The sequence below is a fragment of the Streptomyces sp. RG80 genome, from assembly GCF_040446465.1.
In the GTDB taxonomy this organism is placed as follows: Bacteria; Actinomycetota; Actinomycetes; order Streptomycetales; family Streptomycetaceae; genus Streptomyces.
Genome location: NZ_JBEAAJ010000006.1, coordinates 339132 through 569817, shown reverse-complemented (window position 1 = coordinate 569817; position 230686 = coordinate 339132). Strand labels below are relative to the sequence as shown.

The 230686-nt window shown below is 70.6% G+C and carries 196 protein-coding genes and 4 pseudogenes (2 of these 200 only partly in view); 99 read left to right on the top strand and 101 right to left on the bottom strand.

Features of this window, described 5'->3' with window-relative positions:
* Positions 1-451, bottom strand: partial view of an SDR family oxidoreductase gene (locus ABKA17_RS23330; protein ID WP_353694123.1) — the 5' portion only. It extends 305 nt beyond the left edge of the window; the window shows 451 of its 756 coding nt (coding positions 1-451); its start codon is at positions 449-451; the stop codon falls past the left edge of the window.
* Between the two features lie 378 nt (positions 452-829).
* Between ABKA17_RS23330 and ABKA17_RS23325 the strand changes: the two are divergent.
* Positions 830-1683, top strand: a pseudogene (locus tag ABKA17_RS23325) (pectate lyase).
* 12 nt (positions 1684-1695) lie between these two features.
* Positions 1696-2508: a GH12 family glycosyl hydrolase domain-containing protein gene (locus ABKA17_RS23320; protein WP_353694122.1), complete on the top strand. Its 813-nt coding sequence runs from the start codon at positions 1696-1698 to the stop codon at positions 2506-2508.
* A gap of 180 nt (positions 2509-2688) precedes the next feature.
* Here the strand turns inward: ABKA17_RS23320 and ABKA17_RS23315 are convergent, their stop codons facing one another.
* Positions 2689-3219 carry a hypothetical protein gene (locus tag ABKA17_RS23315; RefSeq protein ID WP_353694121.1) on the bottom strand — a complete coding sequence of 177 codons (531 nt, stop codon included), beginning with the start codon at positions 3217-3219 and terminating at the stop codon, positions 2689-2691.
* Positions 3220-3274: 55 nt separating this feature from the next.
* Here ABKA17_RS23315 and ABKA17_RS23310 point away from each other — a divergent pair, with 55 nt between their 5' ends.
* A complete protein-coding gene (locus ABKA17_RS23310) occupies positions 3275-3649 on the top strand; it encodes an SH3 domain-containing protein (RefSeq protein ID WP_353694120.1) in 375 nt (124 codons plus the stop codon).
* Between the two features lie 34 nt (positions 3650-3683).
* Here the strand turns inward: ABKA17_RS23310 and ABKA17_RS23305 are convergent, their stop codons facing one another.
* The 10 genes from ABKA17_RS23305 to ABKA17_RS23260 all read right to left on the bottom strand — a co-directional run bounded on the left by ABKA17_RS23305 (position 3684) and on the right by ABKA17_RS23260 (position 30389).
* Complete coding sequence (locus ABKA17_RS23305) at positions 3684-4124, bottom strand: hypothetical protein (RefSeq protein ID WP_353694119.1); 441 nt, start codon at positions 4122-4124, stop codon at positions 3684-3686.
* A gap of 368 nt (positions 4125-4492) precedes the next feature.
* Positions 4493-6190 (bottom strand): carboxylesterase/lipase family protein, encoded by a 1698-nt coding sequence (locus tag ABKA17_RS23300; protein ID WP_353694118.1) that lies wholly within the window; start codon positions 6188-6190, stop codon positions 4493-4495.
* Positions 6191-6285: 95 nt separating this feature from the next.
* Positions 6286-8964 (bottom strand): non-ribosomal peptide synthetase, encoded by a 2679-nt coding sequence (locus tag ABKA17_RS23295; RefSeq protein WP_353694117.1) that lies wholly within the window; start codon positions 8962-8964, stop codon positions 6286-6288.
* A 61-nt stretch (positions 8965-9025) separates the two neighbouring features.
* A complete protein-coding gene (locus ABKA17_RS23290; RefSeq protein WP_353694116.1) occupies positions 9026-9850 on the bottom strand; it encodes an SDR family oxidoreductase in 825 nt (274 codons plus the stop codon).
* Between the two features lie 51 nt (positions 9851-9901).
* Positions 9902-10642: a thioesterase II family protein gene (locus tag ABKA17_RS23285; RefSeq protein WP_353694115.1), complete on the bottom strand. Its 741-nt coding sequence runs from the start codon at positions 10640-10642 to the stop codon at positions 9902-9904.
* 59 nt (positions 10643-10701) lie between these two features.
* A complete protein-coding gene (locus tag ABKA17_RS23280) occupies positions 10702-10914 on the bottom strand; it encodes an MbtH family protein (RefSeq protein ID WP_353694114.1) in 213 nt (70 codons plus the stop codon).
* Between the two features lie 44 nt (positions 10915-10958).
* Positions 10959-14948 (bottom strand): non-ribosomal peptide synthetase, encoded by a 3990-nt coding sequence (locus ABKA17_RS23275; RefSeq protein WP_353694113.1) that lies wholly within the window; start codon positions 14946-14948, stop codon positions 10959-10961.
* A gap of 61 nt (positions 14949-15009) precedes the next feature.
* Positions 15010-21390, bottom strand: coding sequence for a non-ribosomal peptide synthetase (locus tag ABKA17_RS23270; protein WP_353694112.1), 6381 nt, complete (start codon positions 21388-21390; stop codon positions 15010-15012).
* 6 nt (positions 21391-21396) lie between these two features.
* Positions 21397-29094, bottom strand: a complete 7698-nt coding sequence (locus ABKA17_RS23265) for a non-ribosomal peptide synthetase (RefSeq protein ID WP_353694111.1) — start codon at positions 29092-29094, stop codon at positions 21397-21399.
* A complete protein-coding gene (locus ABKA17_RS23260; RefSeq protein WP_353694110.1) occupies positions 29091-30389 on the bottom strand; it encodes a cysteate synthase in 1299 nt (432 codons plus the stop codon). The genes ABKA17_RS23265 and ABKA17_RS23260 overlap by 4 nt, the downstream gene beginning before the upstream one ends.
* A 263-nt stretch (positions 30390-30652) precedes the next feature.
* Here ABKA17_RS23260 and ABKA17_RS23255 point away from each other — a divergent pair, with 263 nt between their 5' ends.
* The gene (locus ABKA17_RS23255) at positions 30653-31792 is read left to right on the top strand and encodes a thiamine pyrophosphate-dependent enzyme (protein ID WP_502994346.1); all 1140 of its coding nucleotides are present in this window, start codon (positions 30653-30655) and stop codon (positions 31790-31792) included.
* A gap of 1 nt (position 31793) precedes the next feature.
* Entirely contained in the window at positions 31794-33833 is a 2040-nt protein-coding gene (locus ABKA17_RS47970; RefSeq protein ID WP_502994345.1) for a 2-oxo acid dehydrogenase subunit E2, read from the top strand.
* A 22-nt stretch (positions 33834-33855) separates the two neighbouring features.
* On the opposite strand, the gene ABKA17_RS23240 is transcribed toward ABKA17_RS47970, so the two are convergent.
* Complete coding sequence (locus ABKA17_RS23240; protein WP_353694108.1) at positions 33856-34296, bottom strand: VOC family protein; 441 nt, start codon at positions 34294-34296, stop codon at positions 33856-33858.
* A gap of 253 nt (positions 34297-34549) precedes the next feature.
* Between ABKA17_RS23240 and ABKA17_RS23235 the strand changes: the two genes are divergently transcribed.
* Entirely contained in the window at positions 34550-35341 is a 792-nt protein-coding gene (locus ABKA17_RS23235) for a class I SAM-dependent methyltransferase (protein ID WP_353694107.1), read from the top strand.
* Between the two features lie 49 nt (positions 35342-35390).
* Here the strand turns inward: ABKA17_RS23235 and ABKA17_RS23230 are convergent, their stop codons facing one another.
* The 6 genes and pseudogenes from ABKA17_RS23230 to ABKA17_RS23205 all read right to left on the bottom strand — a co-directional run.
* The gene (locus tag ABKA17_RS23230) at positions 35391-36731 is read right to left on the bottom strand and encodes a ferredoxin reductase family protein (RefSeq protein ID WP_502994344.1); all 1341 of its coding nucleotides are present in this window, start codon (positions 36729-36731) and stop codon (positions 35391-35393) included.
* A gap of 268 nt (positions 36732-36999) precedes the next feature.
* Entirely contained in the window at positions 37000-37851 is an 852-nt protein-coding gene (locus ABKA17_RS23225) for a class I SAM-dependent methyltransferase (RefSeq protein ID WP_353694105.1), read from the bottom strand.
* A gap of 108 nt (positions 37852-37959) precedes the next feature.
* A complete protein-coding gene (locus ABKA17_RS23220; RefSeq protein ID WP_353694104.1) occupies positions 37960-38694 on the bottom strand; it encodes a M15 family metallopeptidase in 735 nt (244 codons plus the stop codon).
* Positions 38695-38768: 74 nt separating this feature from the next.
* A complete protein-coding gene (locus ABKA17_RS23215; protein ID WP_353694103.1) occupies positions 38769-39134 on the bottom strand; it encodes a hypothetical protein in 366 nt (121 codons plus the stop codon).
* Positions 39112-41307, bottom strand: coding sequence for a glycoside hydrolase domain-containing protein (locus ABKA17_RS23210; protein ID WP_353694102.1), 2196 nt, complete (start codon positions 41305-41307; stop codon positions 39112-39114). The genes ABKA17_RS23215 and ABKA17_RS23210 overlap by 23 nt, the downstream gene beginning before the upstream one ends.
* Before the next feature lie 380 nt (positions 41308-41687).
* Positions 41688-41821 (bottom strand): annotated as a pseudogene (locus ABKA17_RS23205) (helix-turn-helix domain-containing protein); the annotation flags it as partial.
* A gap of 161 nt (positions 41822-41982) precedes the next feature.
* Here ABKA17_RS23205 and ABKA17_RS23200 point away from each other — a divergent pair.
* Together ABKA17_RS23200 and ABKA17_RS23195 are read left to right on the top strand one after the other, a co-directional pair.
* On the top strand, positions 41983-42450 hold the full coding sequence (locus ABKA17_RS23200) for a winged helix DNA-binding protein (protein ID WP_353694101.1): 468 nt from the start codon (positions 41983-41985) through the stop codon (positions 42448-42450).
* Positions 42451-42781: 331 nt separating this feature from the next.
* Positions 42782-44002 (top strand): metallophosphoesterase, encoded by a 1221-nt coding sequence (locus tag ABKA17_RS23195; protein ID WP_353694100.1) that lies wholly within the window; start codon positions 42782-42784, stop codon positions 44000-44002.
* Between the two features lie 81 nt (positions 44003-44083).
* Here the strand turns inward: ABKA17_RS23195 and ABKA17_RS23190 are convergent, their stop codons facing one another.
* Both ABKA17_RS23190 and ABKA17_RS23185 read right to left on the bottom strand, forming a co-directional pair.
* Entirely contained in the window at positions 44084-45151 is a 1068-nt protein-coding gene (locus tag ABKA17_RS23190; RefSeq protein WP_353694099.1) for an LLM class flavin-dependent oxidoreductase, read from the bottom strand.
* 254 nt (positions 45152-45405) lie between these two features.
* On the bottom strand, positions 45406-45669 hold the full coding sequence (locus ABKA17_RS23185; protein ID WP_353694098.1) for a hypothetical protein: 264 nt from the start codon (positions 45667-45669) through the stop codon (positions 45406-45408).
* 80 nt (positions 45670-45749) lie between these two features.
* Here ABKA17_RS23185 and ABKA17_RS23180 point away from each other — a divergent pair, with 80 nt between their 5' ends.
* The gene (locus ABKA17_RS23180; RefSeq protein ID WP_353694097.1) at positions 45750-46205 is read left to right on the top strand and encodes a hypothetical protein; all 456 of its coding nucleotides are present in this window, start codon (positions 45750-45752) and stop codon (positions 46203-46205) included.
* 83 nt (positions 46206-46288) lie between these two features.
* Here the strand turns inward: ABKA17_RS23180 and ABKA17_RS23175 are convergent, their stop codons facing one another.
* Positions 46289-47011, bottom strand: coding sequence for a FadR/GntR family transcriptional regulator (locus ABKA17_RS23175; protein ID WP_353694096.1), 723 nt, complete (start codon positions 47009-47011; stop codon positions 46289-46291).
* 404 nt (positions 47012-47415) lie between these two features.
* On the opposite strand from ABKA17_RS23175, the gene ABKA17_RS23170 reads away from it, so the two are divergent.
* On the top strand, positions 47416-49647 hold the full coding sequence (locus tag ABKA17_RS23170; RefSeq protein ID WP_353694095.1) for an alpha-L-fucosidase: 2232 nt from the start codon (positions 47416-47418) through the stop codon (positions 49645-49647).
* 119 nt (positions 49648-49766) lie between these two features.
* On the opposite strand, the pseudogene ABKA17_RS23165 reads toward ABKA17_RS23170, so the two are convergent.
* Positions 49767-50177, bottom strand: a pseudogene (locus tag ABKA17_RS23165) (helix-turn-helix transcriptional regulator); the annotation flags it as partial.
* Positions 50178-50252: 75 nt separating this feature from the next.
* A complete protein-coding gene (locus ABKA17_RS23160; RefSeq protein ID WP_353694094.1) occupies positions 50253-50696 on the bottom strand; it encodes a MarR family winged helix-turn-helix transcriptional regulator in 444 nt (147 codons plus the stop codon).
* A gap of 129 nt (positions 50697-50825) precedes the next feature.
* On the opposite strand from ABKA17_RS23160, the gene ABKA17_RS23155 reads away from it, so the two are divergent.
* Together ABKA17_RS23155 and ABKA17_RS23150 are read left to right on the top strand one after the other, a co-directional pair.
* Positions 50826-51749 (top strand): quinone oxidoreductase family protein, encoded by a 924-nt coding sequence (locus ABKA17_RS23155; protein WP_353694093.1) that lies wholly within the window; start codon positions 50826-50828, stop codon positions 51747-51749.
* 324 nt (positions 51750-52073) lie between these two features.
* A complete protein-coding gene (locus ABKA17_RS23150; protein ID WP_353694092.1) occupies positions 52074-53735 on the top strand; it encodes a DUF8823 domain-containing protein in 1662 nt (553 codons plus the stop codon).
* 253 nt (positions 53736-53988) lie between these two features.
* Here ABKA17_RS23150 and ABKA17_RS23145 read toward each other — a convergent pair whose 3' ends face one another.
* The 3 genes from ABKA17_RS23145 to ABKA17_RS23135 form a co-directional block, all read right to left on the bottom strand.
* On the bottom strand, positions 53989-55005 hold the full coding sequence (locus ABKA17_RS23145) for a DNA-directed RNA polymerase subunit alpha (RefSeq protein ID WP_353694091.1): 1017 nt from the start codon (positions 55003-55005) through the stop codon (positions 53989-53991).
* Between the two features lie 335 nt (positions 55006-55340).
* Positions 55341-56321, bottom strand: coding sequence for an RNA polymerase subunit sigma-70 (locus ABKA17_RS23140; RefSeq protein ID WP_353694090.1), 981 nt, complete (start codon positions 56319-56321; stop codon positions 55341-55343).
* 134 nt (positions 56322-56455) lie between these two features.
* Positions 56456-57310 (bottom strand): alpha/beta hydrolase, encoded by an 855-nt coding sequence (locus ABKA17_RS23135; protein ID WP_353694089.1) that lies wholly within the window; start codon positions 57308-57310, stop codon positions 56456-56458.
* 304 nt (positions 57311-57614) lie between these two features.
* Here ABKA17_RS23135 and ABKA17_RS23130 point away from each other — a divergent pair, with 304 nt between their 5' ends.
* The 3 genes from ABKA17_RS23130 (at position 57615) to ABKA17_RS23120 (ending at position 60757) form a co-directional block, all read left to right on the top strand.
* Complete coding sequence (locus ABKA17_RS23130) at positions 57615-59678, top strand: sensor histidine kinase (protein ID WP_353694088.1); 2064 nt, start codon at positions 57615-57617, stop codon at positions 59676-59678.
* A gap of 183 nt (positions 59679-59861) precedes the next feature.
* Positions 59862-60284: a hypothetical protein gene (locus tag ABKA17_RS23125; protein ID WP_353694087.1), complete on the top strand. Its 423-nt coding sequence runs from the start codon at positions 59862-59864 to the stop codon at positions 60282-60284.
* A gap of 125 nt (positions 60285-60409) precedes the next feature.
* Positions 60410-60757: a hypothetical protein gene (locus ABKA17_RS23120; RefSeq protein WP_353694086.1), complete on the top strand. Its 348-nt coding sequence runs from the start codon at positions 60410-60412 to the stop codon at positions 60755-60757.
* Between the two features lie 31 nt (positions 60758-60788).
* On the opposite strand, the gene ABKA17_RS23115 is transcribed toward ABKA17_RS23120, so the two are convergent.
* The 3 genes from ABKA17_RS23115 to ABKA17_RS23105 all read right to left on the bottom strand — a co-directional run bounded on the left by ABKA17_RS23115 (position 60789) and on the right by ABKA17_RS23105 (position 64316).
* On the bottom strand, positions 60789-62189 hold the full coding sequence (locus ABKA17_RS23115) for a hypothetical protein (RefSeq protein WP_502994355.1): 1401 nt from the start codon (positions 62187-62189) through the stop codon (positions 60789-60791).
* A gap of 245 nt (positions 62190-62434) precedes the next feature.
* Entirely contained in the window at positions 62435-63742 is a 1308-nt protein-coding gene (locus tag ABKA17_RS23110) for a phytase (RefSeq protein ID WP_502994340.1), read from the bottom strand.
* A 106-nt stretch (positions 63743-63848) separates the two neighbouring features.
* The gene (locus tag ABKA17_RS23105; protein WP_353694085.1) at positions 63849-64316 is read right to left on the bottom strand and encodes a hypothetical protein; all 468 of its coding nucleotides are present in this window, start codon (positions 64314-64316) and stop codon (positions 63849-63851) included.
* A gap of 144 nt (positions 64317-64460) precedes the next feature.
* On the opposite strand from ABKA17_RS23105, the gene ABKA17_RS23100 reads away from it, so the two are divergent.
* Entirely contained in the window at positions 64461-65630 is a 1170-nt protein-coding gene (locus ABKA17_RS23100) for a serine hydrolase domain-containing protein (RefSeq protein ID WP_353694084.1), read from the top strand.
* On the opposite strand, the gene ABKA17_RS23095 is transcribed toward ABKA17_RS23100, so the two are convergent.
* Positions 65611-66033, bottom strand: a complete 423-nt coding sequence (locus ABKA17_RS23095; RefSeq protein ID WP_353694083.1) for an OsmC family protein — start codon at positions 66031-66033, stop codon at positions 65611-65613. The genes ABKA17_RS23100 and ABKA17_RS23095 overlap by 20 nt on opposite strands.
* Before the next feature lie 138 nt (positions 66034-66171).
* On the opposite strand from ABKA17_RS23095, the gene ABKA17_RS23090 reads away from it, so the two are divergent.
* The 3 genes from ABKA17_RS23090 (at position 66172) to ABKA17_RS23080 (ending at position 68893) form a co-directional block, all read left to right on the top strand.
* Positions 66172-66561, top strand: coding sequence for a PadR family transcriptional regulator (locus ABKA17_RS23090; protein WP_353694082.1), 390 nt, complete (start codon positions 66172-66174; stop codon positions 66559-66561).
* A complete protein-coding gene (locus ABKA17_RS23085; RefSeq protein ID WP_353694081.1) occupies positions 66558-67937 on the top strand; it encodes a permease prefix domain 1-containing protein in 1380 nt (459 codons plus the stop codon). The genes ABKA17_RS23090 and ABKA17_RS23085 overlap by 4 nt, the downstream gene beginning before the upstream one ends.
* 290 nt (positions 67938-68227) lie before the next feature.
* Positions 68228-68893, top strand: coding sequence for a hypothetical protein (locus tag ABKA17_RS23080; protein ID WP_353694080.1), 666 nt, complete (start codon positions 68228-68230; stop codon positions 68891-68893).
* An 85-nt stretch (positions 68894-68978) separates the two neighbouring features.
* On the opposite strand, the gene ABKA17_RS23075 is transcribed toward ABKA17_RS23080, so the two are convergent.
* Together ABKA17_RS23075 and ABKA17_RS23070 are read right to left on the bottom strand one after the other, a co-directional pair.
* On the bottom strand, positions 68979-69293 hold the full coding sequence (locus ABKA17_RS23075) for a DUF4253 domain-containing protein (protein WP_353694079.1): 315 nt from the start codon (positions 69291-69293) through the stop codon (positions 68979-68981).
* A 14-nt stretch (positions 69294-69307) separates the two neighbouring features.
* Positions 69308-69646, bottom strand: coding sequence for a DUF3224 domain-containing protein (locus ABKA17_RS23070; protein ID WP_353694233.1), 339 nt, complete (start codon positions 69644-69646; stop codon positions 69308-69310).
* Between the two features lie 90 nt (positions 69647-69736).
* On the opposite strand from ABKA17_RS23070, the gene ABKA17_RS23065 reads away from it, so the two are divergent.
* The 5 genes from ABKA17_RS23065 to ABKA17_RS23045 all read left to right on the top strand — a co-directional run bounded on the left by ABKA17_RS23065 (position 69737) and on the right by ABKA17_RS23045 (position 76590).
* Positions 69737-70726: a phosphotransferase family protein gene (locus tag ABKA17_RS23065; protein WP_353694078.1), complete on the top strand. Its 990-nt coding sequence runs from the start codon at positions 69737-69739 to the stop codon at positions 70724-70726.
* A gap of 225 nt (positions 70727-70951) precedes the next feature.
* Entirely contained in the window at positions 70952-73204 is a 2253-nt protein-coding gene (locus ABKA17_RS23060; RefSeq protein WP_353694077.1) for an MMPL family transporter, read from the top strand.
* A 7-nt stretch (positions 73205-73211) separates the two neighbouring features.
* On the top strand, positions 73212-74444 hold the full coding sequence (locus ABKA17_RS23055) for a sensor histidine kinase (protein ID WP_353694076.1): 1233 nt from the start codon (positions 73212-73214) through the stop codon (positions 74442-74444).
* Positions 74441-75133, top strand: coding sequence for a response regulator transcription factor (locus tag ABKA17_RS23050; RefSeq protein ID WP_353694075.1), 693 nt, complete (start codon positions 74441-74443; stop codon positions 75131-75133). Before ABKA17_RS23055 ends, ABKA17_RS23050 begins: the two co-directional genes overlap by 4 nt.
* Before the next feature lie 257 nt (positions 75134-75390).
* Entirely contained in the window at positions 75391-76590 is a 1200-nt protein-coding gene (locus tag ABKA17_RS23045; protein WP_353694074.1) for an ATP-binding protein, read from the top strand.
* Positions 76591-76692: 102 nt separating this feature from the next.
* Here ABKA17_RS23045 and ABKA17_RS23040 read toward each other — a convergent pair whose 3' ends face one another.
* Together ABKA17_RS23040 and ABKA17_RS23035 are read right to left on the bottom strand one after the other, a co-directional pair.
* A complete protein-coding gene (locus ABKA17_RS23040; RefSeq protein WP_353694073.1) occupies positions 76693-77190 on the bottom strand; it encodes a transmembrane transport protein in 498 nt (165 codons plus the stop codon).
* The gene (locus ABKA17_RS23035; protein ID WP_353694072.1) at positions 77187-77732 is read right to left on the bottom strand and encodes an RNA polymerase sigma factor; all 546 of its coding nucleotides are present in this window, start codon (positions 77730-77732) and stop codon (positions 77187-77189) included. The genes ABKA17_RS23040 and ABKA17_RS23035 overlap by 4 nt, the downstream gene beginning before the upstream one ends.
* Positions 77733-77959: 227 nt before the next feature.
* On the opposite strand from ABKA17_RS23035, the gene ABKA17_RS23030 reads away from it, so the two are divergent.
* Entirely contained in the window at positions 77960-78940 is a 981-nt protein-coding gene (locus ABKA17_RS23030) for a hypothetical protein (protein WP_353694071.1), read from the top strand.
* 62 nt (positions 78941-79002) lie between these two features.
* On the opposite strand, the gene ABKA17_RS23025 is transcribed toward ABKA17_RS23030, so the two are convergent.
* Positions 79003-79863, bottom strand: a complete 861-nt coding sequence (locus tag ABKA17_RS23025) for an SCO4651 family lipoprotein (protein ID WP_353694070.1) — start codon at positions 79861-79863, stop codon at positions 79003-79005.
* A 475-nt stretch (positions 79864-80338) separates the two neighbouring features.
* Between ABKA17_RS23025 and ABKA17_RS23020 the strand changes: the two genes are divergently transcribed.
* Positions 80339-81550 carry a Cmx/CmrA family chloramphenicol efflux MFS transporter gene (locus tag ABKA17_RS23020; RefSeq protein WP_353694069.1) on the top strand — a complete coding sequence of 404 codons (1212 nt, stop codon included), beginning with the start codon at positions 80339-80341 and terminating at the stop codon, positions 81548-81550.
* A 59-nt stretch (positions 81551-81609) separates the two neighbouring features.
* On the opposite strand, the gene ABKA17_RS23015 is transcribed toward ABKA17_RS23020, so the two are convergent.
* The 4 genes from ABKA17_RS23015 to ABKA17_RS23000 form a co-directional block, all read right to left on the bottom strand.
* A complete protein-coding gene (locus ABKA17_RS23015) occupies positions 81610-82650 on the bottom strand; it encodes a hypothetical protein (protein ID WP_353694068.1) in 1041 nt (346 codons plus the stop codon).
* Between the two features lie 40 nt (positions 82651-82690).
* Complete coding sequence (locus ABKA17_RS23010) at positions 82691-84262, bottom strand: alpha/beta hydrolase (RefSeq protein ID WP_353694067.1); 1572 nt, start codon at positions 84260-84262, stop codon at positions 82691-82693.
* Positions 84259-85482, bottom strand: a complete 1224-nt coding sequence (locus ABKA17_RS23005) for a serine hydrolase domain-containing protein (RefSeq protein WP_353694066.1) — start codon at positions 85480-85482, stop codon at positions 84259-84261. Before ABKA17_RS23005 ends, ABKA17_RS23010 begins: the two co-directional genes overlap by 4 nt.
* Positions 85483-85796: 314 nt before the next feature.
* Positions 85797-86879 (bottom strand): LacI family DNA-binding transcriptional regulator, encoded by a 1083-nt coding sequence (locus ABKA17_RS23000; protein ID WP_353694065.1) that lies wholly within the window; start codon positions 86877-86879, stop codon positions 85797-85799.
* A 231-nt stretch (positions 86880-87110) separates the two neighbouring features.
* Between ABKA17_RS23000 and ABKA17_RS22995 the strand changes: the two genes are divergently transcribed.
* From ABKA17_RS22995 to ABKA17_RS22970, 6 genes are all read left to right on the top strand, one after another.
* Positions 87111-88037, top strand: a complete 927-nt coding sequence (locus tag ABKA17_RS22995) for a carbohydrate ABC transporter permease (RefSeq protein ID WP_353694064.1) — start codon at positions 87111-87113, stop codon at positions 88035-88037.
* Positions 88038-88041: 4 nt separating this feature from the next.
* On the top strand, positions 88042-88965 hold the full coding sequence (locus tag ABKA17_RS22990) for a carbohydrate ABC transporter permease (RefSeq protein WP_353694063.1): 924 nt from the start codon (positions 88042-88044) through the stop codon (positions 88963-88965).
* A 92-nt stretch (positions 88966-89057) separates the two neighbouring features.
* Positions 89058-90398, top strand: coding sequence for an ABC transporter substrate-binding protein (locus tag ABKA17_RS22985; RefSeq protein WP_353694062.1), 1341 nt, complete (start codon positions 89058-89060; stop codon positions 90396-90398).
* Between the two features lie 81 nt (positions 90399-90479).
* Positions 90480-92519, top strand: a complete 2040-nt coding sequence (locus ABKA17_RS22980; RefSeq protein ID WP_353694061.1) for a beta-galactosidase — start codon at positions 90480-90482, stop codon at positions 92517-92519.
* A gap of 119 nt (positions 92520-92638) precedes the next feature.
* Complete coding sequence (locus ABKA17_RS22975; protein ID WP_353694060.1) at positions 92639-94678, top strand: glycoside hydrolase; 2040 nt, start codon at positions 92639-92641, stop codon at positions 94676-94678.
* A 123-nt stretch (positions 94679-94801) separates the two neighbouring features.
* The gene (locus ABKA17_RS22970; RefSeq protein ID WP_353694059.1) at positions 94802-95482 is read left to right on the top strand and encodes a class I SAM-dependent methyltransferase; all 681 of its coding nucleotides are present in this window, start codon (positions 94802-94804) and stop codon (positions 95480-95482) included.
* Positions 95483-95498: 16 nt separating this feature from the next.
* Here ABKA17_RS22970 and ABKA17_RS22965 read toward each other — a convergent pair whose 3' ends face one another.
* Positions 95499-95864: a hypothetical protein gene (locus ABKA17_RS22965; RefSeq protein ID WP_353694058.1), complete on the bottom strand. Its 366-nt coding sequence runs from the start codon at positions 95862-95864 to the stop codon at positions 95499-95501.
* Positions 95865-96398: 534 nt separating this feature from the next.
* Here ABKA17_RS22965 and ABKA17_RS22960 point away from each other — a divergent pair.
* Positions 96399-97076, top strand: a complete 678-nt coding sequence (locus ABKA17_RS22960; protein ID WP_353694057.1) for a DUF4232 domain-containing protein — start codon at positions 96399-96401, stop codon at positions 97074-97076.
* Positions 97077-97091: 15 nt separating this feature from the next.
* On the opposite strand, the gene ABKA17_RS22955 is transcribed toward ABKA17_RS22960, so the two are convergent.
* The gene (locus ABKA17_RS22955) at positions 97092-98804 is read right to left on the bottom strand and encodes a serine/threonine-protein kinase (RefSeq protein WP_353694056.1); all 1713 of its coding nucleotides are present in this window, start codon (positions 98802-98804) and stop codon (positions 97092-97094) included.
* Positions 98805-98929: 125 nt separating this feature from the next.
* Here ABKA17_RS22955 and ABKA17_RS22950 point away from each other — a divergent pair, with 125 nt between their 5' ends.
* Positions 98930-99565, top strand: coding sequence for a hypothetical protein (locus tag ABKA17_RS22950; RefSeq protein WP_353694055.1), 636 nt, complete (start codon positions 98930-98932; stop codon positions 99563-99565).
* Between the two features lie 18 nt (positions 99566-99583).
* On the opposite strand, the gene ABKA17_RS22945 is transcribed toward ABKA17_RS22950, so the two are convergent.
* Positions 99584-100120 carry a DUF4240 domain-containing protein gene (locus ABKA17_RS22945; protein WP_353694054.1) on the bottom strand — a complete coding sequence of 179 codons (537 nt, stop codon included), beginning with the start codon at positions 100118-100120 and terminating at the stop codon, positions 99584-99586.
* A 62-nt stretch (positions 100121-100182) separates the two neighbouring features.
* Positions 100183-100875: a TetR/AcrR family transcriptional regulator gene (locus ABKA17_RS22940; RefSeq protein ID WP_353694053.1), complete on the bottom strand. Its 693-nt coding sequence runs from the start codon at positions 100873-100875 to the stop codon at positions 100183-100185.
* A 53-nt stretch (positions 100876-100928) separates the two neighbouring features.
* Here ABKA17_RS22940 and ABKA17_RS22935 point away from each other — a divergent pair, with 53 nt between their 5' ends.
* Positions 100929-102047: an FAD-dependent oxidoreductase gene (locus ABKA17_RS22935; protein WP_353694052.1), complete on the top strand. Its 1119-nt coding sequence runs from the start codon at positions 100929-100931 to the stop codon at positions 102045-102047.
* A 36-nt stretch (positions 102048-102083) separates the two neighbouring features.
* Here ABKA17_RS22935 and rox read toward each other — a convergent pair whose 3' ends face one another.
* Positions 102084-103508, bottom strand: coding sequence for a rifampin monooxygenase (gene rox / locus ABKA17_RS22930; RefSeq protein WP_353694051.1), 1425 nt, complete (start codon positions 103506-103508; stop codon positions 102084-102086).
* A gap of 232 nt (positions 103509-103740) precedes the next feature.
* Complete coding sequence (locus ABKA17_RS22925) at positions 103741-104934, bottom strand: PP2C family protein-serine/threonine phosphatase (RefSeq protein WP_502994354.1); 1194 nt, start codon at positions 104932-104934, stop codon at positions 103741-103743.
* Between the two features lie 304 nt (positions 104935-105238).
* Between ABKA17_RS22925 and ABKA17_RS22920 the strand changes: the two genes are divergently transcribed.
* From ABKA17_RS22920 to ABKA17_RS22910, 3 genes are all read left to right on the top strand, one after another.
* On the top strand, positions 105239-106126 hold the full coding sequence (locus ABKA17_RS22920) for an NAD-dependent protein deacetylase (RefSeq protein WP_353694049.1): 888 nt from the start codon (positions 105239-105241) through the stop codon (positions 106124-106126).
* Between the two features lie 122 nt (positions 106127-106248).
* Positions 106249-106821 (top strand): PadR family transcriptional regulator, encoded by a 573-nt coding sequence (locus ABKA17_RS22915; RefSeq protein ID WP_353694048.1) that lies wholly within the window; start codon positions 106249-106251, stop codon positions 106819-106821.
* Between the two features lie 97 nt (positions 106822-106918).
* Positions 106919-108643, top strand: coding sequence for an acyl-CoA dehydrogenase family protein (locus ABKA17_RS22910; RefSeq protein WP_353694047.1), 1725 nt, complete (start codon positions 106919-106921; stop codon positions 108641-108643).
* Positions 108644-108697: 54 nt separating this feature from the next.
* Here the strand turns inward: ABKA17_RS22910 and eno are convergent, their stop codons facing one another.
* Complete coding sequence (gene eno / locus ABKA17_RS22905) at positions 108698-110005, bottom strand: phosphopyruvate hydratase (RefSeq protein WP_353694046.1); 1308 nt, start codon at positions 110003-110005, stop codon at positions 108698-108700.
* Positions 110006-110181: 176 nt separating this feature from the next.
* Between eno and ABKA17_RS22900 the strand changes: the two genes are divergently transcribed.
* The 3 genes and pseudogenes from ABKA17_RS22900 to ABKA17_RS22890 all read left to right on the top strand — a co-directional run bounded on the left by ABKA17_RS22900 (position 110182) and on the right by ABKA17_RS22890 (position 112519).
* On the top strand, positions 110182-110604 hold the full coding sequence (locus ABKA17_RS22900) for a MarR family winged helix-turn-helix transcriptional regulator (RefSeq protein ID WP_353694045.1): 423 nt from the start codon (positions 110182-110184) through the stop codon (positions 110602-110604).
* Between the two features lie 188 nt (positions 110605-110792).
* Positions 110793-111719 carry a DUF1353 domain-containing protein gene (locus ABKA17_RS22895; RefSeq protein ID WP_353694044.1) on the top strand — a complete coding sequence of 309 codons (927 nt, stop codon included), beginning with the start codon at positions 110793-110795 and terminating at the stop codon, positions 111717-111719.
* Positions 111720-111855: 136 nt separating this feature from the next.
* Positions 111856-112519 (top strand): annotated as a pseudogene (locus tag ABKA17_RS22890) (lysophospholipid acyltransferase family protein).
* 41 nt (positions 112520-112560) lie between these two features.
* On the opposite strand, the gene ABKA17_RS47965 reads toward ABKA17_RS22890, so the two are convergent.
* A complete protein-coding gene (locus tag ABKA17_RS47965) occupies positions 112561-114054 on the bottom strand; it encodes a C40 family peptidase (protein WP_502994336.1) in 1494 nt (497 codons plus the stop codon).
* Positions 114055-114351: 297 nt separating this feature from the next.
* On the opposite strand from ABKA17_RS47965, the gene gdhA reads away from it, so the two are divergent.
* Positions 114352-115716 carry an NADP-specific glutamate dehydrogenase gene (gdhA, locus tag ABKA17_RS22875; RefSeq protein WP_353694041.1) on the top strand — a complete coding sequence of 455 codons (1365 nt, stop codon included), beginning with the start codon at positions 114352-114354 and terminating at the stop codon, positions 115714-115716.
* A gap of 176 nt (positions 115717-115892) precedes the next feature.
* On the opposite strand, the gene ABKA17_RS22870 is transcribed toward gdhA, so the two are convergent.
* Positions 115893-116987, bottom strand: a complete 1095-nt coding sequence (locus ABKA17_RS22870; protein WP_353694040.1) for an ArsR/SmtB family transcription factor — start codon at positions 116985-116987, stop codon at positions 115893-115895.
* A gap of 19 nt (positions 116988-117006) precedes the next feature.
* Positions 117007-118584 (bottom strand): AbgT family transporter, encoded by a 1578-nt coding sequence (locus ABKA17_RS22865; RefSeq protein WP_353694039.1) that lies wholly within the window; start codon positions 118582-118584, stop codon positions 117007-117009.
* A gap of 221 nt (positions 118585-118805) precedes the next feature.
* On the opposite strand from ABKA17_RS22865, the gene ABKA17_RS22860 reads away from it, so the two are divergent.
* The 3 genes from ABKA17_RS22860 (at position 118806) to ABKA17_RS22850 (ending at position 122029) form a co-directional block, all read left to right on the top strand.
* Complete coding sequence (locus tag ABKA17_RS22860; protein WP_353694038.1) at positions 118806-120722, top strand: CocE/NonD family hydrolase; 1917 nt, start codon at positions 118806-118808, stop codon at positions 120720-120722.
* 180 nt (positions 120723-120902) lie between these two features.
* Positions 120903-121274, top strand: coding sequence for a ferrous iron transport protein A (locus ABKA17_RS22855; RefSeq protein WP_353694037.1), 372 nt, complete (start codon positions 120903-120905; stop codon positions 121272-121274).
* Positions 121275-121306: 32 nt separating this feature from the next.
* On the top strand, positions 121307-122029 hold the full coding sequence (locus tag ABKA17_RS22850; RefSeq protein ID WP_353694036.1) for a hypothetical protein: 723 nt from the start codon (positions 121307-121309) through the stop codon (positions 122027-122029).
* 12 nt (positions 122030-122041) lie between these two features.
* On the opposite strand, the gene ABKA17_RS22845 is transcribed toward ABKA17_RS22850, so the two are convergent.
* A complete protein-coding gene (locus tag ABKA17_RS22845; protein WP_353694035.1) occupies positions 122042-122437 on the bottom strand; it encodes a DUF3662 domain-containing protein in 396 nt (131 codons plus the stop codon).
* A gap of 210 nt (positions 122438-122647) precedes the next feature.
* Here ABKA17_RS22845 and ABKA17_RS22840 point away from each other — a divergent pair, with 210 nt between their 5' ends.
* Positions 122648-123064, top strand: a complete 417-nt coding sequence (locus tag ABKA17_RS22840) for a hypothetical protein (protein ID WP_353694034.1) — start codon at positions 122648-122650, stop codon at positions 123062-123064.
* 2 nt (positions 123065-123066) lie between these two features.
* On the opposite strand, the gene ABKA17_RS22835 is transcribed toward ABKA17_RS22840, so the two are convergent.
* Both ABKA17_RS22835 and ABKA17_RS22830 read right to left on the bottom strand, forming a co-directional pair.
* Positions 123067-123411 (bottom strand): hypothetical protein, encoded by a 345-nt coding sequence (locus tag ABKA17_RS22835; RefSeq protein ID WP_353694033.1) that lies wholly within the window; start codon positions 123409-123411, stop codon positions 123067-123069.
* A gap of 62 nt (positions 123412-123473) precedes the next feature.
* Entirely contained in the window at positions 123474-124229 is a 756-nt protein-coding gene (locus tag ABKA17_RS22830) for a nuclear transport factor 2 family protein (protein ID WP_353694032.1), read from the bottom strand.
* Between the two features lie 127 nt (positions 124230-124356).
* Here ABKA17_RS22830 and ABKA17_RS22825 point away from each other — a divergent pair, with 127 nt between their 5' ends.
* The 6 genes from ABKA17_RS22825 (at position 124357) to ABKA17_RS22800 (ending at position 129976) form a co-directional block, all read left to right on the top strand.
* Positions 124357-125238 (top strand): AraC family transcriptional regulator, encoded by an 882-nt coding sequence (locus tag ABKA17_RS22825; protein WP_353694031.1) that lies wholly within the window; start codon positions 124357-124359, stop codon positions 125236-125238.
* Between the two features lie 317 nt (positions 125239-125555).
* Positions 125556-126254, top strand: coding sequence for an NPCBM/NEW2 domain-containing protein (locus ABKA17_RS22820; RefSeq protein WP_353694030.1), 699 nt, complete (start codon positions 125556-125558; stop codon positions 126252-126254).
* Positions 126255-126278: 24 nt separating this feature from the next.
* Positions 126279-127970 carry a 5'-methylthioadenosine/S-adenosylhomocysteine nucleosidase family protein gene (locus ABKA17_RS22815; RefSeq protein WP_353694029.1) on the top strand — a complete coding sequence of 564 codons (1692 nt, stop codon included), beginning with the start codon at positions 126279-126281 and terminating at the stop codon, positions 127968-127970.
* 140 nt (positions 127971-128110) lie between these two features.
* Complete coding sequence (locus ABKA17_RS22810) at positions 128111-128923, top strand: SAM-dependent methyltransferase (RefSeq protein WP_353694028.1); 813 nt, start codon at positions 128111-128113, stop codon at positions 128921-128923.
* Positions 128924-128959: 36 nt separating this feature from the next.
* A complete protein-coding gene (locus ABKA17_RS22805) occupies positions 128960-129244 on the top strand; it encodes a hypothetical protein (RefSeq protein ID WP_353694027.1) in 285 nt (94 codons plus the stop codon).
* 84 nt (positions 129245-129328) lie between these two features.
* Positions 129329-129976 (top strand): HAD family hydrolase, encoded by a 648-nt coding sequence (locus tag ABKA17_RS22800; protein WP_353694026.1) that lies wholly within the window; start codon positions 129329-129331, stop codon positions 129974-129976.
* Positions 129977-130049: 73 nt separating this feature from the next.
* On the opposite strand, the gene ABKA17_RS22795 is transcribed toward ABKA17_RS22800, so the two are convergent.
* A complete protein-coding gene (locus ABKA17_RS22795; protein WP_353694025.1) occupies positions 130050-130517 on the bottom strand; it encodes a winged helix-turn-helix transcriptional regulator in 468 nt (155 codons plus the stop codon).
* Positions 130518-130610: 93 nt separating this feature from the next.
* Between ABKA17_RS22795 and ABKA17_RS22790 the strand changes: the two genes are divergently transcribed.
* The gene (locus ABKA17_RS22790) at positions 130611-131111 is read left to right on the top strand and encodes a PaaI family thioesterase (RefSeq protein WP_353694024.1); all 501 of its coding nucleotides are present in this window, start codon (positions 130611-130613) and stop codon (positions 131109-131111) included.
* Between the two features lie 79 nt (positions 131112-131190).
* On the top strand, positions 131191-132345 hold the full coding sequence (locus tag ABKA17_RS22785) for an FUSC family protein (RefSeq protein ID WP_502994334.1): 1155 nt from the start codon (positions 131191-131193) through the stop codon (positions 132343-132345).
* Between the two features lie 166 nt (positions 132346-132511).
* Here ABKA17_RS22785 and ABKA17_RS22780 read toward each other — a convergent pair whose 3' ends face one another.
* The 5 genes from ABKA17_RS22780 to ABKA17_RS22760 all read right to left on the bottom strand — a co-directional run bounded on the left by ABKA17_RS22780 (position 132512) and on the right by ABKA17_RS22760 (position 137044).
* Positions 132512-133378 carry an oxygenase MpaB family protein gene (locus ABKA17_RS22780; RefSeq protein WP_353694022.1) on the bottom strand — a complete coding sequence of 289 codons (867 nt, stop codon included), beginning with the start codon at positions 133376-133378 and terminating at the stop codon, positions 132512-132514.
* Complete coding sequence (locus ABKA17_RS22775; protein ID WP_353694021.1) at positions 133372-133848, bottom strand: MSMEG_6728 family protein; 477 nt, start codon at positions 133846-133848, stop codon at positions 133372-133374. The genes ABKA17_RS22780 and ABKA17_RS22775 overlap by 7 nt, the downstream gene beginning before the upstream one ends.
* A gap of 3 nt (positions 133849-133851) precedes the next feature.
* Positions 133852-134733: an SDR family oxidoreductase gene (locus tag ABKA17_RS22770; protein ID WP_353694020.1), complete on the bottom strand. Its 882-nt coding sequence runs from the start codon at positions 134731-134733 to the stop codon at positions 133852-133854.
* A 177-nt stretch (positions 134734-134910) separates the two neighbouring features.
* Positions 134911-136530, bottom strand: coding sequence for a phytoene desaturase family protein (locus ABKA17_RS22765; RefSeq protein ID WP_353694019.1), 1620 nt, complete (start codon positions 136528-136530; stop codon positions 134911-134913).
* Complete coding sequence (locus ABKA17_RS22760; RefSeq protein WP_353694018.1) at positions 136523-137044, bottom strand: SRPBCC family protein; 522 nt, start codon at positions 137042-137044, stop codon at positions 136523-136525. The genes ABKA17_RS22765 and ABKA17_RS22760 overlap by 8 nt, the downstream gene beginning before the upstream one ends.
* 361 nt (positions 137045-137405) lie before the next feature.
* Between ABKA17_RS22760 and ABKA17_RS22755 the strand changes: the two genes are divergently transcribed.
* The 5 genes from ABKA17_RS22755 to ABKA17_RS22735 all read left to right on the top strand — a co-directional run bounded on the left by ABKA17_RS22755 (position 137406) and on the right by ABKA17_RS22735 (position 141526).
* Positions 137406-137780: a hypothetical protein gene (locus ABKA17_RS22755; RefSeq protein ID WP_353694017.1), complete on the top strand. Its 375-nt coding sequence runs from the start codon at positions 137406-137408 to the stop codon at positions 137778-137780.
* 210 nt (positions 137781-137990) lie between these two features.
* Positions 137991-138395 carry an ArsR/SmtB family transcription factor gene (locus ABKA17_RS22750; RefSeq protein WP_353694016.1) on the top strand — a complete coding sequence of 135 codons (405 nt, stop codon included), beginning with the start codon at positions 137991-137993 and terminating at the stop codon, positions 138393-138395.
* A 45-nt stretch (positions 138396-138440) separates the two neighbouring features.
* The gene (locus tag ABKA17_RS22745; RefSeq protein ID WP_353694015.1) at positions 138441-139397 is read left to right on the top strand and encodes a GlxA family transcriptional regulator; all 957 of its coding nucleotides are present in this window, start codon (positions 138441-138443) and stop codon (positions 139395-139397) included.
* A gap of 151 nt (positions 139398-139548) precedes the next feature.
* On the top strand, positions 139549-140547 hold the full coding sequence (gene gap, locus ABKA17_RS22740; protein WP_353694014.1) for a type I glyceraldehyde-3-phosphate dehydrogenase: 999 nt from the start codon (positions 139549-139551) through the stop codon (positions 140545-140547).
* Between the two features lie 187 nt (positions 140548-140734).
* Complete coding sequence (locus tag ABKA17_RS22735; protein ID WP_353694013.1) at positions 140735-141526, top strand: TSUP family transporter; 792 nt, start codon at positions 140735-140737, stop codon at positions 141524-141526.
* Between the two features lie 55 nt (positions 141527-141581).
* On the opposite strand, the gene ABKA17_RS22730 is transcribed toward ABKA17_RS22735, so the two are convergent.
* Positions 141582-142469 carry an SDR family NAD(P)-dependent oxidoreductase gene (locus ABKA17_RS22730; RefSeq protein ID WP_353694012.1) on the bottom strand — a complete coding sequence of 296 codons (888 nt, stop codon included), beginning with the start codon at positions 142467-142469 and terminating at the stop codon, positions 141582-141584.
* Between the two features lie 72 nt (positions 142470-142541).
* Here ABKA17_RS22730 and ABKA17_RS22725 point away from each other — a divergent pair, with 72 nt between their 5' ends.
* Together ABKA17_RS22725 and ABKA17_RS22720 are read left to right on the top strand one after the other, a co-directional pair.
* Positions 142542-143477 (top strand): LysR family transcriptional regulator, encoded by a 936-nt coding sequence (locus tag ABKA17_RS22725; protein ID WP_353694011.1) that lies wholly within the window; start codon positions 142542-142544, stop codon positions 143475-143477.
* A 152-nt stretch (positions 143478-143629) separates the two neighbouring features.
* On the top strand, positions 143630-144130 hold the full coding sequence (locus ABKA17_RS22720; protein WP_353694010.1) for a peptidylprolyl isomerase: 501 nt from the start codon (positions 143630-143632) through the stop codon (positions 144128-144130).
* A gap of 84 nt (positions 144131-144214) precedes the next feature.
* Here the strand turns inward: ABKA17_RS22720 and ABKA17_RS22715 are convergent, their stop codons facing one another.
* Positions 144215-145468, bottom strand: coding sequence for a GNAT family N-acetyltransferase (locus ABKA17_RS22715; protein WP_353694009.1), 1254 nt, complete (start codon positions 145466-145468; stop codon positions 144215-144217).
* A 296-nt stretch (positions 145469-145764) separates the two neighbouring features.
* Here ABKA17_RS22715 and ABKA17_RS22710 point away from each other — a divergent pair, with 296 nt between their 5' ends.
* Both ABKA17_RS22710 and ABKA17_RS22705 read left to right on the top strand, forming a co-directional pair.
* Complete coding sequence (locus ABKA17_RS22710; protein ID WP_353694008.1) at positions 145765-146940, top strand: 4-hydroxybenzoate 3-monooxygenase; 1176 nt, start codon at positions 145765-145767, stop codon at positions 146938-146940.
* Positions 146941-147000: 60 nt separating this feature from the next.
* The gene (locus ABKA17_RS22705) at positions 147001-148638 is read left to right on the top strand and encodes a methyltransferase (protein ID WP_353694007.1); all 1638 of its coding nucleotides are present in this window, start codon (positions 147001-147003) and stop codon (positions 148636-148638) included.
* A gap of 40 nt (positions 148639-148678) precedes the next feature.
* Here the strand turns inward: ABKA17_RS22705 and ABKA17_RS22700 are convergent, their stop codons facing one another.
* The 6 genes from ABKA17_RS22700 to ABKA17_RS22675 form a co-directional block, all read right to left on the bottom strand.
* The gene (locus ABKA17_RS22700) at positions 148679-150139 is read right to left on the bottom strand and encodes a M14 family zinc carboxypeptidase (protein WP_353694006.1); all 1461 of its coding nucleotides are present in this window, start codon (positions 150137-150139) and stop codon (positions 148679-148681) included.
* The gene (locus ABKA17_RS22695) at positions 150139-150468 is read right to left on the bottom strand and encodes a hypothetical protein (protein ID WP_353694005.1); all 330 of its coding nucleotides are present in this window, start codon (positions 150466-150468) and stop codon (positions 150139-150141) included. Before ABKA17_RS22695 ends, ABKA17_RS22700 begins: the two co-directional genes overlap by 1 nt.
* Positions 150469-150755: 287 nt before the next feature.
* The gene (locus tag ABKA17_RS22690) at positions 150756-151148 is read right to left on the bottom strand and encodes a VOC family protein (protein WP_353694004.1); all 393 of its coding nucleotides are present in this window, start codon (positions 151146-151148) and stop codon (positions 150756-150758) included.
* A 269-nt stretch (positions 151149-151417) separates the two neighbouring features.
* Positions 151418-151606, bottom strand: coding sequence for a peptidoglycan-binding domain-containing protein (locus tag ABKA17_RS22685; protein WP_353694003.1), 189 nt, complete (start codon positions 151604-151606; stop codon positions 151418-151420).
* Positions 151607-152507: 901 nt separating this feature from the next.
* On the bottom strand, positions 152508-153161 hold the full coding sequence (locus ABKA17_RS22680; protein WP_353694002.1) for a TOPRIM nucleotidyl transferase/hydrolase domain-containing protein: 654 nt from the start codon (positions 153159-153161) through the stop codon (positions 152508-152510).
* Positions 153162-153245: 84 nt separating this feature from the next.
* Positions 153246-154031: an AraC family transcriptional regulator gene (locus ABKA17_RS22675; protein ID WP_353694001.1), complete on the bottom strand. Its 786-nt coding sequence runs from the start codon at positions 154029-154031 to the stop codon at positions 153246-153248.
* 70 nt (positions 154032-154101) lie between these two features.
* Between ABKA17_RS22675 and ABKA17_RS22670 the strand changes: the two genes are divergently transcribed.
* Positions 154102-154920 (top strand): phytanoyl-CoA dioxygenase family protein, encoded by an 819-nt coding sequence (locus ABKA17_RS22670; protein WP_353694000.1) that lies wholly within the window; start codon positions 154102-154104, stop codon positions 154918-154920.
* Positions 154917-155228: a hypothetical protein gene (locus ABKA17_RS22665; protein ID WP_353693999.1), complete on the top strand. Its 312-nt coding sequence runs from the start codon at positions 154917-154919 to the stop codon at positions 155226-155228. The genes ABKA17_RS22670 and ABKA17_RS22665 overlap by 4 nt, the downstream gene beginning before the upstream one ends.
* 97 nt (positions 155229-155325) lie before the next feature.
* Here ABKA17_RS22665 and ABKA17_RS22660 read toward each other — a convergent pair whose 3' ends face one another.
* The 4 genes from ABKA17_RS22660 to ABKA17_RS22645 form a co-directional block, all read right to left on the bottom strand.
* Positions 155326-155568 carry a hypothetical protein gene (locus ABKA17_RS22660; protein WP_353693998.1) on the bottom strand — a complete coding sequence of 81 codons (243 nt, stop codon included), beginning with the start codon at positions 155566-155568 and terminating at the stop codon, positions 155326-155328.
* Positions 155569-155943: 375 nt separating this feature from the next.
* Entirely contained in the window at positions 155944-157191 is a 1248-nt protein-coding gene (locus ABKA17_RS22655) for a serine hydrolase domain-containing protein (RefSeq protein ID WP_353693997.1), read from the bottom strand.
* 45 nt (positions 157192-157236) lie between these two features.
* A complete protein-coding gene (locus ABKA17_RS22650; RefSeq protein ID WP_353693996.1) occupies positions 157237-157647 on the bottom strand; it encodes a hypothetical protein in 411 nt (136 codons plus the stop codon).
* A 29-nt stretch (positions 157648-157676) separates the two neighbouring features.
* Positions 157677-158075, bottom strand: a complete 399-nt coding sequence (locus ABKA17_RS22645; RefSeq protein WP_353693995.1) for an SH3 domain-containing protein — start codon at positions 158073-158075, stop codon at positions 157677-157679.
* Positions 158076-158309: 234 nt separating this feature from the next.
* Between ABKA17_RS22645 and ABKA17_RS22640 the strand changes: the two genes are divergently transcribed.
* The 3 genes from ABKA17_RS22640 (at position 158310) to ABKA17_RS22630 (ending at position 160728) form a co-directional block, all read left to right on the top strand.
* Complete coding sequence (locus ABKA17_RS22640) at positions 158310-159293, top strand: ArsR/SmtB family transcription factor (protein ID WP_353693994.1); 984 nt, start codon at positions 158310-158312, stop codon at positions 159291-159293.
* Between the two features lie 134 nt (positions 159294-159427).
* Positions 159428-159583 (top strand): hypothetical protein, encoded by a 156-nt coding sequence (locus tag ABKA17_RS22635; RefSeq protein ID WP_353693993.1) that lies wholly within the window; start codon positions 159428-159430, stop codon positions 159581-159583.
* Positions 159580-160728 carry a hypothetical protein gene (locus ABKA17_RS22630; protein ID WP_353693992.1) on the top strand — a complete coding sequence of 383 codons (1149 nt, stop codon included), beginning with the start codon at positions 159580-159582 and terminating at the stop codon, positions 160726-160728. The genes ABKA17_RS22635 and ABKA17_RS22630 overlap by 4 nt, the downstream gene beginning before the upstream one ends.
* 27 nt (positions 160729-160755) lie before the next feature.
* Here ABKA17_RS22630 and ABKA17_RS22625 read toward each other — a convergent pair whose 3' ends face one another.
* The 3 genes from ABKA17_RS22625 to ABKA17_RS22615 all read right to left on the bottom strand — a co-directional run bounded on the left by ABKA17_RS22625 (position 160756) and on the right by ABKA17_RS22615 (position 166642).
* Positions 160756-162303 (bottom strand): serine/threonine-protein kinase, encoded by a 1548-nt coding sequence (locus ABKA17_RS22625; protein ID WP_353693991.1) that lies wholly within the window; start codon positions 162301-162303, stop codon positions 160756-160758.
* Positions 162300-163094, bottom strand: a complete 795-nt coding sequence (locus ABKA17_RS22620; RefSeq protein WP_353693990.1) for a serine/threonine protein kinase — start codon at positions 163092-163094, stop codon at positions 162300-162302. Before ABKA17_RS22620 ends, ABKA17_RS22625 begins: the two co-directional genes overlap by 4 nt.
* A gap of 191 nt (positions 163095-163285) precedes the next feature.
* Positions 163286-166642, bottom strand: coding sequence for a S8 family peptidase (locus ABKA17_RS22615; RefSeq protein ID WP_353693989.1), 3357 nt, complete (start codon positions 166640-166642; stop codon positions 163286-163288).
* Positions 166643-166885: 243 nt separating this feature from the next.
* On the opposite strand from ABKA17_RS22615, the gene ABKA17_RS22610 reads away from it, so the two are divergent.
* The 4 genes from ABKA17_RS22610 to ABKA17_RS22595 all read left to right on the top strand — a co-directional run bounded on the left by ABKA17_RS22610 (position 166886) and on the right by ABKA17_RS22595 (position 171832).
* Positions 166886-167509 (top strand): LuxR C-terminal-related transcriptional regulator, encoded by a 624-nt coding sequence (locus ABKA17_RS22610; protein WP_353693988.1) that lies wholly within the window; start codon positions 166886-166888, stop codon positions 167507-167509.
* A 158-nt stretch (positions 167510-167667) separates the two neighbouring features.
* Positions 167668-169491 carry a S8 family serine peptidase gene (locus tag ABKA17_RS22605; RefSeq protein ID WP_353693987.1) on the top strand — a complete coding sequence of 608 codons (1824 nt, stop codon included), beginning with the start codon at positions 167668-167670 and terminating at the stop codon, positions 169489-169491.
* Positions 169492-169520: 29 nt separating this feature from the next.
* Positions 169521-170597, top strand: a complete 1077-nt coding sequence (locus ABKA17_RS22600) for a ComEC/Rec2 family competence protein (protein ID WP_353693986.1) — start codon at positions 169521-169523, stop codon at positions 170595-170597.
* Positions 170594-171832 (top strand): patatin-like phospholipase family protein, encoded by a 1239-nt coding sequence (locus ABKA17_RS22595; RefSeq protein WP_353693985.1) that lies wholly within the window; start codon positions 170594-170596, stop codon positions 171830-171832. Before ABKA17_RS22600 ends, ABKA17_RS22595 begins: the two co-directional genes overlap by 4 nt.
* A gap of 31 nt (positions 171833-171863) precedes the next feature.
* Here the strand turns inward: ABKA17_RS22595 and ABKA17_RS22590 are convergent, their stop codons facing one another.
* On the bottom strand, positions 171864-172745 hold the full coding sequence (locus ABKA17_RS22590; RefSeq protein ID WP_353693984.1) for a LysR family transcriptional regulator: 882 nt from the start codon (positions 172743-172745) through the stop codon (positions 171864-171866).
* A 110-nt stretch (positions 172746-172855) separates the two neighbouring features.
* Here ABKA17_RS22590 and ABKA17_RS22585 point away from each other — a divergent pair, with 110 nt between their 5' ends.
* Entirely contained in the window at positions 172856-173839 is a 984-nt protein-coding gene (locus ABKA17_RS22585; protein ID WP_353693983.1) for an FAD-dependent oxidoreductase, read from the top strand.
* A 92-nt stretch (positions 173840-173931) separates the two neighbouring features.
* Positions 173932-175131 carry a serine hydrolase domain-containing protein gene (locus tag ABKA17_RS22580; protein ID WP_353693982.1) on the top strand — a complete coding sequence of 400 codons (1200 nt, stop codon included), beginning with the start codon at positions 173932-173934 and terminating at the stop codon, positions 175129-175131.
* Between the two features lie 58 nt (positions 175132-175189).
* Here the strand turns inward: ABKA17_RS22580 and ABKA17_RS22575 are convergent, their stop codons facing one another.
* From ABKA17_RS22575 to ABKA17_RS22540, 8 genes are read right to left on the bottom strand one after another with little or no spacing between them, the layout of a single operon-like run.
* A complete protein-coding gene (locus ABKA17_RS22575) occupies positions 175190-175690 on the bottom strand; it encodes a hypothetical protein (RefSeq protein WP_353693981.1) in 501 nt (166 codons plus the stop codon).
* A 52-nt stretch (positions 175691-175742) separates the two neighbouring features.
* Positions 175743-176177: a VOC family protein gene (locus tag ABKA17_RS22570; protein ID WP_353693980.1), complete on the bottom strand. Its 435-nt coding sequence runs from the start codon at positions 176175-176177 to the stop codon at positions 175743-175745.
* 19 nt (positions 176178-176196) lie between these two features.
* Complete coding sequence (locus ABKA17_RS22565) at positions 176197-178275, bottom strand: glycoside hydrolase family 31 protein (RefSeq protein ID WP_353693979.1); 2079 nt, start codon at positions 178273-178275, stop codon at positions 176197-176199.
* A 5-nt stretch (positions 178276-178280) separates the two neighbouring features.
* The gene (locus tag ABKA17_RS22560) at positions 178281-179108 is read right to left on the bottom strand and encodes a carbohydrate ABC transporter permease (protein WP_353693978.1); all 828 of its coding nucleotides are present in this window, start codon (positions 179106-179108) and stop codon (positions 178281-178283) included.
* The gene (locus ABKA17_RS22555) at positions 179105-180028 is read right to left on the bottom strand and encodes a carbohydrate ABC transporter permease (RefSeq protein WP_353693977.1); all 924 of its coding nucleotides are present in this window, start codon (positions 180026-180028) and stop codon (positions 179105-179107) included. Before ABKA17_RS22555 ends, ABKA17_RS22560 begins: the two co-directional genes overlap by 4 nt.
* Complete coding sequence (locus ABKA17_RS22550; RefSeq protein WP_353693976.1) at positions 180025-181269, bottom strand: ABC transporter substrate-binding protein; 1245 nt, start codon at positions 181267-181269, stop codon at positions 180025-180027. The genes ABKA17_RS22555 and ABKA17_RS22550 overlap by 4 nt, the downstream gene beginning before the upstream one ends.
* 46 nt (positions 181270-181315) lie before the next feature.
* Positions 181316-182251 (bottom strand): LacI family DNA-binding transcriptional regulator, encoded by a 936-nt coding sequence (locus ABKA17_RS22545; protein ID WP_353693975.1) that lies wholly within the window; start codon positions 182249-182251, stop codon positions 181316-181318.
* A gap of 2 nt (positions 182252-182253) precedes the next feature.
* A complete protein-coding gene (locus tag ABKA17_RS22540) occupies positions 182254-184725 on the bottom strand; it encodes an ATP-binding SpoIIE family protein phosphatase (RefSeq protein ID WP_353693974.1) in 2472 nt (823 codons plus the stop codon).
* A 253-nt stretch (positions 184726-184978) separates the two neighbouring features.
* Here ABKA17_RS22540 and ABKA17_RS22535 point away from each other — a divergent pair, with 253 nt between their 5' ends.
* Positions 184979-185290 carry a hypothetical protein gene (locus tag ABKA17_RS22535; protein ID WP_353693973.1) on the top strand — a complete coding sequence of 104 codons (312 nt, stop codon included), beginning with the start codon at positions 184979-184981 and terminating at the stop codon, positions 185288-185290.
* Positions 185291-185294: 4 nt separating this feature from the next.
* Here ABKA17_RS22535 and ABKA17_RS22530 read toward each other — a convergent pair whose 3' ends face one another.
* A complete protein-coding gene (locus ABKA17_RS22530; RefSeq protein ID WP_353693972.1) occupies positions 185295-186200 on the bottom strand; it encodes a LysR family transcriptional regulator in 906 nt (301 codons plus the stop codon).
* Positions 186201-186296: 96 nt separating this feature from the next.
* Here ABKA17_RS22530 and ABKA17_RS22525 point away from each other — a divergent pair, with 96 nt between their 5' ends.
* The 4 genes from ABKA17_RS22525 to abc-f all read left to right on the top strand — a co-directional run bounded on the left by ABKA17_RS22525 (position 186297) and on the right by abc-f (position 190538).
* Positions 186297-187151: an alpha/beta fold hydrolase gene (locus tag ABKA17_RS22525; protein ID WP_353693971.1), complete on the top strand. Its 855-nt coding sequence runs from the start codon at positions 186297-186299 to the stop codon at positions 187149-187151.
* A complete protein-coding gene (locus tag ABKA17_RS22520) occupies positions 187148-187960 on the top strand; it encodes an LLM class flavin-dependent oxidoreductase (RefSeq protein ID WP_353693970.1) in 813 nt (270 codons plus the stop codon). The genes ABKA17_RS22525 and ABKA17_RS22520 overlap by 4 nt, the downstream gene beginning before the upstream one ends.
* A 13-nt stretch (positions 187961-187973) precedes the next feature.
* Positions 187974-188744 carry a class I SAM-dependent methyltransferase gene (locus ABKA17_RS22515; protein ID WP_353693969.1) on the top strand — a complete coding sequence of 257 codons (771 nt, stop codon included), beginning with the start codon at positions 187974-187976 and terminating at the stop codon, positions 188742-188744.
* A gap of 147 nt (positions 188745-188891) precedes the next feature.
* Positions 188892-190538: a ribosomal protection-like ABC-F family protein gene (gene abc-f, locus ABKA17_RS22510; protein WP_353693968.1), complete on the top strand. Its 1647-nt coding sequence runs from the start codon at positions 188892-188894 to the stop codon at positions 190536-190538.
* Between the two features lie 8 nt (positions 190539-190546).
* On the opposite strand, the gene ABKA17_RS22505 is transcribed toward abc-f, so the two are convergent.
* Complete coding sequence (locus ABKA17_RS22505) at positions 190547-191134, bottom strand: SMI1/KNR4 family protein (RefSeq protein WP_353693967.1); 588 nt, start codon at positions 191132-191134, stop codon at positions 190547-190549.
* 221 nt (positions 191135-191355) lie between these two features.
* Between ABKA17_RS22505 and ABKA17_RS22500 the strand changes: the two genes are divergently transcribed.
* Positions 191356-192870, top strand: coding sequence for an FG-GAP repeat protein (locus ABKA17_RS22500; RefSeq protein ID WP_353693966.1), 1515 nt, complete (start codon positions 191356-191358; stop codon positions 192868-192870).
* A gap of 94 nt (positions 192871-192964) precedes the next feature.
* Here the strand turns inward: ABKA17_RS22500 and ABKA17_RS22495 are convergent, their stop codons facing one another.
* Positions 192965-193873: an NAD(P)-dependent oxidoreductase gene (locus tag ABKA17_RS22495; protein WP_353693965.1), complete on the bottom strand. Its 909-nt coding sequence runs from the start codon at positions 193871-193873 to the stop codon at positions 192965-192967.
* An 83-nt stretch (positions 193874-193956) separates the two neighbouring features.
* Between ABKA17_RS22495 and ABKA17_RS22490 the strand changes: the two genes are divergently transcribed.
* Complete coding sequence (locus ABKA17_RS22490; protein WP_353693964.1) at positions 193957-194328, top strand: winged helix-turn-helix transcriptional regulator; 372 nt, start codon at positions 193957-193959, stop codon at positions 194326-194328.
* An 18-nt stretch (positions 194329-194346) separates the two neighbouring features.
* Here ABKA17_RS22490 and ABKA17_RS22485 read toward each other — a convergent pair whose 3' ends face one another.
* Positions 194347-194916, bottom strand: a complete 570-nt coding sequence (locus ABKA17_RS22485) for a TetR/AcrR family transcriptional regulator (RefSeq protein ID WP_353693963.1) — start codon at positions 194914-194916, stop codon at positions 194347-194349.
* A gap of 214 nt (positions 194917-195130) precedes the next feature.
* On the opposite strand from ABKA17_RS22485, the gene ABKA17_RS22480 reads away from it, so the two are divergent.
* Genes ABKA17_RS22480 through ABKA17_RS22470 form a run of 3 tightly spaced genes read left to right on the top strand, consistent with a single transcriptional unit; the run spans position 195131 to position 196823 of the window.
* The gene (locus ABKA17_RS22480; RefSeq protein ID WP_353693962.1) at positions 195131-195814 is read left to right on the top strand and encodes a nucleotidyltransferase family protein; all 684 of its coding nucleotides are present in this window, start codon (positions 195131-195133) and stop codon (positions 195812-195814) included.
* Positions 195811-196086 carry a BON domain-containing protein gene (locus ABKA17_RS22475; RefSeq protein WP_353693961.1) on the top strand — a complete coding sequence of 92 codons (276 nt, stop codon included), beginning with the start codon at positions 195811-195813 and terminating at the stop codon, positions 196084-196086. The genes ABKA17_RS22480 and ABKA17_RS22475 overlap by 4 nt, the downstream gene beginning before the upstream one ends.
* Complete coding sequence (locus ABKA17_RS22470; protein ID WP_353693960.1) at positions 196083-196823, top strand: metallophosphoesterase family protein; 741 nt, start codon at positions 196083-196085, stop codon at positions 196821-196823. Before ABKA17_RS22475 ends, ABKA17_RS22470 begins: the two co-directional genes overlap by 4 nt.
* 45 nt (positions 196824-196868) lie before the next feature.
* Here ABKA17_RS22470 and ABKA17_RS22465 read toward each other — a convergent pair whose 3' ends face one another.
* From ABKA17_RS22465 to ABKA17_RS22450, 4 genes are all read right to left on the bottom strand, one after another.
* Complete coding sequence (locus ABKA17_RS22465) at positions 196869-198509, bottom strand: HAMP domain-containing sensor histidine kinase (RefSeq protein WP_353693959.1); 1641 nt, start codon at positions 198507-198509, stop codon at positions 196869-196871.
* Positions 198506-199252, bottom strand: coding sequence for a response regulator transcription factor (locus ABKA17_RS22460; protein ID WP_502994353.1), 747 nt, complete (start codon positions 199250-199252; stop codon positions 198506-198508). Before ABKA17_RS22460 ends, ABKA17_RS22465 begins: the two co-directional genes overlap by 4 nt.
* 10 nt (positions 199253-199262) lie before the next feature.
* Positions 199263-200846 carry a streptophobe family protein gene (locus ABKA17_RS22455; protein WP_353693958.1) on the bottom strand — a complete coding sequence of 528 codons (1584 nt, stop codon included), beginning with the start codon at positions 200844-200846 and terminating at the stop codon, positions 199263-199265.
* Between the two features lie 289 nt (positions 200847-201135).
* Complete coding sequence (locus tag ABKA17_RS22450; RefSeq protein ID WP_353693957.1) at positions 201136-202392, bottom strand: MFS transporter; 1257 nt, start codon at positions 202390-202392, stop codon at positions 201136-201138.
* 189 nt (positions 202393-202581) lie between these two features.
* Between ABKA17_RS22450 and ABKA17_RS22445 the strand changes: the two genes are divergently transcribed.
* Positions 202582-203490 (top strand): helix-turn-helix transcriptional regulator, encoded by a 909-nt coding sequence (locus tag ABKA17_RS22445; RefSeq protein WP_353693956.1) that lies wholly within the window; start codon positions 202582-202584, stop codon positions 203488-203490.
* Between the two features lie 47 nt (positions 203491-203537).
* On the opposite strand, the gene ABKA17_RS22440 is transcribed toward ABKA17_RS22445, so the two are convergent.
* Positions 203538-203957, bottom strand: a complete 420-nt coding sequence (locus ABKA17_RS22440; RefSeq protein ID WP_353693955.1) for a MarR family winged helix-turn-helix transcriptional regulator — start codon at positions 203955-203957, stop codon at positions 203538-203540.
* Between the two features lie 252 nt (positions 203958-204209).
* Between ABKA17_RS22440 and ABKA17_RS22435 the strand changes: the two genes are divergently transcribed.
* From ABKA17_RS22435 to ABKA17_RS22405, 7 genes are all read left to right on the top strand, one after another.
* On the top strand, positions 204210-205361 hold the full coding sequence (locus ABKA17_RS22435; protein WP_353693954.1) for an AI-2E family transporter: 1152 nt from the start codon (positions 204210-204212) through the stop codon (positions 205359-205361).
* 162 nt (positions 205362-205523) lie between these two features.
* Positions 205524-207752: an MMPL family transporter gene (locus ABKA17_RS22430; protein WP_353693953.1), complete on the top strand. Its 2229-nt coding sequence runs from the start codon at positions 205524-205526 to the stop codon at positions 207750-207752.
* A gap of 137 nt (positions 207753-207889) precedes the next feature.
* A complete protein-coding gene (locus tag ABKA17_RS22425) occupies positions 207890-209173 on the top strand; it encodes a sensor histidine kinase (protein WP_353693952.1) in 1284 nt (427 codons plus the stop codon).
* Entirely contained in the window at positions 209170-209829 is a 660-nt protein-coding gene (locus ABKA17_RS22420) for a response regulator (RefSeq protein ID WP_353693951.1), read from the top strand. Before ABKA17_RS22425 ends, ABKA17_RS22420 begins: the two co-directional genes overlap by 4 nt.
* A gap of 79 nt (positions 209830-209908) precedes the next feature.
* Complete coding sequence (locus ABKA17_RS22415; protein ID WP_353693950.1) at positions 209909-210835, top strand: SGNH/GDSL hydrolase family protein; 927 nt, start codon at positions 209909-209911, stop codon at positions 210833-210835.
* 33 nt (positions 210836-210868) lie between these two features.
* The gene (locus ABKA17_RS22410) at positions 210869-211555 is read left to right on the top strand and encodes a LuxR C-terminal-related transcriptional regulator (protein WP_353693949.1); all 687 of its coding nucleotides are present in this window, start codon (positions 210869-210871) and stop codon (positions 211553-211555) included.
* Positions 211556-211565: 10 nt separating this feature from the next.
* The gene (locus ABKA17_RS22405) at positions 211566-212318 is read left to right on the top strand and encodes a response regulator transcription factor (RefSeq protein WP_353693948.1); all 753 of its coding nucleotides are present in this window, start codon (positions 211566-211568) and stop codon (positions 212316-212318) included.
* A gap of 55 nt (positions 212319-212373) precedes the next feature.
* Here ABKA17_RS22405 and ABKA17_RS22400 read toward each other — a convergent pair whose 3' ends face one another.
* Entirely contained in the window at positions 212374-212604 is a 231-nt protein-coding gene (locus tag ABKA17_RS22400; RefSeq protein WP_353693947.1) for a hypothetical protein, read from the bottom strand.
* A 264-nt stretch (positions 212605-212868) separates the two neighbouring features.
* Here ABKA17_RS22400 and ABKA17_RS22395 point away from each other — a divergent pair, with 264 nt between their 5' ends.
* On the top strand, positions 212869-213243 hold the full coding sequence (locus tag ABKA17_RS22395; RefSeq protein WP_353693946.1) for a VOC family protein: 375 nt from the start codon (positions 212869-212871) through the stop codon (positions 213241-213243).
* A 63-nt stretch (positions 213244-213306) separates the two neighbouring features.
* Here ABKA17_RS22395 and lexA read toward each other — a convergent pair whose 3' ends face one another.
* Positions 213307-213978: a transcriptional repressor LexA gene (lexA, locus tag ABKA17_RS22390; protein ID WP_353693945.1), complete on the bottom strand. Its 672-nt coding sequence runs from the start codon at positions 213976-213978 to the stop codon at positions 213307-213309.
* Positions 213979-214108: 130 nt separating this feature from the next.
* Entirely contained in the window at positions 214109-214570 is a 462-nt protein-coding gene (locus ABKA17_RS22385; protein WP_353693944.1) for a hypothetical protein, read from the bottom strand.
* 111 nt (positions 214571-214681) lie between these two features.
* Here ABKA17_RS22385 and ligA point away from each other — a divergent pair, with 111 nt between their 5' ends.
* Entirely contained in the window at positions 214682-216793 is a 2112-nt protein-coding gene (ligA, locus tag ABKA17_RS22380; RefSeq protein WP_353693943.1) for an NAD-dependent DNA ligase LigA, read from the top strand.
* A 532-nt stretch (positions 216794-217325) separates the two neighbouring features.
* Here ligA and ABKA17_RS22375 read toward each other — a convergent pair.
* Positions 217326-218402 (bottom strand): hypothetical protein, encoded by a 1077-nt coding sequence (locus ABKA17_RS22375; RefSeq protein WP_353693942.1) that lies wholly within the window; start codon positions 218400-218402, stop codon positions 217326-217328.
* A gap of 337 nt (positions 218403-218739) precedes the next feature.
* On the opposite strand from ABKA17_RS22375, the gene ABKA17_RS22370 reads away from it, so the two are divergent.
* On the top strand, positions 218740-220407 hold the full coding sequence (locus ABKA17_RS22370; RefSeq protein WP_353693941.1) for a purine-cytosine permease family protein: 1668 nt from the start codon (positions 218740-218742) through the stop codon (positions 220405-220407).
* A 531-nt stretch (positions 220408-220938) separates the two neighbouring features.
* Here the strand turns inward: ABKA17_RS22370 and ABKA17_RS22365 are convergent.
* Positions 220939-221682, bottom strand: coding sequence for a GAF and ANTAR domain-containing protein (locus ABKA17_RS22365; protein WP_353693940.1), 744 nt, complete (start codon positions 221680-221682; stop codon positions 220939-220941).
* A 381-nt stretch (positions 221683-222063) separates the two neighbouring features.
* On the opposite strand from ABKA17_RS22365, the gene ABKA17_RS22360 reads away from it, so the two are divergent.
* The gene (locus ABKA17_RS22360; RefSeq protein WP_353693939.1) at positions 222064-223302 is read left to right on the top strand and encodes an acyltransferase family protein; all 1239 of its coding nucleotides are present in this window, start codon (positions 222064-222066) and stop codon (positions 223300-223302) included.
* Here the strand turns inward: ABKA17_RS22360 and ABKA17_RS22355 are convergent.
* From ABKA17_RS22355 to ABKA17_RS22345, 3 genes are all read right to left on the bottom strand, one after another.
* Positions 223271-224356: a GNAT family N-acetyltransferase gene (locus ABKA17_RS22355; protein WP_353693938.1), complete on the bottom strand. Its 1086-nt coding sequence runs from the start codon at positions 224354-224356 to the stop codon at positions 223271-223273. The two genes, ABKA17_RS22360 and ABKA17_RS22355, sit on opposite strands and share 32 nt — an antisense overlap.
* Before the next feature lie 177 nt (positions 224357-224533).
* A complete protein-coding gene (locus ABKA17_RS22350) occupies positions 224534-224689 on the bottom strand; it encodes a hypothetical protein (RefSeq protein WP_353693937.1) in 156 nt (51 codons plus the stop codon).
* Between the two features lie 80 nt (positions 224690-224769).
* The gene (locus tag ABKA17_RS22345) at positions 224770-225717 is read right to left on the bottom strand and encodes an AraC family transcriptional regulator (protein WP_353693936.1); all 948 of its coding nucleotides are present in this window, start codon (positions 225715-225717) and stop codon (positions 224770-224772) included.
* Positions 225718-225845: 128 nt separating this feature from the next.
* On the opposite strand from ABKA17_RS22345, the gene ABKA17_RS22340 reads away from it, so the two are divergent.
* Positions 225846-226625, top strand: a complete 780-nt coding sequence (locus ABKA17_RS22340; protein WP_353693935.1) for an MBL fold metallo-hydrolase — start codon at positions 225846-225848, stop codon at positions 226623-226625.
* A 191-nt stretch (positions 226626-226816) separates the two neighbouring features.
* Complete coding sequence (locus ABKA17_RS22335) at positions 226817-228661, top strand: SpoIIE family protein phosphatase (protein ID WP_353693934.1); 1845 nt, start codon at positions 226817-226819, stop codon at positions 228659-228661.
* 34 nt (positions 228662-228695) lie between these two features.
* Here the strand turns inward: ABKA17_RS22335 and denD are convergent, their stop codons facing one another.
* Positions 228696-229727: a D-erythronate dehydrogenase gene (gene denD, locus ABKA17_RS22330; RefSeq protein ID WP_353693933.1), complete on the bottom strand. Its 1032-nt coding sequence runs from the start codon at positions 229725-229727 to the stop codon at positions 228696-228698.
* A 211-nt stretch (positions 229728-229938) separates the two neighbouring features.
* Here denD and ABKA17_RS22325 point away from each other — a divergent pair, with 211 nt between their 5' ends.
* Positions 229939-230686: the 5' portion of a serine hydrolase domain-containing protein gene (locus tag ABKA17_RS22325; protein ID WP_353693932.1), read on the top strand. Its footprint extends 452 nt past the window's final position; only the first 748 of its 1200 coding nucleotides appear in the window; it begins with the start codon at positions 229939-229941; its stop codon lies beyond the right edge, outside the window.

Here is a 230686-nt window from a genome sequence, read left to right as displayed (position 1 = left end):
CGTAGGCGTTGGAGTGTCCGTAGCCGCCGTGCGCGCTGTTGGACGCGTTGAGGATGACCGAGGACGGGTTGGCCAGGACGGGCACCAGGGCCTGGGTGAGAAAGAAGACGCTCTTGACGTTGATGTCGAAGAGCCGGTCGAAACTGTCCTCCGTGTGGTCCTCGAACGGCCGCCAGTCCGAGACTCCGGCGTTCAGGAACGCCACGTCCAGCTCTCCGAAGTGCTCACGCACCTGCTTGGCGAGGCCGCGTTGCGCGTCGAGGTCGCGTGCATCGGCCTGCACGACCGGCACCTTGTCCCCGAGGATCTCCCGCGCCCTGTCGATGCTGGCCGGGGTGACGCCCGTGACCAGCACCTCGGCCCCCTCCGCGACAAAACGCCGCGCGGTCTCCAGACCGATCCCACTCGTGCCGCCGGTGATGAGGGCGCGCTTGCCCGCAAGACGATTCATGTTCATTGTTCCTTGCCGAGTCGTAAGGTAAGTCGATGGACTCACCATTGGAAGGTAGCCCCTTCGCCGCACCCATGGCAAGTTGACCCACTTACCATCCACGCAGTCCCATAGACCCCTCGCGGACGACCCGCGCGTCCTGTCCCTGCTCAATCACGCGGGGCTCACCGTCCCCGCGGACGTCGGCGTCGGCATCGGCTGTCACCCGCACAACTTCACGCCGGAGGAACACTCCGAGAAATGCCACGACACTCCCCTGGAGTGCGTCGCCGACTCGGAGGCGGGCCGGTGGGGTCTGCTCGGGCTGGGCTGCGTACCCGCGGGCTCCTCACCGGAGTCACAGCCGCACCGGGCTCGTCCGGAGGCGGTGACGGCGGGATGATCCGGATCCGTTCGCTCCGCGGCACGGGGATCGCCCTGGCCGCCGCCGTACTGAGCACCACGGCCCTGACGGCGGGCGCTTCGGCGACGACTGCCACGACCGGGACCGGGACCGCGGCCTCGACCTCAACCGCATCCGGGTCCGCGCAGACTCGCCCGGTCGCCGTCTGGCCCACCGCCAAGCGCACCGAGAAGGTCACGAGGACCAAGCCGGTCAGCGGCAACCAGAACTTCGACTTCACCCGCTTCGTCGGCTCCGGCGCCCTCGGCGGTGGCGGACAGGGCGAGGGTCAGGACCCGATCCTGGAGCTGGCCGACGGCGCCACGGTCTCCAACGTGATCATCGGGGCCCCGGCCGCCGACGGCATCCACTGCCGGGGCACGTGCACGCTCAAGAACGTGTGGTGGGAGGACGTCGGCGAGGACGCGGCCACCTTCAAGGGCACCCGCGGCAGCCAGACGATGACGATCGACGGGGCGGCGCCCGCAAGGCCGCGGACAAGGTGTTCCAGCACAACGGTCCCGGCACGTTCGTCATCCGCAACTTCGAGGTGTCCGGCTTCGGCAAGCTCTACCGCTCCTGCGGGGTCTGCAAGACGCAGTACCAGCGCCACGTCGTGGTCGACAACATCACCGTGACGGCGCCCGGCCTCGATGTCGTCGGCATCAACGCCACGCCGTACGGGGACACCGCACGGCTGTCACGGATCACCGTCGTCGGCGACTCCGCCCGCAAGATCGTGATCTGTCAGAAGTTCCGCGGCACGACCTCCGGCGAGCCGACGAAGACCGGATCGGGACCGGACGGCAGGAACTGCATCTACCGGTCCACCGACGTCACCTACAGGTAGGGAACCGCCACCATGAACCATCGCCGGAACCTTCTGGCAGCCGCTCTCCTGGCGGCACCCCTGCTGCTCGTCTCCCAGACCGCGACGGCCGCCCCCGCCCTCGCCGCGGACAGTTGCACGGCGTTCAACACCGTCAGCATTCCGCCGTACTACCTCAACAACAACGTCTGGGGCGCCAAGAACGCCTCCGGTAAGCAGTGCACCTGGCTCAACTCGTACCGCAACGGCAAGGCCAACTGGGAGACGTCCTTCGACTGGACGGGCGACAAGACCAGTGTGAAGGCCTACGGGAGCGTCGTGCTGGGCTGGCACTGGGGCTGGATGGAGAAGAACACCAAGCTGCCCATCCGTATGAACAGCGGGCGCAAGGTGAACAGTTCCTGGACCTTCAACATCACCCAGAACACTCCCACGGAGATGAACGTCGCCTACGACGTGTGGTTTCACCAGAAGTCCAACCCGGACTGGCAGGACCAGCCGCACGACGAAATGATGGTCTGGCTCAACCGCCAGAACGGCGCAGGTCCCCTGGGCACCAAGCGCGAGACGGTCAACTCCGCCGGTTCCACCTGGGACCTCTACGTCGGAAAGATCGTCAACAAGGACAGCAGCGGCAAGGTCACCAGCAGCTGGAACGTCTACTCGTTCGTCCGCACCGCCAACACCAACAGCGCCACGACCGACCTGACGGGCCTGGCCAACACCCTGGTGCAGAAACGGCTGTTGGCGAACACCTCGTACCTGACCAGCGTCGAAGCCGGCACCGAGGTCTTCACCAGCAGGGGCAAGCTGAGCACCAGCTCGTACTCGGTGAGCGTGAGCTAGCCCCTCGTCATCGAATCACGGCCGCCGACACGGCCCACAGATGGCCGCCAGCCTCCTCAAGGAGGCGGGCGGCCTTTCTGGCCCTCGACGTCGACCTCTCGTCCCCCCGTTACATTCTTCGTGGCTCCGCGACGGAACCTTCTACGAACCGCAGCCCGTTCGGGATGTCGCTCCCCAGACCTAGACCATGGTCAGGAGGTGATCCGTCGGTTCATAGTCGATCTTCCAGTCGGCATAGATCCCGCAGAACCCATCCTTGATGCACCGCAGGCCCACGGTCACCCAGCGGACGGATCCGTGGGTGCCGAGCGAGAACGCGACCGCGGCCTCGAACTCCTCGCTCCCGCAAGGGCAGCCGGCCGCACCGGGCTCGTCGTCCTCCCAGAACTCCTCGTTCCAGTACTCCTCGCTGTCTGCGATGAACGCACGGCTGTCGCAGCCCGAACACTCTCGTTCCGCGCCGGAGCCGTTGACCAGCACGAAGAACACACGACCGCCGCACCCCTCGCAGACGGAAGGAGCGATCTTCACCGGGCGGTCGTCGACTGCCTCCCGCAGGAACACCCCGAGCTCCGCGGGGACCCCCTCGCCAACCTGATCATCAGCATGCACGGACACATCGTTCCAGACGCCCCAAACCCACACCCGACCAGCTTGACCAAAGACATAGAGGCCCCCCGCGACCCTGACAACTGTCAGGGACCGCGCCATCCCCGGGCTCCCTACAGTTCTGAGCGTCAGTCACACCGTTCAGGGGGAACTCGCCATGACCGCTCGCATCTTCGCCAGGGCCGCACTCGTCGGCGCCGGGGCGCTCGCCCTGCTCGGCCCGCTCACCGTAGGGACCGCCGTCGCGTCCTCCGCCGGCGAGCAGGGCACCGCCCGCGTCATGGCCGCGCCGTACGCGGTCGTACCGTACGAGACCGTCAACATCCGCTCCGGACCGTCCCGGGCGTTCCCCACGGTCGGTTCCGTGGCTGCGGGCGAGGTGCGCGGCGCGTACTGCTGGGAGTTCGGCGAGACGGTCAACGACTACGGTTTCAGCAACAACGTCTGGGTCAAGCTCGCCGAGGGCTACGTCAGCGCCGTGTACCTCAAGGGCAACGAGTACGGCGACCTGCCTGCCTCGGCGAGTTGCTGACCCACCTCACAACGGGGCCTGACCGGGGCCCCGTTCAGTACCTCTGCGCCTTGGCGATCTTCGCGGTCAGGTGAGGCTCGGGAGGGTTGCGGCTGATGGCGAGGGGCTGGGCCCGCTCCCCCGGCTTGAGACTTGGAGCTCCGACGATACGGGTCTCGACCACCTTGCCGTCCGCGTCGCTGAAGTCGACCTGTACCGCGTACGAGGCGGTGGCGTCGGTTCGGTTGATGATGTTGACGACGAGTGCGCGGACGCCGTTGGTCTGCGACAGGGGTTTGCCGGTCAACGAGACGTCGTCCATGGCATTGCCCCGCCCGTCCGCCTTGCTCAGCTGCTTCTCGAATTCCTGGCGGGTGCGTTCCGTCTCGGCGGAGACGGAAGCCTCGAACTCGGAGGCTCGAGCCGAGGCGGAGGATGCGGCGGCAGAGGCTGATGCCCGGCGTTCCGCCTTCATCGACTCCGCAGCGGAAGCCATGGCAGAAGGCACCTCTCCGGAGAAGCTCTCGGTCACCGGCGGCGTCGGGCGAGGGCTGGGGGTGGCGGAGCTGTCACTGCCACTGTCGGTACTGCAGCCCGCCACGGCCGCCGCGGCGACGACGACACAGACCGCCAGTGCGGCCGGTCCGCGCCGGGGCACGCGGGGCCTGATGCGAGGGCTGCCTGATCTCATCGGTCGTTCTCCTTCTCCCAGGTGTGCCGGGCTTCAACAGCTGTGGGCTGCGCTGCCCGCTCGGGCACGACTTGAAGTCATGGTCCGCCCCAGGCTCAGATCCGGCCATCGCAGGCGGGCCGACTGGGCGAGACGGGGAGGAGGAAGGGGAGTGTCCTGGACCCCGACCAAGGTCAGTCGCGGTTCTCCCAGTACAGCCTCTCGTTCCTGTCCGGATCGGAGACGATGCGGCATCTGGCGTCGAGCCACATCGTGGCGCGGTCGGTGAGGGTGTAGGCGGGCCATCTCGGCACGCCCGCCGCCGTGGGGCGGCCCGTGTGGGCGAAGCCCGCCCACAGTTCGCTCATGTGCCGTGCGGTCGCCAGCCGTTCCGGAGACTGATCCTTGTTGAGGATGTAGTCGGGGTTCTTGTCGGTGTTGGCGAACTTGAGGTTGATGTCCGACGCATGCGGTGAGCCGATGGGGAAATCGGTGCCGGGCACCAGGGTCGGGCTCGGGTAGGCGAGCTGGTACATGAACACCGGCGCGGAGTGCTGCGCCCGTTTGGCCTCCGCGATCTTGATCGCGTCGCGCCAGATGGGTGAGGTGGTGATCGCGAAGTAGAGCTGTGCCGGCGTCGCACCCGGCCGCGTCGACCGGAAGGTCCGGATGATCCGGTCGAGCTCGGTGCCCTGATACGTGCTGCTCAGCCTGGAGCGCAGTCCGGCCTCGTCGATGCTGAAGATGTCGGGCGGCCCGAAAAGGCTGAAGAACACCGTCTCGTCGCGGCAGGTACCGCACATCAGCGGCTTGTCGGCCGAGAACGGCGCCGCGCCGTCGGCGAAGGGGTGCCGCGGGATGACGGTGCCGTCGACGAACGCGCCGAAGCCGGGGAGCGGGCCGGGGTCGCCCCACGGCGGGGCGCCGTTCGCGGCTTCGGACTGCTGGATCTCCAACAGCCTCGCGGCCGGAATGTCATGGAGACGGGGAATGTCGGTCGTGGTCAGTCCCAGCAGCTCCAGAGTGCGTCTGGCCCGGGCGGTGGCGCCGTCGCGGGTGGGGAAGCGCAGGGGCGCGGCGCTTTCGATCGAGGCCTTGTGGAACAACCTCGCGGCGGCCGGCATGGTGTGGACGGCCGCGGTCTTGGCGCCGCCGCCGCTCTCGCCCCACACCATGATGCTGTCGGGGTCGCCGCCGAAGTTCTCGATGTTCTCCCTGGTCCAGCGCAGCGCGGCGAGAATGTCCAGCATCCCCTGGTTGGCGGCGTAGTCACGGCCGGCGAGATCGCCCTGGAACAGGTAGCCCAACAGGCCCAGCCGGTGGTTGGACTCGACCACCACCACGTCATAGAGCTGCGCCATGTGGGTGCCGTCCTGCCCGGTGGCGGAGCCGGAGCCGATCATGTAGCCGCCGCCGTGGTTGTAGAACATCACCGGCCGGCGCCGGCCGTCGGCGGCGGGGGTCCAGATGTTGAGGTAGAGGCAGTCCTCGGACGGAGCCGGCATCCGGCCGTTGCCGCCCGGCCCCATCTCGCCGCCCGCCACCTGGAACGCCGGGTTGGGGAAGCTGACCGTGTCGCGTACGCCGGACCACCGCGCGGGCGGCTTCGGGGCCCTGAACCGGAGTTCGCCGAGCGGCGGAGTGGCGTACGGCACGCCGAGAAACTTGGCGATGCCCTCCTCGCGCTTCCCGCGCACCCGGCCGTAACGGGTCGCCGCCACGACCGTGCTCCCCGCGGGCCGCGCATGCGCCGGTGCGGACATGCCCATCGCGGCAACGACGGACAGCGAACCGCCGATCACGGCTCTACGGTTCATCGCCTTGCGGGTGATCGTCTCCGGGAGGTACGGCCGGCCGGTCTCGGTGGGTAACGTTTCCCATTTCTCTGCCATGAACACGGGAAGATAGCGGAGAAGCCACGGAAGAGGTACGTGTGAGGAGAGGTGAGAATGAGTCAAGTTCGTTATGGGATACGGCAGTTCTATCCCTAGTCCCTGAGGTTCGCCGCCGTCCCTCGTACGGTCGGGTGTCGGTAGAGCTCACGGAGCCGTAGGGACGGCAGGCCGCGGGCTCGCAGAGCGGCGCCGATGCGGACGGCGGCCAGGGAGTTGCCGCCGAGCTCGAAGAAGTCGTCGTCCGGGCCGACGGGCATGCCGAGCACGTCGCTCCAGATCTCCGTCAGGCTTGCGACGAGGTCGTCGTCGGTGACGGCTGCCGGGGCCGTGTCCCGACCCGATGGGCGTAGGACGGCGGGAGCAGGGAGCTTCGCCGTGTCGAGTTTGCCGTTGGCCGTGAGTGGAAGGGCGTCCAACGCGGTGACGGTGGCGGGAAGCATGTACTCGGGCAGGATGCAGGCGGCTCGCTCACGGACGCGGGCGGGGTCTCCCCCGGGCGACAGGGTGACGTAGGCGTCGATCCTGGTCGTGGCGGCGTCTGCCAGGTCGTCGCGGTGTACCAGGACGGCCGCGGAGCGCACATCGGGGTTCTCCAGCAGGACGGAGCGGATCTCGTCGAGCTCGATCCGGAAGCCGCGGATCTTCACCTGGCTGTCGATCCGGCCGAGGTGCTCGAGCCGCCCGTCAGGACGCAGGCGTCCGAGATCGCCGCTGCGGTACATCGTGCCGCCGGTGAACGGGTCCGGCACGAACCGCTGACGGGTCAGCTCCTCCTGTCCCAGGTAGCCGACCGCCACACCGGCTCCGCCGACGCATATCTCGCCCGCCGCTCCCGGCGGCAGCAGCCGCCCGTCCGCGCCTACGACGTACAGGTGCCAGCCGGGCAGGGCGCGCCCGACGGAGCGGGTGCCGGCGAGCGCCAGTTTCCGGGTGAGGGTCTGCTCGGTGACATGGACGGTGGTTTCCGTGATGCCGAACATGTTCACGACCCGGCAGGAGCGTTCGGGGTGCCGGTCGAACCAGGGCAGCAGCATCCGCGGGTCCAGCGGCTCCCCGCCGAAGACGACGAGCCGGACGGACACGTCGGTGTGCTCGACGTCCAGGAGCTGGGCGAAGGCCGACGGGGTCTGGCTGAGCACGGTGACCTTCTCGGCGACGAGCAGGTCCCGGAAGTGATCCGGTTCGCGCGAGACGAAGTACGGCACCACGACCAGCCGCCCACCGGTCAGCAGACAGCCCCAGATCTCCCACACCGAGAAGTCGAAGGCGCTGGAGTGGAACCAGGTCCACACGTCCGCCTCCCCGAGCCCGTACTCGTCGCGGGTTGCGTCGATCAGGGCGACAACGTTGCGGTGGGGGACGACGACGCCCTTGGGTCGGCCGGTGGAACCTGAGGTGTAGATGACGTAGGCGGCGTCATCGGGCGAGGGAGACGGAGCGCTCGCGTCTCCCTCGGGCGTCGGCCACCCGCCTCGCGATGGCTCCAGTAGTTCATCCGGGCTCATGCGCACGCCGTTCGCCACCGCCGGGAACTCCGGGAGCCGGGTGACCACCACACCCAGATCCGCGTCCCGTGCCGTGTGGGCCAGTCGCTCCGCCGGATAGGCGGGATCGACGGGCACGTAGGTCGCGCCGGCCTTCAGCACGGCGAGCAGGGTGACGACGAGTTCGGCGGAGCGCTCCAGGCACACGCCCACCCGGTCGCCGGCCCGTACTCCGCGAGCTTTCAGACCGTGGGCCGACCGGGCGGCCCGCTCGTCGAGTTCGCGGTACGTCAGGGTCGTGTCGCCATCGGTCACGGCGACGTGGTCCGGGGTCGCCGCAACGATCCGGGCGAGCGCCTCGGGCACGCTCGCCGGCCGGGTGGCGAGGGAACGGAGCGGGCGGCCCAGCGCCGCCGTGCGGGCGCGCTCCGCCTCGTCGAGGAGTTCGACGTCGTCCGGTGGGGTCTGCGGTCGGTTCAGGACCTGCTGGTGTACGTGGACGAGGTGCCGTACGAACTGGGCCGCGATCTCCGCGGAGAAGTGACTGCTCAAGTGGTCGCACCGCAGCCGTGGACCGGTCGAGTCGCGCAGGACGGAGACGGTGAGGGGGAACGGGGGCGCCAGGCAGGGCACGTACTCGATCTCGCCCTCGCCGTCACCTGCCTCGCGGTCCGGGCAGTCGATGTCGGTCGCGTCGTCGAAGAGCAGACCCGCGAGCGCGGGGCCCGTCGTGGAGGAGGGCTTCGACTCGTCGAGCGTGGCGGCCGGTTCGACTGTGAAGCGGCCGTGGTCGGTGCCGATGACCGGCGGGGTGTCGGGGTCGTAGCGGCGCAGGGTGATGGCGAGTGCCGTGAGCCAGCTCGTCTCGTCGCCCGCGTGGTCCAGGGCGACGAGACGAGGGGTGCTCGGGCCGTCAACGCCGAGTCCCCAGGCGGGAGCAGGCGCGGCAGGGAACACTTCAGGAGCCGGCCGGGTGTCGTCGGGTGTCACGGACTCCCCTGCTGCCAGCCGGGCCAGGGCCGTACGGTCCCAGCGTCCGCGCGGGGCGACGACGATCAGGTCGGACAGGCCGTCGGCGTAGCGCAGGAGCACGCTGCGAGGATTGCGGCTCGGACGGGCGAGTTCGGTGCCGCGTCGGCGCTCGGCCAGTGGGTCAGTCGCCGGGATCGGGAGTTCCTCGATCCACAGCCCCGGTCGGTGGGCGGGCTCCTGGGAGTGGTCCCAGCGGACGCGCAGTGCGTGGCAGTGGGGCGCGAGGTGGAGGGGATCGAACTGCGGCGCGGGCACGGACCGTACTCCTTGTCGTCGTTGCTCTTCTTGTGGTTCTCGCGGACCGGGAAAAGGCGGCTCAGCGGATGCTGAATCCGCCGTCGACGGTCAGGACGGATCCCGTGATCTGCCGGGATTCGTCCGAGGCCAGGAAGACGATCGCGGCGGCGACGTCCTCGGGTTCGATCAGCGCGTTCATGGGCTGCGCCTCGACGAAGGTCCTCTCGTGCTCGTGGACGGGCACGTCCAGGGCCCTGGCGATCTCGGCGAGCATCCGGCCCTCGGCCCACGCGTCGTCGCGCACGGACCCGGGGCAGACGGCGTTCACGCGCACCTTCGTCGGCGCGAAGTCGAGCGCGGCGGCCTTCGTGAGACCGACGACGGCGTGCTTGGCCGCGACGTAGCCGGCGAAATGCCGGTAGCCGACGAGCCCGGCGGTGGAGGCGACGTTGACGATGCTTCCGGCGCGCCGGGCGCTCATCGCCCCGCCGACCGCGCGGATCAGCCGCCAGGCTCCGGAGAGGTCCACATCGATCATCAGGGACCACTCGTCCTCTTCGATCTCGTGCACCGGTTTCCCCGAGGGCGCGGCGATGCCCGCGTTGTTGACGGCGACGTCGATCCGACCGAACCGTTCCTCGGCGCGGGTCACCGCCTCCCGTATGCCACGGGTGTCGCGGATGTCGGCCACCTCGGTGAGGACGGCCGCGCCGGCTTCCCGGCACAGCGCGGCGGTGTGCTCCAACTGCCCTTCGGTACCCAGCGGGTAGGGCACACCGGGCAGGTCGGCGCAGATGTCCAGCAGGGTGAGGTCGGCACCCTCTGCCGCACAGGCGACCGCGGCTGCTCGGCCGAGTCCGCGCGCGGCGCCGGTGATGAGGACCGACTTGCCGTGCAGACGCATGAGGTGCTCCCTGGAAGTCGTAACGGGGTCATGGGTCGAGAATGGGGACGGTCAGAGCACCTTCGAGACGATCACGCCGACCAGGGCGGGTGCCGACTCGGTCAGATACATGTGGCCGCCGGGGACCTCGACGTGGTCGAAGTCGCGGCCGGACGCCTTGTTCCAGGACGCGGCGGAGTCGTGGTCGACCAGTGCGTCGTCCTCACCCCGGATCACGGTGAGGGGCGCGTCCAGGGGCAGAAGGGTGCTCGGTACGTAGCTCTCATGCATCTCGACGTCGGCGCGCAGGGTGGGCAGGAGCATCTCGCGCATCTCCGGGTCGTCGAGCGCGGGATGGCTGTAGCCCGCGAACTCCCTGACCCGGGTCAGGAATTCGTCGTCGGACAAGCCGGTGGCCCGCTGTTCACGGCCCTCGCCCGGGTGGGGCGCCCCGCTCACGAACAGGTGGACGAGTTCGATGCCGGGCTCGACGACCAGACGGTGTGCCAGTTCGTAGGCCAGCACGGCACCGAGACTGTGCCCGAAAAGGGCCACCCTGTGCTCGCCGTCGCCGAGCCGTTCGCATAGCTGAGGCAGGAGGCCGTCGACGGCCTCGTGTACGTCCCGGTAGGGCTCCTCGTCGATCAGCCTTTCCCGGCCGGGCAGTTGGAGCGGCACGATCTCCAACGCGTCTCCTGCCAGGGCGGCTGTCAGGGCGGTCCAGGGGCGGTAGAACGAGGCGCCCGCTCCGGCGTACGGAAGGCACACCAGCTTGATCGGGCCGGCCGGGTCGGTCAGGTCGTCGGTGGGCATGACTGCCGGTTTCTCCTTGCGAGGGGGGTTGGTCGTTCGGGCGTGGCCGGGGCCGGTGGCTACTCGCCCATCGCCTTGATCAGGCTCTTGGGACGCATGTCGGTCCAGTGCTCGCCGACGTAGTCCAGGCACGACCGGCGGCTCGCGCGGCCGTGGACGACGGTCCAGCCGGCCGGAGTCTCGGCGAAGGCGGGCCACAGGGAGTGCTGGCCCTCCTCGTTCACCAGGACCAGGTGCTCGATGCTGTCGTCGTCGAAGGGGTTGGTGGTCATGGCCGTTCCTCCTGTGGTGAGTGGTCGCGTACGGCGGGTTCGGTCTACTTGCGCAGTCGGCTGTCCAGCACCGGGCCGATGCGCGCCAGTGCCGTGGGCCGGGTCATCTCTCCGTGAGTGCAGGGGACTTCGTGGTTCTCGACGCGGCCTTCGACGTACGGCTGCCAGGAGCGGTACCGGTCCGCGACCGCGTCCGGATCCTTGGCGGCGGTGAAGAGCAACAGATCCCCGCGGTACGGCTCAGGGGTGAACTCGCCCAGCAGGCGCCGGTTGTTCGCTGTCACCTCTACCAAGGCCGCCAGTTCGGCGTCGTCGAGGCTGCCGGGCATATCGGATACGCGACGGACCAGTTCGGCGAAGCGGCTCTCGGTCAGCGGCTGGGTCTCGTCCTCGGGGACCTGGCGGCCGAGGATGGTGAGGAGGTTGCGCAGCAGGGCCGGGCGGTCGGACTGGGCGGGGCCCTGCCGGATCCAGGCGCCGGGGAAGGAGTCGAGCAGTGCGAGCAGCGCTACCTGCTCTCCGGCCGCTTGGAGGGCGACCGCGACGTCGTACGCGACCAGGCCACCCATGGAGTAGCCGAGCAGGTGGTACGGCCCGCGTGGCTGTGTCTGGCGGATGACGGCGAGGTGCCCGGCGACCGCGTCGGCCAGGCTGTCGGGCAGGGGCTGATCCGGGAGCAGACCGCTGGACTGGAGGCCGTACAGCGGGCGGCCGGGGTGGATGTAGCGGGCCAGCCCGGCGAAGCCCCAGGACAGGCCGGAGGCCGGGGGCAGGCAGAACAGGGGTTCGCGGTCACCGCGGGTGCGCAGCGGGAGCAGCGGTCCCATAGGGGCCGTGCCCGACGCGGCGGGCTGGTGCCGGTCGGGTGTTCCGGGTCGGCCTGCTTCGGTCAGGCGTCGGGCCAGTGCTGCCACGGTGGGTGAGTCGAAGAGGGCGCGCAGCGGCAGCTCCACGCCGAGTTCGGCACTGATGCGCGAGGTCAGGCGGGGGGCCAGCAGGGAGTGGCCGCCGAGGTCGAGGAAGCCGTCGTGGACGCCGACCCGGTCCGGGGCGAGGCCGAGGACCTCGGCGAAGATTCCGCGCAAGGTCTCCTCCCGCTCGGTCCGCGGGGCCGCTTTTGCGGCGGACGGCGCGTCGGGGGCGGGCAGCGCCTTGCGGTCCAGCTTGCCGCTGGCGGTGTGCGGGAGTGCATCGAGCGGGACGAACGCCGAGGGGATCATGTGGGCGGGGAGGGTGTGGGCGAGGTGGTCGCGGAGGTCGTCGGCAGCCACGGCCTCCGGGGATACGACGTACGCGACGAGTTGCTTCTCACCGCGCTGGTCCTCCCTCACCGTGGCGGCCGCCTCGGCCACGGCCGGATGCGTGGCGACGGCGGCTTCGACCTCACCCAACTCGATCCGGAAGCCACGGAGTTTGACCTGGTGGTCGGCCCGGCCCAGGAAGCGCAGTTGGCCGTCGGAGCCACGCACCGCCAGGTCTCCCGTGCGGTACATGCGCTCCCCCGGTCCGCCGAACGGGTCGGCGACGAATCGCTCGGCCGTCAGACCCGGCCTGCCGAGGTAGCCGCGGGCAGGTCCACCACCGGCCACGTACACCTCGCCGACGGCCCCGTCGGGCACGGGGTGCAGCGCGGGGTCCAGGAGGTGGACGACGTTGCGGGCGAGGGCACGGCCGATGGGTGGGGCGGCCTTGTCGTCCGGGTCGGCGCCGGACTGCCAGGCGGTGGCATAGATGGTCGCCTCGGTGGGCCCGTAGAAGTTGACGAGCCGCGCTCCGGGGAAGGCGGTCTCGAGGCCGGCCCGGAGCTGTTCGGGGATGGGTTCGCCGCCGAGGGCCACGGTGTGCGGTGCGACGGGCGGTCGTTCGGCGAGCACGCTGGCCATGACCGTGGGTACGCCGCTGATCAGGCCGGCGTCCCGGGGGGTGCCGTCGGTGAGCGCGAGGAGGTTCTCGACGATCTCGATACGGCCGCCGCACAGCAGGGGCGAGAAGATCTCGAACACCGACACGTCGAAGTTGAGCGAGGTCGAGAACAGCACCTTGGCCAGTCGCTCGGGACCGAACTCGGTGTGCGTCCACTCGACGAACTCGACGGCGTTGCGGTGCGTTGCCAGCACACCCTTGGGACGGCCGGTGGAGCCGGAGGTGTAGGTGATGTAGGCGAGGTTGTCCGGCGTCAAGTCGCCTGGTGCGAGGCGACTCTGATGCTCAGTCACCTGAATGCCCGGATCGAGCAGCGGTGTGCCGTCCGGCAACGCCCCTGCCGTCTCCTCGGTGGCGAGGACGACGACGGGGCGGGCGTCGTCGACGATGTACGCCAGGCGCTCGGCCGGATACGCGGGGTCGAGCGGCAGGTAGGCGGCGCCGGACTTCAGCACCGCGAGGACGGCGACGACCAGGTCCGCGGTACGGGGCAGGGCGATACCCACGACTCGTTCGGGGCCTGCCCCGACGGCGGTGAGGCGGGCGGCCAACTGCTCGGCCCGGACGTCGAGTTCGCCGTACGACAGACGGGCGCCTTGCTCCAGTACGGCGTCGGTGTCCGGGGTTGCCGCGACCTGGGCCGACCAGAGTTCGGTGAGGGTGCGGGCGGCCGGTGGCGTGAGTCGGGGCGGCTGGGGCAGTTCCTGTGGCGCCAGGAGTCCCAGGCGGCCCTGTGGGAGTTCGGGGTCGACCGCCATCGCCTCGAGGATGCGCACCAGGCAGGCGAGTGTGGCGTCGGCCCAGTCGGCGTCGAACAGTCCTGGGTGGTAGGCCAGCCGGAAGCGGGGCCGGGGGCCGGGGAGGGCCACGAGCGTGACCGGGTAGTGGGTGGCGTCGCGGCCGCCTGAGCCGATCAGGCGGAGCCCGCCGTTGCCGCCACCGTCGCCGTCGCGCTTGGCGCCGTCTGAGTCGCTGTGCCGCCCGTCGCCGGTCGCCTCCGGATCCACCGGATAGTTCTCGAAGACGACGAGGCTGTCGAAGAGCTCCGGGATGCCCACGGCTCGCTGGATGTCGGCCAGGCCGAGATGGTGGTGGTCGAGGAGACGGACGTAACCGTCCTGGACCTCGCGGAGCAGGGCGCCGAGGCTCTCCTCGGGGCGTAGCCGGACCCGCGTCGGGATGGTGTTGATGAACAGGCCGACCATCGACTCGACACCGGGGAGTTCGGGCGGGCGACCCGAGACGGTGGCGCCGAAGACGACGTCGTCACGGCCGGTCAGTCGGCCGAGCAGGATCGCCCAGGCGCTCTGCACCAGTGTGTTGGCGGTCACCCCGAGGCTCCGGGCGCATGCCGTGAGCGCGGCTCCGAGCTCCGTCGACAGCTCGGTCCGGGCCTGCGCCGGCTCAGCGGCCCCGGGCGAGGTGGCCGGCGCGAGTCGGGTCGGTTCCGTCACACCGGCCAGCGCGTCCCGCCAGGCGGCCTCTGCGGCCCCGCGCTGTCTGCGGCCCAGCCACTCCAGGAAGGTGCGGTACGGCGGGACGGGCGCGAGCGCGGTCGGGTCCGCGTCGGCGGCGTACAGGGCGAGCAGTTCCCGTAGGAGCACGGAGACCGACCAGCCGTCGAGCAGGATGTGGTGGTGGGTGACGAGCAGCCGGTGACGGTGCTCGGCGGTGCGGACCAGGGTGCAGCGCAGGAGCGGAGGAGTGGCCGGATCGAACCCCCGGGCCCGGTCCTCGTCGAGCAGTGCCGTCCACGCCTTCTCGAAGTCGGCGTCTCGCTCGCTGAGGTCGGCGTCCCGCCCGCCGAAGTCGGCGGTCCGTGCGCTGAGGTCGGCCTCCGCCCATGGCAGCGTGGCCCGCCGCGGGATGACCTGCACCGGCTGGCCGCCGCGGCGCCGCCGGAAGGCCGCCCGCAGGTTCGGGTGGCGGTCCAGGAGTGCCTGAGCGGCCGCGCGCAGGCGGTCGGCGTCGACCGGACCTTCGAGTTCGAAGACCAGCTGTACGACGTAGACGTCGGGGCCATGCCGTTCGTGCTCGTACAGAGCGTGGAAGAGCAGGCCCTCCTGGAGCGGGGTAAGGGGGAGGACGTCGACGGGCCCGGTCTGCGTCATGTGTCGTCTCGTCTCGCTGTGTGCTGGTCGGCTGGGGCGCTGGGGCTTGTCGGGGGCCAGGTCAGTCGAGGCCTGCGGACAGCTCGTCGAGTTCGTCCCGGGACAGGCCTGCCACGGACATGCCGGCGCCGCCCGCGGCCCGGGAGACGAGTGCGGTGAGCGCGGTGCGCCAGGACTCGGCCAGCGTCCGCACCTCCGGCTCGCTCAGCAGGCCTTCGGGCCAAGCCCAGTCGGCCACCAGTTGGGGTCCGGCGGCAGAGTCGTGGACGACCGCGTTGATGTCGATCGTGTGGGCGGCGGCGAGGCCGGGGTCGCAGCCGGTGCCGAGTGCCGACGACTCGGGGGCGAAGGCCCATGGCTCAGTGACGTCGCTACCGGGAGCACTGAACCGGCCGAGGTAGTTGAAGCCGACAGCCGGCGTGGGCGCCTTGGCCAACTCGGCCGCCGTGTCGGGATTGAGGTGGCGCAGGAGGCCGTACCCCGCGCCGTGGTCAGGCAGTTCGCGCAGCCGATCCCGGACCCGGGTGGCGGCGAGGTCGGCAGCGGGTCCGGCGGCCAGGGCGTCACTCACGTCCACGCCCTCCAGGTCCAGGTGGACCGGGTAGAGCGAGGTGAACCAGCCGACTGTCCGCGACAGTTCGAGCCCGGGCTCCAGTTCCTCCCGGCCGTGTCCCTCGACGTCCAGCACGACGTGCGGGCTGCCCTGGTGATCGGCCAAGGCCAGCGCGAGGCCGGTGAGCAGGACCTCCTGGACGCCGGCCTCGAGGGTGGCCGGGACGCTGGTGAGCAGCGGTCCCGTGGTCTCGGGCGGCAGGGTGATCCGTAGCGAGTGCGTGGTGGCCGCGGTGTCGCGGTCGGGGTCGAGCGGGCGCCGGCCCAGTGGGGCGCGCGGGGCGTCGGCGACACGGCGCCACAGCTCGGCCTCGGCGACCCGCGAAGGCGTGCCCGCCTGCCGGCCCAGCGCCTGCGACCAGCGCCGGAACGACGTGGTGACGGCGGGCAGTCGGGGGGTGCCTTCGGCGACAGCCTCCCAGGCGGCTTTCAGGTCGGGTACGAGAATGCGCCAGGACACACCGTCCACGGCGAGGTGGTGGACGGCCAACAGCAGCCGCCCGGGCAGGTCGTACCCGGCGTCGAACCACACGGCCCGGACCATCGCCCCGGCCGCCGGATCGAGCAGTGCCACGACCCGGTCGAACTCCTCGGCGACGCAGGCGTCGAGTTCGCCAGAACCGGACATGCCGGAGACGTCTCGACGGTCGAGCAGGTCCGCGGCGTTGACGTCCCCGACCGGGGCGACATCCAGTTCCGGAGTCGGGGTGAGCCGGGAACGCAGCATGTCGTGGTGGTCGAGCACCGCCTGCAACGCCTGGGTCAGCCGCGGCAGAACGGCACCCGCCGGGACCGTCAGCAGGACGGATTGACTGAACCGGCCGATCGGGCCGCCGCGTGCGAGCAGCCACCGCATGATGGGGGTCAGCGGGACCGAGCCCACCGCGTCGACGTCATGGGCCTCGGCCCCGCCGCCCGCGTCCGCCCCGTCACCGGCGTCGCCGTGAGAGCTGCCGAGCGGTCCACGAGCCACCGCCGCCAGCTCCTTCACCGTCTGGTGCTTGAAGACATCGCGGGCGCTGATCACGACTCCGGCCTCGACGGCCCGGCTCACGAGCCGGATCGAGGTGATGCTGTCGCCGCCGAGGGCGAAGAAGTCCTCGTCGAGGGGGACTTCGGGCAGCTTGAGCAGCTCGCGGAAGAGACCGGCGAGGACACGCTCGGCCGGTGTCGCCGGCTCCTGTCCACCGTCGCCGGCTGCGGGCTCGGGCGCTGGCGCGGACACGGGAGTGGACACAGGCGTGGGGGTGGACACGGGCGTGGGCAGCGCTTTGCGGTCGGGCTGTTCGTCGGGCCTCGGCGCCGCTGCTTCGAGTTGCCGCTGTTCCTCCTCCCCCGGGAGGTCGACGTCCTCGATGCGCAGGTCGGGGTCGGTGGCGACGGTGGCCAGGAAGCGGACGAGCCTCCGGGTGAGCCGCTGGACCGTGCCCGGATCGAACAGGTCGGTGCTGTACTCGGCGATGGCGTCGATGCCTGCCGGAGTGCCGTCGCCGTGGCGGCGCTCGTTCAGGTAGAGGCAGAGGTCGAAGCGGGCCGCGCCGGTCTGGACGTGCTCGCGCTCCACTTCCAGGCCGGGCAGGTTCAGGGCGGCGTCCGCGGAGTGGGCGGTGAAGGCCAGCATGACCTGGAACAGCGGGTGGCGGGCGAGGGTGCGCCGCGGGCTGAGGGCGTCCACGAGGAGGTCGAACGGCACGTCCTGGTGGGCGTAGGCGGCGAGGTCGAAGTCCCGGACCCGGACCAGGAGTTCACGGAAGGTGGGGTTGCCCGAGGTGTCGGTGCGCAGTGTGAGGCTGTTGACGAAGAAGCCGACCAGGTCGTCCAACCTGGCGTCGGCGCGTCCGGCGACCGGCGTGCCCATGGTGATGTCGGTCCCCGAACCGAGCCTGGTCAGTGTCGCGGCGAGCCCGGCCTGGAGCACCATGAACAGGGTGACCCGGGAGGCGGACGCGAGGTCGGCGAGTGCGGCGTGCAACTCCGAGTCGACCGTGAGTTGCACGCGGTCGCCGCGTCCGGTGGGCTCGGCCGGCCTGGGGCGGTCGACCGGGAGCGGCAGCTCCTCCGGAGCGCCCGCCAAGGCCTCTTGCCAGAACGCCGTCTGGCGTTCCCGCAGGCTCTGCGTCTTACCTGCCGCCCCGTCGAGCAGTTCGCGCTGCCAGTGGGCGAAGTCGGCGTACTGGACGGGCAGTGGCTCCCACTGCGGGGCACATCCAGTGGTCCGGGCCGTGTACGCAGTCTCCAGGTCGCGCATCAGCGGTGCCATCGACCAGCCGTCGACGGCTATGTGGTGGGCGAGCAACAGCAGGACGTGCGTGTCGTCGTCGAGCGCGAAGAGTGTGGCGCGCAGCGGTGTTTCGGCGGACAGGTCGAAGCGGTGCCCCGCGGCTGCGGTGAGCCGCGCGGGGAGTTCCGCCTCCGTCGCCTCTACGACGGTCAGGGCCGCGTGTCCCGCCTCCGGGTCCAGGATCCGCTGGTAGGGGATGCCCTGGAAGTCGGGGTGGAGGGTGCGCAGCGGTTCGTGGCGCGTCACTACGTCGGCGATCGCCGCCTCCAGCGCCGTCACGTCCACCGGGCCGGTCAGACGCAGAGCCCAGGGAACGGTGTAGGTGTTACTGCCGTCGAGGCGGCCCAGGAACCACAGCCGCTGCTGGGCGTACGACAGCGGGACGGGAGCGTGTCCGCGTTCCGCCACCGTGAGTTCCGGGAGCCGGGGGGCTCCCGCGCCTTCGCCGATGCGCGCGGCCAGCGCGGCGGGGGTCGGCGCTTCGAACACCGCGCGCACTGGCGGTGCGCTGCCCAGCGCACTCCTGACGCGGTCGGTGAGCCGCACGGCGAGCAGGGAGTCGCCGCCGAGGTCGAAGAAACCGTCGTCCGCGCCGACCTGGTGCCCATCCAGGCCGAGGACGTCGGCGAAGAGCCCGCACAGGATCTCCTCCTGCGCGGTGCGCGGGGCACGTCCTTCGCCGTTCGCGGAGGGCGCGGGCAGGCCGGCACGATCCAGCTTGCCGTTGCCCGTCAGGGGCAGCCGGTCCAGGACGACCACGGCGGAGGGGACCATGTGGTCGGGCAGTGTCCGCCCGGCGTGGCGGCGCAGCGCGTCCGCGTCGAGGGATCGTCCGACGGCGTAACCGACCAGCCGCCCGTCCCGGACGAGGACGACCGCCTGCGTCACGTCGGGGTGGCCGGCCAACACCGCCTCCACCTCGCCGAGTTCGACACGGAAGCCACGGATCTTGACCTGGTCGTCCGCCCGGCCCAGGTACTCCAGCTCGCCGTCGGCCGACCACCGCGCCAAGTCACCTGTGCGGTACATGCGTTCACCTGAACCGGCGGCGAACGGGTCGGCGACGAAACGTCCGGCGGTCAGTCCCGGCCGCCCCAGGTACCCGCGGGCCAGGCCCGCTCCCGCCACGTACAACTCGCCCGTCACGCCCGGCGGCACCGGGCGCAGGCCCGCGTCCAGGACGTATGTGCGCAAGTCGGGGATGGCGTGACCGATGCCGCCGGCCTGCGGCCGATCGTGTACCGCGCCTTCGGTCAGCGGCAGGCCCGTGACATGGACCGTCGTCTCGGTGATGCCGTACATGTTGACCAGTACGGGCGCGTCCTGCGGGTGGCGGGTGTACCACTCGGCGACCTGTGCGAAGTCGAGCGCCTCACCGCCGAAGACCACGTACCGCAGGGCCAGTTCGCGGCCGATGTCCGGCAGTGCGGCGTCGGCCCGCAGGAGTTCACCGAAGGCCGAGGGGGTCTGGTTCAGCACGCTGACGCGCTCGCGCGCCAACAGCTGCAGGAATTCCTCCGGTTCACGGCTCACCGTGTACGGGACGACGACTAGCGAGCCACCGTGCAGCAGCGCGCCCCACAGTTCCCACACCGAGAAGTCGAACGCGTAGGAGTGGAACAGCGTCCATACGTCGTCCGGGCCGAAGTCGAACCAGTGCCGGGTGGCCGAGAAGAGCCGGACGACATTGCGGTGCGGGACCGCCACGCCCTTCGGCCGTCCGGTGGAGCCCGAGGTGTAGATCACGTAGGCGATGTGGTCGCCGGTCAGAAATGGTGCCTCGGGTGCCGTGCCGGGATACGCCGACGATTCCTCCGGCGTGACCACGGGCACCTCGCACTCAGGCAGGCCGGGCGCCAAGTCCTGTGTGGTGACCAGCAACACCGGATCCGCGTCGGCGAGCATGAAGGCCAGCCGCTCCGCCGGATACTCGGGGTCCATCGGCACATACGCGGCGCCGGTCTTCAGGACCGCCAGCACGGCCACCACCAGCTCCGGCGAGCGCGGCAGCGCGAGGGCGACCAGCCGCTCCGGGCCCGCACCGCGTGCCGCCACCAGGTGGGCGAGGCGGTTGGCCCGTGTGTCGAGTTCGGCGTAGGTGAGGCGGGTGCCCTCGTGCACCACCGCCGTGGCGTCGGGGGTGCGGGCCGCTTGGTCCGCGAACAGCTCGGGCAGGGTGGCCAAAGGCGGTACGGCACCGCCCGGAAGCCCCTGCCGCTCCCCCACCAGCCCTTCCCGCTCCCCCGGCAACAGGATCTCGACCTCGCGCAGGCGCCGCGCCGGGTCCGCCACGAGGGCTTCCATGACGGCGGCGAACCGGTCCAGGAGCTGCCGGGCGCCGGTCTCGTCGTACAGGTCGGGTCGGTAGGACAGGCGCAGGGCGAGGCGGTGGCCGGGCAGGACCGCGAGGGTGAGGGGGTAGTGGGTGGCGTCGCGGCCGGTGAGCTGGGTGACCCTGTACGCCTCCGGGCCGCCCCCTGCGGTCGGATGGTTCTCGAAGGCCAGCAGGGTGTCGAAGAGTTCACCACCGCTGCCGGCGGCACGCTTGATGTCGGCGAGTCCCAGGTACTGGTGGGTCAGCAGGCTCGCCTGCCGCTGGTGGAGCGCGGTGAGCAGGTCGGCGACGGTGTCGTCCTCGTCCCAATGGACGCGGGTGGGCACGGTGTTGATGCAGAAGCCGACCAGGGAGGCGGCATTGGGCAGTTCGGGCGGGCGTACGGTCACGGTCTGGCCGAAGACGATGTCGGTGCGGCCGGTCAGGCGGCCCAGCAGCATGCCCCAGGTGCCCTGGACGAGCGTGTTGAGGGTGATCCCGAGGGACCGGGCGGTGGCCTCGGCGGCACTGGAGAGGCGCTCGGGGAGTTCGACGACCAGTTCGTGGGGCACGAGGGTGCCGGTCCGGCCGGGGGCGAGCACGGTGGGGTCGCCCGTCCCCGCGAGGGCGTCGCGCCAGGCGGTCTCCGCGGCGCTTCGGTCCTGCCGTTCCAGCCAGGCGAGGTAGTCGCGGTGGGCGGGCACCGGCGGCAGTGCGGTGGGCGGCCGGCCCGTGTACAGGGCGGTGAACTCGCCTGCCAGCAGCTGCTTCGACCAGCCGTCCAGCAGGATGTGGTGGTTGGTGACGAGCAGCCGGTAGTCGTCCTGGTCCCACCTGACCAGCAGATAGCGCAGCAGCGGCGGCTTGGCGAGGTCGAAGCGGCGGGCGCGCTCCTCGTCCAGCAGCCGCTGCCATTCCCGGTCGCGCTCGTCCTCGCCGAGGCCGGACACGTCGGCTTCCGCCCAGGGCAGTTCGACGGCTGTGGGCACGATCTGCAGGGGACGTCCGGCATCCCGTCGGCGGAAGCAGGCACGCAGGGTGGGGTGCCGGTCGAGCAGCGCCTGTCCGGCGGCGCGTACCGCGGTGGGGTCGACGGGGCCCGCTAGTTCCAGGATCTGCTGGGTGGCGTAGAGGTCGGGGGCCTGCTCGTCGTCGTACAGGGCGTGGAAGAGCAGGCCTTCCTGCAACGGCGACAGAGGCAGGATGTCGGCGATTCCTGAACCGGACCGTGTCACCGTGGGTTACCTCCACTCATTGCCGAACTCGGCTTCGAGTTCGTCGATCTCTGCTTGGGACAGGGACACCAGGGGCAGGTCGGACGGGGTGTGCCCGCCCGCCGCGCCGTTGCCGCCCTGGGCCTGCGCCGCCAGTGCCGCGAACCAGCCGTCCGCGAGGACGTTCACGTCGTCCTCGGACCAGATGCCGGGGGCCCAGGACCAGGTGGTGTCGAGCCGGCCGTCGTCGGTGGTCACAGCGGTGATCTCCAGACCGTGGGCCACGGGCATGGCGGGATCGTGCACGGCGCCCAGGTTGCGCAGTGCCTCCGGCGCGGGCGACCAGGCGCCGTTCGCCGAAGGGGCGGCCCGTCCCAGGTAGTTGAAACCGACCTCCGGCACCGGAAGCTCCGCGAGGACGGGCCCGGTCTCCGGGGCGAGATGACGCAGTAGCCCGTGTCCGATGCCGCGGTCCGGGGCGGACCGCAGCTGTTCCTTGACCGTCTTGAGGACCTGCGCCGGGTCCTCGGGGTCGATTCCGGACAGGTCGAGCCGCGCCGGTACGACACTCGTGAACCAGCCGACGGTACGGGACAGGTCGATGCCGTCGGCGATCTCCTCGCGACCGTGCCGCTCGATGTCCAGCACCAGGGTCGCGTGCCGCCGCCACCGAGTGAAGGCTGCCGCCAGTGCGGCGATCAGGACGTCCTCGGGACCGGCGTGGAATGCCGTCGGCACGGTGGTGAGCAGGTCGGCGGTGACCTCGGCGGGCAGGACCCGGGTGAGATGACGCATCGAGCCGATGACGTCCTGCCGGGAATCGGGCAGTCGGGCGCCGAGGAGGGGGCCGGGGTGGCCCAACACGGCGCGCCACACGTCCAGTTCGGCCTGTCGTGCCGCCGTCCGGGCCTCCCGCTCCAGCAGCCGGGCCCAGTTCCGGAAGGAGGTGCCGCGCTCGGGCAGCTTCTCCCCGCGCCAGGCCGCCGCCAGATCGGAGCACAGGATGCGCCATGACACGCCGTCCACCGCCAGGTGATGGACAGTCAGCAGCAGCCGCCCAAAACGGCCGGAGTCGGCATCGCACCACACCGCGCGCACCAACTCACCCTTCTCCGGGTCGAGTTGCGAGGCCGAACGGTTGAGCACCTCCGCGAAGTCCACGGGCCCGGTGATGCGCTCCAGCACCGCGGCCGCGTCGACCGATCCGGGAGGGGTGATCTGTGCCGTCCGTCCGTCGGGCGCCAGGCGCAGCCGTAGCACGTCGTGGTGGTCCAGTACGGCCTGCAGCGCCGCTGTCAGCCGCTCCTCGTCCGCGTCAGCGGGGACGAGGAGCAGGACGGACTGGCTGAACGCCGCGATCGGACCGCCGCGTTCGAGCAGCCGGTGCATGGCCGGGGTGAGTGGCAGTGTGCCGGTCGGCGCGTCCGGTTCCTGAGCGGGGCCGGTGGCCGGCCGAGCCGTCGCCGTGGCGGCGAGAGCGGCGACCGTACGTTGCTCGAACACGTCCCGCGGGGTCAGCCGCAGGCCCTCGGCGATCGCGCGGCTGACGAGATGGATGGAGGTGATGCTGTCGCCGCCCAGGTCGAAAATGCCGTCGTCGACGCCGATGCCGGCGCCGGGGATCCCGAGGACCTCGGCGAAGAGGTCGGTGAGTGCCCGCTCCTGAGCGGTGCGCGGAGCCCGCCCCGTCGTCTCGCCGGAGGCGGCCGGTGCGGGCAGGGCAGCCCGGTCCAGCTTGCCGTTGGGTGTCATCGGCAGCGCGTCGAGCACGACCAGCGCCTCGGGGACCATGTGAGCGGGCAGCTTCCGGGCGGCGTGCGCGAGGAGGGCGGGGCAGTCGGCCTCGGCGACCGGGACGACGTAGCCGACCAGGCGCCGTACGCCCGTCCGGTCCTCGCGCACCACCACAGCGGCCTGGACGACGGCGGGATGGGAGGTGAGGGCGCCCTCGACCTCGCCGGGCTCGATCCGCAGGCCGCGGATCTTGAGCTGGCCGTCGGCCCGCCCGCGCAGCTCCAGCGTGCCGTCGGCCCGCCACACGGCCAGGTCACCGGTCCGGTACATGCGCCCGCCGGACGGGTCGAAGGGGTCGGCGACGAACCGCTCGGCGGTCAGGACCGGCCGTCTCCAGTAGCCACGCGCCACATGGTCGCCCGCGAAGTACAGCTCCCCCTCGACCCCGACCGGTACGGGGTTGAGGCGGCTGTCGAGCACGTAGGCCTTGGTGTTCCACATGGGGCGGCCGACGGGCACCGGTCCGGTCGGCAGGTCGTCGCCGGGTTCGATGCGGTGGTCGGTGCAGCCGACGGTGAGCTCGGTCGGGCCGTAGTGGTTGATCAGGCGTACGTCGGGGTGGTCATGGCGCCAGTCGCGCAGTGCCTCGCCGACCAGGGCCTCGCCGCCGAGCATGAACTCCTCGGCCGGCGACAGGTCGTGCGGCAGGGCGGGCAGCAGGGGGAGGTGGCTGGGCGTCGCCTTGAGGAAGGTGTAACCGCCGCTCACCGGCGCCGCGCCGGCGTCGTGGAAACCGGCGATGTGTACCCGGCCGCCGGCGGCGAGGGCCCCGTGCAGGGTGGTCACGGTGGCGTCGAAGGACATCGTGGCGTGCAGCAGCGAGGTGCCGCGCAGGCTGGGGTAGGCCTCGACGCAACGGGCCACGTAGGTGGTCAGGTTGCGGTGCTCGACGACGACACCCTTGGGGCGGCCGGTGGTACCCGAGGTGTAGATCAGGTAGGCGGGATCGGCGGGCCGGGCCTGGACAAGGGGCCTGTCCGGGTCGTCGGGGACCGCGTCCGGATCCACGACGGGACAGTCGGTGTCCGTCTCGACGTCGAGCCGGTCCCTGGCGATCAGGCACACGGGCTCCGCGTCGGCGAGCAGATAAGCGGTGCGCTCGGCCGGATGCTCCGGGTCCAGCGGCAGATACGCGGCGCCCGCCTTGAGAACGGCGAGCACGGCGACGGCGAGGTCCGCCGAACGGGGCAGCGAGAACGCGACGATCCGCCCCGGTCCGGCACCGTGCGCGGCGAGAACGCGCGCCAACCGATTTGCCCGGGCATCGAGTTGACGGTACGTCAGGGCACCCGCTGAATCCGCGACCGCGACCGCGTCGGGTGCCTCGGCGGCACGCGCCTCGAAGAGCCGGGGAAAAGTGGTGTCCGGCACCTCACGCGCCGTGTCGTTGAACTCGACCAGCAGGCGGTGGCGTTCGGCGTCGGTGAGGAGATCCAGGGCGCCGAGGGCTCGGTCGGGGTCCCGGACGGCGGCCCGCAGCAGGCGTTCCAATCGGGCGGCGAGTTCCTCGGCGGTGCTGCGGTCGAAGAGGTCGGCGCTGTACTGGAGTATGCCTTCGATGCCCTCCGGGGAGCCGTCGGCACTGAGACGCTCGCCCAGGTTGAAGGTCAGGTCGATCTTGGTGGCTCCGGTCTCCACGGGCAGCACATCGGCGTGCGTTCCAGGGAGGTCGAGGCGGGGCCCGGCAGTGGGGCGGAAGGCGAGCATCACCTGGAAGAGGGGGTGCCGGGCGAGTGAGCGGGGCGGGTTGAGGGCCTCCACCAGGTGCTCGAACGGCAACTCCTGGTGGGCGTAGGCCGCCAGATCCGTCTCCCGCACCCGGCGGAGCAGTTCCCGCAGGCTCGGGTCGCCCGAGGTGTCGGTGCGCAGGACGAGGGTGTTGACGAAGCAGCCGACCACATCGTCCAGCACTTCGTCGGCGCGGCCGGCGACCGGCGTGCCGAGCGGGATGTCGGTGCCCGCCCCCAGCCGGGAGAGCAGGGCGGCGAGTCCCGCCTGCACGACCATGAACACCGTCGTACCGGTCTCGGCGGCCAGCGCGCGCAACCGCCGGTGCAGGTCCGCGTCCAGCCGGACGGGGATGTCGCCACCCTGATGAGTGGCGCGCGCGGGACGCGGACGGTCGGCGGGAAGGGGGAGTTCGTCGGGAAGCCCGGCGAGCGCCTCACGCCAGTAGTCGAGTTGCCTGTCCCGATCCCCGTCCTCGCCGAGCACCTCGTGCTGCCAGACGCAGTAGTCGCCGTACTGGACGGGAAGCGGCACCCAGCCCGGTTCTCTGTCCGTCAGCCGGGCGCGATAGGCGACCGACAGGTCACGCAGAAGGGGGTCCATGGACCAGCCGTCGCCGGCGATGTGGTGCACAAGCAGGAGCAGTACGTGGTCCTCGGGGCCCAGCACGAGCAGGTGCGCCCGGAACGGGGCCTCCTCCTCGATCCGGAACCCTTGACTCGCCAACTGGCCCAGCTGATACGGCAGTTCCGCCTCTGTCATGTCGTCGACGACATGCACATCCGGCGGGAAGGGATTCAGCAGCCGCTGGATCGGCAGCCCGTCGGCGTCCGGGTAGACGGTGCGCAGGATCTCGTGCCGGGCGACCATGTCCGCGAGCGCCGCGCTCAGGGCGTCCCGGTCGAGGCGAGCGCCGGTGAGCCGTACGGCCAGGGGGATGTTGTAGGCCGCGCCAGGCCCCTCCAGACGGTGCAGGAACCACAGCCGTCGCTGGGCGGACGACAGTGGCGCCGGGCCAGGACGCTTGCGGGGAGTCGGCCGCGAGGCGGGCCGTGCGGCGGTGTCGGCCTCGGTCAGCAGCCGGGCGAGTCCGCTCGGCGTGGGCGACTGGAAGACATCGCGCAGGGCCAGTTCGACGCCGAGGGTGGTGCGGATGCGGCCGAGCAGACGCAGGGCGAGCAGGGAGTGACCGCCGAGCGTGAAGAAGTTGTCGCGGGAGCCGACACCAGGCAGCCCGAGCACATCGGCGAAGAGGGCGCACAGGGCCTGTTCGTGCGGGGTGCGTGGGGCGGCGTAGCCCTGCGGGGCGGCAGCGGCCGCCGGGGCGGGCAGCGCGGCCCGGTCCAGTTTGCCGTTGGGGGTCAGTGGCAGCCGGTCGAGGACCACCACGACCGCGGGGACCATGAAGTCGGGCAGCAGGGCGGCGAGATGGTCGCGCAGGGCGTCCGGGGCGGCGGTGGTGCCCTCCGTGCCCTCTGCACCCTCGGCGCACACCGCATACGCGACCAGCCGTCGATCGCCGTCCCGGTCCTCCCGTACGACGGCCACCGCCTGGGTGACCTCCGGGTGGGCGGCGAGAGCCGTTTCGATCTCGCCGGGCTCGATGCGGAAGCCCCGGAGTTTGATCTGGCCGTCGGAGCGGCCGTGGAACTCCAGCTCGCCGTCGGCCGTCACACGCGCCCGGTCGCCGGTGCGGTACATGCGGGCGCCGGGCGGGCCGTACGGGTCGGCCACGAAGCGTTCGGCCGTCGCGCCCGGGCGGCCGAGGTAGCCGCGGGCCACGCCGAGGCCGGCGAGGTACAACTCCCCCACCGTGCCCGGCGGGAGGGGGTGCAGAGCCGAGTCGAGGACGTACGCCCGCATGCCGTCCAGTGGGCGGCCAATCGGGAGCGGGTCGGGCACCGGCGCGTCCGAGGTGCAGGGGCGGCGCGTGGCGAAGGTGGTGGTCTCGGTCGGGCCGTAGCCGTCGGTCACCGTCAACTCCGGGCAGGCTGCCAGAACCCGGCGCACGGCGTCGGCGGGGACGGCCTCACCACCGGTCCACACCTGACGCAGCCCTGCGAAACAGCCGGGGTCGTCGTCGGCGGCGAGGCGGAACAGTCCGGCGGTCAGCCACAGGGCCGTCAGTTCGTGGCGCTTGGTCAGGCGGGCGACGGCGGCGGCATCCACGTCCTCGTCGGGCCCGGCGATCACCGCGGTGCCGCCGTTGAGCAGCGGCACCCACATCTCGTACGTGGAGGCGTCGAAAGCGGTCGGCGAGTGCACCAGCACGCGCGCGTGCGCGCCGTCCCCGAAGGCAGAGTCGGCGGCCAGAGCGGTGACGTCGTGATGGGTGACGGCGACGCCCTTGGGAACGCCGCTGGAGCCGGAGGTGTAGCTGACGTAGGCGAGTTGGGCCGGGTGCAGCGGCACGGCGGGATCCGTGTCCGGCTCGACGGCGAGCGTCGGGGCGTCGGCACTGACGACCGTGATCCCGTCGTACGACTCGACTGGCGCTGTGTCGGTGAGCAGGACCTCGGCGCCGGTTTCGGCGAGGATCCGCCGCGTGCGGGCGCCTGGGGCGCGCGGGTCGAGGCCGACGTAGGCGGCGCCGGTCTTGAGGATGGCCAGCAGCGCGACGAGGAGGCCGTCGGAACGGCCCATCAGGACCGCGACGCGGTCCTCCGGCAGAACGCCGAGGTCGATCAGCCGGTGTGCGAGCTGGTTGGCGTAGGCGTTCAACTGCCGATAGGTCAGGGCGCGTTCGCCATGGACGGTCGCGGTGGCGTCGGGGGTGGCCGCCAACTGGGCCGCAAACACCTCGGGTACGGTCGCCGCTCCCCCTGGCGCGGTGGCGCCGGCGAGCCGCGCCTCGCCCCGCTCGTCGGGCGCTGTCACCTCGGTCCGCGCGACCGGGGTGCCCGCGATGACCGCCGCGGCGAACCGCTCCACGAACCGGGCGAAACGCCGCTGGTGGGCCGTGAGTTCGGCTTCCGTGAAGTGGTCGGGACCGGCGTCCAGGTCGACGCGGATGCCGTGGCCGTCCGCCCGGTCGTAGATGTTGAAGGCGAGGTCTTCGACGGGTCCGGTGGACAGGTTGTGGCGTGTGGTCGGATGCCCGGCGAACCGCAGTTCCGGCCCGAACGCCATGATGTTGACGACGGGCCCGAAGAAGCGCCGCCCGCCCTGGGGCCAGTCCAGTTCCCGGCGCAGGTCCTCGCCCCGGTAGCGCTGGTGTGCCAGCAGGTTCCGGGTGGCGGAGGCGGCCTGGTGTACGAGGTCGTGGGCGGCGGTGTCGGGACGTACGGACAGTCGCAGCGGAAGCACGTTGGACGCCATGCCCGGTGTGGCGAGTTCGCTCGCGCTCTCGCGGGCGGTGACCGCCAGGCCCAGGACGATGTCGCGGGTTCCGGTGAGGCGGTGCAGGTAGGCGGCGGTCGCCGCGAGCAGGACGCGCGACCAGCGGGTGCCGGTCCGAGAGGCGGCCTCGTGCACCAAGTCCCCAGCGTTGGGCGGAAGGTGGCCGATGCGCCGGAGGAAGTGGCCGGCTACGTGCGGTGGACGGGCTGACAGGCTCACCGGCTCGGGCCGGTCGGCGAGCGCGGTCGTCCAGAACTTGCGGTCCGACGCGTGTCGTTCACCGGCGCGGTAGGCCTCGTCGGCCTCTACCAGCGGAGCCAGTGGAGCCGGCGGCGGGATGTGGGGCGTGCCAGCGACGAGGGCGGTGTAGGCGTCGGCGACCCGGCTCGCGATGAGGGAGCAGCTGTAACCGTCGACGGCGATGTGATGGTAGGCCTGGTACCAGATCCAGTGGTCGTCCGCGAGCTTCAGCAGCGCGTACCGGAAGAGCGGGGAGCGCTCCAGGTCGAACGGGGTCGCGAAGTCGGCGGCCATCCAGGCCTCGGCGGCCGACAAAGGCTCGGGTTCGCCTGTGAGGTCGACGACGTGCAGGTCCCAGGCGCAGTCGGCGTCGACGACCTGGCGGACGGTGTCCTCATCGGCCGTGAACCGGACTCGCAGAGTGTCGGTGGCCGCCACCACCTGCTCGACGGCTTTACGGAACCGGACGGGATCGACAGGGCCGCGGATCTCGGTGTACTCGCCCACGTTGTAGGCGGGCCCGGCGGGGTCCAGCCGCTGTCCGAACCACATCGAGCGCTGGGCGGCGGACACGTCCAGGACGGGTGGGACGGTTGAAGGGTCCAGGCGAGGGGCGCTGGTCATCGGGCGGCCTCCGTGGCGGTCGCGAGGCCGGTGGACTGCCGGGCCACGAGGTCCGCGACGGCCCGCGGGCCGTCCTCGATGCCGGGCCAGGGCACACGCAGCCAGGGCTCGGCAGGGATGAGCGCCAGGTCGTGGCCCTGGCGGGCCCGACCACCGCCGGTGATGTTGAGCAGGACGAGTTCGTCGCGGCCGACCTGGCCGGACCGTGCCGCCTCGGCCAGGGCGGCCAGGGCCACTCCGGCGCCCGGTTCGATGTCGATGCCCTCGACCTCCTCGAAGAGGGCCATGGCATCGAGGGCCGCGACGTTGTCGGTGCGCAGGACATCGCCGCGGCTCTCGATGAGCACGTCCCGCACGCCACCGCGGACGGTGAACGGTGGGCGCCTGTTGGTCAGTTCGCGGGCCAGCGGCTCGTGCTCGCGGTCGGCGGGCGCGGCTGCGGCGCCTCGCCAGGCTTCGTACAGCGGCGCGAAGGGTGCGTTCTGGCAGATCAGCAGGCGGGGCAGCGGCTCGCCATCGGCATGCAGTCGCCGTGCCGCCTCATGGGCGCCGATGGCTCCGGTGCCGCTGCCGACGGCCTGCACATAGGTGTCCGGAAGTCGTCCGAGGGCGTCGGCGGCGGCCAGCATCACGGTGCCCAGGCCGTCCCGGCGGCCGACGTTGCGCGAGCCTCCCTCGGCGTGATGGCCGGGCAGGGCGGCGAGGAGGTCCGCGCAGGCGATGGCGTCGCTGTAGGTGGCGGTGCCTTCGAGGACGACGATCCGGACGCAGGGGTCGAGCGGGCCCGGGAAGCGCATCCGTTCCAGGGCCGGGGCAGGCACCACGAGGAGGCAGGGCACCTGGTGTCGGGTGGCGGCCCAGGCGAAGGCTGCCGCGGTGTTGCCCGCCGAGGGGATGACGAGCACGGGCGGCTCGGCGGGCATCCGGCCGAGCACCGTATAGGCCTCAAGGTCCTTGAACGTGCAGGTCGGCAGATACGCCTCACGTTCCGGCCAGTATCCGTTGAAGGCCATCCACAGCCGGTTCAGGCCGAGGCGGCGGCCGAGCCGTTCAGCGGGCCGGACCACCGGGCCCGGGACGTCGGGGAAGGTGCGCGCCACCGGCAACAGCGGGGCGTATCGGAACAGGCCGGTGCCTGGGCCGACGACGGTTCCGGTTCTGTCGTATTCGGTACGCAGGAATGCCGGTTCGTGCCGACGGGGGCAGTCGAGGAGGAGGCCGTCGTCCTCGTATCGGGTCCCGCACGAGGAACAGAAAACGGCGTAATGACGTGTTCCCGGCCGTACTCCGGACATCTTCGCTTGCCTTCCGCAGTGCCGCGTATCGCTGATCAATTGGAACCGGGCCTTCGAGACGAGCGGGCGACATGCGAATTACGGCTTGCTGACGTGCAGTTGACACATAGGAAGCGCTTGCCTCGATCACTCCACGATCCGAGGTCCATCCTGCGGACTATTCAGTTCCGCTTCACTCTCCCTTTTCCGTTCGGCAGCTCCGAAATCGCTCGTCATGGAGATCATCCGAGGTGCACAAGCCATGCCGAAAATGCGGAGGAAAGATGGAGAACAATCCGATGCATACGCCGGTGAAGAGTTGGGTAGACCCTTCCCCCTGGCTCCCCTCTCAAGTTCCGGTTTCTTTTCTCTCAACAAATGGCAATGCATGGGAATTTGACAGCACCCAGGGGTCTCGGAAGCGCGTCTACCCTGAGCCGTCGCCCGAGTCGCTGCTGACGGCGTACCGGAAGATGGTTCTCGGGCGCCGCTTCGACGAGCAGGCGACGTCACTCGCCCGGCAGGGCCGGCTCGCGGTCCACCCGTCCAGCCTCGGCCAGGAGGCCTGCCAGGTGGGCGCGGCACTGGCACTGCGCGCCACGGACTGGCTGTTCCCCACTTACCGGGACTGTGTCGCACTGGTCAGCCGCGGGATCGACCCCGTCGAGGCTCTGACGCTCCTGCGCGGCGACGCCCACTGCGGCTACGACCCGGTACGGCACCGCACGGCGCCGCAGTGCACCCCGCTGGCCACGCACGCCGCGCACGCCACGGGGCTGGCCCACGGCGAGCGGCTCAAGGGCACGGACACCGTCGCCCTCGCGCTGGTCGGGGACGGCGCCACCAGCGAGGGCGACTTCCACGAAGCCCTGAATCTGGCGGGCGTGTTGAAGGCTCCGGTCGTCTTCCTGGTGCAGAACAACGGGTACGCCATTTCCGTCCCGCTGTCCGAGCAGTGCGCCGCACCGAGCCTGGCGTACAAGGGAGTCGGCTACGGCGTCCGCGCGGAGCAGGTGGACGGCAACGATGCTGCGGCCGTACTCGCCGTGCTGAGCACGGCCGTCGAGGACGCCAGGGCGGGCGGTGGGCCATGGCTCGTCGAGGCGCACACCTACCGCATGGGTCCACACACCAGCGCCGACGACCCCTCCCGGTACCGCACGTCCGCGGAGGCCGACCACTGGCGCCGGCACGACCCGATAGACCGCCTGGAGTCGGCACTGCGCGCACGCGGTCTGCTCACCGACGCGGACACGAAGACCGCCGCGGCCGACGCCGAGGAATACGCCGCCGATATCCGCGAACGGCTGGCCACGGACCCGGAGTTGGCACCCCACGCCCTCTGCGACCACGTCTTCGCCGCACCTCCCCCGCACCTCGCCGACCAAGGCACCCTCCTCCGGGCCGAGTTGGAGGCTTGCTGACATGACCACCGGCACCATGGGAATGGCCCAGGCACTCAACACCGCCCTGCGGGACGCACTGGGCGCGGACGAGCGCGTCGTCGTCCTCGGCGAGGACGTGGGGCGCCTCGGCGGCGTGTTCCGGGTCACCGACGGACTGCGCGACGCCTTCGGCGACCGGCGCTGCTTCGACACCCCCGTCAGCGAGGCCGGCATCGCGGGCCTCGCCATCGGCATGGCCATGTCCGGCTGGCGGCCGGTGGTGGAGATGCAGTTCGACGCGTTCGCCTACCCGGCGTTCGAGCAGATCGCCTCCCACATGGCCAAGATGCGCAACCGCACCCGGGGCGCCCTGACACTCCCCCTCGTCGTGCGGATCCCCTACGGCGGCGGCATCGGCGGCGTGGAACACCACAGCGACTCCAGCGAGGCGTACTACACGCACACGGCCGGACTGAAGGTCGTGACACCGGCAACGGCCGCGGACGCCTACTCCCTGCTGCGCGAGGCGATCGACGACCCGGACCCGGTGATCTTCCTGGAACCGAAGCGCCGCTACTGGAGCAAGGAACCTCTCGAACTCCCCACCCGGGCCGAGCCGTTCGGCACCGCGGCCGTGCGACGCGCCGGAAGCGACGCCACACTCGTCACCTACGGACCGTCGGTCGACGTGGCCCTGGAAGCGGCTCACCTCGCCGGCACGGAAGGCCTGGACATCGAGGTACTGGACCTCCGTACGCTCGTCCCCCTCGACGACCGTGCGCTCACCGCGTCCGTGCGGCGGACCGGGCGGTGCCTGGTGGTGCACGAGGCCCAGGGCTTCGCCGGGGTCGGCGCCGAGATCGCGGCCCGGGTCCAGGAGCACTGCTTCGACGCGCTGCGGGCGCCGGTCCTTCGGGTCACCGGGCTCGACATCCCCTATCCTCCACCGTTGCTGGAGAGCGCCCATCTGCCTAGCGTGCGGCGGGTGTTGGACGGCTTGCACCGTCTGTTCCCCGAGTCCCCTCGCCGGGTTCAGAGCACCCCCGCCGCCGCGGACATCGCCGCAACAGGCCGTACGTTCCTCCTTCCCGACCTAGGTGAAGGCCTGACCGAGGCCGAGGTGCTGGAGTGGAAGGTCGCCGTGGGTGACCCCGTCGAGCACGATCAGGTCGTCGCGGAGGTCGAGACGGCCAAGTCCGTCGTGACACTGCCGAGTCCGTACGCCGGTACCGTGACCGCCCTGCACTGCCGGGCCGGTGAGGCCGTCGAGGTGGGGGCGCCACTGCTCACCGTGGCGGAGGAGGACACCGCATCCGGGGCCGTCCTCACCGGCTACGGCACCTCGAACCGCCGCGTAGCTCAGCCGTCGCCGCGCCCGACGAACAAGCCCGCGACGGCTGATACCGCGCAGAAGCAGGACGCCACGACCGGTTCCCTGAGCTCCGCCACCCGGACCCCGCTCGGCGCCGCGGCGGAGAAATTCGTCCGCGGGCACCGTGACACGCCCGCCGTGACCATCTGGGCCGACACCGAGGCCGACAGACTGCTCACCGCCCGAGACACCCTCAAAACGGGCCTGATGCCGCTGCTCGCCCGGGCCTGTCTGGACGCGCTCGCCGCGTTCCCGGAACTCAACTCCCGTATCGACGCCGACCGTCAGGAGCTCGTCCGGCTGCCGCAGGTGCATCTCGGCTTCGCCGCGCAGACCGACCACGGCCTCGTCGTCCCCGTCGTCCGGAACGCCGCCGACCTCTGCCTCGACGACCTCTCCACCGAACTACGGCGACTCACCGGCCTCGCCCGCTGCGGGACACTCCCCTCCGAGAACCTCACGGGCGGCACCTTCACCCTCAACAACTACGGTGGCTTCCAGGTCGACGGCGCCACGCCGATCCTCAACCACCCCCAGGCGGCGATGATCGGGGTGGGCCGCATCACCGACCGCCCCTGGGTACGGGACGGCCGCGTCGAGGTCCGCAAGGTCGTCACCGTGTCCCTGACCTTCGACCACCGCGCGTGCGACGGCGGCACCGCGGCCGGCTTCCTTCGGCATGTGATCGACGCCTTCAACGCGGCCTAGGGACTCGGCGATCGCTTCCTTCTCAGTGCAGTTGCTCGGCCAGTCCGACGATGATTCCTTCCGGGCCGCGGACGTAGCAGAGCAGATAGCTGTCCTCGAACCGGGCGATCTCCCCGAGGAGTTCGGCGCCGTGAGGGCGCAGGCGGGCCACGGTGCCCTCGATGTCGTCGACGGCGAACATGACGCGGTGCGTGCCCACAATGTTGTGCGGGCGGTCGCGCGGCCCGGCGCTGATCGGAGCAGGGCTGCGGTACTTCGCCAGCTCGAGCCGACTGTGTCCGTCCGGGGTCCGGACCATCGCGATGTCGCAGTGGACGCCGTCGAGTCCGGTGCACTGGTCGGCGAAGGTGCCCTCGACCTCCGCCCTGCCCTCCAGCTCCATACCGAGTTCCACGAAGAACGCGATGGCGGCGTCCATGTCCTCGACGACGATGCCGACGTTGTCCATCCGCTGAATCGCCATGGTGGCTTCTCCTTCTTCCTCGTCCGGCTCTTCCTCGTCCGGCTCCTTCTCGTGCGGCCGGTGGTGGCCGCTGATGTCCCTGGGACGGAGCCGACGGCACGTTCTCGACATCCGCAGACCGCCCGAGGGGCCGTGTTGTGGACACCTCGATGCCCCTTAATTTCATTGAGCCCGCGCCCTGCAATCGTGTTGGCTGGCGGCACCGGAATGTCAGTACCACAGGTGTCCGCTTGGCTGTAGCAGGGAGTTGAAGGTGCAGGACCGTGTTGACGACCCCGCTGCCCACAATCGGGCAGCCTGGGACAGGTATGTCCAAGAGGGCATCGAGTGGTCGAGGCCGGTGAGTACGGAGGATGTCGAGCGTGCCCGCATGGGTGACTGGTCGATCGTTCTCATCGGGCGTGAGCCGGTCGACCGCTCCTGGCTGCCGACGGATCTGACCGGCAAGGACGTGTTGTGTCTGGCCTCCGGCGGTGGCCAGCAGGGGCCGATTCTCGCCGCCGCGGGGGCGCGGGTCACCGTGTTCGACAACTCTCCCGCCCAGCTCGGCCAGGACCGGATGGTGGCGGCGCGCGACGGACTCGAGCTGCGCACCGTCCTGGGCGACATGCGCGACCTCAGCGCCTTCGAAGACGCGACATTCGACGTCGTGTTCCATCCGGTCTCGAACCTGTTCGTACCGGAGGTGGCACCGGTGTGGCGTGAGTGCTTCCGCGTGCTGCGACCGGGAGGAACTCTGCTCGCGGGCTTCCTCAACCCTGATGGGTACTTGTTCGACCACGAGGCGCTCGACGAGCGCGGCGAGCTGATCGTCGTGCACAAGCTGCCCTACAGCGATGTCACGCAGTACTCCGCCGAGGAACGCGCCGCGAAGTTCGGCGCGGGTGCCGCTCTTGAGTACAGCCACACCCTCACCGACCAGATCGGCGGGCAGCTCGCCGCGGGGTTCGTCCTCACCGGCTTCACGGAGGCGCCGCACCAATCCAACGCCTCCGCCCCATACATGTCGCACTACTTTGCGACGCTGGCGGTCAAACCGGGCTGACCCACGTCGGCACGTCGGCCCCTGCTCCCTGCTCCCTGCTCCCTGCTGTTCAGGCCAAGCCGAACCTCTCGGCGTGAACCTGTCGCGCGGGGACGCGCAGTTCTCGCAGACCGGCCAGTACGGCCGTCGTCATGGCCGGCGGTCCGCACACGTAGACGTCGCGGGTGGTGATGTCGGGGACCAGTTGGTGCAGGTTGCTGGGGCCGAACGGCGGGACTCCGCCCTCGCTGGTCCGACCGGTGAGCAGGTGGAGACGTCCGCCCCGCAGGGCCAGCAGGCGGCGCACCTCGTGCAGCAGTACGGCGTCGGCCTCACTGCGCACCCGGTACAGCACGACGACGTCACCGCTCGCCTGCTCCTCGAGCATGGCCCGTACGGGCGTGATCCCCACGCCGCCGGCGATCAGCAGGGCTCCGGGCCGGGTCCGGTGCAGGGAGGTGAACGCGCCGTAGGGTCCCTCGACGAAGGCACGACTGCCGACGGGGAGGTCGCGCAGGCCGGCGCTGGCGCTGCCCACGGCCTTCGCGGTGAGGCGCAGGCCGCGCCCGTCGGGTGCCGCCGACAACGAGAAAGGGTTGGCGTGCCACCAGTGGTTGTGGCCGGGGAACCGCCAGATACAGAACTGACCGGCCCGGGCCGGGAGTTTGTCGAGGTGTCGGCCGGTGACGTACACGGAGACCACGTCGTGCGACTCCGGCACCACGGCCGTCACGCTGAAGCGGTGGTAGGCGTTGCGCCACAGCGGCATGACCAGGCGCCCGGTCAGCAGCGCGCCGAAGGCGAACAGCCACAGGATCCACCAGTAGGCCGTGGCGAATGCGGAGGACCTGAACGTCGTCGTCTCCTGCAACTGGTGCACGAACGCCAGGCCCAGAGCCACGTAGAGCAGCACGTGCAGACCGTGCCAGACCTCGTACCGAAGCCGCCTGCGCACAAACCGGGTGGAGACCGCGCCGATCACGACGATGACGGCCGCGGCCCACATGCCCAGCAGGGAGGCCGGCACTCCGCTCAGCGCAACGAACGTCTTGACCATGGAGGTGTCGTCGAGTGTCGCGTAGCCGAGGATGACGAGCGTCGCGTGCGTCAGGACAGTCCACAACAGGGTGAAGCCGACCCAGCGATGCCACACCGTGAGCCGGTCCATCCCCAGGCGGCGGTCCAGCCAGGGCAGCCGGGCCACCAGCAGCAGTTGCAGCAGCATCAGCAGGGCCGCGTGCAGTCCGAAGAACTTGGCGACCGTGAGCACCTCGTTCTTGCCCGACCCCGCGCTGACGAACAGCGTCTCGACGATCACCACATTGACGACGACGAATGACCACATCGCCCAGCGCGCCGCGTCCACCGGAAGCACGGTGCCTGTCCGCACCGTACGACTCTCCGCCACCATGGTTGCCCCTCACTCCCCCGGGGTCGCCGTACACCTGCGACCCGTGTGCACAAATCCCATGAAGACCGAGGAATTTGGCTGGATACGCACCTCGATCGCGTAAGAATACGGCCGGTGGACCGGTTCCGTTCATGCCGGAACCTTCCAATCTGACCGTCAATCGTCCCATTCGACGGTCGGTCCCCTCCCGCCACTTCACAGCCACAGCGACCGAGGCGAAGAGTTTCGGGTGACGGGATCGGCCGCTCCGGGCGGACCGGGAGGCGTGCTACGGGCGGACCGCCGAGATCAGTCCGCCGGGCCCCTCCTCGCGCTGCGGCGGGGCGCTGATCGGGCGGCCGTAGGCGGCAGCGCGCTCGCGCAAGGTGTGGCTGTCGGCCTGCCAGCCGTGCTCCGCCAGCCAGCTCACCGGGTCGTCGGGCATCTCCGAGATCCACATGGCCGCCGCCGATCCCGGTACGGCGTCCGCGCCGAAGCGCTCGATCACACCGCGCGAGCCCAACGTCAGCCCCATCCGGCTGCCTGGCGCCGACTGCGCGCTGATCCGGGCCAGCAGCAGCTCCACTGCGTCCTCGGGCAGATAGATCAGCAGTCCTTCGGCGATCCACGCGGTCGGCACGGTCGGGTCGTGCCCCGCGGCAGCCAGCGCGGCCGGCCAGTCCTCACGCAGATCCACCGCTACGGTGATCCGCTCGCAGCGTGCGACGGCGCGCTCCTGGCGCAGCACCGAAGCCTTGAAGTCCAGTGGCGCGGCGGTGTCGACCTCGAACAGCCGAGTACCCTCGGGCCAGTCCATCCGGAAGGCTCGACTGTCCATACCTGCCCCGAGCAGCACGACCTGCCGGACCCCGGACTCGGACGCCTCCTGCAACAGGTCGTCGAGGAACTTCGTCCTGATGACGATGGAGAACGACACGGCCATCCGGCGACGTCGCGCGGCCTCGTCATCGGGCAGCGGCGCCGAGGAGGGCCACAGGCCACCGGCGGCGGCGAAGGCCTGAGCCAGCGGGTCTCGAAACAGCGCGTTCTCCCACTGGCTCTCCAGCGCCCGCACCCTGGCCACACCCACCGCCGTGGCCCACACTCCCGACGGCCGCACCCGCTCCTGCTCATCAGTCACGGCGCCAGCCTAGATGACATGAAACCAGCCCCCCGAGCCCGCGGGAGCTGAGTCCGGGACGTGCTTCCGCAGGTGATCCGCGTGCGGAAGCCCATCCGGTGACAGGTGTCAGGTCTGTGCGCGCTTCAGTTTCTCCGCTGCCGCCGAGCGCTTTTTGTCCCGGGGGTCGCGGATGACGCCGGCGCCCGCTCCCGGAGTGGCGTTCCAGGCGCGGAGCTTCTTGACCAGGGCGTGAAGTCGCGGATCGTCGGGGGCGGTGGCGATCTGGAAGTGGGACTCGTCCGGCACGGAGAAGTCTCCGCCCCAGCGGACCACTCCGTCGCACTCGGCGAGGATGTCGCGCACGACGGCCAACTGGTAGGGCAGGAAGCCCCCTTTGACGCCGCGCGGGTACGAGCCGGGGCGGATGTCGACCGCGGTGCCCGAAGCGTGGTTCTGCTCGTAGTCGCCGTGCTTGATGCTGCCCGGCGGGCGAAAGCCGACGACGTCGCCAGGCCGCAGCGTGTCGATCTCGTAGTGGAAGCGGCGGATCACGTGCACGAGGACGGTCTCGGCGTCTCCGATGGCCACGTCCACGCCGAAGCCGGTGCCCGCCACCGGCCGGGTCCACACCGAACCGCCCTTGTTCGCGGCGGTGTTGACGAGCCAGCCGTTGGGTGATCTGGTGCCCGGCTGCACCTTGGCCGCGGCCGCCTCGACCTTGGCCATGTGGGACCTGCTCGGCGAGGTCGGGTTGTCGACGGCCGGTGCCGCCACCGCGGGCGGCGCGAGCGTCGCACCGACGCCGACAGCGAGCGCTGCACCGGCCGCGGACCGCAGAAAGACACGACGTGTTGTCGTCATGGAGGGAACCCGTTTCGTGGGAGAGGGATCGCAGGAGGTGGGCCAGGACAGAATGCGGACCGGAACGTCGGTCCTCACAGGGTGGCCAGCCCGTAGACGATGGTGGGCAGGATCACGAGCGCCGTGCTCATGAGCCAGTAGCGCTTCAGACCGGCGCCCCAGGTCCTGCGCACGATGAGGTTGGCGGGGACCCACAGCGCCGTGAACACGCCCAGCAGTACCGCCAGCACGACGAGCCAGGGCAGAACACCGTCGTTGTCGGTCGGGTCACGGCTCACCAGCCCGAGTCCCGCCAAGGGGTGGACGAGGACGAACCGGACGGTGAGCCCGAACGGGACGGTGCCGAGGCAGCCCAGCAGCAGGTTGACGGCGACACACGCCGCCCACCCCCGCCGAGGCGAGTCGAGGGCTTCGACGTCACTGACCGCGCTGCGGCGCATAGTACTTCTCCAGGGTCCGGTACAGGCCGATCAGACTCTGGCCGTACGCCTGAGCCGCGTCGCCGGTGCCGTTGTAGCGGGCCAGGAGAGCCTGGGTCTCCGTCTCGCTGATGTCGGTCGTGGGACGGGCATCGCCCAGTTGGTAGGCGTTGTAGAGGGTGAGGTAGGCCGCGGTGGTGATGTTGTAGACCGGGTCGTCGTGCAGCTTCTGCCAGACCGAGTGCAGGTCGGCCTGCGGGTCGAGCGGCGTGCCGTTGATGATGCCCTGCTGTATGCAGTAGTTGCGGGTGTCGATGGCCACCCATCCGTAGATCTGGCCGAGCCCCGTGGTGCAGTCGTCCTTGGCGCCGGCTTCCACGGCCGCGTCCGCCGCCAGGTCGAGTGCGTTGTACTTGCGGATCTCCCACAGCACCGGTGCCTGGATGAGCGCCTTGCGCAGGCCCAGGGTGCGGGCCAGTGCGGTGAAGAGCCAGTCGGCTTGGACCACCACGTCGAAGGCCTCGGTGGTGGTGTTGGCGAACTCGGTGGCCTCGTCGTCGTCGAAGATGCTGGAACCACCGCTCTCCGGGACGCCGATGCTCGTCAGATACTCCTGGACGTCCGCGAGCATCGCGTCCCGCTGGTCCATGTCGAAGGCGACGTCGGGATGGTCGACCGCGGTGCCCGGGTCCTTGGCGGACTGCCCCGTGTCGCGGCCGGAGGCGATGTCGTTGTCCAACTCCAGCCACTCGTCGCCGAGTCCCACGGTCGTGGTGGCTATCTGGTCGAAGGCCCAGTTCTCGGGCATCGGATAACCCAGGTTGCCGGAGAAACCGGTGGACATGTCCGAGACGAAGCTCGTGCCCGCATACCCCGCGGCACTCACCCGGGAACATATGTTGCGCGGCCCGTACACACCCACCGTGTAGTTGGAGGTCTCGGTGATCGTGTCGTGGACGCCCTGGAAGTGCGGCAGGATGTTGTCGGTGACCTCGTAGTCCAGCGCGTCGTAGTCCACCGCGAAGTAGATCCGGGTGCCGTCCTTGAAGCCGTGGTACCGGGCCCACTCGATCGCCGAGAGTGCGTCGTATTTCCCCTGGTTGTAGGTGAAGTAGCTCGCCTGGCCGCCGTAGGTCTGGTAGATCGGGAAGACCCGGATCCCCGCGCCCATGACGATGTCCAGTTCGCCCGGCTGGATCATCTTGTTCAGGTCGGTGTTCGCCACGTTGCACAGATACCGCCCGACCGTGTCGTAGCCGAGCGACTTCAGGCCGGCGGCCATGTTCGCGGTGATGCTCGTGACGCAGTCCAGCGCGGTGCCCTGGCGGGTGGGATCGCCGGTGGAGACCAGCAGCGAGGCCCAGGTCTGGAAGTCGCCCGCGCCGGTGACCGGGAGTTTCACGAAGTCCTGGAAGGCACGCACGGCCGAGGCGAGCGAGTTGTCGTAGGTCGTGGTGAAGGAGACCCCGGAACGCTGGTTGAAGACCATCGCTGCGGAGAACAACTGCACCCACGTGCCGGTCGATCCCACCGACAGTGTGTTGGCCTTGATACCGGCCTGGGTGCCGGGCCCGAAGACACCGTTGGCCACGTCGTCCGACATCCCGATGGTGTACTGGATGGCGAACATCAGAGCCTTCTGCACGTCCCTGGAGAAGAACCCGTCGCAGGGAATGACGAAGAAGTTGGCCCGGCCGATGTACCGGGAGTTCATCCACTGCTGGATCGAGCGGACAGTGTCGCTGCCCCCGCTGATCGTGACGTACGCGTCCATGTTCAGCAGCGCCTTGAACAGCTTGGGCACCATGGCGTCGCCCGGATACACGCTGTCGACACCCGCGTTCGCCTTCAACTGCTCCACTGCTGCGGCGACGCGGTCGCTGTAGACGCCGTCGATGCCGCCGCCGTCGTAGCCCTTGCAGTACAGGCCGGACTGGATGATGCGCACCACGTTCGCCGAGGGTGCGGTGGCCGCGTCGATCGAGGGCCAGCGGGAGGTGAGGGTGGAGAGAGTGGTGGTGCCGAAGTTGTCCGACAGAGTCGTGATGCCCAACTCGTACTGAAGACAACGGGTCAGCGCGTACATCGTGGGCCAGCCTGTCAGCCCGTTCTCCTCGACCTGCGGAATTCCGGTGACGCCCTCGTAGGTTTCGTTGATGAACTTCTGCGCCGCCAGCACCATTTCGTCCGCCATGGACCGAATCCCTCCCTGGGGTTATGGAGTTGTGAGGACGTGCCTCGCCGCGCGACCAAGCACCGGGTACGCCCATGAAATGAGGCATGCAGCCCGCCGGTGCGAGCGCATGCCTCGTATTGATGTGCCTGGTGGGGCTTGGGTGCGCCCTGAAACTACCAGCGGAATACGGCTGCTTTGCGTCATCCCCGAGCAAAAAGAACGTCAGCTCGGGCAATGGCGCCTGGCTCAACCAAAGGGTGTCCCGTCAGTGATCCCCACGTTGGTGTGGACACAATCGGCCCGCCGTGCGAGCTCCTCCCCTATCCGACCAGGCGACGTTGCGCAGTCGGGCGATGCCGAGCCTGGCATGGTGGACGCCGTCGGCCTTTGAGGCGGCAGTCGATGAGCCGGCAGACCGCCGATTCCGAGACACCCAACACAGCAGCTCGAGCTGTCGCATCGTCAAGTTCGTGCGCCAGTACCCAACGACCAGCAGAATCCGGTCCTCCACCGACAGGCTCCACGGCCGGCCGAGATGTCGCCAGGGGCCGCAGGCAGACTCTCCTCGTTCCCGAGCCGACAGCCAACCGGGAGATCACTCGCTTGCCCTCAACCGCACTTGAGGTCCTACGTTCTTCGCATGACCTGCACAGTGTGCGGGCTCCACACTGAAGTGCCTGGAGGGGATATTCCATGACGACCCAGCAACTCTCCGACGCCGAACTCGCCCGCCAGCCCGCCGCGTACTGGACCGGCGTCGCCTACGAGGCGCTCATCGCGTACATCCGCGCCCGGCAGGCCGAAAAGGGCTTCACCCAGCCCCAGTTCTGGCTGCTGCGCAACCTGTCGAAGAACGACATCTCGCCCGACGGAGAGGGGATGACCCTGCCCGAGCTGCGCCAGGCCATGACCTCCTACATCCGCCCCGAGGACGATCTGGCGGCGGAGGCCGAAGTGCTCCTGGAGCGCGGCTGGCTGACCCGGGACGCCGAGAACCGGCTGTGGCTCACCGCAGAGGGAGAACGGGCCCGCGTCGACATGGCCAGTATCGCGCCCGCGATCGGAGCCGTCCTCCACGAGGGCATCGACGACGCGGACTACGTCACCACGGTGAAGGTGCTCCAGCGGCTGATCCGCAACGCGGGCGGGACGGCCGTCTGACTGGCCGCGAGCCCGGGGCAAAGCGCCCCGGGGGTGACCACACCTCAAACATGTCCTGGAGCCGAATCTCAAACATGTCCTGGGGCCGAATGCGCCAACCGATCTCTGCGGGACAGCCCTTCGGCGGGCGGGCAGCGAGGATCGAACGTAGCCGTGTGCCGCTGAACGAACCTGCCAGCCGCAGGGACGATCCGCGGGCTGTGCAGGCACCGCTCGTGTGAGGACCGGCCGTCTTGCCCCCCGCTCGACCTCTGTGTTCGACCGGTCGCGGGCAGCCCGAGGGCGACCGGATACAGTGCGCGAGACGGCAGCCTGGTCAGAGAGGGCAAGCGTGACCGACACCAGCGACACCCGACCCGCCGACAGCGAAGCGCGAGCTCCGCGGCAGAGCCGACTGCTCCGCCTGATGCGCTACCTCCCCCTGATCGCGCCCGTACTGCTGTGGACCGTGCCCTGCGGGGTGCTGCTGTACGCCGGCCAGCAGTGGCCGCTGCCCGTCACGCTCTTCGGCACCGCCCTGTTCGTCCTCGGCCTCGTCGGTATGCCGATCGCGATGATGCGCGGCCACGGCCGGCGTCAGCAGGACCGGGCGGCGATCGTCGGTGACACCTTGCTGGGCACGAGCTGGGTTCTGTTCACCTGGTCCGTTCTGCTCGGCGTCTTCCTGCGGCTCGCCCTGACCGTGGCCGGCGTCGGCGACAGTCAGGACCGGGCCCGCATCGTCACGTGGGCCGTCCTCGGCGTGACCGCCGTACTGCTCGCCTGGGGCTCCGTCGAGGCCCGCCGCGTGCCGCGCGTACGCAGACTCGACGTGCAACTCCCGCGGCTGGGCGCCGGGTTGGACGGCGTCCGCGTAGCCCTCATCACCGACACCCACTACGGCCCGCTCGATCGCGCCCGCTGGTCGGCACGCGTGTGCGAGACGGTGAACACCCTCGAAGCCGACCTGGTCTGCCACACCGGCGACATCGCCGACGGCACAGCCGAACGCCGCCGCGCCCAGGCGGCCCCCCTCGGAACCGTGCGGGCCACCCACGCCCGTGTGTACGTCACCGGCAACCACGAGTACTACAGCGAGGCCCAGGGCTGGGTCGACCTGATGAACGAGCTGGGCTGGGAGCCGCTGCGCAACCGCCACCTGCTGCTCGAACGCGGAGGCGACACCCTCGTGGTCGCCGGTGTGGACGACGTCACCGCCGAGTCCTCCGGACTGGCAGGTCACCGTGCCCACCTCGCCGGAGCCCTGAACGGCGCCGACCCGGACCTACCCGTCCTGCTCCTGGCACACCAGCCCAAGTTCATCGACCGGGCAGTGGCCGCCGGCATCGACCTCCAACTGTCCGGCCACACCCACGGCGGCCAGATCTGGCCCTTCCACCACCTCGTACGCCTCGACCAGCCCGCCCTCGCCGGCCTCACCCACCACGGCCCCCGCACCCTCCTCTACACCAGCCGCGGCACCGGCTTCTGGGGCCCGCCGTTCCGCGTCTTCGCGCCCAGCGAGATCACCCTGCTCGTGCTCCGCTCCCCGCACCGGCCCACCTCGGCGTAGCGATCGACGGGCCGACACATCCACTCCACTCGGAGCACTCCACGAGCCACGCTTCCAACGTTTGCGCTCAACGCTCGTCGCTTAGGTGAGAAGCTCAACAAGTTGGGCCATCTCGCTGGGCGGGTCGATCACCGGTTGGATGAGGAGTTCGTCGACGCCTGCCTGTTCCAGAGCGGCGATACGGGTACGGAGGTCGTCGCGGGTACCGACGAGGGCCACGCTGTTCATCAGCGAGGGCAGGACCAGGTCCCGGTCCTGGGCTGCGATGCGTCCGAGGTAGTTGGGGTAGAGCTTGGTGTACCGGTCCGGCGCGGTGGCGGTGGTGCCCCGCCGGTCGAGGAGTTTTCGCACCGCCTCGCGTTCGTCGGGACCGAGTTGCCCGACGAAGGCGGGGGTATCGGCGGCGAAGTCCAGCATCGACAGGACGAGATGACCTGTGGCGTCCCGGGCCGCGTCGCTGCCAGGGTCCTCGTCGCCGCGCAGCAGGTGGAGCGCGGTGACCACGTAGGAGTTCACGGACGAGTCCGCCGGGGAGTTGGAGTCGTGGACCGTGCCGTCGGCGGCTCGACGGCGGGCGTTGTGCAGCGCCTGCCAGGCGGTGGGGTCGAGCAGGCCGAAGGAGATGAGGCCGGTGCCGCGGCGACCGGCGACGGCGGCGGCCTTCGGTCCGTGCAGCGCGGCCACGACGAACTCGATCGGATCGGCAGTGTTCACGTGCGCCCCGGCGTGCAGGAACCGGACGTCGCGGACCCGGTCACCTTCGCGGTACTCGGTCGAGCGCCCGGCACACAGATCCTGCAGCGCCGCGGTGAAGCCCTCCAGCGCGGCCGCGGTGGCGGGTGGCATGCCGAGTGTGCGCCGGGCGGTGTTGCCGGTGCCGACCCCGCAGATGATCCGGCCCGGTGCCAGGGCGTTGAGACTGGCGAACCCGCTCGCCGCGGCCGGGGCCGAGCGCAACGCCGGTGAGGTCACGCCGATCCCGAGCTTGATGCGCCGGGTGGCCTTCGCGCACAGCGCCAAGGCGACGAAGGGGTCACCGTGGACCATCGGGGTGTCGTTGACCCAGAAGCTGCGCAATCCCAACTCCTCGGCCTGCACGGCGAGATCCTCCACACCGGGCTGCGCGGCGACGACGACACCTGCAAGCATCAAACCTCCACAGTACGAGGATTCGGATCAAGCTTCCTCATGCTGCCAGGTGCCGGGTCTGAAACCCACGGCCGTGACGCGGTCTACGGAACCACCAGGACGGCTTGAGCCGGCGGCCCCATACCTGGAGCGCCCCCTGGCCCACGACCCACAACAGACCACGTTCGGAGGGGACGCCGCAGACCCTTGCACGAGCGGGAATGCGCCTCTCCAGGCAGCCCTTCCCGACGGTACGACCCTCAGTCGGCCACGGCTCACCACCGGGCGCGCAGCACGCCGTCGCTGTCGGGCAGGACCGCGTGGAGCAGCGGGTGGCGATCGTCGAGGTTCACGGGCAGGGCGCGGGCCGCCCTCGCGCCCGCCACCAGCGCGGCGAGCTCCCGGTACTCGGTGTCGTCGACGAGCGCGTGACTGATCGTCCCGTCCTGTGCCTCCCAGACGAACTCCACGGATCCCTCCTCGGGCAGCGCGGCCAGGACCGCGTCGACATCGACGTCGAGGTCGGGCCAGACGGTCACCAGGGCACGTGGGGTGAGAGCGGCGCGGACCGCGTTGAGGTTCTCGCCAGTGACGCGGTGCCAGCTACGAGCAGTCCATCGTGGCCCCGTTGCTCGACCTCCTGACCGATGCCCACACGCTCACCGGCGACCCGGTCTTCCACGACGCCATCGCCGAACGACTGCCCTGGCTGCTGGCGTTCGGCGGCCCTCAGCCCCACGCCCGGCTGCACGGAATCGCCATCCGGCACTGGGACGGCTTCTGGTTCGGCGCCAACCGACTGTGGGGCGATGTCTTCCCCCACTACTGGAGCACCCTGACCGCCGTGACCCTGCTACGGCTGCCGACCACGCTGCGCACGGACCAGACCGACCGGCTCGCCGAGGCCATCCTGCGCGCCAACATGGCGAACTACTCCGAAGACGGCTCCGCCACCTGCGCCTTCGTCATGCCCTCGACCGTCGACGGCAGGCCCGCCCACACCGCCGACCCACTCGCCAACGACCAGGACTGGCACCTGCTCCTGTGGCTGCGGGCACGACAGCAGGGCCACTGACCCTGCGGGCCGATCGTTGTGACGGGCGGTGCCATGGCCACCCTTCAGCCCAGCTCCCGCTCCCACCCCCGTGCCGGTGCCGCTTACGTGCCCCCACGTTCCGTCGGCGTGGGAGCCTCGGTGGCACGCAGGTGTTCGCGCAGCCACTGTTCGGTGTTGCTGACGTGCAGCAGGGCCGCGGCCTGACTGAGGGCGGCGTCGCGGGTGGACAGGGCCGTGAAGATCGCCTCGTGTTCGGCGAGGGTGCGGCCCGAGGCCTGGGTGTCGACCAGGCCTCGCCAGATGCGGGCTCGCAGGGTACGGCCGGAGATGCCTTCCAGAAGTGTCAGCAGGGACTCGTTGCCGGTGGCGGCGACGACCGCGCGGTGGAAGGCGGCATCGTGGACGTTCAGCCGCTCGACATCCTCGCGGGCCTCCCGCATGGCGTCCAAGTGGCTCTTCACTTCGGCCAGTTGATCGTCGGTGATGCGCGTCGCGGCCAGGGCCGTGGCGACCGGTTCAAGGAGCCGTCGTACCTCCATCAGGTCCCGCAGGGCCCCCGAGTCGCCCTGGAGGAGTTCCACCGCGCCACCCAGCCCCTCCAGCAGGAGGCTCGGCTGGAGGCTGGTGACATACGTGCCGTCGCCCCTCCGGACCTCCAGGACCCGGGCGACGGCCAGCGCCTTGACCGCCTCGCGCGCCAGATTGCGGGACAGGCCCAGCTGGGCCGCCAGGTCGGGCTCGGGGGGCAGCTTGGAACCCGGGGGCAGCGCGCCGGTGCGGATCAGCTCACGGATCTGTTCGATGGCCTTGTCCGTCAGGGACACCGGGAACTCCTTCCGCCGCCGTTCCCGGTCGGCACGTCCGGCCTGATGAGCCCTCGGCCACGTAGGTCGCGATGATACTGGGGCGCCCGAGAAGGGACGCGATCGCCGCGGCAGGCAGGGTGGCGCCGTGCGGACAAATTGCCTGAGCAGTCCCCCGGCAGCCACGATCCATCCCGTCAATCTAGCGACCGGCCACCTTGACCTGCAATGAGCCAGGGCAAATACATGTGATGTCTGATTGCTGAAATCAGGACCATCGTCCTCAAAGTGACTCCACTTGTCGACCAATCTCAACTATTCATCCCTGCACATCTGTTGACACGGATGGGACTCAGGGACGACCTTCATCCGTAACATCCGCTGCCCAGGTTCCCCTGTCCCCCCTCTGCATCAGGGATGCCCTCATGTCGAGTTCGCTCAGCAGACGTCAGTTCGTCGCCGGCGCCACGGCCGTCGTGGCGGCCGCCGTCGCCACCGACGCGTTCACCGCGGGCCGTGCCCACGCGGCCCCAGCCACCTACACACCCACGTGGGATTCCGTGAACCAACACCCCGCCGCTCCCGAGTGGTTCCGGGACGCCAAGTTCGGGATCTACTTCCACTGGGGCGTCTTCAGCGTCCCCGCGAACGACAGCGAGTGGTACCCGCGCAACATGTACGCCCCCGGCAGCAACGCGAACAAACACCACATCGCCACCTACGGCGACCCGTCGGTGTGGCCGTTCCACAACTTCATCGACGGCGCCGACGATCTCGCCGGAAACCACGTGGAGTTCGCGCCGAAGCTCAAGTCGTCGGGCGGCGCCTTCGACCCCGAGGAGTGGGCGCAGCTCTTCGTCGATGCCGGCGCGAGGTTCGCCGGTCCGGTCGCCGAGCACCACGACGGCTACTCGATGTGGGACAGCCAGGTCAGCGAATGGAACTCGGTCGACAAGGGCCCCGGCCTGAACCTGCTGAAGCTCTTCACCGACGCCATCCGCGCGAAGGATCTCAAGCTGCTGGTGGCGATGCACCACGCGTACAACTACACCGGCTACTACGAGTACGCGCCCGCGCAGTCGGACGAAAGTCTCAAGAAGCTGTACGGGCAGCTGAGTTCGGCGGCCGAGAACCAGCTCTGGTACGACAAGCTCAAGGAGGTCATCGACCGGGCCAGGCCCGACATCCTGTGGCAGGACTGGCGGTTGGACCACGTCGACGAGACCCAGCGCCTCAACTTCCTCGCGTACTACTACAACCAGGCCAACGCATGGGGCAAGGAAGTCGTCGCCACGTACAAGGACGGCCTCGACAGTCACGGCGTGGTCTTCGACTACGAGCGCGGCGGACCGGCCGACCTCACCAACCCGTACTGGCTGACCGACGACAGCATCTCCAGCTCCAGCTGGTGCTACACGCAGGGCATCGGCTACTACTCGACGCAGCAGATGCTGCACGCCCTGATCGACCGGGTCAGCAAGAACGGCAACATGCTGCTCAACATCGCGCCCATGGCCGACGGCACCATCCCCCAGGGCCAGCGGGACATCCTGCTCGCCATCGGCGACTACCTGAAACGGCACGGGGAGTCGATCTACGACACCCGGGCCTGGACGGCGTACGGCGAGGGACCCACGAAAATGGGCGGCGGATCCTTCACCCGGCCGACGGCCGGCACCGCGCAGGACATCCGCTTCACCCGGAGCAAGGCGAACAAGGTCCTGTACGCCACGGTCCTCGGCTGGCCCGGCAGCTCGCTGACGATCAAGACCCTCAACTCCACCCGGATCGACGTCTCTTCGCTGAAGTCGGTGAAGCTGCTCGGCTCCGGCGCGGACTCCTACATCAAGCTGGCGACCCCGACTCAGGACGCCAACGGCCTGACGATCACCCTGCCGTCGTCGGCGCCCTTCACCTCCGACGCCTACGTCCTGAAGCTCTGCTTCAAGGGCGAGATCCCCAGCCTGCGCCCGCTGGCCGGGGCCGTGGCCTTCAAGGACGTCGGCTACTCCGGCACCGGCACCGTCCTCGAAGTCGGCGAGTACACCGCGGACGAACTGACCCTGGCCGGCCTCACCCCGCGCACCCTCTCCTCCCTGCGCCTCGCTCCCGGTCACCAGGTCATCGGCTACTCCGGCGACGACTTCACCGGCACCGCGTGGACCTTCGCCTCCGACAACGCGGATCTGAGGACCACCGGCAACAACGACAGGGTGACGTCCCTGAAGGTGCAGTTCGATCCGTCGACGTACTTCAAGGTCGTCAACGTCACCGACGGTCTGGCCCTGGACAGCGGCGGCGACGTCGCCTCCGGCTCCAACCTCAAGCAGTGGACCTGGGACGGCAGCAGCAACCTCCAGTGGCAGGCGGTCGACGTCGGCAACGGCTACTACAAGCTGGTCAACCGCACCAACGGCATGGTCGCCGACGGTTGGGGCGCCACGACCGACGGCTCGGCCGCCCGCCAGGCCGCCTGGAACGGCGGCACCAACCAGCAGTGGCTGATCACCCACCGCGGCGACGGCCGCTACTCCATCGCCAACCGCACCTCAGGACTCGTCCTGGACGGCGGCGGCAACGTCTCCTCCGGCTCCGTCACCAAGCAGTGGACGTACGGCAGCAGCACCAACCTGCTGTGGACGTTCACCGCCCTGTAGCCGACCCGCCCGCCCCTGACGGCCTCTGCCACGGCCACGGGGGCGGGCCCCCGCGCTCAGGCCGACTCCGCAGATGGGCGCGCTACTCCATCACCGTGCGAGGGAGAGCACGCTGAGACTCATCCGGCCCGCCACTGCGTGGGTTTCGGGCTGCGGTGGTCGCTCGGGCGGGTGCCGCGCAGCCGTTTGAACGCCACGCTCAGCGCGAAGGCGTTGGCGTAGCCCACCTTCCGTGCAATCGTGCCCACCGTGTCGTCGGTCTCCCGCAGGAGGTCCGCGGCCAAGGCGATACGCCAGTCCGCGAGGTAGGCCATCGGTGGTTCGCCGACCAGCGCCGTGAACCGCCGGGCGAGCGCTGCCCGCGACACCCCCACCTCGGCCGCCAGGCCCGCCACCGTCCAAGGGTGGGCTGGCGTGGCGTGCAGCAACCGCAGCGCGGCACCCACGACCGGGTCGTCCAGTGCGCGGCACCAGGCCGGGGCATCGGCGTCCGGGTTGTCGAACCACCCGCGCAACGCGGAGACGAGCATCTGCACGAGGTCGCCGAACTGATGAGGCAGTTCCTCAGCCGGGTGCACCCCTAGACGTAGACGCGCAGGGCTGCACTACGCCTCGAACACCCGGGTCAGCAGCTCCATCAGCTGCCGCCCCTCCGCCTCGCTGAGCGGCGCCAGCAACTCGGCGTTGGCCCGCTGCGCCAGTTCCGCGCACCGCTCCAGGGTCTCCACGCCCGCCGGCGTCACCGTCACCGCGTTCTTGCGGCGGTCCCGGGGATCGGCCGCGCGCACGGCCAGCCCGGCGGCTTCCAGGTGGTTGACCAGGAGGACCACGTCCTTCGCGTCGAAGCCCAGTTGGCGCACCAGATCCGCCTGGGCGAGCGGGCCGTTCTCACACACTGCCGCGAGCACGGCGTGGTGGGTCAGCTTCAGCCCTTCCACTGCGATCGCCTGGGCGACCAGGCTCCGGCCACGCGCCGCCACCCGCCCGACGAGCCAGCTCGGCAGGGACTGGATGTGCGCCAGAGCGCGCGGGTGTTCGGTGCGGGTCATGGACGCAGGCTATCCCAAAGTCATTGGACTTCCCAATGATTCCAGCCTACGGTGACAATCCATTGGGGATCCCAACAGTTCCGTGGGTCACCCCACGCTTTCGCGTCCGTTTCACACCCGGAGGTGCCCATGCGCCGTGTCCGCTACCAGGCCAGCGGCGGCCCCGAGGTTCTCTTCACCGAGGAGGTCCCCGTTCCAGAACCCGGCCCCGGTGAGCTGCTCGTACGCACCGAGGCGATCGGGGTCACGCTGCCGGCCGTACGCAAGGTGCGGGAGGGCACCGAACCAGTCCCGCTCGGTGGTGAGGTGGCAGGTACCGTCGTCGCCGTCGGCGAAGGCGCCACCGGCTTCGCCACGGGAGACCGCGTCACCGGCCTCTGCTTCGCCCACGCCTACGCCGAACTGGCCCTCGTCCACCAGTCGATGGCCTCGCCCGTCCCCGACCGGGCGACCGCCGTGGACGCCGTGGCCCTCGTCCGCAGCGGCCTCGTGGCACGCGGCGCCTACGAGGCCGGCCGGCCCCGCCCCGGCGACACCGTTCTGGTGACCGCGGCGGCCAGTACGGTCGGCACCCTCGCCCTGCAGTACGCCAAGGCAGGCGGCGCCTCCCGCGTGGTCGCGGCTGTCAGCAGCGCCGACAAGGAGGAGTTCGTTCGCGGCCTGGGCGCCGACGAGGTCGTTCTGTACGAGGACGAGTCCTGGGGCGATCCGGTCGACGTCGTCCTGGACGGGGTCGGCGGCGAACTCCTCAGCCCCGCGGTGCGCGCCCTGGCCCCCGGCGGCCGTCTGGTCGCCTTCAGTTCGGGCGGCGGCACCATCGACGCGTACGAGCTCCTCGTCCGGAGCGCCTCGGTCACCGGCTTCCAGATGGCGGCCATCGCCCGGAACAAGCCCGAGCTGTACGCGCGCTGGCTCGACGAGCTGTGGGAACTCCACCGCGACCGCACGCTACGCCCCCACGTGTTCGCCGAAATCCCACTCGCCGAAGCCGCACGCGCCCACGAGATCATCGAGTCCCGCCGCAACCTCGGCAAGGTGGTCCTGGTCCCCTGAGAAGCCATCCGCCGCTCGATCACGGGGCTCGCCTGGCCGAACAAGATTCCAGATCGACGCTGCGGATATCATCCGTGCCTCGGCCGGATTGCCGGTTCCCGGATGGTCTCCTCGCCGACGGCTCGGCCGAACGGCTGATGTCTGCCAGAGGGGCGACGGCGAAGATTCAAACGACGGCCGGCACCACCGGCGCGGTGCTCTCCGCACGACATCCGCGCTGCCGCTCCCCGCCGATACAGGACACGCCTCCATCTCCCCCTGGCCCCGCCCCCTCCCGTCCGCGTGTCGCCGTCGAGTTGATCATCGCCGAACGGAGCCACCCCCATGACAGCCGCTGTCGACACGATCGCCGACGCCGAGCAGGGTGCTTCTACGGCGCGGCCGGGAAACCGTCGGCGGCTCACCGGCCTTCTGAGCCGCCATCGCGTGCCCCTGCTCGCCACGGTCACGATGCTCCCGCTGTATCTCGTATGGGCCTTCTTCCGCGCCAACGGCGGCGGCGACCTCGCGGCCCAGGACACCTGGGCGCGCTTCGCCGCCGAGCACGGCGACTCGGCGTACGGACTGTTCTGGTTCGGCGGACTGCACACCGCGAACTACAGTCTGCTCTCGCCGTATCTGATGGGCTTCTTCGGTGTGCGGACGATCGCCGTGGCCTCCGGGCTGGCCGCCGGCTGGCTGGCCGCCGCGCTGTTCGTGCGGTCCGGGATACGACGTCCCCTGGCACCGGCGCTGATGGCCGCGTTCGGGCTGTGGGTCGATGTCGCGGCGGGCCGGGTGACGTTCGCGCTGGGCGTCGCGTTCGCGCTTGCGGCGTGTGTGCTGCTGGTGGGCGAACGGCGGCTGGCGCCGGCTGCCGGATACGCGATGCTGGCGACCATGAGCAGCCCGGTGGCCGGCCTGTTCCTGCTCGTCGCGGGTGCGGCCTACGGCCTGGTCCGCGACGGGTGGCGGGCCGCTGTGCTCACGGTTCCACCGTTCATCGTCGTCGGGGCGACTGCCTTGCTGTTCCCTTTCGACGGCGAGCAGCCGATGTCGGCGGGGCGGATCTGGCTGCCCACGGTGCTGGGTGTCGCGGTGGCGGTATGCGCCCCGCGCGGCTGGCGGGTCGTACGGCTCGGCGGAGCCGTGTACGCGGCGGGCGTCGTCCTCACCTATCTCACCCCCTCCCCCATCGGCTCGAACGTCGAGCGGCTGGCGCTGCTGTTCGCTCCCGCCGTACTACTGGCCGGCCTGCTCAACCTGGAACGACCGGCCCGGTACCGGCGCGGCGGCCTCGCCCTGGCGCTGGTCGGGTCCCTGGTCTGGCTCGGATCGGGCACGCCCACGTCCTTCCTCACGGGCTCGGACACGGTCCCGGCATGGGCCGCCGACGCCCACGGGCTCGTCCGCGAGCTCGATCGGCTCGACGCCAACCGCACACGCGTCGAGGTCGTCCCGGCCGACGACCACCGCGAGGCCGCCCTGCTCTCCTCCCACGTCAACCTGGCCCGCGGCTGGAACACCCAGCTGGACATGGACCGCGGCCGGCTCTTCTACGACGGCACCCTCTCCGCGACGACCTACCGGGCCTGGCTGAACCGCTGGGCCGTCGGCTATGTCGCGGTCTCCGACGCCGAGCCCGACCAGTACGGCGCGGCGGAGGCACACCTGGTGCGCGGAGAGCCGGCCTGGCTGGAGCCGGTGTGGAGCGATGCGCACTGGCGGCTGTACCGGGTACGGAACGCGGTGCCGCTCGTGACCGCGCCCGGGGAGGTCGTCAGCGCGTCGGACGCGTACCTCGTCGTCCACATACCCAGGCCCGGTTCGGTGACCATACGGATCGCGTACTCACCCTGGCTGCACACCGACAACGGTGGCTGCCTGCGCCGCCAGGGCGAGTTCACCCGCCTCACGGTCGACGAGCCGGGCTTCTATCAGCTCTCCTCCGAATACGAAGCCACGTACGCCCTCGCGACACCGCCCTCACAAAGACCTCAGTGCTGACGGCTCCCGGTACGAAGGCGCCTCTTCGTTCAGCGCCTTCCTCGCCTGTCCCCCCAGTCGGCACGTCGATGTGGGAAGGGGCGTCCCGGTGAACGCCGTCGACCGAGCCCCGGCGGGGGCTCGGTCGACGAGGGCGAACGGTTCGCCGGGGCGGCGGTGGATGCCGACTGTGTGAACGCCTGTCACGCACCAGGACGAAAAGCCCTGCGCACCCTCGACAGGCCGCGCACTTCCCCGCGACTCAGCGCGGCACTCAGTACTGCTCGGTCTCCACGAAACCCGCGTCCCCATTGTCATCCGCACCGAAGGCGGCGGCGGTGGGGTCGAATCCGGGCGGGCTGTCCTTCAGGGCCAGGCCCAGGCCGGCCAGCTTCGCCTTGACCTCGTCGATGGACTTCGCGCCGAAGTTGCGGATGTCGAGCAGGTCCGCCTCGGAGCGGGCCAGCAGCTCGCCCACGGAGTGGACGCCCTCACGCTTGAGGCAGTTGTACGACCGAACGGTGAGCTCCAGCTCCTCGATCGGCAGCGCCATGTCGGCGGCGAGGGCGGCGTCCGTCGGGGACGGGCCCATGTCGATGCCCTCGGCGTCGATGTTGAGCTCGCGAGCCAGACCGAACAGCTCGACCAGGGTCTTACCGGCCGACGCCATGGCGTCACGCGGACGCATGGCCTGCTTGGTCTCGACATCGACGATCAGCTTGTCGAAGTCGGTGCGCTGCTCGACACGAGTCGCCTCGACCTTGTACGTGACCTTCAGAACCGGCGAGTAGATCGAGTCGACCGGGATACGACCGATCTCCTGGCCCACCTGCTTGTTCTGCACGGCGGAGACGTAACCGCGACCGCGCTCGACGGTCAGCTCCATCTCCAGCTTGCCCTTGCCGTTGAGCGTGGCGAGGACCAGGTCGGGGTTGTGCACCTCGACACCGGCCGGAGGCGCGATATCGGCGGCGGTGACCAGACCCGGACCCTGCTTGCGCAGGTACATCACGACCGGCTCGTCGTGCTCCGAGGAGACGACCAGCTGCTTGATGTTGAGGATCAGGTCGGTGACGTCCTCCTTGACGCCCGGCACGGTGGTGAACTCGTGCAGGACACCGTCGACACGGATGCTGGTGACAGCAGCGCCGGGGATCGACGACAGGAGGGTACGGCGCAGGGAGTTGCCGAGGGTGTAGCCGAAGCCCGGCTCCAGCGGCTCGATCACGAACCGGGAGCGGAACTCGTCGACGACCTCTTCGGTCAGTGACGGACGCTGAGCAATGAGCACGAGGTATAGCCTCCAGTATTCGACGCCCGCTAGATGACGCCGTGGACCCATGAAGACTACGGGCGATACAGCCAACAACGAAGCCGAACCACCCCACGAAGAGCTCACGTCGCTGACGCCTGCGGCCTGAAAGCATACGCAGGAACGCCCCGCTCGACCCCACCGGCCACCACGTGGCCTGCGCTCGCGCCGGGCATCCGACGGGGCGAACACCCTCTACCAGTGCCGCCGAAAGGTCGGCGACCAGCACGCCGTTGCCCAAAAAGAGCTTCTTGAACCGCGTGATCGGGCAGCACTGAGAGCCACGTGAGTGCGGTCACACACGCCCTTGCCTCCTACTCGGTGCTGTCCGCCGGCAGGCGTTCCGGCAGGCCGAGCCGTGGGAAGCGGTCGTCGTGGAACGTGGTGATCTCGCTGATCGCCCCGTTGGTGACACGCAGGACGTCGATCGTCAGCGGCAGGTATACGCCTTCCTGCTCGTGCCAGAGGTAGAAGGCGACAGCGGGCTGCCGGTTCACGTAAGTCGGGACCGCGCGCAGGCCCTTCATGTCCTGGAAGCCGCTCTCGACCCAGTCCTTCACCACCGCCTCGCGGCCGACGTAGAGGCCCGGCGTAGGCGGCATCGAGCAGCGGACGTCGTCCCGCAGCAGTGCGGCGAGGCTGTCGACGTCCGTGGCAACGCTGGCGTCGGTGTAGCGGCGCACCAGTTCGCGCGTCGCGGTGTCCTGGTCACCGCCGGTCCAGTCCTGTCGCTCGGCGGGCAGCCACTCCCGCATTCCGGCGCGGGCCCGCTGCAGCGCGCTGTTCACGGAGTTGACGGAGTCCCCGAGGAGTTCCGCGACGTCCTTCGCCGGCCAGCCGACCACGTCCCGCAGGATCAGCACGGCCCGCGGGCGCGGCGCGAGATGCTGAACCGCGACCAGGTACGCGAGCTCGATCGTCTCCCGCGCGACGGCAACCGTCTCCGGCTCGTCCGCGCCAGTCGCGGGCAGCTCGTCGAGCAGCCGGTCCGGGTAGGGCTGCAGCCACAGCACCTCGCCGCCGGACGCGGGCTCCGGGCGGCATTTGGCGAGCAGGTCCAGGCAGGCGTTGGTGGCGATCCGGTACAGCCAGGCCCGGAACGTCGACCGCCCCTCGAACGTCTCCCGGCGTCGCCAGGCCCGCAGGAACGTCTCCTGCACCGTGTCCTCGGCATCCTCGAACGACCCCAGCATCCGGTAGCAGTGCACGTGCAGCTCCCGCCGGTGCCGCTCCACCAGCCGTGAGAACGCCGGCTCGTCAACCTCGCCCAGCCCACTCTCACCCGGACCGCTCACGCCCGTTTCCTCCAACCGCGTGTCCGCACCCATCGCGCCATCCCTCCGCCACGTCGTGTCCCCTCGTATGTGTGACGGCTGCGGACACAAAAACTCATCACCGAGGCCGAAGTCGTCGCGCCTCGGCGCACCGGTCAGTGCGGGCGATCGTCCGAACGCCACAGCCAGCGCAGGGCATCGGGAAGCAGGACCCCGCCGTGGTTGGGGCTGTGGCCGCCGTCGCCCAGGACGAGGCGGAAGTCGTAGCCGGCTTCCGCGAGCGCGGCCGCGACGCGCAGGTTGTCGGCGAGCCAGTTCGCCTCGGGTTCGTTCCAGCGCAGGTCACGATGGCCCGCTTGCATGAAGACACGCAGCGGCTTGCGAGGGACGCGGGGGATGAGTTCCGGGTATGGGTTGCCGCCTGGCATCTGCGTGAAGCTGGACAAGTACCCGATCACCCTGCGGAATCTGTCCGGGCGCAGCCACGCCGCGGTGAAGGCGCAGTTCCCGCCGCTGCTGCCACCGCAGATACCCCACCGATCGGGGTCCTCGGCGATCGAGTAGCGCTTCGTGACCTCCGGGATGATCTCTGTCAGGAGAAAACTGACGTACCGATCGTCATAGGCGTCGTACTCGGTGTTGCGGTTCTTGGGATCCTCGGCGTCCGGGAAGACACCCGAGTCGACGAACACGCCGATGGTGACCGGGATGTCACCGCGGTGGACGAGATTGTCCAGAACGATCCCGCCGCGGACCTCCCCTTCAGGGTCCAGGTACCACCATCCGTCCTGGAACACCATCAGCGACGCCAGCTCCGAGGGGTCGTACCGCGCGGGCACATGGACCCAGAACTTCCTTGACGTTCCCGGGTAGATCGCGCTGTCGATCCAGTCGAACTCGATCGTCTCGCCGACGGGTACGCCGGGCTGCACGGCGGAGTCGGGGCCATGGGCGTAGCGCACGTCTGTCTGGTGAACCGGAAGCGGCTGGTAGGGCACCTCGATCGTCACGCGGGCCAACCTAGGAGAGATCAAGAAGGGTCTCAACGGGGTTTGGGCGTACCGGCCGGCGTCCCGCGTGCCGCTGCTACCTGCCTGCCATCGCTTGAAAGCTCAACTGTGCACCACTTCGGTGAAATCCGGGTCAGAAGCGTAAGCAGAATGCTAGACATCGGACCGATCCGTTCAGATCAACTCACCGTGACCGTCTCGTTGAGGAGAGTGTCGAACACGAGGCGGGACCGAGCCCGATAGGACGACCGTGTCGCACACCCCCACCCCCGCGGGCCGAAGATTACGAGCCCGCAACCTGCGTGTGGCCCAAAAGCTCCAGGCCATCCTGCTGATCCCGGTGATCGTCGCCCTCGTCCTCGGCGGCGTACGCGTGAAACGTTCCGTCGACACCTGGCAGACCGCCGAGGACGCGGTCCGCGTGGCGGAGCTGGTCCAGGCGGCGAACAAGTACGCCAGCGACGCCATCAACGAACGCGACGTCTCCGTCATCCCGTTGGTGAAGGGCGACCGCGACTCCGACACGATCGCCAGAGCCCGGCAGATCACCGACGAGGACGCGAAGAAGTTCGACGAGGCGGTCGCCCGCATGCCGAAGACCGCCAGTCTCGAACGCCGGGTCGGCCTTGTCCGCACGGGCGAGAAGCAGCTCGCCGCGGTGCGTGCCAACGCCTTCACCGCCAAGATGACCGGCGTACAGACCGAGGAGAGCTACCACGCCGTCCAGCACCCGTTGATGGAGATCTCCAACGAGCTGGGCTTCGGCATCATCAGTCAGGCGACCTTCGGCCGCACCCTCTACGCCGCCTCCCTGACCCAGGCCGCCGAGTCCCTGATCCGCGCCATCGGCACCCATCTCCTGGTCGAGGACCGAAGCAAGCTCGCCAAGGGCGAACTCCAGACCCAGCTCGCCTCGTTCAGCTCCTACGTCTACCTCGAGCAGATCGCGCTCCAGGAGTTCGCCGGCTTCGCGGGCACCGCCGACGTGGCCCGGCTGCGCAAGGCGCTGACCGACGCGGAGAAGAAGGGCCGGCAGAAACTCGCCGAGGCCCGGACGCGGGCCGAAGCCGCCGGGCAGGACTTCGTCGCCCCACCGAGCCTGGACAAGATGACCAGTGCCATCGCCTCCGGTGCGACAGCTGCGCAGTTGGCCGAGCAGGGCATCACGCCCGAGACCTTCTTCGCCGCCTCGACCCTCAGCTTCGACGCCTATCGCAGTATCGAGGTGTATTTCGCCGACACCGCGCTGGCCGAGGCCCACGACATAGCCGACGAGGCCCGCACCGACGCCATCGTCAACGCCACGCTCGTACTCGCCGCCATCCTCGTCGCCTTCCTCCTCGCGAACTGGGTCGCCCGCACCATGAGCACCAGCATGCGGCAGCTCAGCGCCTCCGCCCACGCGATCGCCGGGGAGCGGCTGCCAGCCCGGCTGACCCAGCTCACCCGCGCCATCCCCGGCCGGGTCGACTCCGACGTGGAACCCATCCCGATCACCAGCACGGACGAGATCGGCGAGGTCGCCCGCGCCTTCGACCACGTCCACCGCGAGGCCGTCCGCCTCGCCGCCGAACAGGCCCTGCTGCGCGCCAACATCAACACGATCCTCGGCAACCTGGCCCGCCGCAGCCAGTCCCTGATCGAGCGTCAGCTCGCCATGATCTCCGAACTGGAGGGCAGGGAGGCCGACCCCGACCAGCTCGAGAACCTCTTCCAGCTCGACCACCTCGCCACCCGGGTACGCCGCAACGGTGAGAACCTCCTGGTCCTCAGCGGCGAGGCCCCCGCCCAGCAATGGGACCAGCCGCTGCCCCTGGTCGACGTCATCCGCGCGGCGATCTCGGAAGTGGAGCAGTACGAGCGCATCCAGCTCTCCGTCGTCCCGGAAGCCCAGATCGACGGGCGCGCCGTCAACGACCTGGTCCATCTGCTCGCCGAACTCCTGGAGAACGCCGCCGCCTTCTCCTCCCCTCATGTCCCGGTCCTGGTCACCGCCGCACGGCTGCCCGACGGCCGCATCATGCTCGAGATCTACGACCAGGGCATAGGTCTGCCCCACGAAGAGCTCGCGGAGATCAACCGCATCCTCGCCGACCCGCCTACCGTGGACGCCTCGATCTCCCAGCGCATGGGCCTGTTCGTGGTCGGCCGACTGGCGGACCGGCACAGCATCCGTGTCCAGTTGCGCCCCTCGAACGACGAACAGGGGACGACAGCACTGGTGATGCTGCCCCAAACGATCACCCATCGACCGACGACCGAGGAACCCGACTCCGACACCATGGCCCTGGTCGCCTTCGTGGACAGTCGCTTCACGGAGGAAACAGCACAAAACACCGACGAGACCTGGAACGAAAACCCGTCCTGACCCCCGGGGTTCGACCACCGTCATGAACGGCTCCGTGTCCTCGACCGTGGCAGCCCTCCCGGTCCCTGACATCTGTCAGGGACCGTCGAGGTCGGCGGTCTCCTAAGTTGCTGTCGCAACGACCGGTCTCCGCTCCTCCGCACACCCTTCGCTCGCCCCCCACACACAGGAGCAACCGAACTCATGCGTCCCCAGCGATCCCTGCTCGGTGCGGTCGCCACCATGACCCTGGTGTCGGCCTCCGTGTTCGTCTCCGGGTCGGCCCAGGCGGCGACCTCCGCCACGTCCGCCGTCGCCCCGACGATCTCACCGGCCGCCTCCTCGCAACTCGTGCCCAACGGCGAGCACATCAGCTGCGACACGGGCAACTTCTGCGCCGGCGTCTGGGACCCCACGGTCAACCAGTGGCGGGTCTTCTTCCTGTACGACTGCCACCTCTACCACCTGTCGAACTGGCAGGGCACCGGCGAGGTCGTGAACAGCCAGACCGGCAACGCCCAGGCGACGACCCACGGCCAGAACGGCGCGTTGATCCAGACCTATCCGGTCAGCGCGGACGCACCCGACGTGAACTGGGACCCGGTCTGGTCGATCCGCAATTGCTGACCGGGAAGACAGCGACTCCCCCGGCAGATGATGACGGGGAATCACCAATACACAAGGAGGTACTTGCCATTCTCGGGAAATTGGTGAGGCTCGCGGTTTCGGCCGTCGCGGTAGCGGGGTCACTCGTGGCCCTCACCACCGCGCCCGCGTCCGCGGCTTCAAACGCCACCTATTACGGGTGCCCATACGGAGCCGTGTGCATCTACAACAACGCCGACCCGAACTCGGGTATCCAGAGCGGCGGTGTCTACTGGGCCTATGGTGCACATAACCTCAGCAATCAGTTCGGCGACCATTACGTGGTGAACAACCAGTACGGTGGCGCCTGGGTGGAGCTCTGCACCGGTTACAACGGCACTGGCAGAGGCGAGTCGATCATCTTCGGTGCGCCGTATGGGAACGTGGAAAATCTGAGCCCTATCAATTCCATCTTTTTGGGCACCGGCAACAACTACCCCTGCACCCCACCGTGATCCGCTCCACCCATCCGGCGGCCGCCGGCATCTAAGAGGCGATTCCCACACCGTCGATCCGGCTCCAGTGTTTCTCCTGTCGGGCTGTCATGGCCGGCCATGACAGCCCCGCCGGCCGGGGCTGGACACGGGAGGCATACGGCTGAGGGTGGAAGTCGGCGTCGTAGAAGCATCCCGTGCCGTAGATGTGGTCGTACGCGGCGCACGAGGATGCGACGGACTGCGGGGTGGGCCTCTTTCCGGTGCGTACCCAGGCGGTCAGCGCGGCAATGGAGTTGGCGTACTCGGCGTCGCTCAGCTCGCTGTGCTCGTGCTCTGTGGTGAAGGTCTGCACGAGGTTCCTCTCCCGGTGGGCGCCTTCGAGACTCGCCCGGTACGCGGACTCGTGCTCGACGAAGGCGGTCGGGTCGTCGATGGCGTGCAGAGTGAGTACGGGGATCGAGACCCGGCCGGTCAGGTCGCTGTCGTAGGACAGGTCCCGTCGGGCCGAGGGGTCGGCGGAGAAGCGTTCGACACCGTCGTTCAATGCCTTGTCGTCGTGCGAGCCGGAATACCGCACCCCTTCGTTGGTGAAGGGATTTCGGTCGCCGAGCCGGTTGTGCACGATGTCGCGGAACGTGAACACGGAGAAACGCAGGTGGGATTCCAGCGTCCGCTCCGGGATACGGGTGACCGCGAGGATGTCGTCGAGGTTGCGTTGCTGCGCAGATGTGCGATCCTGCGGCGCCGACGCGTATCCCGTGCACTCCTGCAGCCGGGCCCGCAGCCCTGTCGCGGTCAGGGTCGATGTGGGACGCAGTCCCTGCCACAGCGGGTACTGGGGCTCGGTGGGGCGGGGAAGGTTCTGGCAGTAGTACTGATAGACCACCCGCAGGTCGACGCGGTAGTCGTAACCGCGTGAGCCGCCACCCAGCACGCCGTTCGTGAGCAGGGCACCGTCGTAGGAGCCGTGCCTGCCGTACGTCTCCACGACCTTGGCGGCGACGTTCCCGCCCCAGGACTGGCCGTGGACGAGGGTTCGCTGGGGATGGCCGAACTCCTCGACGAAGAGCCGGCGCACGTTCTCCGTGTCGGCGGCCGCCATGCGAGTTCCGTAGCCCCCTCGCCGATAGGACGAGCCCGCCCAGGCATAGCCCTGGTCCACCATCACCGACCAGCGCTCCAGGTCGCCGAGGCTCCGCTCGGGATCCGACCCTTCGCCCAGGTCGGGGCCGCCGTGCGCGTGCACGACGAGCGAGCCGTTCCATCGCTTGGGCACGGCGATCGCGTAGAACGCCCCGTTGGCGTCCTGGCCGGTGTAGCAGGTGGCCTTCTCCTCCAGGCTCGACGGGCAGGAGACCTTTGCGGGCGGCGCCTCGGTGGCCGCCCGGGCCGGGCTGATGCCGCCGACCGATCCGGCGACGAGGCCTGCGACACCGGCGGTCAGGGTCAGTCCGCGTCGTGCGCGGGACCAGAGGTGAGGAGGGGAGAGCAGGGTCCGACCTGAGCGATTCACAGCGATGCTCCTGAGCCTCAGTGGCGCACCATCGCGCCGAGCGGTGCGATGTTAGGAACCCATGCGCTGTTGCTCTACGAGTCGCTCGATTCTGTTCATAGTGTGCTCACCGCGCCGCGCCCACGGTGTCACAGCTCTACGGCTCCACGGCCGCCGGGCACATACCCGGCGGCCGTGGCGGGTCACATGTCGGTGGCGTCCACGACCGCGCCCAGGTCGACGAACTTGAAGCCCGTCGCCGTACGTGTGCCGCCTTCGCCGTCCGGCACCTCCGGTGTCTCCTGGCCGTCCTGGACCACGAGCAGGCCGCGCGGATAGCGGTCGCCCAGCGGGGCGTTCAGGATCGCCGCTCCGTCGCACTCCTCCACGCTGTCGAGGGTCGGCGAGGCCGCGCCGATCCGGAAGCCCCCCTCGTACTCGTTGCCCTCGCTCACCTCGCGGTCGTACAGGGCGAAGGTGTTGTCACCTTGGCTGGAGGCGAGCAAGTAGCCGTCCCCGTCGCTCTCTTGATAGAGCGTCAGTCCCTCGACATCGGCCGACAGGTGTGTGCCGCCGTATCCGGGGTCGGCGCCCGGCGCGCACTCCTCGCTCTCCTCGTCGTACGTCCCCGGCACGCCGTACTCCTTGGCCCTGTCCACCAGGACCGGCTTGCCGGTGAGGTCCGCGCGCAGCCGCCAGATGCCCACGTCCTCCTGGCCTGCGTAGAGCGTGCCGGTGGCCGGGTCGACGACCATGCCCTCGACCTGCGGGAGTTCACCGGGCTCCAGGCAGGGTGTCCAGGAGGTGCCGTTCGGCAGGCGGAAGGAGGACGGCAGGTCCAGAGTGCGCACGGGGCGGTAGCCGATGGTTCCGCCGGCGGCCGGGACGAGTTCGAGCAGGGCCAGGCGGGTGCGTTCGCGTCGGCTGACCAGGGCGTACGCGCGGCCCGTGGCCGCGTCCTTCCAGGTGGCCAGGCCGTATGCGGTGCGCTGGTCGTTGATCTCGGCCTGGTCGGCGGAGAAGACGGGCGCGGCCGCCGGGTCGGTGACGTCGGTCAGAGGGCCGCCGGGGCGGGAGGGGTCGATGCGGTAGATCCGCAGGCGGTCGTTGCCGCGATCGCTCACCACGGCCACGTCGGCGCGTCCGGTCGGGGTGCGCAGGCCGGAGACGAGGTCGACGTTGTTGAAGCGGCCCGGGGCGTCGTCTGCGGCGGGCGGCTTCGGGGCCGGCAGCGACTGGACTAGGCGGCCGTCCAGGTCGTAGACCCGCAGGCCGCCTTCCTTGGCGGTGGCCACGACGAGGCTGCGTCCGGGGTGTGCCGGGTTGCGCCAGATCGCCGGGTCGTCGGCGTCGGAGTTGCCGCCGGGCTCGTCGTCGTAGAGTGCGGCGGTCTCGCTCCTGGCGGTCACCGTCGGCAGGTCGTCGGCCGCGGTCCCCGGGGATGCGGCGAGGAGGGTGGCCAGTGCGGCGAGGGCGGTCGCTCTTCGTGCGGTGCGGTGCGTCGTTCTCACAGGCGCTTCCTTACCGTCGGAAGGGTCAAGGACATGCAGATCCTGCGGGCGGAAGCTTGCCCGCGGAAGACCGCCAACTGTCCATCAGCCATAGGTATTTGGATCTTCAGGGTTGGCGTACACCCTCAACTGTCTGCTCCTCCTGCACGATCCCCCCGCCGATCGCCGACGCGCCCGCACCCGCCAGGACGGCGAAGGCCGCTGCCGCGCCGACGACCGCAAGCCGCAAGCGCGGTCGGCGCCGCCGCACGGCCGGCACCGCGACCCGGGCGGGCAACGGCCGTACGCCCATCGCGAGTTCGCGGCGGACGTTCACCCACCGCAGGGTGTCTTCGGCGCCGAGGCCACACGCGACGACGAACGCGACCAGGACGGCCTCACGGGGCAGCCGGTCCCGCCGGAGCATGGTCGCCGCCGTCGAATACGGCAGCGTCTCCCCCGCCGTGGCCGCCGAGCGCTCCAACTCCCGGTAGCTGAGGCCCGACCAGGCTTTCAGGCGGCGCAGCTCGGCCATGAACGCGGCCTCTCCGGCGGCGGGCGTCGGCACGGGCGGTGGCACGGGCGGTGGCGTCATAGGGGTGTCCCTCCGATTCGGTGTGCGCCGCTGACCTGCGCGTACAGGAACTCGCACAAGCTCGCACAGCCCCTGGGTTGAATGGGCTCGCCAGCGGCGGTCAGCCTCGGCCTCACATCTGCTGTCGTTGTCTTGGAGGCATACGTGGGTCGCCTCGGTTCCCTCGTGCTGTTGCTCGTGCTCACACTCGTCGGGTGCTCGGACGTACACACCGTGGCCGGACCAGGAAACGGTGACGGGGAGGCGAGAGGGGCGTCGGCGCGGCGGGATCCGATCGACCCGGCCGTCGACCGCTACCTCGACGAGGCACTCCCCGAGGGACCCGGCATCACCGTGGTCGCCGCCCAGGGAGACGACCTCACGCACTGCGCGGGGCGCGGACTGTCCGACCATGCGGAGAAGACTCCCGCGACCTGCGACACCGTGTACGACGTCATGTCGATCACGAAGCAGTTCACCGCCGCCGCGATCCTCAAGCTGGAGATGAGCGGCAAGCTCCGGGTCGGCGACCCGATCAGCATGCATCTCGGGCGGGTGCCGGACGACAAGAAGCCCATCACCGTGCACCAGCTCCTCACCCACACGGCGGGCCTTCCCCAGTCGCTCGGCGACGACTACGACCCGCTGTCGCGCGCGGGATTGCTGGCCGAGGCGATGAAGGTTCCCCTGCGATCGAGGCCCGGCGAGAAGTTCCACTACTCGAACCTCGGCTACAGCCTGCTCGCCGTGATCGTCGAGAAGGTCTCGGGACAGAGCTACGAGCGATTTCTCTCCCGGCAACTGTTCCGACCCGCCGGGATGACCCGCACCGGTTACGTGCTGCCCGACTGGGAGCGCGCGTGGGTCGCCGTCGAGTACGACGAGCGCGGTCGCGCCCAGGGACGGCCGATGGACCATCCATGGGCGCCCGACGGGCCGTACTGGAATCTGCGCGGCAACGGCGGGATGCTCTCCACCGCGCGGGACATGTTCCACTGGCACCGCGCTCTCACCGGCGAGACCGTCCTGTCCACCGCCGCGAAGCGGAAGCTGTTCGCGCCGCATGTGCGGATACCCGAACTGGACGGCGCCTATGGGTACGGATGGGTCGTCATGGGCTCGGAGGACCGCCGGTTCGCCTGGCACGACGGTGGCAACGACTGGTCACTGGCGACACTGGCGGAGTTCCAGCGCGACGCGATCCTGGTCTTCTGGGTGACCAACCACGCCTCCCGAACAGGGAAGTGGAACCTCGAGGACGATCACCTGAAGCTCACCCAGGACATTGCCGAGCGGGTAGGCCGGGAGGTCGGTGTTACTCGACCGTCGCGGTGACCGGCGTACCGATCTCGACCGTGCGGCTGACCGTGCAGAGCCGGTCGTGAGAGGTCTTGATCGCCCTGGGGAGGATGGCTCGGGCGCGCTCCGCACCCTCGCCGTCCGGGAAGGTGACCGAGAAGACGAGTGCGAGGTCGGTCATCCGGTTGCCGAGTCCGTCCTCGACCTTGTTGCCGGTCACCGCGATGGAGAAGGTGGAGGGCTCAGCGTGGCGGCTCGTCGCGATGTCGACGTCGACCGCGGTGCAGCCTCCGAGCGCGGCGAGCAGCAGCTCGACCGGCGTGAACTCGCTGCCTCCGCCCGACCCGAAGCTGATCGTGCCGCCGCGCGCGTTCGTCGCGGTGAAGTGGCCGGTGGCGGTTCGCTCGACAGTGACGGAACGCAGGGAGTCATCGGTCATGGCGACGACCTTAATGCCGCGACACAAGCGCTGCACCAGCGCCGCACCAACGGTGCGCCAGCGCCGAGCACGGCCGAATCACCCCCGAGGCCTGTCCAAAAGTGATACCTAGAACTAAGATGCATCACAGTTCTAGGTATGGAGGAACGCTGGATGAAGGTCACCAAGGACCTCGTCGCCGCGTCGGCGACACCGATGGTGCTGGGCATTCTCGCCGAGGGTGAGAGCTACGGCTACGCCATCCTCAGGCGGATCAACCACCTCTCCGGCGGGGAGCTGGACTGGACCGAAGGCCTGCTCTACCCCTTGCTGCACCGGCTGGAGCGGCTCGGGCATGTGGAGTCGAGCTGGCAGTCCGTGACCGGTGAGCGGCGGCGCAAGTACTACCGCGTCACCGACAGCGGTCTGGCCGAGCTCGCGGAGCAGCGCCGCCAGTGGGACACCGTCGTGGACGCGCTCAGGAAGGTCTGGCTCGGTCCAGGCGATCTGCAGACGTGGGCGGCGAATCCGCTGGGGGGCCCGGCATGACCCCGACAGAAGACGAGCACGGGCTGGAGACCCAGTTCGCCCAGTGGCGTTCCTATGTACAGCATCGCCCGGAGCTACGGCGATCCGACGCCGAGGAGCTGGAGGACCATCTCCGGGACTCGGTCGACGAGCTCCTCGCGGTCGGACTGCGCGCCGACGAGGCGTTCCTGGTCGCGGTCAAACGCATGGGCGGACTGGACGAACTCTCCCGTGAGTTCGCCAGGGAGCACTCCGAACGGCTGTGGAAGCAGCTGGTGTTGAGCGCCGACACCGACGGCCCGGAGGAAGACGCCGCCCGGGGACGGCGACGCGATCTCCTCCCTGTCGTCCTGTGTGCGGTGGGCGCGGCGGCTTCGGTCAAGGTGCCGGCGCTGTTCGGACTGGACATCGAGCACGATGCCGAGTTCTACGCACGCAACCTCGGCCTGTTCGCTCTGCCCTGGCTGGCCGTCTTCCTGGCCTGGCGTCGCCGGGCGGCACCGGCACTGGCCTGGGCGCTGGTGGGGTTGTTCGCGCTCGGTGCCGTGGCGGCCAACGTGTATCCCCTCGCGGAGGACTCCCAGTCGATCGTCCTGACCGCCATCCATCTGCCCATCGCCCTGTGGTTCGTGGTCGGGCTGGCCTATGTGTCCGACGATGTGCGCGCGGCCCGACGACGTATGGACTTCATCCGTTTCACCGGTGAGTGGGTCGTCTACATGGCCCTCATCGGAATCGGTGGCGGACTCCTGATCCCGTTCGTGTTCGGGATCTTCAAGGCCATCGGGATCGTCCCGGCGGACTTCGTCGTGCACTGGCTCCTGCCCTGCGGCGGGGTGGCCGCGGTCGTGGTGGCCGGGTGGCTCGTCGAGGCGAAACAGAGCGTCGTGGAGAACATGGCGCCGGTGCTGGCACGGCTGTTCACACCGCTCATCGCCGCGGTCTTGCTGGCCTTCCTCGTCACCATCACCTGGACCAGTGCCGGCATCGACCTGGAACGCGAAGCGCTCATCCTCTTCGACGTCCTCCTGGCCGTCGTGCTGGGACTGCTGCTCTACTCGATCTCCGCCCGCGATCCACTGGCCCCGCCGGGCCTCTTCGAAAAGCTGCAACTCACCCTGATCGCCTGCGCTCTGGCCATCGACGTGTTGGTCCTGATCGAGATCACCGGGCGCATCACCGAGTACGGCACCACGCCCAACAAGGCGGCGGCACTGGGCGAGAACGTCATCCTGCTGGCCAACCTCCTCTGGTCGGCACGGCTGCTGCTGAACTTCGTCCGCCGACGCACACCGTTCTCGCGGCTCGAACGCTGGCAGACCGGTTACCTGCCGGTCTACGCCGCCTGGGCCTGGATCGTGGCTCTGGTCTTTCCACCACTGTTCGACTACCTCTGAGTCTGGTCTGCCGCACAAGTGACACCTTGGCTCTGCGGCGTTACGCGACCGACCTACTGGCCGTCACCGCGGGTCTGCTGTGCTTCAGCAGGCCCGCGTATCAGTGCCACCGCGAACTCCACAGTCACCTCGAGAGGAACAAGCGGCTGCATCCCTGCGTACTATCTGTGTGCCAGGACCTGACATTGCAGGTGGGTCACGTCATCCTCTCGGGCGCCGGTACACGGCGCCCCAACGGCGGCCCTGCACTGTTTCACTCCGCGGCCACGAACCGAGGAAAGGCCAGCATCATGCCGGACACCACATTCACCAGCACCGAGCTCACCTCGCAGTACGCCGCCCAGGTAGCAAGCGACCTCGAGCGCAACGCCAAGGAACAAGACCGTATCGGGGCGGAAATCGCCGCCCTGCAGGAACAGTTGGTCGCCCTGCAGCATGACCACACCGTTCTGGTGAACATGCAGAAGGCACTCGGCACCCTCGGCGTGCCCACTGACACCACCTCGTCGCCGGAAGCAGCCGCCGTCCCCGCTCCCCGCGACGAAGCACCCGCCAAGTCCACGACGGCCAAGCGCAGCCGCGCGAAGAAGGCCGACGCCGAACCGAGCGGCAAGAAGCCCAGGAAGAGCACGGCGAAGGCCACAGCGAAGGCCACAGCGAAGACCACGGCGAAGGCCACGACGGCCAAGCCCACACTCGTGGAGCTCATCCGCGACCACCTCACCCAGCAGCGTGAACCGCGCTCAGCGGCGGAGGTCGCCACCGCACTCGGCCAGGCACATCCCGACCGCGGTATCAAGACCACCGTCGTACGCACCACACTCGAAGGACTCGTGGCCAAGAGCCAGGCCCAGCGCGCCAAGCAGGGCTCTTCCGTCTTCTACACCGCCACGGACGCTCCCGCGCAGCCCGAGCCGTCCCAGACCGAGGCCGAGCCCGCGCAGGCCGACGGCTGAACCGTCTCGTTCGGATCCTTCGTGGTCAGTCCACTTCAAGGGCCAGCCGCCTGCTCGTGAGCACACCGGGCAGGCGGCCCGGGCGTCACAGCACATGTTCCAGGGCGAGTTGGTTCGCGTGCCCCGCTTCGACGGGAGGCCTCGCGACCGAGACATACACCTCACTACCGAACACCACCACGACCCGGGCGCCGAAGCGGTCCTCCCAACTACGCAGGAGCGCACACAACAGAGGCAGCGGCGCCTCCGCCGGCCAGCCGATCGACGCCAGAGCATCGCTGCCGCGGCGGGCAGGAACGAGCACAAGGCGACAGCTCTCCAGCCCGTACGGGCCCTTCCCGACGAGCTCCGTCAGCAGGTGTGACGCCGCTTCCTCGGGTGTCGGGCTCTCGGACGTCACGGACATCCCGGGTGTCAGGCCCGGCCACCGTTCAAAGGGCGGCCCGGGGTCATGTGGCCACGGCGCGACGCCTTCGGGTACCGGAACCGGCGTCGGGTCCGTCCAGAACCGCAGCCTCTCACGACGGTACTCGGCGAAGTCCGCGGGCAGCACCTCCTCCAGACGGATGTCGTCGACATGATCCAGGCTGAGCCCGCTTGTCGCACCGTAGACCGTGGCACTGACAAGGACTCCATCGCGACGAAGGTGTCCGCGCCGGTGGACTGGTCGTACGCCGCCGTGAACGAGGTGGCGGAGCCCCCGGCGACCTCGCCTTCGTACTGCCTGTCCCTCGTGGCGACGCCGACGGGCACCGCGGTCTCGATCACCGGCAAACCGGTCGCCCGCGTGGCGATGCTCCCGTAGGGTGCGCGAGTTGTCGTGGCGGAGAGGCGGTTCGGAGCGTGGCACCCAGGGCAGGGACGCGGGAGCAGTTGGCGGGTGCGGCGCGGGCCGCGTTGGGGGGTGGGCGGCGGCTGGCGGCGGTCGAGCGGATCGCGGGCGGCAGCAAAAAGGGCGTGTATCGATTGGTGATGGACGACGCGACGACGGCGATCGCCTACCTGTGGGACGACGCCGAGAACTACTGGCCGGCGGCCGAGGGCGACGACGACCTCACCGATCCGTTCTCGCCGGGCCTCGGGCTCGATCTGTTCCAGGCCGCGCACGCGCGGTTGGACGCGCTCGGCGTCCGCGTTCCGGCGATCCGTCTCGTCGATCGCGACGGTGCCCACTGCCCGGCCGACCTCGCGATCGTCGAGGACCTCCCGGGCGAGAGCCTGGAAGCGTTGCTCGCGCGCGACCCGGGCGCGGCAGCCCCGGTCATGGCCCGGCTCGCGGAGTCGCTGGCGGCGATGGCCGGCCACCGGGCACCCGCGTACGGCAAGGTGGCTGTGGTTGACGGCGGGGGAACGTCGCGCGGTTCGTCGTGCGAAGAGGTGGTCCTCGACCGTGCGCTGCGGGACCTCGCCGAGGCGGCCTCGCGCGATCCGCGGATCGCCGGTGCCCGGGACCGGCTGGAGGAGCGGCTGCTGGGACTGGCGGCGGCGGTGCGGCCGCGCGCCGAGTACGCGGTCGTGCACGGCGAACTGGGGCCCGATCATGTGCTGGTGGACGCGGACGGCAACCCTGTGGCGATCGACATCGAGGGGTCGATGTACTTCGACGTCGAGTGGGAGCACGTGTTCCTGAGGATCCGCCTGCACGACGCCTACGAGCCGCTGAGCGTGGCGGGGTTGGACGAGGACCGCCTCGCGCTCTACATGCTCGCGCAGCGGCTCTCGCTCACGGCGGGCCCGCTGCGGCTGCTCGACGGGGACTTCCCCGACCGGGCCTTCATGGCGGGCATCGCCGAGCACAACCTGAAGCAGGCGCTGGAACTGCTCCACACCTGAGGGTTCGAGGAGTCGCGGACCGAAGCGTGGCACCACACCCGGCGGCCGGGACTTTGATCTCGCGCTGTAGTGCGTACGCACCAGGGCACCCGGGTGCCTGGTCCGGGCGCACCAGGGGGAGACGGCGGCGCAGGACGATGCCCGGGCAGACACCGGACGGGAGTGTGGGAGGCGTGCGAACAGCGCGCATTCCCCTTTCCTAGCGGTGTCTGGAGTGATCGACAGGTGGCGACTTTTCTCTACCGAATCGGACGGTGGGCGTTCCGGAGGCGCCGGCTCGTGGGCGCTGTGTGGCTGGGTGTCCTGGTGCTGGCCGTGGTCGGTGCCGCCGTGGCACCGACCGCCGAGGAAGAGGACCTCTCCATGCCCGGCACCGAGTCACAGCGGGCGTTCGATCTCCTGGACGAGCGTTTCCCGCAGAGCAACTCCCAGGGTGCCGAGGCCCGTTTGGTGTTCCGGGCTCCGGACGGACAACGGGTGACAGCCGGGGCGAACAAGGCGGCCGTCGAGAACGCGCTGGACTCGCTGGGCTCGCCGGACGGGCGCGGGCAGCTCGCTTCGACCACCGACCCCTATGAGACCGGCGCTGTCAGCGAGGACGGCACCATCGCCTACTCCACCATCACCTACACCGCGGACGCCGTCGACCTCACCGAGCCGACGAAGAGCGCTCTGGAGGACGCCGCACGCCAGGCCCGGGACGCGGGGCTGACGGTGGAGATCGGCGGCTCGGCCCTGGACGCGGAAGAGGAACCTGGCGGTACGACGGAGATCATCGGCGTGGCGGTGGCCGCCGTGGTGCTGGTCCTCGCCCTCGGATCGCTGGTGGCGGCCGGGCTGTCGCTGCTGACCGCGTTCGTGGGCGTGGCCGTCGCATTCGGTCTGGTCTCCGCGCTGGCCGTTCCGCTGGGGCTGACCTCCACTGTCGCCATCCTGGCGCTGATGCTGGGGCTGGCGGTCGGCATCGACTACGCGCTCTTCATCACCTCCCGCTTCCGCGACGAGCGCGCCCGGGGCAGCGAGCCGGAGGAGGCAGCCGGTCGGGCGGTGGGGACGGCGGGCTCCGCTGTGGTCTTCGCCGGCGCGACCGTCGTCATCGCCCTGGTCGGGCTGGGGGTCGTGGGAATTCCCGAACTGACCAAGATGGGCATGGGCGGTGCGGGCGCCGTGACCCTTGCCGTACTCGTCGCACTGACCCTGGTCCCCGCGCTGTTCGGCTTCTTCGGCCGGCGGGTGCTCTCCCGCGCCGTCCGCAAGGCCGCCCGGCGGGGAAGCGCGCGCCCGTACCCCGTGCCCGGGGCGGCCGGCCGGGGTGGGCTCGGCACCCGCTGGGCGCGGTTCGTGCTGCGTCGCCCGGTGGCCGTGCTGCTGGTCGCCGGGCTCGGCCTCGGCGCTGTCGCCCTGCCGGCGCTGAGTCTCGAACTGGGGCTGCCCGGGGACGAGTCCAAGTCGGTGGAGACCACTCAGCGCCGTGCCTACGACCTGCTGTCCCAAGGCTTCGGCCCCGGCTTCAACGGCCCGTTGACCGTGGTCGTCGACATACCGGAGTCCACGGGCATCCACGCCACCACCGACCTGGTCGTCAAGACCGTACGGGCGGTGGACGGGGTCGCGTCGGTCGGTGATCCGGTCCTGAGCCGCACCAAGGACACGGCCGTCCTCGCCGCCGTACCGCAGACCGCGCCGAACAGCGGCGAGACCAAAGATCTGGTGCAGGCGATCCGGGACGCCGTCCAAGGCCTCGAGGCCGACACGGGCGCCGATGTCCTGGTGACCGGCACCACCGCCATGAACATCGACATCTCCGCAGCCATGTCCGACGCCCTCATCCCCTATCTGACGGTGGTCATCGGTCTGGCGGTGGTCCTGCTCATGGTGGTCTTCCGCTCGGTCCTGGTCCCGGTCAAGGCCGCCCTGGGCTTCCTGCTGTCGGTGGGCGCCGCCTTCGGTGTCCTCGTCGCCGTCTTCCAGTGGGGCTGGGCGGCGGACCTGCTCGGCATCGACCAGAGCGGACCGGTCATGTCCCTGATGCCGATCCTCATCATCGGCATCGTGTTCGGCCTCGCCATGGACTACGAGGTGTTCCTCGTCACCCGGATGCGGGAGGCCTACGTCCACGGCGCCTCCCCCAGCGAGGCCATCGTCAACGGCTTCCGGCACAGCGGGCGTGTGGTGGCCGCGGCGGCCATCATCATGATCAGCGTGTTCGCCGGATTCATCGGGATGAACAGCCCGACCATCCAGACGATGGGCGTCGGCCTGGCCGCCGCCGTCGCCTTCGACGCCTTCGTGGTCCGGATGGCGATAGCACCCGCGGTCCTGGCGCTGCTCGGCCACCGGGCCTGGTGGCTGCCCCGTATCCTCGACCGTGTGCTGCCGAACGTGGACATCGAGGGTGAGGCACTGAGTCGCCATGTCCCGTTCGCCGGGGCCGAGTTGGACACGGCGGTGCGACGGCTGCCCGTGGGCCGGGACTGAGCCGGCCATGACGAACCCAGGGGGCGGTGACCCGCGACCACGCGGCACGTGGTGGCGGGAGGGGGCGATCACGGCAACGGCGTTCGCGCTCTGTCTGTTCGGCGGCGTGGTGCAGGACGACGGCAGCACGCTCTCCCCGCCGTCCGCCGTCGCCTACCTCATCGCCGTGGTGTCCTGTGGCGTACTCCCGCTACGACACCGGGCACCCCTGGCCGCCATGGCGGTCACGACCGCGAGCGGCGTACTGGCGCCGTTCCTGGGCCTTCTGCTGAGCCCGCTCATCGTGGCCCCCGCGGTGATCACCGCCTACTCCTACTCGCTCGCCGCGCGCACCGAACGGCGCGCGGCGAGCGCCGTGGCCCTCATCTCTGTGGCTCTGCTGGTCGCCTCGACCCCTTTGTTCGGGGCCCTGTCGTGGAAGGACGCGAGCCGGGTGGGAGCGGTGGCGGCGTTCCCGCTGGTGGCCGGCGTACTCGGTCGCTCGGTGCAGAACCGACGGGCCTACCTGGCGGCCATGGAGGAGCGGGCCCGGCGGGCCGAGAAGAGCCGGGAGAGCGAGGCGCGCCGCAGGGTGGCCGAGGAACGGGTGCGCATCGCCCGGGAACTGCACGATCTCGTGGCTCACCAGATCACCCTGGCCAACGCGCAGGCCACGGTCGCCGCCCACCTCTTCGACACCCGCCCGGAACAGACCCGCAAGAGCCTCAAGGAGCTCGTCGAAACCACCAGCGACGCGCTCGACGACCTACGCGCCACGGTCGGACTGCTACGCCAGTCCGGGGACACGGCCACGCCCGCCGAACCGGCGCCAGGACTGTCCCGCCTGCCCACGCTCCTCGAATCCTTCCGCCGCGCGGGCCTGGAGGTGACGGTGCGCCACGAAGGCACCCCCAGGCCGCTGCCGCCGGGAGTGGACCTCACCGCCTACCGCATCGTCCAGGAGGCCCTGACCAACGTGACCAAGCACGCCGGTACCGACAGCGCCCAGGTGCTCCTCGTCTGGAACCGCGATCGCGTGACCATCACCGTCACCGACGACGGACGGCTCAGCCCTACGACACCGAACGCGTCCACGGCCGGGGACGGTCCGCGCGGTTTCGGGCTGATCGGGATGCGGGAACGTGCCACCGCGGTGGGCGGACACCTCTCCGCGGGCACCCGCCCCGAGGGCGGCTTCCGCGTCTCCACCCAACTGCCCCTGCCGCCCGCCAAGGACCGACAGGCCGTGGATACGCCGTGACACTCCGAGTGCTGCTCGCCGACGACCAGGCCCTGCTGCGCGGTGCCTTCCGGTTGCTTCTCGACTCCGCCGACGACATCACCGTGGTCGGCGAGGCCGGCGATGGCAGGGAAGCGGTGCGACTCACCCGGGAGCTGCGCCCGGACGTGGTGGTCATGGACATCCGTATGCCCGAAGTCGACGGCCTCACCGCCACGTCGGAGATCTGCGCGGACCCCGAACTGCGTGCCAGTCGCATCCTGATCCTCACCACGTACGAGACCGACGAATACGTCGCTCAGGCCCTGCGCGCGGGAGCCGGCGGCTTCATCGGCAAGGGCATCGGGGCCGAGGACCTCGCGGACGCCGTACGTACGATCGCCGACGGCGACACCCTCCTCTCCCCCGCCGCGACCCGCTCCCTGGTCGCCCGTTTCCTGGCCACACCGGACAGTGCTCCACCCCAACACCCCGAGCAGCTCGCCCTGTTGACGCCGCGCGAGCGCGAGATGGTGACCCTGGTCGCGACCGGCCTGTCCAACCAGGAGATCGCCGAGCAGATGTTCCTCAGCCCGTTCACCGTCCGCGCCCACGTACAGCGCGCCATGACGAAACTGAAGGCCCGGGACCGGGCACAACTCGTCGTCATCGCCTACCGGACGGGCCTGGCTCGTACCGCCCCCGAGAACGGCACCGACCGCCGGCCGTAATCCGAGAGCGGGAGCCCCTCGAGCGGCTCTGAACCCGCAAAATCAGGGGCCCAGGAGCCGCCCTGAACAGGGGCGTACACAGCCTGGGCGGGGCCCTGGAGACACTTCGGCCATGCTGCCCACCCGACCTGACCGAGCGCCTGCCGACAGGTGCTCAGCAGCCTGTCCATGACCTCGGCACACCAGCTCTGACCTGGCATTTTCTTGGGTTCAGCCTAGGCTGGGGGGATCTACCGAACGCCATGGGAGGGGTCTTCATGCGTGGAGACGGTACAGGGTACGACGCTGCTCGGATCGAGGTGCTGACGGGGCTGGAAGGGGTCCGCAAGCGGCCTGGGATGTGGGTCGGTTCGACCACGGAACGCGGCCTGCATCAGATGGCCTTCGAGGCGGTGGGATGGGCGGTGAGGGAGGTGTTGGCCACGGGCGCCGGCTGCGTCGACGTCACCCTCACGGCAGACGGCGCGGTGCGCGTCGCCGACGACGGGCCGGGGGTTCCCTTCGAGCTACCGGCTGCCGAGGGCTCGGACGACCTCAACGGCCCGGGACTTGAGGCCCTGCTGACCCGCCTGCACGCCGGGCACGAGTTCAGTGGGCGGGACTTCGTGGCGCTGAGCCCCGTCAGTACCGGGATCTTCGTCGTGAACGCCCTGTCGAGTCGGCTGACGGCGGAGGTACGTCACGAGGGGGTCGGCCGGAACCAGGAGTATGTGCGCGGTGTCCCGCTCGCCCCGCCCTCCGTCGGGACAGCCTCGACCGGAAGCGGGACGACCATCACCTTCTGGCCCGACGCCGAGATCTTCACCACGACGCAGTACTCGTTCGCCGTGCTGGCAGAGCGCTTTCGGCAAGTAGCCTTCCTCAACCGGGGACTGACCATCTCTCTGACGGACGAACGCCCGGCGGGAGGCCCACGGTTGGTGCGGTTCCGGTTCCCGGGCGGAGTACGGGACTTCGTGGCCGCTCTTTCCGCGGAAGCGGGCACCGCCGTCGAACCCGACGTCATCGGCTTCGAACGGGAGGACCCCCGGATGGCGGGGACGATGGAGGTGGCCCTCCTCTGGGGCGGCTCCCGCGAGAAACCGATGCGCGGTTTCGCCAACAGCCTGGTCACCTTCGAGGGCGGCACACATGTGGACGGCTTCCGCGACGGAGTGGCGGCCGCGGTCACCGCGTACGCACGCGAACGAGGACTGCTGACGGCAGCGGATCCCGACCCCGCGCCCGATCTGATCGGCACAGGCCTGGGCCTGACGGCCATTGTGTCGGTGAAACTCGACCGCCCCGAGTTCCTCGGCGCCACACGCACTCTCCTGGGCAATGCCGAGGTACGCACATGTGTCAGGGAGGCCGTCCAGGAACATCTCGGCGGATGGTTCGAGGAGCATCCGGAGGAGTCAGTGAGGGTCGTCGAGCGGATCCTTCAGAGCGCTCGGCCGAACGACCTTCCGAACTGAACGGATCGACGGACGTCCTGGCCGTCGACCCCGGTCCCTCCGTGGGTATGGCCCTCGACCACATCTACGAGGAACGCACCGCGGCGTCCTCGGTCTCCTACCTCAGACCGTGTCTTTCGTCAGGGTGGCGCGCAGGCGCAGCAGTTCGCTGTGGCGGGAGCGGGCACGTACGAGGGTGAGGCCGGCGGTCGCGATGAGGGCGCCGCCGGCGAGGGCGACGGTCAGGGCTTCGGTCGTGGTGCCGCGGACCGCGGCCAGGACCGTGCCGCCGGTGCCGGTCACGGTGGTGGCCAGGAAGGCGATCCGCGCGCCCACCACCCGGTCCAGGGCGAACAGCGGTCGGCGCCGGCTCAGCACCCACCCGGCGAAGACGGCCCAGGCGAGGCCGATCACGATCAGCGCGGCGAAGGCGACGCCGGTGCGTACGGGCAGTGGGCGTGGCTCGGTCAGCCACAACACGGCGATCAGCGCCGCGCCGCATCCGCCCGCGAGACCCACGGCCATGTGTCGCATGCGGGCGCGCATCGAGACCTCCGCCGCCAGCGCACGCTCCAGTGCCTCCGGTACCTCCCGGCGTGCCACGTCCTTGTGCTCGCTCATGCCTCATATCCCTTCTCGACCAAGGCCTCCCGCAACATGCGATGCGCACGGTGGAGCCTGCTCTTGACCGTGCCGGGCGGCACGCCCAGGACCTCCGCGCAGGCGGCCAGCGGCAGGTCCTCAAGGTGGAACAGGACCAGCACTTCACGTTCCAGCGGCGGCACCCCACCCAGCCCGGCCTCGATCTCCAGCACGGTCAACACATCGGCGAAACCGTCGTCATCGGCGACAGCGACGCCCGACTCCGGCTCGATGCTCTGCGGCAACCTGTACTCCTGGCGCAGATGGTCGGTGACCGTGCGCCGGGCGATGGTGAACAACCACGGGGCGAACCGCTCCGGCTGCCGCAGCCGCGGCAACCCACGAACCACCGCGAGCCACGCCTCCTGCGCGAGATCGTCCGCGACATGGGGAGAGCCCACCATGCCCCGTACGTAGCGCCACAGCGGGTCGTACCAAAGACGCACCAGCTCGTGAAACGCCTCCCGCTCCCCCAGCTGGCAGCGCACCACCAGCAGCCTGTCCCGGCCGTCGTCGCCCACCGCACCTCCCGTCCCACGCCATGGTCACCAAGACAGTCGGCCTCCGGCACGGAAAGGTTCACAGAATCCCGAACGGTTCGGTCAGCGCCAACCTCCCACGGAACCACCCACCGGGCTCACGGGGCCCGCGGCAACCGAGTTACCCAACTCCTGATGTGCGGTCACGGCACATGGTCGGCCAAAACGCGTTCGCCGCACGCCATGTGGCGGCGCTAGCCTCGGCGGTCATGGGAGAGCGAGCGCAGTACGTGGTGGTCGAGGGCGGCTCCTGGCAGCGGTACTACTCGCACTGGGGCGCCAACCGGGTGATCGGGGATCTGCTGGCCGGGCCGGCCGCGGCGACGCGCTGCTTCCGTGCCAACCGGGAGACCGACGAATGGCTCGACGACGTGTGGTGCGAGGGTGCCGCACTCGTCGACCACGACCGTCGGGTCCTGCTCTGGTTCGCCTTCGCGGACAGCTGGGCCGACCACGTCGCCGCGCGTGCCGTACTGGCGCGGACCTGGCCGGGCTGGGACGTCCGCCTCGCCCACGACGGCATGGGCGATCTGACCCACCACCTGGGCCTCGGCAGGGACTTGACCCGTGTGCCGGGCTGGCTCGAGACCTTCGAACCCTCCTGGTACGCGGACGCCGAATGCACCGAGCCCTGGTCCGTCGTCTCGCTGCGCCTGCCCGACGGAAGTGTTCGCGCGTGGGGCAGCACCCGCGAGACCATCGACCACCTCACTGTCGGTCTCGGCCTGATCGACCTGCTCGTGGCGTCGCCGCCCACCCCGGCGCCCGCGGAAATGCCGTACGGCGGCGTCCATTTCGACCCGCAGGCCCGCACTGTCTCGCTCTGGGCGGTCGAGACCGTGGCCGGCATGCACGACTGGCCCTTGCCGGGCTGGGAGAACTGGCGCCTGGACTTCCACGGTGAGGACCACACCCAGCAGGCCGGGCTACTTCCCGCGGACTTCGCCTTCCCCCGAACCCCGATCACGCCCGCACTGCGGAGCCTCGCCGACGGCATCGCCACTCCGCCGCCCGACAATGTCGAGTTCCTCGCCCGCGCCACGGCTGTGCCCGGTCCCGAGAACACCGTCCCCGCGGTGGCACCCGCCGCGCTGGTGCCCCACGGTCCGGCCGACCCCACCCCGGCCGAACTGGCCGCGCTGCGTACGGCACTCGAAGCACTGATCGCGGGGGCGGACATCGGGGGGTGAAGTCATAGAAGGTCTGCACGGGTACGGCGGGCCCGGCGCTGTGCGGCCGGGCCCGCTCGGGGTCAGCTCTTCTTCTGACCGTTCCGCAGCACCTGCTCGGTCATGTCGGTCACCTGGTCGGACGGCGGAGCCTCCGCCTCGACCTCGGTGCCGAAGGCGGAGAACTCCATCAGCGTGCTGACCTTGACCTGTTGAGGCGAGGAGCTCGCGCCCGACTGGGCAGAGGCCGGCGCCTTGACAGTCATGTCGATCTGCTGGCGCCGGATCCGGCCCTCGTCGTCGAGCCAGATCTGCATGGGCAACGTCGGTCCGATCTGCTCGCGCAGCTGCGAGCCGCCGGGCAGCCGCGTGACGTCGACCGAGACCTTGTACCGCTGGGTGTCGACACCGCCGATCTTCTCGGTGCCGGCCCGGGTGACGTCGTCGTCGGTGATCGCCTTGGCATAGGCGGCTGACTGGGCAGGATCGCCGATCTGCGCGGGGTCCGCACCCTGCTCTTCCGCGACCTTCTCCAGGTCGACCTTCATCCAGGGCTTGCCGCCGGGCTTCTTCTGGGCAGGGGCCTTCTGATACAGCACCTGGTCCACCACGCGCTGCTCGATGGTCTGGCCCTCGGCCGTGACGGTCATGGTGCTGTCGCCGTCCGCGAGGTCGATGGCCCCCTTGCCGCCGGACGTGATCGACCGGCCGTCCGCCGCGGCCTTCACCTTGACCGTCATCTTCGCCGTCTCGGCCTCGGCGGTCTTGTCGTAGGCGCTGCGCACGGCAGTCGTGCTCTGCTCCTGGTCGCCGCCGCCGGTACTCGCTTCGGCGGCGGGCCGGTCGTCCTTCGATTCGCTGTCGCCTCCGCAGCCCGAAAGTACGACGCTGCCCATGATGACGGCTGTTCCGATCGCGGACGCCTTCATTCCTCTGCTCCGCATGTGATTCCCTCTTTCCTCACGATGGCCGAATTGCCTCTGCCATGCCGTCGGCGTGCAACGTGAGTGCCCCTGAGCAGCCCCAATACGCTCAGCGGTGCGGGTGATTGGCCGGTTCACCGGGGTTCTGGCCTGCCCTCCGGACATTCTTGTGGGTGCGTGGAGTGCCCGTGTGGGCACCTGATATCCCGAGGGTTCCTCGAAGGGGAACCGGAACTCGGAGATCCGGAAATTCGATGGCCGCCCGGCGAAACCGAAGTGCCTCGGCGCCTCGTGGTCGGGTAGCGTGCGGGCCATGTCGAGTCCTGAGTCAGACGAGGTGGGGGCTTTCGGTCACGCCGTCAGCCCCCTGCGCCACTGAGCTCTTAGCCCTCTCGTCGCGCCGCGTCACGCGGTCGGACGAGTGGGCCTCCAGGGTGCTGACAGCGGTGACGAGATGTCCTTCTCTCGTGCTTCTCCTCGCCTCGGAGCCCACTCGATGCCTCTTGCCCTGTATCTGCTTGCCCTGGCCGTATTCGCCATGGGCACCTCGGAGTTCATGCTCGCCGGTCTCGTGCCGGACATCGCCTCAGACCTCGACGTCAGCGTCGGGACGGCAGGCGCGCTCACGTCGGCCTACGCGATCGGCATGATCGTAGGCGCCCCACTCGTGGCCGCGTTCGCCCGTAACTGGCCCACCCGCACCAGCCTGCTCTCATTCATCCTCGCCTTCGCGGCAGCTCACGCCGTGGGCGCCCTCACCCCCGACTTCCCGGTCCTGTTCGCCACCCGGGTCGTTGCCGCACTCGCGAACGCGGGGTTCCTCGCCGTCACCCTGACGACCGCGGCCACGCTCGTCTCGCCCGACCGGAAGGGACGTGCACTGGCCGTGCTGCTGTCGGGCACGACGACGGCCACGGTCGCCGGTGTGCCTGGTGGTGCGGTGTTCGGCACGCTGTTCGGCTGGCGGGCCACGTTCTGGACCGTCGCCGCACTCTGTCTGCCGGCCGCTCTCGGCGTCCTGAAGGGCATCTCGGCGGGCCTGGTGCAGGAACACGCGGCCGACGGCCCGGCCTCGCACACCGAACTCGCGACCGACGGGCCGGCCCTGCGTACCGAACTCGCCCAGCTGGCACGGCCGAGGCTGATCCTGGTGATGCTGCTGGGTGCGCTGGTGAACGCGGCGACCTTCGCCGGCTTCACTTTCCTCGCCCCCGTCGTGACCGACGCCGCCGGGCTCGGTGAGTTGTGGGTCCCCGTCGCCCTGGTGCTCTTCGGCGTCGGCGCCTTCACCGGGGTCACCGTCGCCGGTCGCCTGTCCGACCGACACCCTGGACCGGTCATCGCCGTCGCCGGCCCACTGCTGCTCATCGGCTGGCCGGCCCTGGCCCTGCTGGCCGCCGAGCCGGTCGCTCTCCTCACCCTCGTGTTCGTCCAGGGCGCCTTGTCGTTCGCGCTAGGCAGCACCCTGATCACGCGAGTCCTCTACGAGGCCGCCGGCGCCCCCACCATGGCCGGGTCCTACGCGACCACGGCACTCAACATGGGCGCCGCCGTCGGCCCCCTCCTCGCCGCCACCACCCTCGGCACCGCAGCCGGGACCCTCGGGCCCCTGTGGTCCAGCGGGCTCCTGATCGCTGCCGCACTGCTCATCGCGCTCCCCCTCCGCACCACGATCTCGACCGGCCGAGGCATCGAGGTACCGCGATGACAGCGGCGAACGCCCGCTCACAGGCCGGCACCTGGCGCTCTGGCTCGACCCCGCCCTCACTACTCAGCCGCGTCGGAGAACCTCACCCGCACCGCCACCACGGCACCCGACGCATCCAGGTCGGCCGATACGGGGAAGTAGCCGTCGCCCCAGCTCGTCATCGCGCAGAGCAGTCGGGCGTCGCCGACATCAACGGTTCCGGCCTCGACCTCGGAGGCGCGGACCTGGCGCATGACCTGCCAGTGATGGGAGTGGGGCCGGAAGTCCACCATCATGCGGCGCCCGGTCTCCTCCTTCCATGCCTCCAGGGCGAGAGCCTTTTCCACCGCCTCGGCCACGGCGAGCCCGGTCCAGCCACGAACACCGTCCTCGCCGGGTTCGCCGAGTTCCGAAGCTGCGAACGTCGCGGCGGCTTCCTCCGCCGCGGCGCCCCAGAACGCGACGTCGGCAAGGCCGTCCACGGGCTCGTCGTGCTGCCAGACGTTCAGGGCGTCGGCGTCGCCGAACAGCACGCGGGCCCAGTCGACGCCGATGTCACCCAGCGGCACGGATGTCTGCGCCGGTGCGTCGCTGATCCGGACCGACATCTCCGACCAGCGCGGCCCGACGCCGTCTCCGAAGTCGACCCGCGAAGCGAACACCGGCAGATGACAATCGCCGGGTATCCCTCCCACCACGACGACAGGCACCCCGAACATCAGGAAACCGCCGCCGCCTTCCGCGGCCGTACGGCGTGCGCGTCGGGCATGTGGTTCGCGGTTCGGCAACGCCTCCAAGCGAGCGTCCAGGCCCACGGCCAGGCAGTGCTCGTCGAACATCCGCCCAAGCTCCACCGATTTGGAGGCGGGGATGTCGTGGAGCATGGCACCCGGCTGGCGTCCGAAGCTGCGGGCCGCTGCTGAGGCGTCCGGGCCGACCACGGCGAAGTCCACCGAGTTGAGCACCTCGGCAGCCATCGCCGGGTCGTCGACGCCGAGCAGAGCAGGATCGATCTCCTTCGGCGACCGCTCCCCGCTCCACAGCCCCAGATAGCCGCCGTCCACGATGACCAGGACCCCTGAGGGGCAGCTGATCTCACCCAGTCTGAAGATCTCTTCCATGGCGCGCGAGTCTACGGTCGACGCGTGCGCCGCCCGGCGTTCACCGTGTACGCGCTACGCAGGTGACGTCCGCGGCCGGGAGGCGGCCGGTGGCGAGGTAGGCGTTGACGGTGTCGTCGACGCACGGGGTGCCAGAGACGCCGTACACCGCGTGCTGGTCGGCGCCTCGCAGGGTGACCAGTCGGGAGGAGGGCCACATGCGGCGTGCGGCTGTGGCGCCCTCGTAGGTGGTGCGCGGGTCTCCGGTGGCGTTGACGAGCAGGGCGGGGGCGTCGTCCCTGATGGTGGTGGGGCGCTCGCGGGGCGGGTTCCAGAAGGCGCAGGGGTTGAGGTTGTTCGTGACAGGGCCGAACAGGGCGTCTTGCGCGCGGGCGCGCTGGATGTCGCGCCAGTAGACCTCCGGATCACGCGGGGCGGCGACGTCGCCGCACACGATGGCCATCTGGACGCTGCCGTAGTGGGAGTCGGCTCCGGTCAGCATGAAGTCGAGGACGTCGGCGAGCCACGGGGACGGGGTGACCCGGTGCCCGTCCGAGGCGCGCACCAAGTCCCGTATCCCCTGCGCGAAGTCAGCGTAGGCGGAGTCGTTGTCCTGGGAGAGGCCGTTGAAGACGACGAGGGGAACCGCGTGCTCGTCCACCCGGTGCGCTCCGATCCGCAGGGGTGTACGGGCGGCGGCCGCCTGCACGCGGTCCACGGCCGCCAGTACCGCTCCACGGGTACGGCCCAGGCCGTAGGTCGCGTCGTGGGCCGCGGCCCATGTCGCCCAGCCTCGCAGTGCGTGGCGGTTTGCCTTCCCGGTGTCCCGCAGCAGCCTGGGGCCGTACTGGTCCGGGTCGATGACACCGTCCAGGACGACCCGGTCGGTGCGGCCGGGGAACATCGTGGTGTACACCTCGCCCAGGTAACTGCCGTACGAGTAGCCCAGGTAGGAGATCCGCTTCTCACCGAGCGCGGCGCGGATGACGTCCAGGTCGCGCGCGGTGTTCCGGGTGGTGACGTACGGCAGCACATCTCCCGCGTGCTGTCGGCAGCGCTGGGCGAGGTCCTTGGAGAACGCCGCCACGCGGTCGAAGCCGGCGCGGTCGACGCCCGCACCGCGGAACGCGGAGCCGGTCGGCCACTGGCAGTCCAGCGGGGTGCTGCGGCCGACGAAGCGGGGGTCCACGCCCACCACGTCGTAGCGTGCGCCGACGTCCTTCATCGCCTGGCGCACCCAGGGCGGGTCACCGAGCGTCTGCCCGCCGGGGCCACCGCCGTTGAGGAGCAGCGGGCCGACGCGGTGGGTGGTGTCGGTGGCGCGGATCCTGGAGATCGCGACGGTGATCGTACGGCCGTCGGGATCGCTGTAGTCCAACGGCACCCTCACGTCGGCACATCGGGCGCCCGCCTGCTCAAGTTCCTTGCCGGTCGTGTCGTCCGGGCCGAGCACGCAGCTCTTCCAGTCCAGGTGCTGGTGGTGGTAGCGGGCGAGGGGGTCGGCGACCGCCCGGGCCGGGAGGGCCGTGGCGGGCAGTGCCGTGAGGGCGAGCGCGGTGGCGGCGGTGAGGCTCAGCGCGGCCTTTGTCGCCGTATGCGCGGAGCCCTGCTGCGAGCGGGGTAAGCGGATCACTGATGTTGCCCTTCTGTCGGGTCTGTTGCTTGGGCAGGCCGCTCTTCGCAGAAGGCGGTCTGGATCAGGTCGAGGAAGTCCTGTTCGGCCAGGAGCGAGTCCGGCACCTTGTTGAGCGCGACGGCGACGCCGCGCCCGTCGGGACCTACGGCGGTGAACGCCCGGTGGCCTCCCGGCACGGTCCCCGCATGGCCCCACCACAGGCCGCCGCAGCGCAGCGGGGAGGAGATCAGGCCGAGCCCGTAGCGGGCGCCGGGCCACAGCCGGTCGGGGTCGGCGGCCACCGTCCGCCGCATGTCGGCCAGTTGGTCCGCGGGCAGCAGACGGCCGCCGAGCAGTGCGGTGCTGAACCGGGTCAGGTCGGCGGGTGTGGAGACCAGGGCGCCGCCGACCCCGCCGAACGTCGTGTTCCAGGCGGTGCCGTCGACGAGGCGGCCGCCCTCGGCGGTGAAGTAGCTGCGCGAGTGCGGTCCGTGGATGTGCGTGTCGTCCTCGGGCCAGTACGTGTCGCGCAACCCGAGGGGCCGGATCACGCGGCGGGTGATCTCCGTCTCCGGAGCGTGGCCGGTGACCTCACGGATGATCAGGCCCGCGAGGAGGTAGTTGGTGGTGGCGTAGTGCCACGGTGTCGGCGGCCGTGGCAGGTCGAGGGCGCGGGCGACGAGGTCTCGCGGTTCGAAGTGGCGGTACCGGAGGAGTTCGGGGTGCTCCCACTCGGGGGCGTCGAGGTAGTCGGGCAGTCCGCTGGTGTGCCGCAGCAGCTGCCGTACGGTGATCCGGCGGCCGTCGTAGCCGTTGTGGCGGATCAGACCGGGCAGGTAGCGGTCGACGGGGGCGTCCAGCGCGATGCGGTGCTCGGCGGCGAGTTGGAGCACGACCGTCGCGGTGAACGTCTTGGTGACGCTGCCGGCCCGCAACCGGTCGCCGGCGTCCATGGGACGGCCCGTGCCGAGGTCGGCCGTCCCGGCGGTCGCGGTCCGGGTCCGGCAGGGCGCGTCCTTGGCGGTGTCGGTGATCAGGACGGCGGCGCCGGTGATCCGGTCGCGGTCGGTGAGCGTGCGCAGTGCCTGACGCAGTTCCTCGTGTGGTCCGCACCCGGCGTGCTGCCGGGCGGTGGGCGACTGGGCGGCAGCCGGAGCGACGGACACGACGAGGGCCGTTAACAGGGCCACCACGCCGGTACGTCTGCCCAGTTCGGAGGTGATGCGGGAGGGTGCCATGCGCCACAACGCTAGGCAGGCGCCGCTCCGGGGTCACTCGGGCTGGCAGCCGATTCGCGGGTGGGGACAACTCCAGCGCGGGTCAGGGGGTATCCCCCCGGGCGCGCCGATCGAAGGCGTTGCGGCCCAAGGTGAGACGCCCCCAGATCATCAGTCGCCTCGCCGCACGGCCCAGCAGCCGCGGCAACGCAAGGCCCTTCCCGGACGGCCGAGTCGTAGGTCGTGCCCCTGGGCGGCCGCGCCGCACAGCCGCCGCCGAGCCCCGCGGCGCGCCATACCTGCGAGGGCATCGATCGGCGCCCTCCGGCCGTCTCTCAGCGTGCCCTCGGCGCCGCCGTGCTCTCGCGGATCGTCAGGCGGGTCGGCACGAGGGTGGTGCCGTGGGACGCGTCGTCGTGGCGCATCTTGCGCAGGACCGCCTGGACGCAGAGGCGGCCGACCTCGGCGAAGTCCTGGTGGACGGTCGTCAGGGGCGGCAGGAAGGACGAGGCCTCGGCGATGTCGTCGAAGCCGATGACGCTGACGTCCTCGGGGACGCGCCGGCCGCGTTCGTGCAGGGCGCGCAGCAGTCCCAGTGCCATCTGGTCGTTGGCCGTGAAGACGGCCGTGCAGTCCTCGCGCGCGGCCAGTTCCAGGCCCGCCCGGTAGCCGGACTCCGCCGACCAGTCGCCCCGCACCAGGGGCGGTACCCGGCGGCCCGCGTCGGTGAGCGTGCTCTGCCAGGCGTCGGTGCGGCGCTGGGCGGCGTAGGAGCCCTCGGGGCCGGCGAGGTGCCAGACCGTGTCGTGGCCGAGCCCGAGGAGGTACTGGACGGCCGCGCGGGAGCCGCCGACCTGGTCGGTGTCGACGACCGTATACCGTTCGCCCGCGTCGGAGTCGGCGACGACCACCTGGACCCGGGGTGGCATGTTGATGGTGGCGGCGTCCAGGAGGTGCACCTCCATGATGACGATCACCGCGTCGACGGCGAGTTCCTCCAGGCGGGAGAAGGCGCCGCGCACCTCGTCCTGGGTGGGGACGGCGACCGGCAGCAGGGTCACCGCGTATCCCTCGGCGGCCGCGGCGGTGGCGATCGCCTCCAGGGTGCGGACATTGCCGGTCGTGGAGAGGGTGAAGGTGATCACGCCCAGGGTGCGGAACTCGCCGCGCTTGAGGGCGCGGGCGGCGCTGTTGGGGCGGTAGCCCAGCTCCCGCATGGCGGCGAGGACCTGACGGCGGGTCTCTTCGTTGACGCCGGCGTAGCCGTTCGACACGCGGGAGACGGTCTGGGACGACACACCGGCCAGCCGCGCCACGTCGGCCATCGAGGCCGAGGGGCGGGCCGGTCCGGGGGTGCGCCGTCCGCCGGTCACCGCAGGTGTGGGCGCCTGCGTCGGCGAGTCGTGTGTCGTGTCCATTTTCTTACCCCCTGCCTGTCTGTGCATCGCTTGGGTCACGATCCTCCAGGGGGACCCTTGACCTGTGTCATCGGAGGAGTGTAGACATGCCGCCATCGGATGTTTACGTAAACATAACAGCTCAGGTCTCTTTTTTTGAGGCTTGATGTTTGCGTAAACATCACGGCCGCTCCGTAACGGGGAAATCCGTGCGGGGCGCGGGTTCCATGAGTGAACGAGCGAGGAACGATCATGACAACGCTGCAACCGCCGGCCGCCGCCGAGCCGCGCCCGGCACCGCCTCCGGCGAAACGGGACCGACGCTCCTGGACGGGGTGGGGGTTCATCGGCCCGTTCGTGGCGGTGTTCGCGCTCGTCTTCCTCGCGCCGATCGCGTACTCGATCTATCTGAGTCTCTTCCGCAACCAGCTCATCGGCGGCAACCAGTTCGTCGGCCTGGACAACTACACGCAGGCGCTCAAGGACGACCAGTTCTGGGCGGCCGTCGGCCGGGTGGGCCTCTTCCTGGCGATCCAGGTGCCGATCATGCTGGGCATCGCCCTGCTGGTGGCACTGGCGCTGGACAGCGGCCGCCTCTACGGCAAGAGCTTCTTCCGCATCACGATCTTCCTGCCGTACGCCGTGCCCGCCGTGGTCGCCACCCTGATGTGGGGCTTCATGTACGGCACCAAGTACGGCCTGGTGGGCGACATCAACGAGGCGTTCGGCACCTCACTGCCCAACCTGCTCTCCCCCGACTGGGTCCTCGCCTCCATCGGCAACATCGTGACCTGGGAGTTCGTCGGCTACAACATGCTGATCTTCTACTCCGCGCTGCGCGTCATCCCGACCTCCCTGTACGAGGCGGCGGAGATCGACGGCGCCGGACAGTGGCGGATCATCAGCTCGATCAAGCTCCCCGCGATCCGGGGCGCCATCGTCATCGCCACGATCTTCTCGATCATCGGCAGCTTCCAGCTCTTCAACGAGCCGAGCATCCTGCGTCCGCTGGCGCTGAACTCCATCACCACGGACTACACGCCGAACTTCTACACCTACTCGCTGTCCTTCAACGGCCAGCAGCACAACTACTCCGCGACGGTGGCCATCATCATGGGCGTCATCACGATGATCGTCGCTTACGCCGTCCAGCTGCGCGGCATGCGCAAGGGAGCGTGACCCGATGACCACCTCTGTCACCGCTCCCCCCGCGAAGAACACCACCCCCAGGCTGCGGACCCCCCGTAAGAAGCACACGCCGGGCAAGACGAAGCGCAGTGTGCTGCTGACGGTGCTGATGGCCCTGATGGTCCTCTACACCGTGGTGCCGCTGATCTGGCTGCTCATCAACTCCACCAAGACCCAGGCGGGTCTGGGCGACTCCAACGGACTGTGGTTCGCCCATGACTTCGCCCTGTGGGACAACATCCGGGACACCTTCACCTACCACGACGGCATCTTCGGCCGCTGGCTGCTGAACACCCTGCTGTACGTGGTGCTCGGCGCGGGCGGCGCGACGCTGCTGGCGGTGCTGGGCGGCTACGCGCTGGCGAAGTTCGACTTCCCCGGCAAGCGCGGGATCTTCGCCGTCGTCATCGGCGCGGTCGCCGTGCCGGGTACGGCCCTCGCGGTGCCCACCTTCCTGATGTTCAGCAAGATGGGACTCACCGACACCCCCTGGGCGGTGATCATCCCGTCACTGGTCTCGCCGTTCGGCCTCTACCTGATGTGGGTGTTCGCCGCCGAGGCGATCCCGACCGAGCTGCTCGAAGCGGCCCGGATGGACGGGGCGAGCGAGGTGCGGACCTTCTTCCAAGTGGCACTGCCGCTGCTGGCCCCGGGAATCGTGACCGTGCTGCTGTTCACCACGGTCGCCACCTGGAACAACTACTTCCTTCCGCTGATCATGCTGAAGGACCCGGACTGGTACCCGCTGACCCTGGGTCTGAGCGCCTGGAGCTCGCAGGCGCAGACCATCGGCGGCGAGGTGATCTTCAACCTGGTGATCACGGGCTCGCTGCTCACGATCATCCCGCTGATCGCCGCGTTCCTGTTCCTCCAGAAGTACTGGCAGTCCGGACTCGCCGCCGGAAGCGTCAAGGAGTGACGCGGACGGCGCCCACAAGCCCCCCAATTGAGCACCACCAGCACGACCCCCACCCTCACCTGTCCCACCCACGCAGAAGTGGAAGCACCTCCATGCGCCAGACAACGAGCCGCCTCCTGCGCGGCATCGCCCTTGTCTCCACCCTCGCCCTCGGCCTCACGGCCTGCGGCGGCTCGGACGACGACGGCTCCGACACCAAGGCCGTCTCCGCCGCGGACATCAAGGCGGCCCTGGACAAGGGCGGCGACATCACGGTCTGGGCCTGGGAGCCCACCCTGAAGACCGTGGCCGCCGACTTCCAGAAGAAGTACCCGAAGGTCAAGGTCAACCTGGTCAGCGAGCGCTCCGGCGACAAGCACTACACCGCGCTGTCCAACGCCATCTCGGCCGGCAAGGGCGTCCCCGACGTCGCCCAGGTCGAGTACTTCGCGCTCGGCCAGTACTCCCTCACCAAGGGCCTGTCCGACCTGGCCCCCTACGGCGCCGACAAGCTCGCCTCCAAGTACACGGCCGGCCCGTGGAACGCGGTCAGCGACGGCGACAAGGTCTACGGCCTGCCGATGGACTCGGGCCCGATGGCGATGTTCTACAACAAGAAGGTCTTCGACAAGTACAAGATCGCCGTCCCGACCACCTGGGACGAGTACCTGGACGCGGCCCGCAAGCTGCACAAGGCCGACCCGAAGGCGTACATCGCCAACGACGCCGGTGACGCGGGCTTCACCACCTCCATGCTGTGGCAGGCCGGTTCGCGCCCCTACAAGGTCGACGGCACCAAGGTCGGCATCAACTTCGACGACGCGGGCGCCAAGAAGTTCGAGACCGTCTGGCAGAAGCTGATCGACGAGAAGCTCCTCGCCCCGATCAACGGCTGGACCGACGACTGGTACAAGGGCCTGGGCGACGGCTCCATCGCCACCCTGACCACCGGCGCCTGGATGCCCGCCAACTTCGAGACCGGCGTCGCCGGTGCCAAGGGCCAGTGGCGCGCCGCCGCGATGCCGGCCTGGACCAAGGGTGACAAGGCGAGCGCGGAGAACGGCGGCTCCTCGCTGACCGTCCCGGCACTGGCCAAGAACAAGGCCCTCGCCTACGCCTTCGCCGAGTACGCCAACGCCGGTGACGGTGTCGCCACCCGTGTCTCCGAAGGCGCCTTCCCCGCCACCAAGGCGGAGCTGGACTCGCCCGACTTCCAGAGCAAGAAGTTCGACTACTTCGACGGCCAGGAAGCCAACAAGATCTTCGCCGAGTCCGCCGCGAACGTGGCCAGCAACTGGTCCTACCTGCCCTTCCAGCCGTACGCCAACTCGATCTTCAACGACACGGTCGGCAAGGCCTACGTCTCCAAGACCACGCTCGCCGAGGGGCTGAAGGCCTGGCAGGACGCGTCGGTCAAGTACGGCGAGGAGCAGGGCTTCACCATCGAGAAGTAGCCCGCACCACAGCTCGAAACGCCGGGCGGCGCGGCACCACGCCGCGCCGCCCCCGTGCACCACCCTTTCGGAAGGACCACCATGATCTCCACCCTCCACTCCCGCGGCAGCGGGACGGACGGTGACCCCGCCCCGCGTCTCGCCTTCGGCGCCGACTACAACCCCGAGCAGTGGCCCCGGGAGGTGTGGCAGGAGGACGTCCGGCTGATGCGGGAGGCCGGTGTCACCATCGTCTCCGTGGCGATCTTCTCGTGGGCCCGGCTCCAGCCGACCGCCGACGAGTGGGACTTCGGCTGGCTCGACGAGGTCATGGACCTGCTGCACGCCGGCGGCATCGGCGTCGACCTGGCGACCGCCACCGCCTCCCCGCCGCCGTGGCTGACCACGGCCCACCCGGAGATCCTGCCGGTCACCGCGACCGGCGAGACCCTGTGGCCGGGCGCCCGCCAGCACTGGCGGCCCACCTCCCCGGTCTTCCGCGAGCACGCCCTGCGCCTGGTCCGCGAGATGGCCACCCGCTACGCCGACCACCCCGCGCTCGTCGCCTGGCATGTCTCCAACGAGCTGGGCTGCCACAACGTCTACGACTACTCCGACGACGCGGCCCGTGCCTTCCGCGACTGGCTGCGCGCCCGCTACGGCACCGTGGAGACCCTCAACCACGCCTGGGGCACGGCGTTCTGGTCGCAGCGCTACAGCGACTGGGAGCAGATCCTGCCCCCGCGACTGGCGGCCTCGCACCCGAACCCGACCCAGCAGCTGGACTTCAAGCGCTTCTCCTCCGACGCCCTGAAGGACTACCTGCGCGCCGAGCGGGACCTCCTCAAGGAGATCACTCCGGACGTCCCGGTCACCACCAACTTCATGGTGATGGGCGAGACCAAGGGCATGAACTACGCGGACTGGGCCGAGGAGATCGACTTCGTCTCCAACGACCACTACGTCCTGCCCGGCCCGCAGTCCCGCGACGAACTGTCCTTCTCCGCGAACCTCACCAGCGGCATCGCGGGCGGCCGGCCGTGGTTCCTGATGGAGCACTCCACCAGCGCCGTCAACTGGCAGCCGGTCAACGTCGCCAAGCGGCCGGGCGAGCTGGCCCGGGACTCACTGCTGCACGTGGCGCACGGCGCGGACGCCGTCTGCTACTTCCAGTGGCGGCAGTCGGCGGCCGGCGCCGAGAAGTACCACTCGGCGATGGTCCCGCACGCCGGCGCCGACAGCGAGCTGTTCCGCGCGGTCGCCGAACTCGGCGCCACCCTCAAGTCCCTGGCCCCGGTGGCCGGTTCGACCCGGGAGAGCGCGAAGGTCGGGATCGTCTTCGACTGGGACTCCTGGTGGGCGAGCGAGCAGGACTCCCATCCCACCTCCCTGCTCAACTACCGCCAGGAAGGCCTGGACTGGTACTCGGCGCTCCTCGCCCTCGGCGTCCGCGCCGACCTGATCACCACCAGGAGCGACTTCGCGCGCTACGACGTGCTGATCGCGCCGGTCCTGCACGTGATCCCGGCGGAACTCGCCAAGGAGCTCACCCGCTACGCCGAGCAGGGCGGCCACCTGATCACCACCTACTTCTCCGGCGTCGTCGATCAGAACGACCACGTCTGGCTCGGCGGCTACCCCGGCGCCCTGCGCGACCTGCTCGGCATCCGCGTCGAGGAGTTCGGCCCGTTGCTCGCGGAGGAGTCGGTGTCCCTGGACGACGGCTCGACCGGCACCCTGTGGACCGACCGCATCACCCTCGCCGACGACCGGACCGAGGTCCTCGCCCGCTACGACTCCGGCAACCAGGCCGGACGGCCGGCCCTGACCCGCCGTACGACAGAAGCCGGTTCGGCGTCGTACGTCTCCACGCGGCTCGGCGTCGCGGGGCTCACCGCACTGTTGCCGCGACTGCTCGAACCGGCCGGCGTGACGAGCGAGCTCCCGGCCGAGGCACGCGGACGCGTCGAACTGGTCGTCCGCAAGGGCACTGACGCTCGGTTCCTGTTCCTGGTGAACCGGACCGACGACACCGTGCCACTGCCCGGGTTCACCGGCGACGTGCTCTACGGCACGGACGGCGACGAAGGGCTCGTCCTCGGGCCGCGCGAGGTCGCCGTGGTGCGCCGACCGCTGACCTGACCACTCCCCCACCTCTGTCTCCCCGGGCGGAACATGGCCCGCCCGGGGGCACCCCCTCCCCGTACTTCCTGCGGGAGGGACCACCGCAGCGTTTCCACCTATGAAGCTGGGAGCACACGATGGCAGGACTCACCCGCAGCAGACGGCTCCTCGGGGCCGCGTCGATGACCGCGCTGGCGACCGGAGCGGCACTGCTCTCCGTCCCCGCGCCGCTCGCGCAGGCCGACACGGTCACCGCGTCGGTCACCGTGCAGCCCGATCCGTCGTACAAGCAGGAGAAGTTCGAGGGCTGGGGCACCAGCCTGGTCTGGTTCGCCAACGCCACCGGCGACTACCCCAAGGAGATCCGCGAGAAGCTCGCCAAGCTCCTCTTCGGGGACGACGGTCTGGCGCTGAACATCGCGCGCTACAACATCGGCGGCGGCAACGCCCCCGACGTGAAGGACTATCTGCGTGCCGGTGGCGCGGTCGAGGGCTGGTGGAAGGCGCCGGCGGGCACGACCCGCACCGACACCGACTGGTGGAGCGCCGACGACCCCGCCGACTGGAACAACAAGGCGGACGCCACCCAGCGCTGGTGGGTCGACCGCATCAAGAAGGACATCACCCACTGGGAGACGTTCTCGAACTCCCCGCCGTGGTTCATGACCGAGAGCGGCTATGTCTCGGGCGGGTTCAACGCCAACGCCGAGCAGCTGAAGCAGAGTTCGGTCGACGACTTCGCCGCCTACATGTCCGGTGCGACGAAGCGCCTGGAGAAGGCCGAGGGCATCAAGGTCGACACCGTCGACCCGTTCAACGAGCCGAACACCGGCTACTGGGGCACCCGCCTGGACGCCAACGGCGAGCCCGTGGGCGGCCGCCAGGAGGGCGCGCACATCGGGCCCGCGATGCAGGAGAAGGTGCTGGCCGCACTCGCACCGGCGCTGAAGAAGGACAAGGTCAAGGCCGAGATATCGGCGATGGACGAGACCAACCCCGGTCTGTTCGCGACCAACTGGAACTCCTACTCCCAGGCGTCCAAGGACCTCGTCGACCAGATGAACGTCCACACCTACGGCACCGGCCAGCGCACCACGGTCCGCGACCTGGCCAAGGCGGCCGACAAGCCGCTGTGGATGAGCGAGGTCGAGGGCGACTGGGGCGACGGGCAGAGCTTCACCGACATGCGCCCGGGCCTCGGCCTGGCGCAGCAGATGGTGAACGACCTGCGCGAACTGGAGCCCACGGCCTGGGTGTTCTGGCAGCCGGTCGAGGACTACGACAACATGAAGCCGGGCGGCGAGTCCGCCAAGGGCGGCAACTGGGGTTCCATCCAGCTCCCGTTCAGCTGCACCTCGGCCGACACCCTCAAGTCCTGCCCGATCTACACGAACACGAAGTTCGACACGGCCCGTAACTTCACGCACTTCATCAAGCCCGGCGACCGCCTGATCAAGGTGAACGACACCTCCAGCGCCGCCGCGGTGACGAAGGACGGCAAGGGCGCCTCGCTGGTCCACGTCAACTCCACGACCGCGCCTCGCGCGGTGACGATCGACCTGTCGAAGTTCAAGACGATCAAGCGTGACGCGATCGTCACCCCGACCGTCACCGACGCGGCCGGCAAGCTGGTCAAGCAGGCCCCGGTCAAGGTCGTCGACTCCAAGGCGACGTTCACCGTCCCCGCGCAGTCCGTGACCTCGTTCGCCGTCAAGGGCGTCTCCGGCGTCGCCAAGGACGCGAGCCTGTTCAGCAAGGGCAAGTCCTACACGCTGACCGGCGTCCAGAGCGGCAAGGCGGTCACCGTCGGCGCCAACGGCACCAACCTCGTCATCAACTCGGCGAACGCCACGGTCGCGCAGGAGTGGCGTCTGGAGGCGAAGTACGGCAAGAAGGGCAGCAACCGCGCGCGCTACGTCTTCGCCAACCCGGCCGAGGGCAAGCGGCTCGCCGTCCGGGACAACGTGCCGGTGATCGAGGCCGACACCGGTGAGCGGGACCCGGCGACGGAGTGGATCCTGTCCACCACGGGCGACGGCACCTGGACCCTCGTGAACCAGGCCACCGGACGCCTCCTGGAGGTCGGCGGCCAGGCCACGAGCGAGGGCGCGGCCGTCACGACCTGGCAGGCCAACTCCGGCTCCAACCAGCGGTGGCGGATCACCGAGGTGAGCTGATCAAGTCACGCACAGTGTGGACAAACGCTCGGCTGGGGTTCCCCAGCCGAGCGTTTTTCCTTCTTTTTTGCCGGACCGGCAACAGAGCTGGCAGTCCGGTACATGGTGGGTGACGGTGGGCTCGTGACCGACAACATCGCAGCGGGACCCCATGCGTCCGGCGTCCCCTCGCTCACCGACGGATATCTCGGAGACCCCGCGGTGCGGGCGGAGTGGGACGGCCGGTACGCCGATCGACAACAGTTGTGGAGCGGCCGGCCCAACGGTGCGCTTGTGGCCGAGGTCGCCGGGCTCACACCCGGGCGGGTGCTCGACGTCGGGTGCGGCGAAGGCGCGGACGCCATCTGGCTGGCCCGCAACGGCTGGGACGTGACCGCGCTCGAGGTCTCGGGCGTGGCGCTGGAACGAGCTGCCGGGCACGCCCGGGACGCCGGCCTGCCCGTTCACTGGGTCCACGCCGAACTCACCGAGGCAGCGCTCCCGCCCGCCTCCTTCGACCTGGTCTCGGCGCAGTACCCGGCCCTGCTGCGCACCCCCGACGCCGCGGCCGAGCGAGCGCTGCTGGCGGCTGTCGCGCCCGGCGGTGTGCTGCTGCTCGTACACCATGCGGGGATGCACACCCAGCCGGCGAACGACAGCGGCTTCGACCCGGCCGACTACGTCTGGCCCGCCATGGTCGCCGAACTGTTCGACGACGACTGGGAGGTGGAGGTGGACGAAGAACGGCCACGGGTGGCACCCGACGGGGGAGCGGGCGCCCACCACACCGACGACGTGGTGCTGCGGGCGCGCCGACGCCGCTGAGACCGGGATCAGTTCTTCATGCGGCGCACTCGCGTGCTCGTCTCGCGCCCGCCTGCGGGCGGGACGCGCTGACCCGGTACGTGGTCTTGGCCGGGTCGGTGACGGGCTCGCCCAGCGTGATGCGCCCGGCCGAGCGCAGCTCCTCGCAGACGTCGGTCGGCAGGGCGACGTAGCAGCCGCCCCGGCCCGTGGCGGAGTCGATCGCACGCCAGTAGCCGTAGCGGAGCCGGCCGCCCGGGTGCGCGGTGACGAACACCGGGGTGCGGGAGTCGGACACGTGGCGCAGGACGTCGGCCGCGGACGTGCCGACCGGGACCGACGCGAGGGAGGGAGCGTGGGCGAGAGGCATCGGCAGGGCCTTTCCGGCGGGAGGAACGGACACCGCGCGCCCCGTCCGGGCCCGGTGTTGATCTTGCAACACGCATTCTTGCGTCGACCACTGACAACGCGTCCGTGCCGCCTGTCTCCGCGGGCCGCACGGACGCTGACGCGCGCGTCCAACCTCCGCGACGCACCGGCGTGGTCCGCTCAGCGACTCCGTCCCCGCAGCCGGCCCAGCAACTGCCGTGCCTGAGCCCGACGCCTGGGATCCGCCGAGGCACGCCGCACCTGTTCCACGGCACGCCGCCCCTGCGGGCTCCGGCCGAACCGCCTGATCCTGTCCAACATGCCTGCCACGACGTCCTCCTGAAACAGCCGACGCCAAGGCCCCTACGGCGAGGCCCTGGTACGAACGCGGTTACCCCGACCTCGCCGTCCCACCCCTCAGGCGTCGCGCAGCGTCCGCACCGGCCTCTTCATCGTCACAATGTCACAAGCCTGTTCGGAGACAGATCTCTGTCGGTGCCGACGAGCGGCTGCGGCCCTCCGGTGAGGCACGATCTCCGGGACATTCCAACTCCCCGGGGGACTTCTCATGGCTCACACCGCTCGCTCACGCCGCTCCGCCGCCGTGCTCGTCGCTCTCTCACTCGGCGTCATGGCACTGACCGCCTGCAACAGCGACGGGGACAAGGACGCGGCTGCCCCCGACACCTCAGCGAGCCCGTCCGCCTCAGCCACGAGCCGGGGCGCCGAAACGCCCAAGACGGTCGACCCGATCGACGACAGCGACGGCGACGACAGCGGGGCTTCCTCCGGCAGCGGCGGCAGCACCCCGTCCTCGGAGCCCGATGCCGAGGACGGTCAGGACGGAGGCGTGGGCATGTGTGAGACGACCGACCTGACCTACAACGTCACCGTCGCCTCCAGACCCGTCAACCATGCGCTGCTGACCGCGGCCAACAGCAGCGGCGAGGCGTGTCTGTTGCCGGCCGACGAACTGGTGATCACGATCCCGGGACTCGACGGAGCGGCTGAGCACACGGGCCCCGCCGGCGAGGACTGGATCCTGAAGCCCGGTGAGAAGGCCTACGCCGGGATCATGTTCTCGCGCGCCGACACCGCGGGCGGCAAGAGCGCGGACAAGGTCGAGGTCTCCCTCAGCCCCGCCGAGTCCCCGGCGACCGTGGTGATCGACGATGGCCCGGTCACGGTCAACGACGGCCAGGTCACCAGCTTCTTCGGCTCCGCCGAGGACGCGCTCACCTACTGACACCTCTGGAGGCGATCAGTCCTCTGCCGGGTGCACCTCCCTCACCTTGCCCTTGGCGTCGGCCTCCAGGTAGCCGCTACGGCCGTGGTCGTCGCTGAGGTAGACGGCCAGTCCGAACGACGGGGTGAAGACGTCGGGTTGCCGCACCAGCACGTAACGCGTCTCCGGATTCTTGACGTTCAGCTTCTTCTCCGCCTCCGCCAAGAGCGCGGGAATGCTGTCCCAGTCGAAGCTTTCGACGGCGAAAGGCTTTTGGCCGCTCGTCAACGTGCCGTCGATGATGCTCTTCTCGACGCCTCGGCCCGGACGGTAGTCGTACGTGTCGTATGCGATGTCGCTGCCGTCCACCATCACATGGGCTGTCACGTACTCCGGGTAGACGGAGAAGTCGCCGAACCTCTTCCGGCCGGTCTCGTCCTCGATCGCCTTGATGGCGATGCGGATGTTGTCCGGGGTGAGCATGTCCGTGCCCGCCGTCTGCTTCTCCTGCGAGGTGGCGGAAGGCGAGGCCGAGGTCGAGGCCGACGCAGAAGCAGACGCAGACGCCGAGGTGGGCGCGGAGCCGCCGGTGTGCAGGTCGGCGGAGCCGCCGTCCAGAGGGAGCAACCACCACAGCAGAGCTCCGGCACCGGCGAGCGAGGCTCCGGAGACGCTCAGCAGGAGCGGGCGGCGGGAAGCGCGGCGGCGCGGTGGGCGCGGAGAGGTGATCACCGATTGGGGCGCCGTCGGCCCCGGGTTGGGGAAAGCCGGCGGGGGTCCGAATCCGGGCGGGCCGGCCGTGGCTGGTGTCGGGGCGGCGCCGAACGGGGTGCCCGAGGGTGTGGACGGTGCGGGCAGCGGATAGGAGGTGGGCTCGTCGAGGGGAGGCGTAGGGCCGGGCGGCGCCGACTCGACCACGGCCAGCTGTCGGTCCAGGGCAGCGGCGGACGGGCGCGCCGACGGATCCCGGACCAGGGCACCCATCAGAACGTCGCCGAGAACGCCGGCTCGCATCGGCGGCGGTACGTCCTCGTGCAGAACCGCGGCGAGGGTGGCCACGGTGGTGCCCCGGCGCAGCGGATGGTGGCCCTCCACCGCGGTGTACAGCATCATCGCCAGTGACCACAGGTCGGAGGCGGGTCCGCCCTCGTGACCCGAGATCCGCTCCGGCGCCATGAAGTCGGCGGTGCCGATGATGGAGCCGGTGGCGGTGAGGTTGGTCGCCTCTCGGATCGCGGCGATGCCGAAGTCGGTGAGGACGGGGCGCCCGTCCCGTCGTAGCAGAACGTTGGCGGGCTTGACGTCACGGTGCTGGATTCCGGCGTCGTGCGCGGCGGTCAGCGCGGCCAGTACCCCGCGGCCGATCCGTGCCGCCTCGGCCGGGGACATCGGTCCGCGGGCCAGCCGGTCGGCGAGCGAGCCGCCGCTGACCAACTCCATCACGATCCACGGGTAGGTGCCCTCGCCGCCGTCGACGATGTGGTGGATGGTGACGACGTTGGGGTGGTCGATCCGGGCCAGGGCCCGAGCCTCGCGCAGCACCCGCTCACGCAGCATCCTGGCGGCCTCGGGGTCGTACTCGGCAAGGTCCCGGTCGGGCGGACGGACCTCTTTGATCGCGACCAGCCGGTGCAGCACCAGGTCTCGGGCCCGCCAGACCATGCCCATCCCGCCGCCGCCGAGGCGGGCCTCCAACTCGAAGCGCCCGTCGACGACTCGTCTGCCAGGGCCTCCGTCTTCCTCACTCATGGGCGGGAGCTTAGTTGGCGCCGTTCTCCTCGGCGACGGCGGCCGAGCCGGTCCAGAATGTTGTCGTGGGCGAAGACGAACAGCACGGCGGAGAACCGGGTTCCTTCCTGAGGTGCGTCACTGAGGTGGCTCGGCTGGTGGGTGTGGAGGACGTCCCCGAGGCGCCAGTCCCCGACGAGCCGAACGCCCGGCATGCCCGCCGCCTCGCCCTCGCGGTGCGCAAGCCACTCCTCGAACGTGCGAGTCTGCCCGAGGAGTTGTTCGCCCCGTTGATGGCGGCAGCCGTCTACGACCCGGATCCCAGCTTCTGCCTCTGGTTCGTCGAGCCTGCGGTCTACGCGTTCGGGCGCCGCCGTGTGATGGCGGCGTTGGTCGACTATCTGCGGTCCGGCACGGATGCCGAGCGAGCGGGTGCCGTGCGGGCCTGGTACTGCGCCCACGTGCCTCTACGCGCGGGTCGGTCCCCGGCGTACGGACCCGGTGGGGTGCGTGATCCCGCTCTGGACGAAGCGCAGGACATCAGGGGCGCCTGGCTGGAGGCCTCCATGAGGGTGTTCGCGGAGGCCACCGATCTGCGGATGCGTCACCGCGTCCTGCTGGACCTGCCCACCTCCCGCGCGGCTTACCCGCCACACCTGCACCAGCTGTTCGCCAGCACGCTCGCAACGGCCCAGGCCCATCCCGACCAGCACATCCGCCGCTGGGCCGCCTCGGCAGAACACGGCGTAGTCCAGGACCGGTCGTCGGACGGACGCGCGTAGGCCTACGAAGGGGTAGGCCTACTGAAGGTAGAGAGCCGCCAGCCGTGGCAGTCGGCTCGTCATCTCGTCTCGGTCGTCGAAGTCGAAGTCCCACGCCGGGTCCAGCTCCGGGTATCGGATGGTGAACGCGTCGTCGGGGAGTTGCCCGCCGGTCGCCTTGACGTGTGCGTCCCAGGCGATGCTCAAGGTGTCCTCACCTTCGAGATCGATGCCGTCGACCGCTGAGGCTCGCACGACGGGGAGTTCCGCGAGGGCATCGGGGTCGAGGATTGTGCGCTCGAAGACTTCGCGCCCCTGCGTGATCAACCAGCCTCGGAAGTAGTCGAAGCCGTCGTCGGAGCAGCCACCGTTGATCATGTAGGCGGCGGCCCACAGAGGGTTGGTGTAGGAGTCGGCCATCAGGTCCCACACCACCTGCTGGGCGGCGACGATCTCCTCAGTCGGATACGAGGCCAACAGCGAGGTGGCCCCGTGAGCCACCTCTTCTCCGTCGTTCGGGTTGGACGCCTGGGCGCGGGCTGACTCGATGAGCTGCCAGAACTGCAGTCTGTTCATGGCAGCAGAGCATGGCATCCGGCACTGACATCGCCTCGCTCACCTTCGACCGGAGCCGAGCCTCACGCCGGTGGGGCGGTGAGTTTGGCGGCGACGGCGTCGAGGACCCAGTCCAGGCCGGTCGCGAAGGACTCCTCGGCGTCCACGTCCGTGCCGTCGTACACGGCCTTGGCCAGCGCCGGAAAGCGGCCCGTGGCCAGCATCTTCGTCATGTACGGGCCGGAGGCGCGCTGCCAGTCGTACTTGGACAGGCCCGTGGCACGCTCGGCCCGCAGGTTCGCGACCTCGCGCCTGATCGCGCCGGTGGAATAGGCGCTGACGGTCTCCACCGCGCGCATGACGGTGTCGATGTCGGCGAGGCCGTCGAGGGCGGACAGCGTGGCCTCGCCCACCGCGAGGGCGTTCGGGCCCAGGCTCGGGCGGCCGCCGAGCAGGTCGGCCAGCCACTCATGGCGTAGGGCGGCCCGCCTGGTGCGATGGGCGTGGCTGCCCAGCGCCTCCCGCCAGTCACGGGGCTGTTCCTCGGGGAGGATCTCGGCGTAGACCTCGTCCACCATGAGGTCGAACAACTCCTCCTTGGTGGAGATGTATCCGTACAGCCGCATCGGCCCGGCGTCCAGCCGGGCGGCGACCTTGCGCAACGACACCGCCTCCAGCCCGCCCTCGTCGGCCAGCGAGATCGCGGCGGCGACGATCCGCTCACGGTCGAGCGGTACGGGGCGAGTCGGCGGCTCCGGCCGGTCCCACACAGTCATGGTCACACCATACTGTTGCGATGCACTGCATCGGAGCAATACAGTGTATCGACATGAGACATCGCATCGCAGTGGTGGGAGGCGGCCCCGCCGGCCTCACCTTCGCCCGCGTCCTTCACCGTCACGATCACCCCGTCACCGTCCTCGAACGCGATCCCGCCCCCGATGCCCGTCCCCTGGGCGGCACGCTGGATCTGCAGGAAGGGCTGGGCCAACTCGCCCTGGCCAAAGCCGGGCTGCTGACGGAGTTCCAGGCGCTGTCCCGTCCCGAGGGCCAGGCCATGCGCATCCTGGACACGGACGGGACCGTGCTGCGCGACTGGCGCCCCCGGCCCGATGACCTGGCCAATCCCGAGATCGACCGCGGGCAACTCCGCGACCTGCTGCTCGGCCCTCTCGACGTCCGGTGGGGACAGGGCGTCACGCGGGTGGTGCCAGGGGGCCGGGACGGCGTACGGGTCGATACCGCGGACGGGCTACAGGAGACGTTCGACCTCGTGATCGGCGCGGACGGTGCCTGGTCCCGGGTCCGTCCGGCGGTCTCGTCACAGGCGCCGCGCTACACCGGCGTCACGTCGGTCGAGACGTCCCTCGACGACGTCGACACCCGCCACCCCGACCTCGCCCGGTTGATCGGTGACGGTTCCGTGGCTGTGTACGGCGCCAACCGCTCCCTCGTCGCCCAGCGCAACAGCGGCGGCCACGTCAAGGTGTACGCCAAGTTCCGTGCGCCGCTGGACTGGCACACGAACCTGGATCTGGCCGACGCCGAAGCCGTGCGGGCGAGCCTGCTGGCGCTGTTCGACGGTTGGGCCGCTCCCGTCCTCGACCTCCTCCGCCACGGCACCGCTTTCGTCCACCGCCCCTTCTACGCCCTGCCTGTGTCCCACACCTGGCCCCACGTCCCCGGGGTGACGCTGCTGGGCGACGCCGCCCATCTGATGCCTCCGCTGGGGGCGGGCGCGAACCTCGCGATGCTCGAAGGCGCCGAACTGGCCGAGTCCATCGCCACCGGAGGCGGAGAGCTGGACGACGCCGTCCGCGCGTTCGAGGTGCGGATGTGGGCCCGGGCCGGCAAGTGGGCGCAGATCACGACGGCCGGGCTGGAACGCCTCGTGAGCCCGGACCCCACTGAGGCCCTCGCGTTCTTCGACCAAGTCCAGCCGGCCTGAGGGCGAAGAGCGAGGGCCACCAGCGACAGGACGCAATCAGTCGGCGGGCGTGCCGAACCAGCGGGAGAGATGGGCGTCCAGGTCCTGCTGGTCGTCGCCGATCCATGCGACGTGGCCGTCGGGGCGCAGCAGGACGCACGGCGCATCCAGTGCCGCGGTGGGATCCGCCAGGTGGTCGACCCGGTCCGACCAACCGCCGACGGTCAGGCGTTCGGTGCGGTCCAGCAGCACGCCCCGGCCGCGACGCAGCAGATCGTAGAGGCGGCCCTGTTTCACGTCGATGTCCGGCAGGCGGCGGCCGAGCAGGTCGGGGCCTTCGCCGAAGTCGTAACGGATGCCGATCGCGGTGATCTTCTCGATGAGGTGGCGGTTCACCTCGTCGAAGTCCATCAGTTCGGTGAGCAGCCTGCGTACGGCCTGCGGGCCCGGTTCGGTGGAGTGCAGTTCCGTCTGGGCGCGGGTGTTGTCCAGCACGTCCTCGGCGACCGGGCGGCGTTCGGTTTGGTAGGTGTCCAGCAGTGGTTCCGGCGCCCAGCCGCGGATCTGTGCGGCCAGTTTCCAGCCGAGGTTGAACGCGTCCTGCACACCCAGGTTGAGGCCCTGGCCGCCGGTGGGCGGGTGGATGTGTGCCGCGTCGCCGGCCAGCAGTACCCGTCCGACCCGATAGCGTTCGGCGAGCCGGGTGGCATCCCCGAAGCGGGACAACCAGCGCGGGGAGTGCACGCCGAAATCGGTTCCGGCGACGGTGCGCAGCTGCTGCCGGAAATCCTCGAGGGTGGGGGGTTCCGCGCGATCGCTGACTCCCGCGGCGGGGACCACGACGCTGTAGGCGCCTCCGCCGAAGGGCCTGAGCCAGAATCGCTTGTCGGTCACGGCGATTTCGGCGACCTTGGCGGCGATCTCCTCCTGCGGCACACCCACTTCCATCTCGCCCATCAGCGTCTCGTTCCGCGAGGGCTCCCCGGGGAAGCCGACGCCGAGCAGTTTGCGCACCGTGCTGCGCCCGCCGTCACAGCCGACGAGATAGCGCGACCGCACCTGTTCACCGTCGGCCAGCCTGACGGTCACGCCCTCGTCGTCCTGCTCGAGATCGGCCACCGCACAACCGCGCCTGACCTGCGCGCCCAGTTGGATCGCATGCTCTTCGAGGAGGCGAACGACGACCGGCTGCGGAATGCCCAGCAGATAGGCATGCGCGGAATCCAGACCTGGGGGCACGGGTTTGTCGATGGCGGCGAAGAATCCGCGGGCCGGACGCTGCCTTCCGTGTGCGCGCAAGCGATCCAGCAGACCGCGCATGGCCATCAGTTCGAGGCTGCGTATGTGCAGACCGACGATGCGGACGAAAGACGCGGGCTCGGTCTCCTTCTCCAGGACGAGTACCCGCACATCGTGCAGGCGTAGTTCGGCCGCCAGCATCGCGCCGGTCGGCCCGCATCCGGCGATGATCACATCGAACATTTGGGACGCACGATCGGCGCCGGAGACGGTGAACTGCGAAGAATCCACAGGTGTTGCCCTTCGGGAGTGCCTTCATTGGCGAGGCGCTCCCGGCGACACCTACGTCAGTCGCCGGCCATGACGGAAAGGGGGAGCACCCACATCGATACAGCGTTCATGGGTCTCACCTCCTCGGGCGGTGTCACGGTCGACTGCAAGCTACAAGTGCGGGCAGCGCCCCGTCCAACCCTTTTCAGGGCGTCAGTTGGTGCTGATGGCCGCCACGCCACTCGGTGAGCAGCACGGTGGCGTCGTCGTCGAGCGTGCCGTCGTGATGGAGCAGCACCGCCGCCATCAGCCGCCGCAGGGTTTCGTGCAGCGTGTGCCGACCTGAGTGGTGACGCAGGACGAAGTCCACGAACCGGTCCCGGCCGAACTGCCGGCCTTGGGCATCGCGAGCCTCGATGACGCCGTCGGTGTACAGCAGCAGGCGGTCGCCGGGCTCGAGTTGCTCGGTGCACTCGTCCACCGGCAGGCCGAGGTCGGCGCCCATGGGGCCGGCCGGGCGGCAGACCAGTTCGGTGATCCACCGGTTGCCGCGGATGAGGACCGGCAGGTGGTGCCCGCGGTTGATCCACTTCAGTCGGCCGGTCTCCAGGTCCAGGTCGGCCAGAATGCCGGTGACATAGCGGCTGGTGCCGAACTGCTCGACGAGGATGGCCTCCACGTGCCGGCTGGTCTGCGTCAGGGAGGCGCCCTGGCGACGGGCGTTGCGGCAGGCGGACACGGCGACGTTGGCGGTGATCCCGGCGGTGGTGTCGTGGCCCATGGCATCGAAGACGCTCAGATGGAGGATGCCGCCCGCCACGGCGTAGTCGAAGGCGTCGCCGCCGATCTGGTAGGCGGGTTCCATCACCGCGCCGACGGTGGCCTCGGCTCCGGCGAAAGCGGGCGGCGGAGTCAGGTGCCACTGCATCTCGGCGGCGACGTTCATGGGCTCGGTGCGCATCAGGCGGGAGAAGGAGTCGCTGAAGGAACGCTTGCTCAACAGGAGCAGGGCCGTCATGGACGCCAGATCACGCAGCGCCTGACGGGTCGGTTCGTCGTCGGTGTCCGTGTCGGCCCGCAGCACACCCAGCCGTTCCACACCGTCGGTGACGGCCACCCACCACCGCCGACGCCCGCCCTGATCACCGGCCGCGGGATCGGTCTGGGCCAGCAGATCCACGCGCTGATAGGCCTGGCCGGGCAGAGTGCCCTGGACGGTGAACTCCTGCCCGCCGCCACCGGCGCTCGGTCCGTTGCCGGTCAGCTGGCGCAGCACTGTTTCCCGGAGGTCCGTGACGAACACGGCGGTGTCGTGCATGCCGACGTCCGCCGTGTGCCGTGCGATCAGCTCGGGCAGCTGTTCGAGCGTGACGGTGTGGCTGTCCTGCATCAGCCGCATCAGTCTCAACGCCACTGCGGCGTGCTCAGCCACGTCCTCCGCCTCCTGCCGCACCGCTGCTTGCCGCACTGCTTGCCGCACCGGGCGTATCGGGTGCCCCTGCGCCCCATGAGCGGATCCCCCGGCCTCACAGGGTGGCCCACCGTCACGACAGACCCCTTTTTCCCGGACAAACCACCGACTACCCGTTCCCGAACAGGACACACGGTCCAGCGGCTGCGAGCACGCCGTACGTCGCGCCGCTGCGGCATCCCGTCCTGACCGGGCGACGGCCGTACGGCCTCGGATTTCGTACCCTGGCGGCATGCGGATGCGCCCCACCCTGAGCTGGACTCCCGACGCGGACCTGCCGCCCGGCACCACGGATCTGGCCCCGGTCGTCGACGCCCTAAACACCGGCGGCGTGCTGGTGCTCAGCGGAGCGGGCCTCTCCACGGAGTCGGGCATCCCCGACTACCGGGGCGAGGGCGGGAGCCTTGGCCGGCACACGCCAATGACCTACCAGGACTTCACCGCCGACGCCCAGGCCCGCCGCCGGTACTGGGCGCGCGGCCACCTCGGCTGGCGTACCTTCGGTCGTGCCCGCCCCAATGCCGGACACCGGGCGGTGGCCGCGTTCGCGCGTTCCGGACTGCTGTCGGGTGTGATCACTCAGAACGTCGACGGTCTGCATCAGGCCGCCGGCAGCGAGGACGTCGTCGAGCTGCACGGCAGCCTGGACCGGGTCGTCTGCCTGTCCTGCGGCGCCGTGAGCTCTCGCCGTGAACTCGCGCTCCGTCTGGAAGAGGCCAACGCGGGCTTCGATCCGGTGGCCGCGGCAATCAACCCCGACGGCGACGCCGACCTCACCGACGCGCAGGTCGGGGACTTCCGCGTGATGCCCTGCGTGAGCTGTGGCGGCATCCTCAAGCCGGACGTCGTGTTCTTCGGTGAGTCCGTCCCGCCACCGCGGGTCGAGCACTGCCGTCAGTTGGTCCGCGAGGCCACCTCGCTGCTGGTCCTGGGCTCCTCGCTGACGGTGATGTCGGGGCTCCGGTTCGTCCGGCAGGCGTCCGAGGCCGGCAAACCGGTGCTCATCGTCAACCGGGATCCCACCCGGGGCGACCGGCACGCCCTCACCCGCGTCGCGCTCCCCCTGGGGACAGCCCTGACCAGCGTGGCCGATCACCTGGACGTTCGCGTCGACGCGTAGGCAGCGGGGCCTGACCGGCCGGCCTCCCGCGAGCCGGTGCTGCTCGCGCGTCGAGGTGAGCCGCGTCGCATCGGTGCTGCTGAGACTTGCTATGCAACGAGTTGCATAGCACGATCATCGTCATGGCGCTCGAACACGCGATCTTGGTGTCGCTCTTGGAGAAGCCGGGCTCCGGCTATGAGCTGGCCCGGCGTTTCGAGCGATCCATCGGCTACTTCTGGACCGCCACCCACCAGCAGATCTACCGCGTGCTCAAGCGCATGGAGAACGACGGTTGGGTCGACGTCCAGGACGTCCCGCAGCAAGGCCGGCCGGACAAGAAGGAGTACTCCGTCGCCGACCTCGGCCGCGCCGCGCTGTCCTCCTGGTTGCACGATCCGATCGAGCCGGACAGCGTCCGCCACGACCTGGCGGTGAAGATCCGCGGTGCCGCCTTCGACGACCCGGCCGCCCTGATCCGCGAGGTGGAGCGGCACCGGCAGGCCCACCAGGACCGGCTGGCGCACTATCTCGTGGGCGAGGAGCGGGACTTCACAGGGCCCGAGGCGAGCGCGGCCGCCCGGCAGAACCCGCTCGACGCGGAGCGCGAACTCCAGCACGCGGTCCTTCGCGGCGGCATCGCCTACGAGCGCATGATGATCGACTGGCTCGACGACGTGCTCACCACCTTGGCCCGGTTCGGCCCGGTCCACTGACCGCCGCCACACCCGTCGACCGCACCTCCACTCCAGCTCCCGCAGCCGCCGTACCTCCCGATTCCCATCCGCCCGCCAGCCGAAAGAGGCCCTCACCATGGCTGACCAGTTGCTCTTCAACCCGCGCACGTACGACCCCGCGCACTTCGACCCCGAGACGCGCCGCCTGCTGCGTGCCACCGTCGACTGGTTCGAGGAGCGCGGGAAGCGGCAACTGATCGAGGACTACCGGACCCGGGCCTGGCTCGGTGACTTCCTCGCCTTCGCCGCGAAGGAGAACCTGTTCGCCACCTTCCTGACCCCGTCCTCCGCCGCCTCCGAGGGAGAGCCGGACAAGCGGTGGGACACCGCCCGTATCGCCGCGCTCAACGAGATCCTCGGCTTCTACGGCCTGGACTACTGGTACGCCTGGCAGGTCACCATCCTCGGCCTTGGACCGGTCTGGCAGAGCGACAACGCCGCCGCCCGCGCCCGCGCCGCGGAACTCCTCGCCCAGGGGGAGGTGTTCGCGTTCGGCCTGTCCGAGAAGGCCCACGGCGCCGACATCTACAACACCGACATGGTCCTCGAGCCCGCCGGCGACGGCGGCTTCCGCGCCACCGGCTCCAAGTACTACATCGGCAACGGAAACGCCGCCGGGCTCGTCTCCGTCTTCGGCCGCCGCAGCGACGTCGAGGGCCCCGACGGCTATGTGTTCTTCGCGGCCGACAGCCGTCATCCGGCGTACCACCTGGTCAAGAACGTCGTCGACTCGTCCAAGTTCGTCAGCGAGTTCCGGCTGGAGGACTATCCCGTAGCGGCCGAGGACGTCCTGCACACCGGCCGCGCCGCCTTCGACGCCGCCCTCAACACGGTCAACGTCGGCAAGTTCAACCTGTGCACCGCCACGATCGGCATCTGCGAACACGCGATGTACGAAGCCGTCACGCACGCCCACAACCGCGTCCTCTACGGCCGGCCCGTCACCGCCTTCCCGCACGTGCGGCGCGAGTTGACCGACGCGTACGTCCGGCTCGTCGGCATGAAGCTGTTCAGCGACCGCGCCGTCGACTACTTCCGCTCCGCCGGTCCCGACGACCGCCGTTACCTGCTCTTCAACCCGATGACGAAGATGAAGGTGACCACGGAGGGCGAGAAGGTCGTCGACCTGATGTGGGACGTCATCGCCGCGAAGGGCTTCGAGAAGGACAACTACTTCGGCCAGGCGGCCGTGGAGATCCGCAGCCTGCCGAAGCTGGAGGGCACGGTCCATGTCAACCTGGCGCTGATCCTGAAGTTCATGCGCAACCACCTCCTCGACCCGGCCGAGTACCCCGACGTGCCGACCCGCCTCGACGCGGCCGACGACGACTTCCTGTTCCGGCAGGGTCCGGCCCGCGGCCTCGGCTCGGTGCGCTTCCACGACTGGCGCCCGGCCTTCGAGGCGTACGCCCACCTGCCCAACGTCGCCCGTCTGCGCGAACAGGCCGACGCGCTCTGCGAGTTCGTCGCCACGGCGGCCCCCGACGCGGAGCAGAGCCGCGACCTCGACCTCGTGCTGTCGATCGGTCAGCTCTTCGCGCTCGTCGTGCACGGGCAGCTCGTCCTGGAGCAGGCCGGCCTGACCGGGCTCGACGAGGACGTGCTCGACGAGCTCTTCGCCGTCCTCGTACGGGACTTCTCCGCGCACGCCGTCGAACTGCACGGCAAGGACTCGGCGACCGAACAGCAGCAGGTATGGGCGCTGGGCTCGGTCCGGCGACCGGTCGTCGACACGGCGCGCACCGAGCGGGTCTGGCAGCAGGTCGAGGCACTGTCCGGCGCGTACGAAATGGCCCCGTAGGTACGCCGTACGCATCACCGGTGGCCGAGCCACGTGGGCTCGGCCACCGGTGAGTCAGGCTCGGCTCAGGGCCGAGCGGCCCGCGTAGCGCGCCGAGTCGCCCAACTCCTCCTCGATCCTGATCAGTTGGTTGTACTTCGCCGTGCGGTCGGAGCGAGACAGCGAGCCGGTCTTGATCTGGCCGCAGCCGGTCGCCACCGCCAGGTCGGCGATGGTGGTGTCCTCCGTCTCGCCCGAGCGGTGCGACATGACGACCGTCCAGCCCGCCTCGTGGGCCGTGGCCACCGCTGCCAGCGCCTCGGTCAGGGTGCCGATCTGATTGACCTTGACCAGGACCGAGTTGCCGACGCCGGTACGAATGCCCTCGCGCAGCAGGGTCTCGTTGGTGCAGAACACGTCGTCGCCGGTGAGTTGGCAGCGCTCCCCGACGCGGGCGGTCAGCTCGCGCCAGCCGTCCAGGTCGTTCTCCGCCATCGGGTCCTCGATGGAGACGACGGGGTAGGCGTCGATGAGCTTCGCCAGGTAGTCGGCGTGCTCCGAGGGGGTGCGGCGCACTCCCTCGCCCGTGTAGTCGTACACCCCGTCGCGGAAGAACTCCGACGACGCCGGGTCCATGACCAGGCCGATGTCCTCGCCGGGACGGTAGCCGGTGCGCGCGATGGCGGTCATCACGAAGTCGAGCGCCTCTTCAGCGGTACGCAGCGCGGGCGCGAAGCCACCTTCGTCGCCCACGCCCGTGGAGTGCCCGGCGGCCAGCAGATCGCGGCGCAGGGTGTGGAACACCTCGCTGCCCATGCGGACGGCTTCGGCGAAGGTGTCCGCACCCACGGGCACGATCATGAACTCCTGGAAGTCCAGCGGATTGTCGGCGTGGGCGCCGCCGTTGACGATGTTCATCATCGGCAGCGGCAGGAGGTGGGCGTCCGGGCCGCCGAGGTAGCGGTAGAGGGGCCGGCGGTGGGCCGCCGCGGCCGCCTTGGCGACGGCGAGGGAGACGCCGAGGATCGCGTTGGCGCCGAGCCGGGACTTTGTGGCGGTGCCGTCGAGGGCGACCAGCGCGGCGTCGAGCCCCGCCTGGTCCGCCGCGTCCCGGCCGCGCACGACCGCCGCGATCTCGCCGTTGACGTGGGCCACGGCGCGGTCGACGCCCTTGCCGTGCCAGCGCGCGGAGTCTCCGTCGCGCAGTTCCACGGCCTCCCGGGCACCGGTGGAGGCGCCGGAGGGGACGGCCGCGCGCCCCAGGGAACCGTCCGTCAGGACGACGTCGACCTCGACCGTGGGGTTGCCGCGGCTGTCGATGATCCGGCGGGCACTGACGGTCTCGATGGTGGCGTCGACGGTTCCGACTGCCTTTGCGGACATGGGAGTTCCTTCCCGTTGTCGTGTGCCGTGGCCCCGGCTGCGACAACGCTGGCGCTGAGCCCGACAACGCCAAACCCTACAGCAATGCTGCTCAGTTTCGCTGCTCAGTTTTGCTGTACAGCATTGCTGTGCAGGTCAGGTGCACAGCAACGCTGACCAGCGGGGTAAAGTGCCCTATGCCCACCCCGGAAGCCGCCGCCATCGCCGCCGAACTGCGCACCGCGATGGGCAAGCTCACCCGACGCGTCAAACACGAGGACCGCATTCCACTGGGCCAGGTCGCCGTGCTCGGCGCACTCGACCGCGACGGCGCCATGACCACCAGCGACCTCGCCGCCGATCAGCGCGTACGCCCCCAGTCGATGGCCCGCGCGGTGGGCCTCCTCATGGAACAGGACCTGATCACTCGCCGGGCCCATCCCACGGACGGCCGCAAGTCGCTGATCGAACTGACGGACGCGGGCCGGGCCGCCCTCGAAGCGGAGCGCGGCCGCAGGGCGGGCTGGCTCGCCCAGGCCATCGAGGCCGAACTCACGGACGAGGAGCGGGCGTTGCTCGCACGGAGCGCCACCCTCCTGGAGCGCCTCGCCACACGCTGATGGCTCCGCGGACTTCATCCGACCTGCTCAGCTCCCCGACAGACAGCACCCGCCCCGCCCCGAACCTCCGCCGCATGCCCCCGAGCTCTCCCGGTAAATGCCTCTCAAAAGGACGCATAACGGCAGCTCATTGCCGGAAGGAATGAAATACGCGCACGTCCCGCGAGCGGCGCGAGAGGGAGGCCGACATGGCCGTATCGGAGGGCAGTGTCCCGATCGCCAAGGAACCGAGCCGGTTCTACGACGGTGGCATCGACGGTTCGAAGGGACACCAGGAAGAACCACCGAATCCGCGCGCCGACGCCCGCATCGAGCTCGAGCAGGTCATCGTGAACCGCAAAGAGTGCTTCCTGATGAAGCGGCGCATCGCATACCGCGACCGGCACCTGGGCGAGCTTCTGGTGCCCGGGGAGACCGGCACCTTCCATACCGACCTGACCTCGGTACCCGCGTTTCTCACCTGGCTCGTGCCGAAGACCGGCGAGCACCTCCCGGCCACGTTGCTGCACGACGGGCTGAGCCATCCGGAGGGCGCCCCGGAGTACATCTCGACCGACCACAAGGTCCTGTCGCGCGTGGACGCCGACCGCGTACTGCGTGATGCGCTGGCGGATGCCGGCACCGCGCTGATCCGGCGCTGGCTGATCTGGTCGGCGGTCGCCATGGCGACCATGGTGAGCTGTGAGGGAACGAACTGGTCGACCTGGCTCAAGTGGCGCTACCGCCTGATCGTCGGCCTGACCGGCCTGGGGATCCTGGTGCTCGGCACCTGGGCGACCATCGACCTCTTCGATGTCGAGATCTCCTGGCTCGGGAACCTGTGGTGGATGGGCGACCGGCCGTACTGGCAGGAGCTCGTCGGCGGGCTCACAGCCGCGATCGTGTTCGCGGTGGTCTGGTCGGTGACCTGGGGACGCTTCTGGAAGGCGGGAGCGGTCGTCGGAGTGAGCCTGGCGGTGCTGTTGCACGTCACGGCGGCGCTCCTCCTCATCACCGCGATCTACCAGGTGACGGAGCGCTTCACCAAGAGGGCGCCGAAGGCCGCACGCGCGCTGGCGGTCCTCGGATTGCTCGCGGCACTGGCCGGTTTCGTCGCCGTGCTCGCGACCCGATGAGGCAGGACTTCACCCACGGACAGCAGCTCCACGGCTGAGTGCCGGGCCCCGAAAACATGAGTACGCGGGCTCAGGCCCCGGCCACTCCCCCGGCCGACGATGAAGATCGACACATCGAGCCCAGGGGATCACACACATGCTCAGCCGCTTCGCCGACTTCGTGGTGCCGGCCGTAGGCCGTCTGACCGTCACCGCCGACGACAACGCCGACCTCGCCCCGGGCAGCGTCATCGTCGCGAACCACACCTCGCTCGCCGACCCCGCCGTCGTGCTCGCGGCGCTGCACCGGCTCGGCGCCCGCCCGGTCGTCATGGCCACCGCCGGGCTGTGGCGCGTACCGGTGCTCGGTCGCGCCCTCGCCCGCGAAGGGCACATACCCGTCCACCGCGGCGACCGGCGCGCCGCCCACGCACTGGACGCGGCCGCCGAGGCGCTGGAGCAGGGACACCTGGTCCTGATCTACGCCGAGGGCGGCCTCCCCCGCCGGTCCGACGCCGCGGAAGCCGCGCCCGGACCGTTCCGCAGCGGCGTGTCCCGGCTCGTGCGACGCACCGGGGCGCCCGTGGTGCCCGTCGGACAGGCCGGTGCCCGCCGGGTCGTCTCGGGCAGCCCGGGCAAGCAACTCGCAGGCCTGGTCACGGCGCCGTTGCGCCGCCCGAGGCTCCATGTGCACGTAGGAGATCCGCTGGATCTGACCGCCGAGGGGGGCCGCGTCGACACAGCACGCGCACACAGCGGTCACGGCGGCATGGCGCACCGCCGCGGCACGGCTCGGCGCGCCCGCCGTACTCACCTCATAGGCCCACGGCGACGACCTCACCACACCGGCCGACGCAGGACCTCAGGCCGGTCGGACCGCGCCCTTGATGGCCGCGTGGCCCGCGAAGAACACCGACTCCTCGCGGATCTGCGCGCCCGGGCCCGGGGCGTGGATCATCATGCCGTTCCCGGCCCAGACACCCACGTGGCCGAGGTCGTCGTGGAAGAAGACCAGGTCCCCCACCTGTACGTCGGCGAGGGCGATCGGCATCCCGTATTCGGCCTGGGCCTGCGTGGTCCGCGGGAGCGTGACTCCGGCGGTCTTCCAGGCGGCCTGGGCGAGACCGGGGGCGTCGTAGGATCCCGGCCCGACCGCACCCCTCACGCAGGGCCGGCCGATCTGTCCTCGCGCGAAGGCGAGCACCCGCTCGGCCTTGGTGCCGTGCCCCCCGGCCCAACTAGGCACGGCGGGCGCGAAGGTGGCCGTGACAGCAGGTTCGGCGAGGGCTACGGCGGCAGGGGCCGCGAAGGCCTGTTCCGTGAAGGCGGGGGCCGCGAATGTGGGTTCGGCAAACGTGGGGGTCGCCAACGCAGGTTCGGCGAACGCGGGAGCCGCGAAGGCAGGCGCCATCGGCTCAGGCGCTGTGAACTCGGGCGCTGGGACAGCGGGTGCCGGGATCGCGGGTGCCGGGACCGCGGGCAGGCCGGCGCCGTAGGTCGTCGTGGTCGCCTCAGCCGGCAGTCCGACGGGGTAGGCAGGGGCCGGGTCGGCCCACACGCCCGTGGCATACGACGTCGTCGCGTCCGCCGCCAAACCAGCACCGTACGTCGGCGCTCCCTCCCCGGGAACCCCGAGCTCGTAGGCACCGACGGAGGAGCTCTCGACGGTCGGCATCGCCATGGTGGGCGCCGGGGCCGGAATCTGGGCCGCGGGGGCCTGGGGCAGCTCCCACGGTGCCGTGTTCTCGGCGATGACCGGCTGCGGACCGGTACTCCACATGCTCTGGTCGAACCAGGAGTCGGGTGCCGCGGTCGGCGAGACGGACGCGGAGGGGAGGTCCGGGAAGGTGCCGACGGTCGGCTCCGCGACGGAACCGGCGGTCAGTTCCGGGAGAGACGCGGTGGCCGCGGGGGCCGACGCGCCCCTGCCCCCGGCCACGCCGGGAACCGCCTTGGGCGCTTCGAGGGCGAGCGGCTGTGCGGGACGTTCCTGAGCGCGCGCGGGCCGTTCCTCGGAACGTGCGGGGCGTGCCGGCTGGGGCGCACGGGCCGGCGTCCGGCCGGACGGCTGAGACACCGGGACGGTCGGGCCCAGCTTGGCGCGGGCCATGTCGAACCATCGTCGGGTCAGGGCCGAGAGGTCGGGATCGGCCGCCTGCTGGGGGCGGGCGCCGCCGCCGTTGCCCCGCTGACGGGGGACCGAGGCCGCGCGCGTCGCGTTGAAGGTGCCTGTGTCGCTCTCGGCCCGGTCGTAGAGGCTGTTGATCTTCCGGCGGACCTCGTCGCGGCTCGGTGCCTCGCCTTCCCGTGTCGACGCGGCACCCGCGGACTGCGAGAGCAAGGGTTCCGGCGACATGGAACAGACTCCTTCCGTACGGCGACGCACGAGCCGACCAGTTCATCAAAGGCAGTCGTGCAGGCAGTGGCCAACTTAACCAACTTGTGTGCCTTGTGTGAAGTTTGAAGCGTCAAATGCCCGATACGCTGCTGTGACCTTCGTCCCTTCGCTCCAGAAGGCAACAACGGCAAGCCTTTTGTCGATCGGTCAGATTCCGCCGGTCCCCACAGGAAGTGGGGCGTTTCCCCTTCCGCTGAGTCTCCGCCCGGCGATCTTCCGTACCTCCGCTTGCAACGCCGTACAAGGAGGTACGTCATGACCGTCCAGCACACGCCACCCGCGCAACTGCGTCTGACCGCCGACGTCTTCGCAGGCGTCCTGGCCAGGGATCCCGCACAGTCCGAGTTCCACCAGGCGGCGCGAGAGGTGCTGGAGTCCCTGGAACCCGTGCTCGCCCGGCGCCCGGAGTACCTCCGCCACCGGATTCTCGAGCGACTGTGCGAGCCGGAGCGGCAGTTGGTGTTCCGCGTGCCGTGGGTGGACGACGCCGGGCGGGTGCAGGTCAACCGGGGTTTCCGCGTGGAGTTCAACTCCGCGCTCGGGCCGTTCAAGGGCGGCCTGCGCTTCCACCCTTCCGTGAATCTGGGCATCGTGAAGTTCCTCGGCTTCGAGCAGATCTTCAAGAACGCCCTGACCGGACTGCCCATCGGGGGTGGCAAGGGAGGCGCCGACTTCGATCCCAAGGGCCGCTCGGACGGCGAGATCATGCGGTTCTGCCAGTCGTTCATGACCGAGCTCCACCGCCACCTGGGCGAGCACACCGACGTGCCCGCCGGGGACATCGGGGTCGGCACGCGCGAGATCGGCTACCTCTTCGGCCAGTACAAGCGCATCACCAACCGCTACGAGTCCGGCGTCCTCACCGGCAAGGGCCTGAACTGGGGCGGCTCCCACGTCCGCACCGAGGCGACCGGGTACGGCACCGTCTACTTCGTCTCCGAGATGCTCGCCGCACGCGGCCAGGACCTCGACGGCCGGCAGGTCGTCGTCTCCGGCTCCGGCAACGTCGCCCTCCACGCCGCCCGGAAGGCGCACGAACTCGGCGCCCGGGTCGTCGCGATGTCCGACTCCGGTGGCTATGTGGTCGACGCGGCCGGCATCGACGTCGAACTGGTCAGGGACATCAAGGAAGTTCGCCGCGCCCGGATCAAGGAGTACGCGCAGACCATGACCCGGTCCCACTACGTCGAGGGCGGCTCCGTCTGGGACGTGCCCTGCACGGTCGCACTGCCCTGCGCCACCCAGAACGAACTCGACGAGCACGCGGCACACGCCCTTCTGACCCACGGTGTCGTAGCAGTCGCCGAAGGCGCCAACATGCCCACCACCCCGCAGGCCGTACGGCTGTTCCAGGAGGCGGGCGTCGCCTTCGGCCCGGGCAAGGCGGTCAACGCGGGCGGCGTCGCCACGTCGGCACTGGAGATGCGGCAGAACGCCGGGCGGACCGCCTGGACCTTCGAGGACACCGACCGCCACCTCGCCGCCATCATGACCGGCATCCACGCCACCTGCCGCGACACCGCCGAGGAGTACGGCACCCCGGGGAACTACGTCGCCGGGGCGAACATCGCGGGCTTCGTCAAGGTCGCCGACACCATGATCGACCTCGGCGTCATCTGACTCCTGCGGCTCCTCACCCGGCGTGGCTCGCGTCTGCGGGCCACACCGGCCGCACGGAGTCGGTCGGGGCCGTTGCCCGTCGCCTTCACGGCGGCCGGGGTGCGCTGGATCACCACCGGCGCCGCCCGCACGGCTGTGGGCGTCCGAGCCGTTCAGGGCGCCCGCGTCCCGGCCGTTCACCGTGCCACCGTGGCCAGGACGTCGTGGCCCAGGCGCTGGACGACGTCCGTGGCGAGCCGATGGCGGACCAGCTTGCCGTCCCGCGTGGAGCGCACCAGGCCGGCCTCGCGCAGCGTGCGCACGGCGCGGGAGACCTGCGGTTCGGTCGAACCGAGGCGGGCGGCGAGTTCGGAGGTGGTGATGGGCTCGCCCAGCAGATGACGGCACAGCTCCATCCGGGCGGGCGAGGTCAGCGCCATCAGCCGATCGTGCAGGTCCCGCAGGCTCAGTTCGCCGGCCGGGGTGGTGGAGCGCGCGGCGTACTGCACCACCACGCACGACGGGTGTTCGTGCTTGACGGTCAGGTGCGGCCACACCCGGGCGGACGGGACCAGCACGAGCGGGCGCGGAGCCACCTTCACCTCGTCGATCTGGAGCTTGTCGAGCCGCACCCGCTCCCCCGGCCCGACGCGCGCCGCCGTCGGCAGCAGTTCGGTCAGGAAGTCCGCGGGTGACCGGGCGACCAGCCGGCGGCCGACCTCCCGGGCATGGTCCTCCAGAGGCGGGCGCAGGGTGGTGCGCCAGTCCTCGGCGAAGAACGCTGCATCGGCCGCGCGCAGCACCGCGAGCAGTCGGTCCCGCAGCTCGAGGGGTGCCGCCACCAGCTGCCGCGCGAGCTCCCCGCGGGAGTAGGAGCGGCGCAGGCAGCGGCGGGTGAAGTCGTCCGCCGCGGCCGTGCCGACGCGCAGTTCACGAGCCGGCGGCACCTGTTGTGCGGTGGTGCCCAGGACTCCGGCCGCCAGCTCCACGAGGAAGTCCTCGGCGGGCATGGCCGCGATCTCCGCCAGCTCCTCGTCCAGGCTCGCCGCGAGCGGGAGCGTACGCGGAAAGAACAGACGGCAGCGGAAGCGGGCCCACAGGGGAGCGAACACGGACAGCTCGTCGCGCAGTTCGGGCCTGGCCGCGACGGCACGGGCCGTCCATCCGGCGGCCTCGGGGTGATGCTCGGGTTCGGCGAGTACATGCAGGCTCGCCATGAGTTCCGACAGCGCGGACGGAGCGACGACGACGTCCGCGGAGCGCAGACCGTTGAGGTCGAGGACGATGCTCACGCTGACAGCGTACGGAGACTCACCGCACCGGGGCGCCCGGGCCGAGCGGGATGCCCAGCAGGTACCAGACGAAGAACAGCAGCACCCACACCACCAGCATGATCATGGCGACCGGCAGGGTGAAGGAGACCAATGTGCCGATGCCGGCCTTGCGCCGGAGGGTCTGGAGATATCCGACGCAGAGCATGAACGAGGTGCTCATCGGGGTGATGGAGTTCGTACAGGAATCCGCGATGCGGTACAGGGCCATGGTGGTGGCGGGGCTGGTGCCCAGGAGCATCAGCATCGGCACGAGTGCCGGGGCGACCAGGGCCCACAGGGCGGAGCCGGACGTGATGAGCAGGTTCATCAGCGCGACCGCGACGATCAGCAGCGAGAAGAGCACCAGAGTGGGCGCGCCCAGCTCACGGAGGACGTCGGCGCCTTCGACGGCGACGACCGTGGCGATGTTGGTCCACTTGAACAGGGCGAGGAACTGGGACACGGCGAAGAAGAGCACCAGCAGCGGCGCGATGGACCGTACGCCCTCCGCCATGAACTCCGGTATCGCCCGGCTCCCTCTGATCCGCCCGGTGAGCCGGCCGTAGACGGCGCCGATGAGGAGGAAGAAGGCGGTGAGGAAGACGGCGATGGCGTTCATGAAGGTGGACTCCACGATGGCGCCGCCGTCACCGCGCAGTGGCGACCCGGTGGGCAGCATGGCGAGGACGACGAACGCGGCGTAGCCGAGCACGGCCAGCCCGGTCAGCCTCAGCGCCCGCACCTCGGTCGCGTCGTCGACCTCCGCGGCGACGACCTGCCCGGCCGCGGCGGCCTCCAGGTCCGGGTCGGGGGTGAGGTGGTGCTCACGCTTGGCGAGGATCTTGTCCACGACCAGGGCGATCGTGCCGGCCAGCACGAACGCCGAGACGGTGGTGAAGTACATGTTGTCCGTCGCCCGGACCACGACGTCCTGGTCGACCAACTGCGCCGCCTCGGTCGCCACCGAGGCGAACAGGGCGTCCCCGGGGGCGATCAGCGGGTTGGCGTCGCCCGCGGCGTTGATGGAGACGAACGCGACGATCATGCCGAGCATCGGAGAGCGACCCACGGCACGGAAGGCCACCGCCCCGAGCGGGATCAGGACCACGTACGCGGAGTCGGACAGGAACTTGCCCAGTACGCCGCCCAGCGCCACCCCCAGGACGACGGCCCGCGGCGACAGGCCCGAGAGCATGCGGCGCGCCAGGGCCTCGAAGAGTCCCGACCGCTCGGCGACCGCGACGCCGAGCATCACCATGAGCACCGTGCCCAGCGGGCCGAAGGTCACGAAGGACTCCTCGGCGCCGGTGACCAGGTCGCGTACGGCGGCCACCGACAGGGCACTGCGTACGCCGACGAGGTCGCCCGAGGAGGGGTCCTCGACCCGCACCCCGGAGACGTTCAGGGCCCAGCTGACGAGGGCGACCACCCCGGCCAGGATCCAGAACAGCCAGAACGGATGCGGCAGCGCGTTCCCCGCCCGCTCGACCAGGTCCAGGAGGCGGGAGCCGCGGCCACCGCTCCCGTCGGGCTCGTCGGCCCGCACCTCCCGGGTGCGGCTGTCGGATGTGCTCATGACGATCTCCTGTGCAGACGGTGAGATGAAGGCGCGAGGCCGGTGCCCCTTGAGAAGCGGGGCCGGAAGCCGCACCCGGTCCGTCGCGACGGCACGAGGAGCGGTGCGGAGTTGCTGCACAGTAGGACCCGGCATCGCTCCAGGTCACCGTCCGGGAGAACAGTTGACCTGATGACGTCAAGTGATCGCCATGCCCTGGGCGACTGCCTAGCGTCACAGGAGTGACCACGTACGACGCCTCCCCCACCCACCGCTCCGAACCACTCCAGGGCGGTGCTCTGTGGCGCCACGCCCTGCGCATCCCCCTGCGCGACGGCGTCCGACTCGCCGCCGACCTGTACTCCGCCGCACCCGACCCCGAGGCGACCCCGCTGCCGGTACTCCTGGAACGCACGCCCTACGGCCGGCGCACGCAGCGCGGTTCGGACCAGAACCGCAGCGACGCGCCCCTCCCCCGGCCCGAGGACATCGCACGCCACTTCACCGAAGCCCGCTATCACGTCGTACGGCAGGACTGCCGAGGTCGCGGCGACTCCGAGGGAACCTTCGTGAAGTACCTGGGCGAGGGCCCGGACGGCGTGGACACCATCGCCTGGCTCAGGGAACAGCCGTGGTGCGACGGCAGGGTCGTGATGACGGGTGTGTCCTACTCCGCCCATGTGCAGGCAGCCGCGGCCGCCGAGGGCGCGCCGGGGCCGGCCGCCATGTTCCAGGACTCCGGGGGCTTCTCCTCCGCGTACGAGGCGGGGATGCGGATGGGCGGCGCTTTCGAACTCAAGCAGGTCACCTGGGCACTTCGGCACGCGGCGCAGAGCCCGGAGGCATCGGCGGATCCGGTCCTGGCCGAGGCACTGCGAATGGTGGACGTGGCGGGCTGGTTCGGTGCGATGCCGTGGCGGCGGGGATGCACGCCGCTGCGGCACCTGTCGGCGTACGAGGAATTCCTCCTGGAACAGTGGCACCAGGACACCTTCGGGGACTACTACCGCAACCCGGCGATCTACGGCCGAGGCTTCTACGACCGCTTCCCCGACGCGCCGAGCCTGCACATGGGCAGCTGGTACGACCCCTACGTCCGCTCCACGATCGAGAACTTCACGTCCCTGCGGCAGCTCAAGTCAGCGCCCTCCTATCTGGTCATGGGTCCTTGGACACACGGGCACCGCTGCGAAACACACGCCGGAGACGTGGACTTCGGCCCCCTGGCGACACTGGACGGCAACCTCGCCCCGTCGTACCTGGAGTTCCGCCGCCGCTGGTTCGACCGCGCGCTGGGCCGCCAAACGGAGGACGGCCCGGAGGGCGGAGACCTGCCCACCGTCCAGTACTTCCTCATGGGCGGTGGCGACGGCCGACGGGATGCCGCCGGGCGCATGCGGCACGGCGGCCAATGGCGTACGGACACCCAGTGGCCGCCCGCCTCGGCAGCCCCCGTCGACCTGTACTTCACCGCGGCCGGCGCCCTCACCCCCACTCCGCCCGCGGTGAGCGTCTCGTCGGTGACCTACGACTTCGACCCGCGCCACCCGGTCCCCACCATGGGAGGCCAGATCACCTCGGGCGAGCCGGTGATGGCGGGCGGGGCCTTCGACCAGAACGCCCCGGACGCCCGGACGTACGGAGCACACGAGCCGTATCTGCCCCTGGACTCCCGCCCGGATGTCATCAGCCTGACCACACCACCGCTCGATCGGGACGTGGTGCTGGCCGGTCCGGTCTCGGCGCTGCTGCACATCTCCACCACGGCACCGGACACCGACTTCACGATCAAGCTGATCGACGTCCACCCGCCCAACGCCGACTATCCGCAGGGCTTCGCCATGAACCTCACCGACGGCATCGTCCGCTGCCGCTTCCACCGCTCCTACGAGAAGGCGGAGCCGCTGACCCCGGGTGAGGTCTACGAGATCAGGGTCACCGCCCCCGACACCGCGAACCGCTTCGCCGCCGGCCACCGCATCCGGCTCGACATCTCCTCCAGCAACTTCCCCCGCTTCGACGTCAACAGCAACACCGGCACACCGGAGGCCACCACCCGCCGCACCGCCATCGCCACGAACACCGTGCACATGGACGCCGCCCACCCCTCCCACCTGCGCGTACACCTCGAAGGCGGAACAACCGCCCTCCCCGGCTGAAGCGACGCCGTTCCTGAGCACTCCCGAACGGTGACGCAGCCCGGTTCTTTCGCAACGTAGGCCAGGACATCGCTCGTCGAGGGCAGGTCCCGTCCTTCCTCGGTGGCGGTGACCGGCAGCCGCGCAGGCCTGTCTCTTATTTTCTGGCGGTCCTGAAGCGGTGGGGGCAGAGTGGGCGGCATGACAGACAGTTCCGGCCCTGTTCCCGCGGACGTGGCCGACCGCCGGGCGGTGGAGCACATCCTCGGTCGTCCCTTCAGTCAGACATGGCCGGTGGGTGCGCTGGCACCGGGCACCCGGGTCACCGTCGTACGCGCCCAGGACTGGGACGGTCCATGGCAGGTCGAGTTCACCGGAACGATCGACGCCATGGACGCACCCGAACCGAACAGGCACGCCCAGGCGCTCGACGGCGAGTTGCTGTACTGGGTCAGCTTCGACACGCCACAGCACGACAGCGGCGGCGACGGCCCCTACCGCAGGGCGCAGATCTGGGGCCGCTACCTGAGGACCGGGCCGGGGTCCGAGAGCGCTCAGCCGGAAAACGGGTAGGCGAGTACGTCGCGTCGACCGATCATGTGGGTATGACCGATCAGCCGACGATCAACACCCTGACTCTGCAGCACAGGATTCCCGACGACTGGGCGGCGGATCCCTGGGCCGAGGTGCGGCCCCTGATCGACGGCGTGGACGTTCTCAGGGAGGTCCACCCGGACGGGTTCGCACCCAGTTGCCGTCACTGGACGGGACCGGCCGAGAGCTGGCCGCTGGCGGTCACGGAGGAACCCCGCACCATCATGATCACCGAGCCGCCCTGTACGGCCGGCTGCTGCGGCGCCCTGTATGTCACCATGCGCCGCGAGGGCGATCTGGTGATCTGGGACGATTGGAGGAACACCAGCAACATCCATGCCCTGCCGCCGGCGGACTTCCATTTCGATCTCGCCCGGTACGAGGCCGAACTCGCGCGAGCCGCCGCGGACCGCAGCTGGGAAGAGCCGGTCGACACCGTCGCCCGGCTCCTCGGTGAGACTCTCGCCGAGAGCGGCTGGTTCGAACGCTGGGACTGCGTCCTCACGTACATCTCGCCACGGCGCGAGGAGCCTGGCCTCCCCGAGGTGCTCGCTGTCCCCGAGGGTGTCGATGTCGCCTTCCACCAGGTCGGGGGGCCGAACGAGCCGACCCGCTATTACGGGTACGAATTGTTCGTCACCCGCGACCAGCCCGTGGAACAGCAGGCCCAATTGCTCGCGCAGCACATCCTGGCGGACGACCCGCGGAAGACCGCGGAGCTACGGGATCACTGAGAACCAGGGCCGTCAGCCGAGTTGGAATCCGTCGGCCCTGACGTGCTGCATGACCCCGCTCGTCACGCGGTAGCGCCCGTTGGGGACTTCGCCGGACCTGGTGACGTGCACCACCAACGGTCCGGCCCATTCGTACCCCTTCTTCTCGCCGTGCCGCGCCAGCCTGTCGGCGAGGACCTGCCCCACCTCGCCTCCGTTGCGGCCGAGTTCGTCGTGGACGTGCTCTGCGAGTTCCACGTCGTACGCGTTCGGCACCACCACGCGGCTGCGACTGCACACCACGGCCTGGCTGTCGCACTCCCGTCGCAGTGCATCGACCAACTCGACCGGTTCCTTCGGGAAGATCTGTGCCAGCAACGCCTCTTCCACCCGCTCCAGAGTCCGTTCCCATGCCGTCAAGGTGCTCATCCGTCTCGTCCTCTCCTTCCCCTTCAGGGAGATCGGCGCGCCCCGGCTCCGGCTTGCCCGTCGCGCTTGGCCGTGGCGTTCACGTGCCCCTTGCGGGTGTCCGAGACGCGGCACATGACTCCCCTCATCCGCGGACGACCGACTCGAGTCCGCAGCTCCGAGTCCTTGGGTAGCCTGTCCATCTGTTCGAACGACATGAAGAGGCTGAGGGTGGACGAGACGCTCCGGGACGCCGTCATCCGGCTCCCTGAAGGGTCCTGGTGGCACTGGGATGTCATCGCCTGGGACGCCGGTCAGTTCCGTCTGGCGGCCGGGCACGACCTCACCTACCACCACGGTCTGGAGCTGGTGTTCGGCGATCCGGGCTTCGTCAGCTGTCCGGCGATGTTCCACGATCCGGTCTTCCGCGCGCCGACACGGGAGGAGCACATGCGCATCGCTCGTCAGCTCGGTGCGCAACCGCCAGTCCTCGTCGCCTTCGAAGCGGACGCGGGCGGTCAGGAGCCCGTCTCCTGCCTCATCGCCGCGGAACACCTCGAGATCGTGCACGAAACCGTTCTGAGGTACTGGCGGGACGACGCACCCCCTGACCAGCGCTTCGCCCCGTGGGTGCGGCAACCGAAGTGAGCTCACCCCTTGGCCTCCCGGACCAAGTCGCCCGCGTCTCCGTACAGTTCAAGGTCGAATCGCAGGCCGAACCGAGTGAGCAAGGCGCCGAGATCGTCAAGGCGCTGTGGGGCGATGACGCCGTTGAGGAGGGTGGCGGAGCCGTCGATCGGTTCCGCTTCGAACCGGCACCAGGTGGTTTCGATTTCGTACGCGTCCCACGAAGAGGACCGAGACCTCCAACCCGCCCGCACGAACAACTCCGCCACCCTGGAGGCGTCGTGGCTGTCCGGCAGGCATCCGCACAGGTTGTTGTCGATCCCGGCCCATCTGGCATCCAGGGCCGGTCCGTCGTCCGATAGGTCCACATCCCCATGATGGATCACCGCAGACGACCCGCGTCCGGCGGCTCGGAAGAGGCGGCCGCGGCTCAGAACAGGCCGTTGGTGTGCGGCAGTTCGGCCGGGACGGGAGCGACGACGTCCCAGTGCTCGACGATCTTCCCGTCGGCGACCCGGAACAGGTCCCAGTAGGCGACGGGCACTGCGAACTCACCCTCGGACTGCAGCAGTACGAAGTCGCCCTCGGCGACGGCCCGGTGGATCGTCCGGTAGACCAGGTTCTTGCCCTGCTCCGCCCACTTCGCCGCGGCGGCGCCGAACCCGTCCAGACCGTCGGCGGCCTCCGGGTTGTGCTGGTGGTAGCTCTCGGTGGAGATGTAGTCGGTCAGCACCGAGTAGTCGGCGCCCTTGAGCACCTTCTCCGCGAACTCCAGGACGAGCGCCCGGTTGGCCTCGGTCCGGTCCAGGTCGGAGGGCGCCGCGGGGCCGTCGGTCTGTGAGCGGCCGGAGGCGGTGTCCGTCACCAGCGGGGTCAGCGCGTCCCAGTGCTCCACCAGCTTGCCGTTCGCGTCCACCCGGAACAGGTCGAAGGCGACCAGCGGCTGCGGCCCGAAGCCGTGATACGTCCCGTGCAGCGCCACCAGGTCACCGTCGGCGATCACCCGGGCACCTTCGTAGCGGAAGTCGTCCGAGAGGGAGGAGACCAGGCCACGCAGGGCCTCCGGGCCATCGGCCGCCAGCGAGCTGTGCTGGGTGTAGTCGGGCGAGACCCAGCGGTCCACGGCGGAGGGGTCCTTCTTCCCGAAGAGTTCCCCGGTGGCCTGGAGGACGATTTCCTTGCTCATGACAGCTTCCCTTTCGCTTCGGCGGCACCTGGCGGCGATGCCTGGTTCATCCACTTCATCGTCGCTGGCAGCGCCCACGGAGGACGAGGTAGCATCCGGAAGGGTCATGGTCGAAAGTGGACACTCAGTGGATGCGCCCGACATCGCGGCGGTCGGTTTCCAGAACCCCGACCGTTCGCGCCTCGGTCTGGAGGCGGTGCGTCACTCCCAGCTGACCCGCCGTATGGCGGACGAGACCCGGGCCCGGCCGCATCGTCCGGACTTCCACACCGTGGTCCTGACGACTGCGGGGCAGGCGAGTGTCACGGTTGATTTCGTCGAGCGCCCGTGTGAGCCCGGCACGCTCCTGCACATCCGCCCCGGGCAGGTCCACCGGCTCTTCCACCCGGCCGCCGACACCATGGATGCGGACGTGGTGCTGTTCACCGCGGCCTTCCCGCCCCGGCTCGAACGTATCGCTCCGCTCCTGAGCCACCTGCCCGGACCGGTCGCCTGGCAGCTCGCCGACGACGAGTACGCCGGCATCGCACCGACCATGGACGAGATCGCCCTCGAGTACCGCCGCGTCGCCGGTGAACCGGCGACGGCCGGCGCGACCGTCGATCTCCTACGGCTCCTGCTCGGGGTTCTGCTGATGCGGATGACCCGTCTCGACCTGCCACGAGCCGACGCCGCCGTGGGCGCGAGCAACGACCTCTTCCGCCGCTTCCGGCACGAACTCGACCGCTCCTACGCGACCACCCGCAACGCCGCCGACTACGCCGCCCGCGTCGGCTGTTCGCCCCGCACCCTCAACCGCGTCTGCCAGGCCGCCACCGACCTCACCGCCAAGGATCTGATCGACGCCCACGTCGCTCTGGAGGCGAAGCGCCTCCTCGCTCACACGGATCTGCCCGTGGTGACCGTGAGCCGGCGGCTCGGCTTCAGCGAGCCCACCAACTTCGGCAAGTTCTTCGCCCGTGAGACCGGCACCACCCCCGGCGCCTTCCGCGCCCGGGAACAGAGCTGAGAGTCCACGGGGACGTCCCACAGGTCATCCCGGCTATGGGGCGTGCGCTGCGAGCGCGCGCCCTCTGAATGTCCCGAGCGCTGCGAGGTGAGTCGGGAACTCCGGTGTTGTCGTTGTGCCGGGTCCCTACTGTTGTGGCAGCCGTGAGAGGGAGGGACGCGCGCCCCTCCCTGTCGACCTGACACGGCATCACGCATCAGTCATCTCATCGCTCGGGTGCCGGAACCCACTCTCGACCGCAGGCCGGCCGCGTCTCGGCGGTCGAATGCCGGACGACCGGTTCTGGGCCCGGAGCATGGATGTTCGGGGGGACACACATGGATCTCGACAAGAAGACGGACAGCGACCGGGAAGAGCGGCGGCGCCGACGCCGCTGGGGTGTGATCCCGCGCTGGCTGGAGGTCCTCGCGATCTGTCTGGCGACCGTGGCGGCCGGCTTCTTCGGCGGCAGGGTCACGGTCGTCCAGGCCGACGCCCCCACGCCGACCGCCACCGTCACCGCGACCGTCACGGCGACACCCGAACCCGTGGTGAGTGCCAAGGAGGCCGAGGACGAGACGGTCCCACCGACCACCGACCCGACGACGCCCGAACCGAGCACACCCGACAACGCCTCCAGCGTCTACCTCGCGGACCTCGACCCGGTGGAGGGGGACCGAAACGTCCAGCCCATCACCGTCCACGGTCGGCACTACGCCAAGAGCATCACGCTCACCTGCAGCAGCAGCGGTACGAGCGTCGTCTACAGCACCAGCGGATACACCCGGCTCAAAGCGCAGGCCGCCATCGTCGCCGACTCCCCCAACGCGATCGGTTCGGTGGGGACCATCAAGGTCACCAACGCGGCCGGAGAGCAGATCGGCGAGGACGCGACCATCCAGTCCAGCAAGGCCACCGAACTCTCGGTCGACGTCACCGACCAGGACCAGGTCGAGATCGCCTGCGTGATGACGAAGTCGGGCGACGAGGACGGCTGGTACTTCTACGGCGGCCTGGGCGATGCCACGCTGTCCTGACCAGCCCGGAACGAAAGAGATTCCATGAGGCCCAAGGCGCCCGGAGCGGACGTCGTCGTCTTCACCGCGCTCGGCAAGGAGTCGGCCGCGGTAGTGGATCACCTCGAAGGACCGCTCGTCGAACACGAGGTCCGCGGAGCCCTGTTCGAGCTCGGCACTTTCACCGGCGAGCACGCCACCTGGCGCGTGGCCTGCCATGAGACGGGAGAGGGAAACGCCGCCGCAGCAGCGCTCGTCGAACGCGCCGTGACGGAGTTCGAACCTCACCACATCTTCTTCGTGGGCATCGCGGGCGGCCTCAAGGACGTGAAGCTGTGCGACGTCGTCGCGGCCCGGCACATCTACGACTACGAAAGGGGCAAGGACGGGGAGCGGGGCTTCCAGGCCCGTATCACCACCCATCTGTCGACGTTCGGCCTCGTCCAGCGCGCCCAGTCGGTCGCCCGCTCGGACAGCTGGCGCGACCGGATCAGGTCCCCTCTGCCCGACCGCACGCCGAAGGCCCACGTCAAGCCTCTCGCCGCCGGCTCCAAGGTGGTGGCCTCCGAGCGCTCCGCCACGGCCCGGCTGCTGGCCCGCCACTGCGGTGACGCGCTCGCGGTGGAGATGGAGGGATACGGCTTCCTGCAGGCCGCGTACATCAACGCGGGCGTCGGCGCGCTCGTCGTCCGGGGGATCTCCGACCTGCTCTCCGACAAGGGCGAGGACAACGACGACGTCTGGCAGCCCGCTGCCTCCCGGTGCGCCGCGGCCTTCACCTTCGAGGTGCTGTCCAAGCTGTCCGCTCCCCCGGGCCGCCGCCAGGGACTCGGGAACTCCGTAGGAGAGTTACGCCGCACACGGCGGTCCGGCGGTCAGGCGACGATCGGGTTCGGGCCCGAGCACACGGCGGTCGTCATCGGTGGGGACGGGGCGATCGAGCGATGGGACCTGAAGTCCGGCGAGGCACTGCCAGGTGCCCCGGGCGGCGCCGAACTGCGCCTCGGCCACCAGGCCATCGCCTCCCCGTCCCGCCACAGTGTCGCCGTCGCGCGACGAGCGAGCCTCGAACTGGTCCACTTCACGGGCACGTCCGGCGAGCACCGGCGGCATTCCGTGCCGCTGGGCCGGGACGAGTTCCTGGTCACCAGTGGCGGCACCGTTCTGGCGACCCACGACGGCCGCCGCCTGGCCGTGCGCGACTTCGACGACGGCCGGATCCTGCACGAAGTGCCGTGCCCCCAGGGCCTGGCGGCCTCCGCCGTAAGCGCCGACGCCTCCGTGATCGCCATGGCCACCTCGAACAAGGTCCACATCCACCGGCACCACCCACACGCACCCGCCCCGGTCGAGCTGGACATCCGCAACCGGCTGGGGATTCTGAGACTGGGCTGCTGGCTGAGCGTCTCGCCCTCCGGAAGGTACGTCGCCTGCGCCACGTTCCGTGAGCTACGGGTCTGGCGCACCGACGGTCAATCGGTCGTCCTGCACCGGGAGTTCAGCGGACACGAGAGCTTCGACGGCCTGGGGGCCCAGGGCATGCGCCTGCTCTGCACCGACGAGGGAAAGGTGCTGTGGCTTCGGCGGGGCCTGCTGTCGCAGGTCACCCACGCCCCCGAGATCCGTCATCTCGAACAGGCGGGCCGCTACGACGACTTCGCCCTGCACCCCGATGGAAACCTGCTGGCCGGCATCAGCACCACCGGCCTCGTACGGACCTGGGAGTGGAACGGCTGAGGCGTACCGCACTCACGGAAGGCTCTCGCCCCTTTACGGCGACCACCCCGAACCCCTCAACTGGTGGGCATGAAGCGGGTGTTCAGACGTAGGTTGTGCCATGGATGATCCACACCTCGACTGAAGGACTGACGCGACTCATGACCGACTCTGTGACGCCCGAACCAGCGGGGCACCAGAACATCGACACCTCTGTGCCGCACTCCGCCCGCATCTGGAACTACTGGCTCGGCGGCAAGGACAACTACCCCGTCGACGAGCAGGCCGGTGACGCCTACACCGCCGTCTTCCCCGGCATCGTCACCATCGCCCGCAGCAGTCGCGCCTTCCTGCGCCGCAACATCACCTATCTGGTCTCCGAGGCCGGGATACGGCAGTTCCTCGACGTCGGCACCGGCCTGCCCACAGCCCAGAACACCCATGAGGTCGCCCAGCGGATCGCCCCCGAGGCGCGGATCGTCTACGTCGACAACGACCCCATGGTCCTGGGTCACGCCCGTGCCCTGCTCTACTCCACCCGCGAGGGCGCGACCGCCTACATCGACTCCGACGTCACGGACCCGGACCGCATCCTCGCCGCCGCCGCGAAGACGCTGGACTTCCAGCAGCCCACCGCGCTCATCCTCAGCAACATCCTGGGACACGTCGCCGACCACGACCAGGCCCGCTCCATCGTCACCGGGCTCATGGAGGCCCTGCCGTCGGGGAGTTACCTCTCCATCAACGACGGCTCCCGCGGCATAGACCCGGTCTTCGAGCAGGCCCAGGACGCCTACAACAGCAGCGGCGCGGTGCCGTACAACCTGCGCACCCCTGATGAGATCACCGCGTTCTTCGACGGTCTGGAGCTCGTCGAGCCCGGCGTCGTCTCGGTCACGCAGTGGCGTCCGGAGCCCGGTTCGACCGCTCCGGAGGTCATCGCCGAACATGGCGGCCTCGCCCGGAAGCCGTAGGCGTCACCAGGATCGACAGTCACTATGATCTTGGTCATGACAGTGCAGAGCCCCGAGAAGACCCTCTCCCGTAAACAGAGGCTGCAGGAGAAGCAACGCCGCCAGTTGCTGGCGGCCGACATGGTGGACAAGGCCGAGGTCAAGGTCCACAAGGCCGAGTCCGAACTGGCCGTCGCCGTCGCCGAGGCGGTCCGCGTCTTCGGCGACGAGCAGTCCGCGTCCGAGGGGCTGGACATGCCGGTCGAGGCCGTCCGGCGCTTCCTCGCCATGGCGCGGGACGCGGGCGTCGAACCGGTCGACGACACGGACGCCACGACCTGAACCACCGGCACACCCCACAACCCGTACAACCATGAGCAAAGGCGGCCTACCCCGGCCGCTCGCTCGCAAGTAGGGTCCATCACCGTGAGACTCGCGATCTTCGATCTGGACGGCACGTTGGTGGACCGCACGGGCGCCTTCGCCCATGCCATCACGACCTTGAGCAGCGACCACGGTTACGGCCCGGAGATCGAGCAGTGGCTGTTGACCGAGTTGGCCGACCACGCCGAACGCGGCGATTTCGACCGGCTGCGCGCCACCTTCCCCGTGCGGGAGAGCGCCGACCATCTGTGGCGTGTCTACATCGACCGCATGGCTTCCGCCGTGCGCTGCCGCCCTGACGTCCTCGACAGCCTGGCGGGCCTCAAAGAGGCGGGCTGGAGCATCGGTGTCGCCACCAACGGGGCCAGCGACATCCAGCGGGCGAAGATTCGGGCCGCCGGGCTCTCCGACCTGATCGACGGGATCGCGGCGTCCGGCGACATAGACGTCCGCAAGCCTGATGCGCGCCTGTTCGAACTCGCCGCCGCACGCTGCGGGACCCAGCTCACCCCGGGCGACTGGATGACCGGCGACAACCCCGAGACGGACATCGTCGGCGGCCACCACGCGGGCCTGCGCACCATCTGGGTCCGCGACCGGCCGTGGCCCGACGGACTGCTGACCCCTCATCACACGGTCGACGACGTGATCGACGCCGTCGACCTCCTGCTCGCCGAGACCACGGGATAGCCGAGACCTCGGGACAGCCCCGCTCGCCCGGCGATCAGTGCCCTGAAGCGGCGGCTACCGGTCAGTGGCTGCGTCAGGTCCGGCGCCGGGCGCCCGGTCCTGGCCGGGCGGTCACGTCCCTGGGGGTCAGAACCATGTGCTCGCCCTCGCACTCGACCACGGCACGGACCGGGGATCCGCACTCGGTGTGCCGCAGATCCAGGACCGCGCCGTCGGGGTCGGGGTCGTGTGTCTCGCCCCACTGACGCAGTGCGACGAGCACCGGCCACAGGTCCCACCCCTTGCGGGTCAGCCGGTACTCGTTGCGGGATCGGCTGCCGGGCTCCTGGTAGGGGACCGTCCGCAGAATGCCCGCCTCGGTCAGCTTGCGGAGCCGGTCGCTGAGGACCGCCTCCGACAGGCCGATATGGCGTCGGAACTCGTCGAACCGGCGCACGCCGTTGGTGGCGTCCCGCACGATCAGCAGGCTCCACTTCTCCCCCACCACGTCGAGCGTGCGCTGGACGGGGCAGTTGTCGGTGCTGATCTCGAGCCACTCCACCCGGCCATGGTAGCCACCTGGCTTCGTCGTTGACAGTCAGGTTTCCGCCGGGCTAGCTTCGATCGACAAAGTCAGCTGGGAGGACGCAGGGGCATGGGACGCACACGCACGTACAGCTGGGACGACCCGGCGGTCACGGCCGCCGCCGTGGGCCGCTCCACCGGTCTGGACTTTTTGCGCGACCTCCAGGGCGCCCGGCTTCCGGCCCCGCCGATCGGGGCCACCCTCGACTTCACGCTCGACGAGGTGGCGGAGGGGCGGGCCGTCTTCTCCCTCGTCCCCGGCGAGGAGCACTACAACCCGATCGGCAGTGTGCACGGCGGCGTCTACGCCACCCTCCTCGACTCGGCGGCCGGCTGCGCCGTGCAGTCCACGCTCCCGGCCGGCACGGGCTACACCTCGCTGGACCTGAACGTGAAGTTCCTCAAGCGCATCACCGTGGACACCGGCCCGGTCCGGGCCGTCGGCACCGTCGTCCACCGCGGCCGTACGACCGCGCTCGCCGAGGCCACCCTGCTCGACGCCGAGGACCGACTGCTGGCCCACGCGACCAGCTCCTGCATGCTCTTCCCGCTGCCGCCCCAGGCCGCCTGAGACCCGGGTCCGTCACCGCGGATCAAGCCGAACGGGACGGGTCGGCATTCATCGGGGCAGGTGTGGCACTTGGCCTGACATGCAAGGGATACGTGGGGCAGTGCCGGATGCCCGGCGCCGGGTCGGGGCGGCGGCCGAGGCCCTCCGTCGGGCTCGGGCCGAGCCGGGCCGGGAGCGGGATCTGCTGGTACAGGCCCTCAAGGCGGCTCTGGCCGCGTGGGTGGCATGGATGGTGGCGGGCTGGTGGCTGAAGGCGCCCATGGCGTTCGTCGCGCCCTGGGTGGCGATCGTGCTGGTGGAGTCGACGGTGTACCGGTCGATCGCGCACGGACTCCAGCAGGTCGCGGCCATCGCCACCGGGACCGTCGTCGCCACGTGCGTCGCCGTGGTGCTGGACTCCCCGATCGCGGCCATGGGTCTGGTGCTGCCGACGGTGGTGCTGCTGGGCAACTGGCAGCGCCTGGGCAGCCAGGGCGTCTACGCGGCCACGGGCGCCCTGTTCGTCCTGACCGGCGGGCCCGTCACGATCGCCACGTCGACGGCGCGCGTCGCGGAAGCGGTCTTCGGCGCGGTCGTGGGCATCGGGGTCAACGCACTGATCCGGCCCCCGGTGCATCTGCGCAGCACCCGCGCCGCGCTCGAGGAAGCGGCCCGCGAGGCACGGGAGATCCTCGACGGGACAGCCGAGCGCCTGACCGCCGACGACTGGGACCCTCACGGGGCCGACGCCCTCCACGAGCGGGCCCTGCGCCTCTACCGACTCGTACGCCAGGCGCGGACCGCGGTCGACCGGGGCCGGGAGAGTCTGCGCGCCAACCCTCGACGCCACAGCCGTGTCGTCGCTCCGCCCGGCCAGGACTACGACGACGCCGTCACGGTCCTGGACTATGTGGCCGTCCACATCACCGGCGTCACCCGGCTGATGCTGGAGGCTTGTCACGACGACCGCAGGAAGCCCGGTCCAGGACCGCGGTTCACCGAACCGTACGCGGAATTCCTGCGCACCAGCGCTCGCGCCGTCCAGCTCTACACCCGGATCCAGTTCGACCCGAAGGGACGGGACGAGCGGGCGGAACAGGAACTGCGCGACACCGTCGAGAACTCGGTGCGCACACTGGACGATCTGCGGCAGAGGCTGCCCGCCGCGATACCCACCGATCCCGAGGCCTTGGCGACGTACGGCACGCTGCTCACGCAAGCACGCCGTCTGGCCGGCCAGTTGATCACGCACTGAGTGGGAAAGGCATTCGGGGCCCCGTCCGCATTCGGACGGGGCCCCGAGTCGAGCGCCGGGCAGGCCTTGCACCTGCATTTCCCCGCGGGAAGCGGGGCGTCTTTCCTTGGACCACCAACGCAGAACCAGCAGCGGTGAGTTACCACCGGCGAGCTCGTGATCAACCTTACCGCATGTCGTGGCCTGCTCTGTCCCCACCGCCCATGGCCCAGCGGATGGTTCGGGTCAGGGCCTGCCCTGTGGGACGTACCGCGACGCTCTCCACGAGGGGAAGCCGGGGCAGCCAGAGCATCCCGCGCGCCCAAGGCGGCAGCAGGGCTACGGCGTTGGCGGCCAGGCCGCCGTAGAAGGGGCGCACCGCGAGCGGTATGGGGGGCCGCAACAGCAGGTAGCGGGCGGTGGATCGGGCCTCGGGGGTGGCTCGCAGTTCGGGGCGGTAGGCCCTCAGGCGCTCGGACAGTTCGTGGCGGTCGCGCGGTGGGTCGGTGACGCCCAGCGCCTCGGCGACGCGTGCGGTGTCGGCGACGTAGGCGTCGTAGTCGGCCGGGCTCAACCGACGGGCCCCGTAGCGTTCGTGGGCGCGCAGGAAGCTGTCCGTCTCGGCGATGTGGACCCAGGCCAGCAGGTGGGGGTCGGCCGCGTGGTAGGGCACGCCGTCCGGCGTGGTCCCGCGGATGTGGTCGTGGATGTCGCGGACCCGGTCCACCGCCTGCTGGGCGTCGTCGGCGGTGCCGTAGGTCGTCACGGCCAGGAAGGTGCTGGTGCGCTGGAGGCGGCCCCACGGGTCGCCGCGGAATCCGGAGTGCCCGGCCACCGCCGCCATGGCGAGCGGATGCAGGGACTGCAGCAGGAGCGCGCTGAGGCCGCCGATGAACATCGAGGCGTCGCCGTGGACCGTGCGGATGGGACGGTCCGGTGCGAACCATCGTGGGCCGGGGGTGTCGTGGATGCGCGCGCGGACGGCCGGTCCGTCGGGGCCCGCGACGCGCCGGAACAGGGCCTTGCCCAGCTGTTCACGCACCGCCGTCAGCACGGTTGCGCCTCCCTGTCCGATGCGGGCCACACGTAGGGGAGGTCGTCGGGCACGTGGGGGAACAGCGCGGCGTACACCTCCGGGGCCTTGCGGACCAGTGCCGAGCGGTGGCTCTCGTGGAAGGCCTCCTCCCCGAGCCAGGGCGGCAGTTCACCGGCGGCGGCCAGTTCCGGCTGGTCGCGCACCGGGGCGCCGGGCCGGGTCACGGCCAGTCCGGCCACCAGCGAGGCGGCACAGCTGTCCTGGTGCCCCTGTTCGCGCCAGACCTGGCAGATCTCCAGGCCGTACCGTACGAGCGCCTCCTCGTACCCCGACCACATCCGTACGGCCGGGTGCCGGCGCCAGCCGTATCCGGGCACCGTCAGCCCGCGCAGCACCTGCAGGGCCTCGACCCGCTGCTTGCCCAGCCGTCGTCGGTCCAGCAGCAGGGCCGTCTGCCGGAAGTCGGGGTGGGGCAGGAAGGTCTGCATCGGTCACCGGGTCACTTCTCGCGCGGCGCGGTCGGCCAGGCCTCCCGCGCCCAGCGGGCCGGTGTGCTCCAGGGAGTGGGCGGCCTCCATGCGGGGCAGTGCGCGACGCGACACGCGCAGCACCACGGGCGGTATGGCCGCGCGCACCGGTTGGGTCAGCCGTAGCCAGGCCGGCGCGTAGATGGTCGTACGGCGGTGTTCCAGGCCGTTGACCAGGCGCGCGGCGACCGTGTCGACCGGGTGCACGCGGCGGGCCGGGGGCGGCATGTGGGCGCGCAGTTCGCGCATGACGGCGTACCGGTCGGCGTCGCGGATCATGTCGGTGTCCGTCCAGTTGGGATAGGCGATGCCCACGGCGACGCCCCGGTGCGCCACCTCGGCCCGCAGGGAGTGCGCGAAGGCCTCGGCTCCCGCCTTGGACGCGCAGTAGGCGCTCATCAGGGGGACGGCGCTGATCGACGCCAGAGAGGCCATCTGAAGGAAGTAGCCCGACGTGTCGAGGAGGTCGGGCAGGAAGGCGCGGGCCGTGTGGGCGCTGCCGGTCAGGTTGACGTCGATGACGCGGCACCAGGCGGCCGGGTCCGAGTCGAGGAACGGGCCGCCCTCCGCGATGCCCGCGTTGGCCACCACCGCCGAGGGCCGGCCAAGACCGGACCGCACCGTGCGGGCGGCCGCAGCCAGCGCGTCGGGGTGGGTGATGTCGACCGCGAGGGCCAGTGCCGGTCCCGGCAGGGACGCCGCCACCTCCTCCAGGGCGGCCTGCTCATGGCCCAGCAGCGCGACCCGGGCGCCGCGACGGGAGATTTCGCGGGCCATGGCCGCGCCCAGGCCGCGAGCGGCCCCGGTGACGACGACCGTCCGGCCGACGAGCGGACTCCTGCGCACGGGATGACCTTCCCTTCCGTTCGACTGCGCGACCTGCCCACCACTTCCGCGCGGAGGCGGTGTCCGGATGCGGCTCATCTCCTGGATGACGGAGGCATACGCAGTGGTCGGGGTGGCCGGGCGTTCACTCTTCCTCCTTGGCGGGGCTGGCCCCCGGGTCGGTGCGGTGGTGACGGTTCAGCGTTTGGTGCCGGTGCGGTCGCGGCGGGTGAGGAGGCGTTGGGCGCGGGCCAGGCCGGGGGGCCGGTGGCGGTGCAGTGCGGCTCGTGCGGCGTTGGCCCCCGGGGCGCCGTGTACGCCGCCGCCGGGGTGGGCGCCGGAGGAGGCCAGGAAGAGTCCGTGGACGGCGGTCTCCGGCCGTCCGGTGCCAGGGAGGGGGCGGAAGGCGAGCTGCTGGTGGATGGCGGTCGTGCCGCCGTTGATGGCGCCTCCGTGGAGGCTGGCGTCGCGGGCCTGGAGGGTCGGGGGCGCCAGGACGCGCCGGGCACGGATCAGGGTGCGGAAGCCGGGCGCGAAGCGTTCCACCTGGCGTTCGACCCGGTCGGCCATGAGCTCCTGGTCCTTGGTGTCCCAGCGGCCGGTGATGCCCTCGTCGGCGGCGTCGGCGCCGATGTCGTGGGGGACGTGGGTGTAGGCCCAGGCCGATTCGGTGCCGCGCGGTGAGCGGGTGGCGTCGGCGGTGGTCATCTGGCCGAACAGCAGGAAGGGCCGGTCCGGGACCTGCCGCATGGCGATCTGCGCGGCGAACCGGGTGAGCTCGTCGACGCCGTCGGCGAGGTGCACGGTACCGGCCCGGGACGCCTGCTCCGCCTGCCAGGGCACCGGCCCGTCGAGCGCCCAGTCCACCTTGAAGGTGGCGAAGTCCCACTGGAACCTGCGCAGGTCTTCCCGGAGCTGCGCGGGCAGGTGCTCGGGGTCGAGGAGATCGCCGTACAGGGCGGGCACGGACACGTCCGCCAGCACCGCCCGGCGCGCCACCACCGCGTCGCCTTCGGCCGTCCGTACGCCGACGGCACGCCCACCACGGACGACGACCCGCGCGACACGCTGCCCGCACCGGATCCGCCCGCCCCGGGCCTGGAGACGCCGGGTGAGAGCCTCGGTCAGGGCGCCGGCGCCACCGACCGGGACGGGGAAGCCGTACGTCTGTCCCAGCATGGCCATCAGCCAGCCGAAGCCGCCGCTGCCCGCAGACTCGGGGGCGAGATCGGCGTGCAGGGCGTTGCCGGCCAGCAGCAGTCGCCCGCCCTGGCCGTGGAACTCCTCCTCCCCCATGCGGCGCACCGGCAGGATCAGGGTGCGTGCCATGCGCAGTCCGCCCGCGGCCCGCAGCCGCCACGCCAGCCGTGCCGTGGCCCGGACCGGCGGGAAGGGCGTGAACAGCGCGTCCAGCACGTCGGGGCGCAGCTGCTGCCAGGTCTCGTGCAGGCGCCGCCAGGCGGCTCCGTCACCGGGCGCGAAGGTGTCGAGGGAGGCCGCGGTGGTGTCGATGTCGCGATCCAGGACGGCGCAGCTGCCGTCGGTGAGGGGATGTGCGAGCACGCTGGGGGCGTGGCTCCACTTCAGCCCGTACTCGCCCAGGCGCAGTGCGGACAGGACCGGTGAGGCCGCGGCGAGCGGGTAGAAGGAGCTGAAGACGTCGTTGACGAAGGCGGGGTCGACCTCGCGGTCGTGGCGCACCGCTCCCCCCGGGTCCGGCTGCTCCTCCAGTACCTCCACGCTCCATCCGGCATCGGCCAGCATGTTGGCGGCCACCAGGCCGTTGGGGCCCGCTCCGATCACCACGGCGTCAGGCATGGCCGGCCCCTTCCACGCCGGTCGCCGCCGACCGCACCGTCGTCCCGTGCGGTGCCTGGCGGGTGTCGTCCGGGGTGCCTTCCGCGACGGTCTCGCACAGCCGGGCGAGCCGGGCGAGCATGGTGCGGTGGCGCAGCTGGATCAGCGCGTCGAAGCCGACGTTGTGCAGCCGTCCGCCCGCTCCCTGGAGCGGGTGCTCGTCCACGATCACCAGGCACTGCTCGCCCCACGGCCGCAGCTCGATCGCGATCCGCGCCGTGCCCAGGACACCGGCGTGCGCCTCCAGCTCCAGACCGGCGCCTTCCTCGCAGCGACGCACGATCGTGTTGTTGACCAGCCGGATCGGGCCGAGGCGGACCTGGAAGCGGATCGCCGCGCCCGTTTGCGGCCAGTCACCGCGGACCGGCTCGGACCGCGAGGTCCCCACCACCCACTCCGCGTAGCGGTGGCCGTCCGCGAGAACGTCCCACACCGCGCTCGGGCTGACTCGGATCAGACGATGGCGAACGGCCACGGTTGCCTCCAAGGGGTCGCCTGGACCGGGTTGCCCGTCGACCGCGCCCCGAGTGCCCGCGTGGGACGGGCCCAACCAGCGACGTCCCCTCCGGACCCGAGCGGAAGATCACCGGCCGGCCCACGCACGGCCCGAGATGATGCCGAGCACTCGGGCTCGAAACGGTGCCGCGGTGGCGTCATCTTCGGGCGCCTGTACGCCAGTTGTAGCCGGGCGGGTGGTCCCGTCCGGGTGCCGATCAGTCATGAAGGGGCAGTCGCGAAGAGCTCCCCCGGGCGCCGCGACGGCAGTCGTACGGTCCGGCCATCGGGCGGACCGGGCCATGCCGGCCCGCCGTGACCGACTCACAAGGGGAGGCGCCGTGGCAGGTGTGGAAGTGTCGCTGAAGGAGATGATGGCCGGCATCGAAGGGTCGATGGCGGCCGCGGTCGTCGACTACACCAGCGGGATGGCGCTGGGCACGCTGGGCGGGGACAAGGATCTGGACGTCACGGTCGCGGCGGCCGGCAACACGGACGTCATCCGGGCCAAGCTGCGCACCATGGAGCAGCTGGGGCTCAAAGCCCGTATCGAGGACATCCTGATCACGCTGGAGAGGCAGTACCACCTCATCCGTCCGGTGGCCGGCCGCAACGGAAACGGACTGTTCCTCTATCTCGTCCTGGACAAGGCGCGTTCGAACCTGGCGATGGCACGCCATCAACTCAAGCGCGTGGAAGAGCATTTGGAGGTCTAGCTCTCAGCCCGGGGCCGGGGCGTCGTACGCCCATGATGTGAAGACTTCTTCAAGTCACCACATCAACATGGTCCCAATCCGTGGTCGCCCACGGCCCCTGGCTAGCAGGATCGGCATCCATCAGACCGTCCGGCCGCGGCGGCGCCCCTGCCAGGTGCCGCCGCACCGCGGCCATGTCCATCCGACCCATCCGGCAGGGAGCGAGCACCCATGCACGTGCCCCTCTACCAGGCCAAGGCGGACTTCTTCCGCATGCTCGGGCACCCGGTGCGCATCCGCGTCCTGGAACTGCTCCAGCACGGACCCGTTCCGGTGCGCGACCTGCTCGCCGACATCGCGATCGAGCCCTCCAGCCTCTCCCAGCAGCTGGCCGTCCTGCGCCGCTCCGGCATCGTGGTGTCCATCCGGGAGGGCTCCACCGTCCGCTACGCACTCGCCGGGGGCGACGTCGCCGACCTCCTGCGGGCCGCCCGCCGCATCCTCACCGAGCTCCTCGCCGGACAGAACCAGCTGCTGACCCAACTGCAGCAGGCCGACACCGAAGAGCTGACGCCACCGCTGCTGGCGGAGCCCGGCAGTCACGTTCCGCCTTCGCAGGTGCTTCCCACGCCTTGACCGGCATCGCCGAGGCGGGGGCTCTCCCCACGTAGCCTCTCCCCCATGCCAGCCTCCTCCCTGCATCGCGTCGCCGTCCTTGTGCTGGAGGGTGCGAAGCCGCTCGATGTCGGAATCCCCGCGCAGGTCTTCACGACCCGCGCGAGCATGCCCTACGAGGTACGGGTGTGCGGGGCGGCACCCGGCCCGGTGACCGGCGGCGACGGCCTGTCGTACGCCGTCGCCCACGGCCTGGAGGCACTCGCGTGGGCGGACATCGTCTTCGTTCCCGGCTACCGGTTCCCGGACCGCGAGGACCCGCCGCAGGCCGTCGTCGACGCACTGATCGCCGCCCACGCCCGGGGCGCGCGGCTCGCCGCCATCTCCACGGGCGCCTTCGCGCTCGCCGCCACGGGCCTGCTCGACGGCCGGCGCGCCACCACGCACTGGCACTACACGCGGGCCCTCGCGGCCAGGCATCCGCTCGTGCGGGTCGACGAGAACGTGCTGTTCGTCGACGAGGGCAGCGTGCTCACCTCGGCCGGCGCCGCCTCCGGCATCGACCTGTGCCTGCACATCCTGCGCGGCGACCTCGGAGTGGCCGCGTCCAACCACGCGGCCCGCCGTCTGGTCGCGGCCCCCTACCGCAGCGGCGGCCAGGCCCAGTACGTGCCGCGTAGCGTCCCCGAGCCGCTCGGGGAGCGCTTCGGCGCCACGCGCGAATGGGCGCTGCACCAGCTCGGCGAGCCCCTCACCCTGGACATACTGGCGCGGCAGGCCGGGGTCTCGGCGCGCACCTTCTCCCGGCGCTTCGTCGAGGAGACCGGTTACACGCCGATGCAGTGGGTGATGCGCGCCCGCGTCGACCTGGCCCGCGAACTGCTCGAGCGCTCTGAGCGCGGTGTCGAACAGATCGCCGCCGACGTCGGTCTCGGCACCGGGGCGAATCTGCGCCTGCACTTCCAGCGCATCCTGGGCACCACGCCGAGCGAGTACCGGCGCACCTTCACCCGGGGCGAATAGCACCCGACGGGCCCCTGAACCGGTCCCCGGCGGCGCTCCTGGCCGGTCCTTTCCCGGCCCTGGCGGGATCCTTTTGAACGATGGCGATCTCGCCACTGTCAGCGGAGCGCGCCGCGAGCGAGCCTGGTGGCGAAGGGAAGGGACCCCACTCATGACTCGCATCGCCATCAACGGATTCGGCCGCATCGGACGCAATGTGCTGCGCGCACTGCTGGAGCGCGACAGCACCCTGGAGATCGTCGCCGTCAACGACCTCACCGAGCCCGCCACGCTCGCCCGGCTGCTCGCCTTCGACAGCACGGCCGGCCGACTCGGCCGTCCGGTGACCGCCGACGGGGACACCCTCGTCGTGGACGGCCGTCGCATCAAGGTGCTGGCCGAGCGCGAGCCGGCGCAGCTGCCGTGGGCCGAACTCGGCGTCGACATCGTCCTGGAGGCCACCGGCCGCTTCACCTCGGCGAAGGCCGCCGGCGCCCACCTCGACGCGGGCGCGCGCAAGGTGCTCGTCAGCGCGCCGTCGGACGGCGCCGACGTCACGCTCGCGTTCGGGGTCAACACCGACGCCTACGACCCGGCCGTGCACACGATCGTCTCCAACGCCTCCTGCACCACCAACGCGCTCGCGCCGCTGGCCCGGGTGCTCGATGAACTCGCGGGCATCGAGCACGGGTTCATGACGACGGTGCACGCCTACACGCAGGAGCAGAACCTGCAGGACGGACCGCACCGCGACGCCCGTCGCGCCCGGGCCGCCGGTGTCAACATCGTGCCGACCACGACCGGTGCCGCCAAGGCGATCGGCCTGGTGCTGCCGAACCTCGACGGCAAGCTGTCGGGCGACTCGATCCGCGTGCCCGTGCCGGTGGGTTCGATCGTCGAACTCAACACGGTCGTCGCCCGCGACGTGACCCGCGACGACGTCCTGGCGGCCTACCGCGCCGCGGCGGAGGGACCGCTCGCCGGTGTCCTGGAGTACTCGGAGGACGCGCTCGTGTCGTCCGACATCGTCGGCAACCCCGCCTCGTCGATCTTCGACTCGGCCCTCACCCGCGTCGACGGCCGCCACGTCAAGGTGGTCGCCTGGTACGACAACGAGTGGGGCTTCTCGAACCGTGTGATCGACACGCTCCAGCTCCTCGCCACCGGCTGACCGGACGCCGGGGCCGTACGCCCTCCTGGCACTTCCCTCGAGTGCTCCGGCCGGTTGTCCGACCGGCCGGAGCACTCGTCACCGCCGCCCTCGACGGCTCCGCGTACATGAAGATCTTGTTGCGGGCCGTCCTCGCGGCGCCCGAGCCGCCGATACTGAGCCGGCGGGCGGAACGGGGGCATCGGTGGTGGACTGGACGTTGGCGGGAGGGCTGGCCGCCGGCCTGCTGATCGCGATCGTGACCGCGCCCGTCGGCGTCTCCGGAGCCGTGTTCCTGCTCCCCGTCCAGTTGAGCGTCTTCGGTGTGCCCAGCCCTGCGGTGACCCCGACGAACCTGCTGTTCAACGTCGTAGCCGGCCCGGGCGCCCTGTGGCGCTACCGCCGCGACGGCACCCTGCGCCAGGACCTCACCCGCCGCCTCGTGCTGGGCACACTGCCCGGCGTCGTCATGGGCGCCGCCATCCGTGTCTTCGCCCTCCCCGGCCCGGAGGTCTTCCGGCTCCTGATCGCCGTCCTGCTGCTCCCGCTCGGCCTGTGGCTCTGCCTGCGCGCCGTCACCCCGGCAGGCCACCGTCAACATCCGGCATCCGTAAGCGAGTTGCCCCCACGTACTCTCACCGGCCTCGCCCTGGCGGTCGGAGTGATCGGGGGCATGTACGGCATCGGCGGCGGCTCCCTCCTCGGCCCGATCCTCGTCGGACGCGGCCTGCCCGTCACACGCGTCGCCCCCGCCGCGCTCTCCGCCACGTTCGCCACCTCTCTCGTCGGCGCGGCCGCCTACGCACTGCTGTCCCTGGTGAACTCGGGGGACATCGCCCCCGACTGGTGGCTCGGAATCGCCTGCGGCACCGGCGGACTGCTCGGCGGCTACCTCGGCGCACGCCTCCAACCCCGCCTGCCCGAACGGGCCTTGCGCCTCACTCTCGGCGCGCTCGCCTCGGCTCTCGGAGCCCTGTACGCCACACAGACCCTGCTCTGAAGCACAGATTTGGTGGCTCGCGGTGTGGGTGGTTCTTTGCACGGGGGAATCGCCTTCAGGGCGTGAGCAGCCGGTCCTGTTCCACCGGCGGCGTACCGCCACGCCAGGGCAGGACCTTGCCGAAGCGGACCAACTCGCCGTACAGGGCGGGATCGACGTGCTCGGCGAAGACCAGGTCGAGCACGGCCGTGGCGGCCTGGTCCGGTGACTGTGCCCGGCTGTAGTCGCTGAACCAGGGGCGTGAGGTGGCGGTGTCGACCATGCCGGGGCACACGGAGGCGATCAGGGTGCCGGTGGCGAGGTCGCGTTCGCGACGTTCCGCGGCGAGGGCGCGCACGGCGGCGACCTGCGCGACCTTCGACGGCACGTTCAGCCACACCGGCCAGCCCGCCTCCTGCGCGGTCTTGTCGTGGATGGCGCTGCGCCAGGACTCCACGGCGTACTCGACCTGCTCCAGGCTCGCCTCTTCGAACAAGTGGTGCAGTCGGTGGTCGAGATGCCCCAGAGTGCCCAAGGTGCTCGCCACGACGAGGAGCCGGCCGCCCGGGCGAAGGACGGGGCCGAAGGACCGCAGGATCGCGTGGGTGGCGGTGTTGGAGACGGCGATGAACTCATCGGCCCGCTCGACCTGCGAATCCTCGGGCAGCAGTCGGAGGATCGCGTTGGAGATCACCACGTCGACCCCTCCGTGCCGGACCCGGAGCTCGTCGGCGAGGCGGGCGATGGCATCGGTGTCCGCGACGTCCAGCACCCTGCCCTCGACGCGGGCGCGGGTGCCCGGCAGCGCCGCGACCTCCCGCGCGGCGTCCGTCACGCGCTGCTGGTTGCGGCCGGTGAGCAGGACCAGATCGTCCGGGTGCAGACGGGCCGCCAGCCCTTCGACGAGGGCACGGCCGAGTCCTTGGTTGGCGCCCGTGACGAGGGCGATACGGGAAGTGTTCATGCGAGCCACGCTAAAAAGCCGCGCGCCCATGAGTCCAACGAAAGTTCGGAACGTCTGGTATGCGTAAACGTCATGGACTTCTCGGATGTCTCACTCACCGCGCTGCGGGTCTTCCGCACCGTGGCCGAGCAGGGCACGTTCACCGCGGCCGCCGCGTCTCTGGGCTACACGCAGTCCGCGGTCTCCCGGCAGATCGCCTCGCTCGAACGGGCCGCGGGCGCGGAACTGCTGGAGCGGCGGCGCGACGGCGTACGGCTCACCCCGGCCGGCCGCGTCGTGATGCGCCGCGCGACCGTCGTACTCGACGAGATCGACGCGACCGCACGGGAGTTGTCGGGCCTGCCCGGACAGGCCGGCACGGTCCGCCTGGGCTGGTTCCCCAGCGCCGGAGCCGTCCTGGTGCCCCGTGCCCTGGCCGCACTGCGCCGCACCGACCCCGGCCTCCAGGTCGTCAGCCGCGAGGGCGGCACCCCGGCGCTGGTACGCGCCCTGCGGGCCGGCAGTCTCGACCTCGCCCTGCTCGCCTCGATGCCGCCGTTCAGGCCGCCGGACACCGAGTCGCCCCCGCTCGTGTTGCAGACGCTCACCGAGCGGGCCCTCCGACTGGCGGTGCCGGCCGCCCACCCGCTGGCCCGCGGCGACTTCGTCGACGTGGCCGATCTGCGCGGGCAGCGCTGGATCGCGAGCTCCTCCTCGGCGGAGGACCGGCTGATGGGCGTCTGGCCGGGTCTGGACGAACGGCCCGAGATCGCCCACATCGCCCGCGACTGGCTCGCCAAGCTCCACCTGGTCGCCGCGGGCGGCGGACTGACCACGGTCCCCGCCCTGCTCGCCGCCGCCGCGCCACCGGGCGTCCGCGTCCTGCCCGTCCGCGGCGGCCCTCAGGAACAGCGTCGCCTGCTCCTGGCGCACCTCCCCCACCCACTGACCGACCTGGGCCTCCGCGTCGCGTCCGCCCTCCGCACCGCAGCCCTCGAAACCGACGAACCCACCCGGCCCGAGCTTTGAGCGTCCATCCAGGTCGGCCAGCCAGGTACCCGGTGTCGGGTCCACTCTGGTCGCCGACGATCCGGGGGAAAATGCGCGCGGAACGACTCGTTCGACACGGCGTGGGAGGGGTCTCGCTTCGACCTGAACCTCCATGGTGGAGAATCAGCACCATGAGTGAGAACGTCTATTTCCAGGTCTCCGCGAACGGCAAGCCTCTCGGCCGCATCGTCTTCCGGCTGTTCGACGAGGTCGTACCGAAGACCGCCCGAAACTTCCGCGAGCTGGCCACCGGCCAGAACGGCTACGGCTACAAGGGCTCCCCCTTCCACCGCGTCATCCCCGAGTTCATGCTCCAGGGCGGTGACTTCACCAACGGCAACGGCACCGGCGGCAAGAGCATCTACGGCGAGAAGTTCGCCGACGAGAACTTCCAGCTCAAGCACGACCGGCCGTTCCTGCTGAGCATGGCCAACGCGGGCCCGAACACCAACGGCTCGCAGTTCTTCGTCACCACCGTGGTGACCCCGTGGCTCGACGGCAAGCACGTCGTGTTCGGCGAGGTCGTCGAGGGCGAGGACATCGTCAAGGCGATCGAGGCGCTCGGCAGCCGCAACGGTGCCACCTCCCAGACGATCGTCGTCGAGGAGAGCGGCGTGGTCTCCCCCGCGTGATCTCAGCGCGCCCAGGACCTTGTCTGCGACAGGGGCCTGGGCGCGATCCCATGCCGCGCGTAGCGCCCGCTCACCGCATCGCCGTCAGAACCAGTGCAGGCAGTGCGGAGGGCCGTCGGTGCGGAAAAGGGCGTCGGCGAGGGTGGCCGCGTCCGGGTGGTGGGCGCGGATGTGTCCGGCGCGCACGAGCGTGCTCGGGGCGGTGCCGCCGAGGTAGACCGAGCCCAGGTCGCGCACGTCGAGGGACAGGTCGGGCTCCCGGTCCGTGGGCACGCAGTCGGCCTTGCTGTCCTTGACGGTCAGCAGATAGCGGCCGCGCTCGCCGAGAAACGGGTCGACGACGTCGAGGACGAGTTCGCCGTCCGTGAACCAGCCGCGTGCCGTCAGCGCACGCGGGACGTCGAGGAGACGTACCCAGAGCCAGTCCATGTCGCCGCCCACCTCACCGGCGCGGAAGTCCTCGAGTTGCCGGCGCAGCGGGTGCTGGGGCGGGACGTGCTTGAACACGACCTGGGAGACCAGGTCGTGTCCGAGTACGAAGCGGGCCAGGGCCGTGAAGACGGCGTCGTCCGTGGTGATGGTCTCGTCGACCGTCAGGGTGCCGGAGTCGATCGAGTAGCTGGCGTATCCGTCCGGAACGCCGTCGGCATCCCGGTGGACGGCGATGTAGCGCGGCGCCGGCGAGATCGGCGGCTGCCCCGCACGCAAGGCCCACCAGCGGTGCGGCCGGGACAGCGCGCCGGGCTGGGCGCGGCGATAGCGGTCGTAGACCTCTTCCAGGATCGCGCCGCACTCGGCACGACGCAGCACCTCGACCGAGCCGCTGTCCGTGCCACTGTCCGGGCCGCCGTTCGGGCCGGTCGCCGGTGCGTCGGGCAGCCCGTGCGCTCGGGGGGCGGCGAAGGCACCCCGGTGGCGCGGCACCGTCAGTCGACGTGTGTAGGTCGCCGGTCCGTAGCCGAACCGGCCGTAGATCGTGGCCTCGGAGGCGAGCAGTACGGAGAGGAACTCCCCGCGGTCCCGGAACTCGGCGAGCTGATGCCGCATCATCGCGCTGAGCACGCCCTGGCGTCGGTGCGTGGGCAGGACGCCGACGGCGGTCACCCCGGAGACCGAGGCGAGGGTCTCACCAGGCAGGGTCAGTTCGAACGAGTGCGCGGCGGCGGTGCCGACGGGCCGCCCGTCCGCCGTCAGGGCGAGCAGGCAGCGGTCCGTTTCGAGCGCCGACCACCAGAGCCCGCCACCCTCCACCGGGGTTTCGGGGAAGTGCCCGAACGCGGCATGGACCGTGTCGACGAAGACGTCGAGATCCTCGTCGGTCGTGGGACGTATCTCCATCGCTGCCGCTGCCTCCTCGGGTGACCGGCACCACGACAGGTGGTGCCGGGCCACAATGCAGCGTCGCCCCGTAGCCCGGTCAAACGAATATCGCACCGCTCGAGGCGAAACGTGCGGGCCACATGGGGATCACGGAGGGCGGCAGGGCCGCCGGCGGGCGCCGACAGATGTCAGGGCTGCCGATGCGACTTCAGCGATGATCACCCTTGTGGAGCAATTGATCGATTTCAGGTACCTATGTCCATGATCGGGATGATAGGAAACCCCTTGATCCAACGGGCACTTCAGAGGCGGGCATGGGGAAACGGTTCTACACGGGGACGCAGGCCGGAGTCGTGATCCTCGGGGCCGGGCCGGCGGGGCTGGTTCTCGGGAATCTGCTGCTGGACCGCGGGGTCGACTGCGTGATCCTGGAACGGCGCAGCCGCGCGGCCGTGGAGGGGCGGGCCAGGGCCGGGTTCCTGGCGGCGCACTCGGTGCGGATCCTGGCGGAGAACGGCCTGGGGGCGGGAGTGCTGGGCCGGGGCCGGACGCACGGGACGTGTCTGTTCCGCAGTGACCGTGGCGAGTTCACCCTGGACTACGGGCGGTTGGGGCGGGGCGAGGTGCACACCGTCTATCCCCAGCAGGAGTTGGTCCGGGACCTGGTGGCCGAGTATCTGCGGCGCGGCGGTGACCTTCGGTTCGAGACCGAGGCCGAGGACGTCTCGGAGGGCCGGGTGCGGGTGCGCGGCGGCGCGGACGTGACGGGCAGGTATGTCGCAGGCTGCGACGGGCATCGAGGAGTCGCGCGTCGAGCACTGGCCGCTCGCGGGGTGTCCGCGGACCGGTGGGACCACGGGGTGTCCTGGCTGGCGGTGCTGGTCCAGGCCCCGCCCAGCCTCGCGGCCGTGGGATACGCCCTGCACGAACGGGGGTTCGCCGGGCACATGGCCCGTACGGCGTCCGTCACCCGGTACTACCTCCAGTGCCCGCGCGGAACCGATTCGGCGGACTGGAGCGAGGAGCGGATCTGGGCCGAGCTCGCGACCCGGATGCGCACGGCCGAGTTCGGACCGCTGCACGAGGGCGCCGTGCTGGAGAAGGCGGTCGTCGACCTGCGTTCCGACGTGCTGGAGAGCCCGGGGGCCGGGCGGCTGTGGCTGGCCGGTGACGCCGCGGGGCTCATCAGTCCGTCGGCGGCCAAGGGCGCCAACCTCGCCGTACTCCAGGCCGAGTTGCTCGCCCGGGCGCTGCACGGCGCCCTGGCCCACGGGGACGAGAACGGCCTTGCCCGGTACGCCGCCGACTGTCTGCCGCGCGTCTGGCGGGCCCACGAGTTCTCGCACTGGATGAGCGGGCTGCTGCACGGCCCAGCCGACGACAGCGCCGAGGCCCGGTACGGGCGCGCGCTGCAGTACGCCCGGCTGGAGAGCCTGCGCACCTCGCGCACCCATCAGGACCTGTTCGCCGAGAACTACACCGGCATCTGATTCCCGGGATCCGCGTCTGCGCATCCCGGTTCCGTCCGCACGATCATCGGAAACCCCTTCATGAACCTCCCTGTCGCACAGGCCTGCCTGAACGCATCCGACCTGGAGCGCATCGAGCGCGCGGCCACCCATGTCCGCGCCCACGACACCGAGCAGGTTCTCGCCGAACTCCTGCCCGGACTCACGGCCGAGGAGCGGGCCGACGTCTGCCGCCACCTCGTGTACGACCACACCGCCGTCCTCGTCTTCCCCGCCTCCCTCGACGGGCTCCGTGAGGAACTCCGGCGGCACGGTTTCGACGCGGGGCGTCTCACCCCGAGTGTGGTGGTCCGTCAGCGGCTCGTGCGCCGCTACGGCTCGCTCGTCGGCGACAGCCCGGTGGGGATCGTGCACGTACCCGTGGACGGGCGCAGCGTGGAGATCTTCGCCCTGCCAGTACCGCCGGACTCCCCCGGAGAACTCGTCGCCGAGGACGAACGCGCCGCCGAGCACGAGGTGCACCACGCGTTCGCGGTCACCGTGCCGGGGACGGTCGTCCCGGCCGGGCTGCGGACGCTGCTCCAGGAGCGCGGCGGTGCGGTGCCGGACGGCGGCGGCTACAACAGCCACGAGAACGTGACCGTCCTGTACTTCCGTACCCGGCAGCACCGCCGCTTCGAGCTCCGGTTGCCCGGCCGCCACGAGCCGCTGCCGGACCCCTCGGTGTCCTTGCTCGACGTCATGACCGGCGCCTGGGCCACCCAGGCCGTCGCCGCGATGGCGGAGCTCGAGATCGCCGATCACCTCGCCGACCGGCCGGGGCTCGGCGCCGACGACCTCGCGGCCCGCACCGGAACCGATCCGGACGCACTGCGCAGACTGCTGCGCTATCTGGCCTCGCTGGGCCTGCTGACATCCGCCGAGGAGACGTACCACCTCACCGCTCTCGGCCAACTCCTGCGCACCGGCGCCGAGTTCTCCCTACGGCCACTGGCCCTGCTCTACGGCGGCCCGTTCTACGACTCCTTCGCCGGGCTGACGTACTCCGTGCGCACCGGTCGGGAGGCCTTCGCCCACCGGTACGGGGAGCACCACTTCGCCTACTTCGCCCAACGGCCCGAGCTCGGTGGGCTGTTCCACCGGGCGATGGCCGCGAGCGCCGAGATGTTCACGCCGGTTCCGGCGCTGGTGGACTTCACGGGTGCGCGGCGCGTCGTCGACGTGGGCGGCGGGAACGGTGCCCTGCTCGGGCGGGTGTTGCGGGCGCACGGGCATCTGGAGGGCGTGCTGCTGGAGCGGCCCGAGGCGCTGGCGACCGCCCGGGAGGAACTGGCCACGGCGGGGCTCGACGGGCGGTGCTCGTTCGTCGCCGGGGACTTCACCATGGCCGTACCGGCGGGCGGCGACGTCTATCTGCTGTCCCGGGTGCTGCACGACTGGGACGACGAACGGTGTCTGTCCATTCTCCGCCGGTGCGCGCGGGCGATGCGGGCGGGCAGCGAACTGCTCGTCGTGGAGCGGCTGTTGCCCCGGCAGGAAGGGGTGTCGTCGCCCGCGGTGGCCTGGGACGTTCATATGCTGTGCAACGTGGGCGGCCGGGAACGGACCGAGGACCACTACGGACGTCTCCTCGCGGAGGCGGGGTTCGAGATGACGGCGTGCCATGCCCTGCCCCTGGGCGCCTCACTGCTCCAGGCCGTGAGGCGCTCGGACATGTGACCTGCGCGGCCGCGGACCGTTCGGGATCGTGCCCGGGCGGTCAGCCGTCGCGTGGGCCCTGGGTGGTCAGGTGCTTCAGCATCTCGGCGGACGACCGGCCCCGCAGCCGCTCGAGGAGTGCGCTGACGGCCTTGAGGTCGGTGTGCACCGCGCCGTCCTCGGCGCCGCACCTGGCATCGAGGTCGCGGAGCAGGTCCAGGCCCAGGTCGGCCTCCTCGTCGCCGAACTGCTGGTCCGTGTCCGTCGCGAGCTGCCCGGCATGGGCGAGCAGCTTCGCTGCCTTGGCCGCCAGGCGCTCGTCGTCCAGCAGGACCGGGGCGATGGGGAGTTCGACCCGTTCGATGAGGGTGATCCACTCGCGTCCGGCCTCGGTCTTCGCCAGTGCCTCGTCGCGGACGGTGCGCAGGGCGTCCACCTCGCTGCGCCGGCCCAGCAGTTTCAGGCCGATCAGGTCGAACGCGCAGATGCTCTGCTGGGCGAGCGCGATCAGGCCCGACTTGGCGTCACGCTTGATGAGCGTGGGATCCGCCGGATGGAAGGACTCCTCGAGGGTCGCCGCCCGCGGCCCGGTCTCGAAGGTGAAGCCGTAGGTCTTGCCCTGAGCCGGGTCGGCGATGTGCCGGCTGTAGGCGTAGTCGCTCTGCGTGCCCGTGGTCGCGTAGAGCGCGCGTCCGGTCTGCGGGGTGTACGCCCGGCCGCGTACCGCGGCGATCGCGTCCACGATCCGGCCCGCCACCGTCTCGAAGCGCTGCTGGTCGCGCACGGTGATGTACTCCTGGTAGCCGGAGACACCGATGGGCGCGCACGTCCCCGTCGGCAGCGTCGTGAACCGCTGCGCCGGGTTGGTGCTCTGGTTGAAGGCGTGTCCCCACGGATACAGGACGAGTTCCGAGTACGAGTGCACGTCCGCGAAGGTGTGGATGGTCTGCGTGTCCAGCAGATGCTTGACGTTGCGGGTCTCCGGCTCCGAGAAGGCGCCGGGTCCGACGTAGACGTCGCTGCAGGGGCTGCACGAGGTCTGGCCCTCCGTGACGCCCCACAGGATGGCCGCGTTGCGGTTGAGGTCGACGCCGTCACAGGCGGTGCCCGGGTTGTCACGCAGGTTCTTGCGCCACATGCCGTCGACCGTCATCACGTGGTGGCGGCCGTCCGGGTTGATGCAGGGCACGATCCACACGTCGAGGGTCTCGAGGATGAGCCGGACGTCCTGGGCGCTCCAGGTGCGGCCGCCGTAGACGACGTCCGTGCCGTTCAGTCGGCTGACGACCAGGTCGACGGCGAGTTCCACCAGGGCGTCGGGGTTCATCAGCTCGCGGGAGTGGGTGCCGCCGATCAGGAGCACGCCCCGGCGGTTGGTGCCCGTGCCGGAGCGCAGGCGCAGGGCGTACACGTCGCGCCCCTGCACGGAGCGCTCCGGCAGCCTGGTCCGGGTGCACAGCTGGGGGAACCAGTTGGCGAGAGCCGCGGTGAGGGAGTCGAGCTGGGCGACCGTCCGGTACATCACGCGCCCCCCGATCGCTCGATGCCCTGGACCCGCTCGTCGAGCCAGGCCATGACCGACTCGTCGGTGGCCACGAGCTCGGCGGGAACCGGCCGTACCGGCACCAGGGCGCGCAGGTGGACCTCGTAGCCGCTCTCCAGCAGCCGTCGGCAGTCCTCCGGGGTGACCAGCAGCCGGACCTCGTCCTCGGGGTCGGGCATCCGGTCCAGGTCGAGGTCGGCGACGGCGCGGAGGTTGTGGTTGGTGATCCCGGGGTGGACGGTCGCGTCGAAGCGGATCGCCGCGCTCTCGGGTGGTGGCTGCTCGGCGGGTTCTGCGGGCTCGTTCATGGTCGTCTCCCTGGGTGCTTTGTCCGTCTCGCATGTGGAGCGGAAGCCGGCGGGCGCGCGCAGGCGCGGGGGACGACGAAGTGCACGGCGCCGACCAGAGCGGGAAGGCCGGGACGCAGGTCAGCCTCTTCATCGAAGCAGGCCAAATCCGACAATCCGCCATTACTGCCGATACTGAGACCGGGTCCGGCCGCTGTCAACTTCGGCGCCGCAACTGGTAGTCGGCGCCTCCAGAACCGCGCTCACGACGCGTCACTCTCCGCGACGGGTCGCCTGGCGCCGGCCCGTCAGGCGCTCGGGCCCGTGTGCACGAAGAGGCAGAACGGGTGGCCCGCCGGGTCGCACAGGACACGTACGTCGGCCTGGGGTTGGAAGTCCGCCACGGTCGCCCCCAGTGCCACGGCGTGCTCGACGGCTGAGGTCAGATCGTCCACCTCGATGTCCAGATGCATCATCGTCTGCTGCCCGGACGCGGTGGTGGGCCATCGCGGGCGCGTGAAGAGCGGCTCTGCCTGGAACGACAGACCGGCGCTGCCGTCGGGCGCCGCGATCTCGATCCAGTCCGATTCCGCCTTCCGCACCGGCCAGCCGAGCAGGCTCTGGTAGAACCGCGCCAGTTCGTGCGGGTTCGGTGCGTCAAGGGTCGTCGCAGCCAACGTGAAACGCGGTTTCGATGCCATGCGGTGCTGCTGCCCTGATCCACCCGCCGTACCCGGCCTGCGGAGCCGCCCGCCGGTTCTCCCCCGTGGCGGGCGGCTCACGCCGGTGTGGTTCAGAGGTCGAGATCGGCGGCGGCACATGGCATCTTGGGCCGCTAGACGACACCGGCCGGAGCCGGCGGCGGGATTCGAACCCGCGTCGCTCTCTTTACAGGAGAAGTAGCCGCAGCCTGCGCACCTGAACCGCGGCCAACCGTAGTGCAGGACCAGGGCGTTGGGCACCTGACTTTTCAGGGCTGCGAGGTCTCGGATTCGAGTGAGGCCCGCGTCGCCGGGCCGTAGACCCCGGGCTCGTCCGCGAGCACCACACGGGTCAACTGGTAGCCGCGGACCGCGTTCTCCACGTCGCGGTCGTAGGTGCCGTCGGCCTCGCCGTCGTAGAAGCCGGTCTGCCGCAGGCGGAGTTGGAGTTCGGTCACCTCGGGTCCCTGGTCGCCGAGGCGCAGGACCGGGGCCGCGTCCTCGGGGGCGCTCGCTGGGGGACGGGCGGTGGCGCCGGCCGTGCTGGACGTGGTTCCGGTGGGGCTGGCCGGGCCGGTCGTCGGGGTGGGCAGGTCTGTGGTCGAGGTCGTGTCCGGAGAGGGAGAGGAAGACGGGGTCGGCTGCTCTGAGGACGTTGGCCGGGAGGGAGCAGGGGACGAGGGATCGGTTCCTGTGGGCTGTCCGTCCGGCAGGCCCGCACGTACGCCGCCGGACTGGGAATCGTCCCGCTCAGGGCTGTCGTACCAAGGGAGCCCGCCGACCAAGCATCCCGTCAGCAGGACGGCCGCTGCGGCACCGACTCCGGTGGCCAGCAGGACAGGTCGCCGGCGTGACGGATTCCCTGTGACGGCATCCGAGGGCGGTGGGGCGGGTTCATGGAGGTGTGGGGCCGCTGTCTGCTCGGCGGGTCCTGTGGTGCTCGGCGCGGATGGTTCCTCCGCCTCGGACAAGGAGCTTGGCAGCGGGGGCGGTTGGGTGCCCTCCGGGCCATCAGCCGGTTCGCCGGGCGGTTCGTCGCCGATCTCCACGAAGGGCCGTATGCGTACCGGGTCGAAGTCCTCCGCGGCCGCGGCCTCCGCCGTGCGGGCCGCTCGGTGAGCGTCGGATGCGCGGCGGGCGCAGGAACAGGCCAGGCTGCCGTCCGCAGGCCGGGGTGTGCCGCACTCCGGGCAGGCGGGATCCGTCGGTTCACTCACGCGTGCTTCCTCTCCGCAGAGCCTCCGTAGTTTAAGCGGAAACGACACACACGATGTGCGAAGGAAATCGAAAACTGGAATATGCACATCCGGAGAGTCCGGAATCGGCCATGCCCCATGTACCCCCGGGATCCGCTCCGGATCAGACGTGCGCGAGGAGGCGATCCAGGGGCTCCGGCACGCGTTCCAGGTCCAGGTGCGTGACCAGCGCCTGGGCGTAAAGGGCCTTGCGGCCGCTGTGCGTGCCCATGAAGCGGCGCAGTTGGTGTTCCACGGGCCGTTCACGCTGCGCCGGTTGGCCCTGGAAGGTGTGGAAGGGGCGTGTCTCACCCTGCGTCTCGATCACCTGTTGCACGCGCTCGGGCCCGAGGGCGCGGATCAGTTCGTCCTCCAGGTCGGCTACGCAGACGTGGAACCCGAGAGCCTCCAGGCCGGCCTGCGAGTGACCGGCCTCCAGCCCGACCCGTCCCAGGTGACGGCGGAAGTGCCGTTGCTCGCCGACGTCGCAGAGACCGGCCAGCGGCAGGCCGAGCCCGGTCGGACCGCACACGTCGAGGAAGTGTCCGATGTTCGTCGCGCCTCCCAGGGGCACCACCGCGACGCCTTCGGTGTCCAGGTCCCGGCCGTAGCGCGCAGCCAGGGTGTGCAGGGCTACCTGATCGCTGTTTCCCTCGACGAGGACGATCGTGCGTACACCGTCGGCCAGTTCGCGCGACGCCGTAGCGGCTTCGTCCGCCCTTGCCCCGCCGGCCGCCCAGGCGATGACCGCTCGACGGAAACGCCCCAACTCGTCCACGGCACCTCGCTTCCCGCCGCCATCGTGGCATGGTCGAGATCCCGTACGCACACGGGTTTTCCTCATGGCCCCCTGGGGGCCGTTTCAGCCGCTCGCCGCCTGCCGCACCGCGCGCGGCGAGGCGCCGAGCTCCCTGCGGCAGGTCTTGTTGAACGCCTGGAGGTCGCCGATGCCGACGGCGGCCGCGATCGCCGGGATGGCCAGGGTCGAGGCGATCAGGAGGTGGCGGGCGCGCTCCATGCGACGGTGCCGGATGTAGCCGACGACCGTGTGTCCCGTGTCGTCGCGGAAGAGCCGGGTCAGATGGGTGTGCGAGACGCCTGCGGCGCGGGCGACGGCGGGGATGCTCAGCGGGCCGGCCAGGTGCTCCTCGATGTGGGTCATGGCCGTCTGCAGGGCGGGATGCCGGGGGCTGGTGCTGTTGCCGGTGGAGCCGGTCAGGGCGGTCGTGCGCCACAGCACCGTCCACAGCTCCGCGGAGGCCCGTACCGGGGAGTGTGTGTTCGCCGCGACCGTCTGCCGCAGCAGCCCGCTCAGCGCCACCGCGTCCGCACCGGCGTCCTGCATCGCGGGGAGCCGGCGCCGCTCTCCGTCGCCGGGCAGCCGGAAGTGGGCGTAGAGGTGCTCGCAGTGCGGGGCGTCGTAGTGGAAGTGCACCTCGGTGTCGGGCGGCACGAGGCTCACATGGCCAGGGCGAATCGGGTGCGAGACGCCGCCGAACTCCAACGTGCCGCGGTAGTTGTAGAGATGGAGCTGCCACAGCCGCGGCAGGCGGAACACCTCGTGCGGACCGGCCGCCCCGTGTACGCCCACGCCCGCGTTCGCCACCTGAGGCGGCAGATCCAGGGCGAGTTCCACCTGCTGCTGCATGGCGAGAAATTACCAGTACTCGCCGAATACAGCCCACGACAGGCCCGGCGGCGGCTTCTACGGTCGTCGTATGTCAACCACACGACAGCTGCTGAACTCCGTCCAGGTGGCGCGGTTCGTGGCCCATGGTTTCCTGCGCCTCGACGGCATCGTGCCCCGGGAGATGAACGAGGAGGCGCTCGGCGTCTTCGCCGCCGGGCTGCCGGCCGTGCCGTACGGCACCTCTGTGCCGAAGGCCTTCGCCGAGGGCTCCTTCGCCCGCAGGCTCGTCGAACTGCCTGCCGTGGCAGGTGCGTTGGAGAGTCTGGTGGGACCGGACCCGACCGTCGACCACCACTTCGTGCACACCCGCGAACCGCACGAGGGCAGCGCGCAGCCGCTGCACGCCGATGCCCTCATCGATGTGCGGACCGACGCGTTCGATGTGCAGCTCATGTACTACCCGCAGGAGGTCACCGCGGACATGGGCGGCACGCTCGTCGTGCCGGGCAGCCATCTGCGCCGCACCAACGAGTCGGACACCGGCCGGTACCAGAACCTGCTCGGACAGACCCGGCTGACCTGTCCCGCCGGCACCGTCATGCTGCTGCATCACGGCATCTGGCACGGCGGGCGGCGCAACGACAGTGACACCGTCCGCCACATGTACAAGATCCGCTTCAACCCGACCGTGCCGCAGGTCCGGTTGTGGGACACCACGGACCAGGAATCTCCCGTCGTGGCCTCGGAGTTGAGCCGCACCTTCCCCTGGTACGAACCGGCCACCGGACGGCTGGAGATCCACAACCGGATCCAGCTGTGGCGCGCCCTGACGGGCGACCCCGCATTCGACGTCGACCACTGGGCCACCCGGATCGCCAACCGGCCCGCCGAGAGGAGCCAGGCATGACCGTCACGGACCACGAGCCCACCAGGGCCGCCGCGAGCACCACCCGCCAGCAGGTTCTCGTCCTGTACCTGGCCACCTCCGCACTCGACTCGGACGTGGTCGGCTGGGCCCACTACGACGGCACCGGCGCCACCCACCCCACCACCGGCGACAGCGACGAGCCCCCGTACCGGACCGGCGTCGCCGCGCTGCGGGACGGCTGGCGGCTCTTCCAGGCCGCCCAGCTCATCCCTCCCTATCCGGGGGCGGAACACGAGACCTCCTTCCTCAAGCACGAGTTCTTCTTCGAGAAGCTCGTCGCGGTGTGAGTCCGCGACGCAGTAGGGGCCGAACAGGCGAAGAAGGGCTCGGCCCCTATCTGCTGCTGAGTCTGTGCGGTGCCACGCGGCCGGGACGGACGGCTTCTCATCGGGTGTCGCCGGGCCGGGGACGATCATTGCTGACCAGCACGTTCAGCCCGCCCAGTGCCGACACGGTCCGCTCGACGGCCTCGCGGCAGAACTCCGGGTCCGTCAGGTCGCCCGGCAGCAGCAGGCAGCGCCGGCCCTGTTCCTCCACTGCATGCGCGGGCTCGGCACATGCGCGGCCTACCGTGCGTTCCCCCTCCGCAGGCCGGAGGTGGCGTCGGTCGACCGGCGGACTGCGCACGGACGTTCTCCACGAAAGCCCGCTCAGTCCTCGCCCCGGATGATGTTGCTGTCCTCGTCGACGGTCACGCGCTCGCCGTCATCCCCGCCACCCGGAGGGGCGGTACGTGCGGTTGGAGCGTCATCTGTCTCACCGTCGCGGAGGGTGGGTCGGCCGTCTGCACCGCATCCCATGAGGGCACCTCCCACTGTCCTACGCCCGAGCCCACGAGTACCCCGAAGCCGCCTGCGGACACGGCGTCTCGCATGCAGTGGCGGTCTCGCGGTCCGAGGAGGTCGCCCGAACCGTCAAGGTCGACGACCGCGTCCCCCGACCCCGCTGTGTGCCGGGGTCGGGGGACGCGGTCATCGTTCGCTCGTGAGGCGGGCCGGGGTGTCAGCGCTGTTCGCGCAGGTCCTGCTCGGCCGGCGGCATGGACGACCTGGACTGCGTGGGTGACGCTGCCGCCGACGCCGGCTTCTTGCCGCAGAACGCGGCCTCGAGCGTGCCGCCGAGCGCCGTGTTGGCGGAGCCCCTGTTCGAGGTGTTGGCCATCGCGGAGAGGCTGCGCCGGCCGTCGCGGGTGGCGAAGGCGTAGGTGTAGTAACCCTGCACGGTGCCGGTGTGGCCGTAGACCTGCGTCCCGCAGGACAGGTCGTAGCGGCGCAGGCCCAGGCCGTAGAAGCGGGTGTTGGTGGTGTCGGTCGGCGTGACGGTGGTCATCGCCTCCAGCATCTTCGGCGAGAGCAGCTTGCCCCGCATCAGCGCGATGACGAAGACGTTCAGGTCCGTCGGGCTGGAGATGATCGCGCCCGCCGACTGCGCCCAGGACACCGTCTGCTCCGTGGAGTCGACCAGCGCGCCGCCCTCCTCGTCGGGATGCAGGTAGCCGCGGACCTGCAGGCCCGCGATGCGCGTGTCGGGATGGACGTACGAGGTGTTGCGCAGGCCCAGCGGCCCGATGATGCGGCTCTGGTACTCCTTGGCGACCGGCTTCCCGGTGAGCTTCTCGATGAGCATGCCCACTACCACGAAGTTCGTGTTGGAGTACTGGTACGACACGCCGGGCTCGGTGGTGCGGGGCTCCTTGAGGGAGAGGTCCACCAGCTCCTGGTAGCTGAAGACCCGGTTGCGCACCGCCTCGAAGCCGGGGACGGTCTGCTCGAACATCGCGTTCGTGTAGTCCCACAGACCGCTGCGGTGGGTCAGGAGATGACGCACCGTGATCCGGTCGTCGGGCAGCAGCCCCGGCAGATACCGGTTGACCGGGGCGTCGAGCTCCAGCTTCCCCTCCTGCACCAGCTGGAGCAGGACCACGCTGGAGAAGGTCTTGCTGACGCTTCCGATCCGGAAGCGGGCGCGGATGTCCATGGCGGCGCCGGACTCCCGGTCGCGCACGCCCATGGTGCGGGTCTCCACACCACCGGGGCCGATGAACCGTGCCATCGCTCCCGGAGCGCCCTGGGCCATGGCGGCCTTCAGCGCCGCGGAGACGCCGTCCATGTCGGGGGCGGGTGTGGTCTCGCGCACGGCGCCGGGAGCGGCGGGTGCGGCCTGCGCGGTGGCGGCGGGGACCACACCGGCGGCGAGAGCGGCGATCAGGGTGGCACCGACGGCCAGGCGTCGGCGGTTGTTCAACGTCAATTCAGTTCCTCAGGTCGATGTGCGGGGCGGGAGCGGCCGCCGATGTCAGGGGCACTGCCTGATCTGCTGCTTCCACGTCGCCGGGCCACCGGTGTCCAGGTACCAGTCGTTGACGTAGCCGCTACGGCTGTTGCCGACCTCGATGTGCATCCAGTAGCGGTAGTTCGGGTTGTCGGCGGCGCCCTCACCCGTGGTCCAGCAGGTGATACCGACCTGGTTGCCGTTGTACAGGCGGCTGTACGCCTGGTCGATCGGGCCGGCACTGTAGGACGGGGCGGTGCGCACCTGGAGCCAGGAGCCCGGGTCGATGCCCGTGACCGTCGTGCACGGGATGTTCGCGTCGGACATCCGGCAGGTGTAGATCGCGGCGTTCGCCGGGGTGGCCGTGGCCATCATGGTCGCGGCGGTCGCGAAGACGGTCGCGAAACCGAGGATCTTGCGGTGTACGGAGTTCATGGGGTTCCCCCTCTTGGTGGTCAGGGTCTTCAGCACTGCGGGATCCGCTGCTGCCACACCGCGGGACTGCCGGTGTCGAGGTACCAGTCGTTGACGAAACCGGAGCGCACTCCGACGTCGACCCGCATCCAGTAGCGGTAGTTCGGGTTGTCCGCGGCCCCGTCACCCGTGGTCCAGCAGGCGAGGCCCACTTCCCGCCCGTTGTCCAGGCGCCCGGACGGCACGTCGGCGTAGCCGTAGCCGGGGCCGGTGCGCATCTGGAGCCAGGAGCCCGGGTCGATGCCCGTGACGTAGGCGCAGTTCGCCCGGTCGCCCGACACCCGGCAGTCGTGGATGGCGGCCTCGGCGGGGGTGACGAGCCCCAGGGTGGCGGCCGAGGCCGCCGACACGGCGAACAGCGCCCTGCCGGTACGGCTTCGAAGATTCATTGAGTGCCCCGTCTCTGTGACGTGTCGTGCGCGGGGCACAGCGATGTGCGCGGATGGTCAGCCGCCACCGTCCCCCGTGGTCGGACACAGTCTGTTCAAAGGCGGGCGCACGGCCCAGCATTTCGAGGGACTTCAAAACGTGTCCCGGTCGGCGCTTTTTGCTCAAGCGGGTCGAAACTTTTGCCCGGACCTGTGCGTCCCAAGGGGTGGCAGTACGTCAACGGGAGAGAGTTCATGGCCCGGTTCTCCGAATTGCGCCTGGGACCGCTGGAAACGGTCCCGGTGTCCGTCGTGGCACAGCCCGGCGTCACCCTGATGTCGCTCGTCGCGGACGCGCTGGGCGGCCGGTCCCAGGGCGTGCACCCCACCTGGCGGCGGGCGCTGCGCTCCGCGGTGCCCGAGGGGGCCGAGGCGGTTCTGCGGCCGCTGTTCGCCCGCGAGTACTCGATGGTCCCCGACTGCCTCACCCCTACGGCGCCGCTGTGGGAGACCGACCTCTCGGTCCAGCTGGAACGGCTGGCGGAGGTTCCGTCCGAGGTGCTGCTGCGGGAGCTGGAGGCGGATTTCGAGGGGAGGGTGCCCCGGCAGTGGCAGGGGGTCGTCGACCGGCCGAAGGCGTTCATCCACGCGTACGCGGCGATTCTCGGTGCCGTGTGGGAGGCCTTCGGGCCGATGTGGGCGCGGGCCGGCTCCCTGCTCGCCCGGGAGACCGAGCGGGTGGGTGTGGCGGTCGTCAGCGACGCTCTGCCGCTCGTGCTGACCGGGCTCGGGCCCAAGATCCGCTTCTCCGGGCAGACGCTGTCCGTGCCGGATCCGCACCCCGAGACGTTCGAACGGGGTGCCCGCCGCGTGGTGCTGGTGCCCATCGTGTCGGGCCGAGGTGCCTCGGTCTTCAGCTTCGACCGTTCCGACGCGGTGTGGTTCGGCTATCCAGTGCCCGGCCTGGACACGCTGTGGACGGCTCAGGAGGCCGACCCCGCGAGGGATCCGCTCACGTTGGTGGTGGGCTCGCTCCGGGCGGGGATCCTGCGCGAGCTGGTCCGCCCGTGCACCATGGGCTCGCTGGCCTCCGCGCTCAACTGCACGCCGGCGACCGTGACGTACCACTGCGCTCAGCTGGAGACGGCCGGTCTCCTCACCCGGGAGCGCCGGGGACAGCACGTGATGGCGCGGCGCACCGCGTCGGGAGGGGCACTCGTCAACCTGCTGTCGGGGTGAGCCGGTGGAGCTCCGGGCGCCACCCTGACATCCGTCAGTACCGCGGCACCGCTTCCGTTTCTAGGGTTCGAGTCGTCTTCCAGGCCCCGGCCGTACCGCGGGGCACCCTCCACAGACAGGAAGAGACGGCTTTCATGCGCCCGTTGCGCTCCGCACTCGCCACCATCTCCATCATCACCTCCGCCGCCGGCTCCGACAGCGTTCGCATCACGCGCACGCGCCCCCGCGACGCCGCCGCGCTCGCCCTCACGCCTGTCGACTCGCTCCGCCTTCAGGAGAACCACCTGTGAAGCGCCGACTGATCGCCGCCGCCGTCACGCTGCTGCTGGTCGGCGGCGCCGTGGGGTCCGCCGCCGCCGACGCTCCGAGCGAGCGGCCCGCACAGGCCGACGCCGCGTCCGTCCAGGTGCCCGCCGGCGTCACGGCCGGGGTCGCGGTGTTCGACCGGCAGACGGGGGCCTTCACCGAACAGCTCAACTCGAGCGCCACCTTCCGGTCCGCGTCCGTCGTCAAGCTGCTGTTGGCGCTGGACTACCTGTGGGACCGCGGCCCCGGCTATGTCGTGCCCGCCGCCGACCGGGCATGGCTGGAGCCGATGCTGCGCAGCAGCAAGGACAGCGCCGCCGACAACTACTGGTCGGACAACGGCGGTTCGGCGATCATCACCCGCATGGTGCAGCGCCTCGGCCTGCGGGACACCGCGCCGCCGCCCGCCACCCACCCGGGCTACTGGGGCTACACCGCGCTCTCCGCCCGCGACACCGTGGCGATCTACCGCTACCTCCTGGACTCGGCGCCCGCTCCCGTACGCGACTTCGTGATGGGCAACCTGCGCAAGTCCACCCGCTGTGCCTCGGACGGCTTCGACCAGCACTTCGGTGTCGCCGGGGCGTTCGAGAAGCCGTGGGCGGTGAAGCAGGGCTGGTCGGGGTCGTACGAGAAGGGCACCTGCGGGCCGGCGGGCACCACGAGCGCGACGCGTACGGCGAGCGCCGCTCCGGCCGCCGCCGCGGACGTGGATCTGACCCGGCCGGCGCTGCACAGCACGGGCACCGTCGGTGCCGGTGACCGGTCCATCGTGGCCGTGTTCACGCTGCATCCGGTCGGTACGTCGTACGGGAAGGCGTACACGGACATCGGCCGGCTGACCCGCTCGCTGAACGTTCCGGGCGCGACACGGCCGGCGGGGTGGTGGTACGGCACCTGGAGCGACCATGTGAACGTCCGGCCCAATGCCTCGACGGGCAACGCCGCGATCACCCAACTCCCGGCCGGTGTCGAGGTGTTGGTGGGTTGCCAGGCGCGGGGCGAGGAGGTCCAGGTGCCGCCGTACACGAACGACTGGTGGGCCTATCTCCCGCAGTACGGCGGCTGGATCTCCAACATCTACATCAGCTCGCCCGACAACAAGATGCCGGACGTGAAGGACTGCTGAGCAGCCCTTGACGCGGGCTCCGTTTCCTCAGCGCTGATAGGCGGCGAGGAAGCGGAGCACCTTGTCGACGTGGGGTCGCACGCGTTCGGGGACACCGCCCTCCTCGATGACGGTGCGGTCGCTCGTGCGGTAGCCGGCCGCGATCAGCGCGGGAAGATCCTTGGCGGGCATCCGGGCCTGCTTGAACTGCTGGTCCAACCAGCACACGTACACCGACATCGTGGAGATGGCGTCCGGCGCCGACCGGTAGTCCTTGTCCCCGTCGCCGTCACCGTCCACCGCCCAGGCCCGGAACACCGACGGCGTCCACATGGCGATGCCGTACTCCTCGCTCTCCGGGCGGGCCGCGTTCACGTCGAATCCGCTCTCCGCCTTGAGCATGGCCGCGAGCAGCGCGGGGGTGACCTCCGCGTCGGTGCAGCGGTGGGCGGCCTTCACGATGACCGGGCGCAGCGCCGCGGGTACGTCGGAGTCCTCCGGGATCTCCCCGGCGGCGACCGGGCTGTGCGCACCGGTGACGACGGCGGGGGCACTGCGCCCCTTGTCGTCGTCACCGTCGCCCCCGGCACCGCCGCCCCCGAGCATCGCGCCGCCGGCGAGGGCGGCGGCGGACATCACGGCGAGCGCCACGGCGACCGGAACCAGCCGGCGCCGGACACGCGGTTGTGAGAGTCGTTCGATCCGGTCGGAGATGCTCTCGGCGGTGTGGCGCACGCGGCCCGCATGGTCCGGTGCCAGGCAGTCGCTGATGAGTTGACGCCAGTTCTCGTCGAGCCCGTCGTCCAGCCGCAGGGGCGCCGTGCCGCGGGCGTAGGCCTGCGCGGCGAGCGAGCGCCCACGCGCGGTGGCGCCCGGGAACGGGTGGAGGCCACCGGTGAGCACCTGGTGGGCGAGAACACCGAAAGCCCAGACGTCGGCGGTCGGGCGTACGACCGTCCCGTTGGCGCCGGTGCGCTGCGACCACCACTCGGGCGGCACATGGTCGAGCGTGCCGAGCGGCGGGACATAGGCGTGGGTGCCGTCGAGTTCGGTGGCCAGGCCGAAGTCGGCGAGCCAGGCCGCGCCGTCCGCGCCCAGCAGCACGTTGGCCGGTTTCAGGTCACCGTGCACCCAACCGGCGCCGTGCATATGGGAGAGCCCGGCGGCGACGCCGCGCAGCACCCGCACGGCGTCCGGGATCGGGCGGCCGGTCGCGGCGGCGTCCAGCACCTGCCGCAGACTGGCCTCGGCGCGGTCCATGACGAGCGCGATCGCACCGTCCAGCGCGGGCAGGTCCGGCGCGTCCACCGTGCACACGGCGTGCGTCCGTACCAGATGCGGGTGGTCCGCCTCGGCGCTGAACCGCACCTCGCGCGCGACCAGTTCACCGAGCGCGGCACGCTGCCCGGGGGCCAGGCCTCCGGTCGGCAGCACCTTCACCGCCGCGATCGTGCCGTCGGTGACCGCGCGGGCCTCGTATACGGTCCCCCAGCCGCCCGAGCCGATGACCGCGTCCAACTCCCAGCCGTCGATGCGGAATCCGGCCGGGAGCCGGGGTGTGTCGAGTGCGCCCTCTTCGGCGCCTGGCGTGGTCATGCGCCACTCTCCTGCGGGGCGGGCCGCCTGCGGGACGGCAGTAAGACGAGGTGTTCCTCCCGCACCAGGCCGAAGCGCAGGGCGAGGGAGGCGAGGCGGGCGCGCTTGACGCCGGTGCGGCCGTTGCCGTCGACGCCGGGGTCGTCGCCGAGGTCCAGGCGTAGTTTCGTCAGGGCCAGGTAGTCGATGTGGTAGTTCACCGCTGAGCGGGTCAGACCGCGGCAGCTCTCCAGCGCGCGCAGCCGCTCCGCGATGTCCCCGGCGCCGGGCAGCGCGCTGTCCGAGGGGTCGCGCAGCCGTGGCTCGCACAGCGCCACCAGCACCAGGAAGTACTTCGCCGTCACGTCGAGCGCGTAGGGATGCACGGTCAACTCCCCGGCGCCGGGCGCGGATCGCTCGTCCAGGTAGGCGTGCTGTGGTGCGAACACCTTGAAGTCGACGGTCCCGTTCAGCGCGGGCAGGACGACCCGGGAGAACTCGAAGGGAACCGGCGCTCCGAGCCGGCCGGGCGCGACGGTGAGGTACTCGCCGGCACCCTCCAGATTCTCGACCACGTACGCGGTGTCACGGCTGAAGTTCGACAGCCGCCAGTAGTCCTCGGCCGCCTCGAGCCGCCCCGCCCGCCGGGAGACCCCGGGGTCGGGCAGGACGATGGAGACGTCCCGGCCGCCGGGCTGCCCGCGCCCGAAGTCGGCCACGTCGCCCGGTCCCATGTGCAGCAGGTCGGGTGTGCCCGCGTCGACGGCACCCGGCCGCGACGGACCGGGCGACTGCACAATGATCGTTTCCATACCGACTTTCCCCCGATGTGGTCGCCAGGATTCTACGGGCGGTTCCGGTCGCCGCCTGCCCGGCGCCGACGCACCGGGCAGGGCCTCACGAGGCGCGCCCACTAGGACGGTCGGTCGATCATTCCGGTTCCGGCGGACAGGGTGATCGGACCGTCGCCGTTGTCGGCGTCGCGCGGCTTCGCGGGACTGCCTCATGGAGCGAGCCGGTAGGCGTTCGTGATCGTCTCGCGGACGGTGTTGCCGTCCGTGTCCTTCAGGTCGACCCGGAAGGACACGGCCTTGGCGCTCGCCGGGTGCTTCACGCTCACCGAGCGGGCGCCCTGCGCGTCGGTCGTCACGGTGAGCGGCTTCCAGGTCCGGCCGCCGTCGTAGGAGATGTTCACGGTCAGTGCGGCGACCCGTCCGGTCGTGGCGGCCGGGCCGCTGAGCTTCAGCGGCACCTTGAGTGTGCTGCCGGCCGGAGCGGTGCCGCGCAGGCTGAGCTTCGGTGTGAGCCGGACCGTCGACAGCGGCAGGGCGGTCGTGCGGTCCGATGCCGGGCGGGCCGATGTGAATGTCCACACCCCCGCCACCTTCGTGCTGGTGGAGGTGTCCGCGGTGGAGCGGCTCGCCTGGACCGTGAGGCGGTAGGCGGCGGAGGCGGCGGGGACTTCGGCGCTCAGCCAGTCCATGGCCGGCCCCTCCGCGAGCACCCGACCGCCCGATTCCAGCCGGGCGAAGCCGCCGGTGACGGTCGAGGAACCGGGGTTGCCGCTGCCGTCGTTGAAGAGCGGGATCCTGGCGTCGATGTAGTCACCGGTCCGCCTGGCACCCCGCCCCTCGGGGTTCACCGCCGCGAGGTCGGGGCCCACCACACCGGTGTTGAACCGCAGCGTGTGGCTGGAGCCGGGCTTGTAGGTCACCCGCTCCTTGGTGAAGTGCATCCGTGCCTCGCCGCGGGCGTTGAGCTGCGCGGCCGTCCAGGACCAGCGGACGCCGGCCGTGCTGAGGTAGTGCGTGGTGGTCTGCGGCAGCTTCCGGGCCTGCGGTTCCTCGATGCCGACGCTGCTCCCGCGATCGTCCAGCGGCAGGATGTGGACCTGGCCCTTGGCCCCGGTGACGGACGCGCCGAAGCCGAGCTTCACCTCGGCGACCTCGGCGCGGGTGACGGTGCGTTTCATGCCGGTGAAGAAGGTGCCCTTGCGGTTGAAGGCGAGCCGGTGGTCGACGTTCGCGCCGGGCGCGCCGGGATTCTTCCACACGCCGTTGAACTGGGCCCGCATCGTCGCGGACGCCGGGCCGAGGTGGGCGGTGCGGATCGGCGGCACCCCGCCGGTGGACCAGGTGTTGCCCACGCCCGCGGCATCGTCGTTGTAACCAACGGTGGACGTGACGAGCTTCGCGGCCGGATCCGGGGCCTTCACGGCGAACGGCTTGGCCTTGCGGGAGTCGAGGGTGACCGTGACGTTCCCGGTCACCTCCAGCACCGGCTGGACGAAGAAGCCCAGCTCGTTGTCCCGGGCGAAGACCAGGCTCTCCAGCTGGTAGGACCCCTTGCGCAGCCGCTGAACCACCGTGCCGTTCGCGCGGTACGGAAGCTCCACGTACTCGCCCTCCCCGCCGACGTGGTTGATCGTCGTCGTGTACGTGGCCGGGTGCGCGCCGTCGGCGTCGATGTGCCGCACCGTGACGTCGTAGGACTCCACCTCGCGCTCGACCACGAGACCGGTGCGCACCTGCTGGCCGTCGCCCGACGCCAGTACGGTGCCGCCGAAGACGCCGTCGACGCTGCCCTTGCTGGTGTCGGCGATGACGGTGGTCTTCGCGGTGCCGCCGGCCGGAACGGTGACCTGGGCGTCCTTGACGGTGAACATGCCGGCCGGGGCGGGGCTGCCGGACGGGCCGACGCCGGACGCCGTCAGCTTCAGGGTGACGGCCTCGGTGCCGTAGTTGCGGTAGGTGACGGTCTTGGCGACCGGCTTGTCGTCCGCGTGCGGCCAGGACTGCATGCCGAAGCCGAGGGAGCCCGGCTCGGAGACGACCAGGGCCGTGGCGGCGCGTTCCAGGTCCACGCGGCCCGCGCCCTGCTGATGGGCGTTGAGCAGCGGGTTGGGCTTGGCCGAACCGGTCAGGAGTGCCTTCAGCCGGGCTCCGCTCCAGCCCGGGTGCTGCTGGAGCACCAGGGCGGCGGCGCCCGCGACGTGCGGAGAGGCCATCGACGTGCCGGACTGGACGATGTAGCCCTCGTCGGAGGGCTCCTCGCGCTGTGTGGTCAGGGCGGCGGTGATGTCGACGCCGGGGCCGGTGATGTCCGGCTTGGGGGTGCCGTCGAGGTTCGGGCCGCGGCTGGAGAAGTCTGCGATCTGGTCCTGCTTGTCGACGGCGCCGACGGTGAGCGCCGCGGGGGCGCTGCCGGGTGATCCGAGCGTGCTGGGTTTGTCGCCCTCGTTGCCCGCGGCCACCACGAACAGGGCCTTGCCGGACAGCCGGGCGACGGCCGCCTCCAACGGGTCGACACCCGGGATGTCAGCATGGCCCAGACTCATGTTGACCACCTTGGCGCCCTGGTCGACGGCCCACTGCATGCCGGCGACGATGCCCGAGACATCGCCGAAGCCGTTGTCGGCCAGGACCTTGCCGTCCAGCAGCTGCACGTCGGGGGCCACGCCCTTGTAGCGGCCGCCGGACTTCGCGCCGCTTCCGGCGAGGATGGAGGCCACGTGCGTGCCGTGCCCGAAGCGGTCCTTGACGTCGGGTGATTCGCTGAAGTTCTTCTGGGCGATCTCGACGCCCTTGAGGTCCGGGTGGGTCTGGTCCACACCCGTGTCCAGGACCGCCACCTTGATGCCCTTGCCGGTGTAGCCCGACCGCCACATGGTGGGCGCACCGATCTGCGGCACGCTCTCGGCCAGGGCCGCCCTGACCTTGGCGTCCAGCCAGACGTGGGCGACGGGCCGCGCGGGGGCGGCGGTGCCGTTCGCGGTACGGCCCGTGGCGCTGGCGGAGATGGCCGCCCACAGGGCCGGGGCGCCGCTCTTGGGTGCCTCGAACGCCTCACCGCCGACCGCCGGCAGCGCACGGCGTTCCCGTACGGCCGCGCGCGCGAACGGATCGCGGGCCGCGCCGAAGGCCGTCGTCGTCCCCGCGCCGTCCTGCCGGTAGCCGACGATCAGCGGCAGCGTGGTGCGGTGCGCGTCGTCGTATCCGTCCCTCACCAGCTGCGTGACGTCGAAGAGCCGGCGGTCGAGCACGCCGTCGGCGACCAGACGCAGGGCGTCCTGCGGGACGACGTACGTGTGGCCGGCCTCGCGCCGGATCGAGATCCCCATGTCCTCCCGGCCCTTGCCGCGTTCCAGTCCGCGCACGCGGCCGTCCGCGCCGACGGTCGCCCGGTCACCGGTGATCAACGTGACGGTCGCCGGCGGTTTCGCGTTCGCCGTCGCCTTCGCCGAAGTCTTGGTCCCGTCGAACCCGGCGGACCCCGCGGCCGCTGCCGACCGGCCGTCGGCCGGTACGGCCCCCGTGACCAGTACCCCGGCCACCGCAGCGGCCAGTACGGCCGTTCTCACGCGTGCTGTGGATCCCACTCGCGTTCCCCCGCTCCCCTGTGCATGCCAACCCGTTCCCCCTTAACCACTCGCTCGGGACGCGTCGGGTTGTCAGGGGCACTCGCCTATCGCCAAGGAAGGTGCGGTGCCGCATCCCCACCGGCCCGCCCGCCTCGGCATGCCGGACCGCTCCGGACGCACAACACTGGAGCTGTGAGGCCATGCCCGCACCCAGGGCGCCGGCCCGGGCGGAATGAGGCGCCGATGAGTGCGGAACTGAGGCGTGTCGCCGTAGTGGGCGACTGTCCGCTCCTCCGCAGCGGTGTGGCCCACGTCGTCGAGGGCGCCGACGACCTGCTGCTCGCGCTCGTCGCCCGGTCCGCCGACGAGGCATTACGCAGGCTGGAACGGGGGGACATCGCACTCGTGGACCTCCAGCTGCCACCGGTGTGTCTGGCGGAGGTGGTGGGGCGGCTCGCCGCCGAAGGTGCCTCGGTCCTGGTGTTCTCCTCGGTGCGGGACGGACACGCTGTGCCCGCGCTGCGCGCCGGTGCCCGGGGCTGCGTCAGCCGGCACGCCGACGAGGGCGAGCTGCTGGCCGCGATCCGGCTCGTCGCCGACGGCTGCTCGTACGTGTCCGCGGATCTCGCCGTACGCCCGGACACCGAGCCGTCATGCCGTGTCACGCAGCGTGAGCGTCAGATCCTGGAGCTGGTCGCGCACGGGGAGACGGACCACTCCATCGCCGTACGGCTGGGTATCAGCGAGCACACGGTGCACTCGCATCTGGACCGCCTGCGCGACAAGATCGGCTCCCGGCGCCGGGCCGACCTGACCCGCTTCGCCCTCACCCACGACATCATCCCCACGGCCTCCTGGCAGGGGTGACGCGCGGCGGGAACGCACGGTCCCAGGGGTAAGGCTGCCCCTGCCGGGTGTGGGTCCTTCTGCCCTGTGCAGCCCCTCCGCCGCGCTCCACACTGAGGGCGAGACCCCCTCGCGCCGATTACGGCCCGCACCGGCACCTGATCCATGGCGAGGACCAGATGGACCGAACGCGACTCGAAGAACTCTTCTACGGAAAAGGCCCCCGGCCCGTTCCCTGGGCGACGGACTGCCCCGTACGGTTCGACGCCCTGCTGGCCCTCGCCCGGTTTCCCGAGGACGCGGCGGAGACGCGCGAGGACCTGATCCTCGCCATCAACGAAGAGCACGGCGTCCAGCAGATCCTGCAGCGCTTCAGCAACCTGAACATGATGAACGACTGCCAGCCGATCGCGTCCGGCAGCTTCATCGCGGTCAAGCTGACCCTGCGCGAGCTCGTCCAGACCGTGCTGCCGAAGACCAACCTCAACCGTGTCGTCCGCGACGCCCACCATCTGGCGAAACGACACAAGGGCGCCGGCATCGCGGACGCGCTGCGGGACGACCCTCCGGTGACAGAACGGTCCGCGACCTCTCGAGAGCGGGTCAGCGACGTCCACGACATCTCCGAGAGGCGGCAGGAGCGCACCCGGCACCAGCGGTGGCTCCTCAGACTGCTGGCCGCCATCGTCGCCGAGTCGAATCCGGCGTTGCGCGAAAGACGAACGTCGGACCCGGAGGTCAGCGCCGAAGTGGCGCGGATGCTGACCGGTGTTCATCTGGAGCGGGCGGACACCGAGCCCCCGGCGGATCCAGCGGGGCAAGGTGTCCTCGACCGCAGACAGCGGTATCCGATCCTTTCCGTGACGGCCAACCGGCAGGCGTCCTCCGCGGTCGTACGATCCCGGGCCACCATCAAGGCCGACGCCGCCGAGCAGGTCTTCTCCGTGAACTGCAGTTCCATAGGCTGGGCCGTGGTCGACAGCGGCATCGACGCCCGGCACCCCGCCTTCTTCGACTGGGACATCACGGCCACACCGGAGCCGGCGCCGCGCCGGTCACGTATTCCCCGAGCGTTCAACTTCGTCGGCGTCCGCAGAACGCTGTCCCTCGACGCGCTGAACGACGGACGCATCGACTGGCCCAAGGCCCTGCCGTACGCCGAGATCGATCTCGCCCCGGTCCCTGAGACGGCACAGCCTTCCGAGGTCCCGCGCTACCAGCCGTACACCACCCCGGTCGACCCGCACGGCACTCATATCGCCGGGATCATCGGTGGCTGGTGGCCGCGTCCCGCGGAGGAGTTCCGTGGCATCTGTCCGCGGATCCAGCTGTACGACTTCCGGGTCCTCGGCGACGAGGGGACCGGAGACGAGTTCTCCATCGTGACGGCCCTGCAGGCCATCCGGTACATCAATGAACAGGCGGGCCGGATCGTCATCGCCGGGGTCAACATCAGCCTCTCGGTGCCGCATGACGTGGCGAGCCACTCGACCGGCTGGACCCCGGTGTGCATCGAGTGCGACCGCCTGGTCCGCTCGGGTGTCGTGGTCGTCGCCGCGGCCGGGAACTCCGGATACGCCGGAGCCGTACGCACATTGGGCCGGGACTACCGCGGTGCGAGCATCTCCGATCCCGGTAACGCGGAGTCCGTCATCACGGTCGGCTCCACCCATCGCAGCAATCCGCACCGCCATGGCGTCAGTTACTTCTCCAGCCGCGGTCCCACCGGCGACGGCAGACCGAAGCCCGATCTCCTGGCGCCGGGCGAGGACATCGACGGGCCCGTTCCCGACCAGGGCATCGCCGCACTCCACGGCACCAGTCAGGCGGCGGCCCATGTCAGCGGTGCCGCCGCGATGCTGCTGGCACGCAACCGGGAACTGATCGGGCGCCCGGAGCGGGTCAAGCAGATCCTGTGCGCGACGGCGACCGATCTGGGCCGGGAACGGCACTACCAGGGGGCCGGCCTGGTCGACGTCCTGCGTGCGATGCAGTCCGTCTGAGACGGCCGAACCCCCGAAAGGAGCGCGCGATGTTCACCTTCGACTTTCTCAACGCCCGGCACGGCGATTCCTTCCTGGTCCGGTGGGGGACGAAAGAGCGGGTCATGCTCGTCGACGGCGGGCCGAGCCAGGTCTACGAGACCTCCCTGCGCGAGCGCCTCTCGCAGCTCCCGCCGAACGGCCAGGGCGTGCCGCGTATCGACGTCGTGTGCCTGTCCCATGTCGACGACGACCACGCGGTCGGACTGCTCAAGCTGCTCAGCGGGATCCAGCACGCCAGAGACGACCAGGAACCCGATCCCTTCGCGGTGCAGAAGGTCTGGTTCAACTCCGTGGACGAACTCGTGGACCAGCAGGAGGAGGGGCTGAGCGCCTCCGCGCAGGAACTCGTCGACCGTGCGAGCGCCGACAGCGGTGCCGTCAGGGCCAGTTACAACCAGGGACGTGCCATCCGGAACGTGGCGGCCAAACTGGGGCTCGACGGCAATCCCCTCTTCGACGGCCCGCTCATCACGGGTGGGGAGGCGACGCTCGACCAGCTGCACATCACCGTGGTGGCGCCGGACGAGACCGCGCTGCAGGAGCTGACGGAACGCTGGCTCAAGGCCCGGCAACTCCAGGACCCGAGCGTCATCACCTCGTCCTACACGGACGGCTCCATACCGAACCTCTCCAGCATCGTCCTGCTGCTGAAGCACGGCGGGCGGACCGCGCTCCTCACCGGTGACGCCAGAGGCGACCGCATACTGGCCGGACTGCGCGAGACGGGGCTGCTCGACGGCGCGGGCCCGCTCCACGTAGACCTGCTCAAACTCCCCCACCACGGCAGCGATCGCAACGTGGAGGGCGACTTCTTCGAGCAGGTCCACGCCGACCACTACGTCATCTCGGCCGACGGGGTGAAACACCATCACCCCAACGAGGAGACCCTGCACATGCTGGTGGACTCACGGGACCCGGACGACGAGTACACCATCCACCTGACGAACCAGATCGACTTCGCCGACGCCACCCTCGCGGATCTCCAGAACGGCCGGCGATTCACGGTCAGTGTCCGCCCGTCCGCGGACCTGGCCGAGGTCGTCGCGATCGGTGGGCAGCCATGACCCCGGCCCGCCCCGGCGCCGACGACCGCTGGGCCGTGGACTCACCCGCCCTCGGCACCGGCCTACGGGCCCGGCCCTGCGGTGACACCCTGCGCCCCGCTGAGCCGCCCCCGGCCGACACCCCCGTCGCCGTCGCACTCTCCGGAGGCGGCTTCCGGGCGACGCTCTCCGCGCTGGGCGTCCTGCGCTTCCTCGCCGACGCGGGAATGCTGACGGAGCTGAGATACGCGTCGTCGGTGTCCGGCGGATCGATAGCCAACGGCCTGCTCGCCACCCATTGGCCCGCCCTGGCACAGCGGGGCTTCACCACGGCGGCGATGGACGACCTGCTCACCGGCCCGACGATCGAGAAGATCAGCTCCCGCTCCCTCAAGAAGGCACTCCTGCGCGGTCTGTGGCGCACCGTGGGCTCCTCGACCCGCACCGACCTCCTCGCCCGGCGGCTCGACGAGTGGTTCTTCGACGGCACCGAGCTCGCGGACCTCGACCCGGGGGTCCGGTGGATCCTGAACGCGGCCAACCTCACCACGGGCGCCCGGTTCACCTTCGAACGGGACGTGTTCGGCGACTACACGATCGGGCTGGCCCCCACGGCTCGTACCGGGCTGAAGCTCAGCGTCGCGGTCGCCGCCTCGGCCTCGGTACCCGGTGCCTTCCCACCCCTGGTCCTCGACCACACCGGTTTCCCGTGCGGCACCGACGCACCCGCCCTCCTCGACGGAGGCGTGTACGACAACACCGGTACGGAGGCCATCGACAGCGAGAGCTACCGCGATGTCTTCCTGCTCGTCCTCAACTCCGGCGGCCTGCTCCGGCCCGGAGCGTACGGCGGCCTGCCGATCGTCCGGGACCTGGCCCGCGCCAACTCCCTCCTGTACCGCCAAAGCACCGCTCTGCGCACGCGGTTGATGGTCGAGCGCTTCCAGCGCGGTCACACCGCGGGCCCCGACGAACCGCTGCCCTCCGGTGCACGCAGAGGCGTCCTGATGGCCCTGGCCACCGACTTCGCCGACAACGACTCCGGACAACTGGACAAGTGGCGGGACGCCTTCCCCGAACACCGCACCCACGACGGCCGCGACCTGTCCCTCGTACCGACCGTCTTCGACCAGCTCGAGGAACCTCTGTGCCGGGCCCTGGTCCACCGCGGCTGGTGGCTCACCGGCGCCGCCCTGTCGACCTACCACCCCCACCGCCTGCCCGACCTGACCACACTGTCACCACCACCCGTGTGAGGACCGCGGGAGACGTTCCTGTCGTCGTGGACTACTGGTCGTTCTGTCCGACGAGGCTCAGAAGTCCTCGCAGCGCCGGAGTGACGCCTGTCGGGAGGTGGGTCAGGGCGAGGTCCACGGTGGGCGTGGGGGCGGTGACGTGTTTGAGTCGTGCTCCTGGGATGCGCAGTGCGCGGGCGCGTCCCTCGGGGACCGGGGCGATGCCGATGCCCGCGGCGACGCTGAGGAGGAGTTGCTCGTCGTCGGGTTCCTCCCGCACGATGCGCGGGCCTCGGTCGGGCCACAGTTGCCGGGTGATCAGGTCGTGCATTCCGGGGGCGTTCTCGCGCGGCCAGAGGATCACGGGTTCGTCGGCTATGTGCCCGCGGGTGATTCTGCGTGCGCGGGCGAGGGGGTGCTCCGCCGGGACGGCCACGAGGAGTTCCTCGCGGGCGATGTGCCGGCACTCCAGGCCCTCGCCGTCCAGCGGCGGCCGTACGAAGGCCGCGTCCAGCCTCCCGGCCAACAGCTCGGTGATGTTGTGCGAGGTCCACCCCGTCCGTACGACGAGCTCCACCTCCGGATGGAGGGCCCGGAACGCGGCGAGGAGGGCGTCGACCGGGCCACCGCGAGCGGAACGGGTGAGGGCCAGGCGCAGCTGCCCCTGCCGGCCGTCGACGGACGCGCGGATCCGTTCCCGCGCCACGTCCGCGTGGGCCAGGAGTTCGCCGGCCTCGCGGGCCACGACCTCCCCGACGGCGGTCAACCGGCAGCCCCGGCTGTTGCGTTCGAGCAGCGGAGCTCCGATGTCCCGCTCGAGCGCCTTGATCTGCTGGCTCAGCGCGGGCTGTGCGATGTGCAGCCGGTGCGCGGCCCGCGTGAAGTTCAACTCCTCGGCCAGCACGAGGAAATACCGCAGCCGACGCAGGTCCATGCTTCAACTATAAGCCTGACTTATGGCGTTGGGCGTGACTGGTCTTGGACAGCTTCCCGGCTCCCCGCCGACATTGAGAGCCACAGGGTTCGGCAGTCAAAGGGGCTGGCATGAGTTGCAGATTCGACGCGGTCGTCGTCGGTGCCGGGGTCATCGGGCTCACCACCGCGCTGCGCCTGCGGCGGGCCGGTGCGCGCGTCGCCGTGGTCTCGGCCGAGACCTCGGACCGTACGACGTCCTTTGTCGCCGCGGCCGTCTGGTACCCGACCCGCACCCGCTTCGAGCCGCATGTGCTGGACTGGGCCACCCGCACCTACGAGGAGTTCGCCCGCCAGGCGGCGGACGGGGTTCCCGGGGTCGTCATGCGCCCCACCCGCATGCTGCTGCGCGGAGACACCCAGGACCTCCCCTGGTGGGCCTCGGCCATCCCCGACCTGCGCGCCCTGCGCGCGGACGAAGTGCGCGACCCGTTCACCGGGGGCTGGGCGTTCACCGTTCCGACCGTGGAGATGTCCCGGTACCTGCCCTGGCTGGAGGAGTCCTTCACGGCGGCGGGCGGCACGCTCGTCCGTCGCCGTATCGACGCCCTGGAACAGGCCGGTGTCTGGGCTCCGGCGGTGGTGAACGCCTCCGGGCTGGCCGCCCGCGCCCTGTGCGGCGACTCCGAAGTACGTCCGGCACGCGGCCAGTTGGTCCTGGTCGCCAACCCCGGACTGCACACCTCCCTGCGCGACGAGGACAACGCCGACGGCCACACCTACGTCCACCCCCGCAGCACCGACGTCGTCCTCGGCGGCACCTTCGAGCTCGGCGAGTGGGACACCGTTCCGTCCCCGGCCACGGCTGCCGCGATCCTGCGCCGCTGCACCGAACTGCAACCCGCCCTCGCCGGCGCGACCGTCCTCGGCCACCAGGTGGGCCTACGACCCTGGCGAGACAGCGGCGTCCGTCTGGAGGCCGACCCGCACCCGCCCGGCCGGATACGACGACTGGTGCACAACTATGGCCACGGCGGCGCCGGAGTCACCCTGGCCTGGGGCTGCGCGGACGCCGCAACCGCCCTGCTCCACCCGTCCGGTTGGCACGGCTCCTGATCCCTTGGGCCAGGAGGGGTCAGGGTGCGATCAGGGATCGCTCCGGGGCGACCCCGATGTTCGGTCGCGTACTCACTGGCAGTGTGCCGGGCATGACCCCAACACACATGTCACGAAGGGCCTTTGCGGGCGCCGCCTTGTCAGGAGCGGCCGCGCTGGCCACCGCCATGGCACTGCCCGCACATGGCGCCGCCGCATCCTCCGCGCCTCCCGCACCGCTCCCCCCACTCGACACCACCGCGCTGCGGGCGGCGATCGACGATCTGCGGCATCCGCCGTCGACCGCGGCCCAGTTACGTGTCGGCGGCGCAGCCGGTCACTGGCGTGGGACCTCGGGTGTGTCCGACATCAGCACGCGGCGGCCGGTGGCGGGCAACGACAAGGTCCGGATCGGCAGCATCACGAAGGTCTTCGTCGCCACGGTGGTGCTGCAACTGGTCGCCGAGGGCCGGGTCGCACTGGACACGCCGGTGCGGCACGTCCTGCCGGGGCTGCTGCCGGCCCGCTTCTCGCCTGTCACCGTCGCGCATCTGCTGAATCACACCAGCGGCTTCCCGGACCACGTCGGCATACCCGAACCGTCCACCGCGGAGGACGTCCTGCGCCACCGCTTCGACCACTGGACGCCGCGGGAGTGGGTGGCGACGGCGACGCACGGACCGCTGAAGTTCGCCCCGGGTACCCGGCAGGAGTACCGCGGTATCAACTACGTGCTGGCCGCGCTGATCATCGACAAGGTGACCGGCCGCCCCTACGGAGAGGCCGTCGCGGCCCGCGTTCTGCGTCCGCTCGACCTCGCCCACACCCTGGTGCCCGGCGACGATCCGCGCATCCACGGCCGACACGTGCACGGCTATCTGGCGATGGCCGACGGCAGTCTGGGGGACGTCACCACGTACGACCAGTCGTCCAGCCGGGGCGAGGGCGACATGATCTCCACCACGGGCGACCTCGACAGGATGCTCTCCGTCCTGTTCTCCGGCGGACTGCTCCCACCGGAGCTGCTTCAGCTGATGTTCACGCTGCCTCCGGACGACGTGCGGATGCTGGACGGCTCCCCGGCCCGCTACAGCACCGGGCTGCAGCAGGCCACCGTGAACGGCGTGACCCTCTGGGGCAAGACCGGTGAGACGTACGGCTACAAGAACGCCGCGTTCTCCACTCGTGACCGGCGACGCCGCTTCGTGCTCGCCTACCACCCGACGACCGCCCGCAACGGTGACGAGAGCCAGATGATCGCCCGGATCGCCGACCTGCTCACCCGGACCCGAACACCTGCGTCAGCGCCCTGACGCGCCTGCGAGGTTGAGACCAGAGCAGTCCGGGCTCGGGCACGGCGTACCGGTCTGCTCAGACGGCCGGGAACGGAGGTGTCCTGTCCATCGTCAGCAGCAGCTTCCGGGCCGGTTCGGCTTCTTCGGGCCGCACGGATGAGGCGAGGCCCTCGATGACCGCCCGACCCGCGCGCACCGCTTCCCGGCCGGCCACCTCCCACGCAGGCTGCTCCCGGAAGCTCGTGCGCTGCGGACCACCTGCCGCCACGGCCGAGGAGTGCCACTGCTCGGTCCGGTAGACGCTCTCGAGCAGATCCAACACCTCGGCCTTGCACGGCACGTACGGGGCACCGGCGAGCTCCAGCAGGAAGGGCACCGTCGGGGCGGTCGCCTCACCGACGACGAACCCCAACGCACAGACGAGGTCGCCCAGTTCGTCGAGGGCGTGGCGGGCCGTGTCCTCGCCTCCGTACGCGATCCGGGAGAGCAGCGGTGGGATGTCCCCGGCCGGGAGTTGCCGCGCGTCACGCAGGTCCTCCCAACGGACGCCGGAGACGCCTTTCAGCAGACTTCCCACGCACAGCCCCCTTCGCCCCGGCGTGGCGGACGTTGCCGCCCGCCGCAGTGCCTCAGTCGAGGCAGAACTCGTTGCCCTCGATGTCCTGCATCGCGATGCAGGACTCGTCGAAGCCGTCGGCACGCAGGACTTGTACGACCACCGCGCCGAGCGCGACCAGTCGTGCGGCTTCGGCCTCCAGCGCGGCGAGGCGCTCATCGCCCACGAGCCCGGTGCCGGCCCGTACGTCGAGATGGACCCGGTTCTTGACGACCTTCCCTTCGGGAACGCGCTGGAAGTACAGACGCGGGCCCACCCCCTCGGGATCCACGCAGGCGAACGACGCACCCTGACGCTCAGGGGGCAGTGAGCGGTCGTAGGCGTCCCAGGTGGCGAATCCCTCGGGCGGCGGCGGTACGACGTACCCCAGCACCTCGCACCAGAAGCGGGCGACGCGCTCAGGTTCCGCGCAGTCGAAGGTGACTTGGAACTTCTTGATCGACGACATCGGACCACCATAGGCGCAGTCAGGGGTGGGCGGGGCCGTCGGTCGTGATGGCGGTGGTGAGGAGGCGGGCGCCGGCTCGTAGCCAGAGGGGGGCCGTGGCCAGGGGGACGTCGACGCCGTGCCAGGCCGGACCGGTGAGCGCGGGTCCGCCGTCGTAGGGCAGCCACTCCCCCGGTGGGAACCAGATCTGCCGTCGGCCTCCCGGCGCGTACAGCGGGGCGACCAGCAGGTCGGGGCCCAGCAGGTACTGGAGGTCGGCGGCGTGGGCGTCCGGGCGGTCGGGGTGGTCCAGTGGCATGGGGCGGGCCAGGGGTTCGCCGGTGCGGACCGCGTCGGCCGCGGCCGAGCAGAGGTACGGCAGCAGGCTCATGCGCAGTCGGGCCGCGTGCAGGACGGCCGCGTACGCCTCCTCGCCGAAGTCCCAGGGCAGCCGGGACGTCATGCCGTGGAACCGGCTGAGGGGTGACAGCAGGCCGAACTGGGCCCAGCGCACGAAGAGTTCGGGGCCGGGTGTGCCATGGAAGCCGCCGATGTCGTGGCTCCAGAAGGGGTGGCCGGACAGGGACAGGGAGAGGCCCGCGCGCAGGGTGGAGGCGAGGTCCTGCCAGCTCGCGTTGGGGTCGCCGGTCCACTTGACGCCGTGGCGCTGGCCGCCGGTCCAGGTCGAGCGGCCCCAGGTCAGACCGTGGCCGGTGCCTGCCTCGCGGGTGGCCTCGGCGACCAGGTCGTTGTAGAGGAGGGGGTAGAGGTTGTGCAGGCGGTCGCCGGTCATGCCGTTGTGGGCGACCGCGTCGGCGGGGACCGCCTCGCCGAAGTCGGTCTTCAGGACCGACGCGCCCGTGGCCAGCACTGCCCGGACACGGGCCCGCAGCCAGTCCGCGGCGCCGGGGTGGGTGAGGTCCAGCACGGCCGAGGCCGGGTGTGTGCCGCCCCAGACGTCGGCGATGTACGTGGCGCCGGAAGTGGTGTGCAGGAACCAGCCGTTGGTGTCCGCCTCGGCGAAGTACGGGCTGTCGACGCCGATGTAGGGGTTCATCCAGAGCGAGACGTGGAAGCCCTGCTCCGCCAGGTCCCGCATCAGCCCCTCCGGGTCCGGGAACGCCTCGGTGTCCCAGCTCATGTCCGACCAGGAGCCGTGCCGCTGCCAGTACGTGTCGATGTGCAGGACCTCGCAGGGGAAGCCGTGCGAGCGGATGAGGCGGGCGCGCTCGCGTACGTCGGCCGCGCTGTCCTGGCGGAAGCCGCCGGAGATCCAGGGGCCGAAGGCCCATCGCGGGGGCAGGAGGGCGGGGCCGGTCAGGTCGCGGTACGCGGTCAGGCACTCGGCGGGGGTGCCGGTGACGAGGTGGTAGTCGAGGATCTCGTCGGGCACGGTCATCGACCAGGCTCCGGTGTTGCTGTGGGCGAGGTCGAAGGAGGCCGCGGTGGTGGTGTCCACGAGAACGGCGTAGCCCCGGCTGGAGAGCAGGAAGGGAACCGCCTTGTAGGAGCGGGCGCCGGTCGAGCCCTGGGCGTCCTGGACCCAGCACTCGACCAGCTGTCCGCGCAGGTCCGGGCCGGTGAAGCGCTCGCCGAGGCCGTAGAAGTGTTCGTCGGGTCCGGTGATCCAGCTGTCGTGATGGGCGAGCCGGCCGTCCGCGAGTGCGGTGACGCCGAGCGGCAGCACGGCCGGGCGGTCGTTGGTGTCGCTCACGTCGGTGGCCTGGCGCAGCACCCGTCCATGACGGTCCGTCACCTCCATGGCGAAGGGCGACAGTTGGACGTCCGCCCGCAGGCCGTCGAGGTGCAGGGTCAGGGTGTCCCGCGTCTTCTCCACCGTGCAGCCTGTGTCCGTCGGCGCGGTCACGACACTGACGCGGGGCATGGCCGGGGCGTCGGTCATCCGCAGCGTGATCCGCAGAGCGCTGCCCGTCGCGGGGCGCAGACGGAGTGTGCCGGTGCGTCCGGACGCGGTGCGTACGTGCAGGGTCGCGCCGTCCTGGCCTGCGTGGGCGACGGAGGCGGTGACGACCGGGTCGAGCGCGGCGGGTCCGGCCGGGGTCAGCGGCGGGGGCGGCGCCACGAAGGGGGTGTGGTCGCGGGGGTGCACGGAGGACATGGCGGTCAGCCCCTCACACTGCCCGTGGCGAGCCCGCCGACGATGAAGCGCTGGAAGACGGCGAAGACACACACGACCGGGATGCTGATGAGGGTGGCGGTGGCCATCAGGGCACCCCACGACGTGCCGTGCTGTCCGATGAAGGAGTTGAGCAGCACGGTGACGGGCTGGACGTCCGGTCCCGGACCGAGGGTGAGGCCGAAGAGGAACTCGCCCCAGGCGATCAGGAAGGACAGGCCGGCCGCCGCGACCACCGCGGGCACCATGAGCGGAAGGACGACACGCAGCAGCACTCCGGGCAGTCCGCAGCCGTCGACCAGGGCGGCCTCCTCCAGCTCCGGTGAGACGCTGCGCATGACGGGACGCAGCACGATCACCGTGAAGGGCAGGGTGAGGGTCGTGTCGGCGGCGATCAGGCCCAGGTAGGTGTCGGAGAGGCCGGCCCGGCGTTCGAGGATGAACAGCGGTGCCGCCAGCACGATGGCGGGCGGCAGTTGGGCGACGAGGAGGCCGAGCACCATCGCGCCGGAGCCCCGCATCCGGACCCGGGCGAGCGCGTAGGCGAGCGGGACACCGAGCAGCAGGGTGAGTGCCACCACTCCGCCTGCGATGACCAGGCTGTTGAGCAGGGCCCTGGTCAGCCCGGCGTAGCCCAGCGCCGTGGAGTAGTTCTCGCCGGTCACGGGGCTGGGCACCCATTGCGGGGTCGGGCTCAGAATGCGGTCCGGCGGGGTGAGGCTGGTCTTCACCATCCAGTACACCGGCAGCAGGAAGGCCGCGGTGATCACGGTGGCGAGCGCGGTGAGCAGCCAGGGGTGGCGCGGCGGTTTCATACGGCACCTCCCGCCGGCGCCTCGTGCTCGCGCCGCAGCCGTCGTACGTACCACGCGCCCGCGAGCAGCGGTACGCCGAGCAGCAGCAGGCCCGCGGCGGCGCCCTGGCCGAACCGGAAGAAGGTGAAGAAGACCTCGTAGACGTAGAGGGAGAGCACGCGGGTGGCGTCGACGGGGCCGCCGCCGGTCATCACGAAGACGATGTCGAAGACCTTGAAGGTGTAGACGAGGCCGAGGAGGAGGACGGTCACCGAGACCGGCCGCATCAGCGGGAGGGTGATGTGACGCAGGCGCTGCCAGGCGTTCGCCCCGTCGAGGGCGGCGGCCTCGTGGAGCTGGGGGTCGATGGTGTGCAGTCCGACCAGGAGCAGCAGCATGTTGAAGGGCACGCCGACCCAGATGTTGGCGAAGACCACCCCGGTCATGGCGGTGGACGGGTCGGTGAGCCAGTCGTGGGACAGGGAGTCGAGGCCGACCGCTTCGAACAGGGCGTTGTAGGCGCCGGACTCCGCGTCCAGCATCCAGCGGAAGAGGGTGCCACTGACGACCGCGGGCAGCAGCCAGGCGACCAGCAGGAGTGAGCGCAGCAGGCCGTTGAACGGGAAGGGGCGGGCGAAGAGCAGGGCCAGGGCGAAGCCGAGGGTGAACTGGAAGAGCAGCGAGCCCAGGGTGAAGACCAGGGAGAGGCGTACGGAGTGCCAGAAGGCCGGTTCGTCGACGACGGCCCGGTAGTTGTCCAGTCCGTTGAACCGCTCGCCGCCGCCGAGCAGTTGGCCCAGCTCGACGTCGTGGACGGAGGTCCACACGTTGTAGAAGAGCGGGTAGGCCAGGAAGAGGGCGAGGAAGGCGAGGCCCGGGAGGCAGAACAGGTAGCCCGCGCGTCGGCGGCGCGCACCCGGCGGGAGACTTCTTCGCTTCATCGCTCTCCCAGCGCCTTGTCGATCTTGACGGCCGCGTTCTTCGCCGCCGCGGACGGGGAGGCGGCCCCGGTGAGTACGGCCTGCTCCGCCTCGGCGACGGCCTGGGAGGCCTCGGCGTAGTGCGCGCCGTACTGACGGGGGCGGGCGAGGGGCAGCTGGCTGAGGAAGAGCCGCAGGGCCGGGTCGGACGCCCAGCTGCCCCGGTCGGCGAGGTCCTTGCGCGCGGGCAGCTCACCGAAGGCCACCAGGTACGGCACCAGCACCGACGGGCGCTGGGTGTACTCCAGGACCTCCCAGGCCTTGTCCAGATGCTTGCTGTTGGCCATCACCACCCAGTTCTCGCCGCCGAGACAGGTGGCGGCCTCCTGGTCACGCGGGAGGGCCACGACGTTCCAGTCGAAGTCCGCCTTCTTCAGCGTGGGGATCTGCCAGGGGCCGTTGATCTGCATCGCGGCGCGCTGGTTGAGGAACCGGGTGTTGACGTCCTGCTGGGTCCAGCCCACGCACTGTTCGGACAGGGAGCCCTTGGCGATCAGGCCGTCGAGGAAGGACAGCGCCGTGGCTCCGTCGGTGGCGAAGGTGTCCAGGTCGCCGCCCGCCTGCCACAGGAACGGCAGGAACTGGAAGACGCCCTCCTCCGTCTTGATCGCGCTCAGGGCCAGACCGTAGCGGTCCCCGCGCGTCAGCCGCTCGGCGGCGGAGGCCAGCTCGTCCCAGGTGGTGGGCGGTTCCACCCCGGCGGACTTGAGCATCGCGGTGTTGCAGTAGAGGGCCAGGCAGTTGCTGTTGTTGGGGATGCCGAGGGTCTTCCCGCCGACCTGGCAGCCCTCCCAGGGGCCTTTGTAGTACCGGTCGGCCTGGCCCCACTTCTCGACCCGGGCGGTGAGGTCGGCCAGCAGGTCGCTGCCGCCCAGGGTGTTCATGGCGACGTTGTCGACGATGGCGATGTCGGGGAGGTCGCCGGAGATGGCGCCCAGGGTGATCTGGCGTTCGAGTTCCGCGAACGGGAAGGACCTGCGCTCGATCTTCACGTCCGGGACGCCCGCCTCGATGTCCTTGATCAGGCGCCGCATTCCGGGCTGGAAGTTGTCCAGGGTGAAGTAGTCCCACCAGGTGAGGGTGGTGGGGCCGGACTCGGACGAGCTGCAGGAGGTGAGGGTTCCGCCGAGGCCCAGGGCGGCGGCGCCCGCCACCGCTCCCGAGGTTCGCAGGAAGCCGCGACGGTCGACGGGGTACGACATGTGCTGCTCCCAGGGGTCGGTATTTCGGGGTGCAGAAACCGACGTATCAGAAATCTATGTCGAAATCGGGGAATTCCGGCTCGGGTTCCGTACCCGGCACCGGTCGGCAGCGGCCGGTGCTCGCGCGCAGGGTGATCAGAGGTTTCAGCAGGACGTGCCGGGGGGCCGCGTCGGGCGTGCGCAGCCGCCGCATCATCAGGTCGACGGCGACCCGGCTCATCTCCTTGGCGGGGATCTCCGCGGCCGTCAGCGCCGGGCTCACCTGTTCGGCCCAGGGGCTGGCCGCGACGCCGACGACCGAGAAGTCGCGCGGCACGCTGCGGCCGTTGCGGGTGAGCCCGCGGTAGACGCCCTCCAGGGCGGCCTCGTTCTGGGTGACCAGGGAGGTGGTCTCCGGGTCGTCCCGCAGGATCCGCTCCACGACCTCCTCCCCCGAGGCGAGATCGTCGCCGCACAGGTAGGCGCGCGGCGTGAGCAGCAGCTTCTTCATCGCCTCGGTGTAGCCCTCGTCGCCGAGCCGGGCGAACCCGTACCCGCTGCGGAACAGCTGCTCCGACCGGTTGACGAAGGCGATTCTGGTGTGGCCCAGGTCGGCGAGGTGCTGGACACAGCCGCCGGCCAGACCGGCGAAGTCCAGGTCGACCCAGCCGGACACCTCGGCCCGGTGGTTGCGGCCGATGGCGACGAAGGGGAAGCCCTCCTCGGCCAGCCGCTCGACCCGGTCGTCCTCCCGGCGGATCTCCATGACGATCACGCCGTCCACCCGCCGGTCACCGACCATCCGCAGGAACGAGGGATCCTCGTGGGTGCCGGCGGGCGAGAGCAGCAGGTCGTAGCCGCACGACGTGGCGGCCTCGGCGACACCGCCGACGAAGGCGAGCTGCATGGTGGTGTAGTCGTGGCCCCGTCCGGCCGGCGGGAAGAGCAGCCCGAGTGTGTGCGTCCCGGCGCCGGAGCCCTCGCTACTGGTGCGCGCTGTCATGGTCAGCCCGCCGGGAGGGTTTGTTCGGCCCAGATGGTCTTGCCCTCGGCGGTCTGGCGGGTGCCCCAGCCCTGGGTGAGCTGGGCGACCATGTGCAGCCCGCGCCCGCCCTCGTCGTAGGTGCGGGCCCGGCGCAGATGCGGGGCGGTGTTGCTGGCGTCGGACACCTCGCAGATCAGGGTCCGGTCCCGGATCAGCCGGAGGCCGATCGGTACGGCCCCGTAGCGGATGGCGTTGGTGACCAGCTCGCTCACCACCAGCTCGGTGACGAACGCCGCGTCCTCCAGCCCCCACAGGGCCAGCTGGCGGGAGGCCTGGGCGCGGGCGTCGGCCACGACCGAGGGGTCCGACGGCAGGGACCAGGCGGCGACCTGGTCGGCGTGCAGGGCCCGGGTGCGGGCCAGGAGCAGTGCCACGTCGTCGGCGGGACTGTCGGGCAGCAGGGCCTTCAGGACGGTGTCACAGGTGGTCTCGAGCGGGGCGACGGGGCCGGCCAGGGCCTCGCAGAGCTTCTCGAGCCCGAGGCCGACGTCACGGTCGCGCGCCTCGATCAGGCCGTCGGTGCAGAAGGCCAGCAGACTGCCCTCGGGCAGCTCCAGCTCGGTCGACTCGAACGGCAGCCCCCCGACCCCCAGCAGCGGCCCGGGGCTCAGCTCGACCACGCTGACCGTGCCGTCGGGGAGCAGGACGACCGGCGGGACGTGCCCGGCGCTGGCGATGGTGCAGACCCGGGAGACCGGGTCGTAGACGGCGTACAGACAGGTCGCGCCGACCTCGCCGGTGTCGTCCCGGATACGGCCCTCGACACTGTCGTCGTCCGACGTGAGGTGGATGACCAGGTCGTCCAGATGTGTCAGGAGCTCGTCCGGGGGCAGGTCCACGTCGGCGAGGGTGCGGACCGCGGTGCGCAGCCGTCCCATCGTCGCGGAGGCCTGGATACCGTGCCCGACCACGTCGCCGACGACCAGGGCGACACGGGTGCCCGACAGGGGTACGACGTCGAACCAGTCGCCGCCCACGCCCGCCCCCGTGCCGGCCGGCAGATAGCGGTACGCCACCTCGACGGCCGCCTGTTTGGGCAGGTCACGGGGGAGCAGACTGCGCTGGAGGGTGAGGGCGTTGATCCGCTCACGGGTGTAGCGGCGCGCGTTGTCCACGCCTACGGCGGCCCGGCCGGCCAGTTCCTCGGCGAGGATCAGGTCGTCCTGCTCGAACGGCGGGGAGTCACCGGCACGTACGAAGACCGCGACTCCGAGGGTGATGCCCCGGGCGCGCAACGGGGTGGCCATGACGGAGTGGAATCCGTACTCCTCGACGCGGGCGGTGCGGGTCTTGTGCCCGGCGATCCAGCGCGCGAAGTCGGGGGCGTCCACGCCGCTGAGCACCGGTCGGCCGTCGGCCAGACAGCGCGCGGGCGGGGAGAACGGGGGGTAGCTGTCGATCTCTCCGAGGTCGATGGCGGCCTCGGGGACGTCCTCGCCCTCGGCGGAGGACTGGTGGGCCACCCTGCGCAGCACCACGGCGGCGTCGATCGGCCCGGGGACCGGCTCCTCCCCGCGCAGGACGGAGTCGAGCAGGTCCACGCTGACGAAGTCGGCGAGCCGCGGAACGGCGAGATCGGCGAGCTCCTGGGCGGTGCGGGTGACGTTCAGGCTGGTGCCGATGCAGGTGCCGGCTTCCTGGAGCAGCGCCAGCCGCTGACGGGCGGAGTGCTGGTCGCTGCTGTCGAACGCGGCGGTGCCGACGCCGACGACCTCGCCGGTGGCGGGATCCCGGACGGGCCAGAGCTCGAAGACCCGGGCGCGCTGACGGACGGAGGCGGGGGCGCCGCCATCAGGGGTGGAGGTCGGCTCCGGGACCGGGGGCTCGTAGCGCATCGGCTCGGCCTCTTCGGCGACTCGGCGTACGCAGCGGAGGAAGCCCTCGTCGGCGGCGGGGGCGGCCATGCGGCGCTCGCTTCCGGGCTCGGAGGCCTCCTCTCCCGCGAGCTCGGCGACCGGGCCGCCGCCCTCCGCGGCCGCGTTCAGCTGCCAGGAGCCGGACGCCGTGGTGTGCGTGGACAGCGGGATCGAGGCCTGGGCGAAGGACCATTCCGCCATCCTCGGCTCCGCGGGAGCGGCGACGGCGGTCAGCACGAACCCCCGGGGCGCGCCGTCGGCGCCCAGCGACGGATGGGTGGACAGGGTCACTTCGACGCGGTGACCGTCCCGGTGCCGCAGCGCCGCCGGACCGCTCCACTCGTCACAGCCGGTGAGGGAGGCGAGGGGGGTGGCGGAGGTGGGGGAGCTCGCCGCCTCCGATCCATCGAGGAGCAACTCCGTCGCGGCACGTCCTACGGCCTCCGGGGCACGGTGGCCGAGCAGCCGCCGGGCACCCTCGCTCCACCCGGTGATGACACCGCCCTCGTCGACGGTGACGGTTGCGACATCGGCTGACCACCCGTAGTGACTGCTTCCTTGATCAAAAGTGGCCATTCTTGCTCTATTCGTGCAGTGAGGTGACTCACAGACCCAGCGTGCGCGCAGGGAAAGAATCGGACAAGTCAGATCGAGGGATCGGGCGCTCCGTCCGAGGCCAGGGGCGGGTGGCAGAATGCCGACATGATTCTTATCCGAAAGGGCAATGCCGCGTAGGCGCCCCAAGGCCGTCCGCGCCGAGCGATGGCGGCCGCCCAAGCACCCACCGGTCCGTCGGATCCCGGGCGTATCAGCTCGAACGCGGGCGGCGGTGCGACGTGTCGAGGCCGAACGCCTGTGGCCGGACGCGGTCGCTGTCGCTCTCGACCGGTTCGCGAGGGCTTTTCAGCAGCCGGGACGCTATCTGACGGGCCCCGGCGACAGCCCCGGCATCGAGATCGAAGACGGCCGGGACGACCTGGACGAGGCACTGCGGTACCTGCCCGCAGGAGCCCGCGCGGATCTGGGTCGCCTGGTGGAGCGGATCGACGTCGAGTTCGAGCGCCGTACCGTTCCCGATCCGGGTCGGATGTGCGAATGGACGGCCGGGCGCTGGTGGTGGTGGCGTATCCGCGAACGGTGACGCGTCAGGCGCCGGTCGACGGCGGTGCGAGTTCGGCCGCCACCTCGACGGCGATGTCGACGGCCCGTCCGGCAAGGGGCGAGTGGATACGTCCGGCCTGCCAGTGCAGATAGATCTCCCTGGGCGGCGGGGACGGCCGCAGCTCATGGACGCGAAGCCTGTCGTCGGCCTGGACGTCGGCGCCTCGGATGGCGAGCCAGGGCAGCACCGCCGATCCCAGGCCGGCTCGCACCATCGACAACAGGGTGTCGTTGACCGCGCTCCGGAACACGATCCGCGGACGGGCGCCGCTGGCGGCGAGGGCCTGCTCCATCGAGGGCTGGTCGCAGGTCAGGGGCCAGGCCACCATCGGTACGCCGTCGAGCAGTTCCAGCGGGACCGGGCCCTCGGGGAAGGTGCCGGCGCCGGCCACCAGCAGATACGGATCGTCGAGCAGCTTGCGGTGCTCCACGTCGCCGTCGAGGCGGCCGTCGTAGAACAGCAGGTCGAGGTCACCGATCTGCGGCTGCTCCGGCTCCTCCTCGGACAGGCGGATGTCGCAGCCGGGGTGCTCGTCCCGCAGGCGGCGCACGACCGAGGGCAGGATCACGTTGGACACGCTCTGGAAGGTGCCGATGTCGATCCGGCCGTCCCCCGCCCTGAACCGGTCGACGGCGGTGGCGAGGCCCTCCGCCCGCGCCAGCACCGCGCGACCGTGCTCCAGGACCACGGAACCGAGCGGAGTCAGCCGCACCGGCCTGGGCCCGCCCGGCCGGTCGAAGACCGGACCGCCCACGGCCCGCTCCAACGCGGCGACCTGCTGACTCACCGTCGACTGGGTGTACCCGAGCCGGGCGGCTGCCCGGCCGAACGAGCCCTCCTCGACGATGGCGGCCATCGCGGCCAGGTGGCGCAGCTCGACGTCGCTCATGCCGTCCAGGGTAATCAGGTTCATCGTCATGTGCGATCGAGTCGATCGGAAATCATCGCTTTTCACGATGGAGTCGCGGCCTCTAGCGTTCCTGACATGACCTCACATCAATCTCATGGCGAGCAACTCCTCGGTATCAACGGCGTCGAGCTGTGTGTCGAGACCTTCGGGGACCGCGACGCCCCGGCGATCGTGCTGGTCGCCGGGTCGTCCGCCTCGATGCTGTGGTGGGACGCCGAACTGTGCGAACAGATCGCCGCCCGCGGCCGGTTCGTGGTCCGCTACGACCACCGGGACACCGGCCGTTCCACCAGCTACCCGCCGGGACAGCCCGCCTACTCGTACACGGACCTGACCCTCGACGTGCTCGGCATCCAGGACGCCCTGGGCATCGAGCGGGCCCACCTGGTCTGTCAGTCGATGTTCGGCGGGGTCGGGCTCATCCTCGGTGTGGACCATCCCGACCGGGTCGCGTCGCTGACGTTCGTCTCCACCTCGACCGGCGCCGACGAGCTGCCACCACCGTCGAGCGACCTGGCCGTACCGGCCGAACCCGACTTCTCCGACACGGCCGCGGTCGTCGACTACGTGGTCGCCGGCGCGAAGGCGTACGCCGGTGGCTCACCGCACTTCGACGAGGCCGCGATCCGGGCACTGGTCGCACATGACGTGGCGCGCGCCTCCAGCTACCCCTCCACTCTGGTCAACCACTACGCCATCGAGTCCGGCGGTCCGACGCGCGGCGGCTTCGGCGACATCACGGCGCCGACCCTCGTGGTCCACGGTGACCACGACCCCCTGCTGCCACTGCCGCACGGCGAGGCGCTGCGCGACGCGATCCCCGGTGCGGAGCTGCTCATCCTCAAAGGGGCCGGACACGACCTGCCCGGTGCGGTGTGGGACGACTTCGCGTCCGCTCTGGTCCGGCACACGGCAGGGGGCCGCTCATGAACCGGCTGCGTTCGGCACTGTGGCTGCCGCTCTTCGACGACCTGGCCGACCCGCGGGTGGTCGCGCGCCTGGCCGCCGAAGCGGAGGAAGCCGGCTGGGACGGCTGCTTCGTATGGGACCAGCTCACCTGGCGGGCGCCGGTCCGACAGGTCGCCGACCCGTGGATCACCCTGACGGCGATGGCGACCACGACCGAACGCCTCCGGCTCGGCCCGATGGTGTCGGTGCTCCCCCGCCGCCGGCCCGCCAAGGTCGCGCGGGAGAGCGCGACACTGGACCGGCTCAGCGGTGGCCGACTCACCCTCGGTGTCGGCCTGGGCAGCGACCGGTTCGCCGGGGAGCTGTCCAGGACCGGCGAGGAGCTGGACGACCGGCGGCGCGGGCGGATGCTCGACGAGTCCCTGGCCGTCCTGACCGCAGCCTGGTCGGGCGAGCCGGTGCACCATCACGGCGAGCACTACACGGTCGACGACATCACCTTCCTGCCGCGCCCGGTCCAGCGCCCGGGCATCCCGGTCTGGGCCGCCGGATTCCCGGGCAACGCCAAGCCGGTCCGCCGCGCCGCACGGCTCGACGGCTTCTTCCCCGCCAACCTCGACCACCCGGACCAGCTCGCCGAGGTCGTCGACACCCTCACCGCACTGCGCCACGGCGACATGGCCTCGTACGACATCGCGGTCGGGCTGCCGCACGGCGTCGATCCCGCACCGTACGCGCGAGCGGGCGCGACGTGGTGGCTGGCAGAGTTGGACCCGGGTGTACGGCTCGACACCGTGCGGGGCGTACTGCGCGACGGTCCCGCGGCCTGAGGAGACGATCGCGTTGTTCGACTACGACTCGGAGCTCGCCCGCCATCAGCAACGGCTGTGGCAGGCCCTCGACATCCGGCCCGGCGAGCGTGTCCTCGACATCGGCTGCGGTACCGGTCAGACCACCAGGGACGCGGCCCGAGCCGCCTCACCGGGCACGGCGCTCGGCGTCGACGTCTCCGATCCGATGCTGGCGCGGGCCCGCCGACAGGCCGAGACGGAAGGGCTCCGCAACATCGATTTCGTACGGGCCGACGCCCAGACCCATCAGTTCGCGCCGGAGCACTTCACCCTGGGCATCAGCCGGTTCGGCACGATGTTCTTCGCCGACCCGGTCGCCGCCTTCACCAACATCGGACGGGCCCTGCGTCCGGGCGCACGCTTCGTGCAGCTGGTCTGGCAGGCCGCCGACCGTCAGGAGTGGCATACGGCGATCCGGGCGGCGCTCTTGGACGGCCACGCGGCCTCGACGGCCACGCAGGCGGCCGACGGCGCCTTCAGCCTGGCGGAACCGGATGCCGTGGTCGACATCCTGACCTCGGCCGGCTTCACGGCGGTGGACCTCGTCGACGTACACGAGCCCGTCTACTACGGGCCGGACACCGACGGCGCGCGTACGGCCGTACTCCAGCTGCGCATGGCGAAGGAATGGCTCGCCGAGCTGGATGCCGCGTCGGCCGAGCGGGCGCTGGATCGGCTGGGTTCGACGCTCGACGCGCATGACACCGGCGGCGGCGTGTGGTTCGACTCCCGCGCCTGGCTGGTGAGCGCGCGGCGGGCCTGACCGGGCGACCGAGCGAATATCGGTGGAGACGATACGCATCGTCTTGTACGGTGTCTGTATGCGCTTCTTCTACTTTCTCTGAGTCCGGGCACGGCCGACGCCGCCGTTTCTGCTGCCCCTAGACCCTTCGCGACCCCAGGGAAAGTCATGCGCGAACGCGCCCGTACCGCCATGCCCGCCGCCGTGTCACAGCTGTCCGTCAAGGAGGTGACCAAGTCCTACGGCACCCGAACCGTCCTCGACCAGGTCGGCTTCACCGTCCGCCCCGGCGAGAAGGCCGCCGTCATCGGCGAGAACGGCTCCGGCAAGTCCACCTTGCTGCGGCTGCTGGCCGGGGCCGAGGTGCCGGACGCCGGGGAGATCACCGTCGACTTCCCCGGCGGCACGGGACACCTCGCCCAGACCCTCGATCTCGACCCCCGCCGCACCGTGCAGGACGCGGTCGACGTCGCCCTGTCCGAACTGCGCGCCATGGAGCGCCGGTTGCGCATGGCGGAGGAGCTCCTCGGCGAGGCGTCGGAACCGGAACTCGCCGCGTACGGCGAGCTGTTGAACGCGTTCGAGGAGCGCGGCGGGTACGAGGCGGACATCCGTGTGGAAGCCGCCATGCACGGACTGGGGCTCGCCGGGATCACCCGCGACCGCGTCCTTGGATCGCTCTCCGGCGGCGAGCAGTCACGGCTCGCGCTCGCCTGCGTACTGGCCGCCGCCCCCGAACTGCTGCTCCTCGACGAGCCGACGAACCACCTCGACGCGGCGGCCGTGCGCTGGCTCGAGGAGCATCTGCGCGCGCACCGCGGCACCGTCGTCGCGGTCACCCACGACCGCGGATTCCTGGAGCGCATCGCCACCGCGATCCTCGAGGTCGACCGGGACACCCGCACGGTGCGCCGGTACGGCGACGGCTGGACCGGCTACCGCGCCGCGAAGGCCGCCGCCCGACGCCGCGCAGAGCAGGAACACGCGTACTGGCTCGACGAGGTGGCCCGCGCCGAGGAACTGCTGGAGGCCGCCGGGAGGCGGCTGGCCACCACCGGCAAGGACCCGCAACAGGGCTTCGGCAAGCATCGCCGGTCGCACGAGGCGAAGCTCGGCGGACAAGTGCGGTCGGTGCGGGAGCGGTTGGCCCACCTGCGGCGCCACCCGGTTCCTGCGCCACCCGAACCGCTGCGGTTCACGGCGGCCCCGTCAGCCACCGGCGGCGCGCATGCCGTCGAGCGTCCGCTGGCCGAGCTCGACAGGGTGAGCGTCGGCGCACGGCTGTCTCTGGACGGTCTGCTGACGATCACACCCGGGCAGCGGCTGTTGGTCACGGGCGGGAACGGGGCGGGCAAGACGACCCTTCTGCGGGTTCTGGCGGGCGACCTGGAACCGGACGCCGGCTCGGTACGGCGTCCGGCCCACATCGGCTACCTCGCCCAGGAGTTGCCCACGCGCTCCACCCGACTGCCGCTGCTCGCCGCCTTCGCGGTCGGCCGGCCAGGTCCGCCCGAGGAGTACGCCGACCAGCTGCTGGCACTCGGGCTGTTCCGCGAGGAGGATCTGCGCGTCCCGGTCACAGCACTGTCCGCCGGGCAGCAACGGCGACTGCAGATCGCGAGGTTGGTGACCCGGCCCGTGGACCTCCTCGTACTCGACGAACCGACCAACCACGTCGCGCTCGACCTCGTCGAGGACCTGGAGGCAGCGCTCGCGGCCTACCAGGGTGCGGTGGTCGCGGTCTCCCACGACCGCGGCTTCCGCGAGCGCTTCCCGGGAGAGCGGCTGGAACTGAGGGGTGGGCGCAGGTGCTGAGCGGTGAGTCAGATCCTCGGAGCGAGCCGATACCTCTCGGGATGCGCTTGAAGCCGGGGTGAGGTGAGTGACAGGGCCCGGTCGTCCAGTCCGGCCGTCATGTGGTCGAGCCAACGCTCGTACCAGGCCAGGAAGTCCATGGCCGAGGAGACGTTCGGGCCCCAGAAGCCGTCGGCGTTGCCGATGAGTACTCGCCCGGTGAGGGGGCCGGTCACACCTACCAGGACGAGATCGCTGCAACCGGGTTCGATGACGTGCAGGAACAGGTCACCTCGACGGGTGGCGCGCCAGGCCCGGTCGAATCCTCTCGTGTCCCGGCCGGCCTCCTTGGGGTTCATCGTGAAGAGCGTGCAGTCCTCCAACGGGATCAGCCCGTAGAACGGGGACGCACCGCTGCCACCCATGCCGGTGAGGAAGTCCCGGTAGGAAGAGGGGAGTTCCACGTCGTGTTCGGCCTCGAAGTCATCGACCCGAGCCGCGGCCACGCGGGGGCCGAGACGGAATCTGTGCCGCTCCTCCCCGAAGGAGTGGCTTCGGTCGGGCACGTAGGGGATGTGTGCCAGCTTGCGTCGCAGCCGCGGAATGCGGGAGTCCATGCGAGCTCTTCTCTCGTGTCCGCCCGCACACTACCGCAGCGGGCGGCCGCGGCGGCGTGGCATGTCGTGGTGCCGCAACGGATGTCACTGGGGTGTCACAGCACGCCTGGGCCCCACAACTTGTGCCGGACCACCCGAGTCGAACCCCGCGTCGGAACCAAGAACAGCCGGCCCTGACCAGTCGGCTGATGGAACGTCAACTACCCACGGGGGAACGAGACATGAGCATCAGCACGCGCACCACCCGCCGTACCGCCGGCTCCGCCGCCGTCGCGGCGACCGCCTTCCTGCTGCTGACGGGGGCGGGCATCCTGGCCGCGCCGTCCGCCTTCGCCGGCGTCCCCGGCGGCACCTCCGCCGCCGACCGCAACAGCGACTTCAACGGCGACGGATACAACGACCTCCTCACCGGCGCTCCGGAGGGCACCGTCAACGGCAAGGAGGGCGCCGGTTACGTCACCGTCCAGTACGGCGCGCCCAACGGCATCGGCACCGACACCACCGTGCCCAGGGGCCGGGTCCAGGTCGTCAGCCAGTCGACCCCGGGCGTGAGCGGCACCTCCGAGACCGGAGACCGTTTCGGACAGGCGGTCGCCACCGGTGACCTGGACGGCGACGGCTACGACGACGCGGTCATCGGCACACCCGGTGAGGACGAGGGCGCCGTCGAGGACGCCGGCCGGGTGACCGTCCTGTACGGATCCGAGAAGGGCCTCGGTGCCGAGTACACCGCGACGGTCGCCGCCGACAAGCCCGCCGAGGGCGCCCGATTCGGCCAGTCGGTGGCCGCCGCCAGGTTCTCCGGTGACATCGACGGCGACCAACTCGTGGTCCTGGACCAGAAGTCGGGCCTGCACGTCTTCACCTACCACGCGGGCGTCCTGCGACAGGTCGGCACGCCCCACTCCACCGGTCACACCCTCCAGGCCGCCTACCTCACCACCGGCGACTACGACCGCGACGGCTTCGCCGACCTCGTCGTCTCCGGTTACAGCCCCGACGACGACTACGTCATGGGCTGGTCCGCCCTCTACGCGGGCGGGGCGGAGGGGCTGAGCTACCAGCGGGACCTGCACGGCGGTCTGGGCACGGCCTCCGGTGACATCGACGGCGACGGCTACGACGACCTGGTCGTCGGCCAGCTCAGCGCCGTGGACGAGGCGGCGGGTGACGCGGACGCGCCGGGCGGGCTGATCGGCGTCTACTACGGCGGCGAGGACGGTCCCGCCGGAACCCAGGGCCCGGGCAGCGCCCCGCAGTGGTGGTCCCAGAACTCCCCCGGCGTGCCCGGCACCGCCGAGAAGGGTGACGCGTGGGGCAACGACCTGTCCGTCGCCGACGTCGACGGTGACGGCAAGGCCGACGTGGCCGTGGGCGCCCCGGGCGAGGACATCGGCACTGTCCCCGACGCGGGCGCCGTGTGGCTGCTGCGCGGCTCCCACACCGGCCTGACCGCCGTCCACGCCCAGTCGTTCGACCAGAACTCCCCCTCCGTCCCCGGCACCGCGGAGGCCGGCGACGCGTGGGGCGCCCAGGTGCGGCTCGTGGACACGGACGGCAACGGCCGGGCCGACCTGGTGGCCGCCGCGCCCGACGAGAACGCCGGGAACGGCGCGGTGTGGCTGCTCCCCGCGCGCAGCGACGGACTCTTCGCCGACGGCTCCTTCTCGTACGGCGCCGCGGCTCTCGGCGGCAACGCCCGCGGCGCCCACTTCGGCGCGGTCATCGACGAGTAATCCGCTCACGGCGGCCATCGTCGTGCCGGTGCCGACCTCGTATCGGCACCGGCACCTGTGCTCATCGATCCGTATTCATCGATTGCGCGGTCGGTCAGCGCGGTCCCCGGATGCCGTCGATGATGCGGGTCCAGTTGTCGCCGCCGTGTCCGTCCTCGATCGCGCGCCGGTAGTGGGCCTGCACGGCCAGGGGCAGCGCGAGGTCGAGCCCGAGTGACGTACTGGTCTCGACGATGTGGTCGGCCGTCGCGCCCATCATGGTGACCGTGCTGAGGTCGCCGGGGTGTTCTCCGGCATCCAGCGCGGCCCCGGGATTCTCCTCACCGGCCCTCAGCATGTCGCCGATCGAGTCGGCGGAGGAGAGCAACTCGGGCAGCACTTCCTGGGCCTTCAGTCCTGCGGTGCCCAGCATCGCGGTGGCGTGCATGAGGGCCGACAACGTGGTGAGGAACACGGCGAGTTGGGCTTGGTACATCATCTGGGCGAGGCCCGGTTCGGCACCCATGTACTTCGGTGTGCCGATCGGTGTCAGCGCCGCCCGGTGCTTCTCCATCACCTGGCCCTGGCCGCTGTAGTAGACATGGGCCGCCTCCGTGCCGACCATCGGCGCCGGTGCCATCACCCCTCCGGTGAGGAAGGTGGCACCGTGGCCCGCCGCCCAGGCCTCCGCCTCGCGGGTGCGGTCGGGAGTGTCGGAACTCAGGTTGACCAGTGTGCGGCCGGCGAGCGACGCGGTGGCGCCGTCGAGGATGTCGTACATCGCCTGGTAGTCGGTGAGGCTGAGGATCACGAGGTCACTCGCTTCGAGCGCCTCGGCGGGTGTCGCCGCGAGCGTCGCTCCTTCGGCGACGACGCCGGCGGCCCGGCCGGCGGTGCGGTTCCAGACGGTGACGGGGTGGCCGGCGGTGAGAAGGGTGCGGGTCATCGCCTGACCCATCGGGCCGAGCCCGATCACGGTGACAGGGCTGTTCTGTTGGGTGGTGCGGTTCTCTTGTTCGTTCACCCCTCCATGGTCGAAGGGCGCCACTAATCTCGGAAGTACCCACTATTTACTGCGGTACTTACCTTTTAGTTAGGGGATCAGCCATGGCCAGGGCGCCGAGATGCGGGCCTTACATCTGCGGCATCGACGCCGCGCTGGACGTCGTGAGCGGCAAGTGGAAGGGACTGATCCTCTGGGAGCTCGACGCCCATGGCGTGCGCCGCTTCGCCCAACTCCGGCGCGGCCTGCCGGGAGTGAGCGAGAAGATGCTGACGCAGCACCTGCGCGAGATGGAGGAGGACGGCCTCGTGCACCGGAAGGTCTACGCCGAGGTGCCGCCGCGGGTGGAGTACTCCCTCACCGAGCACGGCCACACCCTCAACCAGGCACTCGAGCCCCTCGGCGCCTGGGGGGTCGAGCGGATACGTCGGGACGGCACGGACGTGGTCGACACGGCCGAGACATCACACGCTTAGCGCACCTCCGCAAACCCGTCAGCGCACGCCCGCCGCGTCGAGCAGGGTCGTCACCGTCGGCGTAAACAGCCCCGTCAGCTGGTCCGCTCCGATGCCCGCGCGGGCGCTGCCGCCGTCGAAGACCAGGGCGAGCTGGCGGGCCAGCAGGGAGGGATCGCTCGCCCCGCCCCGTTCGGCCTCGGCGCGGAAGAAGCCGGTCAGGTTCTCCTTGACCACGCGGGCGACCTGGCTCGCGGGGTGACCCTGGTCCTTGAGCTCGACCTGCGCGGACAGGAAGGGGCAGCCGTAGAACTCGGGCCCGCCCGCCTGCGCTTCGACCTGCTCGAAGACGTGCAGGATCCGCTCCCGGGACGAACGGCCGTCGTCCACCGGCGGCAGCAGTGCCGCCACATAGGCGGACTTGCGGCGCTCCAGGCTCGCCGCGAGCAGCGCGTCCTTGCTCTCGAACAGCTGGTACATGGAGCGCTTCGACACTCCCGCCGCCTTGCACAGCGCCTCGATGCCGATGCCGACGCCGTCGCGGTAGGTGAGCGTGGCCGCCGCTTCCAGCAGCCGCTCCCTGGGGCTTTGTTTCACTTCGGTGGTCATACCGCGAGGTTAACCCAAGAAGAAGCAAAAGAAAACCGATCGGTTTCCAGGGTGATGTATCCGGCAGGACGACAGACGCCCAGGGCCGCTCCCGACCGACGACCCCCGTGTTGACGCCGGTGGCCCCGGGTACCCGGGGTTCATCGTCACGGTCCTCGCGGGCGGCCGCCGGGCTCGGGACGGGACACCCTGCCTGGAGATGAAGGGGGCAGCGATGACGCAGTACGCCGACGACACGACCGGCCTGCCTGCCGAGGCGGCCGCGCCGCGCTTGCCCGCGGGGGATCCGGAGTCCGGCCTCCGCGACGACCCGCCCGCAGAACAGCTCCCGCTCGACCGCAACCAGGCGATCCTGGAGGCCGCGAAACGTACCGGCGCGCTGCTGAAGCAGACGGGCTACCCGTTCGCCCTCGCCGGCAGTGTCGCGGTGTACGCGCACGGCGGCGCCCAGAACCTGCAGCACGACGTGGACTTCTGCATCAGGCCCGAGGACGCCGAAGCCGTCGCCGAAGCCCTGCGAGACGCCGGCCTGGCCGTCCACTGCCCGCCCGAGGACTGGCTCCTCAAGGCCACCTGTCTCGGACAGCAGGTCGACCTCATCTTCGAGCTGGCTCACCAGCCGGTGACGAAGGAGCTGCTGGGGCGAGCCGAGGAGCTGTCGGTGGATTCGGTGCACATGCCGGTCCTGTCGCCGACCGACCTCATGAGCAGCCTGATGGCGGCCTTCTCCGAGCACCACTGCGACTTCGGCGCGGTCCTGCCGATCGCCCGCGCCCTGCGGGAGAAGATCGACTGGGACGAGGTGCGCGGCACCTGCGTCGGCGCCGCGATGCCCGAGGCCTTCCTCTATTTCCTGGAAAGGCTGGACGTCATCCGGCCGCCGGAGGAGCAGCGATGAACGATCCCGCCGAAGACCTCGCCGCCCCGGAGAACGCCGAGTACCGGATCGCCCACCTGCGCGACCGGCTGGCCGCGGAGGAACTCGGTGAACTGGGCGTACGCGTGGAGCTACGAGCACAGACCGTCGTGATCATCGGCACGGTCCCCTCCGCCCAGTGCCGGGACACCCTGTTGCGGACCGCGCGTCAGGAGCTGGCCGGACTCGCCGTGCACGCCGATGTCGTCGTCGCCGAGAACACCTCTCCCGGCCAGGCCGAGGAGCTGCCGTGATCCGCGTCGCCGCCGTGGGCGACATCCACATGGGTCCCGACAGTCAGGGACTGCTGCGGCCCGCCTTCGACACGCTCCCCGACTGCGCCGACCTGCTCCTGCTCGCCGGCGACCTCACCCGCCACGGCACGCCGGCGGAGGCCCGCGTGGTCGCCCGGGAGGTCCAGGGACTCGGCGTGCCGGTCGTGGCGGTCCTCGGCAACCACGACCACCACGACGAACAGCCCGAGAAGGTCGCCGACATCCTCCAGGACGCCGAGGTGACCGTCCTCGAAGGCGACGCGGCGGTCCTGGACTGCGGTGGCACACGCGTGGGCGTCGCCGGGACCAAGGGGTTCGGCGGAGGGTTCGTGGGACGCAGCGCCGGGGAGTTCGGCGAGCCGCTGATGAAGGAGTTCGTACGGTACTCCCGGCGCTGCTCCGACAGCCTGCGCGGCGCTCTGGAGACGCTCGGGGAGGACACCTGCGCGGTCCGGATCGCCCTGACCCACTTCTCCCCCGTCGCCGACACCCTCGCCGGTGAACCCCTGGAGATCTACCCCTTCCTCGGCAGTTACCTGCTGGCGGAGGCGATCGACACCGCGGGCGCCGATCTCGCCGTCCACGGCCACGCCCACATGGGCACCGAGCACGGCATGACCGCCGGTGGGGTTCGGGTTCGCAACGTGGCCCAGCCCGTCATCCGCCGCGCGTTCAACGTGTACCAACTGCACACCGCCGACGAACGAACCAACTGAGGTGAGGCCTCCCCTCGTCAACGCCCGGAGCTCTTCGACGCGGACTCATCCGTCGACCGCCACCGGCGTTGCCGACCGGGTCGGCCGCTGCTGGTCCGGGTGGCTGGGGAGCAGCACGCGGAAGGTGGTTCCGCAGCCCGGAGCCGAGTCGACCTCGACGCGGCCGGCGTGCGCGGTGACGAGGGACTGGACGATGGCGAGGCCGAGACCGGCGCCGCCGGTGCTGCGGGTGCGGGAGCCGTCGGCGCGGTAGAAGCGTTCGAAGATGCGGGCCTTCTGTTCCTCGGTCAGGCCCGGCCCCTGGTCCGCGACTTCCAGGACCGCGCACTCGCCCAAGGTGCCGACGCCGATCCGGATCGGTGTGCCGGGTGGTGTGTGGGTGACGGCGTTGCCGACCAGGTTGGTGACGACCTGGCGCAGCCGGGACTCGTCGGCGAGGGCGGGGGCGGAGCCGGGGAGGCCTGCACCGCCGGGACCGGTGACGGTGACAGGGCGGGTGGGATCGAGGGCCCGTACATCGTGCAGGGCGTCGACGGCGGGCGTGCGCAGGTCCATGGGGGTCAGGTCCAGGGCGGCCGGGACGGTGGTGCCGGGGTCCGTCCCCTGGTGGCGGGAGTACGCCGTGTCGGACGGGGTGCGTTCGTCGAGGCGGGCGAGCAGCAGCATGTCCTCGACGAGCCGGGTGAGGCGTTCGGACTCGCGGGCGATACGGGTCATGGTGTCGTCGATCTCCTGCCGTCCGGACAGGGCGCCCATGCGGTGGAGGTCGGTGAGGCCCTTGATGCCGGCCAGCGGGGTACGTAGTTCATGGCTGGCGTCGGCGACGAAGCGGCTCATCCTGGCCTCGGACTCGGCGCGGGCGGCGAACGCGGTCTCGATCTGGCCGAGCATGCCGTTCAGCGCCGCGGCCAGCCGGCCGATCTCGGTGTTCGTGCCCGCCGCTCGGGGCACCCGGCGGGACAGGTCACCGCCCGCGATCTCGGCCGCCGTCTGCTCGATACGGGACAGCGGTCGCAGCCCGGAACGGACCGCGAACCAGCCGGCCACGGCGAGGACACCGAGCAGGCACAGTCCGGCGACCTCGTAGATCCGCCACATCTTGTCGACCGTGCCGTCCACTTCGGACAGCGAGGTGGCCACGACCACGCTGCCACCGGTGCCGGTCGAGGCGGTCCCGGCGGTGCCCACGAGTGCCGTACCGGCGACTCGTGCCCTGGGGACGGCGATCGCCCGCCAGCGTCCGTCGCCCTGTGCGCTGTCGACGGTGAAGGGCCGGCCGCCGTGCGCGGCGACGTCGGTGGCGGTCAGCCCGGGAAGCGCCGGGCCGGCCGCGTCCCCCTCCCGGTTCGGGCCGGCGAGGGAGTCGATGCTGCTCTCGACGGCGCCGTTGTCGTCGACGTAGGTGATGACGGGGTTGCCCAGGACGTCCGTGCTGAAGTCCGCCAGTCCCGGCGGTGGGCTCCGGCGGGCGCCGGTCTCCGCGGCTGTGGGCGGCAGCAGGGCGAACACCTGGGCGGCGGCGCGGAGTTGGCCGTCGACGCGGTCTTCCATGTAGGAGCGCAGGGCGCTTCCGGTGAGGAGGCTGAACGCCGTGAAGCCGGTGGCCAGCAGGGCGACGGCGAGCAGGAGGACGCGGCTGCGCAGCGAGGCCCGCGTCCATACGGCGGTGAGGCGGCGCACGGTCATGTCCGGGGCCCGCGCAGTACGTATCCGACGCCGTGGACGGTGTGGATCAGCTTGGGGCCGCCGTTGTCGAGCTTGCGGCGCAGGTAGCTGATGTAGGTGTCGACGATGCCGGTGTCCCCGCTGAAGTCGTAGTCCCACACCCGGTCCAGGATCTGGGCCTTGGAGACCGTGCGCCCGGCGTTGGCCATCAGGTAGCGCAGCAGCCGGAACTCGGTGGGCGAGAGGCGTATCGGCTCCCCCGCCCTGGTGGTCTGGACGCCCTCGGGGTCGAGTTCGAGGTCGGCCACGCGCAGCAGCGCCGTGGGGTCGCCGCTGGTGCGGCGCAGCACGGCGCGGATGCGGGCGATCAGTTCCTGGAGGTCGAAGGGCTTGGTGACATAGTCGTCGCCGCCGAGCTGGAGTCCGTCGATCTTGTCCCGGGTGGTGTCCCGGGCGGTGAGGAAGACCACCGGGATGTGTCCGGTCCGGGGCCCGGCGGCGGGGTCGTACCGCTCACGCAGCCGGCGGATCACCTCGAAGCCGTCCATGTCCGGCAGCATGACGTCCAGCAGGACCAGGTCGGGCGAGACCGTCCGCGCGCCCCGGAGCGCCTCCTGGCCGGTGGCGGCGGCGGTGACGGTGAATCCGGCGTGCCGCAGGGCCGCGCACAGCAGTTCCCGCACGGTCGGTTCGTCGTCCACGACCAGCAGGTTCACACCTTCGGTGACGAGCCCGGCGGCGTGCTCGGGGCGGTGGTCCGGCAGCGGGGACCGCTCAGCGGTGGGCAACGGGTACCTCCATGGGGCCGACGTCGGCTCCCGGCTCGGGGTTTTGGCCGGTGGCTGCGACGGGCGGGGTCTTGCGCGGGAGGATACGGGGGCGGTGTGTCGTCGCCCGGTAAAGAAGGCTCCCGATCGCTCCGGCCACGGCCCCGGCGACCAGCCCGCCCACCAGGGTCATCAGCACGCCGCCGTCGAGCTGGGCCTGCTTGCCGCCCATCTCGCTGCCGAACATGCTGGCGCTGAACCGTCCGGACATCCCCGCCAGCGCGGCGGCCGTACCCAGGACCAGGGCGGTGCCGATGCCGAACCGCTCGGCCAGGCCGAGGTGCGGGGCGAAGGGGCCGCGGTAGGGGTGCAGCGGGCGCATGTGCCGGGGATCCGCGCGCCGGGCGGCCACGTACGCGCAGGCCACCAGGAGCAGGACGGTCACCACCAGAGCCACCAGCCACAGCGGCCGACCGGCCACCGACACCTCCCTGAGCTGTTCGTGGCGGTCGGGCTCCACCGGCCGCTCCCCGCCGCCCAGCGAACCCAGCAGGCCGGCCAGCGGATTGCCGCCCTCGCTCCGCACCGCCTCCATGGACCCCGTCCACGACGCTCCCACGCCCAGCGACAGCACCACGGCCACCGCGTTCGGCGCCAGCAGCAGCGCGGCCCCCGCCACCATCGAGGCCCGGCCACCGACCACCACACCGACGAACGTGACCACCACCAGCGGAACGGCGACCACCAGCAGCAGCGTCCGTACGACCGCCGAGAGACCCGGCGCCCAGCCGGGCCGCAACCGGTCCACCACCCCGCCCAGCGGCACCTTCACCCGGCGGCTGACCACGCATCCCACGCCCAGCACCACGGCCACCCACAGCAGCGCGCCGAGCGCCGTCGAGCCCACGCTCACGTGGAACGCCATCGTGGGCTCGGACGCGGCACCCCCGCCACCGCCGGCACCGCCGAGGAGACGGCCCAGCATGCCGCCGGCGTCGCCGCCACCGCCGCCGAGACCGCCTCCGCCCAGACCTCCGCCGCCCCCGCCGCGGCTCGTCATCGACGCGGGCAGCGTGATCGTGCCCTTCGCGAGGGCGGCCAGGATCACCAGGGCGAACAGTGCCGCCGCCCCCGCTCCGGCCGCCCGTGCGGCCAGTTCACCGGCGTCGAACCTACGCTGCCGCAGCCGCCGGGAGAACACGAACCACAGGACGACGGCGCCGACGAGCGTCACACCGAGGGGCGTGACAGCCGCCGAGCCGCTCATCGACGGGCCCATCCCGCCACCGCCGCCGAACAGGCCCGCGAGACCGGAGCCCGACGACTCCGCCGCACCCGATGTATCCGGACCGGCGGTCAGGGAGCCTCCGACCGCCAGCACCGTCATGGCCGCCGTCAGCGACCCCAGCGATCCGACCGATCCCGCGTCCAGCAGGGACAGCGCGAGCACCGAGACCACGACCATGGCGACCACCGCGCACAGTGCGGCCGCCGCTCCTTCGACGGCGTGTGCGAGCGGGCCGTCCGGTGCGGCGGGCAGGGGCCGGGGCGCCGCCCCTGTGGGCCGGGACTTGGAGACAGTGGCAGGCATGTGAGGGGCACTCCGCTTCGCTCTCGGGAAGACACGCGGCGCCGTACGGGGACCGGGGGAAGGTACGGCGCCGCGTGCCGCGGGGACGTCCACACACTGGCGCCCGCGCCTGCGCGCATCCGGAGAGGTTCTGAGAGGTTCCTGAGAGCCCTCGGCGGAAGGCGGCGGCTCGCCGCAGGTCACACCCGTACGGCGGCCGGCGGACCGGCCCCGCTTCTCAGGAAGTTCCCGGAACCCGGCTCGGCCGCTCCGAGTTCAGCGGCGTCGTAGCCCCGCCCCTTCGGCGTGCTCATCCTCGGGCGAGCCCGAGGGGGCCTCGGCGGCCGATCGTCCACACGAGCAGGGCGAGACAGGCCAGTCCGGCGCCGGTGAGGGTGACGGCGGTCCAGCCTCCGGCGTGCCACAGCGGCGACGCCGCGGCCGAGCCGATCGCGCCGCCGACGAAGTTGCCGGTCACGTACGCGGTGTTGATCCTGCTGCGGGCCTGGGCGGACACGGCGGCGTACAGACGTGTGACGTAGAGGATGTTGGCGCCCATGACGGCGATGTCCAGCACGACGATGGCGACGACCAGCAGCACTACGGAGGTCTCGGCGAAGGCGGCGACGACGAAGGCGACGAGGGTCAGTGCCCAGGCCGCGCCGATGGCCGGCAGGGACCAGCCGCGGTCGTACAGCCGGCCGGCGCGCCGCGCGGCCACGGCGCCGCTGAGGCCCACCAGCCCGAACAGGCCGATGACGGACACCGGGTAGGAGAACGGCGGCGCGCTCAGCAGGAACGTCAGGGCGGTCCAGAACATGGTGAAGGAACCGAAGCCCACGGCTCCGAGAGCCAGGGTCCAGGGCACCGACCGCTCCTGGCGCACGACTTGGCCGACCGAGGCGATCAGCGCGCCGTAGGCGATCCGGGTCTTCGGTGCCATCGGCGGGATCGCGCGGCGCAGCAGGAGGGCGAGGACGACGGCGGCGACCGCGGCGGCGGCGTACATCACGCGCCACCCCGCCCAGTCGGCGACCAGTCCGCTCAGGGTGCGCGAGAGCAGGATGCCGATGAGCATCCCGGAGGCCACGGTGCCGACCACCTGGCCGCGGCGGGCGTCTTCGGCGAGGTCACCCGCGAGCGGGGTGAGTATCTGGCCGGAGACCGTGGTCGCCCCCAGCGCGGTGATCGCCACCAGCAGCACGCCGATCGACGGAGCCAGCGCGCATCCCACCAGGGCCACGGCACCGAGCAGCGTCATGAGCGGAACCAGCCGTCGGCGGTCCAGCACGTCACCGAGCGGAACGATGAGCAGGATGCCGAGCGCGTAGCCGATCTGGGTCGCGGTGACCAGCCATCCGGCCACGGACGTGGACGTGTCGAGGTCGCCTGCGATGAAGTCCAGCAGCGGCTGCGCCCAGTACAGGTTGGCGACGGCGGCGCCGCCGGCGATGGCGAACAGCAGCGTCAGTCCGCGGCTGATTCCCGGCGGTCCGCTCACGGGGGCAGCGGCCGTCGAGCCGGATCCGGTCGGCGGCGACTGCGTGGGGTTCTCGGGTGTGGGCACGAAAAGCTTCCTGGGTTCGGGGAGTCGGGATGTCGGTCGCACCGGGGGCACGGGCTCGGCCTGCCGGCGCTCCTGCGGCCGGTGCCGCCCGATCTATGCAACAGGGTGCGTGAGCGTCGGGGGAGAGCCTGCCGAACCAGGTACTGACAGGACCCCCCACCCGCGTGGCCAGGGCCTTAGCCTCGAGGCATGGACAGACGCACCGAGATCCGCGACTTCCTGATCTCCCGCCGGGCACGGATCACGCCCCAGCAGGCGGGGCTGCCCCTCTTCGGCAGGGACTCACGGCGTGTCCCGGGCCTGCGCCGTGAGGAGGTCGCCCTCCTGGCGGGGGTCAGCGTCGACTACTACACCCGGCTGGAGCGCGGGAACGCCCGTGGTGTCTCCGACAGCGTTCTGGACAACCTCGCCCGCGCCCTCCAGCTCGACGAGGCCGAACGCGGCCACCTCTTCGACCTGGTGCGCGCGGCGAACGCCGGCACACGGCCGCGCCGGGCCACCCGGCAGCATGTGCGCCCTGCCGTCCAGCGGGTCCTGGACGCCCTGACGATCCCCGCGTTCGTGCGGTCCGGTCTGTTCGACACCCTGGCCGCCAACCGGCTGGGCCTCGCCCTGTTCTCGCCGATGCTCGAGGGCCGGTCGGTGCCCGTCAACAACGCGCGGTTCATCTTTCTCGACCCTCGGGCCCATCGGTTCTTCGGCGACTGGGCGAGCGTCGCCGACGACACCGTCGCCGGTCTGCGCTGGGCGGCCGGCCGCGACCCGTACGACAAGGCGCTGACCGATCTGGTCGGCGAGTTGTCCACGCGCAGCGAGTTCTTCCGTACGCGTTGGGCGGCACACGACGTCCGGCTGCACCGCAACGGCGTGAAGGACTTCCATCACCCAGTCGTCGGCGATATCACCCTGGCCTGGGAGTGCATGTCCATCGACGCCGATGCTGGGCTCACCCTCGTCACCTACTCCCCCGAACCCGGCTCCCCCTCCGAGGACGCGGTCGAACTCCTCGCCGGCTGGGCGGCGACCGTCGACCACGAGCGGGCGGCCGACCAGGCGCACGAGAAGGAAGCGGGGCCCGGTCCGCGGCCTGACCACTGACGGCCAGGGCAGCTCCGCGCCCGTCCGGCCGGTGATCGTCGCAGCGGTCAGCGGGTCCTGCGGCCGTCACGTGGCCAGGGGCGTCCGGTCAACCTCTCGATGTCGGTGTTGAACCGCTCCAGGTCCCCGATGAAGCGCTCCAGGTCTTCGGGGGCCCAGTCGCGGAGGACCTCCGCCAGTCCGTCCGCCGTGGTGTCCTGCTCCGTCTTGAGGCGGCTGTAGCCCTCCTCGGTGATGCGGAACTTGTGGGCGGTGCTGCCGTTCGGGTCGACGGTCCGCTCGACGAGGCCGTTCTTGAGGAGGGCGGCGGTCTGGCGGTTCAGGGTGGAGGGCGCCAGGCCGAACGCGTCGACGAGGTCGGGGATGGACATCGGGCGGCCCTCCGCCTCGATCCGGGTGAGCAGGACGTAGGCGCTGCGGTCGAGCACGGTCTGTCTGCGGGGCCCTCGCGGCCTGGACATGTTCATGTGCCGAAGCAGGATGAGCAGCTCTCGTTCGATTTGCCGACCTGCCAGCTGCGCGTCCACTGCTGCCTCCCTCATGGTCCGGTGGCCCGGGGCCGGCCGAGCGGTCCTCGCCCCGACCTCCGATACGACGTGTTTATGCATCCTACACGTAGAGTGCATGATGCCTTGATTGTGCATCATGCACTCCATGCGTATCGTGCACACCCGTCACCGTCGCGCCTCGCGTACGAGCACATCGATCAGGAGCACGTCATGGAAGCCACGACCACCGTCCAGGAGCCGAGCGGACACGAACCGGCGTCGCCTGAGACACCGCACCGCGCCGACGCTCCGCACGACGGGCGGCGCCGGAGTCCGCTGCCGGAACCCGCCCTGCGGCTCGCCGCCGGGAGCGCTCTGGTCCTCCTGCTGAGCGGCGTCGTCTCCCTGATCGTCTGGATCTGTGTGACGTTCCAGGCCGTCGTGACACCGGTCCTGCTGGCGCTGCTCGGCGCGGCGCTGCTCGGCCCGCTCTACCGACGGCTGATCGCCCTCAGGATCAACAAGTCCGTCGCCGCCGGGCTGACCTGTGCCCTCGTGGTGCTGGTCATGGGCGGCGCGGCCTACATCGTGGTCACCGCGCTGATAGACACCGGCGACCAGATCATCTCCTCGCTGCGGGACGCGGCGGGGTCCTTCGACGGAAGGTTCGAGGCGGCGGGGACCTCACTGGACGAGATCGCCACGAACGCGAAGGACCTGATGTCGCAGTTCGGCGGTACCGCGGTCGCCGGGGTGCTGAGCGGTGTCAGCCTGCTCACCGAGATGATCGCGACCGGCCTTCTCGCGATCCTTCTGCTGTTCTTCTTCCTACGCGACTCCGACAAGGCCGTGGCCTCCCTGCACGCGCTCGCTCCCCGCGGTTCCGGGGACACCGCCGTCGCCATGGCCCGCCGTGCCTTCCAGGCGGTCGAGGGGTTCATGCGCGGCACCACGATCATCGCCTTCATCGACGCCGCCTGCGTCACCGTCGTCCTGCTGATCCTCCAGGTGCCCAACGCCGTCGGGCTCGGCGCACTGGTGTTCATCGGCGCCTACATCCCCTACCTCGGCGCCCTCCTGTCGGGCGCGGTCGCGGTCCTCGTGGCGTTCGCGGACGCCGGTGTCACCAAGGCGCTGTGGGTCCTCGGTCTGCTCCTCGTCGTCCAGGGCATCGAAGGCAACGTCCTCCAGCCGATGATCCAGAGCCGCACGGTGCAGATGCACCCGGCGGTGATCCTGGTGGCCCTCACAGCAGGCGCCTCGGTCGCCGGCATCCTCGGCATGCTCCTGTCGGTACCCCTGACCGCGGCGGCATTCGGAGTGGTCTCGGAGCTCCGCAAACGACACGGTTCGCAGGTCCGGCCGGCAGCCGACCGAGCGTGACCCCTGCGACCTTCGCACCAGTACCCCGGTACTGGTCCGGGCACGGATTCGGTCCCGTGGTACCGGGGAGGCGCGGAGATCCGCTCATAGCTTGAGGACAGGGCCGGACAGGCCCTTCCCCTCCTCTCTATCTGAGCCTCTTCTCCTGGTGGGAGTAATTCCGTGGCCACCTTCCTCTATCGTCTGGGCCGACTGGCCTTCCGGCGACGACGACTCTTCCTCATGGCGTGGATCGTCGTGCTGGCGGCCGTCGGCATCGGCGCCGCCGGTGTGTCCGGCACCACGACAGACGACTTCACCCTTCCCGGCACCCAGTCCCAGAAGGCCATCGACCTGCTGGAGAAGGAGTTCCCGCAGGCATCCGCCGGCGGCGCCACCGCCAGCGTCGTCTTCGAGGCACCCGCCGGGCAGAAACTGACGTCCGAGGCCCACAAGGCCGAAATCACCGCGCTGGTCGACGAGTTGAAGACCGCACCGCAGGTGTCGAGCGTCTCCGAGCCCTTCTCCAACGGTCTGGTCAGCAAGGACGGCACGATCGCCTACACCCAGGTCACCTACAAGGTGCCCAAGGCCGACCTGACCGACGCGGCCTCCCAGGCGCTGGAGACGGTGGCGGACAAGGGTGAGAAGGCGGGGCTGCACGTCAGCATGGGCGGCAACGCCGTCCAGGAGAAGGCGGCGAGCAAGGCGGCCGAGCTGATCGGCCTGGTCGTCGCCGCGCTCGTCCTCGTGATCACGTTCGGCTCGATGATCGCCGCCGGGCTCCCCCTGATCACGGCGATCATCGGCGTGGTCTCGGCCATCCTGTGCATCACCATCGCCACCTCGTTCGTGGACATGGCATCCGCCTCCTCCACGCTGGCGCTGATGCTGGGCCTGGCCGTCGCCATCGACTACGCCCTGTTCATCGTCAGCCGCTATCGCAGCGAGATCCGCGACGGCCACGAACCGGAGGAGGCGGCCGGCCGGGCGCTCGGGACCGCCGGCTCGGCCGTGGTGTTCGCCGGACTGACCGTGATCATCGCGCTGGCCGGGCTGAGCGTCATCGGCATCAAGATGCTCACCAGCATGGGCCTGGCCGCCGCCTTCGCGGTCGCCGTCGCCGTCGTGATCGCCCTGACGCTGCTGCCCGCCGTGCTCGGCTTCGCCGGGATGCGCATCATGAAGGGCAAGCTCACCACCAAGCGGCATCGCGCCGAGGAGCGCGGCGAACGCGAGGCGATGGGCCTGCGCTGGGGACGCTTCGTCACCCGCCACCCCGTGAAGATGCTGGTGATCTCGGTCCTCGGCCTCGGGATCCTCGCGCTGCCGGCCACCTCGCTCCGGCTGTCCCTGCCCGACGACAGCATGGCCTCGCCCGGCTCCACCCAGCGCACCGCCTACGACACCCTGAGCGAGGGCTTCGGGCCGGGCTTCAACGGCCCGCTGACCGTGGTCGTCGACGCCCGTGCCAGCGACGACCCGAAGGCCGCCGCGGACGACGCGTACGCCGCGATCACCAAGCTGGACGGCCTGGCCGCCGTACGGCCCGCCGCCTTCAACGCCTCCGGTGACGTCGCCCTCATCGGCGCCGTACCGAAGAGCTCACCGACCAGCGAGGCCACCAAGGACCTCGTCAACGCCATCCGCGACCAGAGCGGCGCGCTGAAGAAGGACACCGGCGCCGATCTGATGGTCACCGGCACCACCGCGGTCAACATCGACGTGTCCCAGAAGCTCGGCGACGCCATGATCCCCTACCTGGCCATCGTGGTGGGCCTGGCCCTGATCCTGCTCCTGCTGGTCTTCCGGTCCATCCTGGTCCCGCTCAAGGCCGCCGTCGGCTTCCTGCTCAGCGTCATCGCCACGCTCGGCGTCCTGGTCGCGGTCTTCCAGTGGGGCTGGCTGAAGGATCTCTTCGGTGTCGATCAGACCGCCCCGATCGTCAGCGTGCTGCCGATCCTCCTCATCGGTGTCATCTTCGGTCTCGCCATGGACTACGAGGTCTTCCTGGTCACCCGGATGCGGGAGGAGTACGTCCATGGAGCGGAGCCCGTCGAGGCGATCGTGGCCGGTTTCAGGCACGGCGCCCGGGTGGTGACCGCCGCGGCCGTCATCATGATCTCCGTGTTCGCCGGGTTCCTTCTCGACGACACCGCTCTGGTCAAGTCGATCGGCCTGGGTCTCGCCGCCGCGGTCCTGTTCGACGCGTTCGTGGTCCGCATGACCATCGTGCCGGCCGTGATGACACTGGTCGGCCGGCATGCCTGGGCGATCCCGAAGTGGCTGGACCGGGTCATGCCCGACGTGGATGTGGAGGGCGAGAAGCTGCGGCACGTCCTGGAGGCACGGGAGGCGGCCCCCCAGGAAGGCACCGAGCCGGTGCCGGCCGCCCCGACCCACCAGGGCTGACCGGCGCGAAGCCGGACCGTACCGTCCGCCTCCGTAGCGGATCACCACCACCCGTCCGCCCCTGAGCGCCGTCCGCCGGTCCCCCTTCCCCCCGGGACCGGCGGACGGTCCCGCCCGCACCCCGAAGGACGTACTCCGTGACCCCACCACCCCGGCCGTCGACGGACAGCGGCAGGCAGCCCCGGATCCCCGAGCCGCTGTCCTGCGACCCGGACCAACGGGTGATCGTCTCGATCATCAGCCGGATCTCCGACTGGCGGCTGGCCGACCAGGAGCACCCCTGGATCCGCCGCTGGGGCGTCCCCGCCGTCTGCGCCGTGCTGGGCGTCCCCGCCCTCCTCAACCCCGCGAACAGTTCCGAGTGGCCGGTGCAGCTGACACTGATGGTCGCCTTCACCGGGCCCCTGCTGTGGCGCGACCGCCGTCCCGTGCTCGTCTTCGCCGCGACCACCGCGCTCTCCCTCCTCGCCATGTCCATCGACGCCTTCAACGGTGCCGAGGCCGCACGAGCCGTGGCCCTCTACAACGTCGGCCGCTACAGCACGCCCCGGCTGCTGGCCGTCTGCCTCGCCGTCACCGTCGCGCAACTCGTCGGCTGGGCCGCGGTCTACTCCAGAGACGGCCAGCTGGAATACGCCACCCGCCCCGAAGTGGTGACGCTGCTGGCGATCGCCGTCATGGCCGCGTTCGCCGGACTGGGACTGGCCGGACGCCTGGCCGGCGCCTACATCGAGGCCCTCCAGACCGAACGCGACCAGCAGGCCCGCCTCGCCGCCGCGCAGGAACGCGCCCGCGTCTCCCGCGAGATGCACGACATCCTCGGCCACACCCTCGCCGTGATCGTCGGCCTCGCCGACGGCGCCGCGGCCCTGTCCAGAACCAAGCCCCAGCACGGCACGAAGACGCTGGGGATCATCGCCGAGAGCGGCCGCGACGCCCTGGGCGAGCTGCGCCGGCTGCTGGCCGTCATCGGCGCCGAGGACACCCCGCACGGCGAGGCCCCGCTCGCCCCGCAACCCAACCTGACCGACCTCGACGCCCTGCTGGAACGGTTCCGGGCGGCCGGCCCCACCGCCACCCTGCACACCGAGGGCGACCTGACCGGTCTGTCGCAGGGCCTCCAGCTGGCCGTCTACCGCATCGTCCAGGAAGCCCTCACCAACACCCTCAAGCACGCCGCCCTCGACACCACCGTCACCGTGACCCTCACCGCGGACCCCGACGCCGTACGCATCGCCGTCCACGACACCGGCCCCCCGCGCCTCACCAGAGCGCCGGGCAACGGCACCGGCCTGGTCGGCATGCGGGAGCGCGCCGCCCTCTACCAGGGCGAGGTCACCTCCGGCCGCAACCCGCGCGGCGGCTGGAGCGTCCGCGCCCGCCTCGTCCCCACCACCCCCCTGGAGAAGCACCCCGCATGACCACCGTGCTGATCGTCGACGACCAGACCCTGCAACGCCTCGGTTTCCGCATGCTCCTGGAGGCCCAGTCCGACATGACCGTCGCCGGCGAGGCCACGAACGGCAGCGAGGCAGTCCGCCTGACCGCCGAACTGCGCCCGGACGTCGTCCTGATGGACGTCCGCATGCCCGGCATGGACGGCATCGAGGCCACCCGCCGCATCGCCGAGTCCGGCGGCCGCAGCCGGGTCCTCGTGCTCACCACCTTCGATCTCGACGAGTACGCCTACGAGGCGCTGCGCGCCGGGGCCAGCGGCTTCTTCCTCAAGGACGCCCGCCCCGACGAACTCGTCGTCGGCATCCGCGCCGTCGCCGCGGGCGACTCCGTCATCTCCCCCGGCATCACCCGCAAACTCATCGACACCTACACCCAGCGAGTCCCGGGCGGCCGCGCCGCCGCCCAGGAGAACCGGCTCGCACAGCTCACCGACCGCGAACGCGAGGTCCTCACCGCCCTCGCCACCGGCGCCACCAACACGGAGATCGCCACCCACCTCCACCTCGCCGAATCCACCGTGAAGTCCCACGTCAGCCGCATCCTCACCAAGATCGGCGCCCGCGACCGGGTGCAGGCGGTGATCTTCGCCTACGACGTCGGCCTGGTCCGGCCCGCCTGACCCGCTCAACCCCCTGGCAGTCCCCACCGCTCACGTCCCCACAACAGAACGACCACCCCCACGAAGACAGGACACACCCATGGGACTGTCAGCTCGCTCCGGCATGGCCGGAACACTGGCCCTCGGCGTCATACTCGTCGTCCTCGCCGTCACCATGCCGGGCAGCGGCGAAGGCGACGGCTCCCCACCGCCCGAGGGCCCGTACGTGGCCCTGGGCGACTCCTACACCTCCGGGCCCGGCATACCCGAGCAGACCGGCAGGCCCGCCGGCTGCGACCGCTCGGACCGCAACTACCCGGCGCTGGTGGCGGCGGAACTCGGTCTCGAGGCCGCCGAGTTCCGCGACATGAGCTGCACCGGCGCCAAGACCACCGACCTGGACGCACCGCAGTCGACCGACGACGGCACCAACCCCGCCCAGCTCTCGGCACTCGGTACCGCGACCCGCCTCGTCACGCTCGGCATCGGCGGGAACGACATCGGGTTCAGCTCCATGCTCACCACCTGCGTCACCGCCGGAGTCCTCCACAACGCCGTCGGCGACCTCACGGACACCTCCGGCGGGGCGCCCTGCGAGCAGCGCTACGAAGACGACGAGACGGCCCGGAAGATCAGCACCGCCGGCGACCGGGTCTCCCGTGCCCTGGCCGAGGTGAAGCGCCGAGCGCCGCAAGCCGACGTGTACGTCGTCGGTTACCCGGCGATCCTCCCGCCGGCCGCCGACGCCGCGTCCTGCGCCGGCGCCATCCCCTTGGCAGCCGGTGACGTGGCCTTCCTCGGCGAGACCGAGCGGCAGCTCAACGACGCGCTGCGGCAAGCGGCACGGGCCGTCGAAGCCACCTACGTCGACACCTACACCCCCTCCGTCGACCGCGACGCCTGCTCCCCGGCGCACACCCGCTGGATCGAACCCCTCGACCCCGCCGGGCCCGTGGCCGCCGTGCACCCCAACGAACGCGGAGAGCGCGGCATGGCCGGGGCCGTCCTGAAGGCACTCGGCGGCTGAGCCCGCCCGGCCCGACCGATCCGGCACACCCGCATGATCACCGTTCTCGTCGTCGACGACCAGGCACTGCGCAGAGCGGGCCACCGACTGCTCCTCGATGCCCAGCACGACGTGACCGTCGTGGGCGAGGCGGCCACGCGCCGGGAGGCGGCCCGCCTGCTGGCCCGACTACGGCCGGACGTCGTGGTGTTGAGCGCCCATCAGCCCTTCGCCGACAGCATCGGCATCCTCACCCGGCCGGAGCGGGCCCGCCCCACGGACCCGCCCCGGCCCCGCGTCCTGCTGCTGGCCGCCACCGACGATCACGACCAGGCCTGCTCCGCGCTGCGGGCGGGCGCCGACGGCTTCCTCCTCCACGACGCCCTCCCCGACGAACTGGCCGCGGCGGTCCGCGCTCTGGCCGCCGGACACGCCGTGCTCCCGCCCCGCCTCACCCACACCCTCATCGACACCGTCCGCCGGCACCGGCCACCCGACCCCGTGGGCGACGGGGGGAAGGCGGCCCTCACGGCACGCGAACGCGAGGTCCTCGCCGCTCTCGCCACCGGCGGGAGCAACGCCGAGATCGGCGCGCTCCTGTGCATCGCCCCCACCACCGTCAAGTCCCACGTCAGCAGCATCCTCACCAAGATCGGCGCCCGCGACCGCGTCCAGGCCGTGGTCTTCGCCTACGAGACCGGCCTCGTCCGGCCCACTCCCGTCGACCCTCGCCACCCCTGAGGACAACCCCATGCACATCCTGCTCATCGAAGACGACCAGGACACCGCCGACGCAGTACGCCGCAGCCTGACCCGCTACGGGTACGGCGTCACCTGGACCCCGACCGGACAGGCCGCGCTCGCCGCCCCCGAACCGGACATGGTCCTACTGGACCTCGGCCTCCCCGACATCGACGGGCTGGACGTCTGCCGCGAGCTGCGAAGACGGGGCGATGTCCCGCTCATCATGATCACCGGGCGCGACCACGAGATCGACAGGGTCGTCGGCCTCGAACTCGGCGCGGACGACTACCTGGTCAAGCCCTTCCTGATGCGTGAACTCATCGCCCGGATGAGGGCGGTCCAGCGCAGACGGCCCGCTCCGAGCACCGTCGACGCCCCACCGGGAGTCGACGTGTACGGGCCCATGACCATCGACCGGCGGGCCCGGCGCGTCTTCCTGGACGGTTCCGAAGTCGCGCTGCGGCCCAAGGAGTTCGCCCTGCTGACGTTCCTCACCGACCGCTCGGAGGTGCTCGTGACCCGCGAGGCGATCATGACGGCCGTCTGGGACACCAACTGGTTCGGCTCGACCAAGACACTCGACGTCCACGTGGCCGCGTTGCGCAGCAAGCTCGGCGAGGCACTGCGCATCGAGTGCGTACGCGGCGTCGGCTTCCGGACGGCCGTACGGAACCCGGCGAGTTGCCCCGGCCAACGGCCGACGACCCCTCCGGCGGGTGCGCGGCGGACGCAGCCGTCCAGGGGCGTGGGCGGGAGATGAGACGCCGGATCGGCACCTGCACGAACGACGGCGTGCATTGTGCGCCTCGGACGGTTCAGCGGCGCCGTTCCTCAGGCCACGGTTGCCCCTTCCGCCTCCCCCACTCGCATGCCTGTTCCATGAGGCGGCGCCGCAGCCAGATCATCCACAACCCCAGCGGCGTCGCCACCAGAGCGGCCAGCAGGGCCGGGCCCCAGCCGACCCCATCGCCCCCGAACCGGATCATCAAGGCCAGCAGCACATAGAACGCCGACACACCGCCCACACGTTTCGCCCGCTTCGACATGGGGGCGCGAGTACCCCCGATTTCCGGCAAGCACGACGACCGGGCACCCATCGCAAACCTGTTGTCGCGGCCGGTGTGATCAAGTAGCGTCAGTCGATGTGAACACCGGACCGGCCTTGCGCCACACACGGATTGGCCACCCGGTGGTGGACTGATCGCACAGCGGGTGCGCACCAGGCACCCCCTCGGTAAGGCACGCGGACCTCCCGACGCTCGTGCACCGCGAGTCCGTTATTCGTGTCGAACAACACCGAGGTCAGCTGAATGACAGTCACGTTCAACCACACCATCATCGCCTCCAAGGACCGCGACGAGTCGGCTCGGTTCTTCCGCGAGCTGCTGGAGGTCGCCGAAGCGCCGTCCTGGGGCCCGTTCACCAACATCCAGCTCCCCGACGGCGTACTGCTGCAGTTCGCCGAGCCGCCGGTGGAGATCCAGATGCAGCACTACGCCTTCCTGATCGACGACGAGCTGTTCGACCGGGCGTATCAGCGGCTGTGCGACCGCGGCATCGTGCACTGGGCCGATCCGCAGATGCAACGCCCCGGTGAGATCAACCACGGGCACGGCGGCCGAGGGGTGTACTTCAAAGACCCGGCCGGCCATGCCATCGAGCTGATCACCCGTCCCTACCTCTAGACGGGGCCGGCGCCTGGTCGGGAACCGGAACGCGGCCCGACCAGGCCTCCCGTCAGGACGGGGTCACAGCAGACGCAGCACTCCGACCACCTTGCCGAGGATCTGCGCGTCGTCGCCGCGGATCGGCCGGTAGGCACGGTTACGGGGCATCAGCCACACCTCCCCGTCCTGCCGGCGCAGCATCTTCACGGTGGCTTCGTCGTCCAGGAGCGCGGCGACCATGTCACCGTGGTCGGCGCTGTCCTGGCGCCGGACGGTGACGATGTCGCCGTCACAGATCGCCGCGTCGATCATGCTGTCGCCGGTGACGGTCAGCGCGAACAGGTCGCCGTCGCCGACGACTTGGCGTGGCAGGGAGTAGACGTCCTCGACCATCTCCTCGGCGAGCAGCGGAGCACCGGCGGCGATCCGGCCGACGAGTGGTACGTCGACGGGCGCCTCGCCCCGCTCGCCCAGGTCGGGCGCCCAGGAGCCCCGTACCCGGTAGGCGCGGGGGGTGTGCGGGTCCCGGTAGAGGACACCCTTGCGTTCGAGGGTCATCAGGTGATGGGCGACCGAGGAGGTACTGGCGAGGTTCACCGCCTCCCCGATCTCCCGCATCGACGGCGGGTAGCCCTGCCGCTCGACCGCCTCCATGATGCAGCGGACAATAGCCGCCTGACGTCCCGTCAGCTCACCCTCGGCAGTCCGCGGCCCCGGAGGGCGGCCTCGGCGAGCGGGCACGCTGTTCTCCATGTCCGGTGCACCTCCGTACAAGATCCGCAGAACCCGACCCTAACCCGCCGCGCCCGACAAATGGAACAGTCCTTCGAACTGTGAGGACGACCACCCGCCAGACCCGAGCCGTCCACGTCGACGACCCTGCTCAGTCCCACCAGTTGAACATCAACTCGCCAACCGTGCCGGGCCGCCAGTACCGCACCTGTTTCAGCTCCGCTTCGGCAAGCTCTCCGATGTCGGCCGAGCCCAACGGCGTACTCAGTTCCCCGACGTCCAGCAGCCGGAAGCCGACCCGCTCGAAGGCCGCCGCCCACGCCGGTGGGGAAACGAAGTCCACCGGCGGAGCACCAGCCTGCGGAGGGCTCGCCGCGAAGGCGACGACCGGGAGGACCTCGTGGCACAGAACGGCAAACCGCACCCCTGCGGCGGTGATCAGGGCCGTATGGAAACTCGACGTGACACCGTCCGAGGCCACGTCATCGACCGTGGCCCCGATCGACCGGGCCGCCTCGTAGCAGGCGCCTCTGAAGGCCCGGACATCCACCCGCGGCAACGGCTCGTCACCATGCCCCCACAACCCGCTGGACCCTCGCACGACGTGGATCAACGCACCACCCCACTCATCTCCCGTCTGCCGGACCCTATGACAGGTGCTCCACGGCCGATCCGAGTCTCGGGTGCCGAGGGATTGTCAGTGGTGGCAGGCAGGATGTGGGACATGACGACATCAGCTGTACAGATCGTGGACGCCGCCGCCTACGCGCAGGCCGTCGAGACCGCCGTGCAGGCCGCGGCCGCCTACTACACCGGGGGCACCTCGGCGCTGGACGACGACACCTACGACCAGCTGGTGCGCGGTATCGCCGCGTGGGAGGGCGAGCATCCCGACGAGGTGCTGCCGGACTCGCCGACGGGGAAGGTCGCCGGCGGGGCCGTGGAGGGCGATGTCCCGCACACGGTGGCGATGCTGAGCCTGGACAACGTGTTCTCGCCGGAGGAGTTCACCGCCTGGACGACCTCGCTGGCCCGCAGGATCGGCCACGACGTCGAACAGTTCAGCGTCGAGCCGAAGCTGGACGGCCTCGCGATCGCCGCCCGCTACACCCGCGGCCGCCTCAGACAGCTGATCACCCGCGGCGACGGAACCGCCGGAGAGGACGTCTCGCACGCGATCGGCACCATCGAGGGCCTGCCGGAGCAGCTGTCCGAGCCGGTCACCGTCGAGGTACGCGGTGAGGTCCTGATGACCACCGCCCAGTTCGAGCACGGCAACGACGTGCGCACCGCGCACGGCGGCCAGCCGTTCGCGAACCCGCGGGGCGCCTCCGCCGGCACCCTGCGCGCCAAGGAGCGCGCCTACACGGTGCCGATGACCTTCTTCGGCTACGGCCTGCTCCCCCTCGCCGACACCGAGACCGACCTCGCCACCCGGCTGGGCGAGCTCGCGCACAGCGACCTGATGGCCCAGGCCGCCGCGTACGGGATCAACACCACCGCCACCACCGCCGTGCCCGGTATCACCGCCGACAGCGTCGAGCGGGTGCTGGCCCGGGTGCAGGAGATCGCCGCGCTGCGGGCGGAGCTGCCGTTCGGGATCGACGGGATCGTCATCAAGGCCGACCTGGCCGTCGACCAGCAGGCCGCGGGCTCCGGGTCACGTGCCCCGCGCTGGGCGATCGCCTACAAGCTGCCCGCCGTGGAGAAGATCACCCGGCTGCTGGAGGTGGAGTGGAACGTGGGGCGCACCGGCATCATCGCGCCTCGCGGCGTGCTGGAGCCGGTCGAGATCGACGGCGCCACCATCACCTACGCCACGCTGCACAACCCAGCCGACATCACCCGCCGCGACCTGCGTCTGGGCGACCACGTCATGGTGCACCGGGCGGGCGACGTCATCCCGCGCATCGAGGCCCCCGTCGCGCACCTGCGCACCGGCGACGAACAGCCCATCGTCTTCCCGGAATCCTGCCCGCGCTGCGGTTCCCCCATCGACACCAGCGAGCAGCGCTGGCGCTGCGAGAACGGCCGCAACTGCCACCTGGTCGCCGCCCTCTCCTACGCCGCCGGCCGCGACCAGCTCGACATCGAAGGCCTCGGCCACACCCGAGTCGTCCAGCTCGTGGACGCCGGCCTGGTCGCCGATCTCGCCGATCTGTTCGCCCTCACCCGCGACCAGCTCCTCGGCCTGGAGCGGATGGGCGAGACATCCACCGACAACCTCCTCACGGCGATCACGGCCGCCAAGGAGCAGCCGCTGTCGCGGGTGCTGTGCGCGCTCGGGGTGCGCGGTACGGGCCGCTCCATGTCCCGCCGCATCGCCCGCTACTTCGCCACCATGGACAACATCCGGGCCGCCGACGCCGAGACGATGCAGCGGGTCGAGGGCATCGGTACCGAGAAGGCCCCCTCCATCGTGGCCGAACTCACCGAGCTCGCCCCGCTCATCGACAGACTCGTCACCGCCGGGGTCAACATGACCGAACCGGGCGCCACCCCGCCCTCCCCCGCCGCTGAAGACGCCGGAGCCGACCCCGACGCAGCCACCGGTACCGGCACGGAGAACGCGGAGGCGGCGGGCGGACCGCTCGCCGGGATGACGGTGGTCGTCACCGGCGCGATGACCGGCGCGCTGGAGAAGCTCAGCCGCAACCAGATGAACGAACTCATCGAGCGCGCCGGCGGCCGCTCCTCCTCCAGCGTCTCCAAGAAGACCACCCTGGTCGTCGCCGGAGAGGGCGCCGGGTCCAAGCGGGCCAAGGCCGAGTCTCTCGGTGTCCGGCTTGCCGACCCCGATGAATTCGCCGCTCTCGTCGCGGACTTCCTCACCTGATCGCCTGGCACCCCGACCACCGGTAGGGCGGGGTGTCCCACTTCACAGCGGCACCCGGGCGGCACACGGAACAACCCGAGGCGGTTGACCGTTCATCCATATGTGGCTGCGGAGGGGACAGTGTCCCCGGGCCTCACCTATAGCCCATGGGGAAGATCGTTCGGCTGAAGCCCCATGGAGCCTTTCGCCGAGAGGCGACCGCCCTCCGCAAGTCACCGCATTACGGCCCCGGTTGGTCTCCCCCGTCCAGCCGGGGCTTCGCGTTGCACGACACTCGCGGCACACCGGACAAACAACGACCCGCCTCGCACAGTGTGCGGGACGGGCCCCGTAGGTCGAGCGCCGGGCAGGCCTTGCACCTGCATTTCCCCACAGGAAGTGGGGCGTCTTTCCTTGGACGACCAACGCAACACCGATCGACCGGAGTTGCGGCGACCAGCTCAAGATCAAGCATAGCGCACGAGGAAGGCACCGAGTCACCGGCCGGACCCTGTGCCGATCCACGGTGGTTGACACCGGCAGGCCCGACAGTTCATTGGATCAGGTCGGTGTGCGGATGTTCGGGAGAGGTCGGGCAGACGTAGATCTGCATATTGTCCGTGCTGCCTACTTCCACCCCCGTCGGCTGCGAGGGATTCCGGCCCCCGTGGCGGGAGCCGGCGAGGGCCGCGGCCTGGTCTTCCCGCGGCGCCCAGCTGTGACCTTCTCCGCCGTCCCACTCCCAGGAAGCGATCGTCAGTAGCGGGACCATCTGCACCTCGCACACAGTGCAGTACAGGGGGTTCGGGTCGGTGCGGCCCCAAGGGGGCCAGCCGCCGACCTTCCAGCCCGGCGCGTTGCCCAGGTGAATGGAGTAGAAGTCGCGCGGAGACTCCGCGTAGGAGCTGTCCACGTCGACGCCGGCTGCCTGCCACCTGTTCCGGTCCTCCAGCAGCAGCCGCAACTCCGGGCTCAGATCGAGGCTGTTGGGGTACTCGGTGATCGCTTCCGGCGCCAGCAGGCACGGCTCCGGCACGTAACCCGGATAGTCCGCCTCGTACGGTTCCGGAGGTGTGGCGAGGATGTCGCCGACCTCCGCCGCCGACCGCCAGAACAGTGCGGTCGCCGGTTTGTAATCCGGTTCGTGCTCGTACGGGCACCAGAGAATCTGCAGCAGATCGGCCTGCCCGGGCGGCCGCAACAGGGGTATGTCACGCAGGAACAGCTGAGCCACGGGCAACATCGGGACCGGGCAGTCGGCGGGCCGGGGAGGGCCGGCGTCGAGTCGTTCAGCGAGCCACGCGGCATTGCGTTCCTTGAGCGCTTCCTCCTCGGGCGTGAACGCGGGAGGCTGCTCACCAGGGCGCCACCGGGACTGCAACCGTCGCTTGAGCCGCACTTCGGTCGGTGACTCGCGGAATCCGGTGTCCACGTGCAGGTTCGCGTCCTCGCAGTGCGGCCACGGCTCCCCGGCCGGCCACAGCAACGGCCCGCCGACCGAACTGTCCCTGACCGAAGGCGACCCCGGACGCGGATGCAGCCGGATGGCAGGACGCGCCAACGGAGCCAGCTCGGGAAAGACCGCGGTCACCTCGATGGGCCGCGGCGGAGTAGTACGTACGAAACCCATACCGGTGATCCTTCCACCAGCCACCGACAGTCCCCCAAGCCTGACTACCGCGGGGGACTTCGGCTGGGGTGATGAGAGTCTTCCGAAACACTTCCTTCATTCAGGAAGTATTTAGGGGTAACGACTCCTGCCTAACGTCCCTCGTCATGTGCATGAGGCCGTATACGACCCGCAGCGCGGGGCTCCCGCCCACCAGAAGCCCCAAGTTGTCGCGCTCGTCGAGGAGTTCCACGCACGCGCCCTCCAGGCATCGAGCGGACACGGACCGACGCACCCCCGCCCTCCTTCGTGGGCGATACCTCACCCCCGTCCCCAACCCGCAGCAAGGAGGCGTGGCATGAGTACCGAGCCACGACTGGCCGAAGTCACCGAACCGCCGGGTCCCCCGCAGAAGGCAGCGCCGGGCACCGATCAGGCCGTGAAGGAGACTCTGGAGGACTACACCCTCCGGTTCGCGCCCCGCAGTTACCGCCGCTGGACCCCGATGGTCGTGGCCACGACCGCCCTCGGCGGCATCGCCTACATGGCCGACTTCTCCATCGGCGCCGGCATCGGCCTGGCCCACGGCACCGGCAACGCGCTCGTGGCGATCGCCGTCGCCGCGGTGGTCATCTTCGTCACCGGGTTCCCGCTCGCCTACTACGGCGCCCGCTACAACATCGACCTCGACCTGATCACCCGCGGCTCCGGCTTCGGCTACTACGGCTCGGTCCTCACCAGCGTCATCTTCGCCAGCTTCACCTTCATCTTCTTCGCCCTCGAAGGCTCGATCATGGCCCAGGGCCTGAAACTGGGCCTCGGACTGCCGCTGTGGCTGGGCTACCTGGTCTCCACGCTGATGGTGATCCCGCTGGTGATCTACGGCATGAAGGCGCTCAGCAAGCTCCAGGTGTGGACCACCCCGATCTGGCTGATCCTGATGGTCGCCCCGCTGGTCTACCTGATCTCCACCGACCCCGGCACCGTCGACCGCTTCCTCGCCTACGCCGGCACCGACGGCGAGGGCGGCGTCAACACCGCCTCCGTGCTGCTGGGCGCGGGCGTGTGTCTGTCGCTCATCGCGCAGATCGGTGAGCAGATCGACTACCTGCGCTTCATGCCGCCCAAGACCGAGGCGAACAAGCGCAGTTGGTGGACCGCGGTCATCATGGCCGGCCCCGGCTGGGTCGTCCTCGGCGCGCTCAAGCAGGCCATCGGCGTCTTCCTCGCCGTCTACATCCTGGCCAAGGTCGGACCGGACGTGGCGCCCGAGCCGATCCAGCAGTTCAAGGGCGCCTTCGACGCGATGATGCCGTCCTGGGTCGTGCTCCCGCTGGCCGTGGCGCTGGTCGTGATCAGCCAGATCAAGATCAACGTGACGAACGCCTACTCCGGCTCCCTCGCCTGGACCAACTCCTTCACCCGCGTCACCAAGCGCTACCCGGGCCGCATGGTGTTCGTACTGGTCAACCTGGGCTTCGCGCTCGCGCTGATGGAGGCCGACATGTTCAGCTTCCTCAACGACATCCTGGGCTTCTACTCCAACTGCGCCATCGCCTGGGTGGTCACCGTCGCCACCGACATCGGCATCAACAAGTACCTGCTCAAACTCTCCCCGCACGCACCGGAGTTCCGCCGCGGCATGCTCTACGCCGTCAACCCGGTCGGTGTGGTCGCCTTCGTCGCCGCCTCCGGTCTCTCCATCGCCATGTACTTCCACGCCCTCGGCGACACGCTCCAGCCGTACTCCCCGGTCGCCGCCGCCGTGATCGCCTTCGTCCTCACCCCGGTCATGGCGATCGTCACCAAGGGCAAGTACTACCTGCGCCGCACCGACGACGGCATCGACGAGCCGATGCTCGACACCGAGGGCAACCCGAGCGCCGTCACCCTCGACTGCCACGTCTGCCACCAGCCCTACGAGCGCCCCGACCTGGCCGCCTGCCAGACCCACGACGCCGTCGTGTGCTCCCTGTGCCTGAGCACCGACAAGGTCGGCGACCACGTACTGCCCGCCATGTCGTAACGCCCCGCCGTAACAGCGAGAACCGAAGGGCTCCCCCGGATCACGTCTTCGGGGGAGCCCTTCCTCTGGCCATTCTTTGTGGGCGGGCAGACGGACGGACGTGGGCGGCCTAGCCTGGAAGCGGGTTGCCGTGGCAGCCCGTGTTGGAGGCGGCCGCCGCCCCTTCGAATGACGGCGACCGCCGAGCGCGTGAAGAGCGAGGCTCCCCCTCGTCAGCTCCTCACGCGATGCCCTCCGAACAGAGGATGCGGGAGGTTTCCTCCATCGAAGGGCGGGGCTGGAGCCGTGTTGTCGGCGATGCGGCTCCAGCAGCCCACAGGGGCATCCGGGCGCCTGGCGCGGAAAGGTCAAGTGGGCGGGAGGCAGGGATGCCGGTGCGGTCACGGAGCTTCGTCCCAACTCCGCGCCGATCGTAACGTGTTGGCCGACATGATCGGAACACGTCGTGAGCTGCCCTTGTTCGCCGACGGCGGCCGGCGTGCCACGCGTGGCGGCACGGGTGGTGACGGGAGTGACCGTGCGGTCGGGGTGTTACGGGCCGGACGGTGGTGCGAAGGTCTGCGGGTCGTGCGGGGGCTGCCCCGTGAGGCGTGTGATGAGCTCGGCGCACAGATCGCGGAGTTTGACGTTGCGGCTCTGTGAGGCGCTGCGCAGGATCGCGAAGGCCTCGGGGCTGGGGCAGCGTTGCTGGGCCATGATGATGCCGACGGCCTGGTCGATGACGGCACGCGAACGCAGTGCCTGCTGTACGTCCCTGGTGAACTGCTGGGAACGGGCCATGCGTTGGGCCAGGACGATCGCACCGGTGGCCTGGCTGGCCAGGGCGCGCAGCGCGGACAGGTCGGCGTCGTCGAAACCGTGGGGCTGGGGGGAGTACAGGTTCAGGGCGCCGGCTGTGTCGGTGCGTGCCGCGATCGGGAAGGACATCGAGGAGCGGGCTCCCGAGGCCACCGCGTGCGCGGGATAGCTGCCCCAGCGCTGCTCTTCCATCATGTCGCTGACGTGGGCCTCCTCACCTGTGCGCAGGGCCTGCAGGCAGGGACCGTCGTCCAGGCCGTACTGCTTCTCGTCCAGGGCCGAGGCGCTGACGCCCACGCTGGTCACGGTCACGAAGCGGCCCCCGCGTTGCAGCGTGAGACCGCAGCCGTCGGCTTTGGGCGCGTGCGTCATCGCCTTTTCCGCGAGACCGTGGAGGAAGTCCTCCAGGGTTTCGGTGTCCAGCAGCAGCTCGACCACGCTGGTGACGCTGACGGCGTCGTCGGGTTGGGAGTTCACAGACAGTCCGTTCCGCGGGCCGCTCGGCCCGCCGGCCGGGAGGGGTGGGCGGCCGCCGAGGTCCACGGGCTCCCAAGCCGCAGGGCCACATCCCGGCGCACGGTCGACACCCGGTCTCGGGAAGAGACCTGGAAAATGAGCCGCGCTCTCTTCGCGGCTCCCCCGCTGAACGCCGGACAAACCCGGCCCCCAGGTGAGCACCTCCCCCTTTCCACAGGCGTAAACGCAACGTCGGCCTGATGGCGCCCGGCCTCAACGACATCTCATGGGAATGCCCTCGGATCCGGACAGGTGGCTGCCAGGAAGGCATGTGACCGTGCTTTACGGACAGGCGCACGGAGTCATCCCGAATCAGTGGGCAGGTGGGCAGCGATCTCGTTCATGGTCAAGGCACCGGACTCGACGGCCGTAGAAGCAAGCGGGACGGACACGGCGGTCGACGTCCGCAGATCCACGGCCCCGGCGGCGCCACGCGCACGCCGGGGCTTCCCGTCGGCCACCCTGCACAGCGGCCGGGTGAGCGGTCTGGACGGACTGCGGACCCTGGCGGTCGGGCTGGTCCTCGTCTATCACGTCGACCACACCCTGGTGCCCGGCGGCTCGGTGGCCGTGGACGTCTTCTTCACCATCAGCGGGTTCGTCATCACCCGCCTGCTGCTCGCCGAGTACGCCCGCAACGGCACCATCGCCCTCCTGGCCTTCTACCGGCGCCGCTGGCTGCGACTCGTCCCCGCACTGGTGGCGCTGTGCGCGGTCTGCCTGGTGCTGGCGGCGACGACCTCGCTGTGGGCCTTCGAGGGCTCGTGGCAGGCGGTGGGTCTCGCGGCGGCGTTCGTGACCAACGTCGTACGGGCCATGGAGTCCGGGCCGTACTCCGGCGGACCCCTCGCGCACACCTGGTCACTGGCCGTGGAGGAGCAGTTCTATCTGCTGTGGCCACTGTTCCTGCTGTTGCTTCTGCGCCGGACGCGGGCCCGTACGGTCTGGTTGTGTACGGCCGCCCTGTGCGTCCTGCCCTTCCTGTGGCGCTGCGTTCTGTGGAACCCGGACGCGACCCACCGCATCTACAACGGCACCGACACCCGCGCCGACCAGCTGCTGGCCGGCGCCCTGGTCGCCGTGGTGCTGGCACGGCTGCGCGCCGACGACCCACGGCTGGCCCTGTTGCGTACCTGGGCCGGCCGGCTCGCCGTCCCGGCCCTCGCCCTGCTGGCGCTCGTGGCCTGGCGGGTGCCCGTGACCGGGGACCACGGCATCTGGACGACCCTCTGGTACACGGTCGGATTCCTCGGCGTGGCGGTGGTGTCCGCCACCCTCGTCGCGGGGCTGGAGCTTCGGCCCGACGGCCGGCTCTCCCGGCTGCTGGCGCTCGCCCCGCTCGCCTGGGCGGGACGCAATCTGAGCTACGGCATCTACCTGTGGCACTACCCCGTCATCCGGCTGCTGGCCTCCCTCGGCATGAAGGACGGGCTGCTGTCGGCCACGGTGGTGCTGACCGTGGCGATGGCCCTCCTGTCGTACTACGTCGTCGAGGCCCCGTTCCTGCGCCGGGCGCGCAGACACCGGCCCGCCCTCGGCGCAGGGGAGGTCAGCGCTCCCGTACGTCTCCGATCGTCCTGAGCGTCCGGACCGCCGCCGCCCTGAGCGCGGGGCGGTCCCGGACGAAGCCGTGAGCGGCTCGCACCGGCTCGCGGCGCAGCCAGTGCAGGACGGCGCCGGGGCCGGCCGCGCGCACGGCTCCTTCGTGGACCAGGAGATCGCCGGTCTTGAAGGAGTCCTTGTAGGCGGCCTGGCCCCGGCCGAAGTCGAAGACGTGGACACCGGCGGCGGCTGCCGCCTCCATCATGCGCAGGTACAGGACACGGCCCGGTGAGTAGGTGGCCAACTCCCGGTCGTAGGAAGGAAACCAGCAGGAGAAGACCGTGCGGGAGCGCAGCCCGAAGTGAGCGGCCACGGGTCTGCCCGCCGCGTAGAGCACCGAGAGGATGCCGGAGCAGTGCGGTGACCTCGTGTCGGCCAGCATGGTCACGAGCCGGGCGATCCAGGGCTGGGCGAAGGGGTCCCGGCGACCCGTGCGGCGATACTGGGCGGACTTCCATGCCAGGAGGGTGCGCAGGGCCGCGGGGTCCCGCTCGTCGTGGACGTAGCGCAGCGGGCCGAGGTGGCGGTCCATGCGCCGTTCCTGGGCCCGCGCCGCCTTCAGGAACTTGCGTGAGTGCGCCCGCAGATGGTCCTCGTAGCGTACGAAGCCGCGGGTGAGGTCGACGAAGGGCGACGCGAACTCACCTGTCGCGTAGGGCAGGAAGAGGTCCTGGCCGGCTTCCAGGTGGTTGAACTCCCAGGCGTTCAGGGAGCAGGCCCGCATGAGTTGCCGGGGGTCCAGATCCACGTCGGGGTGCAGCACCGCACCCTGGCAGTCGGAGACACCCATCCCGAGCGCGTGTCCGTGTCCCCATCTCCCGTGCTGGTAGGGGAAGTAGCCGACCGGTTCGCCTCCGCGGCGCAGGACGGCCACCCGGGTGTCGGCCCGCACCCGACCGACGGCCCTGGTGAACTCCGCGCTCATGAAAGGGTTGTGGGTTGTCGTGGCCCGACTCCGCAGCTCGCTCCACACTTCGACGTCGCCGCTGCCGAGGGCGTCCGGGTGTACGACGTCGATACGCGGTGGGTTCATGCGGGCTCCGGGTTCGGCGTCATGGCCCACCATGGTGCGACAGAGCGGCCGCCGAAACGGACGAACCAGAAGATCGACGCACTAGAACGTTCACCCGACAAGTCCCCCGCCCGCGCCCGCTAAACCGGCACGGTACCCGGAGTCCGAGCTTGACGAGGGTGCGGGCGACGTGCGTCTTCACGGTCGCCTCGGCCAGATGGAGACGGGCGGCGAGTTCGAGGCCGGGCGAGCGGGAAGCGGCGGGCCGGTCACGGTCAGCTCGACGGCCAGTCCGGTGTCCCGGACCCGCTCGACCAGCGTCTCCAGCCCGGGTTGCGGGGTTGGCTCCGCCACCGGGCCAAGGTACCGAGCGCCACGACCGACACGGGCAGTGCCGCGAGAGTCGCCACCCGGCCACCGTCTCGCCGGACGGGTCACCGCGGGCTCCCGAGCGGCTGTCCGCCCTGGTGGGCCAGGCGGAAGGCGCCGGGAGTGGCTCCGGTGCGGTGGGTGAAGAACTTGCCGAAGTTGGTGGGTTCGGGGAAGCCGAGGCGGCGGGCGATCGTCGCGACCGGCTCGTCGGTGTGTGCGAGCAGGCGTCTGGCCTCCAGGGCGACCCGGGCGTCGATGACGTGTTTGACGGGCTGTCCGGTGGCGACCAGGCAGGCTCGGGTGAGGGTCTTGACGGTGTAGCCGAGACGGTGGGCGTAGTCGGCGGCACGGCGGGTGGTGGCGTAGGAGCGTTCCAGTTCGGCGCGGAAGCGGGCGTACACCTCGCCGCCGGCCTGGGGGTCGGTGCCGCCGGCGGGGTGGGGCAGCCGGTCGATCTGCAACAGCACGGTGGCCAGCAGGAGTTGCAGGATCTCCGCTGACACGGCGGGCTCGGTTCGGTCGTACTCGGCGCGCATCTGGCCCAGCAGCGCGGTCAGGACGGCGTAGGCCGGGCCGGCGCCCAGTTGCCAGCACACGGGGCCGTACCACTCGTTCACCAGTCGCTCGGCGCTGCTGAAGTGCGGTGGGAAGGAGGGAGTGAAGAGCAGTTGCGTGCCGTCGGTGGCTCCGGGGTCGGCGTATCGCTGGACCTGCCCGGGGCGGATCCACAGCAGGGTCCCGGGGCGACAGGGGTGTGTCTCGAAGTCGATCGTGTGCTCTCCGCTGCCTCGCGTGACCAGCGTGAGGGTGTGGAAGTCCACCCGGTGGACCGCGTCGGGCCGGCTGCGCCGCCGTCGGCGCCGTTCGTGCAGGGTCGCCAGATCGAGGATCTCGAAGCCGGGGACCCGGTCCTCGGGCGGATTGAAGTCGAGCCGGGGGATCACACCGCCCCGGGAGGGATCACCACATTCCCAGGAGGGATCACCGCCTTCCGGACTCGCGGGAAGCATCACGATCTCCAGATGTCCTCGATTTACCATGCGGCGTCTTCAGCGTATCTCGTCTGCCTGCGGTTTCACGACGAGAGTGGACGTCGTACAGGCGGCACAGGGCCGCCTTCACCGCAAGGAGCACTCCCATGAACGGCACCGTCACGGTTCTCGACAGGGGTCCGGTCCGCATCCACAGCTACATGTCCCCGGCCGACACCTTCCACGCCACCACGCAGCTGATCGAGACCCCGGCTCGCATCGTCGCGATCGACGCCCAGCTCGATCCCGCCTACGCCGACGAGGCCGTCGCCTACGCCAGGGGCCTCGGCAAGCCGCTGGACCGCCTGATCATCACCCACGGCCACCCCGACCACTACAACGGCGCCGACCGCTTCGGCGTCCCCGTCCACGTACTGCCCCAGGTGCGCGAACAGATCGCCGCACGTCCCGCCGCCCAGCTGCCGAGCGGCCTGGTCGTCCCGGCCACCGACCTGCCGTCGAGCGTGGACCTCACGCCGGGCACCGAGATGATCGACGGAGTCCTCTTCGTCTTCGAGACCGTCTCCGGCGGGGAGGCCGCCGACGAACTCGTCGTCAAGCTGCCCGACCAGGGCGTCCTCGTCGCCCAGGATCTCGTCTACCACGACGTCCACCTCTACCTGGGCAACGACGACATCGACGGCTGGCAGCGGGCCATCGACACCCTGGCCGCCGAGACCGCCTTCGACACCGTCCTCGCCGGCCACGGCCTGCCCTCCGGCCCTGAGGTCTACGCCGAGATACGCCGGTACCTCACCGACGCCCGCGAACTGCTCGGTGACGACGGCGAGGCGTACAAGAAGGCGATCGTGGACCGGTACCCCTCCTATGCCGGCCCGTTCATCATCGACGTCGCCAACCGGTCGCTGTTCGGCGCAGGTCACTGAGCACCCGGACCAGGACGTACGAGCCTGCGCTCCTCGCCGCACATGCGCTCGCATGAGACCCAGGTCACAGCCACGACGTCAGGGATGCGCTGTAATACTGAACAAGTGTGACTAATCGGACTCCGGTGAGCGGCGCGCGCCGGAGCTGCGCGGCAGCACCACTGCGACCGGGCCATCCATGACAGGAGCGAGTGACCTACCGGATGAACGCCCTCGACCCTCGCCTGACCGCGCGCCTCGCCCCCTTCCTGACGTCCGCGACGCTGAGGGCGCTGTCGGAGGCGGTGCGGAACGGGTCGGACCGCGGTCCGGAAACGGACCGGGCGCTGGACGAGCTGTGGCTCGGGCGGCGGTTCCTGGACGAGACACCGGCGGCCATCGGGATCCTGGACACGGACCTGCGCTACCTGTACGTCAACGACGCACTGGCACAGGCCAACGGCGTGCCGGTCGAGGAGCACCTCGGCCGGCCGATGCCGGAGGTCATCCCCGGCTCCGGACCCTCGGCCGACGTGGCCCGCGAGGTGCTCCGCACGGGCCGACCGCAGGTGGTGGTGTTCGACGGCCGCGCGCCCGTCGACCCCGTGGACGTGCCGCGCTGGTGGCTCGGCGCCTTCCAGCGGCTGACCAGCGAGGACGGTGAGATCCTCGGCGTCGCCGCCATCGTGATGGAGGTGACCGAGGGCATCCGGCAGAACGAGTCCCTGCGGCGCGCCCAGGACCGTCTGGAGCTGCTGGACGAGACCGCGGCCCGGGTCGGCAGCACGCTGGACGCGGCCGAGGCGTGCCGGGCGCTGACCGATGTGCTGGTGCCACGGTTCGCCGACTACGCCGCCGTCGACGTGGTCGACCCCGAGGGCACACCCAGGGCACCGCTGAGGCCTGCCGCGGTGTGGCTGCGCCGTATGGCCGTCACCGCCGCCCCCGGTATGCACGGACCGCCGCTGGCCCCCGTCACCAGGAGCGGCGAAGTGATCTTCCATCAGGCCAGTTCGTCGATGGCCCGGGTCCTCAGCGGGCACGAGCCCATGGTGCTCAACCGGCCCGACGACGAGGCCCTTCGCCTCCTGGCGCCCACCCGGCAGCGCCTGGAGCGCTACCGGGCACTGGACCTGCACTCCGTGGCCTATCTCCCGCTGATGGCAGGCGGCGAGCCCATAGGGGCCGTCATCGTCGGCCGCAGAGGCGACTCCCCCGAGTTCACGCCACAGGACGTCGAACTCCTCGCGCAGCTCACCGCCCGGGCCGCCACGGGTATCGGGCACGCCCTGCGCTACACCCACGAGCACGAGACCACCCTGGAGATGCAGCGCGCCTTCCTGGCCACCCCGCACAGGCCCGGGCCGGGCGTGGAGATCGCCAGCCGCTATCTGCCGGCCGGGCGAGGCGCCGAGGTCGGCGGTGACTGGTTCGACGCGGTCGCCCTGCCCGGCGGACGCACCCTGCTCGTCGTCGGCGATGTCATGGGGCACGGGGTGCGCGCGGCGGCCGCGATGAGCGAATACCGGTCCCTGATCCGCGCCCTGGCCCTTCAGGGGCTCGCCCCCGACCGGCTGCTCGCCGAGGCGGACCGTACGGCCCACGCGCTCGACCTGGACCGGGTCGCCACCTGCGTCCTGGCCCTCCTCGACCCCACCGCCGAACACGCCGAGCTGGCCACAGCGGGACACGTCCCACCCCTGCTGGTCCGCCCGGGCGCCGCCCCCGAACTGGCCTTACTCCCCGTGGGCCCGCCGCTGGGCACGGGAACCGGCGAGTACGGCAGCAGGCGCGTCCCGCTGCCGCCGGACTCGCTGCTGCTCCTCTACACCGACGGGCTGGTCGAACGGCGCGGGACGGACATCGACACCGGACTGACCGCGCTCGCCGCCACACCCGTCGTCTCCGGGCACCCTCTGCCGGCCGTCCTGGACACGGTCCTCGACCGGCTGGCCCCCGCCGGTTCCGAGGACGACGTCACACTGCTGGCGGCCCGGGTCCTGCCCGGCAGGGAATCGGACACGGCCGTGACGCCCGACCCGACGGGAGCGGGCTGAAACAGCTCTCGGAACCGGGCCGAGCACCTTGCGCTCAGGGGGTCGTCCGTCCTCCCAGAGGTTCCGTCACCGCCTCGGGATGGTCGGCGACATAGGCCCGTACGACCGATTCGAAGGTCGCGTCGGGCCGTAGGCCCAGGTCCGTGGCTCGGCGGTTGTCGAAGTGCGCGGGCCACGAGCCGACCAGGGCCTCCACCGCGGGGTCGGGTGCGACGGTCACCAGATCCGCGGTCGCGGCACCTGCCACCCGGCGCAGGGTGGCAAGCATGTCGGCGACCGAGACGGTCAGGGCGGGCACATTGACCGGCATCGCCGCCGCCATGGCTCCCGGCCCGTCGTCCGGCTCGGTCTCCGCGATGCGGAGCAGGGACTCGATCGTGGTCCGTGGCGAGGCCAGAGCGACCTTCAGGTCGGGGGCGACGGGGCAGACGGTGGGCCGTCCGGCGAGCGGCTCACGGATGATCGCGGAGAGGAAACCGGACGCGGCCGCGTTGGGCCTGCCCGGCCGTACCGCGACGGTCATCAGCCGGGCCACGCGCCCGTCGACGAATCCCCGGCGGGTCATGTCCGCGATGAGGTGTTCGCACATCAACTTCTGCGCGCCGTAACTCGATTGCGGCACCGGCAACGTCATCTCGCTGACCGGCGGCCGCGGTTCCCGCGCCGGAGGCGGACCGTAGACGGCGAGACTGCCGGCGAACACCACCCGGGCCACCGGCCCGCCGGCCGCCGACTGCGCCCGCGCCGCCTCCAACAGAGCACGGGTGGCATCCACGTTGACGCGCATACCGAGGTCGAAGTCGGCCTCGCACTCGGCGGACACCGCGGCCGCGAGATGGAACACCACGTCCACCGGCTCCGCGAACACCTCGGTGAGACGGTCGACCAGGTCACCGTTCACCGATCGCACGAGGGGATCCGCGAGCTGCGGAGCGTCGGGCCAGGCGACCCGATCGACCAGCACCAACCGGCTGACCGGGGTTCCCGCGAAGCATCGCCTCCGAAGCAGTTCCCTCACCAGCAGACGCCCCACGAACCCGGACGCGCCCGTCACGACGACCCTCACCCGCCACTCCTCCCACCAGACAGCCGGCAAGCACGTCACACGATGTCGTACCAGGTCGCGTAGCGACACCACGCGCCGTAGTACGTCAGAGCGAATCGCCGGACGCCGAACGGGTGGACTCGTCCGGAACCCCGCCATGTGCAGAACCTGCCCCGAAGGAGCGGGTGGTGACGTGGCTGCCCCGCCCCAGACCTGGAAGAGGCACCGAGACGTGAGACGTACCCCCGCCCGCCGTGTCCTCTCCGCAACGCTGCTCGTGGCGTCCGTACTGGCACCGATGGCAGCGGCCCCGGCCACTGCTGCCCCGGCCGTGCCACCCTCTCGGACCGTGGCCGCCGACTGCCCTCCGCACGGATTCGACCGTGAGCTGACCGCGCGCCTGGACAAGGCCATCGAGAAGGTCCGCCGACAGGCCGGGATCCCCGGTGTCGTCGCCGGGCTGTGGATGCCGGGCAAGGGCAGCTACGTCCGCGCGACCGGAGTCGCCGACACGGCCACCCGCGAGCCGATGACCACCGGCGTGTACACCCGGATCGGCAGCGAGACCAAGACCTTCACGGTCACCGCGCTGCTCGAACTCGTCGACGACGGGCGGGTCGGACTCGACGATCCCATCTCCCGCTACATCCACGGCGTGCCCCGCGGTTCGCGGATCACGCTGCGCCATCTCGCCGAGATGCGCAGCGGCCTGTTCCCGTACACGGCCGACGCGACCTTCCAGCACGACCTGCTGAGCGACCCGCGGCGGTCGTTCACCCCGCGGCAGGTGCTGGCGTACGGCTTCAAGCACAAGAACACCTCGGCGCCTGGCAAGAAGTTCGAGTACTCCAACACCAACCTCGTCCTCCTGGGGCTGGTGGTCGAAAAGGTCAGCGGGCTCCGTCTGGCCGACTTCCTCGACCGACGGGTGCTGCGCCCCGCCCGTCTGTCCCACACGCTGCTCCCCCGGGGCTTCGAGT

What these genes read in the sequence shown, in the direction of transcription:
- ABKA17_RS22355 (WP_353693938.1), bottom strand. Translation starts at nt 224,356, where the DNA reads ATGAACCCACCGCGTATCGACGTCGTACACCCGGACGCCCTCGGCAGC.
- ABKA17_RS22850 (WP_353694036.1), top strand. Translation starts at nt 121,307, where the DNA reads ATGACCGATCAGCCGACGATCAACACCCTGACTCTGCAGCACAGGATT.
- ABKA17_RS23290 (WP_353694116.1), bottom strand. Translation starts at nt 9,850, where the DNA reads ATGCGTCTGCACGGCAAGTCGGTCCTCATCACCGGCGCCGCGCGCGGA.
- ABKA17_RS22610 (WP_353693988.1), top strand. Translation starts at nt 166,886, where the DNA reads ATGAGTGCGGAACTGAGGCGTGTCGCCGTAGTGGGCGACTGTCCGCTC.
- ABKA17_RS23305 (WP_353694119.1), bottom strand. Translation starts at nt 4,124, where the DNA reads ATGGCTTCCGCTGCGGAGTCGATGAAGGCGGAACGCCGGGCATCAGCC.
- ABKA17_RS22745 (WP_353694015.1), top strand. Translation starts at nt 138,441, where the DNA reads ATGCCAGCCTCCTCCCTGCATCGCGTCGCCGTCCTTGTGCTGGAGGGT.
- ABKA17_RS23275 (WP_353694113.1), bottom strand. Translation starts at nt 14,948, where the DNA reads ATGACGCAGACCGGGCCCGTCGACGTCCTCCCCCTTACCCCGCTCCAG.
- lexA (WP_353693945.1), bottom strand. Translation starts at nt 213,978, where the DNA reads ATGGAGAACAGCGTGCCCGCTCGCCGAGGCCGCCCTCCGGGGCCGCGG.
- ABKA17_RS23040 (WP_353694073.1), bottom strand. Translation starts at nt 77,190, where the DNA reads ATGAGCGAGCACAAGGACGTGGCACGCCGGGAGGTACCGGAGGCACTG.
- ABKA17_RS22920 (WP_353694049.1), top strand. Translation starts at nt 105,239, where the DNA reads ATGCGGATGCGCCCCACCCTGAGCTGGACTCCCGACGCGGACCTGCCG.
- ABKA17_RS22915 (WP_353694048.1), top strand. Translation starts at nt 106,249, where the DNA reads ATGGCGCTCGAACACGCGATCTTGGTGTCGCTCTTGGAGAAGCCGGGC.
- ABKA17_RS22555 (WP_353693977.1), bottom strand. Translation starts at nt 180,028, where the DNA reads ATGAAGCGAAGAAGTCTCCCGCCGGGTGCGCGCCGCCGACGCGCGGGC.
- ABKA17_RS22715 (WP_353694009.1), bottom strand. Translation starts at nt 145,468, where the DNA reads ATGGAGATACGTCCCACGACCGACGAGGATCTCGACGTCTTCGTCGAC.
- ABKA17_RS22395 (WP_353693946.1), top strand. Translation starts at nt 212,869, where the DNA reads ATGACAGTCACGTTCAACCACACCATCATCGCCTCCAAGGACCGCGAC.
- gdhA (WP_353694041.1), top strand. Translation starts at nt 114,352, where the DNA reads ATGACCGTCCAGCACACGCCACCCGCGCAACTGCGTCTGACCGCCGAC.
- ABKA17_RS22605 (WP_353693987.1), top strand. Translation starts at nt 167,668, where the DNA reads ATGGACCGAACGCGACTCGAAGAACTCTTCTACGGAAAAGGCCCCCGG.
- ABKA17_RS22465 (WP_353693959.1), bottom strand. Translation starts at nt 198,509, where the DNA reads ATGACCGTGCGCCGCCTCACCGCCGTATGGACGCGGGCCTCGCTGCGC.
- ABKA17_RS23085 (WP_353694081.1), top strand. Translation starts at nt 66,558, where the DNA reads ATGACCCCGACAGAAGACGAGCACGGGCTGGAGACCCAGTTCGCCCAG.
- ABKA17_RS22805 (WP_353694027.1), top strand. Translation starts at nt 128,960, where the DNA reads ATGACAGTGCAGAGCCCCGAGAAGACCCTCTCCCGTAAACAGAGGCTG.
- gap (WP_353694014.1), top strand. Translation starts at nt 139,549, where the DNA reads ATGACTCGCATCGCCATCAACGGATTCGGCCGCATCGGACGCAATGTG.
- ABKA17_RS22955 (WP_353694056.1), bottom strand. Translation starts at nt 98,804, where the DNA reads ATGAGTGAGGAAGACGGAGGCCCTGGCAGACGAGTCGTCGACGGGCGC.
- ABKA17_RS22670 (WP_353694000.1), top strand. Translation starts at nt 154,102, where the DNA reads ATGTCAACCACACGACAGCTGCTGAACTCCGTCCAGGTGGCGCGGTTC.
- ABKA17_RS22550 (WP_353693976.1), bottom strand. Translation starts at nt 181,269, where the DNA reads ATGTCGTACCCCGTCGACCGTCGCGGCTTCCTGCGAACCTCGGGAGCG.
- ABKA17_RS22375 (WP_353693942.1), bottom strand. Translation starts at nt 218,402, where the DNA reads ATGGGTTTCGTACGTACTACTCCGCCGCGGCCCATCGAGGTGACCGCG.
- rox (WP_353694051.1), bottom strand. Translation starts at nt 103,508, where the DNA reads ATGTTCGATGTGATCATCGCCGGATGCGGGCCGACCGGCGCGATGCTG.
- ABKA17_RS22960 (WP_353694057.1), top strand. Translation starts at nt 96,399, where the DNA reads ATGGCTCACACCGCTCGCTCACGCCGCTCCGCCGCCGTGCTCGTCGCT.
- ABKA17_RS22750 (WP_353694016.1), top strand. Translation starts at nt 137,991, where the DNA reads ATGCACGTGCCCCTCTACCAGGCCAAGGCGGACTTCTTCCGCATGCTC.
- ABKA17_RS23125 (WP_353694087.1), top strand. Translation starts at nt 59,862, where the DNA reads ATGCGTCCCCAGCGATCCCTGCTCGGTGCGGTCGCCACCATGACCCTG.
- ABKA17_RS23210 (WP_353694102.1), bottom strand. Translation starts at nt 41,307, where the DNA reads ATGGCGGACGAAATGGTGCTGGCGGCGCAGAAGTTCATCAACGAAACC.
- ABKA17_RS22525 (WP_353693971.1), top strand. Translation starts at nt 186,297, where the DNA reads ATGACCTCACATCAATCTCATGGCGAGCAACTCCTCGGTATCAACGGC.
- ABKA17_RS22830 (WP_353694032.1), bottom strand. Translation starts at nt 124,229, where the DNA reads ATGAGCAAGGAAATCGTCCTCCAGGCCACCGGGGAACTCTTCGGGAAG.
- ABKA17_RS22725 (WP_353694011.1), top strand. Translation starts at nt 142,542, where the DNA reads ATGGACTTCTCGGATGTCTCACTCACCGCGCTGCGGGTCTTCCGCACC.
- ABKA17_RS23095 (WP_353694083.1), bottom strand. Translation starts at nt 66,033, where the DNA reads ATGACCGATGACTCCCTGCGTTCCGTCACTGTCGAGCGAACCGCCACC.
- ABKA17_RS22910 (WP_353694047.1), top strand. Translation starts at nt 106,919, where the DNA reads ATGGCTGACCAGTTGCTCTTCAACCCGCGCACGTACGACCCCGCGCAC.
- ABKA17_RS22710 (WP_353694008.1), top strand. Translation starts at nt 145,765, where the DNA reads ATGGGGAAACGGTTCTACACGGGGACGCAGGCCGGAGTCGTGATCCTC.
- ABKA17_RS22620 (WP_353693990.1), bottom strand. Translation starts at nt 163,094, where the DNA reads ATGGAAACGATCATTGTGCAGTCGCCCGGTCCGTCGCGGCCGGGTGCC.
- ABKA17_RS22935 (WP_353694052.1), top strand. Translation starts at nt 100,929, where the DNA reads ATGAGACATCGCATCGCAGTGGTGGGAGGCGGCCCCGCCGGCCTCACC.
- ABKA17_RS22695 (WP_353694005.1), bottom strand. Translation starts at nt 150,468, where the DNA reads ATGAACGAGCCCGCAGAACCCGCCGAGCAGCCACCACCCGAGAGCGCG.
- ABKA17_RS23240 (WP_353694108.1), bottom strand. Translation starts at nt 34,296, where the DNA reads ATGGCGATTCAGCGGATGGACAACGTCGGCATCGTCGTCGAGGACATG.
- ABKA17_RS22530 (WP_353693972.1), bottom strand. Translation starts at nt 186,200, where the DNA reads ATGAGCGACGTCGAGCTGCGCCACCTGGCCGCGATGGCCGCCATCGTC.
- eno (WP_353694046.1), bottom strand. Translation starts at nt 110,005, where the DNA reads ATGTCCGCAAAGGCAGTCGGAACCGTCGACGCCACCATCGAGACCGTC.
- ABKA17_RS22370 (WP_353693941.1), top strand. Translation starts at nt 218,740, where the DNA reads ATGAGTACCGAGCCACGACTGGCCGAAGTCACCGAACCGCCGGGTCCC.
- ABKA17_RS23220 (WP_353694104.1), bottom strand. Translation starts at nt 38,694, where the DNA reads ATGACGACAACACGTCGTGTCTTTCTGCGGTCCGCGGCCGGTGCAGCG.
- ABKA17_RS23015 (WP_353694068.1), bottom strand. Translation starts at nt 82,650, where the DNA reads ATGGAAGAGATCTTCAGACTGGGTGAGATCAGCTGCCCCTCAGGGGTC.
- ABKA17_RS22675 (WP_353694001.1), bottom strand. Translation starts at nt 154,031, where the DNA reads ATGCAGCAGCAGGTGGAACTCGCCCTGGATCTGCCGCCTCAGGTGGCG.
- abc-f (WP_353693968.1), top strand. Translation starts at nt 188,892, where the DNA reads ATGCGCGAACGCGCCCGTACCGCCATGCCCGCCGCCGTGTCACAGCTG.
- ABKA17_RS22700 (WP_353694006.1), bottom strand. Translation starts at nt 150,139, where the DNA reads ATGTACCGGACGGTCGCCCAGCTCGACTCCCTCACCGCGGCTCTCGCC.
- ABKA17_RS23105 (WP_353694085.1), bottom strand. Translation starts at nt 64,316, where the DNA reads ATGACGCCACCGCCCGTGCCACCGCCCGTGCCGACGCCCGCCGCCGGA.
- ABKA17_RS23005 (WP_353694066.1), bottom strand. Translation starts at nt 85,482, where the DNA reads ATGGCACCCTCCCGCATCACCTCCGAACTGGGCAGACGTACCGGCGTG.
- ABKA17_RS23200 (WP_353694101.1), top strand. Translation starts at nt 41,983, where the DNA reads ATGACGACCCAGCAACTCTCCGACGCCGAACTCGCCCGCCAGCCCGCC.
- ABKA17_RS22445 (WP_353693956.1), top strand. Translation starts at nt 202,582, where the DNA reads ATGGACAGACGCACCGAGATCCGCGACTTCCTGATCTCCCGCCGGGCA.
- ABKA17_RS23045 (WP_353694074.1), top strand. Translation starts at nt 75,391, where the DNA reads ATGCGTGGAGACGGTACAGGGTACGACGCTGCTCGGATCGAGGTGCTG.
- ABKA17_RS22940 (WP_353694053.1), bottom strand. Translation starts at nt 100,875, where the DNA reads ATGACTGTGTGGGACCGGCCGGAGCCGCCGACTCGCCCCGTACCGCTC.
- ABKA17_RS23155 (WP_353694093.1), top strand. Translation starts at nt 50,826, where the DNA reads ATGCGCCGTGTCCGCTACCAGGCCAGCGGCGGCCCCGAGGTTCTCTTC.
- ABKA17_RS22995 (WP_353694064.1), top strand. Translation starts at nt 87,111, where the DNA reads ATGACAACGCTGCAACCGCCGGCCGCCGCCGAGCCGCGCCCGGCACCG.
- ABKA17_RS23190 (WP_353694099.1), bottom strand. Translation starts at nt 45,151, where the DNA reads ATGCTTGCAGGTGTCGTCGTCGCCGCGCAGCCCGGTGTGGAGGATCTC.
- ABKA17_RS23255 (WP_502994346.1), top strand. Translation starts at nt 30,653, where the DNA reads ATGGAGAACAATCCGATGCATACGCCGGTGAAGAGTTGGGTAGACCCT.
- ABKA17_RS22730 (WP_353694012.1), bottom strand. Translation starts at nt 142,469, where the DNA reads ATGAACACTTCCCGTATCGCCCTCGTCACGGGCGCCAACCAAGGACTC.
- ABKA17_RS23285 (WP_353694115.1), bottom strand. Translation starts at nt 10,642, where the DNA reads ATGCCCACCGACGACCTGACCGACCCGGCCGGCCCGATCAAGCTGGTG.
- ABKA17_RS22580 (WP_353693982.1), top strand. Translation starts at nt 173,932, where the DNA reads ATGACCCCAACACACATGTCACGAAGGGCCTTTGCGGGCGCCGCCTTG.
- ABKA17_RS23150 (WP_353694092.1), top strand. Translation starts at nt 52,074, where the DNA reads ATGACAGCCGCTGTCGACACGATCGCCGACGCCGAGCAGGGTGCTTCT.
- ABKA17_RS22520 (WP_353693970.1), top strand. Translation starts at nt 187,148, where the DNA reads ATGAACCGGCTGCGTTCGGCACTGTGGCTGCCGCTCTTCGACGACCTG.
- ABKA17_RS22785 (WP_502994334.1), top strand. Translation starts at nt 131,191, where the DNA reads ATGCAAGGGATACGTGGGGCAGTGCCGGATGCCCGGCGCCGGGTCGGG.
- ABKA17_RS23310 (WP_353694120.1), top strand. Translation starts at nt 3,275, where the DNA reads ATGACCGCTCGCATCTTCGCCAGGGCCGCACTCGTCGGCGCCGGGGCG.
- ABKA17_RS22975 (WP_353694060.1), top strand. Translation starts at nt 92,639, where the DNA reads ATGGCAGGACTCACCCGCAGCAGACGGCTCCTCGGGGCCGCGTCGATG.
- ABKA17_RS22500 (WP_353693966.1), top strand. Translation starts at nt 191,356, where the DNA reads ATGAGCATCAGCACGCGCACCACCCGCCGTACCGCCGGCTCCGCCGCC.
- ABKA17_RS22925 (WP_502994354.1), bottom strand. Translation starts at nt 104,934, where the DNA reads ATGCGGCTGATGCAGGACAGCCACACCGTCACGCTCGAACAGCTGCCC.
- ABKA17_RS22945 (WP_353694054.1), bottom strand. Translation starts at nt 100,120, where the DNA reads ATGAACAGACTGCAGTTCTGGCAGCTCATCGAGTCAGCCCGCGCCCAG.
- ABKA17_RS22560 (WP_353693978.1), bottom strand. Translation starts at nt 179,108, where the DNA reads ATGAAACCGCCGCGCCACCCCTGGCTGCTCACCGCGCTCGCCACCGTG.
- ABKA17_RS22985 (WP_353694062.1), top strand. Translation starts at nt 89,058, where the DNA reads ATGCGCCAGACAACGAGCCGCCTCCTGCGCGGCATCGCCCTTGTCTCC.
- ABKA17_RS23265 (WP_353694111.1), bottom strand. Translation starts at nt 29,094, where the DNA reads ATGACCAGCGCCCCTCGCCTGGACCCTTCAACCGTCCCACCCGTCCTG.
- ligA (WP_353693943.1), top strand. Translation starts at nt 214,682, where the DNA reads ATGACGACATCAGCTGTACAGATCGTGGACGCCGCCGCCTACGCGCAG.
- ABKA17_RS22625 (WP_353693991.1), bottom strand. Translation starts at nt 162,303, where the DNA reads ATGACCACGCCAGGCGCCGAAGAGGGCGCACTCGACACACCCCGGCTC.
- ABKA17_RS22595 (WP_353693985.1), top strand. Translation starts at nt 170,594, where the DNA reads ATGACCCCGGCCCGCCCCGGCGCCGACGACCGCTGGGCCGTGGACTCA.
- ABKA17_RS22820 (WP_353694030.1), top strand. Translation starts at nt 125,556, where the DNA reads ATGGATCTCGACAAGAAGACGGACAGCGACCGGGAAGAGCGGCGGCGC.
- ABKA17_RS22720 (WP_353694010.1), top strand. Translation starts at nt 143,630, where the DNA reads ATGAGTGAGAACGTCTATTTCCAGGTCTCCGCGAACGGCAAGCCTCTC.
- ABKA17_RS22900 (WP_353694045.1), top strand. Translation starts at nt 110,182, where the DNA reads ATGCCCACCCCGGAAGCCGCCGCCATCGCCGCCGAACTGCGCACCGCG.
- ABKA17_RS22635 (WP_353693993.1), top strand. Translation starts at nt 159,428, where the DNA reads ATGCGCCCGTTGCGCTCCGCACTCGCCACCATCTCCATCATCACCTCC.
- ABKA17_RS22485 (WP_353693963.1), bottom strand. Translation starts at nt 194,916, where the DNA reads ATGACCACCGAAGTGAAACAAAGCCCCAGGGAGCGGCTGCTGGAAGCG.
- ABKA17_RS22665 (WP_353693999.1), top strand. Translation starts at nt 154,917, where the DNA reads ATGACCGTCACGGACCACGAGCCCACCAGGGCCGCCGCGAGCACCACC.
- ABKA17_RS22340 (WP_353693935.1), top strand. Translation starts at nt 225,846, where the DNA reads ATGAACGGCACCGTCACGGTTCTCGACAGGGGTCCGGTCCGCATCCAC.
- ABKA17_RS22565 (WP_353693979.1), bottom strand. Translation starts at nt 178,275, where the DNA reads ATGTCCTCCGTGCACCCCCGCGACCACACCCCCTTCGTGGCGCCGCCC.
- ABKA17_RS23080 (WP_353694080.1), top strand. Translation starts at nt 68,228, where the DNA reads ATGCCGGACACCACATTCACCAGCACCGAGCTCACCTCGCAGTACGCC.
- ABKA17_RS23090 (WP_353694082.1), top strand. Translation starts at nt 66,172, where the DNA reads ATGGAGGAACGCTGGATGAAGGTCACCAAGGACCTCGTCGCCGCGTCG.
- ABKA17_RS22440 (WP_353693955.1), bottom strand. Translation starts at nt 203,957, where the DNA reads ATGAACATGTCCAGGCCGCGAGGGCCCCGCAGACAGACCGTGCTCGAC.
- ABKA17_RS23320 (WP_353694122.1), top strand. Translation starts at nt 1,696, where the DNA reads ATGAACCATCGCCGGAACCTTCTGGCAGCCGCTCTCCTGGCGGCACCC.
- ABKA17_RS23280 (WP_353694114.1), bottom strand. Translation starts at nt 10,914, where the DNA reads ATGACCACCAACCCCTTCGACGACGACAGCATCGAGCACCTGGTCCTG.
- ABKA17_RS23030 (WP_353694071.1), top strand. Translation starts at nt 77,960, where the DNA reads ATGGGAGAGCGAGCGCAGTACGTGGTGGTCGAGGGCGGCTCCTGGCAG.
- ABKA17_RS47965 (WP_502994336.1), bottom strand. Translation starts at nt 114,054, where the DNA reads ATGTCGCCGGAACCCTTGCTCTCGCAGTCCGCGGGTGCCGCGTCGACA.
- ABKA17_RS23020 (WP_353694069.1), top strand. Translation starts at nt 80,339, where the DNA reads ATGCCTCTTGCCCTGTATCTGCTTGCCCTGGCCGTATTCGCCATGGGC.
- ABKA17_RS23260 (WP_353694110.1), bottom strand. Translation starts at nt 30,389, where the DNA reads ATGTCCGGAGTACGGCCGGGAACACGTCATTACGCCGTTTTCTGTTCC.
- ABKA17_RS22775 (WP_353694021.1), bottom strand. Translation starts at nt 133,848, where the DNA reads ATGCAGACCTTCCTGCCCCACCCCGACTTCCGGCAGACGGCCCTGCTG.
- ABKA17_RS22810 (WP_353694028.1), top strand. Translation starts at nt 128,111, where the DNA reads ATGACCGACTCTGTGACGCCCGAACCAGCGGGGCACCAGAACATCGAC.
- ABKA17_RS22845 (WP_353694035.1), bottom strand. Translation starts at nt 122,437, where the DNA reads ATGAGCACCTTGACGGCATGGGAACGGACTCTGGAGCGGGTGGAAGAG.
- ABKA17_RS22345 (WP_353693936.1), bottom strand. Translation starts at nt 225,717, where the DNA reads ATGCTTCCCGCGAGTCCGGAAGGCGGTGATCCCTCCTGGGAATGTGGT.
- ABKA17_RS23160 (WP_353694094.1), bottom strand. Translation starts at nt 50,696, where the DNA reads ATGACCCGCACCGAACACCCGCGCGCTCTGGCGCACATCCAGTCCCTG.
- ABKA17_RS22480 (WP_353693962.1), top strand. Translation starts at nt 195,131, where the DNA reads ATGACGCAGTACGCCGACGACACGACCGGCCTGCCTGCCGAGGCGGCC.
- ABKA17_RS22640 (WP_353693994.1), top strand. Translation starts at nt 158,310, where the DNA reads ATGGCCCGGTTCTCCGAATTGCGCCTGGGACCGCTGGAAACGGTCCCG.
- ABKA17_RS23170 (WP_353694095.1), top strand. Translation starts at nt 47,416, where the DNA reads ATGTCGAGTTCGCTCAGCAGACGTCAGTTCGTCGCCGGCGCCACGGCC.
- ABKA17_RS22895 (WP_353694044.1), top strand. Translation starts at nt 110,793, where the DNA reads ATGGCCGTATCGGAGGGCAGTGTCCCGATCGCCAAGGAACCGAGCCGG.
- ABKA17_RS22815 (WP_353694029.1), top strand. Translation starts at nt 126,279, where the DNA reads ATGAGGCCCAAGGCGCCCGGAGCGGACGTCGTCGTCTTCACCGCGCTC.
- ABKA17_RS22705 (WP_353694007.1), top strand. Translation starts at nt 147,001, where the DNA reads ATGAACCTCCCTGTCGCACAGGCCTGCCTGAACGCATCCGACCTGGAG.
- ABKA17_RS22410 (WP_353693949.1), top strand. Translation starts at nt 210,869, where the DNA reads ATGATCACCGTTCTCGTCGTCGACGACCAGGCACTGCGCAGAGCGGGC.
- ABKA17_RS22435 (WP_353693954.1), top strand. Translation starts at nt 204,210, where the DNA reads ATGGAAGCCACGACCACCGTCCAGGAGCCGAGCGGACACGAACCGGCG.
- ABKA17_RS22990 (WP_353694063.1), top strand. Translation starts at nt 88,042, where the DNA reads ATGACCACCTCTGTCACCGCTCCCCCCGCGAAGAACACCACCCCCAGG.
- ABKA17_RS22855 (WP_353694037.1), top strand. Translation starts at nt 120,903, where the DNA reads ATGACAGACAGTTCCGGCCCTGTTCCCGCGGACGTGGCCGACCGCCGG.
- ABKA17_RS23000 (WP_353694065.1), bottom strand. Translation starts at nt 86,879, where the DNA reads ATGGACACGACACACGACTCGCCGACGCAGGCGCCCACACCTGCGGTG.
- ABKA17_RS23025 (WP_353694070.1), bottom strand. Translation starts at nt 79,863, where the DNA reads ATGCGGAGCAGAGGAATGAAGGCGTCCGCGATCGGAACAGCCGTCATC.
- ABKA17_RS47970 (WP_502994345.1), top strand. Translation starts at nt 31,794, where the DNA reads ATGACCACCGGCACCATGGGAATGGCCCAGGCACTCAACACCGCCCTG.
- ABKA17_RS22505 (WP_353693967.1), bottom strand. Translation starts at nt 191,134, where the DNA reads ATGGACTCCCGCATTCCGCGGCTGCGACGCAAGCTGGCACACATCCCC.
- ABKA17_RS22475 (WP_353693961.1), top strand. Translation starts at nt 195,811, where the DNA reads ATGAACGATCCCGCCGAAGACCTCGCCGCCCCGGAGAACGCCGAGTAC.
- ABKA17_RS23215 (WP_353694103.1), bottom strand. Translation starts at nt 39,134, where the DNA reads ATGCGCCGCAGCGCGGTCAGTGACGTCGAAGCCCTCGACTCGCCTCGG.
- ABKA17_RS22865 (WP_353694039.1), bottom strand. Translation starts at nt 118,584, where the DNA reads ATGAGCACATCCGACAGCCGCACCCGGGAGGTGCGGGCCGACGAGCCC.
- ABKA17_RS23230 (WP_502994344.1), bottom strand. Translation starts at nt 36,731, where the DNA reads ATGGTGGCGGAGAGTCGTACGGTGCGGACAGGCACCGTGCTTCCGGTG.
- ABKA17_RS22400 (WP_353693947.1), bottom strand. Translation starts at nt 212,604, where the DNA reads ATGTCGAAGCGGGCGAAACGTGTGGGCGGTGTGTCGGCGTTCTATGTG.
- ABKA17_RS22455 (WP_353693958.1), bottom strand. Translation starts at nt 200,846, where the DNA reads ATGCCTGCCACTGTCTCCAAGTCCCGGCCCACAGGGGCGGCGCCCCGG.
- ABKA17_RS22790 (WP_353694024.1), top strand. Translation starts at nt 130,611, where the DNA reads ATGGGACGCACACGCACGTACAGCTGGGACGACCCGGCGGTCACGGCC.
- ABKA17_RS22415 (WP_353693950.1), top strand. Translation starts at nt 209,909, where the DNA reads ATGGGACTGTCAGCTCGCTCCGGCATGGCCGGAACACTGGCCCTCGGC.
- ABKA17_RS22420 (WP_353693951.1), top strand. Translation starts at nt 209,170, where the DNA reads ATGACCACCGTGCTGATCGTCGACGACCAGACCCTGCAACGCCTCGGT.
- ABKA17_RS22360 (WP_353693939.1), top strand. Translation starts at nt 222,064, where the DNA reads ATGGTCAAGGCACCGGACTCGACGGCCGTAGAAGCAAGCGGGACGGAC.
- ABKA17_RS22590 (WP_353693984.1), bottom strand. Translation starts at nt 172,745, where the DNA reads ATGGACCTGCGTCGGCTGCGGTATTTCCTCGTGCTGGCCGAGGAGTTG.
- ABKA17_RS22650 (WP_353693996.1), bottom strand. Translation starts at nt 157,647, where the DNA reads ATGAACTCCGTACACCGCAAGATCCTCGGTTTCGCGACCGTCTTCGCG.
- ABKA17_RS23300 (WP_353694118.1), bottom strand. Translation starts at nt 6,190, where the DNA reads ATGGCAGAGAAATGGGAAACGTTACCCACCGAGACCGGCCGGCCGTAC.
- ABKA17_RS22980 (WP_353694061.1), top strand. Translation starts at nt 90,480, where the DNA reads ATGATCTCCACCCTCCACTCCCGCGGCAGCGGGACGGACGGTGACCCC.
- ABKA17_RS22585 (WP_353693983.1), top strand. Translation starts at nt 172,856, where the DNA reads ATGAGTTGCAGATTCGACGCGGTCGTCGTCGGTGCCGGGGTCATCGGG.
- ABKA17_RS22490 (WP_353693964.1), top strand. Translation starts at nt 193,957, where the DNA reads ATGGCCAGGGCGCCGAGATGCGGGCCTTACATCTGCGGCATCGACGCC.
- ABKA17_RS22600 (WP_353693986.1), top strand. Translation starts at nt 169,521, where the DNA reads ATGTTCACCTTCGACTTTCTCAACGCCCGGCACGGCGATTCCTTCCTG.
- ABKA17_RS22765 (WP_353694019.1), bottom strand. Translation starts at nt 136,530, where the DNA reads ATGCCTGACGCCGTGGTGATCGGAGCGGGCCCCAACGGCCTGGTGGCC.
- ABKA17_RS22645 (WP_353693995.1), bottom strand. Translation starts at nt 158,075, where the DNA reads ATGAATCTTCGAAGCCGTACCGGCAGGGCGCTGTTCGCCGTGTCGGCG.
- ABKA17_RS22545 (WP_353693975.1), bottom strand. Translation starts at nt 182,251, where the DNA reads ATGACAGCGCGCACCAGTAGCGAGGGCTCCGGCGCCGGGACGCACACA.
- ABKA17_RS22405 (WP_353693948.1), top strand. Translation starts at nt 211,566, where the DNA reads ATGCACATCCTGCTCATCGAAGACGACCAGGACACCGCCGACGCAGTA.
- ABKA17_RS22570 (WP_353693980.1), bottom strand. Translation starts at nt 176,177, where the DNA reads ATGTCGTCGATCAAGAAGTTCCAAGTCACCTTCGACTGCGCGGAACCT.
- ABKA17_RS23055 (WP_353694076.1), top strand. Translation starts at nt 73,212, where the DNA reads ATGACGAACCCAGGGGGCGGTGACCCGCGACCACGCGGCACGTGGTGG.
- ABKA17_RS22540 (WP_353693974.1), bottom strand. Translation starts at nt 184,725, where the DNA reads ATGGCCACTTTTGATCAAGGAAGCAGTCACTACGGGTGGTCAGCCGAT.
- ABKA17_RS23315 (WP_353694121.1), bottom strand. Translation starts at nt 3,219, where the DNA reads ATGGCGCGGTCCCTGACAGTTGTCAGGGTCGCGGGGGGCCTCTATGTC.
- ABKA17_RS22690 (WP_353694004.1), bottom strand. Translation starts at nt 151,148, where the DNA reads ATGGCATCGAAACCGCGTTTCACGTTGGCTGCGACGACCCTTGACGCA.